189 protein-coding genes, 3 tRNA genes and 2 pseudogenes (1 of these 194 cut by a window edge) are annotated in these 230,686 nt (G+C 60.3%); 93 read left to right on the top strand and 101 right to left on the bottom strand.

Annotation, left to right across the window (positions count from 1 at the left end):
• Positions 1-442 precede the first annotated feature (442 nt).
• The 9 genes from J9870_RS14185 (at position 443) to J9870_RS14145 (ending at position 8,916) form a co-directional block, all read left to right on the top strand.
• The gene (locus tag J9870_RS14185; protein WP_210645017.1) at positions 443-1,498 is read left to right on the top strand and encodes a phenylacetaldoxime dehydratase family protein; all 1,056 of its coding nucleotides are present in this window, start codon (positions 443-445) and stop codon (positions 1,496-1,498) included.
• Between the two features lie 87 nt (positions 1,499-1,585).
• Complete coding sequence (locus J9870_RS14180) at positions 1,586-2,452, top strand: transporter (protein WP_210645015.1); 867 nt, start codon at positions 1,586-1,588, stop codon at positions 2,450-2,452.
• Between the two features lie 160 nt (positions 2,453-2,612).
• A complete protein-coding gene (locus J9870_RS14175; RefSeq protein WP_210645013.1) occupies positions 2,613-3,137 on the top strand; it encodes a group 1 truncated hemoglobin in 525 nt (174 codons plus the stop codon).
• A 304-nt stretch (positions 3,138-3,441) separates the two neighbouring features.
• Complete coding sequence (locus J9870_RS14170) at positions 3,442-4,956, top strand: amidase (protein ID WP_210645011.1); 1,515 nt, start codon at positions 3,442-3,444, stop codon at positions 4,954-4,956.
• 76 nt (positions 4,957-5,032) lie between these two features.
• Positions 5,033-5,665: a nitrile hydratase subunit alpha gene (nthA, locus tag J9870_RS14165; RefSeq protein ID WP_210645009.1), complete on the top strand. Its 633-nt coding sequence runs from the start codon at positions 5,033-5,035 to the stop codon at positions 5,663-5,665.
• Positions 5,666-5,684: 19 nt separating this feature from the next.
• On the top strand, positions 5,685-6,338 hold the full coding sequence (nthB, locus tag J9870_RS14160; protein WP_135845573.1) for a nitrile hydratase subunit beta: 654 nt from the start codon (positions 5,685-5,687) through the stop codon (positions 6,336-6,338).
• An 8-nt stretch (positions 6,339-6,346) separates the two neighbouring features.
• Complete coding sequence (locus tag J9870_RS14155) at positions 6,347-6,775, top strand: nitrile hydratase accessory protein (RefSeq protein WP_246883126.1); 429 nt, start codon at positions 6,347-6,349, stop codon at positions 6,773-6,775.
• 58 nt (positions 6,776-6,833) lie between these two features.
• Positions 6,834-7,511 (top strand): energy-coupling factor ABC transporter permease, encoded by a 678-nt coding sequence (locus J9870_RS14150; RefSeq protein WP_210645004.1) that lies wholly within the window; start codon positions 6,834-6,836, stop codon positions 7,509-7,511.
• 112 nt (positions 7,512-7,623) lie between these two features.
• Positions 7,624-8,916 (top strand): PAS domain-containing protein, encoded by a 1,293-nt coding sequence (locus J9870_RS14145; RefSeq protein ID WP_210645002.1) that lies wholly within the window; start codon positions 7,624-7,626, stop codon positions 8,914-8,916.
• Between the two features lie 337 nt (positions 8,917-9,253).
• Here the strand turns inward: J9870_RS14145 and J9870_RS14140 are convergent, their stop codons facing one another.
• On the bottom strand, positions 9,254-10,372 hold the full coding sequence (locus J9870_RS14140) for an NADH:flavin oxidoreductase (RefSeq protein ID WP_210645000.1): 1,119 nt from the start codon (positions 10,370-10,372) through the stop codon (positions 9,254-9,256).
• A 102-nt stretch (positions 10,373-10,474) separates the two neighbouring features.
• On the opposite strand from J9870_RS14140, the gene J9870_RS14135 reads away from it, so the two are divergent.
• Positions 10,475-10,864 (top strand): helix-turn-helix domain-containing protein, encoded by a 390-nt coding sequence (locus J9870_RS14135; RefSeq protein WP_135845578.1) that lies wholly within the window; start codon positions 10,475-10,477, stop codon positions 10,862-10,864.
• Positions 10,865-10,970: 106 nt separating this feature from the next.
• On the opposite strand, the gene J9870_RS14130 is transcribed toward J9870_RS14135, so the two are convergent.
• The 6 genes from J9870_RS14130 to J9870_RS14105 all read right to left on the bottom strand — a co-directional run bounded on the left by J9870_RS14130 (position 10,971) and on the right by J9870_RS14105 (position 17,220).
• Positions 10,971-12,251, bottom strand: coding sequence for an OprD family porin (locus J9870_RS14130; RefSeq protein ID WP_210644998.1), 1,281 nt, complete (start codon positions 12,249-12,251; stop codon positions 10,971-10,973).
• A 283-nt stretch (positions 12,252-12,534) separates the two neighbouring features.
• Positions 12,535-13,230, bottom strand: coding sequence for a DUF4286 family protein (locus J9870_RS14125; protein ID WP_210644995.1), 696 nt, complete (start codon positions 13,228-13,230; stop codon positions 12,535-12,537).
• A gap of 21 nt (positions 13,231-13,251) precedes the next feature.
• Positions 13,252-14,145, bottom strand: coding sequence for a fumarylacetoacetate hydrolase family protein (locus J9870_RS14120; RefSeq protein ID WP_210644993.1), 894 nt, complete (start codon positions 14,143-14,145; stop codon positions 13,252-13,254).
• Between the two features lie 3 nt (positions 14,146-14,148).
• Positions 14,149-14,949: a fumarylacetoacetate hydrolase family protein gene (locus J9870_RS14115; RefSeq protein ID WP_210644989.1), complete on the bottom strand. Its 801-nt coding sequence runs from the start codon at positions 14,947-14,949 to the stop codon at positions 14,149-14,151.
• The gene (locus tag J9870_RS14110; RefSeq protein WP_210644987.1) at positions 14,946-15,752 is read right to left on the bottom strand and encodes an IclR family transcriptional regulator; all 807 of its coding nucleotides are present in this window, start codon (positions 15,750-15,752) and stop codon (positions 14,946-14,948) included. The genes J9870_RS14115 and J9870_RS14110 overlap by 4 nt, the downstream gene beginning before the upstream one ends.
• A 289-nt stretch (positions 15,753-16,041) precedes the next feature.
• Positions 16,042-17,220, bottom strand: a complete 1,179-nt coding sequence (locus J9870_RS14105) for a fumarylacetoacetate hydrolase family protein (RefSeq protein WP_210644986.1) — start codon at positions 17,218-17,220, stop codon at positions 16,042-16,044.
• A gap of 120 nt (positions 17,221-17,340) precedes the next feature.
• Between J9870_RS14105 and J9870_RS14100 the strand changes: the two genes are divergently transcribed.
• From J9870_RS14100 to J9870_RS14075, 6 genes are all read left to right on the top strand, one after another.
• Positions 17,341-18,327, top strand: a complete 987-nt coding sequence (locus J9870_RS14100) for a LysR family transcriptional regulator (protein ID WP_210644984.1) — start codon at positions 17,341-17,343, stop codon at positions 18,325-18,327.
• 123 nt (positions 18,328-18,450) lie between these two features.
• Positions 18,451-19,998, top strand: a complete 1,548-nt coding sequence (locus tag J9870_RS14095; RefSeq protein ID WP_210644982.1) for an altronate dehydratase family protein — start codon at positions 18,451-18,453, stop codon at positions 19,996-19,998.
• 59 nt (positions 19,999-20,057) lie between these two features.
• Positions 20,058-21,638, top strand: a complete 1,581-nt coding sequence (locus J9870_RS14090; protein ID WP_210644979.1) for an aldehyde dehydrogenase (NADP(+)) — start codon at positions 20,058-20,060, stop codon at positions 21,636-21,638.
• A 283-nt stretch (positions 21,639-21,921) separates the two neighbouring features.
• The gene (locus J9870_RS14085) at positions 21,922-23,358 is read left to right on the top strand and encodes an MFS transporter (protein WP_210644977.1); all 1,437 of its coding nucleotides are present in this window, start codon (positions 21,922-21,924) and stop codon (positions 23,356-23,358) included.
• A 118-nt stretch (positions 23,359-23,476) separates the two neighbouring features.
• Positions 23,477-24,364: a shikimate dehydrogenase gene (locus J9870_RS14080; protein WP_246883125.1), complete on the top strand. Its 888-nt coding sequence runs from the start codon at positions 23,477-23,479 to the stop codon at positions 24,362-24,364.
• Positions 24,365-24,370: 6 nt separating this feature from the next.
• On the top strand, positions 24,371-25,408 hold the full coding sequence (locus tag J9870_RS14075; RefSeq protein WP_210644976.1) for a Gfo/Idh/MocA family oxidoreductase: 1,038 nt from the start codon (positions 24,371-24,373) through the stop codon (positions 25,406-25,408).
• 74 nt (positions 25,409-25,482) lie between these two features.
• Here J9870_RS14075 and J9870_RS14070 read toward each other — a convergent pair whose 3' ends face one another.
• Positions 25,483-26,253 carry an AraC family transcriptional regulator gene (locus J9870_RS14070; RefSeq protein ID WP_246883146.1) on the bottom strand — a complete coding sequence of 257 codons (771 nt, stop codon included), beginning with the start codon at positions 26,251-26,253 and terminating at the stop codon, positions 25,483-25,485.
• A gap of 399 nt (positions 26,254-26,652) precedes the next feature.
• On the opposite strand from J9870_RS14070, the gene J9870_RS14065 reads away from it, so the two are divergent.
• Both J9870_RS14065 and J9870_RS14060 read left to right on the top strand, forming a co-directional pair.
• Positions 26,653-27,837, top strand: a complete 1,185-nt coding sequence (locus J9870_RS14065) for an aldo/keto reductase (RefSeq protein ID WP_210644974.1) — start codon at positions 26,653-26,655, stop codon at positions 27,835-27,837.
• 58 nt (positions 27,838-27,895) lie between these two features.
• Positions 27,896-28,606 carry a hypothetical protein gene (locus J9870_RS14060; RefSeq protein ID WP_210644972.1) on the top strand — a complete coding sequence of 237 codons (711 nt, stop codon included), beginning with the start codon at positions 27,896-27,898 and terminating at the stop codon, positions 28,604-28,606.
• A 213-nt stretch (positions 28,607-28,819) separates the two neighbouring features.
• Here J9870_RS14060 and J9870_RS14055 read toward each other — a convergent pair whose 3' ends face one another.
• From J9870_RS14055 to J9870_RS14040, 4 genes are all read right to left on the bottom strand, one after another.
• Positions 28,820-29,398, bottom strand: a complete 579-nt coding sequence (locus J9870_RS14055) for an NmrA family NAD(P)-binding protein (RefSeq protein WP_210644970.1) — start codon at positions 29,396-29,398, stop codon at positions 28,820-28,822.
• A gap of 107 nt (positions 29,399-29,505) precedes the next feature.
• Complete coding sequence (locus tag J9870_RS14050) at positions 29,506-30,951, bottom strand: APC family permease (protein ID WP_210644969.1); 1,446 nt, start codon at positions 30,949-30,951, stop codon at positions 29,506-29,508.
• A 204-nt stretch (positions 30,952-31,155) separates the two neighbouring features.
• Positions 31,156-31,896: an IclR family transcriptional regulator C-terminal domain-containing protein gene (locus J9870_RS14045; protein ID WP_210644967.1), complete on the bottom strand. Its 741-nt coding sequence runs from the start codon at positions 31,894-31,896 to the stop codon at positions 31,156-31,158.
• A gap of 44 nt (positions 31,897-31,940) precedes the next feature.
• Positions 31,941-32,903 (bottom strand): helix-turn-helix domain-containing protein, encoded by a 963-nt coding sequence (locus J9870_RS14040; RefSeq protein WP_210644965.1) that lies wholly within the window; start codon positions 32,901-32,903, stop codon positions 31,941-31,943.
• A 215-nt stretch (positions 32,904-33,118) separates the two neighbouring features.
• On the opposite strand from J9870_RS14040, the gene J9870_RS14035 reads away from it, so the two are divergent.
• The 3 genes from J9870_RS14035 (at position 33,119) to J9870_RS14025 (ending at position 36,661) form a co-directional block, all read left to right on the top strand.
• Positions 33,119-34,492: an aspartate aminotransferase family protein gene (locus tag J9870_RS14035; protein WP_109755429.1), complete on the top strand. Its 1,374-nt coding sequence runs from the start codon at positions 33,119-33,121 to the stop codon at positions 34,490-34,492.
• Between the two features lie 43 nt (positions 34,493-34,535).
• The gene (locus J9870_RS14030) at positions 34,536-35,990 is read left to right on the top strand and encodes an aldehyde dehydrogenase family protein (protein ID WP_210644963.1); all 1,455 of its coding nucleotides are present in this window, start codon (positions 34,536-34,538) and stop codon (positions 35,988-35,990) included.
• A 107-nt stretch (positions 35,991-36,097) separates the two neighbouring features.
• Positions 36,098-36,661, top strand: a complete 564-nt coding sequence (locus J9870_RS14025) for a cytochrome b/b6 domain-containing protein (protein ID WP_109755427.1) — start codon at positions 36,098-36,100, stop codon at positions 36,659-36,661.
• A 99-nt stretch (positions 36,662-36,760) separates the two neighbouring features.
• On the opposite strand, the gene J9870_RS14020 is transcribed toward J9870_RS14025, so the two are convergent.
• Positions 36,761-38,098: an alginate export family protein gene (locus J9870_RS14020; protein ID WP_210644961.1), complete on the bottom strand. Its 1,338-nt coding sequence runs from the start codon at positions 38,096-38,098 to the stop codon at positions 36,761-36,763.
• Positions 38,099-38,251: 153 nt separating this feature from the next.
• Between J9870_RS14020 and J9870_RS29735 the strand changes: the two genes are divergently transcribed.
• From J9870_RS29735 to J9870_RS13965, 12 genes are all read left to right on the top strand, one after another.
• Positions 38,252-38,647, top strand: a complete 396-nt coding sequence (locus tag J9870_RS29735; RefSeq protein WP_348772631.1) for a DUF6152 family protein — start codon at positions 38,252-38,254, stop codon at positions 38,645-38,647.
• 145 nt (positions 38,648-38,792) lie between these two features.
• Positions 38,793-39,557 carry a hypothetical protein gene (locus J9870_RS14015; protein WP_210644959.1) on the top strand — a complete coding sequence of 255 codons (765 nt, stop codon included), beginning with the start codon at positions 38,793-38,795 and terminating at the stop codon, positions 39,555-39,557.
• Between the two features lie 32 nt (positions 39,558-39,589).
• Positions 39,590-41,098 carry an alpha/beta hydrolase domain-containing protein gene (locus J9870_RS14010; RefSeq protein ID WP_210644957.1) on the top strand — a complete coding sequence of 503 codons (1,509 nt, stop codon included), beginning with the start codon at positions 39,590-39,592 and terminating at the stop codon, positions 41,096-41,098.
• A 21-nt stretch (positions 41,099-41,119) separates the two neighbouring features.
• On the top strand, positions 41,120-41,602 hold the full coding sequence (locus tag J9870_RS14005) for a DUF6644 family protein (protein WP_210644954.1): 483 nt from the start codon (positions 41,120-41,122) through the stop codon (positions 41,600-41,602).
• Between the two features lie 39 nt (positions 41,603-41,641).
• Positions 41,642-42,130, top strand: coding sequence for a DUF6644 family protein (locus tag J9870_RS14000; RefSeq protein ID WP_210644951.1), 489 nt, complete (start codon positions 41,642-41,644; stop codon positions 42,128-42,130).
• Complete coding sequence (locus J9870_RS13995; protein ID WP_210644949.1) at positions 42,100-42,864, top strand: hypothetical protein; 765 nt, start codon at positions 42,100-42,102, stop codon at positions 42,862-42,864. The genes J9870_RS14000 and J9870_RS13995 overlap by 31 nt, the downstream gene beginning before the upstream one ends.
• The gene (locus J9870_RS13990) at positions 42,861-43,793 is read left to right on the top strand and encodes a zinc ABC transporter substrate-binding protein (RefSeq protein ID WP_210644948.1); all 933 of its coding nucleotides are present in this window, start codon (positions 42,861-42,863) and stop codon (positions 43,791-43,793) included. The genes J9870_RS13995 and J9870_RS13990 overlap by 4 nt, the downstream gene beginning before the upstream one ends.
• A gap of 14 nt (positions 43,794-43,807) precedes the next feature.
• Entirely contained in the window at positions 43,808-44,488 is a 681-nt protein-coding gene (locus J9870_RS13985; RefSeq protein ID WP_246883124.1) for a metal ABC transporter ATP-binding protein, read from the top strand.
• The gene (locus J9870_RS13980) at positions 44,485-45,390 is read left to right on the top strand and encodes a metal ABC transporter permease (RefSeq protein ID WP_210644941.1); all 906 of its coding nucleotides are present in this window, start codon (positions 44,485-44,487) and stop codon (positions 45,388-45,390) included. Before J9870_RS13985 ends, J9870_RS13980 begins: the two co-directional genes overlap by 4 nt.
• On the top strand, positions 45,387-46,382 hold the full coding sequence (locus tag J9870_RS13975) for a zinc ABC transporter substrate-binding protein (RefSeq protein ID WP_246883123.1): 996 nt from the start codon (positions 45,387-45,389) through the stop codon (positions 46,380-46,382). The genes J9870_RS13980 and J9870_RS13975 overlap by 4 nt, the downstream gene beginning before the upstream one ends.
• A gap of 22 nt (positions 46,383-46,404) precedes the next feature.
• Positions 46,405-46,728: a hypothetical protein gene (locus J9870_RS13970; RefSeq protein ID WP_210644939.1), complete on the top strand. Its 324-nt coding sequence runs from the start codon at positions 46,405-46,407 to the stop codon at positions 46,726-46,728.
• Positions 46,729-46,736: 8 nt separating this feature from the next.
• Entirely contained in the window at positions 46,737-47,561 is an 825-nt protein-coding gene (locus J9870_RS13965) for a DUF4198 domain-containing protein (RefSeq protein WP_210644937.1), read from the top strand.
• A 63-nt stretch (positions 47,562-47,624) separates the two neighbouring features.
• Here J9870_RS13965 and J9870_RS13960 read toward each other — a convergent pair whose 3' ends face one another.
• The 4 genes and pseudogenes from J9870_RS13960 to J9870_RS13950 form a co-directional block, all read right to left on the bottom strand.
• Positions 47,625-48,623 (bottom strand): NADP-dependent oxidoreductase, encoded by a 999-nt coding sequence (locus J9870_RS13960; RefSeq protein ID WP_210644932.1) that lies wholly within the window; start codon positions 48,621-48,623, stop codon positions 47,625-47,627.
• Between the two features lie 22 nt (positions 48,624-48,645).
• Entirely contained in the window at positions 48,646-49,632 is a 987-nt protein-coding gene (locus tag J9870_RS13955) for an MDR family oxidoreductase (protein ID WP_210644930.1), read from the bottom strand.
• A 101-nt stretch (positions 49,633-49,733) separates the two neighbouring features.
• Positions 49,734-49,859, bottom strand: a pseudogene (locus tag J9870_RS29535) (short-chain dehydrogenase/reductase); the annotation flags it as partial.
• Positions 49,860-49,919: 60 nt separating this feature from the next.
• Entirely contained in the window at positions 49,920-50,705 is a 786-nt protein-coding gene (locus J9870_RS13950) for an SDR family oxidoreductase (RefSeq protein WP_210644928.1), read from the bottom strand.
• A 193-nt stretch (positions 50,706-50,898) separates the two neighbouring features.
• On the opposite strand from J9870_RS13950, the gene J9870_RS13945 reads away from it, so the two are divergent.
• Positions 50,899-51,468 carry a TetR family transcriptional regulator gene (locus J9870_RS13945; RefSeq protein WP_210644927.1) on the top strand — a complete coding sequence of 190 codons (570 nt, stop codon included), beginning with the start codon at positions 50,899-50,901 and terminating at the stop codon, positions 51,466-51,468.
• Positions 51,469-51,578: 110 nt separating this feature from the next.
• Here J9870_RS13945 and J9870_RS13940 read toward each other — a convergent pair whose 3' ends face one another.
• Entirely contained in the window at positions 51,579-52,037 is a 459-nt protein-coding gene (locus tag J9870_RS13940) for a tautomerase (protein ID WP_210644926.1), read from the bottom strand.
• A 94-nt stretch (positions 52,038-52,131) separates the two neighbouring features.
• On the opposite strand from J9870_RS13940, the gene J9870_RS13935 reads away from it, so the two are divergent.
• Positions 52,132-53,112: a helix-turn-helix domain-containing protein gene (locus J9870_RS13935; protein WP_210644925.1), complete on the top strand. Its 981-nt coding sequence runs from the start codon at positions 52,132-52,134 to the stop codon at positions 53,110-53,112.
• A gap of 39 nt (positions 53,113-53,151) precedes the next feature.
• Here the strand turns inward: J9870_RS13935 and J9870_RS13930 are convergent, their stop codons facing one another.
• Positions 53,152-54,714 (bottom strand): carbohydrate porin, encoded by a 1,563-nt coding sequence (locus tag J9870_RS13930; RefSeq protein ID WP_210644924.1) that lies wholly within the window; start codon positions 54,712-54,714, stop codon positions 53,152-53,154.
• 167 nt (positions 54,715-54,881) lie between these two features.
• On the opposite strand from J9870_RS13930, the gene J9870_RS13925 reads away from it, so the two are divergent.
• From J9870_RS13925 to J9870_RS13900, 6 genes are all read left to right on the top strand, one after another.
• Complete coding sequence (locus J9870_RS13925) at positions 54,882-56,156, top strand: ABC transporter substrate-binding protein (protein ID WP_210644923.1); 1,275 nt, start codon at positions 54,882-54,884, stop codon at positions 56,154-56,156.
• A 21-nt stretch (positions 56,157-56,177) separates the two neighbouring features.
• Positions 56,178-57,140: a sugar ABC transporter permease gene (locus J9870_RS13920; RefSeq protein WP_210644922.1), complete on the top strand. Its 963-nt coding sequence runs from the start codon at positions 56,178-56,180 to the stop codon at positions 57,138-57,140.
• Entirely contained in the window at positions 57,137-57,979 is an 843-nt protein-coding gene (locus J9870_RS13915; RefSeq protein WP_210644919.1) for a carbohydrate ABC transporter permease, read from the top strand. Before J9870_RS13920 ends, J9870_RS13915 begins: the two co-directional genes overlap by 4 nt.
• A 27-nt stretch (positions 57,980-58,006) precedes the next feature.
• Positions 58,007-59,152 (top strand): sn-glycerol-3-phosphate ABC transporter ATP-binding protein UgpC, encoded by a 1,146-nt coding sequence (gene ugpC, locus J9870_RS13910; RefSeq protein ID WP_210644917.1) that lies wholly within the window; start codon positions 58,007-58,009, stop codon positions 59,150-59,152.
• Entirely contained in the window at positions 59,149-60,651 is a 1,503-nt protein-coding gene (locus J9870_RS13905) for a glycoside hydrolase family 32 protein (RefSeq protein WP_210644916.1), read from the top strand. Before ugpC ends, J9870_RS13905 begins: the two co-directional genes overlap by 4 nt.
• Positions 60,652-60,726: 75 nt before the next feature.
• Positions 60,727-61,719, top strand: a complete 993-nt coding sequence (locus J9870_RS13900) for a LacI family DNA-binding transcriptional regulator (RefSeq protein WP_210644914.1) — start codon at positions 60,727-60,729, stop codon at positions 61,717-61,719.
• Positions 61,720-61,765: 46 nt separating this feature from the next.
• Here the strand turns inward: J9870_RS13900 and J9870_RS13895 are convergent, their stop codons facing one another.
• The 6 genes from J9870_RS13895 to J9870_RS13870 form a co-directional block, all read right to left on the bottom strand.
• Complete coding sequence (locus tag J9870_RS13895; RefSeq protein WP_210644911.1) at positions 61,766-65,938, bottom strand: M10 family metallopeptidase; 4,173 nt, start codon at positions 65,936-65,938, stop codon at positions 61,766-61,768.
• A gap of 113 nt (positions 65,939-66,051) precedes the next feature.
• Complete coding sequence (locus J9870_RS13890) at positions 66,052-67,371, bottom strand: TolC family protein (protein ID WP_210644909.1); 1,320 nt, start codon at positions 67,369-67,371, stop codon at positions 66,052-66,054.
• Position 67,372: 1 nt separating this feature from the next.
• A complete protein-coding gene (locus J9870_RS13885; protein ID WP_246883122.1) occupies positions 67,373-68,692 on the bottom strand; it encodes an HlyD family type I secretion periplasmic adaptor subunit in 1,320 nt (439 codons plus the stop codon).
• A 19-nt stretch (positions 68,693-68,711) separates the two neighbouring features.
• On the bottom strand, positions 68,712-70,427 hold the full coding sequence (locus tag J9870_RS13880) for a type I secretion system permease/ATPase (protein WP_210644905.1): 1,716 nt from the start codon (positions 70,425-70,427) through the stop codon (positions 68,712-68,714).
• 172 nt (positions 70,428-70,599) lie between these two features.
• Positions 70,600-72,864, bottom strand: coding sequence for a TonB-dependent receptor (locus J9870_RS13875; RefSeq protein WP_246883121.1), 2,265 nt, complete (start codon positions 72,862-72,864; stop codon positions 70,600-70,602).
• A gap of 123 nt (positions 72,865-72,987) precedes the next feature.
• Complete coding sequence (locus J9870_RS13870; protein WP_210644903.1) at positions 72,988-74,088, bottom strand: MarR family transcriptional regulator; 1,101 nt, start codon at positions 74,086-74,088, stop codon at positions 72,988-72,990.
• Between the two features lie 162 nt (positions 74,089-74,250).
• On the opposite strand from J9870_RS13870, the gene J9870_RS13865 reads away from it, so the two are divergent.
• Positions 74,251-75,462, top strand: a complete 1,212-nt coding sequence (locus tag J9870_RS13865) for a multidrug effflux MFS transporter (protein ID WP_210644901.1) — start codon at positions 74,251-74,253, stop codon at positions 75,460-75,462.
• Between the two features lie 58 nt (positions 75,463-75,520).
• Positions 75,521-76,228: an SDR family oxidoreductase gene (locus J9870_RS13860; protein ID WP_210644900.1), complete on the top strand. Its 708-nt coding sequence runs from the start codon at positions 75,521-75,523 to the stop codon at positions 76,226-76,228.
• Between the two features lie 220 nt (positions 76,229-76,448).
• Here J9870_RS13860 and fabF read toward each other — a convergent pair whose 3' ends face one another.
• Genes fabF through J9870_RS13845 form a run of 3 tightly spaced genes read right to left on the bottom strand, consistent with a single transcriptional unit; the run spans position 76,449 to position 81,977 of the window.
• On the bottom strand, positions 76,449-77,735 hold the full coding sequence (gene fabF / locus J9870_RS13855) for a beta-ketoacyl-ACP synthase II (protein ID WP_210644898.1): 1,287 nt from the start codon (positions 77,733-77,735) through the stop codon (positions 76,449-76,451).
• A 55-nt stretch (positions 77,736-77,790) separates the two neighbouring features.
• Positions 77,791-80,871: an efflux RND transporter permease subunit gene (locus tag J9870_RS13850; protein WP_210644896.1), complete on the bottom strand. Its 3,081-nt coding sequence runs from the start codon at positions 80,869-80,871 to the stop codon at positions 77,791-77,793.
• Positions 80,868-81,977: an efflux RND transporter periplasmic adaptor subunit gene (locus J9870_RS13845; protein WP_210644894.1), complete on the bottom strand. Its 1,110-nt coding sequence runs from the start codon at positions 81,975-81,977 to the stop codon at positions 80,868-80,870. The genes J9870_RS13850 and J9870_RS13845 overlap by 4 nt, the downstream gene beginning before the upstream one ends.
• Positions 81,978-82,183: 206 nt before the next feature.
• Here J9870_RS13845 and J9870_RS13840 point away from each other — a divergent pair, with 206 nt between their 5' ends.
• Together J9870_RS13840 and J9870_RS13835 are read left to right on the top strand one after the other, a co-directional pair.
• On the top strand, positions 82,184-83,647 hold the full coding sequence (locus tag J9870_RS13840) for an efflux transporter outer membrane subunit (protein WP_210645262.1): 1,464 nt from the start codon (positions 82,184-82,186) through the stop codon (positions 83,645-83,647).
• Between the two features lie 42 nt (positions 83,648-83,689).
• A complete protein-coding gene (locus tag J9870_RS13835) occupies positions 83,690-84,475 on the top strand; it encodes an SDR family oxidoreductase (RefSeq protein WP_210644892.1) in 786 nt (261 codons plus the stop codon).
• A 78-nt stretch (positions 84,476-84,553) separates the two neighbouring features.
• On the opposite strand, the gene J9870_RS13830 is transcribed toward J9870_RS13835, so the two are convergent.
• The 4 genes from J9870_RS13830 to J9870_RS13815 form a co-directional block, all read right to left on the bottom strand.
• Positions 84,554-85,825 (bottom strand): outer membrane protein transport protein, encoded by a 1,272-nt coding sequence (locus J9870_RS13830; protein ID WP_210644890.1) that lies wholly within the window; start codon positions 85,823-85,825, stop codon positions 84,554-84,556.
• A gap of 50 nt (positions 85,826-85,875) precedes the next feature.
• The gene (locus J9870_RS13825; RefSeq protein ID WP_210644888.1) at positions 85,876-86,655 is read right to left on the bottom strand and encodes a thioesterase family protein; all 780 of its coding nucleotides are present in this window, start codon (positions 86,653-86,655) and stop codon (positions 85,876-85,878) included.
• 160 nt (positions 86,656-86,815) lie between these two features.
• Complete coding sequence (locus J9870_RS13820) at positions 86,816-87,436, bottom strand: TetR/AcrR family transcriptional regulator (protein WP_210644887.1); 621 nt, start codon at positions 87,434-87,436, stop codon at positions 86,816-86,818.
• Between the two features lie 154 nt (positions 87,437-87,590).
• The gene (locus J9870_RS13815; protein WP_210644885.1) at positions 87,591-88,556 is read right to left on the bottom strand and encodes a helix-turn-helix domain-containing GNAT family N-acetyltransferase; all 966 of its coding nucleotides are present in this window, start codon (positions 88,554-88,556) and stop codon (positions 87,591-87,593) included.
• A 367-nt stretch (positions 88,557-88,923) separates the two neighbouring features.
• On the opposite strand from J9870_RS13815, the gene J9870_RS13810 reads away from it, so the two are divergent.
• From J9870_RS13810 to J9870_RS13795, 4 genes are all read left to right on the top strand, one after another.
• Positions 88,924-89,688 carry an ABC transporter substrate-binding protein gene (locus J9870_RS13810; protein WP_210645260.1) on the top strand — a complete coding sequence of 255 codons (765 nt, stop codon included), beginning with the start codon at positions 88,924-88,926 and terminating at the stop codon, positions 89,686-89,688.
• Between the two features lie 186 nt (positions 89,689-89,874).
• The gene (gene mexE / locus J9870_RS13805) at positions 89,875-91,128 is read left to right on the top strand and encodes a multidrug efflux RND transporter periplasmic adaptor subunit MexE (RefSeq protein ID WP_210644883.1); all 1,254 of its coding nucleotides are present in this window, start codon (positions 89,875-89,877) and stop codon (positions 91,126-91,128) included.
• Positions 91,129-91,143: 15 nt separating this feature from the next.
• Positions 91,144-94,323: an efflux RND transporter permease subunit gene (locus tag J9870_RS13800; RefSeq protein ID WP_210644881.1), complete on the top strand. Its 3,180-nt coding sequence runs from the start codon at positions 91,144-91,146 to the stop codon at positions 94,321-94,323.
• On the top strand, positions 94,320-95,741 hold the full coding sequence (locus J9870_RS13795; protein ID WP_210644879.1) for a TolC family protein: 1,422 nt from the start codon (positions 94,320-94,322) through the stop codon (positions 95,739-95,741). Before J9870_RS13800 ends, J9870_RS13795 begins: the two co-directional genes overlap by 4 nt.
• A 131-nt stretch (positions 95,742-95,872) precedes the next feature.
• On the opposite strand, the gene feaR is transcribed toward J9870_RS13795, so the two are convergent.
• The 3 genes from feaR to J9870_RS13780 form a co-directional block, all read right to left on the bottom strand.
• Positions 95,873-96,823, bottom strand: a complete 951-nt coding sequence (feaR, locus tag J9870_RS13790) for a transcriptional regulator FeaR (protein WP_210644877.1) — start codon at positions 96,821-96,823, stop codon at positions 95,873-95,875.
• 123 nt (positions 96,824-96,946) lie between these two features.
• Positions 96,947-97,567, bottom strand: coding sequence for a DUF3156 family protein (locus J9870_RS13785; RefSeq protein WP_210644875.1), 621 nt, complete (start codon positions 97,565-97,567; stop codon positions 96,947-96,949).
• Positions 97,512-99,011, bottom strand: coding sequence for an APC family permease (locus J9870_RS13780; RefSeq protein WP_210644872.1), 1,500 nt, complete (start codon positions 99,009-99,011; stop codon positions 97,512-97,514). The genes J9870_RS13785 and J9870_RS13780 overlap by 56 nt, the downstream gene beginning before the upstream one ends.
• 289 nt (positions 99,012-99,300) lie before the next feature.
• Between J9870_RS13780 and J9870_RS13775 the strand changes: the two genes are divergently transcribed.
• Complete coding sequence (locus J9870_RS13775) at positions 99,301-100,629, top strand: hypothetical protein (RefSeq protein WP_210644870.1); 1,329 nt, start codon at positions 99,301-99,303, stop codon at positions 100,627-100,629.
• Positions 100,630-100,668: 39 nt separating this feature from the next.
• Here J9870_RS13775 and J9870_RS29705 read toward each other — a convergent pair whose 3' ends face one another.
• Positions 100,669-101,640 (bottom strand): methyl-accepting chemotaxis protein, encoded by a 972-nt coding sequence (locus J9870_RS29705; protein ID WP_210644868.1) that lies wholly within the window; start codon positions 101,638-101,640, stop codon positions 100,669-100,671.
• Positions 101,641-101,850: 210 nt separating this feature from the next.
• Here J9870_RS29705 and J9870_RS13765 point away from each other — a divergent pair, with 210 nt between their 5' ends.
• The 5 genes from J9870_RS13765 to J9870_RS13745 all read left to right on the top strand — a co-directional run bounded on the left by J9870_RS13765 (position 101,851) and on the right by J9870_RS13745 (position 109,941).
• Complete coding sequence (locus J9870_RS13765) at positions 101,851-103,338, top strand: aldehyde dehydrogenase family protein (protein WP_210644867.1); 1,488 nt, start codon at positions 101,851-101,853, stop codon at positions 103,336-103,338.
• Between the two features lie 208 nt (positions 103,339-103,546).
• Positions 103,547-104,347, top strand: coding sequence for an endonuclease/exonuclease/phosphatase family protein (locus J9870_RS13760; protein ID WP_210644865.1), 801 nt, complete (start codon positions 103,547-103,549; stop codon positions 104,345-104,347).
• A gap of 180 nt (positions 104,348-104,527) precedes the next feature.
• Positions 104,528-106,951 carry an autotransporter outer membrane beta-barrel domain-containing protein gene (locus J9870_RS13755; RefSeq protein WP_210644864.1) on the top strand — a complete coding sequence of 808 codons (2,424 nt, stop codon included), beginning with the start codon at positions 104,528-104,530 and terminating at the stop codon, positions 106,949-106,951.
• Positions 106,952-107,221: 270 nt separating this feature from the next.
• The gene (locus J9870_RS13750; protein ID WP_210644862.1) at positions 107,222-108,139 is read left to right on the top strand and encodes an autotransporter outer membrane beta-barrel domain-containing protein; all 918 of its coding nucleotides are present in this window, start codon (positions 107,222-107,224) and stop codon (positions 108,137-108,139) included.
• A 176-nt stretch (positions 108,140-108,315) separates the two neighbouring features.
• On the top strand, positions 108,316-109,941 hold the full coding sequence (locus tag J9870_RS13745; protein ID WP_210644860.1) for an NADP-dependent glyceraldehyde-3-phosphate dehydrogenase: 1,626 nt from the start codon (positions 108,316-108,318) through the stop codon (positions 109,939-109,941).
• An 18-nt stretch (positions 109,942-109,959) separates the two neighbouring features.
• On the opposite strand, the gene J9870_RS13740 is transcribed toward J9870_RS13745, so the two are convergent.
• Entirely contained in the window at positions 109,960-110,853 is an 894-nt protein-coding gene (locus tag J9870_RS13740) for a DMT family transporter (protein WP_210644858.1), read from the bottom strand.
• Between the two features lie 136 nt (positions 110,854-110,989).
• On the opposite strand from J9870_RS13740, the gene J9870_RS13735 reads away from it, so the two are divergent.
• Positions 110,990-111,448 carry an Lrp/AsnC family transcriptional regulator gene (locus tag J9870_RS13735; protein WP_210644856.1) on the top strand — a complete coding sequence of 153 codons (459 nt, stop codon included), beginning with the start codon at positions 110,990-110,992 and terminating at the stop codon, positions 111,446-111,448.
• A 21-nt stretch (positions 111,449-111,469) separates the two neighbouring features.
• Here J9870_RS13735 and J9870_RS13730 read toward each other — a convergent pair whose 3' ends face one another.
• Both J9870_RS13730 and J9870_RS13725 read right to left on the bottom strand, forming a co-directional pair.
• A complete protein-coding gene (locus tag J9870_RS13730) occupies positions 111,470-112,819 on the bottom strand; it encodes a hypothetical protein (RefSeq protein ID WP_210644854.1) in 1,350 nt (449 codons plus the stop codon).
• 400 nt (positions 112,820-113,219) lie between these two features.
• Positions 113,220-113,891, bottom strand: coding sequence for a Bax inhibitor-1/YccA family protein (locus J9870_RS13725; protein WP_210644852.1), 672 nt, complete (start codon positions 113,889-113,891; stop codon positions 113,220-113,222).
• A 124-nt stretch (positions 113,892-114,015) separates the two neighbouring features.
• Between J9870_RS13725 and J9870_RS13720 the strand changes: the two genes are divergently transcribed.
• The 3 genes from J9870_RS13720 (at position 114,016) to J9870_RS13710 (ending at position 117,167) form a co-directional block, all read left to right on the top strand.
• A tRNA-Ser gene (locus J9870_RS13720) sits at positions 114,016-114,103 on the top strand.
• 127 nt (positions 114,104-114,230) lie between these two features.
• Complete coding sequence (locus tag J9870_RS13715; RefSeq protein WP_210644850.1) at positions 114,231-115,091, top strand: SPFH domain-containing protein; 861 nt, start codon at positions 114,231-114,233, stop codon at positions 115,089-115,091.
• A 279-nt stretch (positions 115,092-115,370) separates the two neighbouring features.
• Positions 115,371-117,167, top strand: coding sequence for a DAHL domain-containing protein (locus J9870_RS13710; protein ID WP_210644848.1), 1,797 nt, complete (start codon positions 115,371-115,373; stop codon positions 117,165-117,167).
• 76 nt (positions 117,168-117,243) lie between these two features.
• Here J9870_RS13710 and J9870_RS13705 read toward each other — a convergent pair whose 3' ends face one another.
• Positions 117,244-117,435, bottom strand: coding sequence for a DUF2188 domain-containing protein (locus tag J9870_RS13705; RefSeq protein WP_210644846.1), 192 nt, complete (start codon positions 117,433-117,435; stop codon positions 117,244-117,246).
• 112 nt (positions 117,436-117,547) lie between these two features.
• The gene (locus tag J9870_RS13700; RefSeq protein WP_210644844.1) at positions 117,548-118,447 is read right to left on the bottom strand and encodes a polysaccharide deacetylase family protein; all 900 of its coding nucleotides are present in this window, start codon (positions 118,445-118,447) and stop codon (positions 117,548-117,550) included.
• 215 nt (positions 118,448-118,662) lie between these two features.
• Between J9870_RS13700 and J9870_RS13695 the strand changes: the two genes are divergently transcribed.
• The 3 genes from J9870_RS13695 (at position 118,663) to J9870_RS13685 (ending at position 119,867) form a co-directional block, all read left to right on the top strand.
• Entirely contained in the window at positions 118,663-118,917 is a 255-nt protein-coding gene (locus J9870_RS13695) for a DUF6555 family protein (RefSeq protein WP_025213787.1), read from the top strand.
• Positions 118,918-119,077: 160 nt separating this feature from the next.
• The gene (locus J9870_RS13690; RefSeq protein WP_135845641.1) at positions 119,078-119,308 is read left to right on the top strand and encodes a hypothetical protein; all 231 of its coding nucleotides are present in this window, start codon (positions 119,078-119,080) and stop codon (positions 119,306-119,308) included.
• Between the two features lie 124 nt (positions 119,309-119,432).
• On the top strand, positions 119,433-119,867 hold the full coding sequence (locus J9870_RS13685) for a hypothetical protein (RefSeq protein ID WP_210644842.1): 435 nt from the start codon (positions 119,433-119,435) through the stop codon (positions 119,865-119,867).
• A gap of 22 nt (positions 119,868-119,889) precedes the next feature.
• On the opposite strand, the gene J9870_RS13680 is transcribed toward J9870_RS13685, so the two are convergent.
• Complete coding sequence (locus tag J9870_RS13680; RefSeq protein ID WP_210644841.1) at positions 119,890-120,117, bottom strand: PLD nuclease N-terminal domain-containing protein; 228 nt, start codon at positions 120,115-120,117, stop codon at positions 119,890-119,892.
• Positions 120,118-120,203: 86 nt separating this feature from the next.
• A complete protein-coding gene (locus J9870_RS13675; protein WP_210644839.1) occupies positions 120,204-120,389 on the bottom strand; it encodes a hypothetical protein in 186 nt (61 codons plus the stop codon).
• A gap of 284 nt (positions 120,390-120,673) precedes the next feature.
• Here J9870_RS13675 and J9870_RS13670 point away from each other — a divergent pair, with 284 nt between their 5' ends.
• Positions 120,674-121,036: an NUDIX domain-containing protein gene (locus J9870_RS13670; protein ID WP_210644836.1), complete on the top strand. Its 363-nt coding sequence runs from the start codon at positions 120,674-120,676 to the stop codon at positions 121,034-121,036.
• A 181-nt stretch (positions 121,037-121,217) separates the two neighbouring features.
• Here J9870_RS13670 and J9870_RS13665 read toward each other — a convergent pair whose 3' ends face one another.
• The 3 genes from J9870_RS13665 to J9870_RS13655 all read right to left on the bottom strand — a co-directional run bounded on the left by J9870_RS13665 (position 121,218) and on the right by J9870_RS13655 (position 122,312).
• Positions 121,218-121,667, bottom strand: coding sequence for a hypothetical protein (locus tag J9870_RS13665; RefSeq protein ID WP_202879096.1), 450 nt, complete (start codon positions 121,665-121,667; stop codon positions 121,218-121,220).
• Positions 121,668-121,956: 289 nt separating this feature from the next.
• Positions 121,957-122,043, bottom strand: a tRNA-Leu gene (locus J9870_RS13660).
• A gap of 195 nt (positions 122,044-122,238) precedes the next feature.
• A tRNA-Cys gene (locus tag J9870_RS13655) sits at positions 122,239-122,312 on the bottom strand.
• Positions 122,313-122,594: 282 nt separating this feature from the next.
• Here J9870_RS13655 and J9870_RS13650 point away from each other — a divergent pair.
• The 8 genes from J9870_RS13650 (at position 122,595) to J9870_RS13615 (ending at position 131,950) form a co-directional block, all read left to right on the top strand.
• Positions 122,595-123,824, top strand: coding sequence for an MFS transporter (locus J9870_RS13650; protein ID WP_210644835.1), 1,230 nt, complete (start codon positions 122,595-122,597; stop codon positions 123,822-123,824).
• A 118-nt stretch (positions 123,825-123,942) separates the two neighbouring features.
• Positions 123,943-124,458, top strand: a complete 516-nt coding sequence (locus tag J9870_RS13645; protein WP_210644833.1) for a sigma-70 family RNA polymerase sigma factor — start codon at positions 123,943-123,945, stop codon at positions 124,456-124,458.
• On the top strand, positions 124,459-125,424 hold the full coding sequence (locus J9870_RS13640; protein WP_210644831.1) for a FecR family protein: 966 nt from the start codon (positions 124,459-124,461) through the stop codon (positions 125,422-125,424).
• An 87-nt stretch (positions 125,425-125,511) separates the two neighbouring features.
• Complete coding sequence (locus J9870_RS13635; protein WP_210644829.1) at positions 125,512-127,935, top strand: TonB-dependent receptor; 2,424 nt, start codon at positions 125,512-125,514, stop codon at positions 127,933-127,935.
• Positions 127,936-127,998: 63 nt separating this feature from the next.
• Entirely contained in the window at positions 127,999-129,177 is a 1,179-nt protein-coding gene (locus tag J9870_RS13630) for an ABC transporter substrate-binding protein (RefSeq protein WP_210644828.1), read from the top strand.
• On the top strand, positions 129,174-130,232 hold the full coding sequence (locus J9870_RS13625) for an iron ABC transporter permease (RefSeq protein ID WP_210644826.1): 1,059 nt from the start codon (positions 129,174-129,176) through the stop codon (positions 130,230-130,232). The genes J9870_RS13630 and J9870_RS13625 overlap by 4 nt, the downstream gene beginning before the upstream one ends.
• Positions 130,226-130,981: an ABC transporter ATP-binding protein gene (locus J9870_RS13620; RefSeq protein WP_210644824.1), complete on the top strand. Its 756-nt coding sequence runs from the start codon at positions 130,226-130,228 to the stop codon at positions 130,979-130,981. The genes J9870_RS13625 and J9870_RS13620 overlap by 7 nt, the downstream gene beginning before the upstream one ends.
• Before the next feature lie 189 nt (positions 130,982-131,170).
• Positions 131,171-131,950: a TSUP family transporter gene (locus tag J9870_RS13615; protein WP_210644822.1), complete on the top strand. Its 780-nt coding sequence runs from the start codon at positions 131,171-131,173 to the stop codon at positions 131,948-131,950.
• Here J9870_RS13615 and nudC read toward each other — a convergent pair.
• From nudC to J9870_RS13430, 38 genes and pseudogenes are all read right to left on the bottom strand, one after another.
• On the bottom strand, positions 131,918-132,748 hold the full coding sequence (nudC, locus tag J9870_RS13610; protein WP_210644820.1) for an NAD(+) diphosphatase: 831 nt from the start codon (positions 132,746-132,748) through the stop codon (positions 131,918-131,920). The two genes, J9870_RS13615 and nudC, sit on opposite strands and share 33 nt — an antisense overlap.
• A gap of 6 nt (positions 132,749-132,754) precedes the next feature.
• Positions 132,755-133,567, bottom strand: coding sequence for a crotonase/enoyl-CoA hydratase family protein (locus tag J9870_RS13605; protein ID WP_210644818.1), 813 nt, complete (start codon positions 133,565-133,567; stop codon positions 132,755-132,757).
• 232 nt (positions 133,568-133,799) lie between these two features.
• Positions 133,800-135,275 (bottom strand): efflux transporter outer membrane subunit, encoded by a 1,476-nt coding sequence (locus J9870_RS13600; RefSeq protein ID WP_210644816.1) that lies wholly within the window; start codon positions 135,273-135,275, stop codon positions 133,800-133,802.
• Entirely contained in the window at positions 135,272-138,376 is a 3,105-nt protein-coding gene (locus J9870_RS13595) for an efflux RND transporter permease subunit (RefSeq protein WP_210644814.1), read from the bottom strand. Before J9870_RS13595 ends, J9870_RS13600 begins: the two co-directional genes overlap by 4 nt.
• Positions 138,377-138,455: 79 nt before the next feature.
• On the bottom strand, positions 138,456-141,551 hold the full coding sequence (locus tag J9870_RS13590; protein WP_210644812.1) for an MdtB/MuxB family multidrug efflux RND transporter permease subunit: 3,096 nt from the start codon (positions 141,549-141,551) through the stop codon (positions 138,456-138,458).
• The gene (locus J9870_RS13585; RefSeq protein WP_210644810.1) at positions 141,548-142,864 is read right to left on the bottom strand and encodes an MdtA/MuxA family multidrug efflux RND transporter periplasmic adaptor subunit; all 1,317 of its coding nucleotides are present in this window, start codon (positions 142,862-142,864) and stop codon (positions 141,548-141,550) included. Before J9870_RS13585 ends, J9870_RS13590 begins: the two co-directional genes overlap by 4 nt.
• 177 nt (positions 142,865-143,041) lie before the next feature.
• A complete protein-coding gene (tpx, locus tag J9870_RS13580) occupies positions 143,042-143,542 on the bottom strand; it encodes a thiol peroxidase (RefSeq protein ID WP_210644808.1) in 501 nt (166 codons plus the stop codon).
• Between the two features lie 110 nt (positions 143,543-143,652).
• Positions 143,653-144,324: a DUF3313 domain-containing protein gene (locus J9870_RS13575; RefSeq protein ID WP_210644806.1), complete on the bottom strand. Its 672-nt coding sequence runs from the start codon at positions 144,322-144,324 to the stop codon at positions 143,653-143,655.
• Between the two features lie 92 nt (positions 144,325-144,416).
• On the bottom strand, positions 144,417-144,911 hold the full coding sequence (locus J9870_RS13570) for a hypothetical protein (RefSeq protein WP_210644804.1): 495 nt from the start codon (positions 144,909-144,911) through the stop codon (positions 144,417-144,419).
• 97 nt (positions 144,912-145,008) lie between these two features.
• Positions 145,009-145,506: a GNAT family N-acetyltransferase gene (locus J9870_RS13565; RefSeq protein ID WP_210644802.1), complete on the bottom strand. Its 498-nt coding sequence runs from the start codon at positions 145,504-145,506 to the stop codon at positions 145,009-145,011.
• 179 nt (positions 145,507-145,685) lie between these two features.
• The gene (locus J9870_RS13560; protein WP_210644800.1) at positions 145,686-146,666 is read right to left on the bottom strand and encodes a LysR family transcriptional regulator; all 981 of its coding nucleotides are present in this window, start codon (positions 146,664-146,666) and stop codon (positions 145,686-145,688) included.
• Between the two features lie 248 nt (positions 146,667-146,914).
• Complete coding sequence (locus J9870_RS13555; RefSeq protein ID WP_210644798.1) at positions 146,915-147,859, bottom strand: peptidylprolyl isomerase; 945 nt, start codon at positions 147,857-147,859, stop codon at positions 146,915-146,917.
• On the bottom strand, positions 147,856-148,341 hold the full coding sequence (locus J9870_RS13550) for a YbjN domain-containing protein (RefSeq protein ID WP_210645258.1): 486 nt from the start codon (positions 148,339-148,341) through the stop codon (positions 147,856-147,858). The genes J9870_RS13555 and J9870_RS13550 overlap by 4 nt, the downstream gene beginning before the upstream one ends.
• Before the next feature lie 13 nt (positions 148,342-148,354).
• Positions 148,355-149,002, bottom strand: coding sequence for a DNA repair protein (locus tag J9870_RS13545; RefSeq protein WP_210644797.1), 648 nt, complete (start codon positions 149,000-149,002; stop codon positions 148,355-148,357).
• Between the two features lie 15 nt (positions 149,003-149,017).
• Positions 149,018-150,709 (bottom strand): putative porin, encoded by a 1,692-nt coding sequence (locus tag J9870_RS13540; RefSeq protein ID WP_210644794.1) that lies wholly within the window; start codon positions 150,707-150,709, stop codon positions 149,018-149,020.
• Positions 150,710-150,748: 39 nt separating this feature from the next.
• The gene (locus tag J9870_RS13535; RefSeq protein WP_210644792.1) at positions 150,749-151,453 is read right to left on the bottom strand and encodes an energy transducer TonB; all 705 of its coding nucleotides are present in this window, start codon (positions 151,451-151,453) and stop codon (positions 150,749-150,751) included.
• A 2-nt stretch (positions 151,454-151,455) separates the two neighbouring features.
• Complete coding sequence (locus J9870_RS13530) at positions 151,456-151,881, bottom strand: biopolymer transporter ExbD (protein WP_092348164.1); 426 nt, start codon at positions 151,879-151,881, stop codon at positions 151,456-151,458.
• 10 nt (positions 151,882-151,891) lie between these two features.
• A complete protein-coding gene (locus J9870_RS13525) occupies positions 151,892-153,691 on the bottom strand; it encodes a MotA/TolQ/ExbB proton channel family protein (RefSeq protein WP_210644790.1) in 1,800 nt (599 codons plus the stop codon).
• Between the two features lie 17 nt (positions 153,692-153,708).
• A complete protein-coding gene (locus J9870_RS13520; RefSeq protein WP_210645256.1) occupies positions 153,709-155,313 on the bottom strand; it encodes a ShlB/FhaC/HecB family hemolysin secretion/activation protein in 1,605 nt (534 codons plus the stop codon).
• A 191-nt stretch (positions 155,314-155,504) separates the two neighbouring features.
• A pseudogene (locus tag J9870_RS29515) lies at positions 155,505-155,642 on the bottom strand (transposase); the annotation flags it as partial.
• Between the two features lie 1,023 nt (positions 155,643-156,665).
• Positions 156,666-157,628: a transposase gene (locus J9870_RS13510; RefSeq protein WP_210639263.1), complete on the bottom strand. Its 963-nt coding sequence runs from the start codon at positions 157,626-157,628 to the stop codon at positions 156,666-156,668.
• 240 nt (positions 157,629-157,868) lie between these two features.
• Positions 157,869-158,666: a transglutaminase family protein gene (locus J9870_RS13505; protein ID WP_210644788.1), complete on the bottom strand. Its 798-nt coding sequence runs from the start codon at positions 158,664-158,666 to the stop codon at positions 157,869-157,871.
• Entirely contained in the window at positions 158,663-159,613 is a 951-nt protein-coding gene (locus J9870_RS13500) for an alpha-E domain-containing protein (RefSeq protein WP_003201699.1), read from the bottom strand. Before J9870_RS13500 ends, J9870_RS13505 begins: the two co-directional genes overlap by 4 nt.
• A 3-nt stretch (positions 159,614-159,616) precedes the next feature.
• Entirely contained in the window at positions 159,617-161,026 is a 1,410-nt protein-coding gene (locus tag J9870_RS13495) for a circularly permuted type 2 ATP-grasp protein (RefSeq protein ID WP_210644786.1), read from the bottom strand.
• A 487-nt stretch (positions 161,027-161,513) separates the two neighbouring features.
• Positions 161,514-162,596 (bottom strand): glucuronyl hydrolase, encoded by a 1,083-nt coding sequence (locus J9870_RS13490; protein ID WP_210644783.1) that lies wholly within the window; start codon positions 162,594-162,596, stop codon positions 161,514-161,516.
• A complete protein-coding gene (locus J9870_RS13485; protein ID WP_210644781.1) occupies positions 162,593-163,798 on the bottom strand; it encodes an MFS transporter in 1,206 nt (401 codons plus the stop codon). The genes J9870_RS13490 and J9870_RS13485 overlap by 4 nt, the downstream gene beginning before the upstream one ends.
• The gene (locus tag J9870_RS13480) at positions 163,795-165,015 is read right to left on the bottom strand and encodes an acyl-CoA dehydrogenase (RefSeq protein ID WP_210644779.1); all 1,221 of its coding nucleotides are present in this window, start codon (positions 165,013-165,015) and stop codon (positions 163,795-163,797) included. The genes J9870_RS13485 and J9870_RS13480 overlap by 4 nt, the downstream gene beginning before the upstream one ends.
• Positions 165,009-166,658, bottom strand: coding sequence for a class I adenylate-forming enzyme family protein (locus J9870_RS13475; protein ID WP_210644777.1), 1,650 nt, complete (start codon positions 166,656-166,658; stop codon positions 165,009-165,011). Before J9870_RS13475 ends, J9870_RS13480 begins: the two co-directional genes overlap by 7 nt.
• The gene (locus J9870_RS13470; protein WP_210644775.1) at positions 166,655-168,508 is read right to left on the bottom strand and encodes a CoA transferase; all 1,854 of its coding nucleotides are present in this window, start codon (positions 168,506-168,508) and stop codon (positions 166,655-166,657) included. Before J9870_RS13470 ends, J9870_RS13475 begins: the two co-directional genes overlap by 4 nt.
• An 84-nt stretch (positions 168,509-168,592) precedes the next feature.
• Complete coding sequence (locus J9870_RS13465) at positions 168,593-168,865, bottom strand: MoaD/ThiS family protein (RefSeq protein ID WP_210644773.1); 273 nt, start codon at positions 168,863-168,865, stop codon at positions 168,593-168,595.
• A 71-nt stretch (positions 168,866-168,936) separates the two neighbouring features.
• Positions 168,937-169,344 carry a M67 family metallopeptidase gene (locus J9870_RS13460; protein ID WP_210644771.1) on the bottom strand — a complete coding sequence of 136 codons (408 nt, stop codon included), beginning with the start codon at positions 169,342-169,344 and terminating at the stop codon, positions 168,937-168,939.
• 21 nt (positions 169,345-169,365) lie between these two features.
• On the bottom strand, positions 169,366-170,538 hold the full coding sequence (moeB, locus tag J9870_RS13455; protein WP_210644768.1) for a molybdopterin-synthase adenylyltransferase MoeB: 1,173 nt from the start codon (positions 170,536-170,538) through the stop codon (positions 169,366-169,368).
• Positions 170,539-170,745: 207 nt separating this feature from the next.
• Positions 170,746-173,268 carry an aminotransferase class III-fold pyridoxal phosphate-dependent enzyme gene (locus J9870_RS13450; protein ID WP_210644765.1) on the bottom strand — a complete coding sequence of 841 codons (2,523 nt, stop codon included), beginning with the start codon at positions 173,266-173,268 and terminating at the stop codon, positions 170,746-170,748.
• Positions 173,269-173,291: 23 nt separating this feature from the next.
• Positions 173,292-175,706, bottom strand: coding sequence for a decarboxylase (locus J9870_RS13445; RefSeq protein ID WP_210644763.1), 2,415 nt, complete (start codon positions 175,704-175,706; stop codon positions 173,292-173,294).
• A 20-nt stretch (positions 175,707-175,726) separates the two neighbouring features.
• Positions 175,727-176,530: an MFS transporter gene (locus tag J9870_RS29510; protein ID WP_246883120.1), complete on the bottom strand. Its 804-nt coding sequence runs from the start codon at positions 176,528-176,530 to the stop codon at positions 175,727-175,729.
• On the bottom strand, positions 176,530-177,009 hold the full coding sequence (locus tag J9870_RS29505) for a hypothetical protein (protein ID WP_246883119.1): 480 nt from the start codon (positions 177,007-177,009) through the stop codon (positions 176,530-176,532). Before J9870_RS29505 ends, J9870_RS29510 begins: the two co-directional genes overlap by 1 nt.
• On the bottom strand, positions 177,006-178,046 hold the full coding sequence (locus tag J9870_RS13435; RefSeq protein WP_210645253.1) for a methyltransferase: 1,041 nt from the start codon (positions 178,044-178,046) through the stop codon (positions 177,006-177,008). The genes J9870_RS29505 and J9870_RS13435 overlap by 4 nt, the downstream gene beginning before the upstream one ends.
• A 10-nt stretch (positions 178,047-178,056) precedes the next feature.
• Positions 178,057-180,045, bottom strand: coding sequence for a TonB-dependent receptor (locus J9870_RS13430; protein ID WP_210644760.1), 1,989 nt, complete (start codon positions 180,043-180,045; stop codon positions 178,057-178,059).
• 157 nt (positions 180,046-180,202) lie between these two features.
• Between J9870_RS13430 and J9870_RS13425 the strand changes: the two genes are divergently transcribed.
• The 8 genes from J9870_RS13425 (at position 180,203) to J9870_RS13390 (ending at position 186,732) form a co-directional block, all read left to right on the top strand.
• Entirely contained in the window at positions 180,203-181,168 is a 966-nt protein-coding gene (locus tag J9870_RS13425) for an AraC family transcriptional regulator (RefSeq protein ID WP_210644758.1), read from the top strand.
• Positions 181,169-181,370: 202 nt separating this feature from the next.
• Positions 181,371-181,961, top strand: coding sequence for an amino acid synthesis family protein (locus J9870_RS13420; RefSeq protein ID WP_210644756.1), 591 nt, complete (start codon positions 181,371-181,373; stop codon positions 181,959-181,961).
• Positions 181,962-182,005: 44 nt separating this feature from the next.
• Positions 182,006-182,839, top strand: coding sequence for an alpha/beta fold hydrolase (locus J9870_RS13415; protein WP_210644755.1), 834 nt, complete (start codon positions 182,006-182,008; stop codon positions 182,837-182,839).
• On the top strand, positions 182,836-184,317 hold the full coding sequence (locus tag J9870_RS13410; RefSeq protein WP_210644754.1) for an aldehyde dehydrogenase: 1,482 nt from the start codon (positions 182,836-182,838) through the stop codon (positions 184,315-184,317). Before J9870_RS13415 ends, J9870_RS13410 begins: the two co-directional genes overlap by 4 nt.
• Positions 184,318-184,329: 12 nt before the next feature.
• Positions 184,330-184,815 (top strand): flavin reductase family protein, encoded by a 486-nt coding sequence (locus tag J9870_RS13405; RefSeq protein ID WP_210644752.1) that lies wholly within the window; start codon positions 184,330-184,332, stop codon positions 184,813-184,815.
• 134 nt (positions 184,816-184,949) lie between these two features.
• Positions 184,950-185,354 (top strand): carboxymuconolactone decarboxylase family protein, encoded by a 405-nt coding sequence (locus J9870_RS13400; RefSeq protein ID WP_109755321.1) that lies wholly within the window; start codon positions 184,950-184,952, stop codon positions 185,352-185,354.
• 60 nt (positions 185,355-185,414) lie between these two features.
• On the top strand, positions 185,415-186,167 hold the full coding sequence (locus J9870_RS13395; protein WP_210644750.1) for a GntR family transcriptional regulator: 753 nt from the start codon (positions 185,415-185,417) through the stop codon (positions 186,165-186,167).
• Position 186,168: 1 nt separating this feature from the next.
• A complete protein-coding gene (locus J9870_RS13390) occupies positions 186,169-186,732 on the top strand; it encodes an NUDIX hydrolase (RefSeq protein ID WP_210644747.1) in 564 nt (187 codons plus the stop codon).
• A 6-nt stretch (positions 186,733-186,738) separates the two neighbouring features.
• Here J9870_RS13390 and J9870_RS13385 read toward each other — a convergent pair whose 3' ends face one another.
• Positions 186,739-187,032, bottom strand: coding sequence for a DUF1330 domain-containing protein (locus J9870_RS13385; RefSeq protein ID WP_210644745.1), 294 nt, complete (start codon positions 187,030-187,032; stop codon positions 186,739-186,741).
• Between the two features lie 82 nt (positions 187,033-187,114).
• Between J9870_RS13385 and ribBA the strand changes: the two genes are divergently transcribed.
• From ribBA to J9870_RS13350, 7 genes are all read left to right on the top strand, one after another.
• Positions 187,115-188,224 carry a bifunctional 3,4-dihydroxy-2-butanone-4-phosphate synthase/GTP cyclohydrolase II gene (gene ribBA / locus J9870_RS13380; RefSeq protein ID WP_210644743.1) on the top strand — a complete coding sequence of 370 codons (1,110 nt, stop codon included), beginning with the start codon at positions 187,115-187,117 and terminating at the stop codon, positions 188,222-188,224.
• Between the two features lie 350 nt (positions 188,225-188,574).
• A complete protein-coding gene (locus J9870_RS13375; RefSeq protein ID WP_210644741.1) occupies positions 188,575-189,600 on the top strand; it encodes an ABC transporter substrate-binding protein in 1,026 nt (341 codons plus the stop codon).
• Positions 189,597-190,529 (top strand): ABC transporter permease, encoded by a 933-nt coding sequence (locus tag J9870_RS13370; RefSeq protein WP_210645251.1) that lies wholly within the window; start codon positions 189,597-189,599, stop codon positions 190,527-190,529. Before J9870_RS13375 ends, J9870_RS13370 begins: the two co-directional genes overlap by 4 nt.
• Before the next feature lie 6 nt (positions 190,530-190,535).
• Positions 190,536-191,345, top strand: a complete 810-nt coding sequence (locus tag J9870_RS13365; protein WP_210644739.1) for an ABC transporter permease — start codon at positions 190,536-190,538, stop codon at positions 191,343-191,345.
• A gap of 17 nt (positions 191,346-191,362) precedes the next feature.
• Positions 191,363-192,514: an ABC transporter ATP-binding protein gene (locus J9870_RS13360; protein WP_210644737.1), complete on the top strand. Its 1,152-nt coding sequence runs from the start codon at positions 191,363-191,365 to the stop codon at positions 192,512-192,514.
• A gap of 47 nt (positions 192,515-192,561) precedes the next feature.
• On the top strand, positions 192,562-193,047 hold the full coding sequence (locus J9870_RS13355) for a flavin reductase family protein (RefSeq protein WP_210644735.1): 486 nt from the start codon (positions 192,562-192,564) through the stop codon (positions 193,045-193,047).
• A 29-nt stretch (positions 193,048-193,076) separates the two neighbouring features.
• A complete protein-coding gene (locus tag J9870_RS13350) occupies positions 193,077-194,120 on the top strand; it encodes an LLM class flavin-dependent oxidoreductase (protein WP_210644733.1) in 1,044 nt (347 codons plus the stop codon).
• Between the two features lie 228 nt (positions 194,121-194,348).
• Here the strand turns inward: J9870_RS13350 and J9870_RS13345 are convergent, their stop codons facing one another.
• Positions 194,349-196,475 carry a TonB-dependent siderophore receptor gene (locus tag J9870_RS13345; protein WP_210644731.1) on the bottom strand — a complete coding sequence of 709 codons (2,127 nt, stop codon included), beginning with the start codon at positions 196,473-196,475 and terminating at the stop codon, positions 194,349-194,351.
• Between the two features lie 338 nt (positions 196,476-196,813).
• Here J9870_RS13345 and J9870_RS13340 point away from each other — a divergent pair, with 338 nt between their 5' ends.
• Positions 196,814-198,610 carry a methyl-accepting chemotaxis protein gene (locus J9870_RS13340; RefSeq protein WP_210644729.1) on the top strand — a complete coding sequence of 599 codons (1,797 nt, stop codon included), beginning with the start codon at positions 196,814-196,816 and terminating at the stop codon, positions 198,608-198,610.
• Positions 198,611-198,707: 97 nt separating this feature from the next.
• On the opposite strand, the gene leuA is transcribed toward J9870_RS13340, so the two are convergent.
• On the bottom strand, positions 198,708-200,414 hold the full coding sequence (gene leuA, locus J9870_RS13335; RefSeq protein WP_210644727.1) for a 2-isopropylmalate synthase: 1,707 nt from the start codon (positions 200,412-200,414) through the stop codon (positions 198,708-198,710).
• A 327-nt stretch (positions 200,415-200,741) separates the two neighbouring features.
• On the opposite strand from leuA, the gene J9870_RS13330 reads away from it, so the two are divergent.
• Positions 200,742-203,315: an EAL domain-containing protein gene (locus J9870_RS13330; protein WP_210644725.1), complete on the top strand. Its 2,574-nt coding sequence runs from the start codon at positions 200,742-200,744 to the stop codon at positions 203,313-203,315.
• Positions 203,316-203,511: 196 nt separating this feature from the next.
• On the opposite strand, the gene J9870_RS13325 is transcribed toward J9870_RS13330, so the two are convergent.
• From J9870_RS13325 to J9870_RS13295, 7 genes are all read right to left on the bottom strand, one after another.
• Positions 203,512-204,039 carry a nitrous oxide reductase accessory protein NosL gene (locus J9870_RS13325; protein ID WP_210644724.1) on the bottom strand — a complete coding sequence of 176 codons (528 nt, stop codon included), beginning with the start codon at positions 204,037-204,039 and terminating at the stop codon, positions 203,512-203,514.
• 31 nt (positions 204,040-204,070) lie between these two features.
• Positions 204,071-204,901 carry an ABC transporter permease subunit gene (locus J9870_RS13320; RefSeq protein ID WP_210644722.1) on the bottom strand — a complete coding sequence of 277 codons (831 nt, stop codon included), beginning with the start codon at positions 204,899-204,901 and terminating at the stop codon, positions 204,071-204,073.
• Positions 204,898-205,815, bottom strand: a complete 918-nt coding sequence (locus J9870_RS13315; protein WP_210644720.1) for an ABC transporter ATP-binding protein — start codon at positions 205,813-205,815, stop codon at positions 204,898-204,900. The genes J9870_RS13320 and J9870_RS13315 overlap by 4 nt, the downstream gene beginning before the upstream one ends.
• Complete coding sequence (locus J9870_RS13310; RefSeq protein WP_210644718.1) at positions 205,812-207,131, bottom strand: nitrous oxide reductase family maturation protein NosD; 1,320 nt, start codon at positions 207,129-207,131, stop codon at positions 205,812-205,814. The genes J9870_RS13315 and J9870_RS13310 overlap by 4 nt, the downstream gene beginning before the upstream one ends.
• Before the next feature lie 26 nt (positions 207,132-207,157).
• Positions 207,158-209,077: a TAT-dependent nitrous-oxide reductase gene (nosZ, locus tag J9870_RS13305; RefSeq protein WP_210644716.1), complete on the bottom strand. Its 1,920-nt coding sequence runs from the start codon at positions 209,075-209,077 to the stop codon at positions 207,158-207,160.
• A gap of 54 nt (positions 209,078-209,131) precedes the next feature.
• On the bottom strand, positions 209,132-211,300 hold the full coding sequence (locus tag J9870_RS13300; protein ID WP_246883118.1) for a NosR/NirI family protein: 2,169 nt from the start codon (positions 211,298-211,300) through the stop codon (positions 209,132-209,134).
• Positions 211,301-211,480: 180 nt separating this feature from the next.
• Positions 211,481-212,965 (bottom strand): hypothetical protein, encoded by a 1,485-nt coding sequence (locus tag J9870_RS13295; protein WP_210644714.1) that lies wholly within the window; start codon positions 212,963-212,965, stop codon positions 211,481-211,483.
• Between the two features lie 191 nt (positions 212,966-213,156).
• On the opposite strand from J9870_RS13295, the gene J9870_RS13290 reads away from it, so the two are divergent.
• A complete protein-coding gene (locus tag J9870_RS13290; protein WP_210644712.1) occupies positions 213,157-215,808 on the top strand; it encodes an excinuclease ABC subunit UvrA in 2,652 nt (883 codons plus the stop codon).
• 380 nt (positions 215,809-216,188) lie between these two features.
• On the top strand, positions 216,189-216,917 hold the full coding sequence (locus J9870_RS13285) for a LuxR family transcriptional regulator (protein WP_210644710.1): 729 nt from the start codon (positions 216,189-216,191) through the stop codon (positions 216,915-216,917).
• Between the two features lie 108 nt (positions 216,918-217,025).
• On the opposite strand, the gene J9870_RS13280 is transcribed toward J9870_RS13285, so the two are convergent.
• On the bottom strand, positions 217,026-217,625 hold the full coding sequence (locus J9870_RS13280) for a LysE family transporter (protein ID WP_210644708.1): 600 nt from the start codon (positions 217,623-217,625) through the stop codon (positions 217,026-217,028).
• A 590-nt stretch (positions 217,626-218,215) separates the two neighbouring features.
• Here J9870_RS13280 and J9870_RS13275 point away from each other — a divergent pair.
• Together J9870_RS13275 and J9870_RS13270 are read left to right on the top strand one after the other, a co-directional pair.
• Complete coding sequence (locus J9870_RS13275) at positions 218,216-218,989, top strand: acyl-homoserine-lactone synthase (protein WP_210644706.1); 774 nt, start codon at positions 218,216-218,218, stop codon at positions 218,987-218,989.
• 30 nt (positions 218,990-219,019) lie between these two features.
• Positions 219,020-219,886 (top strand): helix-turn-helix transcriptional regulator, encoded by an 867-nt coding sequence (locus J9870_RS13270; RefSeq protein ID WP_210644704.1) that lies wholly within the window; start codon positions 219,020-219,022, stop codon positions 219,884-219,886.
• A 61-nt stretch (positions 219,887-219,947) separates the two neighbouring features.
• Here J9870_RS13270 and J9870_RS13265 read toward each other — a convergent pair whose 3' ends face one another.
• Genes J9870_RS13265 through J9870_RS13255 form a run of 3 tightly spaced genes read right to left on the bottom strand, consistent with a single transcriptional unit; the run spans position 219,948 to position 225,558 of the window.
• Complete coding sequence (locus J9870_RS13265) at positions 219,948-223,031, bottom strand: efflux RND transporter permease subunit (protein WP_210644702.1); 3,084 nt, start codon at positions 223,029-223,031, stop codon at positions 219,948-219,950.
• Positions 223,028-224,080: an efflux RND transporter periplasmic adaptor subunit gene (locus J9870_RS13260; protein ID WP_246883144.1), complete on the bottom strand. Its 1,053-nt coding sequence runs from the start codon at positions 224,078-224,080 to the stop codon at positions 223,028-223,030. Before J9870_RS13260 ends, J9870_RS13265 begins: the two co-directional genes overlap by 4 nt.
• A gap of 47 nt (positions 224,081-224,127) precedes the next feature.
• A complete protein-coding gene (locus J9870_RS13255) occupies positions 224,128-225,558 on the bottom strand; it encodes an efflux transporter outer membrane subunit (protein ID WP_210644699.1) in 1,431 nt (476 codons plus the stop codon).
• Positions 225,559-225,856: 298 nt separating this feature from the next.
• On the opposite strand from J9870_RS13255, the gene J9870_RS13250 reads away from it, so the two are divergent.
• Positions 225,857-227,197: a diaminobutyrate--2-oxoglutarate transaminase family protein gene (locus tag J9870_RS13250; RefSeq protein WP_210644697.1), complete on the top strand. Its 1,341-nt coding sequence runs from the start codon at positions 225,857-225,859 to the stop codon at positions 227,195-227,197.
• 82 nt (positions 227,198-227,279) lie between these two features.
• Here J9870_RS13250 and J9870_RS13245 read toward each other — a convergent pair whose 3' ends face one another.
• The 3 genes from J9870_RS13245 to J9870_RS13235 form a co-directional block, all read right to left on the bottom strand.
• Positions 227,280-229,241, bottom strand: coding sequence for a MacB family efflux pump subunit (locus tag J9870_RS13245; protein WP_210644695.1), 1,962 nt, complete (start codon positions 229,239-229,241; stop codon positions 227,280-227,282).
• Positions 229,242-229,243: 2 nt separating this feature from the next.
• Complete coding sequence (gene macA, locus J9870_RS13240) at positions 229,244-230,395, bottom strand: macrolide transporter subunit MacA (RefSeq protein ID WP_210644693.1); 1,152 nt, start codon at positions 230,393-230,395, stop codon at positions 229,244-229,246.
• Positions 230,396-230,473: 78 nt separating this feature from the next.
• Positions 230,474-230,686, bottom strand: the end of a protein-coding gene (locus tag J9870_RS13235) for a non-ribosomal peptide synthetase (protein ID WP_210644691.1). It continues 30,714 nt past the right edge of the window; 213 of the gene's 30,927 nt are visible here — the last part of the coding sequence; the start codon falls outside the window, past its right edge; it ends in the stop codon at positions 230,474-230,476.

The following is a 230,686-nucleotide window of genomic DNA, read 5'->3' as shown; positions in this document are numbered from 1 at the left end:
TCGGCTGGCGTTAAATGGGTAGATCCTTCCAACACTCCCCATGCCACTTCTCGGGGCGCCTCGCCCCCTTGTTTCACAAGCCCCGCACCATTGCTGCGCGCTGATATGCCAGCCTTTTTTACCTGTCCTTTTTAACCAAACGGTTGTCCATTCGAGCCAAGCACGTTTCATCTCCCCTGGATAATTTTCACTCCACGCCGTGTCCCTACAAGCACGAATGATGAGGTGTCTCATGCATCCACGAGAACAACAGCGACTGTCCGATTCATCCTGGTTTCTACAGAGATGGGACATGGCACCCGAAGAGTTTGCCACTTACCTACTACAGCTCGGGACCTTGGTGCTGCAACGCCGATGGAGTGGTACCCACCGCAAAACACCAACATCCACTGGGATGTAGAACAGAAAACCGTCCGTTTGAGACGGAAATAAAGGAGCCCCCATGGAATCTGCAATCGATAAACATCTCAAATGTCCCCGGACTTTGTCCCGTCGTGTTCACGACGATTACAAGCCGCCCTTCCCGATGTTTGTTGGGCGAGCTGACGAAAACGTGAAGCAAGTTGTGATGGCCTACCTCGGAGTGCAATTTCGCGACGAACAACGCGCCGCCGCCCTGCAGGCCATGCGCTACATTGACGCCAGCTTTGCCCTCGCCGATGGACCCGGCAATCACGACCTGACCTACCACCTCGACAATCAGGGTTATGGAAACTTCATCGCCGTGGGCTACTGGCGTGATCCCGCCGCCTATCACCGATGGTTACTTTCAGCGCCTGTAGCCGATTGGTGGGCTGACGAGGCACGCCTGAACGAGGGGCTGGGGTATTTCCGCGAGGTCATCGCACCGCGCGCCGATCAGTTCGAGACGCTGTATGCATTCAAGGAAGATTTGCCAGGTGTCGGTGCGGTCATGGACGGCATTAGTGGCGAGGTCGAAGAGCACGGCTACTGGGGCTCGGCACGCGACCGCTTTGCCATCTCACAGACCGATTGGATGCAACCGACCGGCGAACTACAAGTGATTTCCGGGGACCCGGCCAAGGGCGGCAAGGTCGTGATACGCGGTCACGACAACCTGACGCTGATCCGTTCTGGACAAGACTGGGTCGACGCCGGCGAGGAAGAGCGCGCGCTGTACTTCACCGAAATGCTACCCCCTCTACAAGACGGCATGAACTTCCTGCGTGACGAGGGTCAGGCGTTGGGCTGCTACAGCAATCGCTTCGTACGCAATGTCGACCTGGATGGCAATCTGCTCGACATCGCCTATGACATCGGTCACTGGCGATCGCTCGACAAACTGGAACGCTGGGCAGAATCCCATCCCACTCACTTGCGCATTTTCACTACGTTCTTTCGCGTGATCGGGGGACTTTCGAAGCTGCGGCTGTATCACGAGGTCTCGGTAGCGGACGGTAGCCAGCAACTGTTCGAGTACATCAACTGCCATCCGCAGACAGGGATGATGCGCGACGCGCAAGTGTCGCCCACCTGACTCCATCGCTGACTCCACTTTTAGCCCTGCGCGACGCCTGATTGGCGTTAGCGGGGCTCTTTTTGCCCGAAAAAAGGATCTTCGATCATGAAACAGTTCCGCTACCTGTCGCTTGCAGCCCTCCTCCCCAGCCTTTCCTCCCACGCGCTCGAGGTGGATCCTGGCGATTACGAGCCGCTCCCCGTTGGAGCGACCATCGGTGTGGTCTACTACCAGCACGCCACCACGGACAATGCCTACTCCCAGGGGCACAAGACCAGTTCCGATTTCAACCTGACTTCCGATGTCGGCATTCTGCGTCTGCTGCACGTCTACCAGTTGAGCGAGCGGCTGACCATCGAGCCACAATTCCTATTGCCCTTCGGTCATGTCTCAGGCGGTGGTGATGCTTCTGGTTTAGGCGACGCCAGCGGCATCGGCGACCTCATTCTTACAGCGCCGCTCAAGTACCGTCTCAACGACGCCAATGACACCCTCGGTGCGACCGCTTACTTGTACGTGCCTACTGGCGACTATGACAAAGACGACGCGCTCAACCTTGGCGAGAACCGTTGGAAGGTTGATCTCCAGGCCGCTTACGTCAAGCACTTCACGGACAAGTGGGCCATCGACCTCGTAGGTGATGCCATCTGGTACGCAGACAACGACGACTTCGGCGCCAGCTCTGCCCGTCGAGAGCAGGACGTTTCCTACGGCGCTCAGTTGATGGGGCGCTACATGCCCGACGAGACAACTGCACTGGCTATCGGCTTCGGCCACAGTTGGGGCGGGGAAAACCAGATCGATGGTGTCAACCAGGACGACAGGATGGAAACCACCAACGTCCGCTTCACGGCCAGAAAGTTTTTCACCGCCAAGGACCAAATCCAAGTGCAACTGGGACGCGACCTTTCGGTGGAGAACGGCTCCAAAGAGGACTTTCGCATGAACCTGCGCTACGTAAGGGTTTTCTAGACCCGCCCGCCTCTACCAACCGTTGTCCTTATCAACCAAGCGTGTGCCCAACGACGAATTCAACTTGGATCCGTCGCAAGACTTCGCATCCCGTACCAACCGTGCCAACGCGACAGTTGGCTAATGAGATGACCCTCACTCGAAACGGAGAAACCAAGCAATGACCGACCTGCAACCCTCCATGGAAAAACAACCCTCCCTCTATACCCGTCTGGGTGGCTATGACGCTATCTATCAGTTCGCAGGTGCCGTTCTGAGAAAAACAATGGGGCATCCCGCCATCGGACATATCTGGGCCCATATGTCGGAATCGACGTTCCAAAAGGAACACATCAATTTTGTCGATTTCCTTTCCGAGCACTGGGGTGGAAGCGCCAAATACAGGGGCAGAGACATGGTCACCGCGCACCGCGGGATGGGCCTGACCGAGGTGCACTGGCAAGCCGTGCTCGATTGTCTCGAAGCGTGCTACGACGATTACGGTCTGGCACCGGATCTGCGCAAGGAGGTCAATGACTTCCTCATCAAGTTCAAACCGGCGGTGATTGGGAGCCCCTCCTATCGCGACGTCGTACTCGCGCACCCGGAAATGGACCCAGCCAAGGGAATGAAGAGCGTTGGGGTTTTCTGGCCGAAACCCGGGAAGTCATCTAAGAAACAGACCACGCCTGAATCCGAAAACTGACACGCTCGTCAAAAACCTGAGCCACACCAATGGGGGCGCATCCATGGGGTGCCCTCCATGCTGCCGAGGCTCGCTCCGGCAGCCGACGGTTACGGTGGCGTGGCTAAAAAAAACACGGGCACCCGTGTCCCGCTCAACCAAGCGAATGTCCTCCTCAACCAAGCACCGCTCAATTTGCAGAGATAGCTTGATACCAGCCCCGGCCGCGACTTCGCCAATAGAGCACACCGTGCCCGGGCATCCCGAGATGACGTTTGAACAGACACTGCCACCCTACGGGTTGGCACAGGAAACAGGACACCCCATGGCCATCATCCGCCCGACTCTCGAACAAGTGCAGGATCTCGCCAGCCGCCTGCACATACAACTGACACCCGAGCAAGCCAGCGAATACCTGGCACTTATGCAACCCAGTTTTGATGCCTATGATCTCGTCGATGAGTTGCCAGACTTCATCCCTCCAGTGCGCTACGAGCGCAGTTCTGGTTATCGCCCTTCAAGCACGGATAATCCACTAAACGCCTGGTACTACAGAACTGAGGTGACAGGCGCCAGTTCGGGCAAGCTTGCTGGCAAGACGGTCGCGCTCAAAGACAATATCTCTCTGGCCGGTGTCCCCATGATGAACGGTGCCGCACCACTGGAGGGTTTCGTACCGTCGTTCGATGCCACCGTGGTGACGCGTTTGCTCGACGCTGGAGCAACGATTCTCGGCAAAGCCACTTGTGAACATTACTGCCTCTCCGGTGGTAGTCATACCTCAGACCCAGCGCCTGTGCACAACCCTTTTCGCCATGGTTTCACAACCGGCGGTTCGTCTTCCGGCAGCGCGGCGCTTGTGGCGTCGGGCGAGGTCGACCTGGCTATCGGTGGAGACCAAGGCGGCTCCATCCGCATTCCAGCAGCCTGGTGCGGCATTTATGGAATGAAGCCCACCTTCGGTCTGGTGCCCTATACCGGCGTCATGGCGATCGAAGCCACTTTCGACCATGTCGGCCCCATGACGAGCAACGTACGCGATAACGCTCTCATGCTGGAAGTGATGGCCGGAGCGGACGGGCTCGACCCTCGTCAGAGCGCCCCCAAGGTCGATGCTTATTGCGATTATTTGGAACGAGGCGTGATCGGACTCAGGATCGGGGTTCTCCAGGAAGGCTTCCAGCTCGCTAACCAAGATCCACGTATCGCAGAAAAGGTGCGCAGCGCTATCGCCCAGCTCGAGGTTTTGGGCGCGCTGGTCGAGGAGGTATCGGTTCCCGAACACAACCTGGCGGGATCGTTATGGAGCCCTATCGGCTGTGAAGGCCTGACCATGCAAATGATGCACGGTAATGGAGCGGGCTTTAACTGGAAGGGGCTTTACGACGTGGGCCTGCTGGACAAACAGGTCGGTTGGCGCGATCAGGCCAACGCATTGTCCCCGTCACTCAAGCTTTGCATGTTCGTGGGCCAGTTCGGTCTGGAGCGCTACAACGGCCGTTACTACGCCAAGGCCCAGAACATCGCGCGCTTTGCCCGAGACGCCTATGACAAGGCGTTGAACACCTATGACCTGCTAGTCATGCCGACTGTGCCAATCACCGCTCAGCCGCTGCCGGAACCGGGTTCTTCAATCACCGAGAACGTCACTCGTGCGTTGGAGATGCTTGGCAATACGGCCGCTCAAGACATTACGGGGCACCCAGCCATGTCGATCCCTTGTGGCCTGGTGGACGGACTGCCCGTGGGGCTGATGCTTGTCGGAAGACATTATGCGGAAGGCACCCTCTATCAAGCCGCGGCAGCATTCGAGGCCTCTGTCGACTGGCGGACATTGTAAACCTACGCATCGCATTGGCGAACAAACACCGGCAAGCAGCACTGAAAGTGAGTATCAACTTCAGAGGAGCCAATACATGAGCCATACGCACGAACATCATCACCATCACGACCACACCGAGCCACCCGAGGCCATCGCCTTGCGTGTCAAGGCGCTCGAATCCCTGTTAATAGAAAAGGGCTTGGTCGACCCAACCGCCATGGATGCTCTGGTGGACACTTACCAGCACAAGGTCGGCCCGCGCAACGGCGCTCAGGTGGTCTCCAAGGCCTGGTCCGATCCCGATTACAAACATCGGCTGCTGGAAGATGCCACTGCGGCCATTGCCGAACTGGGGTTTTCCGGCGTGCAGGGCGAAGACATGGTGGTGGTGGAGAACACCGCGACCGTGCACAACGTGACGGTCTGCACGCTGTGCTCCTGCTACCCCTGGCCGACCCTGGGCCTGCCCCCAGCCTGGTACAAATCCGCGCCCTATCGGTCACGGATAGTCATCGACCCGCGCAGCGTGCTGGCCGAATTCGGTTTGAGCATTCCCAATGACAAGGAAGTTCGCGTCTGGGACAGCAGTGCTGAGTTGCGCTACCTGGTTCTGCCGGAACGTCCGGCTGGTACTGACGGTTGGAGTGAGGAACGGCTGGTCGAGCTCGTGACGCGTGACGCCATGATCGGCACTGGCCTGCCCAAGACGCCGGGCGACGAAGCCTGACCCCGAGAAGGAGAAAACCATGAACGGTGTACACGACTTAGGCGGTATGCACGGTTTCGGCCCAGTGCTCACCGAAGAAAATGAACCCATCTTCCATCACGACTGGGAGCGCAGGGTCTTCCCGCTGTTTGCCTCGCTCTTCGTCGGCGGACACTTCAATGTCGACGAATTCCGACACGCCATTGAACGCATGGAACCGGCTGAATACTTGCAGTCGAGTTACTACGAACACTGGCTTCACGCCTTCGAGACCCTGCTGCTGGAAAAAGGCGTGATCAGCGCTGCCGAACTGCAAGGCACGGTCAAACCGACCTCACCGGCACAACCCCCTACGGTGCTCACACCGGACATCGTCGAGGCTGTGATCCTTGGAGGCGCCTCATCCAGGGCAAAGGAACATATCTGCGGCCGCTTCCGGGTCGGTGACCGGGTGCGGACGAAGAACCTCAATCCAACCACCCACACCCGACTGCCGCGCTACGCGCGCGGCAAGGTCGGGACAATCGAGATTGCACACGGCGCGTTTGCCACCCCAGACACAATGGCCCACGGTCTGGGCGAACAACCCCAACAGGTCTATGCCGTTCGCTTCAGTGCCACAGAATTGTGGGGAGTGGCGCGACCGGACAGTGTTTGCATTGACCTGTGGGACAACTATCTGGAGGCCGTATGAGCACGAGCATGCCTCTCATCCCCCCAGTAGCCGGTCTGTCTCTCGACGATGAAGGCCCGGTGTTCGACAAACCTTGGCAGGCCCAGGCTTTTTCCCTGCTGCTGCACCTGCACCAAACCGGTCTATTTCCCTGGAAGGACTGGGTGCAGGTATTCAGCGACGAGATCAAGGCGAGCCCGGCGCAACCCGGAGAAAGCGTCAACGACACTTACTACCGGCAATGGATCGCGGCCATGGAAAGAATGGTCACCACACTCGGTTTAGCAGGTATGGAAGACATCACCCAGCGCACCGAGGAATGGCAGCGAGCTTACTTGAATACCCCCCATGGACAACCGGTAACGCTGCTCAACGCGAGTTGCCCACCGGCCCATGGACACGGGCACGAACACCTGCCACGGCACGAGCCGGTAGCGATCAGCCGTGCCACAAGCTGAAGCCGGATTCGTCCTATTTTTACTTTTGAGGTCGCGAAGCGGCCAAGGGGCAATCATCATGCATATCGAACCTAATCTGGTGGAAGCTGGAAAAATCTGGCTGAGCTATGTCACTGCCGCAGGTGTCGGCGCCTATACACTCAAACTCGCTGCGCAAGCCATCGGTGAGCGTGGTGTCTTCTCGCTTCTCGCTCGCACTGTCACTGCCACGGCCCTGGTATTCAGCTTCTTCGAGCTACTACCGCACTATCCAGTCGGTGTTTCCGAGGTGCATCTTATCCTGGGGTCAACGCTGTTTCTGCTGCTTGGCGCCGCACCCGCAGCGGCGGGGCTCGCCCTGGGACTGCTGATCCAGGGTCTGTTCTTCGCTCCATTCGACCTGCCGCAATACGGCATGAACGTCACCACCCTTCTGGTACCGCTGTTCGCAGTCGCTGCCCTGGCGAAACGCATCATCGCGCCAAACACGCCGTATGTGGAGCTGAGCTATAGACAAGCTCTGGGGCTGTCGACGGCCTTCCAGGCGGGCATTGTCGCCTGGGTTGCCTTCTGGGCCTTCTACGGGCAAGGCTTCACAGCAGAAAACGCAATGTCAATTCTGACCTTCGGTAGTGCCTACATGACCGTCGTCACCCTCGAACCGCTGTTGGACCTGGCCGTGCTGGCCGGTGCCAAGGCTACCCATCGATTGCGTGGTAGCACGCTGGTCGAGCGCCGGCTGTACCAGGCCGCCTGAGTCGGCGTACGCCAGTCCAAGTCAGACTGTCCCCGGGCATTCGAAGACCGTAATGCTCGGGGCATCAAGAACAAGAACCGCCCCGAAACCTCGAGAGCAAAACCAGAGGTATTTGATGTTTTTCAGAAATAGCACCCGCAAGGAACTGAAGCTGCTCGGCGACAGGCTGGAACAACCCGACGGCGAGGGGGTATCCATAGCGGCGAAAGACTCGTTATTGCGGCGGGTACTGGATGGCATAGAACGCCTGCTCGCCGATCGCACGGCGCTCCGAGCCAGCGTGGTCGACCTTAATGCTGAACAGCAACGCCTCAAGCTTCAGCTTGGTGAATACGAAACGCAGCTGCAAGATCAAGAACAACTTTGGCAATTGGTGGCATGCGGGTCGGGTGATTTGCTCTGGAAATTGCAGCTCAATGGCAGCCTGCAGCCCTCCCGCGACGCAGTACTGCAATGGTTCGGCGACCTGCCCACCCAAGCGGACCTCCCCGTCTATCTAGGCCCCTGGAACGATTGCCTTCACCCTGATGACCGCCAGGCCAACCTGGATGCCCTGGCTCATCACCTTGCCGATCGCAACGGGCATGCTCCCTACCAGGTGGAGGTGCGCCTCGCGAGCCACTCGGGAGAATACCGCTGGGTGCAAATCTTTGGCGAAACGCTCCGTGACAAACGGGGCACGCCACAGGTCAGCGTCGGTATTTTGCGTGACATCCACAAGCAGCGCCTGCGAGACGAAGAATTCGCGATGCTTTCAGCCCGCTTCGATATTTCCCGCGAATGCATTCAGGACGCACTCTGGGACATCAATATCATCGCAGGCGATCCAGCCAACCCGCACAACGTCATCTGGTTCTCGTCACAGATGCGTCGCCTGCTCGGCTACGAAACCATCGAACAGTTTCCCAATGTATTCGAAAGCTGGTTGTCTCGCCTGCATCCCGAAGACAGCCAGCGTGCCGTGCAGGCTTTTGTCGAACATGTCGCCGATCGCTCCGGCCAAACACCCTTCGATGTAACCTACCGCCTCAGGCACCGCAACGACGAGTATCGTTGGTTCAGAGGCAAAGGTCAGACCCAGCGAAGCACCGACGGCACTCCCTTACGTACAGTGGGGGCGATCACAGACGTGCACTCCTTCCGCGAGGAAAGCCAATTGCGCCAGACTCAGGAACGTCAGCATCAAGCGATGCAGGAAAACCTCGCCCAGCTGACGCAGATAGTCGCCACCATCCAAAGCATCGCCAAACAGACCAATCTCCTGGCACTGAACGCGGCCATAGAGGCGGCCAGAGCCGGTGAGGCCGGAAGGGGCTTCGCTGTAGTCGCCGACGAGGTCCGCAAGCTGGCCACCCGTACCAGCCAGGCGACCCAACAGGCGGCCGACATGATGGAGAAGTACTGAGTTCAAGCTACTCGGTGCGAATGGGGTAAAAATGGGGGTATAACTCGCCTTTCTTGAGCTGAATCCACCGGCCTAGAGCCAGTCAAAATGTTCTTCGGGGATCCGGAAAGCCTGTAACAGAACTCCACCGAGTTTCGAAAAACGTTCAATACGACTGCACCGCAACGCGGTCCTATTTACACAGGTGTTGAGTGGCCTTGACAGCTTCAGTCATTGAAACAGTCATGGCGCACTCAACAACGGATTACGCTCTCGACCTCGCAAAATCCTAGGCTAGAGCTCTGATTTCTTCAGACTAAAACCTGTGTGGCATCACACTCTCCACTCCGCTTTAAGATCAGACCAATTCGGCTAAAGACGCAGGATTGAAGCCCTTCAGCTCCGCGTAATCGCCATTTTCCACCTTCGCTACCCAATCCTTGTCACTCAGCAGAACACGCCCTACGGCGATCAGATCAAACTCTTCGCGCTCCATGCGCTCGACCAGGCGGTCCAAGCTTGCAGGGGCTGAGCCCTGGCCGGCGAAGGCGTTAGTGACATCGTTATCCAGCCCGACCGAGCCGACGCTAATGGTTGTGGCTCCAGTGACTTTCTTCGCCCAGCCCGCGCAGTTCAGCCCGTTCTCACCATCAATTTCGGGAAACTCAGGGTCCCAGAAGCGTCGCTGCGAGCAATGCAGAACATCAACACCCGCTTCAACCAATGGCAGCAACCAGTCTTCCATCAGTGCTGGGGTCTCGGCGAGACGCACCCCGAAGTCCTGCTGCTTCCATTGACTGACGCGCATGATGATAGGGAATTCGGGGCCGACCGCATGACGAACGGCAGACACGATCTCAGCGGCAAAGCGCGAGCGCTCTTTGATCGTCGGCCCGCCATAACGATCGGTACGCTGATTGGTGCCGGCCCAGAAGAACTGATCGATCAAATAACCATGAGCCCCATGGATCTCGACGGTGTCGAAACCCAGTCGTTTGGCATCCGCCGCGGCCTTGGCGAACGCAGCAATTGCGTCTGCAATATCCTCTTCGCTCATTGCCACACCGCGCGGGACATTTGGCGAGTCGAGGCCAGATGGGCTTTCAACCGGCGCATCAGGCTCCCAGCCGCTGACGTCACGCACGGCACCGGTGTGCCAGAGTTGCGGCCCCATGCGGCCACCCGCGTTGTGAACAGAATCAATCACGTTCTTCCATCCAGCCAGCGCTGCTTCACCGTGGAAAAAAGGAATGCCGGAACCGTTACGTGAAGCGGGACGATCAACGACGGTCCCTTCTGACAAGATCAACCCGACCCGCCCCTCGGCCCGCCGCCGGTAGTAGGCAGCACTCCCTTCACCGGGGATGCCCTCTGGCGAAAATTGTCTGGTCATCGGCGACATGACAATCCGGTTTTTCAGTTCAAGCGAGCGGATGGAAAAAGGGCGGAATAAAATGCTGGTATCAGGGTTTGACATTGGATGGACTCCGTTTGCTTTAGGAAGCCATATAAGTATATTTTGTAAACCAGATGTCAATTAGGCACTTAGAGTCGCCTAGGTATACATGAGGAAACTTCGATGCTGGAATTAAAGCCGCAATGTTTTTCGTCGGAGTGCCCAAGCCGGGCGCTGTTCGACCAGATCGCAGATAAGTGGTCAATGATGGTACTGGCGGTGCTGGATGATGGCCCGCACCGCTTTAATGCCATCAAGCGTCGCCTGGAGGGCGTCACTCAGAAGGCACTGACACAGTGCTTGCGGCGGCTGGAACGAAATGGCCTCGTCTCGCGCAAGGTCATTTCGTTCTCGCCCGTGGCAGTGCAGTATGAGATCACCCAACTGGGTCGAACACTGCAGCAGCCATTTCGCGAATTGCATAAATGGACACTCGACAAATTGCCCGAGGTTGAAGCGGCCCGCTTGAAGTTTGACGAGACTGCTGAGGTAAACCTGCAAATGCCACATTAAGTGCCTGTTTGACCCTAGGCTTACCTGCAACCGCCTGATGAAGTTAGTTGCTGTTCAAGCGATCGCAGAAGCCACACTGCCAGGTATTAGGCGAGCGGAATATTCGTCACAATAACGATATAGGGTAATTAATAAAGATCCGATTTTCATCAAATTCGTTGGTGCTGAAGTCCCTGCGAATACTCGAGTTTCGCCATCTAACGCTGAGATTTTTCAGCGCGCCGCTTTGCACGGTGTAGGCCAGTTCGGTTTCACGGCCCCATTCCTTGCCGTCATCGACAGTGGCGGTGTGCACATTGTCGCCGCTGATATAGCGGTTCATCAGGGTCAAGCCCGGCACGCCGACGGCGGCGAAGTTGAAGTCATGGCGCACTTGCCAGGATTTTTCCTTGGCGTTGTCGTAGCTGGAGTTGTAGCTGTCGTTGGCCAGGGTGCCGCCGCTGGTGCCGTTGACGCGCATCCAGGCATCGTCGCCGCTGACTTTCTGCAGGCCGACGTAGAAGGTGTTGCCACCGTATTTGGCCGAGAGCAGGGCGAACGCGGTCTTGTTGTCCAGGTCGCCGGCCAGGGCGCTGCCGTCTTCCTTGCCGATGAAGTAGCCGAGGTTGGCGCCCAGGGTCCAGTCGCCGATGGGCTGGCTGTGGGTCAGGTTGAAGTATTGTTGCTGGTAGATGTCGGACAGTTCCGAATACCAGACGCCGACCTGGGTGCGCTTTTCGTTGAAGGCGTATTCGCCGCCGCCGAAGTTGAAACGGTCGGAGGTGAACGCGCCGCGGCCGTTCATCGACATGTCTTCCATGCTCGCGTCGTTGCGCGGGCTGTTGGCGCGGAACTGACCACCGTACAGGGTCAGGCCGCTGATCTCGGTGGAGGTGACCTGGCCGCCACGGAAGGTTTGTGGCAGGGAACGACCGTCGTCGGAGCGCAGGATCGGCAGCACCGGCATCCACTCACCGACCTTCAGCTCGGTTTTCGACACCTTGGCCTTGAGGGCCACGCCCAGGCGACCGAAATCGTCGGCCGGGCGACCGTCATCGTGCACTGGCAGCAATTGTGTACCCGCCGTGCCGCGACCACCGTCGAGCTTGAGCGAGTATGTGCCCAGCACATCCACGCCGAAACCGACCGTGCCCTGGGTGAAACCGGACTTGGCGTCGAGGATGAAGCTCTGGGTCCATTCCTCGGCTTTGCCTTGGGCGGCGTTCGGGTTGGTGAAGTTACGATTGATGTAAGCGTTGCGCAAATTGAGGGTGGCCTTGGCGCCATCAACAAAGCCGCTATTCTGATCGGCTTGAACAGCCGCTGACGAACCCGCGCAGACCGCAAGAGTCAGACTGATCAGAGATTGATGTGCAGGCACGCTGCGGGAAATAACAGGGTAGCGCATGATATTTTCTCACAATGAATTATTATTGTTTTGTGGCAGCTTTTAGTTCGTAATTAAATCTACGCACAGGCAGTTTGAAGAGCTAACTACCGAGCGACTGCAGGATCACTTATATGTCTTGCAACAGCCCTCTATTGAGAAACTTACAATTGCTTAATATCGTCTTATGCAAAACCCGAGCGTGCGCAGGCGCGAGCCTGACTCAATGCCGGTAATGGCACGCTCGTGGGGAATAGCGTAAGAACAACGACTGAAAGTTAAAACGTACTCGAACGCTCGGCGATCAACCCGCACTCCCCGGCGTTTTGCAACGTGTGTATTCCAATTGATAAAGCGTGGTTTCCGGTCCCATCGATTGCCCTTCCAACAGCCGTTGCAGCTCCGCCACAAAAGACTCGCCGGCGACACGAACGTAGTCGGGCGCACAACCTTCGATCATGACGATCCAGGCTGGTATTTGGGTCCCTTCGGCGCGGGCCTTTTTCTCTGCGGTTTCAACCTTGCTCACGGCCTCATCAGCCACACACAAATGCACGCCCGTAATACCCTGTTTATCCGCGAGGGGAGGAAGCACGCGTTGACGCAATGCGTCTGACACCGATTTATGCCGCCCTTCGACGACATCGAAACGGACCGTTAACAAATACGCGCCCTGCCCCACACCGCTGGTGTAAGTGACCTCGCAAATGGATCGCGCGACGTTGCGATAGGACTGCACCGACTGTTGGGTCCATGCCGTCGGACTGTTGAGACGCGACAAATAATCCTGCCCGCCCAACACCTGCACAGTGTCGGCCTCATAGAGGTTGAAATAGGTCGGCCCTGCATCCAGAGCGAGGTATCGGCGCCCCCGCAAAAAGCCCGGAATTCCGGCTCGCTCAGGCATATGCTCACGGTTATGCCACTCATAGAACTCATCCCGCGCTTCGGGCAAAAGATCATGCCAGATCGCGACTACACCTGTTCCTGCAAAGCTCATAGCGTTTTCCTCTAGCGATAGTCAGTCAACATTGGGATGGCGACCGGCGCCCCATGCAGCGCCCATTTCAGCCACGTAAGGAACCACGGTCTGAAATTGCTCACCCAGCCCTTGGCCACCGACACGCATGGTGTCACCCGCCTTGAGAAATACCGGTGGTTTCTGCCCGAGCCCTACACCGGGTGGCGTACCGGTAATGATGACGTCACCCGGCATTAGCGGCATGAAGCGACTGAGGTACGCGACAATATGGGCAACGCTGAAAATCATCGTACGGGTATTGCCGGTCTGGAGACGTTTGCCGTTCACGTCGAGCCAGAGGTCAAGTGCCTGCGGATCAGCAATTTCGTCGCGAGTGACCAGCCAAGGTCCCAGTGGTGCAAACGAAAAACCGCTTTTCCCCTTGGTCCACTGACCTTCGTACTCAAGCTGATAAGCCCGCTCGGAAACATCATTGGCCAGGCAATAACCGGCAATGTGATTCAATGCCTGCGACTCATCGATCTGCCAGGCAGGCGTACCGATGACGATGGCCAATTCGACTTCCCAATCAAGCTTCTGGGCACCCGTTGGTAAAATCACCGGGTCATTGGGGCCGCTGATGGACGCGGTGTGTTTGTTGAAGACCACCGGCTGGCTCGGGATAGGTGTATCCGTTTCGGCCGCGTGATCGGAGTAGTTCAGGCCGATGCAAATCAGGTTCGGTACGTTGCCTACGCATGGACCAAGACGTGTGCCAGGCGCCACCACTGGCAGCTTTTCAACGTCAACAGCCCGCAGTTTTTCAAGCACTGTGGGGCTCAGGGCCGATGCATCGATGTCATCGACAATGCCCGAGAGGTCTCGAACGACTCCTTGCGAATCCAAGATTCCGGGCTGTTCCTGCCCCGGTAAACCAAAACGAACTAAGCGCATTTGTTACTCCTCCAGCGTTGAGAAATGGACAGACAATGAGCCGGCTTCGCCGAACTCAACATGCAGTGGCTGATTGACGGGCACATCGAGAACACCTGCATAGGACCCGGTGATAATCACCTGCCCAGCTTGCAGCCCTATCCCTTGTGTAGACAGAAAATTGGCCAGCCATACGATCGGCAACAACGGATCTCCGTCCGGATGGCGGCCCTTGATATTCACAAGCTCTGCCGTTGCATCGCTCAGGGTGATATCCAGTTCAGAGGGCATGCTGGCAGGATTCGACAGCGTGATTGGCGCCCCGAGTACCAGGCCGTGATTGAATAGACCGTCCGCGAGCAGGTGCTCGAACGGCAGTGTGTGTGGATCGGTGTAACGGCAGTCGATCACTTCCAATGCCACGTGCACGGCGCAGATCGCTGCAGCGATCTGCTCAGCGGTATAAGGCTCCGCACGTGCCGGCAAATCATGGGCCAGGACGCAGGCCAATTCAGGCTCGATGCGCGCCTTATCGGCGTCAGCGGCCATTCGGTAACGTTCGCCTTTTACGATGCTGTCGCTGTAGATCGGGGCCACGATCCACTTGCCAGCCGGGGGTAATGCACACTTCCACCCCCCCACGGTTTTTCCAGCCAACGGCCCCACATGCTGCTGAATGGCAAAACCTTGTGCGAGGCTGCTTGGCAGGTTCGGGCCTGGCAAGGCTGCCAGCCGAACCCCCTCCAGCCGTGCACGGACCAGAGCGGCAGCGGCGACTTCCAACCCTGACCCCGCCTCGGTCCATGCAGGTGCGAGCTGGCTCATACGGTCTCCGTATGCACGCTGTTCTGGCGCGGCCAAACCGTCCCCAACTTGTTGGCGGCATCTTCCAGCAGGGCATGCAATTGGTCATAACGTTCAGGCTGCATGCGCAAGACCGGGCCGGCGATACTCATCGTCCCGACCACAGTGCCAGACGGAACCAGCTTGACCGGTACGGCAATCGCCCAGACACCCGCCTCGGCTTCCTCAATGACCAAGCCATACCCGCGCTTGCGGGTCAGCGCCAGCTCGGCCAACAGGCCTTCGATGCTGTTGATCGCTTTCGGCCCCTGCCCCATCCCGGCGTCAGCTTTTCCCAGTCCGCTACGCAGCGCATGCTCAATGGCCAGTTCATCCGGCATTGAGGCCAGCCAGGCTTTGCCATTGGCGGTGGCGTAGAGATTGATCGGCTTATCCATGGCCGGCGAATACATAAGCCCTGGCGCGGCGCCTTGGGCCGAAGACAGCCAGGACAAGGTGCCCTCGTTGACCACCGTCAGGCGCACCAACTCTTGGCACTGAACAGCCACTTGCTCAAGGATCGGCTGGACCAACTCAGGTAAGCCAATCCCATGTAAATAGCGCTGCCCCAGCAGTGCCAGCTTGAGAGTCAATCGGTATTGCGAGGTGGCTTCATCCTGTTCTGCCCACCCTTGCTCGACTAACTGAGCAAGCACTCGATGAGCAGGTCCCTTTTCCAAGCTCAGCTCGGCTGCGATATCGGACATCCGCATCCAGCGAGCTTCACGCGCCAGCAGCTCAATAGCTTCCAGGCAACGGTCAACAGCACCTTTGACGACTCTCATATTTTTCTCGACTTATCTTTGACAATGAGGTGAATGTGAGCAACATTGTTCGTACTGGAACGACGTTCCAATAGTATGCAGGCGTCACCCGATAAGTCAAACCTGCTTGTACCTGGTTGGCCTTATCGAGACAGGGCTAGCCATGCAACCGGGTCTCCAGAAAGTGGGAGACGCCTGTCGGATATAAAAAACGGACCCTTCGGATTCGGCTCTTTATCAATAGACGTGCACCCGTGTTTGTTCAATCGTTGCGGGAGAACACCCAATGCAGCTCACCCACCGGCCTTACCTACAGCAGCCCGCGGGCAGCAAGATTGTGCATCATCGCTCGCAAGCCGAAAGTCCAGGGCGCAGCCTCATGGCTGTAGGTGACTGTGTTGCGCAACGTGCCCAGCAACGGGCTCCCAATGCTGACCTCATCACCCTGCTTATGCGTGAAGCCACTTCCCGGTGCCTCACGATCCTGGGTAGGCGCAAACAGTGTTCCGAGAAAAAGCATGAAGCCATCAGGGTACTGGTGATCGCCGCCGACCGTCTGGGCCACGAGATCCAACGGATCACGGCTGATCAACGCCATGGAACTGCTGCCTTCGAGGATGAAGCCGTCGTCGCCCTGAACCTGCAAATCCACGACGCAGTTGCGCACGTCGTCGAGGGTAAACGTTTCATCGAACAGACGAATAAATGGGCCGATCGCACAGGACGCATTGTTGTCCTTGGCCTTGCTCAGCAGCAGTGCGCTGCGGCCTTCGAAATCACGCAAATTGACGTCATTGCCCAAGGTGACGCCATGCACTTGGCCTCGGCTGTTCGCCGCCAGCACAATTTCCGGCTCTGGGTTGTTCCATTCAGACTTGTGATGGATGCCGATTTCGCTGCCACTGCCCACGGCGGCCAGAACCGGTGCCTTCGTGAAAATCTCCGCGTCCGGGCCGATACCGACCTCCAGGTATTGCGACCACATGCCTTGCTTGATCAGCACAGCCTTAAGGCGCATCGCTGCTGGCGAGCCCGGCTTGATTGCCCGCAAGTTATCGCCGATGGCTTCTTGCACCAAGCGGCGAACACTTTCCGCTTTTGCAGCATCGCCTCGGGCCTGCTCCTCGATTACCCGCTCAATCATGCTGGAAGCGAACGTCACCCCGGCTGCCTTGATGACTTGCAAATCTGCTGGGGGCAACAGCGATGCCTTGCCGGGATCAACATGGTTGCCAGTGTTTCCAAGCAATTCCTCGACAGTCCCGACGTACCTGCCAGACGCCTGACGAACCGCCAACAACGGCGAGGTGTGTTCCAACAGTTCGCTCATTGTCGAAAAGACTTCAGAAAGATCAAACACACCGTCATCGCGCAGCACCACTGGCGAGGGGCCTGCAACCGCACCCGGGATCCAGGCACGGCCGATCAGTGTTCCGGCCAAGCCATCCACTGGCAGGGTGTTTTCGCGCGTCAGTTTCAAGTTCGCCATAGAGCTTCCAGATCAGTCGGCCATCAGAGCCGTAAAACTAATGGACCGCTCCCGTAAATCCCAATGAAAGAAACTCACTAATCAATGCTGTTTCGTTATCGACAGACAAGGCCTTATCCGATGGAAAACGATCAAATTAATTTTGCCAGTGTCTCCCGCTGGCTGAAGATCAAACATTTGGTACTGGTCAATAGCCTGGCCAAGACCCGCAATATGCACACCACCGCAGAACACATGAATGTTACGCAACCGGCCATCAGTAAATTGCTTCGCGACCTGGAAGTTCTCCTGGGTTTCCCACTGTTTGAACGTCAAACCCGCAGCCTGGTGCTTACTGAACTAGGAGAGTTCGTAGCCCGTTATGCACGTATTACCTTGGAAGACACGGAGTCGTTCGTCGACCAGGTCAACAAACTGCGAAAAGGCGGGCATGGTCATTTAAAAGTCGGCACCATTTTCGCCGCGACATCAGTGGTACTGCCTGAAGCGATTGCCAGCATCAAACGGGAGCGCCCCCTGCTTTCTATCGAGGTGATCGAACAAACCAGCAACCACTTGCTGGAAATGCTCGAACAAAAAAAACTCGATTTGATCATCGCACGCTTCACGGATGAGGCTTATCAGCCTTTCGAATTTACCTCGCTGGGACCTGAACCCTTTTGTCTCGTCGCGAACAGCACACATCCTCTGTGCCAACTTGAAGAGGTCCCCATCGAAGCACTCAGCGAATGGCCATGGGTCATGTATCCCTTTAATACGCCGATCCGACAACGCATGGAGCGCGCTTTCGCGATGTTCAGGATTGCCCCGCCAACCAACACGGTGGAGACAATATCGATGCAAACCTTCCTGCAGTTGCTGCAGTCTGGGCCAATGCTCGCCATGCTCCCCGAGTCCATGGTCCAGTCGCAACTGCAAAATGGGCAGCTTCAAATTCTCAATACGCCCTTCAAAGTCGAATCTCAGGACTACGGGGTTATCACTCGCAAGGATGAGCCCCTGTCAGAGCCAACGCGGATGTTTGTTGCGACCTTATTAGAGTTCGCCAGACTGCGGCAAACGGCTTCAGAGAAGAGGCACTGCAGCGATCCAAGCAAAGGTCGATGAGGCAAAGTTATCGAGCAATCGAAAGCTCTCATTAGGCAGCCATTTCTATGAATCCTATAGTGCCGGCACAAAAGTGCGGCGCCATGAGTGACCGCGCACCACCCAGCAGCCCGTGAGGATGCGATGGAACTGATCATGAAAACCGGCGCAGCAGCTGTGCTGCGTTTGAACCCGCTGGACGATGTGCTGATCGCACGCCGACCGCTACTCGCTGGCGAAATCCTAGAGCAGGAAGGCATGACTGTCCGGCAAGCGATTGTGGCGGGCCATAAAGTGGCCTCCCGGCGTATCGAGGCAGGTCAACCGGTAAGGCGCTATGGGCAAATCATTGGTTTTGCGGTTGTCGATATAGAAGCAGGCGAGCATGTCCATGTGCACAACCTGGCCATGGGGGAATTCACTCGCGACTATGCTTTCAGCGTCGATGCCAAGCCCAACGTCAAGCCAAGTGAAGCCCCGTCGTTCATGGGTATCGTGCGCCCGGACGGACGCGTCGCGACGCGCAACTACATCGGCATTCTTACATCAGTGAATTGCTCTGCCACAGTCGCGCGGGCCATCGCAGACCATTTTCGTCGGGACATCAATCCCGCCGCACTGCAAGCGTATCCAAACGTCGACGGTGTTGTTGCTCTGACGCATTCCGCCGGCTGCGCCGTTGACCCTGCGGGCGACGGTTTGAGCATGTTGCGCCGGACATTGGCCGGATACGCGACCCACACCAACTTTGCCGCCGTGCTGGTGATCGGGTTGGGCTGCGAGACGAACCAAATCGACTCGTTACTCACGACGCAGGGACTGACCCGTAGTAATACCCTGCGCACATTCAACATCCAGGACAGTGGCGGTACATCCAAGGCCATCGCCAGTGGCATCGACCACGTGAAGCAATTGCTTGGCGAGGCCAATCAGATTCAACGTGAATCGGTTAGCGCTCGCCATCTGACCGTTGGGCTGCAGTGTGGTGGCTCGGATGGCTACTCCGGTATTACTGCCAACCCAGCGCTGGGCAATGCAGTCGATCGCCTGGTCGCCTGCGGCGGTACCGCGATTCTTTCCGAAACCCCTGAAATATACGGTGCCGAACACTTGCTGACACGGCGGGCTGTGAGCCGTGAAGTCGGCGAAAAACTGATCGCTCGAATTCATTGGTGGGAACGCTACTGCGAGCGTATGGGGGCCGAGTTGAACAATAACCCCTCTGCCGGCAACAAGGCCGGTGGCTTGACCACCATTCTGGAAAAGTCCCTGGGGGCTGTGGCAAAGGCCGGTTCGAGCAACCTGATGGATGTCTACGAATATGCCCAGGCCGTCACGGCCAACGGGCTGGTTTTCATGGACACCCCTGGCTATGACCCGGTCTCCGCAACCGGCCAGGTCGCTGGCGGTGCCAACCTGATTGCGTTTACCACCGGTCGCGGGTCGGCCTATGGCTGTGCCCCTGCCCCATCAATCAAGCTGGCGACTAATAGCGCCTTATGGGCTCGTCAACGAGAAGACATGGACATCAACTGCGGCGAAATAGCCGAAGACACGCTGACCATCGAAGCGTGCGGTGCAGCGATCTTTGAAACCATGCTGCGCATTGCCTCGGGCGAACGCAGCATGAGCGAACAACACGGATACGGACAAAATGAGTTCGTGCCTTGGCAGATCGGCGCCGTCACCTGATTTTCAGTCCTGGAAGCGCCTTGCCCAGCTATCTCTGCACATTCAACCTGGAGACAACCATGTCCTTCATTACCGGCCAGAATTTTATCGGCGGTCGGCGCAGTGCCGCCGGCAGTATTATCGTCAAGAGTGTCGATGCCAGCACGGGGGAAACCTTACCCTATGCCTTCCACCAGGCGACTGCGCAAGAAATCGAGGACGCGGCTCATGCCGCCTACAATGCTTTTTCCAGCTACCGCAGCCTGAGCGCAGGCAGACGGGCTGAGTTTCTCGATGCCATTGCCCAAGAGCTGGATGCTTTGGACGATGGGTTTATTGCCCTGGTTTGCCGTGAAACAGCATTGCCTGCAGCTCGTATCCAAGGCGAACGCGCACGCACCAGTGGCCAAATGCGCCTCTTTGCAAACGTACTGCGGCGTGGTGACTTCTATGGCGCTCGCATCGACCAAGCGTTACCACTTCGCAAGCCGTTGCCACGGCCTGACCTTCGCCAGTACCGCACCGCAATCGGTCCGGTTGCTGTATTTGGTGCCAGTAATTTCCCGTTGGCTTTCTCCACGGCTGGCGGCGATACCGCCTCCGCGCTCGCGGCTGGCTGTCCGGTGATATTCAAAGCCCACAGCGGCCACATGGCGACTGCGGAACAGGTCGCCAACGCAATTATCCGGGCGGCTGAGCGCAGCGGCATGCCCGCCGGTGTCTTCAACATGATCTATGGCAGTGGCGTAGGCGAAGCCTTGGTAAAACACCCGCTCATCAAGGGCGTTGGTTTTACCGGCTCGCTCAAGGGTGGTCGAGCATTATGCGACATGGCCGCTGCTCGCCCCGAGCCCATTCCAGTCTTCGCTGAGATGTCGAGCATCAACCCGGTGGTGATCCTGCCTCAAGCGCTCTCGCGTCGGGCCGATAGTATCGCTCACGATCTTGCCGCCTCGGTGGTTCAAGGTTGTGGGCAGTTTTGCACCAATCCCGGGCTGGTGATTGGCATTCGCTCGGATGCATTCAGTGCCTTTCAGGATAGAGTGGCGGCATTGATAAGCGACCAACCGGCACAGACAATGCTCAACGCAGGCACCCTGCGTAGCTACGCTTCTGGGTTGCAGAACCTGCACGCGCACCCAGGCATCGCGCATCTGGCTGGCAGCAACCAACAGGGGCACCAGGCCCAGCCACAATTATTCAAAGCCGACGTAGAGTTGCTGCTAAAAGGCGACAAGGTCCTTCAAGAAGAAATCTTCGGCCCCACGTCAATCTTCATCGAGGTCACTGACCAGGCGCAGCTCAACGCGGCCATCAATGCCCTTCACGGACAATTGACCGCAACCTTGATTGGTGAGCCTGAAGACCTTACGCAATTCGTAGAGTTGACTGCTTCGTTGGAGATGAAGGTTGGCCGCATCCTTATCAATGGCTACCCAACCGGTGTCGAGGTCTGCGATTCAATGGTGCACGGCGGTCCTTATCCAGCGACTTCCGATAGTCGTGGCACCTCGGTCGGGACCTTGGCCATCGACCGCTTCCTCAGACCCGTCTGCTTCCAGAACTACCCCGATGCATTGCTTCCCGATGCTCTAAAGAACGCGAATCCGTTGAACATTTCGAGGCTCGTCGACGGTTCTCTCTCGAGAGATAGTTTGTAGGTTGGCAAACGTGCAGGCGGTATGTAGACGGATTGATTGAGGCGCGCGGGCTAGCGCGCCTCAAGGCCACCCTGCTTCTCTTACACCCTATTCGCTCAATTGCACGAGCGGGCTTTAGCGTGCTCGCTTGGCTTGGCGAGGATGTCCTCAACACTTCACAAATGACCTGCGTCCCCTTGATCGACCAAGGAACGACTCCCCTTGACAGGGCAGTAATTTCGGTAACAGAATTACTGATGGAACGCAGTTACAATAACAACAATTGAGAAACCGGAGACACGTCATGAATCAGAGCATACCGATCGACGCTCATTCCAAAGGCCAGTCAAAGAAAGCCGCAGCCAGCGGTTGGATCGGCTCGGCACTGGAGTATTACGACTTCTTTATCTATGCGACTGCGGCGGCCTTGCTGTTTCCACAGCTCTTCTTTCCATCCGACAACCCTGCGGTCGGCATCATTGCCTCTCTGGCCAGCTTTGGTGTGGGCTACATTGCCCGCCCCATAGGTGCTGTTGTCCTGGGGCATTTGGGTGACCGCCACGGCCGTAAAACGGTTCTGGTCTACTGCATGTTCCTGATGGGCTTCTCGACGATGTGCATCGGACTTCTGCCAACCTACCAGCAGATCGGGATCTGGGCACCGCTGCTGCTGGTGACGATGCGCCTGATTCAGGGGTTCGCGGTGGCTGGGGAGATCTCCTGCGCCAGTTCCATGATTCTCGAACACGCTCCGTCCGGCCGCCGTGGTTACTTCGCGAGCTTTACCTTGCAAGGGGTTCAGGCCGGGCAGTTGCTCGCGGCAGCCGTTTTCTTGCCTCTTGCTCACTTTATGCCTGCGGATCAGTTCGCGTCCTGGGGCTGGCGGATTCCGTTCCTGCTCAGCGTGGTCGTAGTCATCATGGGCTATATCATTCGCCGCCAAGTCGATGAGACACCCGCATTTGCCGAGCAAAAAAAGCAAGGCGAAGAAGCTACTGTTCTGCCAGTCGTCGAAGTCATCCGGCAGAGCTGGGGGGATCTCTTGCGCGTGATCTGCATGGCACTTGCCGCGGTGATCGCCATCGTCGCCTCGGTATTCGGCGCGACCTATGCGGTTCAACCGGCCTATGGAATCGGTTTCCCTGCAGGCGTCTATTTGTGGATTCCTCTGCTGGGTAACATGTGCGCGGTGATCCTGATTCCCTTCGTTGGCAACCTCTCAGACAAGATCGGCCGCAGGCCACCGGTCATTATCGGCGTTCTCTGCGCAGGACTGCTCTCGTACGCCTACCTGTACGCCATCAGCGTCCACAACCTGTGGCTGTCGCTGATTCTCTCTGTACTCATGTGGGGCGTCGCCTACCAGGGCTTCAACGGCGTATTCCCAAGTCTCTTTCCCGAATTGTTCCGTACACGTGTGCGTGTGACCGGCATGGCCATCGGACAGAATATCGGCACTGCGATGACTGCGTTTCTCCCGGCAATCTTCGTCACTGTTGCGCCCCCCGGCTCCGAGAATATCCCCCTAAAAATCGGTTCTCTTACATTAGGTATCTGTGTTATCGCTGCGATCGCGGCCTTCACTACCCGTGAAACATACCGGATTCGCCTTGAAGATCTCGGCAAGCGCAACGCAGTGCCTATTGCCAAGGAAGAATACGAGCGTATGCGGGCCGACGCGATGCAGGGCACAGCTCAGACAGATGCACCGAAGGATCTGGCTAGCCAACTGCACTCATAACGACTTTCGACGATCACACTGGTGCGACCATTAGGTTTTCGCGACCCACACAGGCCCGACGGGCAGAGCAGCATCCTGCGGTCGGCACTTTGCCAATGCATAGCCATCGACGCTGTGCATGACCCAAGAAGCCGCCAGGACGCCTCTTCCCGTCAACATCGAATATCAGGCAACCATGGCCTTACATATCACAGGAACAACTCGGCTTTATGGATTGGTCGGCCATCCGCTGGCGGCTGCCAAGTCTCCGCAATTATTCAACCGACTCTTTATAGAACAGCAGGCAGACGCGGTTTGTATTCCATTGGAGGTCAAGGCCGATGATCTGTCCGCGTTCGTGAAGGGTGCCAGAGCGCTGAACAATCTCGCCGGCATCCTGGTCACCATGCCTCATAAGCAAAGGATGCTGACGGTTGTCGACGAACTTCATCCGACTGCTCGTCAAGTCGGTGCAATCAACGTCATTCGTTGCGAGACAGACGGACGCTGGGTCGGTGCCGTATTCGATGGCCTCGGCTGTGTGCTTGGCATGCAATGGGAAGGCTATTATCCAGCGAACAAAAGCGTTCTTTTGGTCGGTGCTGGAGGCGCAGGCAGAGCGATCGCATTTGCCGTCGCGTCGGCGGGCGCCCGATCCCTCACTATCTCCGATGTCGACGAACAGCGAGCCGAGGAGCTGGCGAAAGCCGTTGCTGCCGAAACAGGTTGCATGACGCAGTCCGGCCCACCGGACCCACATGGCCACGAAATCGTCATCAATGCCTCGCCGCTTGGCATGAGCAAGAATGATCCTATGCCTGTGGACCCCGACCGGCTCCAGCCCGGCACCCTCGTCGTCGATATCATCAACTCGCCGGACTCGACACCGCTTTGCGATGCTGCGCGTAAACGAGGTTGTCGCACCCAGGACGGGGGCCCCATGCACAAAGGTCAGGCGCTGCTTGCACTGCGCTTCCTTGGGTTCGATTACCACCCCGATAACGTAACAGCACCGCGCCAGGAGTGAGCACATATGAAAGTTGCGTTACTGGAAGTCAGCCATTGGCATGTCCCGCTGTACCTGAATGCCCTTGAGACCCATGGGGTCCAAGTGGTGGCCGTGTCGGATTCAGAGCACGTGAAGGGCGCAGCCATTGCCGAGCGATTCAAATGTCCTTTGTATAGCTCTTCCTATGAGTTGCTTGAGCGCGAGGAGGTCGATTTTGCTTTCGTGTTCGGCAGGCATTCGCAAATGCCGTCGCTGGCGGAGGCCGTAATCGCACGAAACATCCCCTTTGCCTTGGAAAAGCCCTGCGGCATCAACATGGCGCAGGTCACACGGCTGCGCGAGCTGGCCGAGCAAGCCAATCTCTACTGTGCTGTGCCGCTGATCTTCCGCATGAGTGAACTGCTTAGCGCGCTGCAAGACGCTGAGGGACACTTGGCCACGGACTTCAACTACATGTCTTTCCGTTTCATCGTAGGTCCGCCCGCTCGCTATGAAACGGCAGGCTCGGGCTGGGCCATCGATCCCGTTTTTTCTGGAGGCGGATCGACGATCAACGTGGCGACGCATTTCATCGATCTCTTCAGGTTATTGACCGGTAAGGAAGTCTCGCGAGTCTCAGCGGTCATGAATTCGCTCACGCATCGGGGTGCCGTCGAAGACTATTCGTTGTTGACCCTGCAAACTGAAGATGGCGTGATCGGGGTTGTGGAAACGGGATACAGTTTTCCGAGTACCGCCGACGAGCAGCGCGAGTTCTCTTTCACCCTTTCATCTGATCACATGTATGCCAAATCAGGTCCCGACCGCATCGAAATAAGGGATCGACATAACCTGGCGGCCGGCACTCGAAGCCGCCGACTACAACTGGACACAGACGTCTATTACCCACTGTTCGTCAAGCAGGTGCTTGCTGAATGTCGTAACGGCGCCAAGCCCATTGCCTCATTACGCGACGCCGAGGCCATCATGCAGGTCATGGACGCCGCCTACGCTTCGGCTCGGCAAGGAGGTGCGCTTTTGACGCTTGCGCCGACGCCTGAACGATTCGAGCCACCGAGCTGAATCCGACACCTAGACAGCTAACAATTGCGACTTGCGCCGGTCTCTGTCTGGATTGAGGTGATTGGGTCGCTTAATTAGTCGAGCCGTCCACCATTCTCCCGTGCGTGCTTGATGTCTCGCGACGGTGGGGCTCCGAAACGCCGGGCGTATTCGCGACTGAATTGAGCGACGCTTTCATAGCCGACCCGCAACGCGGCGGTGTTCACGTCTACCCTCTCGGTCAACATCAGGCTGCGCGCGGCTTGCAGCCGTAGCGATTTTTGATACTGAATGGGGCTGGTACCTGTCAGCTTGCGAAAGCGGTGATGCAGGGTAGAGCTGGCCATGCCCGATCGTTCGGCGAGGTCGGCCACTTGCAACGGTTTATCGTAGTGATATTTCAGCCATTCAATGGCTCTCACGATGCCCTTGTCTCGGTAACCCTCGCGAGTGACGCTGCGCAACAAATGCCCCGCTTCACTGAGCAGCAGCCTACCGTATATCTCCCGCTTGATAAGGCCCGACATCAAGCCTGCTTCAAGCGGCCGTTCGATCAGCGTGGCGAGTCGAACGAACGCATCGAGCATCTCACTCGTCGCCACACCGGATACGAAGCCACGCGCCGCAGTAGCCATTTCCTGCTTTGGCGGTTCCAGGGTCAGGATCACCTCATTGAGCATGGAAAAATCGAGCTTCAACACAACTGATAAATAAGGGGTTTGCTCGTTAGCCGCGGTAACGCGAGCCAGTGTGGGTATATCGACCGAAGTGACGAAAAACGCCCCTTGCTCAAACTCACAGGCTTGCTCGCCGAACGCGATCTCCTTCGCACCCTGCAGAATGATCGCCACGCAAGGTTCATAAATGCAGTACGTGGGCGTACCTAGCTCGGCTACTCGATAAAAGCTCTAGCCTGGAATCGACGTTGTGCAAGCCTCGTTCAACCCAATCTGCAGGGTGACTTTTTCGATAAGCCGTCTGAGTGCCCGAAGGCGTTCGTTGGGCTGAGCGGGTTCGTGCATGCCCAGGGAACGCACATGGCTGAAACGGAACTGCGAGGAGGAACCGCTCGTCATCACATGTGCCCCTATATACGGAATGCTCGAGTTTGCTGAGAGTGCGTGACCAGCACAAGTGCATCGGCAGGATTGTGCAAAAGATATGGCGTATTAGGGTCACTCGGCTAACCCTCGTTGCTCTAACTTTTAGTACCAATTACCGGCTTCGATGAGCCCGAGAACCCTCAGTCGCGAAAGGAATGCTGGATGGACAGACGAGATTTTCTTACCTATTCGGCGGCTGGCGCTGTTGCAGCCGCTTTGCTGCCAGCATCGACTGTCGCAAGTTCGCTGGCTACAGCTCCAGCGCCCTCTTCGCTGACAGAACGCGGAAGCGTGATGCCTACGCAGGGGCGGCTCGTGCGCACAGACCTACCCCTCAATTTGCCCTCGCTTGCCATGAGATACATGACGCCTCAACGCTTTGGTATGGGCGGGACGCAGATTGGCAATATCTTTGCGCCAATCAGCGACGAGCAGGCGGCTTTGGTTCTGCAGGCTGCTTGGGGGGCGGGTGTAAGGCTTTACGACACATCGCCGTTCTACGGGTTTGGCTTGAGTGAATATCGTCTAGGCCGCTTCCTGCACGACAAAAATCCAGACGATTATGTGGTCTCTACCAAGGTCGGCCGCGTATTGACGGCCGCTGGTGGCCGGCGTGCGGACCATGCCATCTGGAAGTCGCCAGCGCCCTTCAACTATCGATATGACTACACCGCTGCAGGCACGCGCCGCTCCGTGGAAGACAGCCTGCAGCGTCTGGGGTTACCCCGTATCGATATCGTCTTTATCCATGACCTCTCGCCAGATAACACCGAGCTGGAGGGCGGATGGGAAGCGGCGTATCAAATTGCGCGCACAGGGGCGATGGTTGAGCTTGAAAAGATGCGTGATGAAGGGCTCATCAAGGCATGGGGTTTGGGAGTCAATACACCGAACGCCGTGGTTCAGGCCCTGACCAGTAATGACCCGACGCCCGACATCGTGTTGCTTGCCTGCCAGTATTCCCTCCTCGACCACAGCGATGCGTTGCGCAACACCTTTCCGGCATTGAGAAGCAAGGGCACCAGTGTCGTGGTTGGAACACCCCTGAATGATGGATTTCTGGGAGGGCGCAGCCGATATAACTTCAGCCTGGATCTACCTGCCGGAGCGGTAGAAAAGCGCGCGCGGATCATGGCGGTTGCCGGCCGACATGGCATCGACATTCATACTGCCGCCCTGCAGTTCGCCGCGGCACATCCGCAAGTGTCCGCGATCATTCCGGGGGCGCGTTCGCCGGGGCAGATAGTTTCCAATGTACAAGCGATGAAGGTCGGTATTCCGTCAGCCTTTTGGGAGGAGCTCAAGAGCCAGAGCTTGATCGATGCGCAAGCACCGGTTCCTTCCTGAGTAGGGTCCACGCCCGTGCTACCAGCTGAATAAGAACACTAGCCTGAGGTCGTAACAAATGAAGATACGAACGTCTTTCATGATTTTCGGCGGCCTACTTGCGCTCTCCAGTAGCGATCACTTACTCGCGGACACACTTGCGCTGAGCGTTCCCTTGCCTGATCCATTCCCACAGCTAAACGTTCTGACACTCCTTGTAGGTATACACCTGCTCGGTATGTGCTTCGGTCTCGGCGGGGCAACGATGCTGGACCTCTGGATTTTCCGTTGGATGCGCAGGGGTAGCCTCCCCGTTGAGATCGGACGCACCTTTCACTTCATCAGCGACGCGGTGACTGCTGGATTATGCCTCCTATGGCTTTCAGGCCTTGGTTTCCTGGCCCTTTACGCGATGGAGTCGCCGGAAAAGTTGGAAAATCCTAAACTCTGGGCCAAGGTGATTGTGGTGATCGTCCTGACCATCAACGGAATAATCATCCACGCGCTTGTGTTGCCAGCAGCCCTACGCGACTTGAGTCGTCCGCTGCTCTTTGGAGTCTCCCGCAGGAGAGCTGCCTTATTTCTCGCATCAGGTGCAGTTTCGGGTGTGTCTTGGTACACCGCTTTTGCCTTCGGCCTTTTTCGTGAGTTAAACAATACTGTCACGTTCCCCCTGTTGGTCATCATGTGGCTCACGCTGATAGTAACCGCCTCTCTCGCAGCCATTCTGTTCTGGTTAAACTCTATAGCAGGCGCAAGAAAACTTCCTTCGCTCAGCCCTCCCACTTAAGCGGAGCCTGGACCTGACGATTGTGTACGGGACAACCACATGGGTTACAAAAAAAGTGCATTCCCATAGGTGACACTTTGATTGAAACATAGCCGTCCTTTGCCTCCCTGGCGTTGACCTGACCTTGAGGGTGTATGGCAGGAGGCCGGGGTTTTCTAGCCGACCGGCTCAATTCGCTCAGGAAGTTGCAAGCCGACAGGCAGCGGGGACGTCCTATTGGCGGGCCAGTTCTTCAAAGTACGCCCGCAATGTGCGCGGCTCACGACCGAGGATCGTCCGCAGGGGCAGTGCGCTGCCGAGCAGTCCCGCATGATCATAGTGCGCGAACATGCTGATCATGTCGCCCGGCGAGTCAGTGAGCATTGCGCGATCGATCGTACCAACCCCGATATTTCGCCCAAGGACCTCACTCAGTATCGCTGCCACTTCGGAGCGAGACTGGATGCCTGGCGCGCACAGTTCGAAGGTACCGTACGCCAGTCGATCCTCAGTCAACGCAATGGCCGCCACTTCGGCAACGTCGCGATAGTCCACGCGGCTGAAGCGAGTTTGGGGGGCCCAAGGTTCAGCAAGAATTCCCCCTTCCAGAATTTTCCCCCAAGACTGAGCGTAGTTCTGGAACAGCATGGTCGGGTGCAAGATCGTGTACCTCATCCTCGAACTCACCAGCGCCCGTTCCACTGGCGCCTTGGCGGCATGGTTGGGCAGGTCGAGGATGGGGTGAATCACCGACGAGAACACGAACGTCTCCACTCCAGCGCGCTGCGCGGCTTGGACCATGTTCAGGCCCATTTGTACCTCGTCCGGTGCGAACACGGGACCATGAAATTTCGAATCCGGCGTTGGGGTCAGTTAAACGGATATTCCGCTGCGAACGAAATATCCTTTTCTGACAATGTTTAAAGCTTGTGGCTACCCAGGGCCATGAACCGCTCCGGCGACACCTGGCGCAGCCGCGCCGCCAGGAACACGCCCGCCAGCAGCGCTGCGGGAATGATCGCGCAGAGTCCGTATGACAGGGCCTTGCTCGCGCCCGTCAGCACATCGAAATGCACCACTGCGATGACCAGGACCGCCAATAGCGCAAGGCAAGAGAAACCGGGGAAAATCCGCCCACGCCAGATCCCCAGCTTGAGCTCGGGGTGGCGCTGGGCAAAGACCCATACCGCCGCGGAAGTGAGCGCCATCAGCAAGATCACGCAAAGCGTCGCCAGGTTGGACAGCCAGGCGAACAATTGCAGGATCGGATCGGCGTCCATCGCCGCGAAAATCAGCACGACCACGGCGGAGATCAAGCTCTGCAACGCCGAGCCCATGTGCGGGCTCTGGTGCACACGATGGGTGGTTCCCAACCGGCTCGGCAGCAAACCGTCACGGCCGATGGCATAGAAGTAACGGGCCGCGGCATTGTGGAACGCCAACAGCCCGGCGTAGATGCTGACCATGAACAGCACGCGGATGACCTGGGTCAGGTGTGGTCCGACAAAGTGATCGGACATGCCATAGATAAACGTCGTCGGGTCCTGCAAGGCCTGGAGCGTGGCGACGATTTTGTCCGCCCCTACACCGATCACCATCGACCAGACCGACAGCGCGTAAAAACCACCTATCAACAGTACCGAGCAGTAAGTGGCTATCGGGATCGTGCGTTGCGGGTTCTTGGCCTCTTCGCCGTAGATAGTGGTGGCCTCGAAGCCGATGAACGCAGCGAAACAGAACAGTAGGCCGATTGACGGGGTGCCGCTAAACACGTGGCGGCGATCAAACGCGTCGAGATTGATGCCACTGTCGCCGCCCGTCCGGAGAATGGCGAAATCCAGGAGCAGGATCGCCAGGTATTCGGCGATCACGATGACCGACAACACCCGGGCGGACAGGTCGATCTTGCGATAGCCAAGGATCGCAATGCTGACCATCGCCATCAGCGAATACGTCCACCAGGGCAATACCAGGCCGAACACGCTCTCCATCGTGCCGCTGACTACGCCACCGAACATGCCATACAGCCCGACTTGCAGGATGTTGTAGGCAAACATCGCCAACACCCCCGCCGCCCCACCGGCCAAACCACCCAGGCCGCGAGACGTGAATGCATAGAAACCACCGGCGTTGGTGACATGTCGGGACATGGTGGTGTAGCCCACCGAGAACGCCAGCAACACCAGCAGGGCCAGGATCAGCAAGGCCGTGCCGGCGCCGTTGCCCAGCATGATGCCTATGGGGAAACCGCCAGCGATGACACTCAAGGGACTCGCCGCCGAAACCACGAAGAAGATGATGAAGCCGACACCCAGGGCCCCACGCTTGAGCCCCGTAGAGCTGTTGACCGGGAGAGATACACTCATGTTTTCTTGACCTTGTTGTATGAGGCAGTCGCTGTAGGAACGATGCAGTCAACCGCTCACTGCCACCGAATAGCGTTGTTGTTCTTGTTGCACGCTGGATTCGATCCTATGCCTCTCCCTGAACGCTCCACTATCCCAAATCGGTAACCAGAGTCCGCTCCTCGAAAAAAACCGCAGGGCTGTCATCCGGCCCCCGCTATCACCTCATTGCAAGGCGATTCGCGCCGTCAGTTCCGACGCCGCGCCGGTCACCAGGTTGCACAGGTAGCCTGGTTGAAACGCACGGAACCGCTCACTGCGCCCAACCAGGGTCATGCTGCCAAGGACGCGCTGCTTTTCGTCGAAGATCGGCGCCGCGACGCCACTGCGTCCCGGGTGCAGCTCGCTTTCGCTGATACAGTAGCCCTGCTTGCGGATGGCGAGCAGGCTCTTGCTGAACGGCTTCCACGCCAAGCCCTGCTGCAGCGGTTCGGTCAGGTTCGCGTGAACGTCATAGATGCGGCGGATCTGGCGTGGCAGCAGATACGCCAATACGACCCGTGAAGTCGCGCTGTGGAGCAGATCGATCGGTCGTCCCCTGTCGCCACCGACCGGGCCGGCATCGGAGCCCCGCTGGATCAGCACGTTGACCACTGAATCGCCATGCCATTCGCTGACCAGCGCATCCAGGCCGGTATCGTCGACCAATTTATCGACCAGGTCCCGGCTGCACGCCAGCAAGGGATCGTACTTCGTCATCTGATGCTCCAGCGTGACAATTCGCGGGCCGAGTGCGTAGCCGCGCGGCAATCGCTTCAAGAAGCCCGCATCGCCGAGCTCGCGCAGATAGCGATAGGCGGTTGCGGGCGTGAAGCCGAGCTCCTGGCAAATGATCTCCACGTCAATAACCGGCTGTTCAGGGCGAAACAAGTCGAAAACCATGAGCAGGCGGCGAAGGCTATTCATCTTTTCTACATCCTTGTGCAGTCGACACCATGCTCGGTAGATGCTCAGGCGCGCGCACAATCGGCGATGGCCGCGCGGGTGGTATGGGAAGGCAATTCTGCGAACAGTTCCTGATACTCCGCCGCAAAATGACTGAGGTGATAGAAGCCCCATTGGGCCGCGACATCACCGATCGAGAGGTTCGCGGCCCGGGTGGACATCAAGGTTCGGCGTACACCGTTGAGCCGCACGGAGCGCAAGTAATTGATGGGGGTCGTCTCGGCAACCGAGCGGAAGCTGTTCTGCACGGTACGTCGACTCACCTGGAGTCGCTGGCACAACTCGTCCACGCTGGGCACGTTGTTCAATTCCGCGGTCGCCAGGCGATGGCATTTCTCGACAATGAAGCTGCGTGTGGAGCTTGGAATGCGCTGCTGCTTGTCGCAGGCCGGGTCGGTCATCAGTTGCAGCAACTCGCCGAGCATGGCCTGTTCCAGCTCCCGATCTTGCGTATTGTCGAGATCTTCGTTCGAGAGCGCCTGGGAGAATACCGCCAGCATTCGACGTCGAGCGTCAGCATAGCGTTGCGGGGAGACCCTGATCACCGGCTGACGCAGCAACTGGCTGATTTCCTTGGCCGATGCCGTTTGTGCCAGCGCCTGCTCGAACAGTTCACGTTCGAAGGTAATGGCCAGCAGCTCCATGCCCATCGGCATGTGGAACATGAACTCCTCGCCACCGTGAAGAAAGAACAGGCTGCTGTCGTCCACATCCCGCCCCTGCATCCGAATCGAACCCGGGACGGTGATGGGCACGGCAAAGCACATCTTGCCCTGGGGCGCCACGCCATGCTGCACCACGCGTTGGTTGATCTGCTCGCGGAATATGTGGCAACGCGCCGTCGTCAACTGTATGAGCGAACTCTCGATCGAGCCAGCGGTTAACTGGCTGTAGTCCTGATTCCACTCCTGGACGGTAGCGGCGTGGACATGGATATCACGAAAGTGGCTGATGTTCTGTTTTTTCATGATGACGAAAGCCTCGGCCAATATTCTTCTTTTTAGGTTGCCTTCTTTGGCGATATTCTCATATTAAGAGAATTATGCAAATTTCTTTATACAAGGGGCCGCTCTTCGAAACAAGCGTTCGAGGCGTGCCTCCCAATGTGCCGATTCGGGCTACCGGCCAGACAGAAGCGACGGGGATGATCGAGACACTGAAACCGACATCCTGAGAGACCGTCATGAGTGAAACCAAGCTTGAATCCCTCCACTTCGCGGATGCACCGCGGATCATTTCCACCATTCCCGGCCCCAAGACCACAGAGGCCCTGGCGCTGTCAGCACGTACCGAGTCGATGGCCCGCGGCGGCGGACGCATGCCCGTGGCCATGGACCGGGCGTTCGGCGCAACCTTCAAGGACGCCGATGGCAACACCTATATCGATTTGTCCGCAGGCGTAGGCGTCAGCAGCGTCGGTCGCTGCCACCCGAAAGTGGTGCAGGCCATCCGCGAACAGTCCGAAGTGCTGATGCACGCCCTGGAAGTCAACAGCACCCGGCGCACTGAGCTGGCCGCCAAACTCTCCGAGATCGCGCCCGACGGCTTGCGCGGCGATTGCATTACGTTCTTCACGCAAAGCGGTAGCGATGCGCTGGAGGCCGCGATCAAGTTCGCCAAGCGCGTCACCGGACGGCACCAGATCATCGCCTTCCACGGCGGCTACCACGGCGTGTGGAACGCCTCCGGTGCGCTGACGACCGGCACGGCCTACCGCAAGGGCTACGGCGCCCAGATGGGTGGCGTCATTCACGCCCCCTACCCTTACGCCTACCGTTTCCCCTTCGACACCACGCACAAAAGCGCCGAACAGATCGCCGGCGACTACGTGGATTACCTGCTGAATACCCCTTACACCGCCGCCGATGACGTGGCCGCCGTGATCGTGGAGCCGGTACAAGGCGAAGGCGGCTACGTGCCTCCCTCGCCAGAGTTCCTGCAGCTGTTGCGCAAGGCCTGCGACCTCAGCGGCGCGTTGTTGATCGTCGATGAAGTGCAGTCCGGCGCGGGGCGTACCGGCAAAATGTGGGCGGTCGAGCACTCGGGCGTGAAGCCCGACATGCTTACCTTCGGCAAAGGCATTGGCAGCGACCTGCCGATGGCGGGCCTGATCATGCGTTCGGACCTGGCGGCCGCGATTCCTGACGGATCGATGCCCAATACCTTCGCCGCCAACTCGTTGTCTGCGGCAGTGGCGCTGACCAACATCAGCATCCTGCAGGACCCGGAGCTCGATCTGCTCAATCGCGCTCACACGCTGGGCCTGGAAGCACAGGAACGTATCCGTGGCTTCAAGAGCCCCTTCGTCGGCGAGGTTCGCGGTCGCGGCCTGATGATCGGTATCGAGCTGGTTGAAGACCCGGTCACCAAAGCACCGCTGGAGGGCGCCAAGATCGGTCAACTCATGGGTTACCTGCTGAACCACGGCGTGCTGATGATTCCCTGCGGTCGCTACAGCAACGTGATGCGCGTCATGCCCTCGCTGACGATCACACGTTCGCTGTTTTTCAAGGCGCTGGACATCTTTGGCGACGCCCTGGCCTCCCTCGAAGCATGAGGCGTGCAACCCCCGATCACTCACATTACGCAGGGCCCCTAACATGACTCAGCACCTGAATCACTTCATCCAAGGAGCGTCCTTCGAAGCCTCCGACGGTGGGCGCATGACCCTCATCAACCCCGTGACAGAGCAGGTGTACGGTAGCTCCGCACGCGGCACGAGCGCGGATGTGGACCGCGCCGTGGAGGCAGCGCGCAGCCAACTCGAAGGTGGCCCCTGGAGCCAGCTCGACGGCGCCCAGCGCGGTCGACTGCTGTCGAAGCTGGCTGACCTGGTGGAACGCGACACCGAGTTGCTGGCCGATCTGGACGCCAACGCCATCGGTCGCTCCCCGGTCGAGCCGCGCCGGATGGACCTGCCCAACGCAATCGCCAACCTGCGCGCCGCCGCCGGCTGGGCCAACCAGCTGGAGGGGCGCACCATTCCCACCGGTGGCTATTTCGGCAGCAAGACCCTCTCGTACACGGTGCGCGAGCCGGTGGGCGTGGTCGGTGCCATCGTGCCCTGGAATTCGCCGCTGATGATCACGGTCTGGAAGCTCGCCGCTTTGCTGGCGGCAGGCTGCACCGTGGTCATCAAGCCTTCGGAAGAAACCCCGCAGTCGGCCCTGCACCTGGCTGCGCTGGCCCAGGAAGCGGGTTTCCCTGATGGTGTGATCAACGTGGTTACCGGCTACGGTGCACAGGTGGGTCGCGCCTTGTGCGAACACCCGCACGTGGCCAAGATCAGTTTCACCGGCAGCCCCGAGGCCGGACGCGAGATCCAGCGCACCGCCGGCGTGCTGTTCAAGCGTGTGGCACTGGAGCTGGGCGGCAAGAGCCCACAGATTGTCTTTGACGACGCGTCCTTCGACGACGCGTTGCGCGGCTGCGCGCTCGGCTTGTTCGTCAACCAGGGCCAGGTCTGTGCCGCCGGCTCGCGTATCCTGGTGCAGCGCAGCATCGCCGATCGCTTCGCCGCAGCGCTTGCCGATGCCGCCCGAGCGGTCAAGGTGGGCGATCCTCGACAGCCCGACGTGCAGATGGGGCCAGTGGCCAAGAAAGCACAGTTCGAGCGCGTGAACCGTTACATCCAGCTGGGCATCGAACAAGGCGCCTCCCTGCTGGCCGGCGGCGTATCGAACCCCGAGCAGGGCTGGTTTGTGCAGCCGACCATCTTCGCCAACGCCCGCAATGACATGGCGATCGCCCGAGACGAGATCTTCGGTCCCGTTGGCACGGTGATCACGTTCGACAGCGAAGATGAGGCGATCGCAATGGCCAACGATTCCACCTACGGCCTGGCGGCCACGGTCTGGACCAGCGACCTGGTGCGAGCGCACCGCGTTGCCGCGGCGGTAAAGGCCGGTGCCGTGGGCATCAACTGCTGGAGCCCGCTGGACGCCAACCTGCCCTGGGGCGGCGTCAAGTCCAGCGGCATTGGCCGTGAAGGCGGGTTCAGCGGCGCGTTGGCCTATACCGAAGAAAAGGTCATCACCGTGTTGCTGCCTAACTGAGAACAAAAAAAGCGCACTGACCGGACCACCCTCCAAGCCCCTGTGTCGTAGAGGGTGGCCGTTCAAATGTGCATTCCGATGCCTTGATGATCGATGGAGAGACTGCGATGAATCCGGTAAATCAAACAACAATTGATCGGTATCCTACGTCCCTGCGTATGTTGCACTGGGTGCGCGCCGTGCTCATCGCCGGCCTCCTCTGGGCTGGCTGGCATATGACCGGGATGAATGATGAAGTGGCAAGCAAATACGAGCTCTATTACCCCTGGCACAAATCATTTGGGGTGTTGATGCTGTTGGTGGTCCTGGTCCAGATCACCCTGCGCTGGCGCACCCCCAAGCTTCCACAGCCCCTGGAAACACTGGCCGGACATGAGCGGTTTTTGTCACAGCTTGTGCAGCGTGCCATGTACGTACTTATCGTCATCGTGCCGTTGATGGGTTACTCGATGTCGAGCACCTACACGATGAGCGACGGGGTATTCTTTTTTGGGGTGAACCTGCCGGAGCTACTACCGAAAAATGACGACTGGTTCGTCGTCTTCCAGTGGCTGCACAAAGTGCTCGCCTATACCCTGCTCGGCCTGATCGTGCTGCATGTCGCCGGCGCTCTGAAGCATCGCTTCTTCGACCCGGACCCTCGCAACGACGTCCTGCGCCGCATGCTGTGACCGTCCCGTCTTAATCACCTCTCCCGCCGGAAAGCGCCACCGCCGGTGGCGCCTGCGCATCAAACTCCCTGCAACAGATGCCGCCAGCGGCGACTCAGATCAGAACGTCACCCACACGATGAACTGCAAGTAAGTGTTGGTTGATGCGCTCCCACTCTGCAAACCACCGTCCTCGAGCCACTTCTTTGGCTTGTAGAAACCCACCAGCGGCGACAGCGTGACGTTGTCCGTCACCATCCAGTCCAGGTACAGGTCGACTTCACGAGCACTGAAGTCTTGAGCATCCCGGTCGGCGAGTTGGTGGTAGTGGAAGTACATCGCGTTGAGTGTCAGCTTGTCGGTCGGCTGCACCGAGAACAGCACATCGTTGATTTGCATGTTCGAGGTCACTGAACCGGCGTAGTTCGCGGCGACTTCACCCTGGTAACGCTTGCGGAAACCGCCCTGGAACAGGAAGTCCCAGCCTTCGGAATAGCGCGAATAGCGATAACTCACCGCCGGTTGCCATTTGACGTCGGCAAAGGTGTAGCCCGCGTCGAAGAACATTGCCCGCTGCGACCCCGAACGTTTTTCCTGGCGCGCCACCTCGAACGCGAAATCGGCATTGTCGATGCCGGCATTGCCCTGGCCGCGAATGCTGTAGATATCCATGCCCTTGCGCTCACTCCGGTCGGCGAAAGCATAGCGCTCATTGATATCCAGCCCGTGCACATAGGTCGAACCGATCGAGCCGATGGCCGTCGTGTAGTCGATGGTGGCGGCCGCCACTTCGGTCTCCGACTGTCCGGGATTGTCCGACTTCAACCACATCAGGCTGCCATGAAGCCCCTGCGTACCGCCCAGCTTCAGCACGGCCGTATTGCCGAAGGCCAACCGCGGCCCGAGGTAAAAGGCGCCGCCGCGATTGAACCGACCGTCCGCCACACCAGGGATGGGGCTGAAGGCCTTGCCGGGCGCGAACCCGTCGTCGGTGATCAGGAAACCGTCCACCGTCACGAGCTGCCGGCCAAAGGAGAAATCAACGCCGTCCGTACCCAGGGCGGGAATCAGATCGCCTGACTTCCAGCCCAGATAGGCATCTTCTACCGCCGTTCTTCTTTCATTCCCGGCGGTGATCGCTCCTGCGTCCCCATCGCCCCATGAGCCTGTGCTGATCAGGCTGAACCCGCCGTAGATCGAGCCGGGACCGATCTTGTCCGTCGTGCCGTTTACACCGTACTTGGCGAAGCCCTCCTGCCATCGCATCCTGCCGGGTTCCTCCTGCGGGTTGGCGAGGTAATTCTTTTCACTGCCGAACCAACCAAACCCCGCCCAGAGGTCGGCATTCAGGACGGTAGCACCGTCGTCTTCGTTGTAGAGCTCGTAGGCCTGTGCCTGCGGCCCCAATGTACAGAGTGCAACCAGCGAAATTAATGGAGCGTAGTGAGGGGTGCGCATGACGTCTCTCCTGTTTTTATATTTATGAGGCGAGTCATGAGTGTTCCGACTCGGGCTGCCCATGCGGTAGCCCAAATCAGCATGTGCACAGGGCGGCGCCCCTATTCCCCTGGTCCCATCGCTGCCCACTGAAAAACCTGTCCTGGGATTTGAATGGTTGCCGTTTTGGGCTACGGCCTGCGCAGGTGTCCCCCCTATGCTGGGGCCATAAGAACGCATAAGAACGAGGCATCCGTCATGACCCCATCCCCGCTGTTTCGTCAGGGGCTTTGCCTGCTGACCATCGTCGCTTGCAGTGCCCTACCGTCCCTGGCCACCGCTCACCACTCATTCGCGCTTTTCGACCAGACCAAGATGGTCACGGTCCAGGGTGTGGTCGAGCGTTTTGCCTGGACCAATCCGCACATCACGATTTACCTCGATACGCCCGGCCCGCCCCCCAGCGCTTCAAGATCGAGACAGGCAGTGTCAATGCGCTGCAGCGCGCAGGCTGGAACGCTGATTCGATCAAGGCTGGCGAAAGCGCCGAGGTGTCCTTCAGGCCGCTGAAAAACGGTGACCCGGGAGGACTGCTCGTGGAGATCAAGATCGGTGACGTCGTGCTCTCGGGCGGCGGTTAGGCGAAGTCCCTCCTCCGCTTCATGACCACCGAACTCAATCGAACCAAACAGGCCAGCAGCGTGGAGACGTTTCAATGAAACCGACACGAACCTTGAGCGCAGCAACGATCTTCCTCGGCGTCGTCCTCGTGACCGTCGCCGGGATGTGCAACGCGGCAGCGTCGAAGACCCAGCACGACAAGCGCCCGGACATCAGCGGCACCTGGGAAAGAACCCCGGACGACTGGTTCGGTGAAAACCCGGACGAGCCGGTGCACCCGGGCGGACCGATGGACCTGAAGGAACCCTATGCCAGCCAATACGCGGAGCTGAAGAAAAAACAGGCCGCCGCGAACGAAGCCGGGACGCCACTGGCCACGACGAGTTCCAAGTGCCTGCCCGAGGGCATGCCCACGTTGATGGCGGCGCTCTTCCCGATCCAGATCATTCACGACGACAAGCAAGTGGTCGTCCTTGGCGAATACCTCCAGCAGGTACGCCGGATTCTCTTGAACCAGGCAATGCCACCAAAAGAGAAGCTCGACCCCAAGTACCAAGGCCATTCGCGAGGCCACTGGGAAGGCGACACGCTCGTCGTGGAGACACAACGTGTGCGCACGGACGTGACGTTCTATGACGTTCCCCATGGTGCGGACATGAAGATCACCGAACGCATCAGGCTGCGGGGACCGGACCATTTGGAGGACCAAGTTTTGATTGAAGATCCACAGGTGCTCAACACCCCGTATCGCTTCACGTTCGACTACAAGCGCTCCGACTACGCCATTCAAGAGTATGTCTGCGAGAACAACCAGATCGTGATCGACAGCGAGGGCAAGGCGTCCCTCAGCCGTGAGTGAAGCCTTATCAATGACCCCTTGGAGGTGACCGGATGGAACGACCGATGACCATCAGTATCCTGCGGCCAACGCTGCAAGGCGTCCTGCTGTCGCTGATGCTGACCTCGAACACCTTCGCCGAGGTGCCCCGCATGCCCACGATCATTGCCGTGCCGCCCTCCAGCGTGCCACCGCTGTCGTCGGCGAAACGACCGGGCACCGAACACAGCGACCTCGACATGTACGACTACGTCGAAGAGGAGTTTTACCTGCAAGGCGTCGCCCCGGCCATCACCGCTGCGGGCAAAACCCTCTTCGAGGCGCCCTATACCACGCGCATTCTGGTGCGCAAGCCGGCAGACCCCGCGCACTTCAACGGCACGGTGGTTATCGAGCCGTTCAGCTGGTTTGGCGAGCGTGCCGCGGGATGGATCCTGACCCGTGATTACTTGCTACGGCGTGGCTACGCGTACGTCGGCTACACGCTGAACATGAACAAGCCGGCCGTCGACCCCAAGTTCATCTCGGACACCCCGGCCGCCGAGGCCGAGCAGGTCGCCCAATACGGACGGATCGTGAACTTCGAGTTCATGCGCCGCTTCGACTACGCACGCTATGCGCCGTTGGGCACCTATTACGATCCGGAGCGTTTCACGCGCGGTGCAGGTCCCGATCCGTTCGTTCCACAGTCCCAGGGCATCGCGGCGCAACTGGCGTTGCTGCTCAAGACCAATACGGCGCAAGGCCCGTTGGCAGGCCTCGACGTGAAACGAGTCTACGTCAATAGCTGGGCCGTGACCGCGCAAGTCTGGATGGACTACCTCGACCAGGGTCGCCACCAGCAATGGCGCATGCCTGACGCAAGGCCACTGATCGATGCCTACATGACAGGCCGCATGGCCTATGGCGAGGTCGGTGGCGACGTCATCCGGCTACCACGACAGATGCCCGACGGCGTGCCATTCGTGACCGTCTACAGCCAGTCCGAACTGATGCACGACGTGATCGAAGGCATCGACCTGCCGCCGGATACCGACAGCCCGCAGCTTCGCTACTACGAAGTGACCGGCATACCGCATCTGCGGCTGGCCGACCTCGGTACGGAGCATACCGAACTGTTAGCTGCCGACGTCGGCAAGGGCGACGACCCACGGTGCCGGACGCTGTACGACGAACCAGCGGAGCTGGTCGTCTCGGCGCTGCTCGATGGCATGGACCAATGGGTGCGCGAGGGCAAAGCCATGCCGAAGGCGCCGCGAGTCCTGCGCGAAGGCAAGGCTGCCGCGCGCGACCCCGCCACCGGCAACCTGCAAGGGGGCGTACGCCCGCCGTGGATCCAGGTGCCCAGCGCGACCTACCTCACGGACCAGGAGACCGGTTGCGGCCTGATCTACGACACCAAGGTGCCCTATTCCAAGGAAGCGCTTGGCCAGCGTTACGGCGGTTTCAGCCACTACGAACAAGCATTCGAAGAGGCCAAAAAGCTCTCGATCAAGCAGGGCTATCTCCTCCCGGAGGATGCAAAGGGCCTGCGTCCGATCGCAAAACCTCAAGACTTCTAACCCCACGCGGAAGCAAAGCAAATGTCACCAGAACTCATCATCGCCTGGATCTACGCGACACCGTTGAGCACCGTCATCAGGGACCTGTCCTGGGTCGTGCCCACCATCCAGAGCGTTCACATCATTGCCATCGCGGTGATCTTCGGCGCCGCCGTGATCTCTGACCTGCGGCTGGCCGGTGTGTTCGCCACGGACGAACCCTTGCGCGGCGTCATTCGCCGTTATTACCCGTGGATGCGCGCCGCACTCATCGTCCTGCTCCTCACCGGGTTGGTGATGATCATCGGCGAGCCAGACCGCGTACTGGTCAACACGACGTTCTGGCTGAAGATGTTCCTGGTCGTTGCCGTGTTCACCATGGCCTGGTCGATTCGACGTCCATTGCTGCGCCCCGCTGCTCAGGCACAAGGCGCTGACGAGAAGCCTCCCATCAAGGCGCTGGCCTGGCTGTCGATCGCCCTGTGGTGCGGCGTGATCTTCTGTGGTCGCTGGATTGCTTACTGATCCCAGCGTTTTCAACGAACGTTTTCTCAGGTATTCGCCATGGACATTCAATCGATACTGCAAGCCCTCGAGGCCACCCCGATCGCAGCATATATCAGAGAGTCGGGCTCCATTTTTCCAAACCTGGAGTCGGTGCATGTGATCGGCATCGCCCTCGTGTTCGGAACCATCGCCGTCGTCGACTTGCGCCTGCTCGGCATCGCCTCCCACCGTCGAAGCGCGCTACGGTTGATCCAGGAACTGCTGCCATTCACCTGGGTTGCCTTCACAGCCTGCGTGATCACCGGCCTGCTCATGTTCGCCTCCAACGCCACCACCTATGCGCAGAACAGCGTCTTCTGGTGGAAGATGGGGCTGTTGCTGCTGGCCGGCGTCAACATGGGGATATTCCACCTGGGCGCCTATCGCCGGATCGACGAGTGGGACACCACCCTGCCGCCTCCCAGCCAGGCACGTATCGCCGGATTCAGCTCGCTGGCGCTGTGGATGGGCGTGATATGCCTTGGCCGCTGGATCGGGTTTGTCTGATGGCCAACCTGTCGCGAACCAGCCCCGGCGATGACGTAAACGGCGCGGTCCATGTCGTGCGCCCGGCTTCCAGCCGCTGGGAGTCGCTGGCCCTGCTGTTTGCAGCCCTGGCAATTATCGCCAGCGTGACAGGTTATGTGCTGCTGCGCCCACAGCACGCCGGCCCACCAACCCCCTTGAGCTGGCAGGTGCGTTCCTTCGATGGCCTCGGTGCAGTCGATCAGGCCATCCACAGCGCCCTGCTGCCCGCCGGTGAAGAAATCATCTGGAACAATAACGACACCGGCGGTTGGATCACCCTGGAGCAAGCCCAGAAGATCTTGCTGCCGCCGTTCTACCGAGACGCCTTCTGGAAGACCAATGGCGAGGTGAACTGGCAGTTGATTTTGCCTGGCACCCACCTGCCTCACGCCGGTTCCGTCGATGATCACGACGACGCCGGCACCCCGACGCCCCCCAGCGACGTCTCGAAAGCCACCCTGGGCCAGGGCGCCACGGTCTACTACGGCTCCGCCGGTCGCGCGCCCGGCCAGAGCGCCTACCTGCTCGTCATTGGGCACGCCCATGCCGGTGTCATGTGGGCCAACCAGGCGACGATCTGGATCCACCGCGACCCGTACGCACCTTACCCAGGCATCGTCAAGCCCGAATCGTTGGTCGGCCAAGGTTGGCGCCAGGTCATTCCTTACGACGGTGCCAGCGAAGTCGAACGTGTAAAAGGAAACCAGCCATGACCGTTTCTACCAGACACCGCGCACTGTGGCGCAGCTGCCTTGCGCTGCTGGTGCTGATACCGACCCTTGTATTCGCCGGCCCGACGGCCCCTTTGGCCAAGAAGCTCAGGATCGGCGTCACCCTGCACCCCTATTACAGCTTCGTGGCGAACATCGTCGGTGATCGGGCCGAGGTCGTTGCGCTCATTCCGGCGCAAGCGAACCCTCATAACTATCAACCGCAGCCCGACGACATCACCCGCGCGATGACCCTCGATGCCCTGGTCGTCAACGGCATCGGCCACGATGAATGGGCCTTCCAGATCATCAAGGCCGCCGGTCGCGGGGCGACGCTGCCGATCATCCAGGCCAATGCCTCGGTGGCCCTCATTCCCATCGGCGGCGACCAGGACGGTGCCAAGGTGGTCAATCCGCATACCTTCGTTTCCACCACGGCAGCGATACAGCAGGTCTTCGAGATCACTCGCAGGCTGGGGGAGCTTGACCCGCCCAACGCTACGGCGTATCGACAGAACGCCCTGGCTTATGCCGCGCGCATCCGCGCGCTACGGGCCGGTTTCATGACCCGCTTCGCCGCGCTGGACCTGTCTTCCTTCCGCTGCGCGACCACGCATGCCGGCTACGACTACATGATGCAGGAGTTCGGCCTGTTCGTGAGCGCCGTGATCGAGCCCCGTCACGGCGTCGCCCCGACCGCGCGGCAGCTGGCCAACACCATCGACGCAATCAAGAAGGCCAATGTGAAGGTGTTGTTCGCCGAGAAAAACTTCTCCCTCGATCTCGCCAAGCCTATCGAGGCCGCCACTGGCGTGAAGGTCTTCTCGCTGTCTCACATCACCGGCGATACCTACAGCGCGGACGAATTCGAGGTGGCGATGCGCGAAAACCTCGAGACCCTGGCCGAAGCCGTTGAGTTCATGCAGCGATGAAGGAGAAACAAGCAATGCGCGGTCCCGCCATAGTGTTCGACAACGTCTCCCTGCGACTGGGAGGCACGCAAGTGCTTGAAGACGTCAGTTTTAGGGTGGAAGCCGGGGCGCTGCACTGCCTGATCGGCCCGAACGGTGGCGGCAAGACCTCACTGGTGCGCGCCCTGCTGGGCCAGATGCCGCATTCGGGAACGGTCCGCTTCGAGGGCCAGGTCACGACACCCATGGGCTATGTCCCGCAATTGCCGGACTTCGACCGCAACGTGCCGATGACGGTCAACGATCTCATGGCCCTTCTCGGTCAACGCCGGCCGGCCTTCCTGGGTGCCAACCGATCCGCCAAGTCGGCTAATGCCGAGGCCCTGTCTCGTACCGGCATGGCTGGAATGGGCACCAAACCCTTTGGCAGCCTGTCCGGTGGCCAGCGCCAGCGAGTATTGCTGGCCCAGGCGATCAGTCCGGCGCCCTGGTTGCTGATCCTCGACGAACCGACTGCCGGCATCGACGAGTCGGGGGTACGGCTGGTGGAGGCACTGGTGGCCGAGTTGCACGGCCGTGGCGTCACCATCCTGTGGATCAACCATGACCTGGAACAAGTCAGGCGCATCGCCCAATCGGTGACGGTTATCAACCGCAGGGTGCTGTTTCATGGCGCTCCCGACCAAGTCGCATACTCGCTGGAGGGGGCCCAATGAACGCCCTGTACGACTTCATTCGCAACCACCTGCAGGCGCTCGCCGCCAGTGGCATCCTGCCGCAACCGTTCGAGTACGAGTTCGTGATCAATGCCCTGCTCTGCGCAGTGCTCATCGGACCGTTGCTGGGCGTGTTGGGCACGATGGTAATGATCAAGCGCATGGCGTTTTTCAGTCAGTCTGTCGGCAACGCGGCAATGACCGGCGTCGCCATTGGCGTGCTGATCGGCGAATCCTACACCTCCCCCTACTTCTCGATGTTCGGCTTCTGCCTGCTGTTCGCGCTGACGCTCAAGTACACGCAGCATCGCACCACGTTGGCCAATGACACGCTGATCGGTGTGTTCCTGTCCATCTCGCTGGCGGTCGGTGCCTCGCTGTTGCTGTTCGTGTCGGCAAAGATCAACACCCACGTGATGGAAAGCGTGCTGTTCGGCTCCATCCTGGCGGTGGACCACACCGATATGAACGTGCTGCTTGGCGTAACGGCGCTGTGTGCCTTGCTCGGACTGCCGTTGTACAACGGCATGTTGTTGGCCAGCCTCAATCCGAGCCTGGCCCATGCTCGCGGTGTGCGAGTGCGAAGCGTCGAGTACCTGTTTGTGGTGTTGGTCACCCTGGTGACGGTCGCTTGCCTGAAAATCATCGGCGCCGTACTCGTCGAAGCCCTTCTGCTCATACCGGCGGCGGCGGCACGCAACATCAGCCGTTCGCTCCCGGGGTTGGTCGCGCGCGCCATCCTGATTGCGACCTTTTCCTGCGTGGTTGGCATCCTGGTGCCGATGCAATTCCACATCCCCGTACCAACGGGCGGGGCAATCGTGATAGTCGCCGCCCTGGTATTTGTCGCCACCACCGTCATGCGCGCCACCACGTCCCGGTTCAGGGGGGCCAGCGTATGAATAGGAAAGGGTTCTACAGATCCTGGCTGACGATGCTGGCCCTGTTGCTGGGCCTGCCGTTTTCGGCCTTTGCCGATAACGCAAGGCAGCAGGTGCTTGTCGCCCTGCCTGCCGTGTATGCGCTCACCTCGGCACTCAGCGACGGCACGAACCTTGAGGTCGTCCGTCTTCCAGCGCAAGCTGCGGTGCCCATGGAAAGCCAGGCCAACGCGCTGTCACGCCTGGATGCCAAGGTGTTCCAGCAAGCCGAAGCCGTGGTCACCCTCAGCAGTCTCTGGCGCGCCGACCCGCTGTATGCGGCGGCGCGCCACCACAATCTGCGGATCATCGAGATCGATGCCTCGCACTCATGGGACACGGCCAAACCCAGCGTGGCGGTGACCCGCATACCGTCGAGCGACGTTCCCTGGGCCGCGGCGAGCGATGTCGATGAGAGCCCGTCGCCGTACGCCTGGCTCAGTCCCGTCAACGCCATGCGCATGTCGGCACTGATCGCCGCCGACTTGTCGCGCCTGGCCCCCGCCGATGCACCGCGAATACAGCGCAACCTTGCCGCACTTGAAGACCGCTTGCGCCGGCTCAAGGCCGACTACGGTGCCCGCCTGAACGCGGTGCCGGATCTGCGCGTGCTGTCGCTGGCCAATGAGTTCATCTACCTGTTCGGCGAATTCAGCGTATTTGTCGACGGCTGGTTCGTGCGACAGGACATCGACTGGAGCGACGCTGACTACGCCGCGCTGACCCACTACCTGCGCGAGCGCGACATTCGCGTGGTGGTCCACAAGTGGGCACCGGACGCCAGGATCGTCAAAGCCATCGAGGACGGGGGCGCGCGGTTGTTGGTACTCGATACGGGCAACCCGGGAGTACTCGCCGACACGGCCAACGGATACGAAGCACTTCTGGGCTCGAACCTGGAAGCCTTGCTGGCGGCCTTCGCCGCAGCTGGCAACGACAACACGAGAGGCGACGGCCAGTCGCCTGCCCAATGATCGATCTTGACGACGAGGCGTTATGAAACCCATAGGTTCAGCACTGCGCATAACGATGGCGGGCGCTCTGGCGTTCTGCCAGGCGAGCTTCGCCCATGGCCCGGTCTTCGATTGCTACATCGAGGGCGATAACCAGGTGAAGTGCGAGGTGGGCTTCACCGATGGCAGCTCGGCCGCCGGCAGAAAAATCCATGTTCAGGACCCAAGCAACAAGGTGTTGCTCGAAGGCGAAGTCGGCAAGGACAACACCTACGCATTCCAGCCCCCCACCGGAAACTACTCCGTGGTGTTCCTCGGTGGCGCCGGCCATGAACTCACGATTCAGTCTTCCGACATTTCAAGGTGAAAGCGACCATGACGTTCAAACGAAAACTGCTTCAAGCCCTTGCCGCTACGACATTCACTGGCTTGGCCGGCGCTGCACACGCCCATTTCCAGATGCTCTACGTGGAAGAAACGGCGCTACAGCGAGCGGAAAACCTCGAGTTCGCGCTGGTGTTCACCCACCCCTTCTCCGGCGGCCCCACCATGGCCATGGGTACACCTCGCGCCTTCAACCACAGCAGCTCCCACGGCGAGGAGAAAATCGACCTGCGCAAATACTTGCGTCCCGTCGAGTGGCAGAGTCGCGACAACCGGACGACGGCCTATCGTGCCTCGATTCCGCGGGAGTTGGTGCGTTCACTGGGTGACCATATCTTCGTACTCGAACCCGAGCCTTACCTGGAAACTGAAGAAGATGTCTACATCCAACAGTTCACCAAGTTGATCGTGAACGTGGGTGGAGTCCCCGGAAACTGGTCAGAGCCACAAGGGTTGCCAGTGGAGATCCAGCCACTGAACAAACCTTATGCCAACTGGACGGGAGGCGTGTTCCGCGCCGTGGTGCTGGCCGATGGCAAGCCTGTTCCGTTCGCCGAAATCGAAATCGAATACGTCAACCATTCCGTTGATCTCGAAAAAAACGCCTTCGGCCAGCAAGACTATGTGACGGCACCTCAAGCGTCATTCAAAGCCCTGAGCACCTACGCGGACGCTCAAGGCATCGTGACCATTGGCCTGCCCCGGTCCGGCTGGTGGGGCATCGCGGCGCTCGACATCGGTACAACGAAGACCCACATGGGCAAGCCCTTGTCGCAAGACGCGGTGCTGTGGGTACAGGCCAGAGACATGAAGTGATCAACGTTCGTGGGTATTTGCAATGGCCCCTCGGACAACGTTCCGAGGGGACCACCGATGCAATCAATCGATAACGCTGACCACAACTTTTCCCTTCGCCCGTCCTTTCTCGACATAGGCCAGGGCCTGCGCCGTCGCCTCCAACGCAAACGATCGATCCACCACGGGTTTAATGACCCCGGACTCGACGAGCGCGGTAATTTCATGCAACTGCCGGCCGCTTGCCCGCATGAAAACGAACGTGTAGTTGATACCGCGTTTTCGCGCTTTGCTGCGAATGCCGTAGCTCAGTAAACGCGTGACCTGCCTTAGTCCCCAGGACAATCCTTGCCCTTCAGCGAACTGCGGAGTCGGCGGGCCGGAGATGGAAATGAGGTGGCCACCGGGTTTGAGGACCTTGAGGGATTTGGCAAGTACGTCGGAACCGAGACTGTTGAGAACCACATCGTAGTCCTGCAGGACGGATTCGAAGTCTTGCTTGCTGTAGTCGATGACAAGATCAGCGCCCAAGGCTTTCACCCAATCGACATTGCTCGTGCTGGTTGTCGTGGCGACGAAGGCGCCCAAGTGCTTGGCGAGCTGAATGGCGACCGCTCCCACACCGCCAGAACCTGCGTGAATCAACACCCTCTGGCCTTTTGTCAGTTTGGCGGTCTCCACCAAAACCTGCCACGCCGTCAAACTGACCAAAGGCAGAGAGGCGGCCTGCGCCATATCGAGGTTGCCGGGTTTGAACGCAAGCGCATCTTCCTTCACGCAAGCCAGCTCGGCGAAGGTCCCGATACGATCCTCGCCGAGGCGCGCGTAAACCTCGTCGCCAGGCTTGAAGCGGCAAACCTTTGGACCAACGCGAACGACCACGCCAGCCAAGTCATTACCCAGGACCAGCGGGAAAGAATACGGCAGGATCAGCTTGAACTCGCCGCTCCTTATCTTGAAATCCAGCGGGTTGATACTGGCGGCATGTACCTGGACCAGTACCTCGTCCTCGCCGACTTCAGGGTCGGGCAACTGGCCAATGTGGCCAGTGTCCTTATAGCGTTCGATGAAAAATGCCTTCATGGGAATCGACTCGTTGAAAGAATCATGCGTTCACATCCACCACGGTGCGCCCGCGAACCTTCCCTTCCAGCACCCGGCCGGCGATTGCCGGAACTTCAGCCAAGCCCACGACTTGAGTGGTATGGGCAAGCTTATCCACATCAAGGTCACGCGCCAGTCGTGACCATGCTTGCACGCGGGCACTCTGGGGAGCATTGACAGAGTCGATACCGGCCAGGGTCACGTTACGCAGGATGAACGGCAGCACCGACCCTGGCAGATCTGCCCCCTGGGCCAGCCCGAAAGCAGCGACAACGCCCCGGTATTGGGTCTGTGCCAATGCATTGACCAGGGTATGGCTACCCACAGAATCGATAACGCCCGCCCAGCGCTCCTTGCCAATCGGGGCGCCTGCCTCGGACAGGGTCCGGCGGTCGATGACCTGTTCCGCGCCGAGCGCGTGCAGGTAGTCGGCTTCCTCTTGACGCCCGGTCGAGGCGATCACGCGATACCCCAGGCCCGACAACAGCGCAATCGCCACCGAGCCGGCACCGCCACTGGCGCCAGTGACCAGGATATCGCCGCGCTCGGGGGACAGGCCGCCATGCTCCAACGCCAGCACGCTGAGCATTGCCGTGTAGCCTGCCGTGCCGATGGCCATGGCTTGTTGAGTTGAAAATGCCTCCGGGACCTTCACCAGCCAGTCGCCACTCACCCGCGCTTTCTGCGCGAAGCCACCGTGGTGAGTCTGGCTCAGCCCCCAACCGTTGACCAGCACCCGGTCGCCGGCTGCGAAACCGGGATGGCTGGAGGTCTCGACGATCCCGGCGAAATCAATGCCCGGGATCAATGGGAACTGGCGAATGACCGGCGAGCGGCCGCTCAGGGCCAAGGCGTCCTTGTAGTTCACGGTCGAGTATTCGATCACAACGGTCACGTCGCCCGGCATCAGGTCCTCGTCCTTGAAGTCAACCAGGTGAGTCGCGATTGCATCGCCGGTTTTGGTAGCGAGCAGAGCCTTGAATGTCATTGTTTTCTCCGGTTCGGATGAGCTGGTTATCCGCTGCACACTTAGTAGATGCATCAGGCAAGCAGTGCCTTTTCAAAATCCAGTTGAGGGGCCTGGGGCCCCTTTCGACTGGTGCCATAAATGTAGCCTGCCGCAACGAGCGTGTTAGCCGTGGCTTGCCCGATGCCCGATGAGGCCCCCGTCAGCAGCGCTACAGATTTATTGACCGTCCTGAAAAAACCCTTCAATGCTCGACGTTGGCTCGGTGGGCGGTCTTGAATCCGGCGATGGGGTATCGCCGGCCCCCATCAAAGGTTGCGATACCGCTCCGCTACCTGAGCCTGCCGCAGACCACCCAGGACACCTTGGCGCGCGGCCTGGAAGGCGTCCCAGCTGGCGGCGTCATGCAAGGGCGGAATGGTCACGCCTTCGCGACGGTCGAAACCGACCAGGGCCGCATCCACCAAGTCGCCCACTTCCATGACCTCGGGCAGCGTATTGATATCGATGCCGGAGCGCTCCCAAATCTCGGTGCGAGTGGCAGCGGGGAGTACTGCCTGTACGTAGACGCCTTTGGAAGAGAGCTCCAGGCTCAGCCCCTGGGAAAGGAACTGCACGAACGCCTTGGTCGCGCCGTAGAGTGTGAATCCGAGCTCGGGCGCCAGGCCAACGACCGAACCGATATTGACGATCGCCCCTTCGCCGGCCTGCACCAGCCTGGGAATGATCGCGTGGGCGAGCCGGGTCAGCGAGGTGATGTTGAGCGCCACCAGTTGCTCAATACTCTCAGGCGTTTGCTCGACGAAGTTTCCCGTGTGGTTTGCACCGGCATTGTTGATCAGAACGCCGATGCGAGCGTCATCGCGCAGGCGTGCCTCGACGGTAGCCAGGTCTACTGGCTGGGTCAGGTCGGCCTGGAGGACGTCGACGGTGATGTCGTGCTCCTGGCGCAAACGCGCCGCGAGTGCTTCCAGACGCACCTTGTCGCGCGCCACCAGGACCAGGTCGTGACCGCGTTGGGCAAATCGTTCGGCGTAGGTGGCACCAATGCCGCTGGACGCACCGGTGATGAGGACGGCTGGGGAATGGCTCATGACTTTGCTCTCTTGCTCGATGGGAATCTGCTGTGTGGGTTTGCGGCAGCGATCGGGCGCGGTTTGAGTTCGAGTGATCGGTGCCTGAATTATAGGATGACGATCATAATCTTAATCGTCAACGGTTTTGATGTTGATCAACATCAATGTATATTGGCCCCTGAAAACCAAGGTAAAAACGAGGCATCGGGTTATGAGAGTTACCAAGGCGCAGGCGCAATTAAACCGGGCACACATCGTCGAAACCGCGTCCAGGCTGTTTCGTGAGCGTGGATACGACGGCGTCGGCGTGGCCGATTTGATGGCGGCGGCCGGGTTTACTCATGGGGGGTTCTACAAGCACTTCCGCTCCAAGGCCGATCTGATGGCTGAAGCTGCTGCGTGCGGGCTTTCCCAGTCCATGACCAACTATGCAGGCCTGGGTGCCGCAGCATTTTTCGATCATTACGTGTCCCGGGAACATCGTGATGACCGCAGCGTTGGCTGTACGATGGCGGCCCTCTGCGGGGACGCCGCGCGCCAATCAGATGAGGTCAAGGCGACGTTCGCCGAGGGCATTGAAAACGCCTTGACGGCCCTCGGGCGCACAGCTGCGCAACAGGATGATGAGCAGCGGCAAGCCGCCAGGGCCAAGATGATCGACAGGCTGGCCCGCGCCGTCGGCGCGGTGGTGTTGTCCCGAGCCTGTCCGGATGAATCCCCCCTGGCAGATGAAATTATCGAGGTCTGCCATCGGCAATTACTCGAATCCCTGGCGCCGTAGGCAACCGTGAGCGCCCCGGATTAAGTGTTCTTTGGAATCCGGGATGCCCAAGACAGGTCCACTCGGGACAAGGTGCATGAGGTCGCCAGATCCGAAGGCCCGGGGGCCTGTCAGATCGCCGCAGCCAGGTGCTGGAGATGTTCAAACCCCGCTGCTTTAGCGAAGAGGGGCAAGTTCCAGATGACACCATTAGCCCCCCAAGCGCCGTCAGCCACGTCGTGCAGCACGATCGACGTCATCAATTGGCGTTTGTCATCGACAGGTAGCGCTTGCATGAACGCGCTGTGCATCAACTCGACGTAGTTGGCCCTTGAAGCCGCGTCCAGCACCCCCACGGGGACATAGACCATGGCCATGCAGGGCAGCATTTGCGAGGTCATATCGACGGTGCCACAGGTCCAGGCCCCTGGCTCAACCTCCTCGACAACCACCCAACACAAGAATCGCTTCTTCGGATCGTCCGCAATCTGCTCTGCAAGGACGGCGGCATCGTTAATGCTGCGTACCAAGGTCGCTCGCGCTTCACCAGGGAAAGAACCCTTCGGTATTTTTAAAATGATGTTAGGCATGAACAGCTCCAGTGGATGAGAGGTACGGCATTAGGCGCTCAGAACCTGTAGGCTTACAGTGTCCTATTCGACTCCTTTCAGGCCTTTTAAGACAATGCACGACTTCACCATCCTGGTCCTTCCTGGAGCCTATGCGACCAGCGTCGCGGCGACCCTGGATATCTTGAACGCCGCGGTCACGCTAGCGCCGCGACTTAAGGTGACTCGTCCGACCTGGCGCATCGTTTCTGCGCACGGCAAATCGGTATCGTTGAGTGGTGGACTGAGTGTTGAAGCGACACCAATGCCCCGCAGGGTGTCCATCGATCAGAGCATCTGGATCGTTCCAGGGTTGGGTGTCGAGAGCGCCCATGACGTAGCAGGACGCCTGGCGAGCGACGATGCGCAACGCGCGATCCGGGCCATCAAGGCGCATGGAGCTCACGGCGGCTCAGTGGCGGCATCGTGCACGGGAGTTTTTCTGCTACAGGCTGCGCAGTTGCTCGTGGACCGTCGGGTGACAACTTCATGGTGGTTGGCCGCTGAGTTGCGCCGACTCGAGCCGCGCTGCATTGTCGACGTGGATCGGATGGTGTGCGCCGATGGTCCGGTCATAACAGCGGGAGCGGCCTTCGCCCAAACCGATTTGATGCTTCATTTGTTGCGCTCGCGCTTTGGAGCCCCGCTGGCAGGCGAAGTGGGTCGAGTGCTCTTGATTGATGGTCGCCAGGCCCAGTCACCGTTCATCGTTCCGATGATGCTTTCCAACGGCAACGAGTTGATTGCCCGCCTGACCCAACGCATCGAATCAGCGTTGCCGAACCTTCCAAGTGTGGCTGCGCTGGCGGATGAGTTTGCCATGTCTACGCGAACGCTCTCACGGCACGTGCAGGCAGCCACGGGCAAGAGCACGCTGGCGCTGGTGCAAAGCGTGCGGCTCAATCGCGCCCGCATGTTGATTGAGACCAGCCGAATGACGATTGAACAGGTCGCCGCGCAGGTGGGTTACGAGGACGCTACCGCCCTGCGTAGGTTGATGCTGAAGGTGTTCGGGGCCAACCCGAGCAAGTTCCGATTGGCGCTGATCGAGGGTTGAGGGGCATCCTCTGCTTGCGAAGAAGATGCCCCCGGCCGTTTAGAACCAGGTTTCCATCTGTATGCCGTATTGCCAAACGCCGCCGGCATTGAAGTCAGACTTGCCGAAGGAATCTGAGGTGCTGTATCTGTCCAGGTCCGAAGACCAGTCCATGACACTGGCAAACACTCGCAGTTCGGGACGTGTGAGCAGGTCCCCGAAATCAGGCTTGAAGGTCGGGGCGACCGTGAACTTCCAGAAATTACCGTCGACCGCATTCCGTTGCAGGTAGCCCTTGGGATCGAGGTCCATGGTTTGCCAGCTCATCTCGTAGGCCATCTCGAAATTGCTGTTGATTTCATTGGCCAAGCGCACGTTCAGTGTCATCCAGCGGTAATCGTCACCCTTGACGTACCGATCCTTGCTCTGTTCGGCCAGCAAGCTGGGGCCGATGCGCCAACCGGGAGCAATGGGGGTTTCGCCGTACAGCGCCAGGCGCAGAGCGCGAGCATCATCGATCAGTTCACCGTCCGAACCGATGTTCTTGACCTCGGCCCCCAGGCCTTGTCCGTAGAGCAATGCCGTTTTGAAGAAGCCTTCCCTGCCGAAGAAGTTCTTCTGGTGATTGGCCACCATGCTGTGCAAGCCGGAGTCGGCAGGCGTCAGACCCGCTTCATTGTTGCGAGTGCCGATGTCGTTTTCCTTGGCGCCGATGGCGTTGAACATCCACTGCCACTGCCCGTTATCGAAAAACTGGTTGGAGGTCAGGATGTAGCTCTCCACATCGGCATTGACGCCGCCCTCACTGAACTCGCCGTAGTTACGCCCGATCAATGAGTAATTCGAGCGCCAACTCTTGTTCATCTGCACGTCGTAGATGCCACCTCCGGTGCCAGCCAGATAGACGACGTCCGAGTCCAACCAGTGGATGTCGAAATTGTCCCGGTCAAAACGCTTGCCTGCCCACAGGGTCGAATTCTCGAACACCGAGTTACCCTTGAACGCCGCGATATGGTCCAGTTCGGTAAACACCTGGCGCACGTTCAGGTCGCTTTCGTCGGCCGTCCAGTCGTTGGAGCTTTCCACGCCATCGGCGATGGATACGGTGAATTTCGAGCGGGTCCCGTTCTGCGCGTACTGCTCTTTCGACAGGTCGATACGCATGTAGGTGTCGTCCTCGTTACCGAGTCGCCCGACGGCCCCGCCGACGGAACCGGCCGGGGTGGTATAAGGGCCGCCACGACCGCCTCCCAGCCCATCATTGACCAGCAATCCGGAGCGAGCGTAGCCCTTGAAGCTGAAGCCGTCCGTGAGGTGTGCCCCACTGCCCTGTTTTTCCAGGTTTTGTTGACGGGCTTCGAGCTTTGCCAGTCGTGTGTCCAGCGTTGGCGCGGCAACGTTAGCAGTGGCCACCACCGGTTGGACGGCGGGAGCGGCGAGTTTGAGCTGTTGCAGTTCCCTGGCCAGGGCCTGGGTTTGCTGTTCGGCGGCAGCGGCGCGTTTTTCCGCGGCGCTGGCGCGGGCCTCGAACGCAGCCATGCGCTCTTCCAGCGTCGCAGCGTGAGAGGTGGCCGCCGAGGTGCCGAGCACGCCTGCGAGAAGCCAGCTTGATGCTTTCTGCATGTGGATTTCCCTGTTTTGTTTTTATTTTTCTGTTCCAGCAACGGTCTTTTTTCTCGGTATTTGAATTGTCAAAAACCGCGAAAAAAAGGATGCCTCATCGCAAATACACTGCTACATTTGGCGATGTTAACGTTAACTTTTCTAAAAACAAAAATAAAGAGGGCTTTATGAAACAGCTCAAATCGCTCCTTCCGGCCACGCTGCTCGCCCTTTGTGCCGGGCTTCCATCCCTTTCTACTGCCGCCAATCTGACGATCTCCTGCGGTGCGGTGGGTGCCGAACTGCAACTGTGCAAGGAGGCTGTCGAGGCGTGGTCGAAACAGACCGGCAACAACGTCGAAGTGGTTTCCACACCTAATTCGGCCACCGAAAGGTTGTCGTTCTACCAACAGATCCTCAGTGCCCAGTCCAGCGACATCGACATCATTCAAATCGATATGGTGTGGCCGGGGATGCTGGCCAAACATCTGATGGACCTTCGCGAAGTGCTCCCCGCCAACGCGACCCAGGGCTATTTCCAAGCCCAGGTGGATAACGCCACGGTGAATGGGCGGCTGGTGACAATGCCTTGGTTCACCGATTCGGGCCTGCTGTATTACCGCAAGGACTTGCTCGATAAGTACCACAAGCAAGTACCCCAGACCTGGGAGGAAATGACTGCCATCGCGCGGGATGTCCAGCAGGCCGAGCGCACCGCCGGGAACGCCAATGCCTGGGGTTACATCTTTCAGGGCCGTGCCTACGAAGGCCTGACGTGTAATGCACTGGAGTGGATCAGCAGCCAACCGCACGGTGGGCTGGTCAATCCACAAGGCGACATCGTGGTGAACAGCGCGGCCTCAAGAGCGGCGTTGACGTTGGCCAAGAGTTGGGTGGGCGACATCTCCCCGCGTGGCGTACTCAACTACACCGAGGAAGAAGGCCGTGGCGTATTCCAGTCGGGCAATGCGCTGTTCATGCGCAACTGGCCGTATGTCTGGGCGCTGGTGCAAAGCCCGGACAGCGCCGTAAAAGACAAGGTCGGCGTCGCCCCCCTGCCCCGCGGTGGCGAGACGGGCACCCACGCGTCTACCCTCGGTGGCTGGGGCTTGGCGGTGTCGCGATACAGCGCCAACCCCAAGCTGGCCGCAGAACTGGTGAGCTACCTGAGCAGCGCCCAACAGCAGAAACATCGAGCCCTGGTCGGCGCCTATAACCCGGTGATCGAGTCGCTTTATCAAGATCCGGAGTTGCTCGCGGCAATGCCTTACTACAGCCAGCTGCACAGCATCCTCAATGATGGGGTCATGCGCCCCGCCTCAATTACCGCCGATCGCTATCCACGGGTTTCCAATGCCTTCTTCGATCAGGTGCATGGCGTGCTGGCCGGCGAGTTGCCGGTCGATCAGGCGCTGGCCGAACTGGAAAGCGAGCTGACGCGCATCAAACGCCGGAACTGGTAAGCCACAAGGAAGGAAATCACCATGTCTGTCTCCACTACCCTGGCCCCCAGTGACGAGCTGCTGCTCGTCCGGGAAACGCCAGTACAACGCCGTCGGGTCCGCGCCGCCTGGCTGTTCCTGACACCGATGTTGCTGTGCCTGGCCCTGGTGGCGGCCTGGCCGCTGCTGCGCACATTCTGGTTCAGCCTGACCGACGCCAGCCTGGCCGATACTGGCGACGCAACCTTCATCGGCCTGAGCAATTATCTGTTCCACAGCAGCACCGGCTGGTCCGGCATCCTGGTCGACCCTCAATGGTGGAATGCGGTGCGCAACACCCTGCATTTCACCGTGGTGTCAGTGGGGCTGGAGATCGTACTGGGGTTGCTGGTGGCGTTGTTGCTAAACGTCAACTTCAGCGGTCGTGCCCTGGTGCGGGCGCTGATTCTGATTCCCTGGGCAATTCCGACCATTGTCTCGGCGAAGATCTGGTCGTGGATGCTCAATGACCAGTTCGGCATCATCAATCATCTGATGCTCAGCCTCGGCCTGATTGATGCCCCCCTGGCCTGGACGGCGGACGCCGACCTGTCGATGTGGGCCGTGATCATCGTCGATGTCTGGAAGACTGTGCCTTTTGTCACGCTGCTGATGTTGGCAGCCTTGCAGATGTTGCCGGGCGACTGCTACGAAGCCGCCAGGGTCGATGGCATTCACCCGCTGAAGGTGTTCTGGCGGGTCACCCTGCCCCTGCTGATGCCCGCGCTGCTGGTGGCGGCGATCTTCCGCATTCTCGACTCATTGCGCGTGTTTGACGTCATCTATGTGCTGACCTCGAACTCGTCGAGCACCATGAGCATGTCGGTCTATGCCCGCCAGCACCTGGTGGAGTTCCAGGACGTCGGTTACGGCAGCGCGGCCTCGACCTTGCTGTTTCTGGTGGTTGCGGTGATCGCCATGGTTTATCTGTACCTAGGACGCCGGCAAATGGAGGTGCGCTCATGAGCCCACGCCTGTTGAAAAAAGCACTGTTGCGCCTCGGCTTCTGGTGCCTGATCGGGATTTTGCTGCTGTATGCGGTGTTCCCTTTCTACTACGCCATTGTGACTTCGCTGAAGCCCTCCAGCGCCTTGTTCCAAGTGAGCTACTGGATCGACAACCCCGACTTCTCCAACTATGCCGCCGTGCTCCACCAGGCCTCGTTCCTGCGGGCGATCGGTAACTCGCTGGTGGTTGCGCTATGTGTGGTCACACTCGCGCTGTTCCTCAGCCTGACCGCGGCTTATGCCTTGGGCCGGGTGAAATTTCGTGGCCGCGGTACGGTCCTGATGATGGTCCTTGGCGTGTCGATGTTTCCCCAGGTCGCGGTGCTGTCGGGGTTGTTCGAAGTGATCCGTGCCCTGGGCCTGTACAACACATCTTGGGCACTGATCCTGAGCTACACGATTTTCACCCTGCCCTTCACCGTCTGGGTGCTGACCACGTTCATGGGCCAACTGCCCCATGAACTGGAAGAGGCGGCGATCATGGACGGCGCTTCGCCCTGGGTCACCCTGACCCGCGTGTTGCTCCCGCTGCTCTGGCCCGCACTGGTCACCACCGGCCTGCTGGCGTTCATTGCCGCGTGGAACGAGTTCCTGTTTGCCCTGACCTTCACCCTCACTGACACACAACGCACGGTGCCGGTGGCCATCGCCCTGATTTCCGGCGGCAGCCCCCATGAACTGCCCTGGGGGCTGTTGATGGCCGCCTCGGTGCTGGTCACCGTCCCATTGGTGATTCTGGTGCTGATCTTCCAGCGCCGAATCGTTTCCGGCCTCACTACCGGCGCGTTAAAGGGTTGATGCCCAACAAAGACAAGGAACAGCATCGTGATCAAGTTGAAGCTAGACAACGTGAACAAGCAATTGGGCGGCGTGCGCATTCTCCGTGATGTCAGCCTGGATATCGCCGCCGGTGAATTCGTGGTGTTCGTCGGCCCCTCGGGCTGTGGAAAATCGACCCTGCTGCGTCTGATCGCCGGGCTGGATTCGATCTGCGCCGGCGACCTGCTGATCGACGGGCGCCGGGTCAATGACCTGGAGCCACGCGAACGTGGCGTCGGCATGGTGTTTCAATCGTATGCGCTCTACCCGCACATGAACGTCTACGACAACATCAGTTTTGGTCTCAAACTGGCCAAGACTGAAAAGACCAGCCTGCGTGAGCGCGTGTTGAAAACCGCGCAAATCCTGCAATTGGACAAACTGCTGCAACGTAAACCCAAGGAGCTGTCGGGCGGACAGCGTCAGCGAGTGGCCATGGGCAGGGCCATGGCGCGGGAGCCGGACATCTTGCTGTTCGATGAGCCGCTGTCGAACCTGGACGCCTCCTTGCGGGTGCAAATGCGTAACGAAATCGCCCGGCTGCATGCTCGACTGGGCACGACCATGATCTACGTCACCCACGACCAGGTCGAAGCGATGACCCTGGCTGACAAAATTGTCGTGCTCAATGGTGGTCGCATCGAGCAGGTCGGCTCGCCACGTGAGCTCTATGAGCGCCCCGCCACCCGCTTTGTCGCCGGCTTCCTGGGTTCGCCCAAAATGAATTTCCTTCCAGCATTCCTGCATACGCCGGGTGAAACCAGCCTGGTTGAAAGCCTCGTATTGGGAAGGACTTCCCTGCCCTTCGACAGCTCGGGCATGACCGCGAACACGCAACTGAGCCTGGGAGTTCGCCCGGAGCATGTTGCGCTCAAAGCGGCGCAAGGCGCCGCTGGCGTTGCCGTGACCGTTGTCGAATACCTGGGCAGCGAAACCTATGTGCACCTCGATACCGGTCAGCAAGAGCCGCTGATCTGTCGCTGTGAGGTCAACGCCGGGTGGCGGGTGGGCGATCGGGTCGAATTGCAGCTGGAGATCGCCAATCTGCATCTGTTCGATGCCGACGGCACGGCCCTGGGTCGCCCGCCACAAGCCATAAAAAACTCGTCGGATGACGCCTCCTTGCGCTCGGTACGAGCAGGCGCCCTATGACTGTGTCTGTAAATGCCATGAGTGCTCCAATGTCCGCGTCCCTTGAACTTGCGCAGCAGGCGCTGAGAGATGGCCTGTCTCGCGTCACCGACGACTATCGCCCCGATTATCATCTGGCCCCACCGGTGGGCTGGATGAACGACCCGAATGGGGTGGTGTACTTCCAGGGCGAGTATCACGTGTTCTATCAACACCACCCCTTCGATGCGAAATGGGGCCCGATGTATTGGGGGCATGCCAAGAGTGCCGACCTGGTCCATTGGCAACACCTGCCCATCGCGCTGGCGCCGGGTGATGACTTTGACCGCGACGGTTGCTTTTCCGGCAGCGCGGTAGTGTGTGGCGACACCCTGGCGTTGATCTACACCGGACACACCTGGCTGGGGGAAGTGGGTGACGAACGCCTGATCCGTCAAGTCCAATGCCTGGCCACCAGCGTCGATGGCATCCGGTTCATCAAGCATGGCGCCGTCATCGAGCGCGCACCGCAAGACGCGATCATGCATTTTCGTGATCCCAAGGTCTGGAAAGAAGATGACTATTGGTACCTGATTGCCGGCGCACGCCTGGGCGATACCCCCCTGCTGCCGTTGTACCGCTCCACGGATCTTCACGCCTGGGAGTTCCTCGACTATGTGTCCAGGGGCAGCGAGGGTGATGGCTACATGTGGGAGTGCCCGGATCTGTTTCGCCTCGATGGTCGCGATGTGCTGCTGTACTCCCCCCAAGGCATGCAACCTGAGGGTTATGACCGGCTCAACAAGTACCAGACCGGTTATCGCGTGGGCCGACTCGATAGCCAGTGGCACTTCAGCGGCGGGCCGTTTATCGAACTGGATAACGGTCATGACTTCTATGCTGCGCAAACGTTGGTGGCCGCCGATGGTCGACGCCTGGTTTGGGCCTGGCTCGACATGTGGGAAAGCCCGATGCCGAGCCAGGCTCATCACTGGTGCGGCATGCTCGGTTTACCCCGTGAGCTGCAGTTGCAGGCCGATCGCCTCAGAGTATTTCCGGCCCGGGAACTGACGGCGTTGCGCAAGGCGCCGCTGCCGGGCACACCGGCGTGGGATGAATCGGGCAGCCAGTGGGTGCCACAGATCAACGGCGACAGACTCGAGATCCATGTGCATCTGGATTTGCTCGACTGCACCGAAGGCCACCTGGGCATTGCCTTGCGGTGCAGTGCCGAGGGCGATGAACAAACCCTGCTTTATTACGATGCGTCATTGCAGCGCCTGGTACTCGACCGCAGTCGTTCGGGGGCGCAGGTCAGCGGTCAGCGCAGCGTGGCGGTCGACCGGGCCCAAGCACACCTGCAACTGCGAGTTTTCCTGGATCGCTCGTCCATCGAGGTGTTTGAGAAAAACGGCCTCTTCAGCCTCAGCAGCCGCCTCTATCCGCGGCCCGACAGCCTGGGGGTGAAATTGCTGGGCAGTGGGGCCGGCGGGCGCGTCTGGATCAGCAGCGCTTGGCCGCTGGCTTCAGGGTGGTTATGAGCATCGTCATTCGAGTCGCGAGAAGCCCGGGCCCTGTGTCATGATTCGGCGTCAACCTGACTGGCCTCACCTCGCATGACTTCAGTGAAAGACGTTGCACAGCTGGCCGGCGTATCCCTGATGACGGTTTCTCGAGCGCTCAACAACCCGGAAAAGCTGAGCCCCGAAACCCTTCTGCGGGTGCGCCGCGCCATTGACGAACTGCAATTCGTACCAAGCCTGTCGGCGCGCAAGATGCGCGGCGACAACTTGCAGTCGCGCACCATCGGGGTGTTCGCACTGGACACCGCGACCACCCCCTTCGCGGTCGAGCTGCTGCTGTCCATCGAACAGACCGCGCAGCAAGCCGGTTGGAACGTATTTATCCTCAACTTGTTGAGCAACCCGCCCACCGACCAGAACATCGACCTGATGCTGTCGCATCGTCCTGACGGGTTGATCTTCAGTGCCATGGGGTTGCGCCAGGTGAGCATTCCCGAGCGTTTGAAAAGCAAGCCGCTGGTACTCGCCAATTGCCTGGCCGATGACAGTCGCCTGGTCAGTTATGTGCCAGATGATGCGTCGGGGCAGTATCGAGCCGTGCATCATGCCTTGAGCCAAGGCTATCGGCGCCCGTTGTGTATCAATCTGCCGAAAAAGAGCCTGGCCTGGGGCCTTCGACAAGAAGGTCTGCAGCGCGCCTGCCAGGCATTCGGGCTGGCGCCTGAGGCACTGTTGCAATACGACCTTTCTGATCACGATGCCTACGGTGAAACCGCCGCCATCCTTGACCGGCACATCATCGAAGGTCGGCCGCAATTCGACATTCTGATCTGCGGCAACGACCGTATTGCCTTTTGTGCCTATCAGCTATTGTTGGGCCGTGGCCTGAAGATTCCCGGGGACGTGGCCGTGCTCGGCTATGACAACATGATCGGCATCGCCGAACTGTTCATCCCGCCACTGACCACGGTCCAGTTGCCGTACTACGAGATAGGGCGCCAGGCGGCCCGGCACTTGATCGAGAGCCTCGAGGTGTCGGGCGCACAGCCAGTGGATTGCCCTCTGGTGGTCAGGGCGTCGCTATAGGCTCAAGCGGCAACGCCCAGCGCGTGCCGCACACAAGGCCGTTTTATCAAGCGACCAAGTCGTTGGCAGTGAAGGTGTTGACACCCACTAACTGAATCTCGAAATCCGCTCCCAGATCGCCGTTGATGTTGCCGGAAAGCACGTTATCGACGAAGCGCAGTTGCCCTACCCCCGTGAAATCGTTCGAATCGATGAAAGTGAACTTTTCAAACAGCGTCGTCGGGGCATTGGCGTCCAGTTTCGACAGGTCAACCTTATCGCCCTGAAGGCTGCTGAAGTCGAAAATAGTGTCGCGGGCACTTCCCAGGCCCAACTCATTCAAGAAGCTGAAAACAAAACGGTCAGCGCCATCGCCACCGGTCAAGGTGTCAGCCCCCATGCCGCCGATCAGCGTGTCATTGCCTGCACCACCGTTGAGTTGATCGTTGCCTGCCCCGCCGCTCAGAACGTTGTTACCGGTGTTGCCGGTCAACACGTTGTCCAGCCCGTTGCCGGAGCCATTGAGGTGGGCAGCACCGGTGAGCGTGAGGTTTTCCAGGTTGGCGCCCAGGCTCCAGTTCACCGAAGAGCGCACGGTATCGATTTCGCTGGCCAGGGTGCTGGTTTCACTGACGATGTCCTTGAGGTTGTCGACGATGTAGGTGTCGTTGCCGGTACCACCGATGAGGGTGTCGATACCGGCACCACCGTCCAGGATATCGGCACCGGCCTGACCATTGAGCACGTTGGCAGCACTGTTACCGATCAGGCTGTTGTCCGAGGCGTTACCGACCAGATTGACGGCGGCAACGCCGAGCAACTGACCATCCTCGACGTTGGCCGACAAGGTATAGCTGACCGAGCTGCGTATCAGGTCGCGGCCCTCGTCCGCGGCTTCGATGACCTTGTCGCCGAGGTTGTCGATGACATAGGTGTCATTGTCGGCACCGCCAATCAAGGTATCGGCACCCGCGCCACCGTCGAGGACATCACTGCCGACCCCGCCCCGAAGGGTGTTCGCGAACGCATTGCCGATCAGGCGGTTATCCAGGTCGTTGCCCATCACTGTGAACAGCCCTGCGCCGCTCAGGCTGGCGTTCTCAACATTGCGCAAATTACTGAGGCTCAGGTCAACGACGTTGCTCAGCGAGGTCGCGGCGTAAGTGATGGTCAGGCTGTCGAGCCCTTGATCGGAGCCCTCTTGCAACAGCGTCAGCTCACCGGCCTGGTCGAGCACATAGGTGTCATTGCCCGCGCCACCGACCAGCGTGTCGATACCGGCACCGCCGTTCAGCACGTTGTCACCGGCGTTGCCGATCAACACGTTGCCCAGCGTGTTGCCAGTGCCATTGATATGGGCACTGCCCGTCAGTGTGAGGTTTTCCAGGTTGGCGCCCAGGGTCCAGCTCAAGGAGGCGCGCACGGTGTCGATTTCGCTGGCCAGGGTGCTGGTTTCGCTGATCAGGTCCTTGAGGTTGTCGACCACGTAAATGTCATTGCCAGTTCCGCCGATCAACGTGTCGATGCCGCTGCCGCCGTCGAGCGTGTTGGCGCCGGCATTGCCTGTGATGCGGTTGTTCAGCGCATTGCCAGTGCCGTTGATATTGCCGCTGCCACTGAGCGTCAGGACCTCGAGATTGCTGCCGAGGGTGTAGCTTATTGACGAGATAACGCTGTCGATTTCCGTGAGCGAGGCGCCTCGCTCAATGACCGTGTCGCCGAGGTTGTCGACGACATAGGTATCATTGCCTGCGCCACCATCGAGTTGGTCGCCGCCTGCCCCACCGTTCAATACGTTGTTACCGGCGTTGCCGATCAACACGTTGTCCAGGGCATTGCCGGTGCCATTGAGATGGGCAATGCCGGTCAGCGTGAGGTTTTCCAGGTTGGCCCCCAGGCTCCAGCTCACCGAGGCGCGCACGGTGTCGATTTCACTGGCCAGGGTGCTGGTTTCGTTGATGACGTCCCTGAGGTTGTCGACGATGTAGGTGTCGTTACCGGTGCCGCCAATCAGCGTGTCGATACCGGCACCGCCGTCCAGGATGTCGGCACCGTCCAAGCCATTGAGCACGTTGGCGGCACTGTTGCCGATCAGACTGTTGTCCGAGGCGTTGCCGACCAGATTGATGGCGGCAACGCCGAGCAACTGACCCTCCTCGACGTTGGCCGACAAGGTATGGCTGACCGAGGTACGTACCTGGTCGCGGCCTTCGTCGGCAAGCTCAATGACGCTGTCGCCGAGGTTGTCGAGCATGTAGATGTCGTTGCCGGCACCACCAATCAGCGTGTCCCGCCCGAGACCGCCGTTGAGCAGGTTGTTGCCGGCATTGCCGGTCAACACGTTATTCAGGGCATTACCGGTGCCATTGAGGTGGGCCGCGCCGGTCAGCGTGAGATTTTCCAGGTTGGCGCCCAGGGTCCAGCTCAAGGAGGCGCGCACGGTGTCGATTTCGCTGGCCAGGGTACTGGTTTCGCTGATGACCTCATTGAGGTTGTCGACCACGTAGGTGTCGTTGCCAGCACCGCCGATCAGCGTGTCGATGCCGCTACCGCCGTCCAGGACGTTGGCGCCGGCGTTACCGGTGATACGGTTGTTCAGCGCATTGCCGGTGCCGTTGATATCGCCGCTGCCGCTGAGCGTCAGGACCTCGAGATTGCTGCCGAGGGTGTAGCTGATTGACGAGATGACACTGTCGATCTCCGTCGACGAGGCGCCTCGCTCGATGACCGTATCGCCGAGGTTGTCGATGACGTAGGTGTCATTGCCTGCCCCGCCGTCGAGGGTATCCGCACCGCCCAAGCCATTGAGGACGTTGGCGGCGCTGTTGCCGACCAGGTTGTTGTCCAAGGCGTTGCCGACAAGATTGAGGGCGGCAATACCGAGCAGTTGGCCATCCTCGACGTTGGCCGACAAGGTATGGCTGACCGAAGTGCGTACCAGGTCGCGGCCTTCGCCGGCGAGTTCGATGACGCTGTCACCGAGGTTGTCGAGCAGATAGGTGTCATTGCCGGTGCCGCCGACCATCCTGTCCTGCCCGATACCGCCGTTCAGTACGTTGTCGCCCGTGTTGCCGGTCAGCACATTGCCCAGCGCATTGCCGGTGCCATTGAGGTTGGCGCTGCCGGTCAGCGTAAGGTTTTCCAGGTTGGCGCCCAGGCTCCAGGTCACCGAGGACCGCACGGTGTCGATTTCGCTGGCCAGGGTGCTGGTTTCGCTGACGACATCCGTTAGATTGTCGACGACGTAGGTATCATTGCCTGCCCCGCCGATCATGGTGTCTTTGCCGGCGCCACCATTTAGAACGTTGCCCAGCGCATTGCCAATCAGGGTGTCGTCATTCGCCGAGCCAATGGCGTTTTCGATTTTGGCGCCGTAAGCAATCGCCAACCCTTCATTGAAGGCCGCCCCGGTCTTGAGGTTGGTGAAGGCCTGGCCGATTTTACTGAACTGGCCTTCATTCAGGTTGATGCGAACGGCACCTGCCTGATTGCTTGCATCAATGGTGTCATTGCCGCCCGCGTCCCAGATCGTCTCGAACACCGATTGACCAGTTGCCCAACTATACGTGGTGTTACCGGTCTGCCACTGGGTGTTGGCGCCATAGAGACTCTGGATGGCGGCGATGTCCAGCAACATCGGCGTGGTCGGCTCATAGGAGTACCCAGTGTTGTAACTCATGATCGTGTAGCGCACGTCATCGAACTGAGCGGAAAGCACCGTGGGATTTGACAGGCCTTGGGAGAACGGATGCTTGAGGCCCAGCGCGTGGCCGATCTCATGCATGAAGACCAGGTAGTCGTAGGAGCCCTTGTCGGGTGTCGGATCGTTCGTGACCGGCCCCAACCAGACATCGCCAGCGGCGGCCGTCCTGCCGGGAAAATAGCCCCAGGCAGCGGTGTCGTCGTCCATCCATTTATAGCCGCCGAACCGCAAGTCACCGACATTGGTAGAGGATTCGGTGACTTGAGTGAATTTAATATTGGCGACCGAACTCCACGCACCAAGCGAACTGATAATGCCGTCTTGTTGCGCTGACGTCACCACGTAGCCGCCCAGGTATTCGCTCTCACCACTGTAATTGGTGGAGAAATAGGAATCCGCCGTCATGAAGCTGTACGTCAAGGACGTACCCGTGATCGCGCTGCCACTCCAATAAGTGCCGTAAAGCAAGCTGTTGACCTGTGCGTTAGTGGTCAGCTTTGCGTACGAAATAGAGGAGTAACCAATTGGACTGGGCATACGGGCTTCCTGAAATCGATCTGCGACCCTTCCTGGGATGCGGCCGCTACAAAGGTTTATTTTGCCTGAGAAATTGCAGCTTTGATATCACTTAGCCACTGCTTTTTTAACCGCTAACCCGATGACAATGGCGCAACCAACCATTCGTTGGCCTGGCGAATTTCCCCATCGCCCAATCTCCCACTCCAGCGTTGCAGCACAAGCAAGCTGGTCACGAACCTGTATTGGGACTGATAGAAATCACGCCGTGCGCGAAACTCTTCCTTGATGCTATCCAAGACATCGACGGCGTTCTTGACGCCGTAAGTAAAGGCTTTCTCCGTGGCGGTCCGTGACTTTTCAGCCGATTCCAACGCACGACGCGTCGCCTTGATTCGGCTGAGTTCGGCCGTCATGCCGAGGTAAGCCGTGCGGGTTTCCTTGATGACCTGACGCCGCAAGGCTTCCAACTCTTGCTCGGCGATTTCCTTGTCGCTTTCCGACGTCGACACTCGGGCGCGGGTTGAGCCACCACTGTAGAGCGGCACCTGCAAATCAAGGGACGCGACGAGGTTGTCCGAGCGAGGCGTCAACGCCCCCTCATAGCCGATATCGCTACGCTGCGCCATCAAGTTCAGACCGACCCGGGGCAGATGGCCGGCCTTGGCTTCGCCAATCGCTGCATCGGCGGCGCGGATACTGTGCTCGCGGGCGTGCAGTGCCGGGTTGCTGTCCAGTGCCGTCTGCACCCAGTAATCCTGCGCCTGCGCGGGCAGGCTGAAGGCCGGATTGTCACCGATGCGCTTGAGCGGTTCCCGGACATCGCGCCCCACCAGTTCGGAAATCGCTTCACGGCTGACCAGGACCTTGTTGCTGGCTTCGATCTCGTCAGCCTTGAGCGCGTCCACTCGCGCCTCAAGGTCAAGCGTGTCGGTCACCATCGCCATCTGGCGCGCATACAGGGCATTGACTCGCTTGAGGTTACGTTCGGTCGCATCCAGCTCGCTGCGCACCAGAGACAATTCATCCTCCGCCGCGAGAACGGCAAAGTAGCGCTCGGACAGGTCAATGCTGGCCTGTACCCGGGTATCATCGGATTCGTATTCGCCCTGGCGGGCCAGCTCTACGTATTTCTGGTAGCTGCGCCAGACCTGCGGGTCGTAGATCACCTGATTGAGCATCAGCGCCATGCGTTTGCCGTTGTACTGGATACGCTCCAGGTTGTCGTCACGCCGGCTGCGATTGACGCTGCCGCTGGCGTTGAGCTGCGGCAGCAATTGCCCAAAGGCCGCCCGTTCGTTGCCCTCGCCGCTACGGATCAGCGCCTGCGCCCGCAGGATACGCGGATCAGCGCCCTGCGCTTCCTGATGCAGTTGCCACAGGTCGATATAAGTGTTGTCAGCCAGGGCGCCAAGCGGCATGACGGCCAGGCACAGCGCGATCAAGGACTTCATGTCAGTCCTCGATCAGCGAACGGGCGAATGCATTGCTGGCAGGTTGCATCAAGTACTGCAACAACGTCCGCGCGCCGGTGTTGATCAGTACTTCGACCGGCATTCCCGGCACCAGCGTGAGATCGCCCAGGGCTTGTCGTCCGTTTTCCGTCAGGGCCACCCGGGCCAGGTAATAGGCTGCACCGGTGTCCTTGTTGATCAGGCGATCGGCCGAGATTTGCAGCAGTTTTCCCTCCATGACCGGCGTGGTGCTGTTCTTGAACGCACTGAAGCGAATGTGTGCCAGCTTGCCCAGCGCGATGCGGTCGATGTCCATCGGCGAAACCTGTGCTTCGACGATCAACTCTTCGTTGGCCGGGACGATGTCCAGCAGCGCAGTGCCTGGACTGACCACGCCGCCGGGGGTGTGCTGGGTCATGCCCATGACCATCCCTGACTCGGGCGCCAGGATATCGGTGCGTTGGTCGCGGTCCTGCAAGCTGGCCAGGCGCTCGCGCAATTCATAAACCTTGCTCCGCGCATCCCCCAGCAGGCCAGCAACCTCGGTGGCAAAGGTCTTTTTCAGTTGCAGTATTTTCAACTGCGCTTCGTCGATATGGACCCGCGCTCGCGCAATCTCGGACTGGCTCTCGGCTATTTCGGCCTGCAGACGCGAGAGACTGCGCTCCTGCTCGCGCAGGCGCTGCTTGTCCACGTAGCCCTCGGCCAACAATGCACGCAAGTCGACAATTTCTTCTTGATAGGACGCCGCCAATGTCTGTTTGCTGGCGATGATGGCCTTGAGGCCGCGAATCTGTTCCTCGATCTGCCCGATGGACTTCTCCTGCAAGCCGATTTCGCCCAGCAACGAGGTCCGCCGGGTCTGGAAAATCCGCGCTTCACTGTCGCGGGCCTCGCGCACGCGCGGGTCGGTGGGATCCAGTGTTGGCTCGGGCGGAGGCTCGGCCAACGAGTCACGTTCAGCAACCAACCGGGCCTGCAGTTCGAGCGCGGCGATCAACTGGCTACGCATGGCTTCCATTTCCGAACGCGCCTGGGTGTTGTCGAGCACCAGCAACACATCGCCGGCTTTCACCCGGTCGCCGTCATGTACACGCAGTTCGCGCACGATGCCGCCTTCAAGATGCTGTACGGTCTTGCGGTAGCTTTTGACCGTGACCACGCCCGGCGCGAGTGCGGCGCTGTCGAGCGGCGCCAGGGTAGCCCAGCCGCCGAACAGGCCAAAGGTCACCAGCAGCATGAGGTAACCGATACGCCGTACCGGCACGTCATCGATGGGCAGCCCGGTTGGCGCGGCGGATGAGTACTGACTGTTTTGCATAAAATTGCTCATCGGCCTCTTACGATTGAATCGCGCTAGCGACATGGACCGCAGGCCCGGTGCCCTGCAGTCGCGCCAGGACCTTGTCGCGCGGGCCGAACAGGCTGAGCTCGCCATGATTGAGCACCAGCAATTTATCCACCTGTGCCAACACTCCGGACCGGTGCGTAATGACAAATACCGTGGCACCGCTTTGCCTGAGCTTTCGCAGGGCCTCTGCAAGCATTTTTTCTCCAGCCTCATCCAGGTTGGAGTTCGGCTCATCGAGCACCACCAGGCGCGGCTCACCGTACAAGGCGCGAGCCAGTGCGATGCGTTGACGCTGGCCGCCGGACAACCCACCACCATTGGCTCCGATCACGGTGTCGTAGCCCTCGGGCAGTTGCAGTACCAGCTCATGGACGCCGGCCATGCGTGCGGCGGCGACCACCGCTGGCGCATCCGCCGGACCGAAGCGCGAGATGTTCTGGCTGATGGTGCCCTCGAACAGCTCAATGTCCTGCGGCAGATAACCGAGGTACGGGCCCAGTTCGTCCCGCCGCCATTGGCTGATGTTCGCGCCGTCCAGGCGTACGGTGCCGGCCTGGCTCGGCCAGATCCCCAGCAATGCCCTGGCCAGGGTCGACTTTCCTGCACCGCTGGGCCCAATGATGCCTACTACCTCCCCGGCGGGTACCTGAAACTCCACGCCGCGAATAATCGGTTTGCCGCCGTGCGGGGATGCCACCGTAAGCCCCTCGACCCGGATCGCCCCTTTCGGCGCTGGCAACGACATGCGCTCAGGCTCGGCGGCAATCTTGACTAACAGTTCGTGCAGCCGGGCATATTGCGAGCGTGCGCCAAGAAAGCCTTTCCACACGCCGATCAGCTGATCGATAGGCGCCAGCGCGCGGCCCAACAAAATGGAGCCGGCAATCATCATTCCCGAGGAAATCTCATGATTGATCGTCAAGTAAGCGCCCAGGCCCAGCACCAGCGACTGAACGATCTGACGGAACGTCCTGGACACCGCCGAAATGGTCGTGGCGCGGTCGCTGGCCAGGCTTTGCAGGGTCAGGACCTTATGGGTTTGCCCGCTCCAGCGCTGACGCAGACTTGCAAGCATGCCCATGGACTCGACCACTTCGGCATTGCGCAAGCTTTTATTGGTGAAAGCAGTGGCCGCCATCTGCCCAAGGTTGGCCGCTTGCAGCGGGCCACGGGTGAGCTTTTCGTTGACGAAGGCCAACGCCGCCAACAGCACCGCGCTCAATACCCCCATCCAGCCGTACCAAGGATGAAAAATGAACATGACGGCCAGGTAGATCGGAATCCAGGGCGTGTCGAAAAACGCAAACAGGCCGTTACCCGTCAGGAACTGGCGCAATGCATTCAAATCGCTCAATGGCTGGGCCGTGGCGCTCATGCCGCAGGTATTGAGGGCCTGCCTGAAACTGGCATCGAACAGACGCTGGCCGAGTAGCGTGTCCAGGCGAGTGCTGATTCGCACCATGATCCGCGAGCGAACCCATTCCAGCCCTCCCATCGTCACCATCAATAGCAACATGATCAGCGTCAGCATCAACAGCGTCGACAGGCTCGCACTACCTACGGCGCGGTCATACACCTGCAGCATGTAGAACGATGGCACCAGCATCAGCAAGTTGACGAAGAAACTGAAAAAACCAACGGAAAGAAAACTGCCTTTGCAGGCGGCAAGGGCACTTTCCAGCTCGGTCCTGGGGTGGGCTGACATGGTTTATTACCTGAGGTCCGCTTATGTACAAACCTGCAAAAAACGTAGTGGATACAGGCGAACGAACGCCCTGGGAGTTTTCAGCGGGACACCTCTGGCGCCCTGCGTAATAGGACCTACGCGCGTTGTATCGGCACCGGTGGGCGGTTCTGAAGGGGGCAACTGCGGTTTACTACCAACGCGTACGCAAGGTCATGCCGACGCTACGTGGATCGCCGGTCAGCACCCCGTAGTCACCCGCGCCCAGCTTGGCGTACACCGCGGTGATGTAGTGCTCGTCGAACAGGTTGCGTGCCCACAACTCGGCTTCCCAGCGCCTGTTGCTGCGGCGCAACCCAAGACGCAGGTTGGTCAGCCCATAGGACGGTTGGTAGCTGCCCGGGCCGCCTTCGAGTGCGCCGTAGTAACCGCTGCGAAATGAGTAGTCGAGGCCGCTGAACAGCTCCAAGCCATGCTCCAGTGGGTGGCGATAGTCGACCCCGGCATTGGCATTCCACTCTGGCGCGTTGAACAGCCGCTGGCCTTTCAAGTCGCAGGACCACTGCGCGCTGGCCGGTGAACAGGGGGCATTGGGAAACTCACGGTAGCGTGCGTCGCTCCAGGCGATGCCCAGCCGCAGGTCGATCCGCTCGCTGGCCCGCAGCAGGGCATCCAGCTCGATGCCTCGCAGGCGCACCTTGCCCACATTGATCAGGTTGTCGCGGATCGGCGGGGCGAACGGGCTGGCTGGCGCACGGTTGGTCAGTGCCTGGTAATCGTCGACATCCGTCTGGTACACGGCCACATCGAGCTGCCCCCGGTCGTTCCAGAAACCCTGCTTGACCCCAACCTCGAGCGAGCTCACCCGCTCTGCATCAAACGTCGACTCGGCGTTGGGGTCGATCACCTCAAGGTTGATCCCGCCAGCCTTGTAGCCACGCGACCAACTGGCATAACCGAGCAGGTCATCGCGAAACTGGTAGCTGATGGTCAACTGCCCGGAGAGGTTGCCCTCTTCGATCGCATCACGCCGGTAATACTCGCCGCCGAGTGCGGTGCTACGCAGCAAGGGCCCCGCCACCTGCGACACCAGGTCCGGCCCGAGCGGCGCCAATCCCGAGACGCTGCGCGAAATCCAGCCCTGCTTGCTCTCGCGGGTGTAACGCAGCCCCGGTGTAACGGCCAGGCGCTCGGTGACATGCCAGGTGAGCTGACCGAACACCGCGCGACTGTCGCTGCGCTGCTCGCCATCAAAGGCCTGTTGCGCGCCCTCCAGCAGCGAGGCAGGAATCATCCCAGGGGTAATACCGAGCGCATCGATTTCCGGTCGATCCCCCAGAAAGTAAGCCGCAGCGTCCTTGCCGAAGCGCACATCCACCTCACGGTTCAACTTCTGCCGCAAATAATAGAGCCCAACCACATAGTCAAGGTGCTCGTTGGGCGAGTCGGCCAGCCGCAACTCCTGGCTGAATTGATGGTGATTGAGCTGCACGGCGGCGTTTTCGGCGATGGACAGCGCCATGCCATCGCCATCCTGATCGGCGTCATAGGTCCAATCCCGGTAGCCACTGATGCTGGTCAGCGTGGCCCCGCTGTCCAACAGCCAGTTCAGCTCCAGTGAAGCACCGGTCTGCAATGTCTTGATGCTGTTCGGTTCATCTTGCTGCACGCGGCGTGCATAGGGGTCGACAGGTAACAGACGATAGCCGACGAAAGCGGCGCGCTTGATGGTCGACTCGCTGTAGTTGCTGGCCGCATAAGCACCGGCCTGTTCGTCTTGCCAGCCGTACTCGCCGATCAGGCGCGCGCTGAACACTTCGCTCGGCGTCCACAGCAACTGGCCGCGCAAACCTTGGCGATTCTGATCGCCGAAGTGGCTGCCGTCGTAGCGGTTATCGATGAGCCCGTCGCGCTCCACGTCGTAGCCGGTCAGGCGCCCGGCCAATACGCCGTCGATCAGCGCACCTGAAACCGTACCGCGATACTGACGCAAACCCTCTTCACCGACTGACACCTCGCCACTGCCCTGCGGTTCGAAGGTCGGCGCGCGGCTGCTGACGTTGATCGCCCCTGCCGTGGTGTTCTTGCCATACAAAGTGCCCTGCGGCCCGCGCAACACCTCGACGCGCTCGATATCGACCAGATCGCCCAGCGACATGCCCTGGCGACCCAGATACACCCCATCGAGAAACACCCCGACGCTGCCGTCGATACCATCGTTATAGGCGCTCGAGCCAAGCCCGCGAATGCCGTAGCTGGCGTAACGTGCGCTGGGCACCGTCACCAGCAGGCTCGGTACGCGCTGCTGCAGATCCTCGACTCGGTAGAGGCCAGCATCGTTCAACTGCTCGCCATTGAGTACGCTCATGCTGATTGGAACTGCCTGCTGGGACTCCTCGCGGCGCCGCGCAGTGACCGTCACCTCGTCGAGCACCAGGGCTGAATCGAGACGGGGCACCGCCTGTTCAGCGACCGGATATTCTGCAGCTCGCACCCCACTCAGATAGAAAAGACACGCAACATAGAGCGGGCAGCCTTTGCGCACTACTCGATCCTCGTCAATGGGGAGAGACGACCCCGCTCATCCGCCAGCGGGACGTACGAAAGCGTTAAGCGTGTCACGGAGTGCCTCCTGCCCATCGTCATCAAGCTGGCAAGCGGCCTTGATCTTATCGGTCACAACCCAGAGTTCTTTACTCAACGCTAGCGCGGCGTCGGTCGGCGCAATCAGCACGCGGCGCTCGTCGTCTTTGTCTCGGGTTCGAGTCACCATGCCCGATGCCTCGAGACGCTTGAGCAACGGCGTGATCGTCCCGGTATCCATAGCGAGCCTGGCGCCCAGGTCGCCTACGGTCCTGGGCGCATCAGCGAACAATTCCAACAGCACGAGGTATTGGGGGAACGTCAGCCCCAGTGGTTCCAATAAGGGTTTGTGCAGGCGAATCATCCGATTGGCCGCGTCGTACAAAGCAAAGGACAACTGCCCTCCCACTTCACGAGGGGCTGTGGATTTATGAGCAGACACGGAGTTCCATAGCTCAACATTATCTAGCACGCTAGTTAAATCCGAGTTTGACTGGCTAGCCTGCGACGCCTCTGCCACCCGCCCAGACGGCTTATCGACGCCAAGTAGCTCATCACGCGTCGCGCGTAAAATTCGATCCGATAACTGCGGTTCATCCACCGCGCGAGCGAGCACCATCGCGCCGACAATCGCCGACAGGAAGGCAATCGCTTGGTCTTCCCTGGAGCGATCACGCCGCCAGGGAAGCCTGGAGGCGAGCAAGTCGATCATCCCGACCACCCGGCTCGTGAAGGACCGGCGCATCCCCGGTTCACGGGAAACATCGATGGCCAGCGCAGGCATCGCGCACCCGGCTTCGGGGTGATCGCGGTGACTCTGGCTGAGGTATCTGTCCAGGAAAGCCTCCTTGGGCACATCGCTGCCGTAGACAGTTTCCCGCAGCTGGAGCGCCAACTGGTCCATTGCGCGTTCGAGGCTGGCACAGACCAGCGCGTCCTTGGAGTCGAAGTGCGCATAGAACGCACCATGGGTCAGGCCTGACGCCTTCATGACCTCGGAAATGCTCGCCCCGGCGATACCCCTGCCACGAAATAGCCGGGACGCCTCCTCCAGGATCTTCTCGCGCCGCTCTGCAGTCTGGTTTGGGGGATACCTCATGAAAAACCTCCAATCTCGAACTTGACGGATTGCATGATGACCATCATGCTCGAATCTGCAATATTACGATCATCATAAACACTGAAAGGAAGATCAAGCCGACTTTGCCTCTACCGGTCCGATCTACCCCAACCGCACCGACAAACCCAAAGGTGTCAATCCATGACGACAACTGTTGCGACTGCCCCGACTCAAACCGTCCAACCGCTGACCGGGAAGGTTGTGGCCCTGCTTGCAGGCCTGGCAGCCATCAGCATGTTGTCCACGAATATCATCCTCCCGGCGTTCCCGGCCATCGGTGAAGACCTCGGGGTGAGTGCAAGGGAGCTCGGCCTGACGTTGTCCAGCTTCTTCATCACCTTCGCACTGGGGCAGTTGGTGGTCGGGCCGTTGGCCGACCGCTACGGTCGCAAGAAACTGGTACTGGGTGGGCTCTGCATTTTTATCGCCGGTACCGTCATCGCAGGCTTGGCCTCCACACTCGCGATACTGATCGCAGGGCGCATCATCCAGGCCCTGGGTGTGTGTGCCGCCTCGGTGTTGTCACGCGCCATCGCGCGGGATCTGTTTGAAGGCGAGACGCTGGCTCGCGCCTTGTCCTTGACCATGATCGCCACCGCCGCTGCGCCAGGTTTTTCGCCACTGGTTGGCAGCCTGCTGTCCGCCACGCTCGGATGGCGCGCCATCTTTGTCCTGGTAGGGCTGGCCGCCGCCGCACTGGCCTTCTTCTATGCCCAGAGCCTGGGAGAAACCCACCCCGTCGACCGCAGGGCTGCGCATTCAGCCAAGAGCGTCGTACTCGCCTACCGGAAATTGGCACTGGATAGGCGCTTCATCCTTCCGGCCGTTTCGGTAAGCCTGTTGATGAGTGGGTTGTTTGCATCGTTCGCCGCAGCCCCGGCCATCCTGATGAAGGGAATTGGCCTGACGTCATTGCAGACCGGCGTGTACTTCGCCTCTACGGTGTTCGTCGTGTTCGCCGCCGGCATGGCGGCTCCGCGCCTGGCGCACCGCCACGGCTCCCGGATCATTACGCTGGCGGGCATTGCCTGCGCCATGGGAGGCGGCAGCCTGCTTCTCGTGGGCCCGGTCGATCCGAGCCTCGGCTGGTACGCCTTGTCGATGGTCACGTTTCTCTGGGGCATGGGGCTCGCCAATCCGCTCGGCACGGCCATCACCATGCAGCCTTTCGGCAAAGAGGCCGGGATGGCCTCCGCGTTGCTGGGTTTTGTCTCCATGGGCGCCGCTGCGCTGACCACCTGGCTGGCCTCGGTGCTGACCTTTGCACCCGTCACAACGCTGGGGGGCATTCAGGCGACGGCCTGCCTGATTGCATGGATCTTGTTTGTTCTGCGAGGCCGTCTCGCGAAGTAAACCGGTAAGGCGCTCATGCATCGCTTTGTTTTTTTTCGTCAATCATTGGAGAACCGACATGCAAATCAAAGGCAGTGTGGCGCTGGTGACCGGGGCTAACCGTGGCCTGGGCAAGGCATTCGTGCAGGCACTTCTCGCGGCGGGCGCCGCAAAGGTGTATGCCGCGGCACGTGACCCGGCCACCATCGAAGCCCAAGCCAATGTGGTGCCGCTGAAACTCGACGTCACTCGCCCTGAAGACATTACGGCCGTTGTCGCAAGCGCACCGGATCTGACATTGCTGATCAACAACGCGGGCATCAGTGGATTCGACAGCAAAGACCAGGACAGCAACAGCCTGGCAACCCTTCGCCACGAGTTTGAAACCAACGCAGTCGCTCCGCTGGCCACCAGCCTGGCTTTCGCGCCAATCCTTGCCGCGAACGGCGGCGGCGCCATCGTCAACATGCATTCGGCCCTGAGCTGGGTAAACCTTCCCGGCACCCTCACCTATTCGGCCAGCAAAGCAGCCGCCTGGTCGCTCACCAATGGGCTGCGCCTGCAATTGGCAGCCCAGGACACGCTGGTAGTGGGCGTGCATGTCGCGTTCGTGGACACAGACATGACACGGGGTATCGAAGGCGTGCCAAAGGCGTCGCCTCAGGATGTGGCCCAGCGCGTACTGGATGGGGTGATCAACGGTCTGCCGGAGGTGTTGGCGGACGAGACCAGCCAGCAACTCAAGCAGAACCTGAGTAACGGCATCTACCTGCGGCCGATCTCCTGAAACCAAACGCTCCCACAGATCTTTGTGGGAGCGCGCTTGCTCGCGATGGCAATGGGTCAGTTTGCATTGATTTTGGATGTGTCGCCGTCATCGCGAGCAAGCTCGCTCCCACATGGGTTCAGGGGCGCTCACAAATCCTGTGTTCACCATAGACCCCAGTGGGAGCGAGCTTGCTCGCGATAGCGGTGGGTCAGCCCGCATCAATGTTGACCGTGCCGGATCAAGCCTCCCAGCGCCGAAACAGCACGCTGGCATTGACTCCGCCAAACCCGAATCCATTCGAAAGCGCGTGGGTGATCGGCATCTTCCGGGCATTGAGGGCAACCAGATCGAGCCCCTCGGCGGCCTCGTCGGGGTGAAGCAGGTTCAGGGTTGGTGGCACCACTTGATCACGAAGCGCCAACACCGTGAAGATCGCCTCGATACCCCCCGCCGCCCCCAGCAGATGCCCAGTGGCGGATTTGGTGGAGGTGATCGCCACCCCGGAATCGGCTCCGAACACCGAGCGAATCGCGGCCAGTTCCCCGCTGTCGCCGACCTGGGTGGAGGTGGCGTGGGCGTTGATATGTTGCACATCGTCAGGGCTGACGGCGGCCTGGCGCAGTGCCTGCTCCATCGCCCGTCGTGCGCCGCTGCCATCTGCCAGACCTGCCGTCAGGTGGTAGGCATCGGCACTGGTGCCATAGCCGACCAGTTCTGCCAGGGGCTTGGCGCCCCGCGCCAGGGCATGTTCCAGCGATTCGATCACCAGCAGACCGGCACCTTCGGACATGACGAAACCATCGCGATCACGGTCAAAGGGCCGCGACGCTTGCTGCGGATGCTCGGCAAACCCGGTGGAGAGTGCGCGGGCGGCCGCAAAACAGCCCAGGGTCACCCGGTCTATCGCCGCTTCGGTCCCGCCGCACAAGGCGATATCCGCCTCGCCACTGCGGATGAGCCTGGCGGCATCGCCGATGGCCTGCACCCCGGCAGCACAAGCCGTCACGGGCGCACCCAGAGGCCCCTTGAAACCGTGCTTGATGGAAACCTGTCCAGCCGCCATGTTGGCGAGAAAGGCCGGCGCGGTGAACGGTGACAAGCGCCGCGGGCCACGCGCATCGGTGGTGCGCACGGCGTCGGCAATCGTGCCAAAGCCGCCCACGCCCGATGAAATGATCGTCGCGGTGCGTTCCTGGTCCCAGGCTTCGGTCGGATGCCAGCCTGCCTGGGCCAAGGCTTCATCGGCGGCCACCAAGGCGAACTCGATGAAGCGGTCCATTTTCTTGCGATCCTTGGGCGAGATAATGCGCTCCGGGTCGTAACCCGCCACGGCATCCACGTCCAGGGACGGCACCCGGCCGCCTACTGCGACCCCTGTCCCCTCAGTGATATCGTCGGGCAGGTGACGAATGCCAGAGCGCCCGGCGAGCAACCTCTGCCAGACCTCTTCTACGCCACAGCCCAACGGCCCGACAATGCCGACGCCGGTGACGACGATTCGCTTTTGACCTTCAGGAGTAATCATAAAAACCTCTTCGTTTCTCAGTCGACGACCACTACAAGCAAGCAGCGCTCGCTCGTTACGCCAGTCTTGCGGTTTCAGTCAGGACGCTATGGCCAGGGCGGATCTTGAACCAGATGGAATACATCGCCGGCAGGAACACCAGCGTCATGATGGTGCCGACGAACGTGCCACCGATCAGTGTGTAGGCCAGCGTTCCCCAGAAAACCGAGTGCGTCAGCGGAATGAACGCCAGGATGGCCGCCAGTGCCGTCAGCAACACTGGGCGGGCCCGTTGTACGGTGGCCTCGATTACCGCATTGAACGGGTCCAGGCCTTCTTGCGCGTTGTGATGGATCTGCCCGATCAGGATCAGCGTGTTGCGCATCAGGATGCCCGAGAGTGCGATCAGGCCGACCAAGGCGTTGATCCCGAATGGCTGCTGGAAGATCAACAGGGTCGGTACCACGCCAATCAACCCCAGCGGTGCAGTGAAGAACACCATGATCATGGCCGAGATCGAGCGCACCTGAACAATGATGATCAGCAGCGTCAGGGCAACCATGATCGGGACCAGCGGCACGATCGCCCTGCCCGCCTTGCCCGATTCCTCGATGGCTCCCGCCTGCTCGATCCGGTAGCCGTCAGGAAGGCTGTCGATCAGCGGCTGCAGTTGTTTGATGATCACGCTGGAGACATCCGGTGGCTGCAAGCCTTCGGCGATGTCGCCGCGCACGGTGATGGTCGGCGTGCGATCGCGCCGCCGCAGGATCGGATCCTCCATGCGCACATCGACCTCGCCGATCTGGGACAGCGGGATACGCTGCCCCGCTGCGCCCACCAACGTAAAGCCTTCTATCCTGGCCGGATCGAGGCGGATATCACCGGCCGCGCGACCGACTACCTGCACCGAGCGAATGTCCTCGCGAACCGCGGTGATCGGTACCCCCGAGAGCAGGAACTGCAGCTGCTGGGCGACCGCATTCGAGGTCAGGCCCACCGCCTGCAAGCGGTCTTGATCCAGAGTGAAGTGCAACGTTGGCGTCAGTGGGCCCCAGTCGGTATTGACGGTGCGCATCAACGGGCTCGCGTGCATGACGTCTCGTACCTGATCGGCAATCTCGCGCAATTTCCACGGATCAGGCCCCATCACCCGATAGGCAACCGGGAATGGCGAATAAGGACCGAACACCAACTGAGTCACCCGCACCCGCGCCTCGGGAGCGAGCCCCTCGGCGACCGCCTCGCGCAGGCGGAACTTGAGCGTTTCACGGGCCTCCTGGCTGCCCGTCAGCACCACAATCTTGGCGAACGATGGATCAGGAAGCTCCGGCGCCATCGCCAGGTAGAAACGTGGCGCGCCTTGGCCGATGTAGGCGGTGACGATTTTTGCCTCATCCTGCTTTTGCAGCCAGGCCTCGACTTTGGCGGTGGTGGCGCTGGTTTGCTCGATTGAGGTGCCATACGGCATTTGCACTTCGATCAGCACCTCTGGGCGGTCCGAGGTGGGGAAAAACTGCTTCTTGACCAGACTCATGCCAAGAATTGCCACGACGAACGTCGCAATCACCGTGCCGGCCACCCACCATTTATGGGCAATGACTCGCGTGAGAACCTGGCGAAAGCGATTGTAATGACGGGTGTTGTAGATGGCCGCGTGACCGCCCTCGACCTGCTTGATCTCCGGCAACAGCTTCACCCCCAGGTAAGGAGTAAAGGCCACCGCGACGACCCAGGAGGCGATCAGGGCGATGCCGACGATCCAGAACATGTTGCTGGTGTATTCGCCGGCGGTCGATTGCGCGAAACCGTTGGGCATGAAGCCGATAGCCGTTACCAACGTACCGGACAACATCGGCGCGGCGGTATGACTCCAGGCATACGCGGAGGCTTTGATCCGGTCGTAGCCCTCCTCCATTTTCACCACCATCATCTCGATGGCGATGATGGCGTCGTCCACCAACAGCCCGAGCGCCAGGATAAGCGACCCAAGGGTGATACGGTCGAAGTTCTTGCCGGTGGCCGCCATCACCACAAACACCACGGCCAAGGTCAACGGCACCGCTGCCGCGACCACCACACCGACCCGCCAGCCCATGCTGAGGAAGCAGACAAGCATCACCACCAGCAATGCGACAAAGAACTTGACCATGAACTCGCCGACGGCCGAGTCGATATTCACCGATTGATCGGTGACCTTGGTCAGCGTCATGCCCAGTGGCATGCCTTCATTGATCTTGGTGGTCTCCGCGTCCAGCGCCTTACCCAGGTCCAGACCGTTCCAGCCCTCGCGCATGATAATCCCCAGCAACAGCGCCTCTTCACCGTTATTACGCACCAGGAAAGTAGCGGGATCTTCATAGCCTCGCTCGACCGTCGCCACGTCCGACAGCTTCAGCGTCCGCCCCTGGATCGCAAGCGGTGTATCGCGAACTTTCGCCAATTTATCGAAGGCGCCGTCTACCCGCAGGACGACCTGCGGCCCACTGGTTTCGATCGAACCGGCGGGCGTGAGCAGGTTCTGGTTGTTCAGCGCGGTAAAGATGTCCTGGGGCGAGACGCCCAAGGTGGCCAGTCGATCATGGGAAAACGATACAAAAATGCGCTCGGCCTGCTCACCGATAATATTGACCTTCTTCACCCCCGCCACGTGCAACAGACGCTGGCGCAGCGACTCAGCATCGCGCACCAGCAGGCGCTGCGGCTCGCCTTTGGCCTTCAGGGCGAACAGCGCGAATGTCACATCGGCAAACTCATCGTTGACCATCGGCCCAATGACGCCCGCCGGCAACTTGAGTGCTTCGTCCTGGAGCTTTTTGCGCGCCTGATAGAACTCCTCCTGCACTTGAGAGGGGGGCGTGCGATCGACCAGCGATACCATGGTGAAGGCCAGACCGGGACGGGTGTAGGTTTCCGTGCGGTCGTACCATTTCAGTTCTTGCAGGCGCTTTTCAAGCGGCTCGGCGACCTGGTCCTGCATCTCCTGCGCCGTCGCGCCCGGCCATGCAGTGATGACGGTCAACTGCTTGACTGTAAACGGCGGGTCCTCCGCACGTCCCAGTTGGAAGAACGCCAGCGTGCCCGCGACGGCGATCAGGAAGATCAGAAACACCGTGATAGAACGCTCGCGAACGGCGAGCGCCGATAAATTGAGGCTCATGGACGGCCTCCGGCAACCTTCACATCACCTTGTTGGATCAACCGCACTTCCTCGCCATCGCGCAGCAGATGCGCGCCCAGCCCGACGATGCGCTCGCCAACCTTGAGAGCACCTGCGACTCGGGCCGCATCGTCGCTCAAGCCCAGGACCTGAACAGGTCGCCAGCTGACTTTCGCCGGCTCGCCGGTGATGACCCACACCCCAGCACCCTTGCCCGGGTCAAAGATGGCTGCAATCGGAACTTGCAGGACTGGCCCTTGCACGGCGCCGTCGGCGATCCGAAGGGTGACGGTCGAGCCCAGGGGCGCATTGGCCAAAGCGCCCTCAAGCACATATCGCGCCTCGAAGGTGCGCGTCACACGGTCAGCGGAATCCGAAAGCAGCCTCAGCTTCGCGGTAACCGCACCCGAGGTGCTGCCATAAAGCGTCGCTTGCGCCGTGGCCCCTACGGCTGGGCGCAGCGTCTCTGGCAACTGCACGATGGCTTCGCGCTGCCCGGCCCGCGCCAGTCGAACCACGGTTTGACCGGGGCTGACGACTTGCCCGGGCTCGGCGAGCGTCTCCATCACCACACCGTCGGCGTCCGCGAGCAGCACGGCATAGCTCGAGGCATTGCGAGCCACGTCAGCCTGGGCCTGCGCGGCACTCAGTTGCGCCTTCGCGGTATCAGCTGCAGCTTTGATCTGGTCGTAGCCCGAGGCGGAAATGGCACCGGCGGCAACCAGATCGCGATAGCGAGCCTCATCATCCGCAGTCTGTTTGGCTCGGGTTTTGGCGGCAGCGACAGTTTCTTGCTGCGCTCGTGCTTGCAACCCTAAGTCGGTGGGGTCGAGACGCATGAGCGGCTGCCCCCGCTTGACGCTCTGGCCGGTATCGACCAGACGCTCAAGTACCTTGCCCGACACTCGGAAACCCAGGTCACTCTGGACGCGAGCGGCCACGACGCCAGTGAAAGAGCGCGATAGATCGGACGAACCCTGAACTTCAGAAACTCTCACCAGGGGGGCGAGCGTGCGCGGATCTTTAGCGGTGGTGGCGTCACCACACGCCGTCAGGACGAGAGGCAACAAGCAAGCGGCGAAGGTGACAGGTCGGAGCCGGAGCATAGGTTCCCTTTACTTGAGCAAATAGGACAGGAGCCACATTCTCAGTCTCGTGACCAATACTGTCAATGGTCACATATCGTTCGATTCCTAGCCTTTGGGCAACCTCTCCAGTATTCAAGACTGACTTTAGATCAGCCGGCAGGAGCATCAATTGACAGATTGTGACCATAATATAATATGGTCACAAATCATTCACCCTCCCAGGAATCCCAATGCATCTCCGCCCCCTTGCTCTTTTGGTAAGTGTCAGCTTGATGGCAGGCTGCGCGGTCGGTCCGGACTACCAGCGTCCGGACGCTGCGCTTTCGCCGCGTTTCCTGGGGCAGTCTTCTGTCGAACAGAGGTCCGGCGCTACGCGTGCCAGCCTTGTCGCTTGGTGGGAGGGTTTTGGTGATCCGGTGTTGACCGAGTTCGTCGCCAAGGCACTTGAACAGAACCTGGACCTGGCTCAGGCGGCAGCGCGCGTCGCGCAAGCACGGGCAGGCCTGGGGGCGGCCAATGCCGCGTTGCTGCCTTCGGGAAACATCACCGGTCAAGCCGCGCGCGCCCAACAGTCTGTGGAAACGCCACTCGGCCAAGTGCTGAACTCGACGCCGGGCTATGATCGGTATGGAAGCGCCTATGAACTCGACCTCAACGCCGGCTGGGAGATAGACGTTTTTGGCGGCCTGCGACGCGGACGCGAGGCCGCACTGGCCGAATACCAAGCCTCTGAAGCGGGCGCCGCCGCCACACGCCTGGCCGTCGCCGCGCAGACCGCCGATATCTACATCACCCTGCGCGGGCTGCAGGCTCGACTGGACATTACCAACCGACAAGTCAAAACCCAACAAGACCTGCTGGAGAAAGTCCAACTGCTCTATAGCAAGGGCCTCGCCGCCAACTATCAGGTCCACCAGACCCAGGGGGCTCTGTCTCAAGTCCAAGCGACAATACCGGTGCTGCAAACCGGCCTGGATGCCGCCATGAACGCGCTGGATGTCATGCTCGGCACGCCGCCGGGCACCCACCGCCAGCAACTGGCAACGATGGGAAGCATCCCTGCGGCACCACAGATAACTGCCATGGGCACACCGGCCGATCTGCTGCGTCGCAGGCCGGATCTCATCGTCGCTGAGCGCCGCCTCGCGGCCTCCAACGCCCGCATCGGCGAAGCGATCGCCGAGTACTACCCAAAATTCTCCCTCAGCGCATTGCTCGGCAGTGCCACGGCCATATCCGCTGGCAACCTGTTCACTGGCGACGCCAGCCAGGCATCGGGGGCACTGGGCCTGCGCTGGAGACTCTTCGACTTTGGCCGCATCAACGCCCAGATCGATCAAGCCAAGGGGCAGGAAGCCGAAGCCCTCGCCGCTTACCGTCAGTCCGTGCTGCGCGCCACCGAAGACGTCGAGAACGCATTCTCTGCGCTGGTGAATCGAGAGACCCAGGCGACCACCCTCACCCAGGGCGAAACGTCGCTGAGCCAGGCTCGGCAATCGTCGTTCATTGCCTATCAGAAAGGCGCGGCCAGCCTGATCGATGTCCTGAATGCCGACCAGACGCTGCTACAGGTATCCGATGCCCGGGCCCAAGCACGAACGGAGTCGGCCCGCGCGGCGGTCGCGGCATTTCGATCGCTCGGAGGTGGCTGGCAACCGCCTGACGCCCAGCCAGTGGCAGCTAGATGACTGATACCCTTTCTTTCAATGCAACAACCCGAGATCAACGACATGAAACCGAACGATAACTCCTGGGTGCTCATCACAGGCGCTTCAAGCGGATTTGGCGAGGAGTTTGCCCGGCAATACGCAGCACAAGGGAAATCTCTCGTTCTGGTAGCACGCAGGCTGGATAAACTCGAAACGCTATCGGCGCAATTGCGCGAACGTTTCGGCGTTGATGTCATAGTCGAGCAAGTAGACCTTTCTTCGATCCCGGCGGTCATCGAACTGCACCAGCGGCTGCGCGAGCGCAATGTCGTGATCGATGTGCTCATTAACAATGCGGGGCATGGCTTGCAGGGGCCTTTCCTGGATCAGCCCCTGGATCGCTCCCTGGCCATGATTGATCTGGATATCGCCAGTCTGACGGCCCTGACTCACGTCTTCGCGGCAGACATGCGAGCCCGCAAGCGTGGACATATCCTGATGGTCGCCAGCCTGCTGTCTTTTCAAGGCGTGAAGAATTTTGCCGTTTACTCTGCCGCTAAAGCTTACGTGCTGCGCTTCTCTGATGCGTTGCATCGTGAACTCAAAAGCGACGGCGTCATCGTGACAGCGCTTTGTCCGGGGATGTCGGATACTGGGTTTGCGCAAAGCGCCAGGCAAACGATTACGCCAGCCTTGAAAATGGTCATGATGCAGCCCCAACCCGTTGTAGCGGCAGGAATCCGTGCCCTGCAAGCCGGACGCATAAGTGTCGTACCAGGCTTTGGCAACAAGGCTATGACCGTCCTGACCTGGGCCACGCCTCGCCGGTTTCACCAGAGTCTTATGGCGCGCATCATGGGTGCCTGAGCAGGCAATGAAGCGGCCTTGTACACGCTAACCAAAGGCCGGGGCAGCATGCGCTCCGGCCTTTAGAGCAGCACTCACTCAAAAGCGATAGCTGACCGAAGTCCCGAAACCACTTGCACTGTTCTTGTACTTGGAGCTGTAGGCACCCCGGGTGGCCGAGGCATCGTTGACCCGCACACTCTCTTCCCACAGATAGGAATAGGCGACATCCACCGTGACATTGTCCACCGGTGTCCAGCCCGCGCCGAAGCTGATCACCGTCCGGTCGCCGGTAGGGATACGCGGTCCACGATTGGTGTTGTTGGCAGGCGATTGATCGACTGACAGGCCCGAGCGAAGTACCCATTGATTGTTCAACCGATACGCCGTACCGATAGCGTGGGCCCAGGTGTCATGCCAGTTCTGCTCTTCGCTGATGGTACCCAACTGGGCGTTCAACAAAGGCGGCAGCCCCGAGTTTTCGATGGTCAGGTCCTTGAAGCGGCTCCAGCGTGTCCAGGTGCTGCCCAAGTACAGCGTCCAGTCGGTGTTGAGCTGGTGAGTCACTGAAAAATCCACCGATTCCGGAGTATCCACATCCAGCGAGGCGTCATAGCTGCGCCCGCTGACCCCTACCAGGCTGAAAATGCCGTCGCTGACCTTGGTCTTGGCATCCAGGTGATAGCTGACCTTGGAATGGTAGGTCAGCCCCAAGCGGGTTCGGTCTGTCGCCTGCACCAGAATCCCCGCGTTGAAACCCAGGGCCGTGTCGTCGCCGGTGCTCTTGAGCCTTCCATCATTGCGACCAGGGCTGAATGGATTGAGCGCCACCCCAGATATCTCACCACTGATACGATTGATCGTGGGACCGAACCCGATCGACACCGTATCGTTGAAGGCGTAGCTGACAGTCGGCTGGAACGTGAGTGTCTTGACCTCGCTTTTGTTGGCGTAATAACGCCCGGCGAAATCACTGCCGTAATCGGTAATCAAGCCGAACGGCACATAAAAACCAACGCCGAACGCCCAGTGCTCATCAACGGGTTTGACGTAGTAACCCATCGGCACTGTGGTCGTTGGCACCATGTCATCGCCATCCTGACCGCCGAAGGTACTGCGGGTCTGGCTTATTTCGGACTTCGTGAACAGCGTCGCCGCCCCCAGGCTGACCTGTTCTTTCTTCAAGCGAGACATCCCCGCCGGATTACCAAAGACCGTGCTCGCATCTTCAGCAGAGGAAGAGCGCCCGGCAAAGCCTGAACCCATCCCACTGACGCTTTGTTCATTGAGCGCGAAGCCGCTGGCAAACACATGAGAAGTGGCGAGCACAACGGAGAGACCCAGCGGGGTCTTGAGCAATATTTTTTTCATTATTAGAACTCTAAGAAGCAGTAGCTGAAGTAATGGAGCGGTTGGTTGTGTTACGTAAAAATCGCCACGGTCTGACGAGCCCAAAGCACTCGCCGACCGCTTTCATCCCAGATCTCCATATCCTGCAGCGAGTAACCTTCCAAGGCCTGCTGGCTAAAGGAGTTGATCAAGAACCACTCCCCACCGGCAGCGGGCTGCGGCAGGTCAATCGTCCAGGACGCGGAACTGATGGCAGCGGGCTCGGTGAAGCAAGCCATGGCAGCCGGCGGCAAACTGTCAGCCAGGGCAATCAGGGCGACTGCCGGGTCTACACCCCGCGCATCCAGATGGCGTACCCACATCAGTAATTCCGGATTATCAGCGCCGGATACCGGGAGCGAACCGCCCGCGGGACGCATCTCGAAGTTGTAGGCACAGGCCGGTGCGATCTGGCTGTCCAGCTCCAACTTAGCGTACCGGGAGGGTCCTTCTACCAACGGACGCCCCCAAGCATCATGGGTAATACAGCTCGCTCGCGGCTGAGCGAACAGCAGAGTCGTGCGCAACGCCAGGTCATCACCCGACAGGCAATCGACCGATACCGAGGTGACTGATCGGCCTTGGCGCAAGACGCTGACGTCAAATGTCTGGGCCTGCGTGACCGGACCGATGAACGACACCTGAGCGGACTTGAACGGTGGAAAGCCCGTCGGACGCTCAAGCAAAACCGCTTGCAGCGATAACGCCGCGGACAGCCCGCCAAAGATCGTACGGCCCTGCTGCCAGTTGGGCGGCGACACAAACGGCGCATCCGGATCGAATTGCTGTAGCAACTGGGCGAAGCTCGTCATGTCAGCGCTCCTTGGGCCAAGGGCAGATGCGCCATACTTATTCATGTGACCATTTGTGTCAATGGTCACGCACAGGATAAATGAATACCCTATATCAGCCCACCATGGCCGAGCGTTGAAACCATGAGGAATGTATCGCTTGCAAACTGTCAGCCGATGATCACGGCATGAGGCTACGCAAAATGAGATTGGAAGTGAGCGTGGGGGCCTCTTCGATGACGTCGAGGCTGTACTGCAACAGCAAAGGATTGACGAAAGGCCGTAGCGCCAGGTGGATCGCGTCTACTGTCTCGTCCAATGGCGTCTTGCGTTCGAACTCACCGAGTTCCCGTCCTTCTCGCACGATTTGCAACACGAAGCTCTTGATTCGTGCGTTATAGGCTTGCGAGCTGGGCCAGCGCTCCGACGCAGAGAACGCGGCAATGTCATAGAGCTTGCGATCATTGAAGAACAGGTTCACACCGGTAGTCACCAAGGTTTTGACCAGGCGTCGAAAACGCTCCGTCGGCGAGAGGCCTTCTTCGCTGATGGCCAGCTCCACAGCCGCAACGATCTCAGCCAGGCAGCGGCTACAAATAGCCTCGCCGATCGCTTGCTTGGAGTCGAAGAACTTATAGATGTACGCCTTGGAAAACCCGATGGCCTTGGCCAGGTCGGATACCGTGGTCTTGCCGTAGCCGTATTGACTGAAATGCTCGTTGGCCGCCGCGACAATCTGGTCTCGGATGTCGTGGTCGGCTGGGCCACGGGTGCTGGGCGTATGTATCGATGGTTGGTTCATGGGAGCAGCTTACGCACCCTGGACACGGTTGACAACTTGTGACCTTGTTGGGATAGCGTCACAAATCGACCGTAGAAAGGAATGTTTCGGGGGACAACGAGGGATGAAAGAACCGAACTTTCTACAGGCTTCCCTGGATGCGCCGGATGTCGGCTCACGTTTTCGTGCTGGTCAGTCCGGAGCGGACAAAACACTGCTCCATAACCCGTGCGCCCCATTGTTGCCCCTCTTGCTCCTGTTCCAGCTTGAAACCAAAGTCTTCATACAAGTTACGGGCCGCATCAAGCCCCTGAAACGTCCAGAGCCGCGTGGCACAAAAGCCCCATTCGTCACAGAACTTCACGGCTTCAGCCAGCAAGCGTTTACCTGCGCCCTTGCCTCTTGCCGAGTCATCCAGAATGAAGAAGCGCAGCACCGCTTCGCCGCCCTGGGCTTCGCCATCGATAGCAATCGATCCGACTATTCGCTGGTCATCCAACGCGACCCAGACTTCATTGCGGGGGTTATGCAAACGCCCCATCAGGTCAGACATATCCGCAGCAACCAGGCTCTCGAATGGCTGGCCGAAGCTGAAGTATCTCGCATAGTAGTGCGCATGCATTTGCACGATGCGGCCGATGATGCCAGGACGGTAACCACGGGCAATATCCAATTGGGTCACAGGCGCTGGTTGTGTCCCGAGCCGCTGAGTCTGTAGGGCGGCGCCATAGTTGCCAATGCCTTCACTCACCACTTGCCATTGTTCAGGGGGTAAATGGCCCAGGGCCTCGCCTACCTGTTTCGTGGCAAACGAATCAATGGCTCGCAGGGTCTTCTTGCCCTGTGCCGAGAGCCGCAGCTTCTTGAAGCGCGCATCCTCCTCATGGGCAACTTCTTCAATTTCACCGGCCTCGACCAGCTTGCGAACCATCCGGCTTACGCTGGATTTTTCCAGGCCAAGCAGTTCAACCAGCTCAACCGCCGTCAATGCCTGACGATTCCCGAGTTCAACGATCGTATGCACAGATGACGGTGGATACCCCGTCGCAGCCAGCGTGGCGTGCATGAACCCCAACTCTCGGACCATGAGTCGCGAAGCAGAACGGATTTTTTCAATCAGGTCTTGCTGGGGATGAGCCATGAGAGACACCTCAAATGAAACGTTTTTTAGTTGTAGCGCACAACTATTAACCAGTCAATTGAGGCTGCCCTCGGTCAAATCGAGGCGCTTGGAACGCATCGTCCATTAGCCTTGAATCCATCAACACATGAGCCGTACTTCTTTCCAAACGACATCAAATTTCAAGGCTCAAGGTTTTTGTCGATGGGATGATCTATACCTTCAGAAACACGCAATAAAGGCCGAGGCAACAACATTGACGTGTTCCGATAAAAGTACTGTGGCGAGCCTGTTGGTGGTTCGAACACATTGGCCTGTAGGACGGATGTTTCCCGGCGCCGAGCACACGTAGAATGGCGCCCCCTTTTAAATGCCTGAAGTATTGATCATGAGCCCGATCACACGCGTTTTGCATGTACCCACCAAGGCGCTCCGCGGGCTTTGTCTGTTGTTACCGCTGCTGGTTGTCCATAACGCGTGCGGCGAACCCCCGACGATTGAACTGCACATCCTGGATGCTCCCCCGCTGACCTTTGTCAACGACCCCCGAGGCTACGGAGTCGTGGGCGATGTCGCCGTGGCGGCCATGACCAAAGCCGGATATGCCATGAAAATCCATGTGCTGCCTTGGGCCAGGTCGCAGAAACACGTGAGCGAGGAGCATGACCACTTGATCACGCCCCTTTCACGCATACCGGAACGTGAAGACCGCTTCACCTGGATCGCCTCGATCATGCCCATGGAGCGAGCCTTTTTCAGCCTCGAGCGCAAAGTGAACAGTTTCGCGCAAGCAAAAGAAACCTACCGCAAGATTGGGGTCGGCCTGGGCAGTGCGCAGGAACAGATTCTGCGCAGCGAAGGGTTCAGCGATGAGCAGATCTATCCGCTGGCCATTGGCGACAACCCCGCGCAAATGTTATTGATGGGACGCATCGACGCTTGGTTCAACGGCGTCCCAGAGAGTCGGTACATCTGGCCGAAGGTGTCCAAGCGCAAGCTGCTCATGAGCCAGGTCGGTAGCCATGCCGATCTCTACCTGGCCTGCTCCAAGCAATGCTCGCCCAAAATGGTGGAGGACTTGCGCGATGCCGTTGACGCGCTTCGCAAAGATGGTTCAATCAAGCGCATCCATGATGTCTACTTGCCGGAATAGCTTTTCCTGGGATGCCCACTGACCATCAACTATATTGATAGCACCCTAACAAAAGCCCCGTACTAGAGGGCTTGTCGATGGCTTATATCATTCCGAATGATAGTTACCTTTGTTTCATTCGATTCGTTCCTCTGCCCGCGCCCACGCATCATCCGCCCATTCTCAATACATTGGCGGATGCTATCCATGGAACATTCACTTTCAAAACTGCGTTTTCCCCTCGCACTGCTGGCGGTGCTGGTGATGAGCGCCTGCGGCAAGACTCCCGACACGGCAGCCTCGATGCCGCCGGCCAAAGTCAGTGTGGCCAAGGTGTTGGAACAACCGGTCAACGAATGGGATGAATTCACCGGACGCCTCGAAGCTCCGGAAACGGTCGAGATTCGCCCGCGCGTTTCCGGACAGATCGACGAAGTAGCCTTCACCGAAGGCGCGCTGGTCAAAAAAGGCGACCTGCTGTTCCAGATCGACCCACGCCCGTTCCAAGCTGAGGTCCGTCGCCTCGAAGCCCAGCTGGCCCAGGCCCGCGCTACGGCTACCCGTAGCGAGAATGAAGCCCAGCGTGGCGAACGCCTGCGCTTGAGCAATGCCATCTCCGCCGAGCTGGCCGACTCGCGCACCAGTGCAGCCCAGGAAGCCCGAGCCGCCGCGGCGGCCATCCAAGCGCAACTGGACCTGGCCAAGCTGAACCTGAGCTTCACCCGCGTCACCTCGCCCATCAGTGGTCGCGTCAGCCGGGCGGACATCACCGCTGGTAACCTGGTGACCGCCGATGTCACGCCGCTGACCAGCGTAGTCTCCACCGACAAGGTCTACGCCTACTTCGACGCCGACGAACGCGTCTTCCTCAAGTACACCCAACTCGCCCGCCAGGGCCAACGCGGCCAGGCCACGCCGGTGTACATGGGCCTGTCCAACGAAGACGGCAACCCGCACCAGGGCCAGATGAACTTCGTCGACAACCAGGTCAACCCGCAGACCGGCACCATCCGTGGTCGCGCTGTATTCGATAACAAAGACGGCGCCTACACCCCAGGCCTGTATGCCCGACTGAAGTTGGTGGGCAGCGGCACTTATTCCGCCGTGCTGATCAACGACGAAGCCGTGGGCACCGACCTGGGCAAGAAATTCGTGCTGGTGATGGACGCAGACAACAAGCCGGCCTACCGCGCCGTCGAGCTGGGGCCGAAGATCGAAGGCCTGCGCATCGTGCGCAGCGGCCTGAGCAAGGACGACACCATCATCGTCAAGGGGCTGCAACGGGCTCGCCCCGGTTCGCCAGTCACACCTGAAACCGTGCCGATGGCCAGCGAAGAAACCATCGCCGCCCTGGCACAACAACGAAAAGCGCTCGAAGCCAGCAACCTGTCCCAAGTCGCGCCGTCCAAGGCCGCGTCCGGATCGGCAGGCAAGCTGGCCGCTGCCACCCCACGCGGTTAAGGGACTGAATCCAAGATGAAATTTTCCCAGTTCTTCATTTCGCGGCCGATCTTCGCAGCGGTGCTTTCGCTGCTGATCCTGATCGCCGGCGCCATCTCGCTGTTCCAGCTGCCGATCAGCGAGTACCCGGAAGTCGTGCCGCCGACCGTGGTCGTGCGCGCCAACTTCCCGGGCGCCAACCCCAAGGTCATCGGCGAAACCGTGGCCGCGCCCCTGGAACAAGCCATCACCGGCGTGGAGAACATGCTGTACATGTCCTCGCAGTCCACCGCCGACGGCAAGATCACCCTGACCATCACCTTCGCCCTGGGTACCGACCTGGACAACGCCCAGGTGCAGGTGCAAAACCGCGTCACTCGCACCGAGCCCAAGCTGCCGGAAGAAGTGACACGAATCGGTATTACAGTGGACAAGGCTTCGCCCGACCTGACCATGGTCGTGCACTTGACCTCGCCGGACAAACGCTACGACATGCTTTACCTGTCCAACTACGCCCTGCTCAACATCAAGGATGAGCTGGCGCGCCTGGGCGGCGTGGGTGATGTACAGCTGTTCGGTATGGGCGACTACTCTCTGCGGGTCTGGCTCGATCCGAACAAGACCGCTTCGCGCAACCTGACCGCCACCGACGTGGTCACGGCGATCCGCGAGCAGAACCGTCAGGTCGCCGCCGGTGCCCTGGGTGCGCCGCCAGCACCGAATGCCCAGGCGTTCCAGCTCTCGATCAACACCCAGGGTCGCCTGGTCAGTGAAGAAGAGTTCGAGAACATCATCATTCGTTCCGGTGCCAACGGTGAGATCACTCGCCTGAAGGACATCGCCCGGGTGGAGTTGGGCTCCAGCCAATATGCCCTGCGCTCATTGCTGGACAACCAGCCGGCGGTGGCGATCCCGATCTTCCAGCGTCCTGGCTCCAACGCCATCCAGATCTCCAATGACGTTCGCGCCAAGATGGAGGAGTTGAAGAAAGGCTTCCCGGCAGGGATGGACTACAGCATTGTCTATGACCCGACGATCTTCGTGCGCGGCTCCATCGAGGCAGTGGTCCACACCCTGTTCGAAGCACTGATTCTCGTGGTGTTGGTGGTGATCCTGTTCCTGCAGACCTGGCGTGCCTCGATCATTCCGCTGGTGGCCGTGCCGGTGTCGTTGATCGGTACGTTCGCCGTGATGCACCTGTTCGGCTTCTCCCTCAACGCCCTCTCGCTGTTCGGCCTGGTGCTGGCCATCGGTATCGTGGTGGACGACGCCATCGTGGTGGTGGAGAACGTCGAGCGAAACATCGGCCTCGGACTTACCCCCGTAGAGGCGACCAAGCGCGCCATGGGTGAAGTGACCGGTCCGATCATCGCCACGGCACTGGTGCTGTGCGCGGTGTTCATTCCGGCGGCGTTCATCAGTGGCTTGACCGGGCAGTTCTACAAACAGTTCGCCTTGACCATTGCCATCTCGACGGTGATCTCGGCGCTCAACTCCCTGACCCTGTCGCCAGCCCTGGCTGCCGTATTGCTCAAGAGCCATGACGCGCCCAAGGACCGTTTCTCGCGGTTCCTGGACAAGCTCTTCGGTGGCTGGTTGTTCCGTCCGTTCAACCGCTTCTTCGACCGCGCCAGCCACGGTTATGTAGGCACCGTCGGCCGCGTGATCCGCAGCAGCGGCATCGCCCTGGTGCTCTACGCGGGCCTGATGGTGTTGACGTTTTTCGGCTTCTCCAACACCCCGACCGGTTTCGTACCCGGCCAGGACAAGCAATACCTGGTGGCCTTCGCGCAACTGCCGGACGCAGCGAGCCTGGACCGCACCGAAGATGTGATCAAGCGCATGTCCGACCTGGCCCTCAAGCAACCGGGCGTCGAAAGCGCGGTGGCCTTCCCAGGCCTGTCGATCAACGGCTTCACCAACAGCCCGAACGCCGGCATCGTGTTCGTGACCCTCAAGCCCTTTGACGAGCGCAAGGACCCGAGCCAATCGGCCGGCGCTATCGCCGGAGCCTTGAACGGCCAGTACTCGCAGATCCAGGAAGCCTACATGGCGATCTTCCCACCGCCGCCGGTACAGGGCCTGGGCACCATCGGTGGTTTCCGCCTGCAAATCGAAGACCGGGGCAACCTGGGCTACGACGAACTGTACAAAGAAACCATGAACATCATCACCAAGAGCCGCAGCGTGCCGGAACTGGCCGGGTTGTTCACCAGCTACACCGTGAACGTGCCCCAGGTCGATGCCGCCATCGACCGTGAAAAAGCCAAGACCCACGGCGTGGCTGTCAGCGACATCTTCGACACCCTGCAAATCTATCTGGGTTCGCTGTATGCCAACGACTTCAACCGCTTCGGCCGCACCTATCAGGTCAACGTCCAGGCCGAGCAACAGTTCCGCCTCGAATCGGACCAGATCGGCCAGCTCAAGGTGCGCAACAACCGCGGTGAAATGATCCCGCTGGCGACCTTCATCAAGGTCAGCGACACCTCGGGGCCGGACCGCGTGATGCATTACAACGGTTTCATCACCGCTGAAATCAACGGTGCCGCCGCGCCAGGCTACAGCTCCGGCCAGGCTGAAAAAGCCATCGAGAAACTGCTCAAGGACGAACTGCCCAACGGCATGACCTACGAGTGGACCGACCTGACGTACCAGCAGATCCTCTCGGGTAACACCGCGCTGTTCGTGTTCCCGCTCTGCGTGCTGTTGGCGTTCCTGGTACTTGCTGCTCAGTACGAAAGCTGGAGCCTGCCGTTGGCAGTGATCCTGATCGTACCGATGACCCTGTTGTCGGCGATTACCGGGGTGATTCTGTCCGGCGGTGACAACAACATCTTTACCCAGATCGGCTTGATCGTACTGGTGGGGCTTGCCTGTAAGAACGCGATTCTGATCGTCGAATTCGCCAAGGATAAACAGCTCGAGGGCATGAACCCGCTGGCTGCGGTGCTGGAGGCGTGCCGTCTGCGTCTGCGTCCGATCCTGATGACCTCCTTCGCCTTCATCATGGGTGTGGTGCCACTGGTGTTCTCCAGCGGCGCCGGTGCCGAAATGCGCCATGCCATGGGTGTGGCGGTGTTCTCCGGGATGCTCGGGGTGACCTTCTTCGGCCTGCTGCTCACGCCAGTGTTCTATGTACTGATTCGCAACTTCGTCGAGCGCAGCGAGGCCCGCAAGGCGGCCCGGGCTTTGAAACTGGAGGCGCAACAATGAGTTTGAAAGCGTTCATGCCGAGCTTGCTGGTGTTGGCACTGAGTGCCTGCGCCGTGGGCCCGGACTACAAGGCACCGCAAACTGAGGCGGCGAATATCACCACCGCCACCGACGGTGCCGCCGGGCAGAAGAATTTCGACCGGGCCCGTTTCGAAGGTATCTGGTGGCAGCAATTCGACGACCCGACGCTCAACGCGCTGGTGACCCGCTCCCTGGAAGGCAACCGCGAGTTGCGCGTGGCCTTCGCCCGTCTGCGGGCGGCCCGAGCCATTCGCGATGACGCCAGCAATGACGTCATGCCAACCATCACCAGCCGCGCCAGCAGCGACCTGGGCAAAGGCCAGATTCCAGGACAGACCACCGACCGGGTCAACAGCGAGCGCTACGACCTGGGCCTGGACATGGCCTGGGAGCTGGACCTGTTCGGGCGCATCCGGCGTAACCTGGAAGCCACCGATGCCGATCAGCAGGCCGTCGAAGCCGACCTCTATCAGTTGCAGGTGACGATGATCGCCGAACTGGTGGACGCCTACGGTCAATTGCGCGGCGCCCAACTGCGGGAAAAAATCGCCCTGGCGAACCTGAAGAACCAGCAGGACTCGCGCAAGATCACCGAAAGCCTGCGCGATGCCGGCGTCGGCGATCAGCTTGACGTGGTCCGCGCCGATGCACGCTTGGCCTCGGTAGAAGCCAGCGTGCCGCAACTGCAAGCCGAACAGGTGCGTCAACGCAATCGCATCGCCACATTGCTGGGTGAGCGCCCGGACAAACTGAGCGTGGACCTGAGCCCCAAACAGTTGCCGGCCATTGCCAAGGCTTTGCCCATTGGCGACCCGGGTGAGCTGCTGCAACGTCGCCCGGACATTCTCAGTGCCGAACGCCAGCTCGCTGCCGCCACGGCACGCATCGGCGTGGCCAAGGCCGACCTCTTCCCACGGGTCAGCCTCAGCGGGTTCCTGGGTTTTACTGCCGGGCGCGGCTCGCAGATCGGCTCCTCGGCGGCCAACGCCTGGGCGCTGGGTCCGAGCATTACCTGGGCGGCTTTCGACCTGGGTAGCGTGCGGGCTCGCTTGCGCGGGGCCGACGCCGAGGCTGATGGCGCCCTGGCGACCTACGAACAGCAAGTGCTGCTGGCCCTGGAGGAATCGGAAAACGCTTTCAGTGACTACGGCAAGCGCCAGCAACGGCTGATCTCGCTGATTCGTCAGAGTGAATCAAGCCGCGCCGCCGCTGACCTGGCCGAGATTCGCTACCGCGAAGGCACCGTGGATTTCCTGGTATTGCTCGACGCCCAGCGTGAACGCCTGGCTGCCGAAGACACCCAGGCCCAGGCCGAAGTAGACCTGTACCGTGGCATCGTCGCGATCTACAAGGCCTTGGGCGGTGGCTGGAAACCGGAAACTGTCGCCAGCAACTGATCCCCTGCTCAACCGAGCTCCTTTGGTTGGCCGCAACCAACCAATTCTTTGCCCCGCTTCCAGTCAGGATGCGGGGCTTTTTTTGGTTACGGGCACCCTGAGCATGAAGGTGCCCATCCTCACACCGCCGCCTACGCCTGCTGCAGATGGCTGGAGCGAAAATCCTTGGGTGAAAGTTCGAACTGCTTTTTGAACGAGCGGCTGAAGTGAGCCGAATCGGTGAAACCCCACTTATAGGCGATCGAGGTAATGGACTCGTCCCGCAGGAACGGGTTGCGCAAATCATCGGCGCTGCGCTTGAGTCGGGCCCGCTGGATGTAGCGGCAAACGCTGTCATCCTGCTCTTCGAACAAACGGTACAGGTGCCGCACCGAAATGTTCACCCGATTGGCCAGGCCCACCGGGCTCAAGCCCGGTTGGGTCAGGGACTCGTCGATAATCTTCTGCACGTAGCTACGCAACTGGTTGCCTTGCAATACCGAACCATCGTCGCGCGCGTCCGAGCCCCGTTCCAGGGCCGAACCCAACAGCGAAACGAAGGCACTCTGCAACGCCTCGCCCTCTCCTGCGGCGCCTTCGCCGTCCGGGGTGTCCTTGCACAACTGATCCATCAACACATGCAGCATCCGCCCGCAGGCCTTGCTTGAGGATACCTTGCCGAAGGTTCTGGTTTCCCCACCCAGTTGCCTGGACACATCCTGGCGAGACAGGGACAGCACGACGTGTTCGATCAACCCGAACGGACTGATTTCAAGAGCGCCCACCGAATCCATCAACAGCAGCTCACCGGGCGCCAGTTGAATGCTCAGGTCGTTCTGGGTGATCCGGGAGAAGCCACTGCGCTGGCTGACCAGGAAACAATCGCGGTCATCGTCGTGATCCGGATTGGGCGAGTGTCGCTTGATGGAACCTGCGTTGGTACGCAGGTTGGCGAGGGCAAGGCCGCCGCGGGAGAAATTGGACACCTGGCCGATAAACAGCGCGCGATTAAAGGCCAGTTCCGTATCGAAGTGACCGCAGGTCGCGCGCAGATCCCGATTCCAGGTCTCCAGCCCGTCCTGCCCAACCTGTTGCATGCTCATGGCGTTCTCCGCAGTGGCTTATTGTTTTTGTCCGGCAATAGTTAACATGTTATCTATATGCGCGCAACAAGTACCTGTTCACCCGTGCAGTAGCAGGATTGATGCCAGAGCGGAGCCAACCGATCAGAGGGTTCCCAACACCCGCTGCAAACCGCTCAAGGCCGCCAGCAAAGCTGTGCGCTGCTCGCGGCTCAGAGGAATATAACGACGAAAGGCCGGCATGCGATTCACCACTTCACTGCCGCCCATATGCTCCAACCGTACACACCACTGGCGCCCTTGCAGATCAATGCGCAGGCGTTTGAAGTCCAGCGGCATGAGGGCTTGATACAGCACCGAATCGTGCTCTATCGCCGTCCTCAATCGGCCCGCCAGCTCACCGTCACCGCCGCGCTGCCGACAAGCGATGCCGCGACGGCGAACCGCTCCGCTGTGGTGCAACTCCAAGTGTGCCGTGCCCTCTCTCGACGCGGGCACGCGCAGTACGAACTCTGTCATCACCAGGTGCATCAACAGTTGCGACTCGGTGCGCTCGACGACTTCCAGTTGCAGGTTGCCATCGTCGGTAACCACGGTCGCTGCCGCCGGGCCCGACACCTCGAAGCGCGCCAGCCCGAGGTTGCGCCGCAGCAACTCCAGGGTCACCCCGGGCCGATAACCGCTCGGGGCACGCTGGACACTGAACAGTTCAGACAGCTTTTGTCGCAGGTTCGATAAATTCGCTGACAGGTTGCCCCGGCTCATGGGAAAACTCCTTGGCCAGCACGTCTTCCACCGACGCCGGCATGAATGGGTTGACCTTCTGCACCGCCAGGGTCCAGAACAAGGCATACGCGGCGGTGCCACCAAGCATTACTGCGAAGGGAATGTAAATGTCCGCCGGGTTCATGCCCGGCGGAGTGATGAACCACATGCCGATGACAATGCCGACGCTGGACAGGATCTGCGGCAGTGGGAAAAACGGCGAGCGATAGGCTCGTGGCAAGTCCGGACGGCGAATCCGCAGGCTCACCACCGACACGGTCACCAGCAGGTAGGCAAAACTCCAGGCGCACACGGCGGCCAGCACCAGGTGCATGATGTTGTCGGTATTGCCGCCGAGCCACAGTGCGTGCAGGCAAGGAATCAGCATCGCCACCAGGATGCACAGCAACGGGGTCTTCAATCGTGGATGCAGGTAGGTGAAAACCTTGGGTAACGCGCCGTCCACCGCCATGCCATAGAGAATCCGCGGTACACCGGCCATCAGCGTATTGATAGTCGCCGCCCCGGCGAACAGAAAGCCGATCCCCAGCCACATCGGGCCTATGTTGCCCATGACCTGCTCGGCGAAGCGCGGAATCGCCATGGGCGTGTCCAGCAAATGCACGCCGCTGGTGGCGTCCAACAGCACGTTTTCCACCTGGCGCTTCATCGCTGCGCCGTAGATGAACATGCAGGTGGCAACGCTGAACAAGCCCAGCATCATGGCCCGGGGCATGGTCCTGGCCGAGCGGCGCAGGTCCGGCGCCAGGGGCGTGACGAATTCACAGCCGACGAACATGAACATCGCCATGCCCACCAACGACAGCACGGTAACCAGATCGGTGCCCACTATGGACTCACCGAACCAGCCCTGCAGCTCCACCGCCGGTGCCGCGATCAACCCCAAAACGCCGAACACCATCAGGGTCGTCCACATGCCAAACGTGAGGATGATTTCAGCCCGGCCAAAGGCGCTTACGCCGAACGCATTGAGCACGCCAAAGATCACCACGAAACCAACGCCCAACAACCAGGAACCGCCCGCCGATTCGGCCAGGGTGTTGAGGTGCTCGAAATTCACCAGGGCCATGACTCCGGCCAGGATGGTCTCGGCGGTACCGGCGAACACGTGGACAATCAAATAGGCCGACAGCGTTCCGGTGATCGCAAAGAAGCGCCCCATGCCGCAGTTGATGTAGTCATAAACCGAACCGGTGGTAGGCAGGATCGAGGCAGCCTCGGCGAACGTGGTTGCCTGGGCCATCATCATCACCAAGGCGATCAGCATCGCCACGGCAAAAGCACTGCCGCCGATGCCAAAGCCCATGGTCGCGGTGAGGATCACCGGGCTTGCCATGATCAGGCCAATGGTACTGGCCAACGCGGTGGGGAACCCCACCGTACCCCGGTTCAAGTGCTCGGTGAGCCTGTCGTTGATAGACATCGTGCTGATCCTCGAAAGCGGATTTTTAGTATGGATGCTACAGCCGTCCAGGAGCCGGCACTCAGCCTTCCCCAGCCAGTCCCTGATCGAAACGGCGTTGCGTGCAGCATTACTCTGCGCCGCCTCGCCCCGGGCGTCTTGCCCATGTCTGCCGCCGGTTTTGTTGCTGCCTGCCAGCATTCTCCCCCTGGCGGGCTGGATCAATTGCGTGGCAGGCAGATGAAAGACTTCCTGCACCCAAGCTCCCCTAATGCGCGCTCTGCTGTCCTATCACACAGGGGAAACCACCATGGAGCACACACGTAATAACGCTTTGCTGCGTAATGCTATCGGCCTGGGCATCGCCTTGCTGGTCGCCGATTCGTCGGCCCAGGCCTATGAGCTTTATGCCGACGAAGACACCACCGTTACCGGCAACTTCCTCGCGGTCTACGGGATGTTCAACAGTCGCAAGAACTATGACGGCACCACCGGCGGTTCGAGTTGGCGCGAAGGTTTTATCAAGTATGGCTTGAGTATCGACCAGACACTCAACGGCCTGGGCAGCGTCTACGGGACGGCCAACCTGGTCAGCTCCGGCACCTGGGGTGATGGCGATGCAGGGGGCTTGAGCGATGGTTCCGAACGCACCACAAAATTCGATGAAGCCTTTGCCGGCTGGCGTTCGGGGGACTTGTTCCCGATGCTGGGCAAGGACGGCGTCGACGTGTCCTATGGTCGCCAGGTGATCACCCTCGGCGATGGCTTCATCATCAACGACGACGGCTTGAACCTGGGTAAAGGTGTCGCCGATGGCGAGCTCAACCGCGGTGGTGCCTATTACCTGGCGGCCCGTCATGCCTTCGACAAGACCGCCGTGTTGCGTCTTGGTGGCAAGGAAGGCGTGCATGGCAGCCTGATGTGGATCAAATCCGACAACCGCGCCCAGGCCAATACCGAAATGGCCGCCGGCACGCTGGAATACAGCGCCGCGGCTGGCACCCTGGGGCTGACTTACATCCATGGCATCGATGTCGACGACCACTACGCCAGCGACTTCCAGAAACAGCGCGAGGGCATGAATATCTACAGCCTGCGCGGTGCCGGGAATGCCGGCATCGAAAACGCCCACTTCGCCTTCGAATACGCCTGGCAAGACAAGGACGCCGGCCCGGAAAAAGCCTGGTACACCGAAGCAGGCTACACCTTCGCCGACCTGCCCTGGACGCCCGACCTGACCTATCGCTACAGCCGCTACTCAAAAAACTGGGACTCGATGTTCAACGGCCAGAACCGTGGCTACGGTACGTGGTTCCAGGGCGAGGTGGCCGGCAACTACTCCGGGCCATTCAACAGCAACACCGCGATCCAGCACGTGGGGCTCAAGCTCAAGCCGGCGGAAACGGTGACCATTGGCGCGTTGTTCTTCGACTACAAGACCCTGCACACCCGCGAGGCGTTGAACCTCGATGGGCGTGAAATGGACCTGTATGTGGAATGGGCGCTGAACGAGCACCTGATCGTCACGCCGCTGGTGGGCTTGTACAAGCCTGAGAAGGATGCGGACAACGGCGGCAATCAGGTGGGCGGCAATGGCACCAACGTCTACAGCCAATTGGTGGTGGCGGTTCCATTCTAACGGTGTCGGGAGCTGCCCCCGCGGCAGCTCTCTCCCGATTTATTGTTTGTGCTGGTGCAACATGGTCTGGATCTGATGCGTTGCCTGGCGGGTGCTTTCCGCCAGCTTGCGCACCTCGTCGGCGACCACGGAGAAACCGCGCCCGACCTCACCGGCCCTGGCGGCCTCGATCGCCGCATTCAATGCAAGCAGATTGGTCTGGTCGGCGATGCCCTTGATCACTCCCACCACCGTGGCAATCTGGGCGTAGGTCACCTGGTTCTGCTCCAGCATGCGCTGATGGGTGGACTGGGCCGAGCGTTCATCGCTGATATCGCGTACCGCGCCGATAACCCGAGCCAGGCATCCCTGGGCATCGCGGACCGCACGACCACGTTCGCGGCACCAGATGTAATCCCGCGTCTTGTGGCGCATCCGGTATTCGAACACGTATTCGCCGCTGCCTTGGGACCCGAGGATTTCCCGATCGAAGATCGCCATGATCTTCGGCAGGTCATCCGGGTGGGTAATGCCGACTTGTGCATCCCAGCCGTCAGGCAATTCGTCTGCCCCGTAGCCCAGCAACGAGCGAAACTGACTGGAAAAGCGCATGCCGCTGGCCGGGTGCTGAAGATCGCCGTTGACCACCGTGATGTCCCAGCAGCCTTCGGTCAGCGTCGATTGCAACAGCTCCCAGATCTGCGCCTCCTGGCGCTGCTGCTGTAACTGCTGGCTGTGCTCATCCAGGCGGGCTTGCAGTAACTGTTCGCGCTCCCGGGCCTGTTCCAGTTGTTGGCGAACGGCTTCCAGCGCGTGCTCACTTTGCTGCCCCCGAAGGGTTTGTTCAGCCAGCCGTTCTTCGGCCTGGCGAAGCTGCTCGGCAGCATTGACCATCTGCCGGGCATGCTGCTCCAGACAACCCCGCAGTGGTGCATACGCCTCCAGCATCGGTGCGTCATCCGTTGCGCCGGCCAGGGTTCGCTGCACTTGTTCGATCAATGCCCGTTTCTGTTTGTTGGTCTGGAGAAACATCACCTGCCTCTTTGCCCATCGAATCGAAACCCTGATCTGAACGCAAACCCGGCGTGCTGGCTTGTACCTGGCTGCAATGGCCTTTGCCCGAGGCTGCCAGTCGAAGGCAATTGGCAGCCACAGACATACCGTGGGGCAGGCACAGTCAAGCGCCCCAGCCCACCCGGGATTAACCTCGGGCTTTCCCTTGTTCGCGATCAGGAAACCCTCATGAGCGATATTGTCCTGCTGCCTCAAGTCGAAGCCTTTCTCGGTCGACGCCACGCCCTGTTCATCGATGGCCACTCCCTCGAAAGCCAGAGCGGCCAGACGCTGGACGTCATCAATCCCGCCACCGGCCAGGTCATCGCCCAGGCCGGCGTGGCATCCAGGGGCGATATCGATGCAGCCGTGGCGTCTTCCCGGCGCGGCTTCAAACTGTGGTCCCAGGCGGCACCGGCAGTCCGTGGCCAGGTGCTGCTCAAGCTGGCGGACCTGTTGGAACAGCATCGCGAAGAGCTGGCACAGCTCGAAACCTGCCAGTCGGGGAAAATCATTCATATTTCCCGCGCCTTCGAAGTCGACCAGGCCGCCCACTTCCTGCGTTACTACGCCGGCTGGGCGACCAAGATCGGCGGCCAGACCATTACCCCGTCGCTGCCCTCCTTCGCTGGCGAACGCTACACCGCATTCACCCTGCGTGAACCGGTCGGGGTGGTGGTCGGCATCGTGCCGTGGAATTTTTCCACCATGATCGCCATCTGGAAACTCGCCTCGGCACTGGTGACCGGCTGCAGCATCATCATCAAACCCAGTGAGTTCACCCCGCTGACCATCCTGCGCATCGCCGAACTGGCGATCGAGGCCGGCCTGCCGGCGGGCGTCCTGAATGTGGTGACCGGTGGCGGCCAGGTGGGTCAAGGCTTGATCGAGCATCCGGGCACCAACAAGGTGTCGTTCACCGGTTCCGTGACCACCGGCATCGCCGTCGGCCGCGGCGCCATGGGTGCTGGGTTGACCCGCGCGACCCTGGAGCTTGGCGGCAAGAACGCAGCGGGATTCCTGGCGGATGTGGATCCCGACGTGGCAGTCAACGGCATCATCGAAGCCGGCTTCCTGCACTCGGGGCAAATCTGTGCGGCGGCTGAGCGCTTCTTTGTCCATCGCTCACAACTTGAACCGATCATGGACAAACTGGCCCAGCGCCTGAGCAAGCTCAACATCGGCTCCCCCCTGGACGAGCGCACCGAGTTCGGCCCGGTCACCAACCGCCAGCATCAACAGAAACTCGGGGCCTTCTTCGACAAGGCCCGGGCGCAAAACAACACCATCGTCCACGGCGGCAAACTGATCGACGGCCCTGGCTGCTACGTCGAGCCGACCATCATCCTCGCCAACCATCGCGACGACACCCTGCTCAACGAAGAGACCTTCGGCCCAATTGCGACGTTCTTCCCCTACGACAGCGAAGAGGAACTGCTGGAGCTGATGAACGACTCGCCCTATGGCCTGAGCGCCAGCCTGTGGACCAACGACCTGGGCAAGGCCCTGCGCATGGTTCCCGCCATCGAAGCCGGCACTGTGTGGGTAAACATGCATACCCTGCTCGATCCGGCGGTGCCCTTCGGTGGCAGCAAATCTTCAGGGATAGGCCGGGAGTTTGGCAGCGCGTTCATCGACGACTACACCGAACTGAAGTCGGTGATGATTCGATACTGACCCTCAACGCCCAGGAGCCTGCGTCCGACACATTTCCCGGGGTGCCCGTGGAATCTGTGTTCACCCCAAGATCCCCTTGTGGGGGCAGGCTTGCTCGAGAAAGCGGTGGGTCAGCTTGCAACGAAGTTGACTGGATACACGAAAAATCCGGAACTGCCAAAGCCTCCCGTCAGTCGCATGAACAGATACGTCTGATTCAGGAGCAAACGTGACTCACGATCCCGACTGGCGGGCCGTCGAATCAGTGCCATCGGACGCGCCGGCGGCGGTCCACCGGCTACAGGTCCTGACGGTCAACACCCACAAGGGTTTCACCGCCCTCAACCGTCGTTTCATCCTGCCCGAATTGCGTGAAGCGGTACGCAGCACCGGTGCCGACCTGGTGTTCCTGCAAGAAGTGCTGGGCGTACACGACCGCCACGCATCGCGCTATGACAACTGGCCGCAGACCTCGCAATACGAATTTCTCGCTGACAGTATGTGGAGCGACTTCGCCTACGGCCGCAATGCGGTGTACCCCGACGGCCATCACGGCAATGCCTTGCTGTCCAAATACCCGATCCGCCAATTCCGCAACCTCGACGTCTCCATCACTGGCCCGGAGCGACGCGGGTTGCTGCATTGTGTGTTGGACGTCCCCGGGCACGCCGAAGTCCATGGGATCTGCGTGCATCTGAGCCTGCTGGAAAGTCATCGCCAACTGCAGCTCAAACTGCTCTGCCAATTGCTCGACTCGCTGCCCGACGACGCCCCGGTGATCATCGCCGGCGATTTCAACGACTGGCAGTTGCGCGGCAATACCGCCCTGGCCCGCCGCCAATACCTGCACGAAGCCTTCGAGTACCATCACGGCCGCCCTGCCCGGACTTATCCGGCCCGCTTCCCCCTGCTGCGCCTGGACCGTATCTACCTGCGCAACGCCACCAGCCATGCCCCGAAAATCCTGGGGAGTAAACCCTGGACCCACCTGAGCGATCACCTGCCGCTTTCGGTGGAAGTGCATCTATGAGACGGGACTCGCCCCGAAAAAGTTGGCGCCATACCTGTAAGTTCTGACAGTAGCGACGTTCGTTATTCGTTGTTAGCGTGCCATTCCATACAGCGAGCGTTGCCAGGTCCTGTGTGCCTTCCGTAGTGCAACCGATGCTGAACCCGGCATACCACGGATGCCGAAGCAGAGGGATAGCACATGAACTTGCGCGAGCATGGATTCAATCGGCTGCTCAACGCCCTATGGATATCGACCCCCTTCCTGTTACCCGTCCCGTCTGCCATGGCGGCTTGCTCACTGACGCCGACGATAGGCAATGACGCCTATGTTTGCGATAGCGGCAACAGCCCCGGACTGACGGACCTCTTGGGAGATAACCGTCTGACAATGCCGGCCAATGGTAACGGTGTCATCCAGGGTGACGTCACCTTTGGTGCCGGAATCGATAAGATCCAGATCAACGCCAATGGCGTGATTCAAGGCGACGTACAACAAGGCTCCGGTATTGACGATTTCGTCATGAATGGCGGCACCATCCAGTCCCTGGCCCAAGGCGACGGCCTCGATACGTTCTTTATGAGCGGTGGCACCATTGTCGGAGCGTTCGAAGACGGCGATAACGCCACAATGACCGGCGGCACCATCGGCCGGGTCGACATGAAACTCGATGACAACTTTTTCGATATGTCCGGCGGGCAGATTCTCGGCAACCTGGTGACCGGTTTTGGCCAGGACACCATTATCCTTTCGGCAGGACGCATCGGCGGCAACGTGAGTGTCAGCGGCGGCAACGACAGTATTACCGTGAGCGGTGGCGAAATCGTCGGCCAGGTCCGTAGCAGTTTCGGCGATGATCGGTTCCAGTGGAGCGGTGGCGTCATTCGCTCGGCCATCTTGATGGGCGAAGGCAACGACACGGCGCTGCTGAGCGGCCTCGATGAAACCGCACTCGCAACCACCCCCAGCCTGGATGGCGGGTTAGGCCAAGACGTATTGAGCTTCGAAGGCACAACTTCCGGCACCGGCTCCCGCTACATCAACTGGGAAACGGTCAACCTCACCCAAGGCTCGCGCCTGGACCTCAATGACACGCTGACACTGGGTGACAGCGCCACCGCCACCGGAACACTCAACATCGAAAGCGGTAGCACGCTGACGGCGACCCAAGGCGTCATCGCCCCTTTTACTGCTGGTCAGTTGGCAACACTCAATAACGCCGGCACGGTGGACCTCGCCGCCGGCAACAGCCGCACCAACGATTCCCTCACCGTCCAGGGCAATTACGCTGGCAACAACGGCCAGTTGCGCCTGCAAACCGTACTCGGCGCGGACGACTCCGCCAGCGATAAGCTGGTGGTCAATGGAGGAACACTCACCGGCAGTACCGCCATCACGGTCACGAACCTGAACGGCGCGGGTGCGCTGACCACCCAAAACGGCATCGAGGTGGTCCGGGCCGAGGGAAGCGCGGTCAGCGACAGCGGTGCATTTTCACTGGCCCAGTCCGTCTCGGCCGGCGCGTTCGACTATCGGTTGTTCAAGGGCGGCGTGACTGGCAATGAAAACAATTGGTACCTGCGCTCAACCGTGGTGGCAGGCCCGATAGCGGCACCCAGCCCGATGTTGCCAGCTCTACCTGTCGCGGTACCCGGTGCTGCGCCGATTCCTTTGTATCGCCCGGAAGTGCCCACTTGGTCGGTGTTGCCTCCTGCAGCGGCACAACTGACGCTGATGGCCTTGGGTACGTTCCATGATCGCCAGGGTGACCAGCGCTTGCTCACGGAAACCGGAGCATTCGGCGCAGGGTGGGGCCGGGTCTATGGCAAGGATCTGGATCAGACCTGGGCCGGCACCGTGACCCCAAGCCTGGACGGGTCCATCAAGGGCTTTCAAGTAGGCAACGATCTATACAGCTCAGCGCTGTCCGCAGGCCAGACCCAACGCATCGGGTTCTTCGTCGGTCATACCGAACTCAATGGCGATGTCAAAGGGTTCAACCTGGGTTTCGAAGACCGACGCGCCGGCAAGATAGAACTCGACGGCGACAGCTTTGGGTTGTACTGGACCCTCATCGCCCCCTCCGGTGGCTACGTCGACACGGTGGTGATGGGCACGCGACTGGACGGCGACAACCGTTCCGAACGCGGGGTAAAAATCGACAATCGCGGGCACGCCTTGAGCCTTTCGGCGGAGGCTGGTTATCCCTTCGCGGTGGCCGCCATGTGGGTCCTCGAACCTCAGGTCCAGATCATCCATCAGAAAATTTCCCTGGATAGCCAGGACGACGGGATCGCCAAGGTCGAGTTCGATTCCGACAGTGCCTGGACCGGCCGCCTCGGTGCTCGCCTCAAGGGCCGCTATCAGGTCAGTGGCATGCCGGTGGAACCGTATCTGCGTGCCAACCTCTGGCACACTTTTTCCGGCACCGACGTGGTGACGTTCGACAATGCCCAAAGGATCGAGACCCAACAGCGCGCCTCCACCGGCGATCTGGGCGCTGGTGTCATCCTCAGCGTGGCCCCTACGGTCAGCGTCTACGCTGACGCCGACTACGGCCAGAACCTCGACAGCAACCAGCAACGCGGCATGTCGGGTAATTTCGGTATAAGGATCAGTTGGTAAGCGGAGCCAATAAAACAATTAATTCAATATAAAACAACATGTTGCATTCCCTGATTAAACATCGCCATTCATCGTCCATTTTCTTGACGCAATGGCTTCGGTCTTCTTGACTACAACGTACTACCCCCGGAAATACAGTCAGGGGCAGGCCTCTGGAACCCGCCGAGACGGGCCGCCAGAGGCTTGCCTCAATCCATTCGGTCGCCCCTCATTCGGGGTAGGAGAGACGCCAAAAAGCGAGAAATGCATGCGATTGCAAGGCAGGCCCCCATGAACACCCCCCTCCGTCCACAAGAGATCACCACCACCTTTTACACCGTCTCGACTTCGTTGCTGCTCCTTTCGTCCATGGAGGTGCAGGCCTGGCCTGTCGAAGAGGCGTCGCAGCCCTGGTATGGTCGAACCCCACCGGACAGCCTCAACGCGCCATTCACCAGCACTGACACCGCTTCGAATAAAAGCCCCGCCCTCTTCACTCTGCGCAACGACAGCGGGCACACCCAGCGCGTCGGCCTGATCAGTGGACAGCATCAAATCATCGCCAGCGCCACAGGCGTGCTGGTGACACCGACCCTGGCCGAACCGCAGAAAGACGCGCTCAACCTGCATGGCCCCAACCTGGGCGCCTACTGGAGCCTGACCGGGCCCGCAGGCTGGCACGTGGACCTGAGCGCCAGCGGTGGTCGGGTCAACGGTTACAGCCGCACCGAACAAGGCCAGCGCCAGGTTGCCGAGGGCAATGCCGTGACGCTGTCGGTCGAAGGCGGTTTTCCCATCGGCATCAGTATTAACTGGGTGGTCGAACCCCAGGCGCAATTGATCAATCAGCGTGTCACCCTCGATACGCCGAACACAGAGACCGGCACTCGCAATAATGAACTGAACACCTGGAGCGGTCGCGTGGGGGCGCGCCTCAAAGGCAATTACCAGGTCAACGGCCTGGGCGTGGAACCCTACGTGCGCACCAACCTGTGGCATACCGTCCAGAGCAATGACACCTTGACCCTGGATAAGGTCGACAAGATCAGCAGCAGTCGAAAATCTTCCACCGTCGAAGTGGGCCTGGGCCTGGTGGCCCGGGTCACGCCAGTGGTCAGCCTGTATGTCAGCGCCGACTACAGCAGCGATGTCGACGATAACGATCTGAACGGCATCATTACCAGCATGGGCGTGCGGATGCGCTGGTAAACACAGCACTCGGGCAGGCCGACACAACGTGCTGTCGGCCTGCCGGGCTGTTCGTTAAAATTCCCGTCACCTGCCACGCCGCTTAAAAAAAGCCTCCATTAAGGCGTATAACGCTAAAAGCGATTTACACCTGCAAGCCGCTCGCCCATGGCTCATTTCATTGATGGAGTAACGACATGACCACAGCCTCCCGTCTCGCCAACCTGTTTCCCAGCGCAGTCGACATCCCGGACGCTTACCGTCTCGAGGGTCAGATCGAACAACGTGAATACCTGGTCGATGGTGTCCTGAGAACCTGGCAGGGCCCCCTGGCCGTGGTGCGCAGCCCGGTATACCTGACCGGCGCCCATGGTGATGAACAAGTGATTCTGGGCAGTACACCGCTGCTGGATGCCGAGACCGCCCTCACCGCCCTGGATGCGGCCGTGCGAGCTTATGATCGCGGCCAGGGCTCATGGCCAACGATGCGCGTCGCCGAGCGCATCCGTCACGTGGAAACCTTCCTGGCGCGCATGCGCGAGCAACGCGAGGCCGTGGTCAAGTTGCTGATGTGGGAAATCGGCAAGAACCTCAAGGATTCCCAGAAAGAATTCGACCGCACCTGCGATTACATTGTCGACACCATCAACGCCCTCAAGGAACTGGATCGACGCTCCAGCCGCTTCGAGCTGGAACAGGACACCCTCGGGCAGATCCGGCGCGTGCCGCTGGGCGTGGCCTTGTGCATGGGGCCGTACAACTATCCGCTGAACGAAACCTTCACCACGTTGATTCCCGCCTTGATCATGGGTAACACCGTGGTGTTCAAGCCGGCCAAACTTGGCGTGCTGCTGATCCGTCCGTTGCTGGAAGCCTTTCGCGACAGCTTCCCGGCAGGAGTGATCAATGTGATCTACGGCAGCGGTCGGGAAACCGTCAGCGCGCTGATGGCCAGCGGCAAGATCGACATCTTCGCGTTCATCGGCACCAACAAGGCCGCCAGCGATCTGAAAAAACTCCATCCGCGTCCGCACCGCTTGCGTGCTGCCCTGGGGCTGGACGCGAAGAACCCGGGCCTGGTGCTGCGGGACGTCGATCTGGACAACGCCGTCAGCGAGGCGCTGACCGGCTCGCTGTCATTCAACGGCCAGCGCTGCACCGCGTTGAAAATCCTGTTTGTCCATGAAGACGTGGCGCCGGCATTCATCGAGAAATTCAACGCCAAGCTCGCCACGCTCAAACCCGGCATGCCTTGGGAAGACGGCGTGGCGCTGACGCCGCTGCCTGAAGCGGGCAAAGTCGACTACCTGCATTCGCTGGTGGCCGATGCGATCGCCAAAGGCGCCGCGGTAACCAATGCTCACGGCGGCGAGTCCCGCAGCTCGTTCTTCTATCCGGCGGTGCTCTATCCGGTGAACACTGCGATGCGCGTCTACCACGAAGAACAGTTCGGCCCGGTCGTGCCCATCGTGCCGTACCGCGACCTCAACACCGTGGTCGATTACGTGCTTGAGTCCGACTTCGGCCAGCAGCTCAGTATTTTCGGCACCAACCCCGCCGAAGTCGGCAAACTGGTGGACGTCTTCGCCAACCAGGTCGGGCGTATCAATATCAACGCCCAGTGCCAGCGAGGCCCGGACACCTTCCCGTTCAACGGCCGGAAAAACTCCGCCGAGGGCACCTTGTCCGTACACGATGCCCTGCGCACTTTTTCGATCCGCACACTGGTGGCGACCAAGTTCCAGGACAACAACAAGGCGCTGATCAGCGACATCATCCGTGAGCGAGACTCGAACTTCCTGACCACCGACTACATCTTCTGAACCGCGTCGAACGTTGGGTCATGACAGGGCTGGGCGGCGCAACTTGATGCCCCAGCCCTGTTGCATGCCTGCGGCCGCCAACAGGATCGCCGCCACACCCAGCCATTGCAGCGGTTCGAGGCAATGGCCGAAGGCAAACCAGTCGACGAAGATCGCCGCAATCGGATAGATGAACGACAGCGCGCCGGTGACCGCCGTCGGCAAGCGTTGAATCGCGCTGTACAACAACACGTACATCACACCGGTATGAACCATGCCCAGGGTCAGCAGGCTGGCCCACGCCTCGGCGTGTTGCGGCAACGCTGAGAAGTTCGCCCAGGGCGCCAACAGCAAGACGCCGGTACTGACCTGAATCAGCGCGATCAGATGCGGCGGCGTGCCGGTCAGGCGCTTGATGATCAACGCCGCGATGGCGTACAGCAACGCCGCACCCAGCGCCAACGCGATGCCTAGCAGATAGTCGCCGCCCCCCTGCCCTTGTTCGCCGTGGGCACTGACGATTGCCAGCATTCCGAGGAACGACACTGCCAGCCAGAACAGTTTTTGCGCGGTGATCTTTTCCCCCAGGAACAGCGCCGCCAACCCGACCAACATGAACGGCTGGACGTTATACACCGCCGTACCGATGGCAATCGAGGCGCGGGAGTAAGAGGCGAACAACAACACCCAGTTACCGACAATCGCCACCCCACTGAGCACAGCCAGCAGGAACGTGGTGCGTGTCAGGATGCCTGGACGCAAGAAGCCGAAACCGGCGCAAATCAGCAGCAAAGTAGCGGCACCAAACACGCAGCGCCAGAACACCACATCCAGCACCGGCAGGCCCGAGACCAGCACGAACCAGCCTATGGTTCCGGAAATCAGCATGGCGGCAGTCATTTCGAGCGAACCGCGGCGTAGGGTCTTGTCCATCTTCAGGCTCCTTCAGCAAGTGAGGCACAGTATGCCGAGCCGACTGGGGGCTTCTCCATGGTTTGAAAAAGGCTAAACTGGCGTTCAACCTTTTTTATCAAGGCAACTTCGAGCATTCGCCTAACGGAGCTGAAAAATGACTGACGACATCGACCAGATCCTTATCAGCGCCTTGATGGAAGACTCCCGACGCTCCCTCAAGGCCCTGGCAAACCTCAGCGGCCTATCGGCTCCCAGCGTCGCCGAGCGACTTCGCCGGCTCGAAGAACGTGGCGTGCTCAGGGGCTATACCGTTGAGGTGGACCCCAAGTGCTTCGGCTATCAACTGCAGGCCATTGTGCGTATTCGCCCGCTGCCGGGGCAGTTGCAGGAAGTGGAGCGGCAGATCCAGGCCATTGCTGAATTCACCGAATGCGACAAGGTGACCGGCGAAGACTGCTTCATTGCCCGGCTGCATGTGCGCTCGATGGAACAGCTGGACACGCTGCTGGACAAGCTCAATGTGCTGGCCGAGACCAATACGGCTATCGTCAAGAAGACACCGGTCAAGCGGCGCTTGCCACCGATGGCGCGAGTTGGAACCGGCCTCGGCTAGTGTCCGAGGCCGGAGGGCACGTTACTGGAGATCTCCCGGTTCAGGGCTGCGTTGTACTTTGTGCACCTCTTGCTCAGGCGCATTGCTCGCCTTCATCAGGTTAAGAGGCTGTATTTTGGCGCAAGCGTTCAGGCCGTCGGCATAGACACCACTGTGGTTGCATTTCCAGTCATAGAAATTAGCCAGGGCACCGGACAATTGCAGGCTGTAGTCGGTGCTTCGCGTGCCAGGGGTAAAGGGCTGTCCGGCCGGAATATTCTGGAACCATTTCATCCACTCCTCACCTCCCACAGGTGGCGGGTTGGCTTGGAAGGTCGGGTTCATCAGCGCCAGTTGCTGGTACTCGGCGGTCATGTGGCAACTCAGGCAAGAAGCCTGGGGATTGTCCACCGGACCGTTGAGGCGCCCGTTCCAACCCAGATGGGTCGGTGGCAGCTCTTTGGTGTTAGCGTTGATGGCTGTCTGCTTGAGCGCAGGGTTGATCTTGGTTTCGGTGGGTGTCGGGTTGGTGAACGTGTCGCCGATCTCTTTCGGATCGTTGCCCCACATAATCCCTACAGGCACCAGATTGTTCCAGTTCGCTTTACCGGTCACGGCACCGTTGTATTGAAACGTCCCGAACAGCCAGCCAGTGTCGCTCACGCGGGTGTCGCGCACGGCGATGTCCATCTGAATCAGCGCGACTTTGGTCACCGCGCGTTCTGTCGAGGTGAACGTCTTGGTGGTGTAGGCATTCCAGAGCAATGGATTGGCCAGGAATGGCACCGTAGTGACGTCTATATCGGCAAACAGCGCCTTGCAGACGACGGTACCATTGGGAAAACCCTTGGGTTGTGAGGTGTAGCTGGGGTCAGGGTTTTGCGGGTCTTTCCAGACCTGACCAATGGTGTAGCCCCCTATATCGTTATAGATACCTACTGCGTAGGTCTGGCCGCTGCCTTTTTGAGTGCTCGCCAGTTGCAATGGCTTGATCGGTGCTTCCTTGGTGAGCCCGCGGATACCTTCACGGCCATTGGGGCCATAGTGTTGCCATGGCATGTGATACCACTGGCGGACCTTGTTTTTCTGTACATCCCAGCCGATCTCCGTATTGCCTTCCAGGCAATAAGCCTTGACCTCGTTCATATAGGAACGCCAGGTCTCGAAATCATTGCTGAACTTGGTGGGCAGATGCTTGAAGAATGCCGGCATCGAAGAAGGGCCCGGGGCCACGGTGGGATAGTCTTGGCTGAGTCGGAACAATGGACCGGAATAAGCACTCTTGGGTGGCCTGTAGCCGAAATCAGGGAAGGTGCCCGCTTGGGCGCCCGCCATGGTCAACGCGCCTGTCAGGGTCAGTAATGCAGCGATCTTTCCTTGGGGCTGGTTCATCGATATCTCCTTATAGGGAGAACGCCTGCCGTCCCATCGAATAGTTGAACGATGCGCAGGGCCTCCTTCTGTTATCAGGCTTGGGCACCATGCCCGTACCTGCTCACGGTCCACGCTCAGTGATGTGTCCCACCTCCTTGAGCCCAGGAATCGGGCACGACCAGACCTGGCTTGAGAGCCCAATGCGAACGATATTCGGAGGTTGTGGCGAGACTTCGCGCAGTCGCTGATCGATCCACTTCATGCCGCCCCTGGCAATGTAGTCCCTAGCCATAGGTGTAGATCATTTATTCAAAGGTGCCATCACGTTTAAGGCTTTTTGCGGGCCATTGGCCATAACCTCAAACCGTGGACGAAAAAAAGCCCGCCGAAGCGGGCTTTTCGCTCATCACGAATGCAATCAGTCGTCGCGGCCCATCAGGCCGAACAGTTGCAACAGGCTGACAAACAGGTTGTAGATCGACACATACAGGCTGATGGTCGCCATGATGTAGTTGCGCTCGCCGCCGTGGATGATAGCGCTGGTCTGGTACAGGATGCAGACCGACGAGAACAGCACGAAGCCCGCGCTGATCGCCAGTTGCAGGCCGCTGATCTGGAAGAAGAAGCTGGCCAGCACTGCTCCCATCAACACGAAGAAACCAGCGGTGATGAAGCCGCCCAGGAAGCTCATGTCCTTGCGGGAGATCAGCACGTAGGCCGACAGCCCACCGAACACCAGCGCAGTCATGGCAAAAGCCGAGCTGACCACTTCGGCGCCGCCCTGCATCTGCAGGTAACGATTGAGGATCGGGCCGAGCAGGAAGCCCATGAAACCGGTCAGGGCGAAAGCCGATACCAGGCCCCAGGCCGAATCACGAAGCTTGTTGGTGAGGAAGAAAAGACCATAGAAACCGATCAGCACGACAAAGACGTTCGGGTAACCCACCCGCATCTGTTGTGCGACGTAGGCCATCACACCGCTGAAAGCGAGCGTGAGGGCCAGCAGGCCATAAGTGTTGCGCAGGACGCGGCTAACCTCTAGCTGCTCAGCCTGCACGCTGTTGTTCACTGCGTAATCCTGTTCGCGCATGGCGACACTCCTCCGGTTTTGAAACATTCAGTGGCAAGGATCATAACAGACGCTCTGTAACAAGCTACGTAGAGAGTTTGACAGTGTGTTTCATTCGGGTATTATGGCGCCCGCAACGCAATACGGAGGTGTGGCCGAGTGGTTTAAGGCAACGGTCTTGAAAACCGTCGACTGTAACAGGTCCATGAGTTCGAATCCCATCGCCTCCGCCATATTCTTACGTTAAAGCCCTGATTATTCAGGGCTTTTTCGTGTCTGGCATTCAGAATCCCTGCTTCGGTTTTTCAGGATTGACACACCGTTATGGCAAAACCCACCCCTACACTCAAGGAAAGAAAAGTGACCAGTAAAACCATCGGTTCTCTCGTTGCGGCAATCGTAGGCGTCGTCCTGTTGTGCGTCTTCTTTGGCAGTTGGTATACGGTCGATGAAACCGAGCGTGGCGTGCTGTTGCGCAACGGTGCGCTGGTCGGGGTGGTAGAGCCGGGACTGTCGTTCAAGACCCCGTTTATCGAGTCGGTACGCCTGATCAGCGTGCAAAGCCAGGTCACCGCTTATGAGGACCTGCAGGCCTACAGCAAGGACCAACAGTCCGCGCAGCTCAAGGTGTCGGTGTCCTGGCACATCGCGCCGTCCGATGTGGCGAAGGTCTACACCCAGTTCAAGGACCTTGAGGGTATCCGCGACCGGATGATCAGCCGCCAAGTGCCGACACAGGTAGAGAACGTATTCGGCAAGTTCAACGCCGTGGCTGCCGTGCAGAACCGCGTGCAACTGGTCAACGATATTTCGACCGCAATCAAGGCGACGATTACCGGGCCGGTGATCATCGACAGCGTCCAGGTCGAAAACATCGACTTCAGTGACGCTTATGAAAAGGCCATCGAAGCGCGCATGGCCGCCGAAGTGCAGGTCAAGACCCGCGAGCAGCAACTGGCGACCGAGCAGGTTCAAGCCCAGATTCGTGTCACCCAGGCCCAGGCGGAAGCCGATTCGCAAGTTGCCCAGGCCAAGGCAGATGCGCTGGCCACCGAATTGCGCGGAAGAGCCGAGGCTGAGGCGATCAAGGCACGCGCCCAGGCCCTGGCCAGCAACCAGAACCTAGTGGAACTCACCAAGGCCGAGCGCTGGAATGGCGTATTACCCACCACCGTGCTGCCGAACGGCGCCCTGCCCTTCATTGACATCAAGAATCAGTAACCCCTTGCCAGCGCGGTCAATCCTGGCCGCGCTCGTCCAGCGTCTCGGCCCTTACGGCCAGTGACATCGACCTGTCTCGTTAACGCTACACTCACGTCACTGACGACCCCCGACGTTCACCGTTAGCAGGGAGCTCAACGTGTACCCAGGCAAAAGCAAACCCACGCAAACATCGCTACGACGGTTCAATGCTCTCCCTTTCACCTCGCGCCCTGACATTTCCCGCCCGCCCGGGCATTCACCGACACCCTCGACAGGCGCCCTGAACAGGAGAATCGCGTGACCAACATTATCAAGAAGTACAAATGGCCTGCTTTGCTGGCCGCTGCGCTGATTGTGTTTTCAGCCTTGATATTCTTTTTGATCAAATCCTATACGTACGACTCATCGACTTACTTCGAATCCCGGGACTTCGTTCGCCAGCTCAAACAGGCCGACGCCAACTGGAGCCTGAAGATCCTGAGGAAAAAAATCGGCGTCAATAACAACCTGTCGCTGGCGCCACCGCCAGAGGCAGGCAGTCGCTGGGAGCAGCTGGAGCAGCTCAATAACGCAGGTCCCCTGGCGGCTCTCTGGGCGTCCAGGCGCCAAGGCTATGTAGATGCGGTCAAGAACAAGACAGCACTGGTCGATCAATTCCAGCAACACAACGCCAGGCTGCGCACCGCCCTGGACGCACTGCCGATCATCGAAGACGACATTCAAACACTGCTCAAGGAGATGACCGTCATAAGCCCTGCGGAACACCTTACGGTGTCTTCCAACGTGCTTGAGCTGGCACTGACGACGCTGGAGTACGCATTGTATGTCACCTCGGACAAAGCCAAGGAGGTGCAAAACCAACTCAGTGAACTGGAGCGATACATCGGCCAGCTACCCGCGACCGATCAACCTCCCTTCATCGCCCTTGCGCAGCACGTCAGATCCATTATCGAGGAACAACCGATCGTCAATGACCTTCTTGACCGCATCAGTGTGATTCCGGTGGCCCAGGAGCTGGACAGCATCAATGAGCTGTTGAACGAGACACAGCGCAGGACGGCCGCCGCGGACCGTCAATACCATGTCTATCTGGGCGTGTGTGCCAGCCTCATGGCGCTATTGATGATCTACCTGGCGGTGCGGCTGGTTCGCAGCTATGCCGTCATCAACCAGATCAACCACGAGCTGCAATCGTCCAATGAACGGCTCGAGGAGCGCGTGCAGGAACGCACTCGCGAACTGAAAGAGGCCGAACGTGAACTGGTGGACGCCGCACGGATGGCAGGCATGGCCGAGATCGCCACGAACGTGTTGCACAACGTTGGAAATGTGCTCAACAGCGTGAATATTTCCGCGGACCTGGTAACCCGCAAGTTGCGCAGCAGCAAGACACTGGGCCTTGGAAAAGCGGTAAAAATGATGAATGAACACGCCGATGACCTGGGCCAGTTCATCACCAGCGATGAAAAGGGCAAATTGTTGCCGCGCTACTTCAACGAACTGGTCGACTCCATCGCCGCCGAGCAAACGCTGCTTATCGAAGAACTGGCGCAACTGACCAAGAGCATCGACCACATCAAGGAAATCGTCACCACCCAGCAAACCTATGCCGGAGCCGCCAGGCTGATCGAAGCACTGAGCATCAGTGACCTGTTCGAAGACGCGCTACGCATGAATTCGGGCGCGCTGAGCCGGCACCACGTCACCGTCATCAAGGACTATCAGGACGTCCCGATGATAATGGGTGACAAGCACAGGTTGCTGTTGATCCTGATCAATCTCATCAGTAACGCCAAATTCGCGATGTCGCACGTCAGCGATCATCCTCGGGAAATGATCCTGGGAATCCGGGTCGTCGATCAAAAGACGCTGTGCGTCAGCGTCAAGGATCGAGGCGAAGGCATTGCACCCGAGAACCTGGCCCGCATCTTCAACCACGGGTTCACGACCCGCAAGGACGGCCATGGCTTCGGCTTGCACAGCTGCGCCTTGGCAGCGGTTGAAATGAATGGCCACCTTCATGTCCATAGCGACGGCCCTGGACAGGGAGCGCTGTTCACCCTGGAAATTCCGCTGGAACTGGCACCCGCCTGACAGAGATGAAGGAATCGGCTGCGCAACGAACCAAACGGCTCGGTTCGCAGCCAACTCCCCTCGCCTTTTGACGTCGCTATTTGGCGGTCGCAGTCTGGCCGCTGTGTTTTTTCCTGGCCGGCAATGCGGCGGCGTAGGCCAGTGCTTCCTCACGGGAAGCAAAGGAGCCCAATCGATCGGCCTGAGTGCAGACCCGCCATGGGCCGCTGTTTACGCTGAGCACGTCATACCCGTTGATATGCATTTTGGTCAGCATCGCAGTACTCATTGTCACCTCCTTTCGAGACAAACCAGGGTTACGCTACCTACCTTACACTCAGTTCGCGCAAGGGTGCCAACCGAGCGTCGCAACCTTGAGCAGCGACGCTGACCTGAGCCCCTCAATGGGAATCCGAATCCCACAACCAATCCCACAAACCAGGCAAGTGCACCGGCTCGGCAGCGTTCTTGACGGTGCGTGCCATCGCCGCCCGCTCCAACGCTTGACGATCATCATAGAAGGGCTTGGCGTCGGTCCTCACACCCGTGGCTCGGGCCGCGTCGAGCAGGATTTGCAAGTATTCCCGGGCGTGTCGGGCGGTATAGCGGTTGAGGTCATGGAAGGTGACCACCACCGGGATCACCCCGTCAACCGCAGGCAACTGCCCGGCGGCGATGCGTTCGCGCACTTCGGAGAGCTGGCGCGTCAGGTTGATTCGCCGTCGCGGGCTGGCGGTGATCCCCCAGACCTTACCGTCGTTAGCGCTCAGATCGGTCAGCAATACGTGCAAGCCATGCCGCTGGTAAGCGGCAAAGGTGCGCCTGTCGTAGCTCCAGAACGGCGGCCGCACCAGACTGGGCGCAGCCCCCGTGATGGCGGCGATATCGCCCCCGCCCTTGACCAGTGACTGCTCCAGTTCGTCCGGACTCAAAAAGCGATGATTGGTGTGCCAGTAAGTCGCCGTATGGAAACCCAGTACATGACCTTCGCGCTGCTCACGGTGCATTACCGAGCGGCCGATGTCGCTGTTGCCGGCTCGCAGCGCACGGGTCTGGACAAAAAATACCGCCTTGATCCCCGGCTGCACTGGGTTGTGCGCAAGGGCATCCAGCACCTCCAGGCTCGGGTTCCAGAAGGACGAGGCACTGGGGCCGTCATCGAAGGTCAGCAAAAATCGGATCGGGGGTTGGGCCTGCAGGCTTTGCTCGGTTTGTGGGGTCAGTTCGATGGGCGGGCCGATGCATCCCGACACACCGATGGCGAGGACTGCGATAACCAGCGCCCTGGCGATGTTTTTCATGTTTTGCCTTTATCTAATACCACACTGCCTTGCCTATTGATCCCTGGCACATGGAGCTGAAGCTCACCTTGGAGAAGGTTAACCGGGTTTGGTTCCTGACAGCGAGCACCGACTTGACTACGCTGCTTGGCCTGATTTTTGACCGTCTGGGCAATTCGATGGAATTTTCCGCACGCTGCCGTATCCATCCGTATAGAACTAATTAGGGAGGATTTATGGGCGGGCCATCGCTTTACATCATCGACTACGTGCTCCATGGCGAGCCGAAGTCATTCATCATTCGCGCAGAAGTGATGAATAACTCCGAAGCTTGGCATTGGGCCAGTTGCGACGCGGGGGTCGGGCGCATACCGAAATTCGGACGGGAAAAGGTCAAGCGGGTTTCAAAACCCCTTGCTGAAAAATACGGCATTACCGACGTGCGCTGGAGAGCGAGCGTCGCGCCGTCCTGGATCAAGGAGTCCGGCTGACTTAAATAACCTAGTTTCCGGTGCACCGGTTGTCCAATCGGGCGCCGGATTCTTCGACAGAATCGACATAACTCAACTACGCTTTAAGCGACAGCATGACCCGCCTATGGCGGGCCTTGTGCTGCCTTATCAACTTTGAATGTCTGAATGGAGGTGTGACATGTCCGAAAAAGAGTCCATCACCACCCTGCTTACCTTACTGGAGTCGCGCCAAGCCAGACTCGCTGCAGCCTGCAAGGAAATCGCCGACTGGGTCGACCATCAGGGCGGGCACCCCACCGCAGTGCGCATCCGGGATCGACTTAACGACATCGACAAAGATGCCCCGTCGATCCAGAGCGCACTGACTTCGCTCAAGCCCATTGAACGGCCACTACCCAAGTTTCGCTAACGTTTAGCCTGAGACACGGCTCCCCCTGGGCTCTACCGGTTGGAAAACCGATGGAACAAGGGCGTTCTTTGCGCCTCGATATTGATAGATACCGATGCAAAGAATCGCGAAAGGGAGAATCCCCATGAATGCCAGAATCCTGTTATTGACCGCCTGCGCCTGCGCCTGCGCCTGCGCCAGCCCCGCAGCCGTCATGGCGCAAGGTTGTGATGTCATCACGCGCACCCAGAGTCAGTCGGTACCGGCGATTGAAACCCACAGTTGCTACGAATACCACGGCATTCCCGCCGAAACTTTGGACTGGTCTTGCAGCAACGAGAGCAAGGGCATGCTGAGCACTCAAAAGAGTAAGGTGGAACGCTGCGACGATGGGTATGTGGCAACATGCCAAGCCAGTTTGACGCAAGAAGCCCTGGCCAATCCTCGCTCAACCGGTCAGGGGGACTCGGTCAACATCCCCGACAATGCGCAAGTCACTTGGTACTACTACGGCGCCGAAGATCTGGACCAGGCACAAACGGACTGCGAAACCACTGGCGGGCGCTGGAAGAACCAGTGACCTGGTGGCCCGCATCCTTGTGCTAACCCTTACTATGTTCCGGCGATGACGGGCCTTCCTTGATGCCCCGAGGTCCCGCCACGCCCCAGATGATCAAGCCCAGTACCGGCAGAATAATCAGTAATAGCGCCCAACCGGCCTTGGTCCCCACCGACTTGTCGCTGCGAAAGACACTGATGATCGCCCACAAATCTACTAGTAGTAAAAGCACCGCAACGGCGATCCAGAAATAACTGGCTAATTCAGACATGGCCTTATCCTCTTATCCTTCTATGGATTAGGCACAACAGCTCAAATACCGTTCAAAGAATTTTCGCCCTGGCGGGCAAGCCCCACCTAAGACCGTTCATTGAGGTGAGCAACCCACCGCTCATAGGCTTCATGTTGACGTTGAACCGCTTCTTCCCAGGCTGTTCCGGTCATCTGATGAACACATATGAGCTTCATCATTTCTGATGTCGCCGCATCGAGTTCCACAAGGAGCTCATGGGATTTGATTTTGAAGTCTTCAACGGTGGTCATCTTCTCTCTCCCCACTGCCAGGGGCTGGCCATCCACCCAATGAGCAATGGATTCATTTTTTTGAAGCTGATTCATTCCAGGCGATGACCGGTAGTCCGCGCAAAGCGGTTGCCTGACTTTATAGAACGCGCCTCAAACCAAAAAAAATGAATTCAGTCTTTCTCCGCCCGTGACGGTCGTACTGATATGACCTCGGAAAATCGCTTTGTGAACAAGCCGATGATGCCCGGCGCAAATATTGCAGTTATATTTCAATTTAATGACAGTCACTGTTTGAGCAACCTATGAAAATTCGAGCGACCGTCATTTGCGAAGAGGATCGCCACATCCTACTGGTTCGCAAAGCCAACAGCCGTTGGACACTGCCGGGTGGTACCGTCGAGCGCGGCGAAACCCATGCAGGGGCTGCACTCAGAGAGCTGGCGGAAGAAACCGGACTGGACGCCGAAAACCTGCTGTACCTGATGCGGATCAGTGACGGTGAAACCGAACACCACGTGTTCGAAGCCTCGGTCAGCGATTCAAGGGCAGCCAGGCCACAAAATGAGATCAGCGATTGCCTTTGGCATCCACTGGATGCCATTGCCCAATTGCAGATGAAAAAAGGTACGCGGGAGATTCTCGAGGCATTTCGGCGGCGGTTGTGAGCCGTAACGCGCGGCACGGGCATGAACAATGGAGACAAAAAAGGTTGCATGAGAAATCTCATGCAACCTTTTGTTTTTTAACCCGATCGGGTGTCGACACTCTTCCCGCCACCCAATAATGCGCCCCCAACTCGATCCAGCTTCCATAACGTGCCGGCCAAGCCTTTCTAGAGCGATGGACTCACTTTTTCTTCCAGTCGGTGCTGATAGGATTGATGACCGTATTTTTTTCCTGCGTATAGGTTCCGTTCTGCTGGGCAATTGCCTCGCCGGTATCAACAATGGCGTTTTGGATGAACACGTTTTCTGTATCACCCCGGATAAAGGTCAACTGGTGATACGCCGTTTTGTTCCCCCAGTCGGCGGAAGGCAGGGAGATAAATTTCACGGTGTACGTCTCATCACTGTGTTGTCCCTGCAAGACATAGACGCCGTAATGATTTTCTCCCTGGGAAATGATCTTATACAGCCCGTTGCTGTAGTAATAAATTTCCGCATCGGGAAAGGGTTTCTTGTCGTACATTTTTCGATAGTGCAACACCTGTTTAACCGTCGGCTCGCCGAAATTCACGGCCAACGTTTTCCCATCGGGGGATGTCGTTTCTCCTGCACATACGGCACTGCTACTCATCAAGCCCAATAGGCTCATCGTTGCGACTGTCTTCACTGGATACCTCTTCCTTGGGGTTAAAGCCAACTCACCTTGCTGATCTCAACGCCTATTGTAGAGACTCATGCTGAAAACACCCGCCTGGCCTGGATACTGGTTGCCTGCTTGCCGTGGGCGCCCTCTTATCCCCACCAACGCGAGAAGTTTTCCGACTTTTGCAGGCTTTCAGCTTATGGAGTGGAGTTTTTTTGCGGGGCGGAAACGAACAAGGGTTTGCATCAGCTTTCGCTCGCAAACCCTTGATATTAGATGGTGCCCGAAGCCGGAATCGAACCGGCACGCCCTTACGAGCGGGGGATTTTAAGTCCCATGCGTCTACCAGTTTCGCCATTCGGGCGGTAGCGCGGTCAAGCTCAGTGGAAACTGACACGTATCGAATGGCCAGTTTCGAGCCTGTTACAGCAGAGGGTGGAATATATACATCCCACCCCGTCGAAGCAAGGAGGGTTAAGCCCTTTTCAAGGCAAATTCTTTCATTGCTTCGCAAATAAAAAAGCTCCGTAAATCATAGATCTACGGAGCTGTTTTAAAGTGGAGGCCGAAGTCGGAATCGAACCGGCGTAGGTGGATTTGCAATCCACTGCATAACCATTTTGCTATTCGGCCTCAAGACGTTTGATGCAAAGCAACCACATCAACCGCGTACAAACCTGATCAGGAAACAGGACACTCAGTAAGCGCTATCCCCTTGAAAACATTGAGATTTTTTACGTCCCAGTGCGTTCGATGGGCGCAATTATGTACTCATTTGCCTAGGCTGACAACCCCTTGATTTCAAAAAAAAATAGTCGATTGTTCGGCTTCCGGAGGAACCTGCTACATTTTTTGCTTGCTCAGATCCACACACTGTCGGATAAGACACAGCCTTCCGCCTCTACGAGTCTGTCCATGCCCCGTGCCGGTATCCCCCAGGGTTCGAGCGTTCGCTTGCTGATCTATCTGTTGTTTGCGATCCAGCTGGTTTCCATGGGTGCAATGGAGATGAGCGGGCCGTTCTGGCCCGTTCACTTGCGACAACTGACCGGCAACGACGCGCTGTTCAGCTTCGCCAGCACGGCGGTGTATGTCGGTCCGATGCTGGGCATCATCCTGACCAGTGCTTTCTGGGGCCGTATCGGTGATCGCTATGGCCATAAACTGATGATGATCCGGGCACTGGCCGGGTTATCCCTGACCCAGCTGGGCCTGGCGTTATGCAGTGATATCTGGGTGATCCTGGTCCTGCGCTTGCTACAAGGTGCGTTCGCCGGTTATATCGCCCCCGCCCAGGCCTACGGCGTAAGCATCGAGGCGCCATCGCGGCGGGCCAGGCTGTTTGCCATCCTACAGATCTCCACCAATGTCGGTTCACTGCTGGGTGCGGTGGCGGGAGGACTGATCCTGGACCATGCAACGTTTTTCTGGATCAACATCGTGGCCTCAGGCTTGTGCGCGTTGTGCACCGTGATCGCGGCGTTGACGCTGCCTGACGTAGCGCCCGCCAGGAAGACAACCACCAGCGACGCTCCCTCAGCCCCTTCGCGCCCCGGGCTGTATAACCCGCTGACTTTATCGCTGCTGGGTATCATGGGTCTTCTGCTGCTGGCGCGAATGCTTCCGCAGACTTCGTTTTCGCTGTATGTGAGTTCGACCTTCGAGGTCAGCAATGCCCTGGTCGGGCTCTGCTATGGCCTGCTGGCCCTGGGTTTTATCCTGTGCGCAACGTCCTGGTCGCGCTACTTCGAGCAGCGTAACCCGACACAGACGCTACAGACCATCACCGCCATCGTGATCGCGTGCATAACCCTGACCGCCATGGCCGGCCTGACACGTCAGCCGTTGGTCTTCGCCATTGTCTACTTCGCCTGGGGCGTACTCTTGGGCGCAACCACCCCGGTGCTGACCGCGCTCATCTCCAAAAGCACCGACAACAGCCGCCAGGGTCAGGTGCTGGGACTCGCCCAGGGGGTTTCGCAAACGGCGTCCATCATCGGCATTTCCCTGGGCGCCTTGCTCAGCCAGGTCTATGGCCTTCAATACACCTACCTCTACGTCAGCATTGCCTACGGCGTGGTGCTGTTGCCCTTGGTGCTGCTGCGCTACGGGCCGATCGGGGTACTGGACCAGGCACGCGAATAGCGGTTCGCACAACCCTTGCCCGAGCACAATTGCTCATTGCCGCACGATGATCTTGCGTGCCGCCGAGCACCTCCACTACTATTGGGAATAATTCTCACTATCAAAAATATAAACAGCCATGAGCGATCCCGGTTCAGCGACCAACGATTGTCATCTGCGCACCGTCGCAGACCTCTACAGCGGACACCATGGTTGGTTGTACGCCCGACTCTATCGCAAACTGGGCAATGCGCTGGATGCCGCAGACCTGGCGCATGACACCTTCATCCGTATCCTCGCCTCGAAGGTCGCGGTCATCGAAGAGCCACGTGCATACCTCAGCTGCGTGGCCGGTGGCATTCTGGTCAATTGGTTCCAGCGCAAGGCCTTGGAGCGCGCCTATCTGCAGGCGCTGGCGTTGCTGCCCGAACCTGAAGCGCCCTCGCCAGAGCGCCGCCTGCTGGTGCTGGAAACCCTGCATGAAATCGACGCCATGCTCGATACCCTCCCCCGGCCGGTCAAACGGGCGTTTCTGTTATCGCAAATCAGCGGCTTGAAATACAACGAGATCGCTCATCAGTTGGGAGTCTCGCTGATTACGGTCAAGCGCTACATGAAGCAGGCCTTCCTGCACTGCCTGATGTGGGTGGACTGAATGCCTGCTCGCGATAGTCACGCCGTCGATCCCGCCATCCTCAATGAAGCAGCCGACTGGCTGATGCGTCTGAGCGAAGGCAGTGTCAACGACACCGAGCGCCTGGAATGGGAACGCTGGCGCAACAGCAGCCCGGCGCACCGCCAGGCGTGGGCGCGGGCCGAATTGTTGCTGAGCAAACTGCAGGGCTTGCCACCTGCCCTGGCCATGCCGGCGCTGGACCGTCCCAGCAACCCCGAGCGCCGCGCCGCCATGGGTAAACTGGCGACCTTGCTAGCGCTGGCGCCACTGGCCTGGGGCGGCTGGAAGCTCAATGACTGGCAGCAATGGACCGCCGACTACCGCGCCCCTGTGGGCAAGCGTCGCGACCTGACACTGACTGACGGTACTCGCTTGACGTTGAACACCGACACCGCCATTGATGTGTATTTCGATCAGTACCAGCGCCTGTTGCTGTTGCGCCGCGGCGAAATACTGGTGCAGACCGCACCGGACCCCTCGCCTGTCGCCCGGCCGTTCAGGGTCGAAACCCGCGAGGGCCGGATGCAGGCGCTCGGCACGCGTTTCAGTGTTCGCGAAGAGCGCGGGCACACCCGCCTCGCGGTGCTCGAGGGGGCAGTCAGTATCCAGCTCAAAGGCATTGCTGAAAAAGTCGTCGAGGCCGGTCAGAGCAGTGGTTTTACAGCATTCGCCATTGATGGGCTGAAACCTGTCGATAAATCGGTGCTGGCCTGGACCCAAGGCATGCTGATGGCCGACAACATGCGCCTGGCCGATTTCATCGGTGAACTGACTCGCTATCGCAACGGCGTCCTGCGTTTCGACCCGGCCATCGCCGACCTGAAGATTTCCGGCGCCTTCCCCATCAGCGACACTCAACGAACCCTGAACATGCTCGCCCGGACCTACCCAATCCGCGTCACTTCGCGCCTGGGTGACTACTGGGTCATGTTGGCACCGGCGTGAGCCAAAAAAAATAATCGTGCGAGGGTGATACTTTTTTCGATCCTGGCTGGCTAGAGAACAAACCCCTCTGAACAGGACCATCAAGCCATGCCCGTTGCCCGCCCCCTGCGCTCGGATCGCACGCTGAATCTGGCGATTCGCAGTGCAATGCTCGGCCTTGCACTTTCGACCTTAAGCCCAGGCAGTTGGGCCGCACCGGGCGCGCCGCTGGACAGCATCGCCAGCCAGTCCTACAGCATTCAACCCGGCCCCCTGGGGCCGACCCTCTCGACGTTTGCCGTGCAGGCCGGCATCGCCTTGTCGTTCGAACCGTCCCTGACCCAGGGCCTGGACAGCCCAGGCCTGTCCGGCCAGTTCACGGCGCGCGAAGCGTTCGCCCGACTGCTGGCCGGCAGCGGCCTGGATCTGGTGGCTCGCGACGATGGCAGCTACACCTTGCAAAAACGCAGCATCGACGGCGGACTGACCCTGGCGCCAACCACCGTCAGCGCCACCGAAGCTCGCCCGGGTGATTTGCCGGCCGCCTATAGTGGCGGCCAGGTCGCTCGTGGCGGTCGTGTAGGCCTGTTGGGCAACAAGGACCTGATGGATACACCGTTCAGTGTGAGCAACTACACCTCGGCGCTGATGAAAGACCAACAAGCCGTGACCGCCGCCGACGTGCTGGAGCGTGACTCCTCGGTGCGCTCCACCGGCCAGACCGGCGGCATCGTTGACTCGTTCTTCATTCGCGGCTTTCCCGTGGGCGAAGGCAACCTGGGGGAGCTGGCGTTCGACGGCGTGTACGGTGTGGCCCCCAACTATCGGGTGTTCACCGAGTACGCCGAACGTATTGAGGTGATCAAGGGCCCGGCCGCCCTGCTCTACGGTATGTCGCCCAACAGCGGTGTCGGCGGTGTCATCAACATCGTACCCAAGCGCTCGCTGGACGAAGACTTGACCCGTGTGACCGCCAGTTACGCCATGGACTCGCAAGCGGGTGGGCACGTCGATATCAGCCGCCGCTTCGGCGAGGAACGACGCTTTGGCGTGCGGGTCAATGGCAGTCTCCAGGGAGGCGACACCGCAATCGACAAGCAGTCGCGGGATGTAGGTATCGGCTCGATCTCCCTGGATTACCAGGGCGACCGATTCAGAACCAGCCTGGACCTGATCAGCCAGGAAGAACAGTGGGACGCGCCGTCCCGACCGTTTCAGATCGCGAGCGGTGTCGAGATACCGTCGGCCGCCAACGGACGCAGCAACGTGACCCAGGAATGGGGCTGGTCGAAGACCCGTGATAAATCGGCGTTGCTCAGTGGTGAATATGACCTTAACGACAGCCTGACCGTGTTTGCCCACGCCGGCGGCGGCAAGTCCGATGTAGCACGGCTGTCGGACCAGACGCCGACCATCCTGAACAGCGCCGGGGATACCACCTCGACGCCTGGATACTATAAGTTCGAAGTGGAGCGCTACACCGTGGACGCGGGTGCCCGGGGCCGCTTCGAAACCGGTCCGGTCAGCCACAGCACTACGCTGCAGGTCAGTCGCTACCGCGATGAACTGCGCAGGGGCATCAATTCCGGAACCCCTATATTGTCGAACATCTACCACCCGGTGGAGCGCGACAAACCCTCCATTGCCTCCCCCGACGTGCTGAAGATTTCCGACACCGAACTGTCTGGTGTCGCTCTGGCCGACACCCTGTCGATCCTCGACGAACGTGTCCAGGTGACCTTGGGCCTGCGCAAGCAAAGCATCGAATCGAACAACTACAACGCCGCTGGCGCGGTTACCACTGCATATGACGAAAGCGAAACCACACCGTTGTTCGGTGCGGTGATCAAGCCTTGGGAACATGTGTCGTTCTATTACAACTACATCGAAGGCCTGAGCAAGGGTGATACGGCCCCCGCGACCGCCAGCAACTCCGGAGAAATATTCAAGCCTTACATCTCCCGCCAGCAGGAGGTGGGAGTCAAGGTCGACTACGGCACCTTCACCTCGACCCTGGCACTGTTCCAGGTCAAGAAGCCCAGCGGCGAGTTGGCCAACGGCGTGTATTCGGTCCAAGGCGAACAACGCAACCGTGGCATCGAACTGAACATGTTCGGTGAACTGCGCGAAGGCACTCGCCTGTTGGGCGGCGTCACTTTGCTGGACGGCGAACTGACCAAAAGCGGCACCGCCGCCAATCGCGGCAATAAGCCGGTCGGCGTGCCCGAAGTACAGGCCAACCTATGGGCCGAATGGGATACGCCATGGGTCCAGGGCGTGACCCTCACCAGCGGCGCGATCTACACCGGCAGCCAATACGTCGACCAGGCCAACACCCGCGAACTCGATCCTTGGACGCGCTTCGACGCGGGCGCTCGCTACAGCACCGTGCTCGATGGTCGGCCGACTACGTTCCGCGCCACGGTGCAGAACGTCTTCGACCGCGAGTACTGGTCCGGCGTGGCCTCCTACGGTGCGTTCTCCCAAGGGGCACCGCGCACCCTGCTGCTCTCGGCCACGGTCGACTTCTGAGTTTTCCCTGGCCCGGCAGCGCGTGCATCGCTGCCGGCCGGGGCCATCATCAAGGTTTAAACGATGTTATCCAGACCTCGAAAGCTTGCGTCGTTCATCGCTGTGCTGCTGGGCTCCATGACCCTGTTGCTGAGCGGTTTCGCGTGTTCCGACACCGCACCAGACAGCACGCCAAGAACCGCTGTCACCGATCTGCTGGGCCGCCAGGTCCAAGTGCGCATTCCCGTACGCCGGGTGATCCTGGGTGAAGGTCGTCAGCTGTATCTGGTGGCGGCCCTCGACACCGCCAACCCGATCCGGCGCATCGTTGGCTGGCGCAAGGATCTGATCCAGTCCGACCCGGACACCTACGGCGCCTACCTGCAGCGTTATCCGGACATTGCCAAAGTCCCGACGTTCGGAGGTTTCGAAGACGGCACCTTCGACATCGAGCAAGCGATCAGCCAACAGCCGGACGTCATTATCCTCAACATCGAAGCCCAGCATGCCACCGAGGACGCCCGTTATATCGAAAAGCTCGACGCCCTTGGTATCCCGGTGGTGTATGTGGATTTTCGCAACAACCCGATGCAGAACACCGAGCCGACCATGCGCCTGTTTGGCCAGTTGTTCGGCGAAGAAGCCCGCGCCGAGGCGTTCATTGCCTTCAGCAAGCAACAGATCCGGCGGGTCACCGATGTGATCGAAGCCCGCCAACCGCCCAGGCCCAAGGTCTTCATCGAACGCATCGGCGGCTACACCGATGACTGCTGCTTGAGTTTCGGCAATGAAAACTTCGGCCGATTCGTCGAACTGGCCGGCGGTCACAACATCGCCGGCGCCATCATCCCCAACACCTTTGGCCAGTTGAACCCCGAACAGGTGATTGTCGCCGACCCGGATCAGGTGGTGGTCACCAGCGCAAACTGGCAAGCCTTCGCCCCCGGAGGACACTGGATTGGCGTCGGGCCCGGTGCCGATCTGGTCGAGGCACGGCGCAAACTGCAATGGTTCACCCAGCGCCCCGCCTACGCCGGAATCAAGGCCCAGCAAACCCAGGGGTTTCACGCCATCTGGCATCAGTTCTACAACAGTCCTTACCAGTTCATCGCCATCCAGCAACTGGCCAAGTGGTTCCACCCGGATCTGTTCGCCGACCTGGACCCCGACGCCACGTTTCGTGAGTTCCACGAACGGTTTCTGCCGGTGCCCTACAAACCGGGCTATTTCGTCAGCCTCGCGCCCGCGCAGGCCCGGCCATGAACGGCCGTATCAATCCCCTCGCCCTCGGCACGATCTATCGCACGCAGGTCTGGCGTAAACGACTGACTCTGGTCGGCCTGGGGATATTGCTGCTGTTCAGCGTGCTGCTGGACCTGGCCCTCGGCCCGGCCAGTTATGGCTTGGATGAAGTGCTGGGGGCGCTGCTCGCACCCGAGTCCGCCGCGCCCCAGGTACGGGTGGTGATGTGGGACATTCGCCTGCCGGTGGCGCTGATGGCGGTGGCAGTGGGCGCCGCGCTGTCCTTGGCCGGCGCACAGATGCAGACCATCCTCAACAATCCATTGGCCAGCCCGTTCACCCTGGGCATCTCGGCAGCGGCCAGTTTTGGCGCGGCCCTGGGGCTGGCGTTCGGTGTGGCGCTGGTGCCGGTGATCGCTCAATACATGGTGCCGCTCAACGCCTTTGTCATGGCGATGCTCTCGGCGTTGCTGATTCATGTGTTGAGCCTGCGCCGCGGCATGACCAGCGAAACCATCGTGCTGCTGGGCATCGCCCTGGTGTTCACCTTCAATGCCCTGCTGGCGCTGGTGCAGTTCTTCGCCACTGAGCAAGCTGTCGCTGCGGTGGTGTTCTGGACCATGGGCAGCCTGACCAAGGCCACCTGGCCGAAACTGGGAGTGATCTGTCTGGTGATCCTCGTCACCGTGCCGATTTTTGCCCGTCGTGCCTGGGCCATGACCGCCCTGCGCCTGGGGGATGAAAAAGCCGCGAGCTTCGGCATCAATGTACGCAAGTTGCGTTTGCAGACCCTGGTCATGGTCAGTCTGCTGGCCTCATTTCCCGTGGCGTTTGTCGGCACCATCGGCTTCATCGGTCTGGTCGGGCCACACATTGCGCGGATGCTGATCGGTGAAGACCAGCGCTTTTTCCTGCCCGCCTCGCTGCTGACCGGTGCCTTGATCCTGTCGGCCAGTTCGGTGGTGAGTAAAACCTTGATACCGGGCGCGATCTTTCCTATCGGGGTGGTCACGTCATTGATCGGCGTACCGTTTTTCATCTCTCTCATTCTTGGCGGGAAGAAGCAGTCATGGTGACGATTGAACTGGCAGGCCTCGGCGCCCGTTATGGTGGTCGCTCGATCCTCGAGGCAATCAATACCCCGGTTTTCTGCGGTGGTGAAGTGGTGGCGGTGGTTGGCCCCAACGCGGCCGGAAAATCGACGCTGTTCAAACGCATCGCTGGCCTGATCGAGGGCCCCGGCCAGGTAAGGTTGGAAGGTTCGCGCAAAGGCCCGACGGGTATCTGCTACATGCCGCAGAACCTCAACGCCAGTGCCCGGCTGACGGTCTATGAATCGGTGCTGCTGGCGCGCAAACAACAGGCTCCTGGCTGGGCCGTACAAGCAGATGAGCTGGCGGTGGTGGACCGTATCCTTGAATCCCTCGGCATCAGCGAGCTGTCGTTTCGCAACCTCGGTGAATTGAGCGGCGGACAGCAGCAACTGGTGTCCATCGCCCAGACGCTGGTGCGCGAACCCGAGGTATTGCTGATGGATGAACCCACCAGTGCCCTGGACATGCACCGTCAGGTCCAGGTCCTGACCTTCATGCGCGCCCTCGCCCGCCAACATTCAATCATCGTATTCATCGCCATCCACGACCTGAACCAGGCATTGCGCTTTGCTGATCAGGTGCTGGTCATCGCCCAAGGCACCCTGCAAGGCAGCGGTCCGAGTGAGGAGGTCATCACCGAGCAGATGCTGCGCACGGTGTACCGGGTCCAGGCGCGGATCGAGCGCTGCTCGCGGGGTGAGCGGCATATCATTGTCGATGATGTGGTTTGAAGGTCAGTAGCCGCGTCGAGAACTAAAGCCGACCACCATCTCTGTGGCGAGGGGATTTATCAGCTCGCCACAGGTTTTGCATGGCCTACAAGCGCCGGGCATGATCGGGCAGTCGCAGCCCTGCACCATTATGGGTAACATACCGGCCTTCCCCGCAGCCCTTCTGCGACCTGCCGAATAAGCCATTCCATGCCTTTCGAACTCAGCGTTGACCTTATTACCCTCGTTGTCCTTATTATTGTCGCGTTCATTGCCGGCTTCATCGATGCCATCGCCGGTGGCGGTGGCCTGTTGACCACGCCTGCGTTATTGACCGCCGGCCTGCCGCCACATCTGGTCCTGGGCACCAACAAGCTCAGCTCGACCTTCGGTTCGGCCACGGCCAGTTTCACCTTCTATAAGCGCAAGCTGTTCCATCCCCGGCAATGGACCCACGCACTCGTTGGCACGCTGGTGGGTGCCTTGACCGGTGCCATCGTCGCCCATTACCTACCTGCCGAATGGCTGAACAAGATGTTGCCGGTAATCGTCTTCGCCTGCGGCCTGTACCTGTTGTTTGGCGGCACGCCCAAGGCGCCGCTGGACAGCAACGCGCCGATCAAGAAAACGTGGCAATCGCCCCAGGGCTTCAGCCTGGGTTTCTATGACGGCGTGGCCGGTCCGGGCACGGGTGCGTTCTGGACCGTCAGCAGCCTGCTGCTCTACCCCATCGATTTGGTCAAGGCCAGCGGCGTGGCCCGCAGCATGAACTTCGTCAGCAACATCGCGGCGCTGTCGGTGTTCATCTTCTCGGGACAGGTGGATTGGATCATCGGCCTGAGCATGGGCCTGTCGGTGATGGTCGGTGCGTTCTTCGGGGCTCGCACCGCCATCAGCGGCGGCGCGAAGTTCATCCGACCGGTGTTCATCACCGTAGTACTGGCCTTGACCGTGCGCCTAGCCTGGCAACACTGGTTCAGCATGGCCTAGACGCTGCGCCACGTAGCAGTCGATCAGGTAGCGAGCGATGGAACGCGAGGCCGGCAATGGTGGCAGGTCGTGGACGTTGAACCACTGAGCGTCCTCGATTTCATCCTCCTGGGGCACGATGTCGCCACTGGCGTATTCGGCGTGGAAGCCCAGCATCATCGAATGAGGGAACGGCCAGCACTGGCTGCCCATGTACTGGATGTTCTTCACCTCGATGCTGACCTCCTCGCGCACCTCGCGAATCAGGCAATCCTCGGCCGACTCGCCCGGTTCGGCAAACCCGGCCAGGGTGCTGTAGACGCCTGGGACGAAACGCGGCGAACGGGCCAGCAGGACTTCATCGCCGCGGGTAATCAACACGATCATGCTCGGTGAGATCCGTGGGTAATGCCGCAGATCACACACATCGCAATACATCGCCCGTTCCAGCGGAATCTGCCCCATACGCTTGCCGCAACTGCCACAGAAACGGTGTTCCCGGGCCCAGGTGCCGATCTGCGCCGCGTAGCCCAGCACTTTGTACAGCGTGTGGTCATCCTCGAGCATGAAGGCCCGCAGGCCTTTCCAGTTGCAGCCGGGGATGTCCAGCGGGCTGTGCAATTCCAGCAGGTAGACCGGCTCGCCATCCAAATGGCCGATGCCGTGTTCGGCAAGGATCGACAGGTCCTGGCGCTTGAGCCAGTCGCGGGGGAACAGCGCGCCGTTGTCATCGAACAGAAAACCTTCCGGGCTACGGGCCACGGCCCAGCCGCCGGGAAGGTCGGTATCGAGTACTGCGGTGGTCCAGCGTGAAATCATGATCATTCAATCCAGAAATTCGGGTTTCTGTTTACTCATATGGGCGGCCATGGCCACGCGCAGGTCGGTCGATTGCAGCATGGCGGCGTTCCAGGTCGCGACGTACTCCAGGCCGTCGTCGATGCGGTGGTCGCGCATGTAGCTGATCATTTCCTTGGTACCGGTCACGGCAATCGGCGACTTGGCGGCGATTTCCCGGGCGATGCCCATCACCCCGTCGAGCAGGCTGGAGGCATCGCTGTAGACGCGATTGACCAGGCCGATACTGCGCGCTTCGTCGGCACCGAAGGTGCGCCCCGTATAAGCGAGTTCTCGCAGCATGCCGTCCCCGATGATCCGCGGCAAGCGTTGCAAGGTGCCAACGTCGGCGGCCATGCCGATGTCGATTTCCTTGATGGAGAACTGGGCGTCCTCGGCGGCGTAACGCATGTCGCAGGCGGCAATCAGATCAATGGCGCCGCCCAGGCAGTAGCCCTGGACCGCTGCGAGCACCGGCTTGCGGCAGTTGTCCACGGCATTGAACGAGGCTTGCAGTTGCAGGATCTTGCGCCGCAGCAAGCGCGCATTGCGCCCCACATCCTTGCCCAGCTCATTGGCCACGCCGGCCAGCATCATCAGGTCTATCCCTGAGGAAAAATGCTTGCCGGCTCCGCTGAGCACCACCACCCGTGCTTCGTCGGTGTCGTCGACCCATTGGAAAATCTCGATGATCTCGCTCCAGAACGCGGCATTCATCGAGTTGATCTTTTCCGGGCGATTGATCTGCACATGGGCGATATTGTCTGCAAGTTCGACGTTGAACGCTTGGTATTGCGACATGGCAGTGATCCTTTACCGGTTGAAAAGAGGCCTGAACTATAACAAGCCAGCGCGACAGGTCGTAGACAGCGCATCGGCCAAAAGCGGGACTGCCTACGCATTACAGGAACCCGTGTGGGAACGAGCTTGCTCGCGATAGCGGTGAACCAGTCAATACAGATGTCGGCTGACTTGACGCTATCGCGAGCAAGCTCGCTCCCACAGGTTTTTGCAGCGCCCTGGTTCCTCGCGATTATTCGTTCACCTGCATCTGCCCATCCCATCCACCACCCAGCGCAGCGATCAACTGCACGCTGGCAATCAGCCGACTCTGTTGCAGGCTCAGCACGCTGCGTTCATTACTCAAGGCCGTGGCCTGTACCGTCACCACATCGAGGTAGGCAATCAGCCCGGCCTTGTACTGGTTCTGGGTCAGGCGCAGGGACTCGCGGGCGGCATCGAGGGCTTCCTGGCGCACGCGGGCTTCATCCTCCAGCACCTTGAGCTGGATCATGTAGTTTTCCACCTCGCGAAAACCGTCGAGCACGGTCTGGCGATAGGTGGCGACGGTCTGGTCGTAGGCGGCGACGGTGCGCTCGACTTCCGCAGAACGTTGGCCGCCGTCGAATAGCGTCATTGCCAGTTGCGGTCCCACCGACCAGAAACGGTTCGGCACGCTGACCCAGTTATCGTAGGTACTGCTGCTGTAGCCGCCGCTCAGGCTCAGGGTCAGGTCAGGGTAATAGGCGGCCTTGGCCACGCCGATGTTGGCATTGGCGGCCATCACCGAGCGCTCGGCCGAGGCGATGTCCGGCCGGCGTTCGAGCAGCTGCGACGGCAGCGCCACCGGGATTTGCGGCAGCGCCGGGATGTCTTGGGTTTCGGCCAGGTTGAACTCGGCGGGTGGCTGGCCCATCAGCACCGCGATGGCGTTTTCGAACTGGGCCCGCTGCCAGATCAGGTCGATCAGGTCGCCCTGGGTGGTCTTGAGTTGGTTCTGCGCCTGGGCCACCGCATCCTTGCCGGACACCCCGGCGCGGTACTGGTTTTCGGTCATCTTCAGCGAGCGCTGATAATTGTCGACAGTGGTCTGCAGCAGACGTTTCTGTTCATCGATCACCCGCAATTGCAGGTAGTTCTGCACCAACTCCGATTGCTGGCTCAGGCGCATCGCGGCCAGGTCAGCGAAACTCGCCTGTGCGCTGGCTTCATCGGCCTCCAGGGTCCGGCGCAGCTTGCCCCACACGTCGGCCTCCCAACTGACTCCGGCCTGGGCATTGTAGGTGTCGCGGATGCCGCTGGAGGAGCTGCTCAGGCTAGAACTGCTGCTACCGGTGCCCTGGCTGGAGCGGGTCTTGCCCACGGTCAGGTCGACGGTCGGAAAAAATGCGCCACGGGCACTGCGCGCCAGCGCCCGGGCCTGCCGGTACTGGGCTTCGGCCTGGGCGACGGTCTGGTTGGAGGTGTTGAGCTTCTCCACCAGGCCATTGAGTTGTGCGTCGCCGTACAGCTCCCACCAGGCGCCACGGGCCAAAGCATCGCTAGGGTTGGCCTGGCGCCAGCCCTGGGCCTCCTTGTACTGCGCCGGGGCGGCGGCCGGCGGGCGCTGGTAATCCGGGCCGATGGCGCAGGCACTGAGCATCGCCACGCACAGGGTCAGGCTCAACACCCGCGAGCCACGGGCGGTCACCAGTGCAGCGCCAAGGTTGAAAAGCGAACGGTCGGTCATAGCGGAGTTTCCAGGGCAGCATCAGTGCGCACGCCGCGCCAGCGATTGAAACGATGGCGCAGGCTATCGAGATAAAGGTAAACCACCGGGGTGGTGTAGAGGGTCAGGACCTGGCTGAACACCAGCCCACCGATGATGGTCAGGCCCAGCGGCTGGCGCATTTCCGAGCCTTCGGCGGCACCGAGCAGCAGCGGCAAGGCACCGAGGATCGCCGCCAGCGTGGTCATCAGGATCGGTCGCAAGCGCAACAGGCAGGCACTGCGGATCGACTCCAGCGGCGCCTGCCCTGCGCGTTCCAACTGCAGCGCCAGGTCGATCATCAGAATCGCGTTTTTCTTCACCACACCGATCAGCAGGAACAACCCCAACAGCGAGATCAGGCTGAACTCGCCGCCCAGCGCGTAGATCGACAGCAACGCGCCGACCCCAGCCGATGGCAAGGTAGACAGGATGGTCAACGGATGAATGTAGCTTTCGTATAGCACGCCCAGCACCAGGTACACCGCCAGCAACGCCCCGAGGATCATGAACGGCTGGCTCTTCTGGGTGGCGGCGAAGGCGTCGGCGGTACCGGCCATTTTCGCAATGACATCCTCGGGCAAACCGAGCCTGGTGATGGCTCGTTCAATGGCGGCGGTGCCTTGCTCCACCGTCACGCCTTCGGCCATGTCGAACGAGATGCCCTCGGACGCGAACTGGCCTTCATGGCTGACCCGGTCGTCCTCCAGGCTGTTTTCATAGTGGGCAATGGCCGACAGCGGCACCCGCGCCCCGTCAGCGGTAATCACCTGGACCTGCTCGAGGGTCTTGGGGTCCTGGGCGTACTTGGGATTGACCTCCATCACCACCTGATACTGGTTGAGGCTGTCGTAGATGGTGGAAATCTGCCGCTGGCTGTAGGCGTTGTTCAACACGGCGGTGACCATGTCCATGTCGATACCCAGGCGCTTGGCCTGGTCGCGGTCTACCACCAGCGTCACCTGCTGAGCGCCGCCGCCGTCACGGGCGTCGATGGCGGTCAGTTCCGGCAAGGCGCGAAAGGCCGCCACCACCTTGGGATACCACATGCGCAGGGAGGCCAGGTCAGCGCTCTGCAGGATGTAGGAATATTGCGAAGTGGTCTGCTCGCGCCCGCCGCCAAACTGCAGGTCCTGGTCGGCCATCAACATCAACTGAGCGCCGGGGACCTTGGGCATTTCTTTACGCAGGCGCTCGATGACCTTTTGTGCAGAAATATTACGCTCCTTGATCGGCTTGAGGCGCACCAGCATGAAGGCGTTGTTGGTGCCGTTGTTGCCACCAATGAAACCCGCGACGCTTTGCACCGCCTCGTCCTTGAGCACGGCGCGACGGAAGATTTCCATTTTCGGCTGCATCACGTTGAACGACAGCCCATCGTCGCCACGTACGAAACCGATCAGTTGACCGGTGTCCTGCTGCGGCATGAAGGTTTTCGGCACCACTACGTACAACGCGATATTCACGCCGATGGTCACCAGCAGGCTCAACAAGGTCAGGCGCCGATGACGCAGCACCCAGTCCAGGCTGGTGGCATAACCGCGGACCATCCGCTCATTGAGCCGGTGGCTCCAGCGCTGCAAGCGGTTCTCCTGCCCGGGCACATGAGGCTTGAGCCAGCGGGCACAGAGCATCGGTGTCAGGGTCAGCGACACCACCAGCGAGACCACGATGCACGCTGCCAGGGTGATGGAAAATTCGCGGAACAGACTCTCGATGATCCCACCCATGAACAGGATCGACAGGAACACCGCCACCAGCGAGACGTTCATCGACAACAACGTAAAGCCGACTTCTTCGGCCCCCAGGTAGGCGGCCTTCATCGGCGGCACGCCTTCGTCGATGTGCCGGGAAATGTTCTCCAGGACCACGATGGCATCGTCCACCACCAACCCGGTGGCAAGGATCAGCGCCATCAATGACAGGTTGTTCAAGGAAAAACCGTAGAGGTACATCACCGCGAATGTGCCCACCAGCGACACCGGCACCGCCAAGGTGGGGATCAGCGAGGCGCGGAAATTGCCGAGAAACAGGAAGACCACCAGCACCACCAGGGCCACGGCGATCAGCAGGGTCATCTCCGCCTCATGCAGGGTGGCCTTGATCACCGGCGAACGGTCCATGGCCAGGTTCAACTTGACGCTGGCCGGCAGCACGGCCTGCAACGCCGGCAGCTGGGCCTTGATCTCGTTGACTGTCTCGATGATGTTGGCGCCCGCCTGACGGTTGATCACCAGCAGCACGGCGGCATCGTTGTTGAAGAAGCCGCTGTTATAGCGGTCCTCGACGCTGTCGGTGACTTTTGCCACATCCCTGAGCCGCAGCACCGAACCGTCCTGATAGCGGATGATCAGCGTTTCGTAGTCCTTGGCCTTCTCCAACTGGTCATTGGCCTGGACCTGCCACATGCGCCGATCGTCCTCCACCGAACCCTTGGGCCGACGCACGTTGCTGTCGGCAATGGCGGTGCGCACATCGTCCAGAGCCACGCCATACTGATTGAGCAACTGTGGCTCCAGCTCGATGCGTACCGCTGGCAGCGAGCTGCCGCCGATCTGCACCTCGCCGACGCCCGAAACTTGGGAAAGGCTCTGGGACAGGATGGTGGAGGCCAGGTCGTAGAGTTGGCCCTTCTCCAACACATCCGAGGTCAGCGACAGCACCATGATCGGCGCCTGGGACGGGTTGACCTTCTTATAGGTCGGCATACTGCGCATGCCGCTGGGCAGTAGATTGCGCGAGGCGTTGATCGCCGCCTGCACCTCCCGGGCGGCACCGTTGATATCGCGGTCCAGGTCAAATTGCAGGATCACCCGGGTAGAGCCCTGGCTGGAACGGCTGCTCATGGTGTTGACCCCGGCGATGGCGCCGAAGGAGCGCTCCAGCGGGGTGGCCACGGTGGAGGCCATCACCTCGGGGCTGGCCCCGGGCAAGTTGGCCTGGACCACGATCACCGGGAAATCCATCTGCGGTAGCGGTGAAACCGGCAACAGGCCGAAGCACACGCCACCGAGCAGCATGATGGCAAAGCTCAGGAGCATGGTCGCTACGGGGCGGCGGATGAAGGGACCGGACAAGTTCATCAGAAGCCGCCCCAGATTTCAGGCCATGAGCGAGAACCGCCCCCTCGTCGCAGATGCTCCAGCATTCCGGGCGTCGCCGTCATACCCGCACCTCTTTCCCATCAGGCCTGGCAAACCGCCGCCCCAAACGGTCGAAATACAGGTAGATCACCGGCGTGGTGAACAACGTCAGTACCTGGCTCACCAACAACCCGCCCACCATCACCAATCCCAGGGGTTGCCGCAATTCGGCACCGGAACCGGTGGCAAACATCAGCGGCACCGCGCCGAACAACGCCGCCAGGGTGGTCATCAGGATCGGCCGGAAGCGCAGCAGCGCGGCCTGGTAGATCGCCGTTTGCGGGTCCATGCCCTGATTGCGTTCGGCGTCGAGGGCGAAGTCGATCATCATGATCGCGTTCTTCTTGACGATGCCAATCAGCAAGATGATGCCGATGATCGCGATCATGCCCAAATCGTTGCCACTGATGATCAACGCCAGCAAGGCGCCGATGGCTGCCGAGGGCAAGGTCGAGAGGATGGTGATCGGGTGGATGTAGCTCTCGTAGAGCACGCCCAGGACGATGTACATGGTCACCACCGCCGCCAGGATCAGCAGCAAGGTGCTCGACAGCGATGCCTGAAACGCCTGGGCCGCGCCCTGGAACTCGGTCTGCACGCCTACCGGCATGCCGATGTCCTGCTGGACCTTCTCGATTACATCCACCGCATGCCCGAGGGCTACGCCCGGGGCTAGGTTGAACGACATCATCACCGCCGGAAACTGGCCGATATGGGCAATCGCCAGTTGCGCCTGGCGCTCCTCGACGCGCGCCAGGCTCGACAGCCGCACCTGGCCGCCATCGGTGGTCTTGACGTGAATCTGATCCAGCGCCTGCGGCCCGATCCGCTCCCCGGCCTGTGCTTGCAACACCACGCGGTACTGGCTGGCCTGGGTGTAGATGGTGGAAATCTGCCGCTGACCGAACGCGTCATACAGCGCATCGGTGATGTTCGACACCGACACGCCCAGGCGTGAGGCGGCATCACGGTCTATCACCAGGTAAACCTGCAGGCCTTTGTCCTGCAGGTCGCTGGCGACGTCAGTCAGCTCCGGCTGGCGGCCCAGGGCCTCGACCAGACGACCGCTCCAGAGGCTGAGCAACTCGGCGTCTGGCGACGACAGACTAAACTGGTACTGGGTGCGGCTGACCCGATCTTCAATGGTCAGGTCCTGCACCGGCTGCATGAACAGGCGGATGCCCACCAGACGATCCAATTGCGGTTGCAAGCGGGCAATGATCTCGCTGGCACTGTCATCCCGTTCGCTGTGGGGCTTGAGGTTGATCAGCAGCCGGCCGCTGTTGAGCGTGGCGTTGTCGCCATCCACGCCGATATAGGAAGACAGACTCTCCACCGCCGGGTCGGCGAGGATCACCTTGGCCAGTTCCTGCTGACGCTCGCTCATGGCGGCGAAGGAAATCGATTGCGGCGCCTCGGAAATGCCCTGGATCACCCCGGTGTCCTGCACCGGAAAAAAGCCCTTGGGCACGGCCAGGTACAGCACCACCGTCAGCACCAGGCTGCCCACCGCCACCAGCAGGGTCAACGGCTGATGCTTGAGCACCCACTGCAGCTTGCGCCCGTAGGCGGCGATCAGCCAGTCGATCCAGGCACCGCTGGCACGGTAGAAACGGCCCTGCTCCGCTTCCTTGGGCTCACGCTTGAGCAACCGCGCGCACATCATTGGTGTCAGGGTCAGGGATACCACCAGGGAAATCAGGATCGCCACCGCAAGCGTGATGGCGAACTCGCGGAACAGTCGCCCGACCACGTCGGCCATGAACAGCAGCGGGATCAGCACCGCGATCAGCGACAGCGTCAGGGAAATCAGCGTGAAACCGATCTGCTTCGCGCCCTTGAGCGCGGCCTGCAACGGGCTGTCGCCCTCCTCGATGAACCGGGCGATGTTCTCCAGCATGACAATGGCATCGTCCACCACGAAACCGGTGGCGATGGTCAGGGCCATCAGCGTCAGGTTGTTGATGGAGAATCCGGCCAGGTACATCACCCCAAACGTGCCGATCAAGGACAGCGGCACGGCCACCGACGGGATGATGGTAGCGCTGACGCGGCGCAGGAACAGGAACGTCACCATGACCACCAGGACGATGGCGATCAGCAATTCATGCTGCACGTCGGTGACCGAGGCGCGGATGGTCTGAGTGCGGTCGGTGAGCACGGTGACGTCCAGGCCGGCCGGCAGGTTGTCGGTGATGCTCGGCAGCAGGGCCTTGATCCGGTCCACCACTTCGATGACGTTGGCCCCCGGCTGGCGCTGGATATTCAGCAGCACGGCCTGGTTTTCATTGGCCCAGGCGGCGAGGCGTTCGTTTTCGGCACCGTCGACGATCTGCGCCACGTCCTTGAGCCGCAACGGCGCACCGTTGGCGTAGGCCAGAATCAGTTCGGCGTAGTCTTTGGGCGAGGTCAACTGGTCGTTGGCGTCGAGCATCGAGACCCGGGTCGGGCCGTCGAAGTTGCCCTTGGGCTGGTTGACGTTGGAAGCACCGATCAGGGTGCGCACATCCGCCAGGTTCAGCCCGTTGGCCGCCAGGGCCTCGGGGTTGACCTTGATCCGCACGGCCTGGCGCTGGCCACCGGCGATGGTGACCATGCCGACCCCACTGATCTGGGCGATTTTCTGCGCCATACGGGTGTCCACCAAGTCATTGAGCTTGGGCAACAGCATGGTCTTGGAGGTAATTGCCAGGGTCAGCACCGGGGTATCGGCCGGGTTGACCTTGTTGTACACCGGCGGCGCTGGCAGGTCCTTGGGCAACAGATTGGTGGCCGCGTTGATTGCCGCCTGCACCTGCTGCTCGGCAACGTCCATGTTGATGTCGAGGTTGAAGCGCAGGGTAATCACCGACGCGCCGCCGGAACTGGTGGACGCCATCTGCGTCAGGCCCGGCATCTGCCCGAATTGGCGCTCCAGGGGAGCGGTCACCGCGCTGGTCATCACATCGGGGCTGGCGCCCGGGTACAGGGTCATCACACGAATGGTCGGGTAATCGACCTGGGGCAATGCCGATACCGGCAGCAGTCGATAGGCGATCAGGCCAGCCAGGACGATCGCCAGCATGCTCAGGGTCGTGGCGACCGGACGAAGGATGAACAGCCGCGAGAGATTCATGCGCCGCCCTTTTTCGCCTTGTCGGCGGCCGCCGGTTCAGTCGGGGTCGCCGCGGTTTTGCCTTGCAGGTGCTCGGTCGGCGTGGTGGGCACGTCCTGGCTGTCGTTGACCACTTCCACTTCGCTACCCTCTTTCAAGCGGTCGGTGCCTTCAAGCACGACCCGGTCGCCTGCCGCCAGGCCTTCAGTCACCACCGTGTGCTCACCGTCGCTGGCGCCAATCTTCAACTTTCTGATGGTGACCTTTTTGTCACCCTCCAAGGCATAGACGAAGGTGCCGTTGGTGCCGAACTGAATGGCGGCGGTCGGCGCCAGGACCACGCCTTTGAGAGTGTCGGCCAACAGGCGTACGTTGACGAACTGGTTGGGGAACAGCGACTGGTCGCGGTTCTCGTAGCGGGCCTTGAATTTCAGGGTGCCGGTGGTGACATCAATCTGGTTGTCCAGGCTTTGCAGTACACCACTGGCCTGGAGTTTCACATCGCCACGGTCCCAGGCTTCGACCGGCAGTTTCGCCCCGCTGCGGTAGCGGGCCAGCACCGTGTCCAGGCTGTTTTCCGGCAGGGTGAAGACGACGCTGATGGGTTGGGTCTGGGTGATGACCGCCAGGGCCGTGGTATCGTTGGCTGCCACCAGGTTGCCGACGTCCAGTTGCCGCAGACCGACCCGGCCGGAGATCGGCGCGCGGATCTTGGTGAACTCCAGGTTGAGCTTGGCATCGTTGACCGCCGCCTGGTTGGTCTTGACCGTGCCCTGGTACTGGCCCACCAGCGCAGCGGCGGTGTCGAGGGTCTGCTTGGCAATGCTGTCCTCGGCATACAGGCCGCGATAACGCTCAAGGTCCACCTGGGCATTCTTCAATTGGGCCTGGTTCTGCAGCAGCGTGCCTTCGGCCTGGAGCAAGGCGTTCTGGTACGGACGCGGGTCGATTTCGACCAGCAGGTCCCCGGCCTTGACCATTTGCCCTTCTTCGAAAGCAACCTTGACCAGCTCACCGCCCACTCGGCTGCGCACATTGATCGTATTGAGGGCCGTGACAGTGCCCAACGCCTTGTAGTACAGCGGGAAGTCCCCGGTGACCGCTGGGGCCACCCGCACCGGGATCGGCCCCGTTGCCCCGCCAAACCCGGGCCGCATGCCCCCGGAGCGCCCCATGTGTCCGGCCGCAGCCTTCTGCCCTGCCCCGTTTTTTTGGTCCGGACCGGCGGGCCAGAATTTCCAGGCCAGCAACGCGACGACCAGTATGACAAGCAGGCCGAACAGCCAGCGACGGGAATGACGGGAAACAGAGGATTGCATGGAGTGATCAACCATTGGGCGCGTGGGCTTCTTTTACGGGAGGCTGAACGATAAGCACTGGCGGGTATTTAGCAAAGCGCCTTTACCGGCAATTTACCTTTGGCTTACGCGTCGCATAGTCGGCTAAGGCCTTGAAACACAAATGAAAACGGCCTGGACATGACCAGGCCGTTAATAATTGTAATAAATACGTTACTTAAGCACGGCGATCGCAGCGTCGTAGTTCGGCTCCTCACCGATTTCCTTGACCAGCTCGCTGTGCAGCACGGTGTCGTTTTCATCCAGCACGACCACGGCACGGGCGGTCAGGCCTTTCAGCGGGCCGTCGGCGATAGCCACACCGTAGTTTTCGATGAACTCACGACCGCGCAGGGTGGACAGGTTCTGGACGTTTTCCAGGCCTTCGGCACCACAGAAACGCGCCTGGGCGAATGGCAGGTCGGCGGAGATGCACAGCACCACCGTGTTATTCAGATCATTGGCCTGAGCGTTGAACTTGCGCACGGAGGTGGCGCAGGTCGGGGTGTCGACGCTAGGGAAGATGTTCAGCACTTTGCGCTTGCCGGCAAAGCTCGCCAGGGTGACGTCGGACAGATTACCAGCCACCAGGGAAAAGGCTGGTGCCTTGGAACCGGCTTGCGGCAACTGGCCGTTGACTTGAACCGGGTTGCCTTTGAGAGTGACTTGAGCCATGAATGAATTCCTTCTGACATGTTTGAAAATGGTGGAGGCCGGAGTTAACCATGAAATGGTTCTGCGACCTATGGTTGGACATAAAAAGTCATGGCTTGGCGGTGTTGGCGCTATTTAGCCTTGAGCTTTAAAAACGACTGGTGCAAATCAGCCGCCCAGCCATCGATGACGCCTTTGACATCATCGGGCTTCATCACCTGGGACTCGTTGGACAGTGGCTTGCCTGTACCCTTGCGCACCACCTGGGCGACCACTGCATGGCTGCCACCGTCGAGGAATACCGCTTCGGTGCCGAGCGTGGTTTCCTGGTCGCGAATGCCACTGGCAGTGCTGACGGCGGCGGCCACCAGTGCAATCGGAACCACCTCATAGGGTTTCAGGCCTTCGGTCTTGCTGCTGACTGCGGTAATGGCTGCGCGCATCACCAATACTCCCGGCCCGGGCGCGGTTGCCAAGGGCAAGGATTTGCCCGCTTCGCGCATGAGCGCCTGGTCGTAGTAAGCGGTGATGCCGGACAAGGTCGCCTGGGGGATCCTGACAGTCGGCTGCGGCTTGGGATAAAGCTGTGTCGGTTCGATGTAAAGGCTGGTGTACTTGCCCGGATCGATCTTGGGATCGACCCAGCGCATGACCTCGGCCCCCGACGGCGACTTTTCCTCCTTGAGCCGACTGTAGTCCCCCAGGAAGCCGGAGTATTCATCCGGCTGAGTGACCTTGCTGGAACAACCGGCCAGGGCAAGCGAGGCGATGCATACGGCGCCAATCATTGACGTGAATTTCATGCTGTCACTCCTGTAAGCCACACGAGAAGAGGCCGGGAATTACAGGTATAGCCAATCGACGGTTTTTTGCCTGCCCCGAGAGAGGAAGTGTTTCAGCCCCGCTCGCGCGGTATCAGGCTTTGCAACTGCTGTGCGAGAAAGTCTGCGTCGAAGGTAAAGGTGTCCGGGTCCTTCAGGCCATTGGTCCGACGCCATTGCCACTGCATCGAAGGTGGCTGGCAAACCAGCGAGATGCTGCCGTAACGCGTGGCAGTCAGCCCCATGATCGACAAGGAAATCTGCCCACCCGCGCCCATTACATCGGGTACGAACTCCACGGGCTTGCCGGTAATGGATACGGTCAGTTTTTCTGTCTTGAAGGGGGACGTTTCAGCAGGAACACTCGGCCCATGCGCCACGTACGCCTCGCGGTTCAACTCCAGGAGGTTCGGCGCCACGACGGGAGCCAGCCACCGCTCGATCTGCCCGTACAACGCCTCGATCTGCTCTGCCCACACCGTTGCCTGGGCCTGGTGCTGTTGTTTCTTGTGCGCCTCACTGTCGGCGTAGTGACGAAGCATCTCGCCCAATTGCTGTACATCGTCCATGCGCTGTTCCTCGAATAAGGGCTTGCTGCGAAACGCGATGATGACAGGTTCAAGAGGCCGCCGTACGTAAAAGCCACTTCGCCCGACCGCAGATCCTTCAGCGTAACCGCGCCATGGCCAGGGTATCCACCCAGCGCCCGTCACGCACAGCATAGTCGCGCATCAGGCCTTCGGTTTCGAAGCCGAATTTTCGATACAGTCCAATGGCGGCCTCGTTGTCCGCGTAGACCGTCAACTCGACCCGACGCAGATTCATCCAATTGTCCGCCACGTCCAGCGCGGCGGCCAGCAGCATCGAGCCCACGCCCTTGCCCTGCCAGGCGACTGCCACACCCATGCCCAGACTGCCGCAATGAGCGCGACGGATGCGCGAGTACTGCTCCAACCCGAGATTGCCGATGACCTCGCCCTGATGCAGCGCCACCAGTTTCACCAGGCGTTCGTCATCCACCGCCAGGCGCTTGCGCCAGACGTCGGTGGACTGGAAAGGCATCTGTAGCACCTGGCGGGTTACCGCCGGATCGTTGTAGAGCGCAGTGACCCCGGTGATATGGGCTTCGGTGAAGCGTGCGAGGGTGATCGATGACTCGGACATGCGGCTCCTCCCTGGAGGGATGACAAGGCCAATCACTATAAGCCTCCAATCCTCCAGGCTGCCAGCGCCCCTTGTGGGAGCGAACCTGCTCGCGATAGCGGTGGTCCAGCAATATCAACATTGACTGACATGCCGCCATCGCGAGCAAGCTCTCTCCCACGGGTTTATCGCGATGCCAACTAGGGTTGAAACCACTCCCTGCGCTCATCCAGTGTGTGGTGAATCAGCTCGACGAGCATCTGCACCTCTGGCGAATCTTGGGCCTGGGTGTTGACTGCCATCCACAGGTGGCGCTGCATTGGCGGGCCGAACAGTCCCGGCAAGGCGACCAGACCTCGGTCGAAGTGGCGCATGTACTGCGGCAGCAGGCCGATGCAGGCGCTGCAGCGAATCATCTCCAACATCAGCTCGTAGGATTGCACCTGCACCACACCCGCACGGCGTTGCTCCAGCAGGGCGTTCCACGGCGCGAAATTGTCCACCTGGCGGTCCGCCTGCCATTGCACCAGCATGTAGTCGTTCAGGTCGTCCAGGCAGCTGGGGCGGGTCGCCAATCTTGAATAGCGTTTGGCGATGTGCGGCAGATAATCCAGGCGCGCCAGCCGTTCTGGCGCCAGCGTGGAGAAACTCGGCCCAGGCACCGTGACATGGGCATCGCTCAACCACAGCACCAGGTCGGCAGTGACAGCCTGCAGCGCCAGTTCGCTGTCCAGGGTGATGATCTGCAACCGCACGCGGGCATTGCGGCGCAGCAAGGAGATCAGGTCACGGCCCAGGATGTCATGCAGGATCGACTCGGCCACGGCCAGGCGAATCAGCGGTTGATCGGTCAATGGCAGCGGGCCTTCATGGGCCTGGGCGATCAACCGCGCCTGTAATTGCCGGCCTTCACGACTGAGGGTCAAGGCGCTGCCCTCGAAGCTGAACAGCGTGCATTGCAGCCGCGCCTCCAGATGTGCCAGTTGCTTGCGCAACCAGGTTGCCTTGACGTTGAGGCTGCGGGCCGCTTGCATGAAACAGCCGCAACGGGCACTGACCAGAAAACACTGCGCCACCTGGGGTTCGATAGCGCTGGTCAGTGCCAGCCAGGAGACGGGGGCACGCAACGGCGTGCGATAGGGGGTGACAGCCTGGCGTCCTGCGGGCTCGGTGAATGACATTGGTGACTCCCTGTCAGTTGTACGAATAAGCGGGGGCTGCGCGATCGCTTCCAGTTACAACATATCCCCTGTGGTGAGGGGATTTATCTGTGGGAGCAAGGCTTGCCCGCGATGAAGATGGCGCGGTCGCCCAGGGAACCGAGGCGCTTGCATCGCGAGCAAGCTTTGCTCCCTCAGCCCAGCGGTGGGGTACGACGTTTCGCTAAGTCCCCTCTCCACAAAGGTGTTCACTTCTAAAATTGTCGAGGCTAAAGCGCCTCTTCCAACACCTTGCTCAACTGCGCCCCATCAATGCTCAAGGTCGCGGTATCGAGCATGCCGTCCAGATAGGCCTTGGCGATCTGCTCCTGGCGCTGGGCGCGCAAGGCCTGGGTCAGGCGTTCGCGGACTTCGTCCAGGGTCGCCTCCCGGGCCGGTTGCAGTTCGGTGAGCTTGATCACATGGAACCCCGCCGCGCTCTGCACCGGGTCCGATACCGCTCCGACTTTCAACCGAGCCACCGCCTCACGCACTTGCGGAACCAGTTGCTGCAGTGGCTGCAAACCACTGTCGCCACCACGCTCGGCACTGGCGCGATCCTGGGAAAAGCGGCTGGCCAGGGCAGCAAAATCGGCGGGCGACGACTGGGCTTTTTTACTCAGTTCCAGTGCTTGCCGGCGCACCGCCTCTACCGTTTGCGGCTCGGTCGCCGCCAGGAAAATCTGACTCACGCGGTACAACGCTGGCGCGGTCCAGTTGGCTTTGCCGGCGTCGTAAGCCTGCCTCAACTCTTCCTCACTGGGATACTCGGCCGGCACCTGGCTGACTGACTGCAAGTAGTCGCGAAAGACGATTTGCTCGACGGCAGCCTGCGTCTGGCGCTCCACTTCCGGACGCTGCCGCCAACCCTGGGCATCGGCTTGCTCCAGCACGGCTTTTTCCGCCAGCCGCGCCCGGATCCAGCCCTCCAGCGCGGCCCGATTGCCACGCATTTGCTGGCGAACCTCAGGGGCCAGGGTTGCAAGCAACGCCTTGAGTTCATCGGGGCTGACTTGCTGGTTGCCCAGCCGCGCCAGGCTTGGCGCGTCAGCCGCAACCACGCTGACGGTCTGTACCGCGGCGACCGGATCGCTTCCCGGCCGCAGACCAAGCACCAGCGCCACGGCGATCAGCCCCAGCGCCGCGGCGCTGATGACGAAGGTTGGTTTTTTCACGATGCGACGGCCTCTTCCAAGGAGACCTCGACGGGCTCGGCGGGGGGTTGCATCCGCGCCGCGTTCTGGCTGTACTCACGCAGGTAGACAATAAATTCCTGCAACAGGCGATCCCATAGCTCCAGATGGCTGCGCAAGTGATCGGCGCTTACGCCTGCCGCGACCACCACGTCCATTTCCATCACCAGGAATTCACCCTGCAGCGACAACCGGGCAAAGCGGCGCGAGGCGTTCCACAGTTCCGCCAACCCGGCCGGTAACTCGCCTTGCACGCGTAAGGCGCAGCTAAAGGTGAAGTCCAGGTACTCGCCCGCCGTCGGCGTCAAGTTGCCGAAGCGCACCGCATACCCGATGCCCTGGCTGGCGCTGAGCAACTGCACGATACCGTTCTGCTCGGTTTCGTTGACCCGGTATCCAGCGGCCTGCAACAGTTCGGTCAAGGACTTTACCGAGACGTGTTCGATCATTGAAGTCATGTCGATTCTTCCTTGCTAATCAGTGAGTGATCGAGGCCTGGGGCGCATCGAAACGGTTCTTGTAGAGATCATCGCCAAAGCCCTGGGCCAGCTCCTCGAAACGCACCCGAGCCCTGGCCGCGAACGGCTGGCGGATCTTCATGATGTCGGTCACATCGATGGTTTCGTAGGCATGCAGCAGCGTCTTGGCGACTTCGTACATTTGCTGATTCTTGACCGAACATTGCTGCACTTGTGTGTCACGCTCGGTCAATTGTCCCTCCAGGCGGGCCCGCTCGGTCTCTTTGCCACGGGCCAGGGCCAACAGCTCTTCATAGGCTTTCTTGAACTTGCCGACCTGTTCGTTGCTGGCCGCCACCTGCGCCTGGGCCTGGCTCTGCAGGTTTTGCTGCTGCCCGGCCAGTTGTTCGATCAGGGCCTGGGCCTTGGTCAGTTGCGCGGTCAATTGCTTGATCTGTGCCTGGGCCTCTTTGGCCTGGTTTTCCGCAGCCTGGCGAGCGGCGCTGGCCTGGGCCTGCTCGCTCTGCAGGGCTTGCAACTGCGCGGTAGTACTGCGCAGTTGCGCCCGTAGCCGCTCCTCCAGCCCTTCGCCGTGAGCCATGCCGCTGAGCAGCAGGCCCAGCATCAGCAACGCGGTCGGGCATTGGTATTTGGCTCGCCTTTTCATGAGGCCTCCCAGCGCTTAAAAGCGCGTGTTGATTTCAAGCTGCAAGACATCGATGTCGTACGGCGCGCCGTACACCGCTTCGGAACTCAACCAGCGACCGGTGGCGAAGACATTGCTCGCCAGGCCATAGTTGCCGCCCAGGAAATAACCCTTGGCGTTGGTGCCGCCCAGATGGAATGAGGAATCGTTGAAACCGTCGGGCAAGGCGTCCGGCTGGATGTACTTGTAGCCGGCGAACAGGTTCCAGTCGCCCTCACGCTTGAGTTCCAGCGAGTTGCCGAGGGTGAACTGGAGCATCCAGGCGTTGGCGCCGCTTTCCACCTCACCATTTTCGTCCAGGTTGTTGGCGAACTGGCCTGCCGAGCGCTTGCGCATCTCGCCCTCGTCGTAGCCCAGGTTGTGGACGTAGTGGGCCTGGCTGCGCAGCTTCAGGTCTTCGGGCAGATCGGTGTCCCAGGCAAGGTTCAGGTCCAGCAGGTTGAACTCCGAGGCCAGGCCGACGTATTGCGGCTGTGGCGTGGTGGACGGGTTGAGGGGATTGGGCGTGATGTCGCGCAGCAGGAACACCGTGTTGCCCCTTTGCATGAACGCCACCCGCGATCCGTCGCTATCGCAGCCTGGATCACCGGCCCAAGGCTCACACGGTGAAGAGCGCTGGCCCTCGATGTCGTCGAAGCGGTAATAGGCCACCGCCCCCTTGATCCGGTTGCTGTCGTTGATCGCCCAGTTGGCTCCCAGTTGCGCACCGTATAGCCACTTGTTGTCGCTCTCTTCCTTGTCGCTACCGTTGCTGGTGCTGGTGTCGTTGGTGTACTCCACCGGGAATGCACCGACGGTGCCGAACAGGCCCCAGTCCTGATTGAGCTTGTGGTTGAAGTTCGCCGCCACGCCATCGAAGTTCAGATCACCGGAATACAACAGGTCAGTGGAGAAAAACGGGTTGGCGAAACGCCCGCCGGTCAGGGTCAATTCGTCCGAGGGCTTCCAGGTCAGATAGCCCTGGTCGAGCCAGATGTCCTTCTTGCCAAAACCGCCACCGAGGGTCTGGGTGGTGGACACCGGGTTGTTGTCCGAGCCGGTGCCGATGCGAATGCCCGCGGTCCATTGCGGAGCGATCACGGCCTTCATGCCCAGGCGTGCGCGCAGGCGGAACAGGTTTTCCCGATCTTCGCGGGTATTGAGCAACGGCGGCAGGCTGGAGCTGCTGTTGGGGTTGACGTCGTACGGCCCCTTGTCATTGAGCCGGGCAAAGTCGACGATTTCGTTGCTGTTGGCACCCGAGTAATAGCGCGACTCATCTCGAAGGCGAATGTCGCCATCAAAACTGATACGCGATACCCAATCCGGGAAGGTGTTGGGCTGGGCCCAGTTTTCCTGCTTGGCGGTGGCCATGACTTCTGCCTTGACCTGGTCGCGGATCTGTTCGCGCACAATGTTCGGCACGTATTGCACCCGCACGTCCCCCGGCGCACCGGCCGGCGCTGCGGCAACCGCCGTGGCCGCCTGGCGGGCCTGCACGGCTTCCCGTTCGGCCTGGGCGATCAAGCCATCGGCCTGGTCCTGCTTCAACACGCCCTGCTGCACCAGCAGGCGGATCAGATTGATCGTGGCGTTTTCCGAAGGCGCCGGGGCGGCCAACGAGTGCTCGGACAGGCCCAGAACGATCAGGCCGACTGCCCACGACAATCGATTCACATTGGAAATCATCTGCACACAACTCCTGTTGGCAAGCTGTCAAATAGTCGGTTAACCCGGACGCCGTCCCTGCAAGGACAGGCGTACAGGCAAAGTCAGGGAGGCCGGTGGCCGTTCACTCAAATGGGGTGCGGTACGCAGGGCTGAAATCACCTGTTCATCCACTTGCCGGTTGCCGCTGGACTTGACCAGCTCGACCCGGGTGATTTCGCCCACGGCACTGAGCCAGACGTCGGCCTGCAGCGAGAACGCCAGGCTGCGCAGGTCGGGGTTTTCCCGCAGCAGACGCTGGAAGGTGAACGCCAGGAACTGGCTGTAGGTGCCATTACCCAGGCGTCCGCCACCGGCCCCGGCCATGCCGCCCCCCTTGCCGGCGCCGATGTTGAAAGCGTCATTGCCAGACTGGGCATCACCATCCATCTGCATCGGGTTGGCCAGGTCATCCACCGGCGACGGTGGTGCTTCTTCCTCGGGCTTGACCTCTTCGGGTTCCGGGGGCGGCTCTGGCTCGACCACCTTTTCCTCGACCTGAGGTTCCGGCTCCTTGGGTTTCTCCGGCGGTGGTGGCGGCGGAGGCGGTAGCGGGATGATGGTCGGCACTTTCGGTGCTTCACGCCGCACACCACTCATGTCGTTGGCCCACTGCCACAGCAGCCAGGCCGCCACGGCACCGAGCACCAGGCCAGCGGCCCACATGAGCAGGCGCAGCGGCGAGGTCTTCACCGGGGGCGGGTTGATGGGAAGTCTGGCGGTCATGATCAGCCCTGGCTCGGTTTGCCGGTCACCAGACCGACCTGGGACAGTTCCAGGCGCCGCAACAGATCCAGCACTTCGATGACCTTCTGGTACTGCACCGTGGCGTCGCCGCGCACGATGATCGGGAAGTCCGGGTTCTGGGCCTTCTCGATGCGCAGGCGTTCTTCCAGTTCGGCCAGGGTCACCGGATAGGCATCGAGGAACACCTGCCCGCCGTCATTCACCGAAATCGCCTTGGTCTTGGCCTCGGACAACGACACCGAAGCGCTGGCCTTGGGCAGGTTGATCTGGATACCCGACACCTGCGCCGTGGCGGTGAGGATGAACATCACCAGCACCACCATGAGCACGTCCACCAGCGGTGTGATGTTGATGCTGTCGACCGCCGCATCATCGTCGTCATCGTGTGAAGCGTTTACGCTAGCCATGGCGATTTCCTCAGGCCGGTACGGACGATTGGGGGTGATGGTTGCGGCGCTGCGCCGCTTCACCGGACTGGCCCTCGCCGTGCATCTCCGCCAGGCGCGTAATGAATTCGTCGACGAAGACCCGCATGTCGGCGCTGACTTCCTTGTTGCGGGTGATCAGGCGGTTGTAGCCAAACAACGCCGGAATCGCGACGAACAGGCCCATGGCGGTGGCGAGCAAGGCTGCGGCCATGCCCGGGGCGATGGCGTTGATGTTGACGTCACCGGCCATCGCCGTGCCGAGGAACACCACCATGATCCCCAGCACCGTGCCGAGCAGGCCGATGTAGGGGCCGCCGGCAATGGCGTTGGACAGGGTCGAGAGTTTCGAGCTGAGCTGCTGGTTTTCCCGGGTGCGCACGCCGTCCATGGAGCAGCGGATCGCCTCGATGGTGGCGGCGGACACCGACGAGGTATCGGCGCCCTGCTCGCGGCGGGTGCGGATTTCCTTGACGGCCACCAGGTACAAGCGCCACAGCGACGAGTGTTGCAGGCGCTGGGCGAGGTCCTGGTCGTCGGCGAACATTTCCAGGCGTGTGCCGATCCTGGCGAACTGTTCGCGGAAGGCTTCGTTGGCCGCGCTGAGACGGCTGACCATGCGGTTCTTGCGGATCATGATGATCCACGACTGGAACATCATCAGCACCAGCACCCCGATGATCACCCAGGCGTCCAGCGGCACGGCCTTGAGCAGGAAACCCAGGCTGCCGAAACCGAAGCCGGACTGCTCTTCATCGACCCCGTAGGCCACCAGTTTCGATTCGGCACCCTGGGCATTGGCGTCGGCCAATAGCAACGGCGCCGGGCGGGCAATCTTGGACAGGCGCGCTTCGTCCATGGCCCCGCTGAAGGGTGCAAAAGCACCGGTGGCCACATCTGCGCCCAAGGCAATCGGCGCATTGAACGCTGGCATCGCCACCGCCAGGCTCGCGGTTTCACGCCCGTTGACGTACAGCACGACCCGGTCGCCCGAGGCGGTCAACGCCAGGTGCTGCCATTGGCCGGGATTCAGCGGCTGGGTCGAGACCGCTCGCTGGTCATTGATCGCTACGAACGGCACCCCCTGGTTTACGCCAATCAACAGGCTGGTGGCGGCTTCGCGACGGGCCAGGACGATCTGTTCGCCGCTGGCCTGGTCCTGGCGCAGCCAAGTGCTGAAGGTGAACGCCGCGCCAGCACTGTGTTGCAACGAAGGGCTGGCCGGCAACAGCAACGGCTGGCCGTTGAACTGCAAGGCATGGCCGATCACACCGTCGATGCTGGTACCGACTGCGCCCTGGGCATTGTTGCCGTAGGCCGTGGTGTCCCGGGGCGGCACGCCGGAGGCGCTGTCGAAGTGATACAGCGCGGTGTAGTCCGGGTCGAAGGTCAACTGGCCGCTGCCGGTGGCCGGGGCCTTCTGGTTACCGTAATACATCCACAGGTCCTGACGCTGGCCGCCCTCCACGCTCGGCACATCGACCCAGATCAGCGCCATGCCCATCAGCGGGTCGAAGCTTTCGATCTGGTGATTGAGCACGGTCTTGTCATCGGCACTGACAAAACGCAGGTCCGAGCCGTCGTCCTTGACGCCGTCGAAGGTGAAGTTGCCGGTGTGCAGGCGTACCAGCAGCGCGGTGCGTCCCAGGGCCTGGGCGATGGCGGCGCCCTGGGGCGTGGTGTCCACCGAAATCTGTTTGCGATAGTGCCAGTCGTCCTGCCACCAGGCGTTGGCGGTCGCCGGAAGCACCAGCCCCAGGCAAATCAACAGGGATAACAATAAGCGTTGCATGGACATGACTCCTGGGTTCAAAACGTCGCTTGCAGGTTGAAGTGCAGGCGCGATTCCTGTTTCGAGGTGTTCGGCCCGTCGAGCAGCGGGTAGCCCCAATCGAGGCTGCCGGACAGCCATTTGCTCAGGCTCGCGCGGGTGCCGAGGCCGATACTGGCAAGGCTGTAATCGGCTTCCTGGTCGGGCAGTTCGTCGCGCAGGTACAACTGCGCGCCTTCGGCGAAGGCATAGAAGCGCCACTCTTGGACGTAGCTGCCGAGGAACTTGGCGAGCGATGGTGTGCGCAGTTCCTGGGACAGCAGGTAGCCGTCGTCCCCGGTGCGCTCGGCGGCCAGATAGCCGCGTACCGAGGTGGCGCCACCGGCGGAGAATTGTTCGTTGGAAACCAGCGGCCCGGAGGCGAGCTGGAAGGCGGCCTTGGAGGCGGTTTGCCAATCGTTGGCGAAGGTGAAGGTGTAATTGCCGTCGCCCTTGAGCACCGCGAAACTGGGGCTGGCGCGATAGCGCTTGTAGTCGAACTCTTCGTCGTTGCTGCCATAGCCCAGCAGGCTGCGAGTACCCGCCACCAGGCTCAGGCCCAGGCCCAACTGGCTGGTTTCGGTGTAGCGAAAGCCGTTGTAGGCAAAGGTGAATGGCGCGTACTTGAGCGGTGCCTTGTCGCTGGCGCCGCCAAAGTTGAGCTCTTCGTCGAAATCCTTGAAATCCACCCCGACCGAAAAGCTGTTGGCCCATGCCCCGCTGGAAGGCAGGCTGTAGATCGCCGACACCCCGTAGGAGTGACCTTTGCCCAAGACGTTGCTGCCGCCGACGGTCGCCACGTTGCTGTCGGATTGGTAACCCGAGAACTGCACACTCCAACGTTCACTCAGCGGCGCGGTGTAGGAACCCGACCAGACTTGGGCGTTCTCGGTGTCCTGCGGCGCGGTGAAGAAGGTCAGCGAAACGCTGTGGCCCAGTTGCCAGAGGTTGTTGTAGCCCAGGCTCGCGACCGTACGCAGCTTTTCGGTGTCGGCGCTGTAGTCGTTATTGAGTCCCAGGCTGGCTTGCCAAGGGTTCTGGTCTTCGACCTGTAGATCGACGTCCATGGTTCCGGGTCGCTGGCCTTCGCGCACCAGCGGCATGACCTGGCGCCCCGGGGTCTTGTTCAACTGCGCCAGTTCTGCCTGGACCTGGGCGAAATCGGGTACCTCGCCCTCCTTGAGAGCTGGCACGTCATCTCGGATTTCGACGGGCGAATAGTGCTTTGCGCCCACCACTCGCACCCGGCCGACCTTGGTTTCGCTAACTTGCAGGTAGACGATGCCGTCTTCGACTTTCTGCTCTGGCAACTCGACGAACACCGATTGATAACCGCGCGCCTGATAGGCCTTTTGCAGGGCTTCCCGGGCGCCTTCAATGTCGCTCAAAGCCCTTTGTGGGCCGAGGAACGGGTACACCGCTTCTTCGATGGCCCGGGCATCGAGCACGGTGTTGCCGCGCACGAAATACTCGTTCACGTCCACCAGGCGCGCCGGCGCCGCTTCGGCCTCTTGCCCTCCTTCTGCGGCGAATGCCGACGGCCCCCCGACCGCCAGCAGCAGCCAGCCCCACAGCGCCGGCCGCGATTTGAAGAAATGCTCCACACCACCCCCTGAATTCAAAGTACGGCTCAATTGCTTGCGGTCGATGTCGTGGCGTGCCGGGCCAGCCAGGTGTGCAGCAACGCGAAGTTCAAGGAGAACTCCGGCATTTGCAGCAAGGCGCCACAGAACACTTCACCAATGATTTTCTGGATGAGCCGCACTGCCCGCGCGTCGCCCAGCAGCGTGGCGAGGTCTTTGCTCAGGACGTTGAAGCTCCAGACCTTTTGATTCAGGTCCAGGCCGACGAACCAGCGGAACAACAGGTTGTAGTTGAGCTGTTCGTAGAGCTGCTGCTCGCTGGGCACCGAATAGAGCAGCTGCAGCAAGAGGATGTGCATGGCGGTTTGTGGCGCGATCAGCATCCTGGCGTCAGCATTGAGGCCTTGCAGCACCTCGCGATGCTCATCCAGCAGGTCGTCGATCTGCGGACGCAGCAACACCAGTGAATGGCCCTGCGGGATGTAGCTGGACACTTCCTTGAGCGCACCCTGCCAGTCATCCTGGGAAACGATCCAAACCCACGGAGCACCATAGCGATACACCGAGACCGGCTGCTTGCGCGCCGCTTCGACGATTTTCGACAGCCGCTGGTCGAGCTCCTGCATGCCCACTTTCGAATAACGTTCCATAGTTCCCATCGCCTCACTCCCGGCTTCGCGCCCCGGTTCCAAAACGACCTTGCAGGCCCCCTTGAACACGTCACACAGGCATGACGGGAATGGCGATGTGCTACCGAACTTTTGTCATGAAAGCTTCATTTGGTGGGTACGCGGGGGGTCAGGGGTGACGGCTGATTTTTGTGGGCGAGCGAGCCTGCTCGCGATGGCGGTGAGTCAGCTTGCGGCGATGTTGGCCGGGCGACCGCCATCGCGAGCAAGCTCGGCTCCCACAGGGGTTCTCGGGTGTTCATCCATTTGATGTTCACCACAAATACCCTGTGGGAGCGAGCCTGCTCGCGATGGCGGTGGATCAGTTGGTGGTGATGTTGGATGGGCTGCCGTCATCGCGAGCAAGCTCGGCTCCCACAGGGGTTCTCGGGTGTTCATCCATTTGATGTTCACCACAAATACCCTGTGGGAGCGAGCTTGCTCGCGATGGCGGTGGATCAGTTGGTGGTGATGTTGGATGGGCTACCGTCATAGCGAGCAAGCTCGCTCCCACATGGGGTTCTCGGGTGTTCACCGATTCGATGTTCACCACAAGTACCCTGTGGGAGCGAGCCTGCTCGCGATGGCGGTGGATCAGTTGGTGGTGATGTTGGATGGGCTACCGTCATCGCGAGCAAGCTCGCTCCACAGGGGTTCTCGGGTGTTCATCGATTCGATGTTCACCACAAATACCTGTGGGAGATTCTATGTTGCAGGGGAACCCTGCAACCGTGAATTTGGTTGGTATTCGCTCTGATTTTTCATCAGGGCGAATGCTACCCGACACAACTTGCGGGCAAGGATAACCAAGGCCTGAGTTCTGGCCAGGCCTCGTGCCAAGAAGGCCTCATAGTAAGGTTTCCAGGCAGGAGACCGACAGGCCGCCATCGCGGCGTTGTGCGCCAGGCGTCGTAGCTCCCCGTCCCCTTTTTTGCTCAAGTGACGAGGACTGTGCTTCTTCCCTGAGTCTTTTGGACGCAAATCCATCCCCAAGAAAGCAATGAATGCATCGCCACTGACAAAGTGACCGCGCATGAATGCGGTCGCCAAGCCAATGGCCGTCAGTTCACCAATCCCTTCAATGGCTTTGCAGCGGTTGATGTTTTCAGTGATCCCTACCGCTTGGCTGGCCTCACGCATTAGCTTCTGAATGGCCTGATCGGACTCTTTGAAGACCTCCAACTGCCGGGCCAAGATGTCCTTTAGGCACGGTTCGTTCGAAAAACTCAGCACGATACTGACACGGGCCTTGATGAGTGCCGCACGTTTTCTAAGCAGGTTTTTTAACACTTTGTAGGCTTCTGGAGGTGGGCTCCAGATACGCAGCCTTGCTTGCTCGTTCGTTAGATAACGAGCCAGCAAACGCGCATCACAAGGATCAGTTTTAGCCCGCAGCCCAATACTTTCACGGTAATGGGCCACCCGATAAGGATCCACAACGTAAACATGAAACCCCATTCCATGGGCCAGCTCAGCTGTGTCCAGGTGATAAAAACTGGTGGCTTCCAGCGCAATCGAGCTTTGGGCTGGTAGCGTTTTGAGCCACCGGCCAAGAGCTTCGCGATTGTTGGCGATGGCTTGAGTGATTTTCAGGTCTTCGCGGTAAACGACGATTTCGGCCTTCGCTACATCGATACCAATAACCGTTGGTGAGTTAAGGATTGTCATGACGAATCCTCGGAGCTAGGGTTTAGGTGCTTGTCGGGGTCTACCTTTGCGCTGGCTTGCCTCTATCGTCGGTTTTACCGATGAATTCCTTATCGGCGCTTTAGGTAGAAAGGGCGGAACGAGAAGTCTCCCACGGTCCGTACTGGCTAGAGTCGGAATCGAGCTTTTAGTCCCGCCCACCCCTTCAAGTCTAAACATACAAGCGAGCCTGCTCGCGATGAGGTCTTCAGGTTTACTGGGCTACTGGTGCTGCACCTGCACCATCGAACTCACCTGCACCCTTGCCAACATCTGCTCCGCCCCACCACCTCGGCGCATGCCGCGTACCGGGCAGGCGTCGAGGTAGTCCAGGCCGACCGCCAGTTTCAGGTGGCGGTCAGGTCGGGTCAGGCGGTTGGTCACGTCGAAGCTGTACCAGCCGTCGTCCAGCCAGGCTTCGGCCCAGGCGTGGCTTGCCAGGTGGCTTTCATCTTCGGTGCACAGATAACCGGAGACGTAGCGGGCCGGGATACCCAGGCTGCGCGCGCAGGCCAGGAACGCATGGGTATGGTCCTGGCACACCCCGCTACCGCCGGCAAACGCCTCGGCGGCGGTACTGCTGACCGCCGTCGTGCCCGGGCTGTAGGGCATCCGGGCAGCCAGGCCATTCATCAAGTCGGTCAGCGCCGCACGATCGCGCCGTGCTCCACATTGCTCCACGGCGAAAGCGCCGAGCGCGTCATCGGCCTGGGTCAGACGGCTGGTGCGCAGGAACGGCAACGGCGATTGAGTGTCCGTCTCCCTCTCCACCGTCTGATCGATTTCCACCTGACCATAAGCCGTCAGCACCAAGGCGCCGTGGGGTTCGTCCATGGTCATCACATGCAGGATGTTGCCGTATGGGTCGATCTGGCTGCGCACCAGTCGCGGCAGCTCCAAGTGCCACTCAAGGATGCGCTGGCGCTGGCTGTCCTTGGGGGTCAGGCGCAGAAACTGAATGCTGGTGCAGACTTCATCGGCATAGCTGTAGGTGGTGTCGTGGCGTATGGACAGTTTCATACGACCTCCAGATAAGACTCATGAACGGTCTGGCCCAAGTGACGGATCTGGCCAATGAGGTCGGTCAACCATTGGTGCAGGCCCGAGGCGAGGATCTCGTCGATCCCGGAATAGCGCAGGCGCGCATTCAGCTCGGCGGCCAGACGCTGCGCCGGCCTGCCGTTATTGCCCGGCAGGCTGGCGAGGATATGGTCCAGCTCCTCGATACAGGCATGCAGCGAGCGCGGCACATCGGCGCGCAGCAGCAACATCTCCGAAACCTGCTCGGCATTGGGCGCATTACGGTAGATTTCGTTGAACGCCTCGAACGAAGACAACGCCCGCAGCAAGGCACTCCACTGGTAATAGCCACGCGCCGAATTGTCGCTGACCTCCTCCGACTCCTCGCCGAACATTTCGTAGCGTGCATCCAGCAGACGCAAGGTGTTGTCCGCCCGTTCGATAAAGGTCCCCAGGCGAATGAAACAGTAGGCATCGTTGCGCATGATGGTGCCCGACGTCGCACCACGGAACAGGTGCGAGCGCTCCTTGACCCATTCACAGAAATGGCTGATGCCGTAGCGGCCCAAGCCGTTGCTGGCGATGTTGCGCATTTCCAGCCAAGTGGCGTTGATGTTTTCCCACATGTCGGCGGTGATACGCCCGCGCACCGCATGGGCATTGGTCCGGGCGGCCCGCAGACAGCTATAGATACTGCCCGGGTTGGTTTCATCCAGTGCAAAGAAATGCAGCATGCGCTCAGTGTTCAGCGCGTCATAACGCGCGTTGTAATCGTCCAGCGTACCAGCCGCCAGCAGCGACATCGCCAGCTCGGCATGCCCATCGCTGCGCCCGGCCTGGGGCATCAGCGACAGCGAGTAACTGACTTCGAGCATGCGCGCCAGGTTCTCGGCGCGCTCCAGATAGCGGGACATCCAATAGAGGTCAGAAGCGGTTCTTGAAAGCATGTCTTAGTCCTCCACGACCCAAGTGTCTTTAGTGCCGCCGCCCTGGGACGAATTCACTACCAGCGAGCCTTCGCGCAGTGCCACCCGGGTCAGCCCGCCAGGCACCAGGCGGGTTTCCTTGCCCGACAGCACGAACGGACGCAGGTCAATGTGGCGCGGGGCGATACCGCTCTCGACAAAGGTCGGGCACGTGGACAGGCTCAAGGTCGGCTGGGCGATGTAGGCTTCGGGGCGGGCCTTGAGGCGTGCGCGGAAGTCTTCGATTTCCGCCGCCGTGGCCGCAGGGCCGACCAGCATGCCGTAGCCGCCGGAGCCTTGGGTTTCCTTGACCACCAGGTCGGGCAGGTTGGCCAGCACATGGGACAGGTCCTGGGGTTTGCGGCACTGCCAGGTGGGCACGTTCTTCAGGATCGGCTCTTCGGTGAGGTAGAAGCGGATCATCTCGTCGACGTAGGGGTAAATCGACTTGTCATCGGCCACGCCCGTGCCGACCGCGTTCGCCAGTACCACATTGCCCGCACGGTAAACGGCGATCAGCCCTGGAACACCCAGCATGGAATCGGGGTTGAACGACAGCGGGTCGAGAAAGGCATCGTCAAGACGGCGATAAATCACGTCCACCTGCCGGGGGCCGGCGGTGGTGCGCATGTAGACGTGGTCGTCACGCACGAACAGGTCGGCGCCCTCCACCAGCTCCACGCCCATTTCACGGGCCAGGAACGCGTGCTCGAAATAGGCGCTGTTGAAGCGGCCCGGGGTCAGCACCACAGCAGTGGGATTATCCAGCGGGCTTGAGCTTTTCAGGGTATCGAGCAGCAGGTTCGGGTAGTGGTCGATGGGGGCCACGCGCTGCGCGGCGAAGAGCTCGGGGAACAGACGCATCATCATCTTGCGGTCTTCGAGCATGTAGCTCACACCGCTGGGCGTACGCAGGTTGTCTTCCAACACGTAGTAACTGCCGTCACCGTCGCGAACCAGGTCGACACCAGCGATGTGGGCGTAAATGCCCCGGTGCAGGTTCAGGCCCTGCATCGCGATCTGATAACCCTCGTTGGCGAGCACCTGCTCGGGGGGAATGATGCCTTCCTTGAGGATGTGCTGCCCATGATAGATGTCGGCCAGGAACATGTTCAGGGCCTGGACCCGTTGAATGCAGCCCCGTTCAACCATCTGCCATTCACTGGCCTTGATGCTGCGAGGAATGATGTCGAAGGGAATCAACCGTTCGGTGCCCTGCTCGTCCCCGTAGAGGGTGAAGGTGATACCGGCTCGGTGAAACAGCAGGTCGGCTTCGCGCCGGCGTTGTTCAAGCAGTTCAAGCGGCGTATCCGCCAACCAGCGTGAGAAGGCTTGGTAATGCGGGCGGCAGTCACCCTTCGCGTCATACATTTCATTAAAAAAAGCGTGGGGCATAGCCAACTCCCAGCCGCGTTCTACACGGCATTTCTTATCACTTCGTCATTCCAATGGTCCGGCCTTGCTTGGTTTTAATGAGCCCTGTTTCTCTGAACACCTCGATAGCACCGGTCTCTGTCTGGCCTTTGCGTCTGGATGACGTGCGCCCCCTTGATTAAATCTGCGTGGCGAAATGACTCCTATCCTGAATTCAACGCTCTGATGGCATCGCTGTTGAGCCGTAGCAAAGGCTGTGCCTAAGCGCAGCGCATCAAGACAGCGCTAGAAAAATCAGCGCAAATTTACTTAAAAGCGAAATTTATTTTCATTCATGCGACAAAACATCTTGGGAAAGCTGAAACGTTTATTTCAGCTTTCCCAAGAGTGCCCCGGAACGGGTCGAATAGGTGCAAAAAGGCAGGTAACAGGGATTGAGTGCCCTGAAAGGGGGAAATTTTTACTCACTGCTTGATGCAGGGACTTGGTGCCTGCGCAGATGGACCTCTTAGATAACGCCAGGATCCAGCTCACCGGTCCAGGCCAGCAATGCCGCCAGCAGGAAAAAACTGCCACAGGCCGACTCCACTTTCTGCTCTCCTGCGGCCGAAACCCGGTAGCAATGGCCGACGAAACGGCCCTCGTGAAAATCGCCACTGCGAATGATCGTCGCCAGTTGCGCACCGGCCTGCTGGTGCAATACCTCGCCGTCGGGTACCTGTGTCGCCAGCCCTTGCAGGGCCAGCGACGCCATCGCCGCCGCACAGGGATCGTCCGGCCCTCGGGGTTCGGACAGGCGATTGAGTGGTGCCGCCAGGCCCCGGCTGCGCAACCAGTACTCGCAGGCCCGCTCGGCGTCCTGGCGGTAAGGTGCGCCGTACAACCGAGCACCGACACTCAGGCCAAGCAGTGCCCAGGCCTGGCCTCGCGACCAATTGCCCGGCCTGTCGCCGGCACGCCACTGACCATTTTCATGGCACGCCAGACTGCTCCAGGCCCCGCCGTCACCGGCACAGGCGCGAAAAGAGGCCTGCAGTTGCTGCCGGCCAAGACTCAACAACCGGGGGTCGGCCCGGCGCGCGAACAATTGCAGCGTGGCGGCCAGCGGGTCGATGCTCAGACGCAGATCGCCCTGCTCACCGCCTCCCATGTCCCGCCCCAGTGCAATGCAACCGAGCAGCGGATCGAAGGCCCGAGCCAGTTGTTGTGCCGCCTGTTCCGCCAGTTCGTTGGCCCTATGGTCATCAAGCAAGCAACTGCCCAGCCCGGCGCCGTAATGAAAGATCAGGCTGCGATGGTGCGTGGCGCTCTCGAGTTTGTCCCGCAGCCGTTCGGTAATCAGCCGCGCCTGCAGTCGATCGCCCTGAAAAGCGCTGCGATGGGCGCGCAACCACCACAATCCGGACCAGAAGCCGCCCAGCCAGGAGCCGCCAGCTGACACCTTCCAATGACTGTCAGCACCCGTGCAATACAATGGAAAACCCTCGGCGCAGGAAGCCTGGATTTGATCCATGCGCCTGAGGATCGCCGCAATGGCGCGATACGCCTCATCGAGCCGCAGCGGCTCTTGCCACGCCTGGACGACGTTCATTTGACCGCCCTCAACCCGGTGACGGCCGGCGCTTTGTGGCGTCGTCGCAAGCAAATCAGCAGCAAGCTCGACAGACCGCCGACTACGAGTACCCCGATCAACAGCAGCCACGCATCGGCGAACCCCCACGGCCCGCGCTGGAGCACGCCGAACAACGGCGGCCCCACGGCGAACCCGCCAAAAAAGCCCACCGACAGCAGCCCCGCAGCCGACGCCGGGCTGCCAAATCCTGGATCGCGCAGCACCATGCTCATGGCGATAGCATTGGTCGCCACAGCCGTCAGGCCCATGCCCAAGGCGCCCGCCCACAGCGGCCAATGACGCAGGGGCAAGGCCAGCGAAGTCAGCCACAACGCCACGCCTGACAACAGCAGCAGCACCAACAGCAACCAGGACTCATCGGCCATCCGCGCCCCCATCGGGGTGAGCACGACGCGGGCAGCGATGCCCATCACACCGAAACCGGCGATCAAAGCGCCGATCGATTGTGCGGTCATGCCTTGCTGAGCGGCAAAGACCCCGAGAAACGTCACGAACGACGACAGCACGATACCCACACACAGTTGCACGCTCATCAGCAGCGCCAGGCGAACATTGGGTCGATTCACAGCAAACCCCAAAGATTTGCCCGAAGGCCCGTGGGTTGCCACCCGCGGCCCCAACAGCGCCAGGAGCAACGCCGGCACCAACAGCGCGGCCAAGGCAGCGCGCCAGCCCAGGCTCAGAGCCAGGCTGGGCAACAACAGGCCGGCAAACAAGGCCGAGACCTGCACTCCGGACTGTTTCAAGCCGACCACCGCAGCCTTGTGCCGGGGCTCGACGCGTTCGGCGATCAACAGATTAGTCGCCGGATTGGCCAGCGCCTGGGCGATCCCGCAGGCCGCCAGCGCCAATACCACCCCGATAAACCCCGGCAAGCTCGCCAGTAACCCGTACGCCGCCACCGTGCTCCAGAACAGCAATGCCAGGGCACGGCGAGTACCGAGACGATTGACCAACGGCCCGGCCCACAGTGACAACACGGCGGCAAAACCGAACGCGCTGGTGATCAGCCAGCCCAGCCAATGGGTCGGCACACCGAGGTCCGCCACCATCAGCGGCCCGAGGGTGCCGACTGCGTAGAAAATCAGCATCGGCAAAGCCATCGCTGCGGTCAGCACCAGCCGTAGCCATACGCCCCGTGAGGGATTGTCGTCGCTCATCGGTCTGCTCCCACCATCACGGACGGCCAATCGAAGTCCAGCCCCGCGTCACCACAACTGTCGAGCAATTGCCGGCCCACCGCGCTCACCAGCGCATCGTCGGTGCCGTCGAGGATATGGGTGGTGCGCGCCGTGCGATAAATCCCCGACAACGGCGACAGTTCGCTCAGGCCTTCGGCGCCCATGATCTGGATCGCCGAGTCCGCTGCCTCGCTCAAGGCCTGGGAAGCGGCGACCTTGGCGATATTCACCTCGATGCTGTTGGCAACGCCGGCGTCGTATTTGTCGGCGGCGTCGTGAAGCAGTGCGCGGGCGCTGGCAATGCCCTGGTAAACCCGGAACACCCGCTGGCGAACCAGTTGTTTGTCCGCCAGCCGCGCCTGCGCGCCGCGGGCCGAATGGATGCGGGCGCACATCAGGTCGAAGCAGCGTTGCGCTAGTCCCAGCCAATGCACCGAACGCAGGATGCGCCCCAGCGCCAGGCGCTCTTGCATCAATGCCAGGCCCTGCCCTACCTCACCCAGCACATGGCTGGCGGGGACTTGAACCTGATCGAACGAAAGCTCTCCTTGCCCGGAAAAACGCCCGAGAATCGACAAGGGTCGTTCCACGCGAAAACCAGGCAAGTCGGTGGGCACCAACAACATCGATAACCCACTCTCCAATGGCCCTGGCGCGGTACGGGCAATCACCGTGACCAATGCCGCCCGCTCGGCACGGCAGATGAACCACTTGCGCCCGCTCAACCGCCAGTGGCCGTCAACCAGTTCAGCGTGGCTACTCAGGGTCGCCGGGATCGATCCGATGCTGTCCGGCTCGGACATGCCGTAACTGGAAACCATCGTCCCCGCCGCCAATGGAGCGAGAAAGCGCTGGCGGACTTCCTCGCCGGCATGGCGGCTCAACATGTGCAGATCCAACGTGGCGTCGTCGCCGAAGATCGCAGGCCCGTACTCGGACCGGCCCTCCTGCTCGGCTACCCGCAGATAAGCTTGCAGGCTGGCCATCCGACCGCCCAAGGCCTGGGGGTAGAAGCTGCCCCACAACCCGGCGGCCCGGGCCTGGGCACTCAGCTCGGCGATGCGTCGGGCGGCTTGTCGGGGTTCAGCCGCCAGTTCGGCCTCCACCGGGATGATGCGTTCATCGACAAAACGCCGCACCTGGCACGCCAGCTCAGCAGCCTCCTGAGCGCTGCCGACTTTCATTGCCCTCAACATGCGATACCCGCCCCGCTCTCCAGGAACGCCACTTCAGCGGCCAGGGACTTCTTGTCGACCTTGCCTGCCGGCGTCAGCGGCAGTTGCTTATAGAATCGCAGGTACTCGGGCAGCTTATTGACTTCCAACCCTTGCTCGCGCAAGTAGTCGGTCAACTCACTCAAGCTGAAACGCGGCGCGCCCTCGCGCAGGGTCACGCAAATGCACACGCGCTGGCCCAGGTCCGGATCTGGCACGGCCACGCAGGCGACACTGACCACATCGGGATGACCGGTCGCCAGGGTTTCGATCTGCACCGGGCTGATGTTGGCGCCGCCACGGATAATGATGTCCTTCTTGCGTCCGGCCAGAATCAGATAACCGTCGGCATCGATGTAGCCAAGGTCGCCGGTCTTGACCCAGCCCTCGGCATCTCGATACTGCGCATCGAGTTCCGGGGCGTTGACGTATTGCATCGGGCTCAGGGGCCCCCGCGCACGGATTTCACCGACGCTGCCCTGGGGCAGTTCCTGGTCCTGCTCGTCGAAAATCTTGATGGCGCACACCGCCGGGTTCGGTCGGCCGACACTGTAGAACACCACCTCCAGCGCATCGTCCAGCGTGTTGTGACAGTTCACCCCGTCCGCCGAGCCGTACAGGCTGATGAAGCCACAGCCAAAGGCCTCGACGCAGCGGCGCACCGTGACTTCGTCAATCAGCGAGCCGCCGCAGATCAACCCCAGCAGGCTGGATTTGTCGACCTCGCCCAGGCGTGCATCGGCAGCGATGCGCTGAAGCATCGTGGGTACCCCGAGGATGTGGGTCGGGCGCAGCCGTTCAATAGCCTCGATGGCCGCTGCTACATCGAATTGCGGCAGGACGGCAATCGACCCACCCAGCCACGACAGGCTGCCAAAGGTGGCGGTTGAACCGAACGATGAACCCAGTGGCACCAGGTACAGCCCACGGAACGTGGCGCCCTCGGGATGGATGCGTTGCAGGAAGCGCCCGCGCCCGCCCACCAGGGCATTGTGGGAATAGGCCACCAGTTTGGGTTCCGACTCGGTGCCGGAAGACACCAGCAGGCGTACCGGTGAATTGGGGCAAACCTCGGGCAACTGCGCCTCTTCAAGCGGCTCGGCCTCGAGCATGTCCTGCAGGCTCAGCCAGCCATCCCGGGCACGGCCTTCGACGATCAGCACCCTAAGTGACAACAAGGTCGGGCGCAGTGCCTCAACAACTTGGCATAAATCGATGCCTGCATACTCGGCCGGAACGATGACTGCCCGGGCATCGCAGCGCCGGACCAGTGCCTGAATGTCCAGGCTGCCACGTCCTGGCGGAAACGGCGCAACCACGGCGCCCAGCGCCGCAGCGGCCAGATCGATGGCGCAGCAACGCCAGCTGTTGGTCAGTTGATAGGCCACCACGTCGCCGGGCATGATCCCGGCGGCGCGCAGGCCGGCGGCCATGCGCAAGGCATAGTCATGCAACTGGCCATAGCTCAGGGTGCCTTCGGGCGAGAGCACGGCGGGTTTTTCCGGCTCACGCTCGGCGTGCTCGCGGAACAGTTGATAGACCGAACGGTTGGGGTAGGTTCCGTCACGTTCCCAGACACTGCGAACCTCAACGGGAACCAGATCAATGATGCCTGCGTTATTCATCGAAAACTCCAGTGAGCGTTGACCGAGGTATAGGCATTGAGGCTTAAGCACGGCTTCAATCGCCTGTCTTGCGCCAGCTGCGACAGGTCTTCTACGACCACGCAGGCTGGTATGGCGGCGCTGTCCAGCAGCTGTTGCCAGGCCGCGGCCGCTTGCGACGACAGGGCGTTGCCCAGCAATGCGTCCAACCTCTGCGGGCTGGTTTGCGGGTCCAAGGCGAGGATTCGGTTCAGTTGTTCAAGTTGCGCTGGGGTCTGGCAATCGATCGCCAGTAACCCGGACTGGGTCGGGTACACCCCCTTGAGCAGGCTGGCCTGGGGCTGATCCGCGTCCTGCAGTGATTGGGCGCACAATAAATTGGCCGCGCCGAGCAAGGAGCTGTCGACGCGCACTGACTGGCCGCTGAGGGCACGATGGACCAGGGCAGCAGTCACCCCTTGGGCGGCGACCACACCGCCCAGCACATCGAGCACGGTGAACAGCGAACCACCCGGGGTGCCCGAGGCCTGGCCGATCTGTTCACCGACACCAGACCATGCCTGGACAACAAAGTCGGTACCCGGCAAGGGTTCACCCGGGCGGTCATGGCCCCAGCCACCGGCATAGGCGTACACCAGGCCCGGGTTGATCCGTGCCAAGTCGGCGCAGTCCAGCGCCAGCTCCGCCGCCTTGCCCGGCGCCCAGTTGTGCAGGAACACGTCAGCATGACGGACCCGCTCGTAGAGTTCTTCACGACCGGCGGCTGACTTGATATCGAGTTCGCGTACCTGCTTGAGGCGATTGAGGGCATCGAAGCGCACCGACACACCGTCGACGCACGGCGGCATGGCCCGCAATGGATCGCCACCGGGCAATTCGATGCGCAGCACCTCGGCCCCCAGCATCGCCAGTAAATGACCGGCCAACGGTCCCTGGATCCGGCGACAGGACTCAATCACCGTCAGACCGCTCAAGGGCAATTCGTCCGACGCCAACGCGGGCAATGCCCGGCCATTGGCAGCACTACAGTCGAATGCCCAAGGGCCTTGTTTCAATTGCCTGGGCAAATCTTCGTCGGCACGCCGCTCGGCGAGGCTGCGCAGCGGGCACACAGCCATGCCGTTCAACGCGCACAAGGCACTGATGCGGGCCATGGACAGCCGCGCCAAGGCCTGCCGAAACACCGTTGGCATCGGCGCAACGGCCTTGGCATAACGCAACAGGAAGGCCTTCCAGCCCTGCCCGGCCTGTTCGGCGTCGATGCCCACCGCAGCCCAGAAACGTCGCCAAGGCTCGGCGTCGAGGGTTTCCAGTTCGAAATGCACACCGTCAGCGGAGACGAAGGGGGGACGATTCTTCGAACAGGTCGCGCCGGGGAGCAGCCGTTCGGCCTCATCAGAGGCCGTGGCACCGGCCAGGTATTGACCAACACCGAGCACCCCGGCGGCGCCCAGGGAACTGCTGACGTGACTGAAACGACCGCCACGCAACTGGCCCAGGGCGGCGGCCAGCGCCCCCTGGAGGGCCAGGCTGGCGCTCAGGGTCGAGACATAATCGAGCCCCAGCCCCTGGGCCTTGCCGCTGGCCCGGCCATGCACCGACATCAATCCGCAGGCAGCCTGCACGGTGTGTTCGGTGACACCGCGGGCGCTGCCATCGGGCCAGCCGTGAATCATCCCTTCGATGGGCGAAAGGTCCGGATGATGAAAGGAAAACCCCAACCCGCAAGCCAGGGGATCGCCATGGGACGGACGGTGCTCCAGGCCCAGCGCCGTCGCCTGGTAGCGCAGTGACGCGGACAGCGCGGCAAAGCCGGCGGGCACCTGTTCAACACAGCCAGAAAGGCTGCAACCCTGTAGAAGACGCGACATAAGACATATACCAGCAGGTTTCCATACCGCCACGTGCGGGCCTTTGGTGAGGTACCGCGCGCAGCACCGGGTCAGCGTCAGGTCTCAGCCGCCAGCTACGGCGGGAAGGATGGTGAGGCTGTCGCCGGCCTTGAGCGCGGTGGCGAGGTTGTCGACAAAACGGATGTCGTCATCGTTGACGTAGATGTTTACGAAGCGATGCACCTGACCATCACCGATCAGCCGCTCCTTGACCCCCGGATACTGTTCTTCCATATATTCGATCGCTTCAAGAACGGTCTGCCCCTGAACTTCGACACGCTTTTTATCTTGGGTGAAAGTACGCAACAAAGTTGGCACCGCGACAAAAATCGACATGCAAAACTCCCTGAGCTTTAAACAGCCCTTTGATCATTGATTATTTAATTTAGCGGTATCGCTTATAACTTTCAGCGCACCACGCAAATACGCTCTTCGGTCACTTTATTATTGATGATTCGAAAACTTCGAACACACTCGTCAACCGCCTGCAGTGTTGAAACAATAACGTAATGCACCGAAGCATCACCGGCATAACGCACATCCTCGGCGCTCGGATAAGCGACACTGGCGGTATGTGAGTGATAGATCACCCGGCACTCCTCGTCTCGCTCGTCCAGCGCCCGCCAGACTGCCAATTGCTGCCTGGGATCGAAACTGAAGAACGTCGACGAACGCGCGGCATTATCCATCGGCACCAGTCGTTCGGCGGTACGAACGCCTACCGGTGCGGCGACGATGCCGCAGGTTTCCAGCGGATGATCCCGCCGCGCCTGCTCCAGGATGGCTTCCAGCAGGCCGACACGAATACTCAACATCCTCGGTCCTCATCTTCTGGTTCAGTAGGCCGGCAACGCTGGCTCGATATCCCTGACCCAGGCCAGCACGCCACCATCGAGATTGCGTACATTGCTGAAGCCTCGTTGCTGAAGCTCGAGCAATACGGCTTTCGAGCGCGCGCCAGTCTTGCAGTGCAGGACCAGGTTGGCGTGCTTGCCGAACCGGGTTTCGATCAGTTCTGCGGTCTTAGGCCCCTTGGGCATGTGCTGGGCGCCGTGGATCCGTACGATGTCCCATTCGGCGCGGTCACGCACATCGATCAACAACACCTCCTGGCCGCTTTCGCGCAATGCCTGCAATTGCTTGGCGCTGATCGAGGGAATGGCCACGTCCTGCACGCCTTGGGGCGCGTTCAGGCCGCAAAAGGCCTGGTAATCACTCAGGGCCGTGATGGGCTGGCGTCCCGGGGAGCGGCGCAGCGGCATCTGCCGGTAGGACATGTCCAGCGCGTCGTACACCATCAAGCGTCCCAGCAGGCTATCGCCGATGCCGGTGATCAGCTTGATCGCCTCTGTGGCCATGATTGCGCCGATGGACGCACACAAAATGCCCAGCACCCCGCCCTCGGAACAGGATGGCGCCAGTTCTGGCGGAGGCGGTTCGGGATACAGGTCACGGTAGTTGAGACCGACGCCACCCGGTGCGTCTTCCCAGAACACCGAGGCCTGGCCCTCGAAGCGGAAAATCGACCCCCAGACGTAGGGTTTGCCGGCCAACACACAGGCATCGTTGACCAGGTAGCGGGTGGCGAAATTGTCAGTGCCATCGAGGATAAGGTCGTACTGGCTGAACAACTGCACGGCGGTTTCCGGTTCCAGGCGCTGTTCGTGGCACTCGACTTTGACATAGGGGTTCAGCGCCTTGATGGCCTCAGCGGCACTGTCGACCTTCAACTGGCCCACCGTAGCCACCCGATGGATCACCTGGCGCTGCAGGTTGGACTCGTCCACCCGATCAAAGTCGATGATGCCCAGGGTCCCGATTCCGGCCGCCGCCAAGTAAAGCAACGCCGGCGAACCCAGGCCTCCGGCACCGATGACTAATACCCTGCTGCTCTTTAGACGACACTGCCCTTCCAGACCCACATCAGGAATCAACAAGTGTCGGCTATAACGGGTTATTTCTTCATTACTTAGAATAGAAACAGCAGCGACAAGCGGAGGAAGTTTCATGTTTAATACCTGTTACTGAATGTAAGCAATTCTCATGCAGGCCCTTTGATTAATCAATTCAAAGGGCTTTGAATTTCATATGCGCAAGGTCCGTTTTCGTATGCATTTAGAACAATCACTATGCGATAAGCACTTGTCGACAGCATGGATAGACTGGGTGACCGCTACAGATAGACAAAAGCCCTCTTGCGAGGGCTTTCGCAGGCATCAGGCGAGGAAGGTCGACATGTCCTCGCACACGGCGCTGAAGGCTTCGACAAAATGCTGCGCTTCGGCGTCATTGAGCACCAGCGGTGGCTGGATGCGCATAACCCGGTTGTTGTTGGCCGTGACGAAGGTCAGCACGCCATGCTCCCGGGATAATTTGCTGACGAAACGCAACACGAACATCTCCTCGAGGTTTTTCTCCACCTCACAGATGGCCTCCTCGATATGCCGCTTGGCCTTGCCGGAGAGCATGCGATAGGTGCCCGCCGCGTTACCCGGAATGCGGCTGGCGAACTCACGGACGAAGGCCTCGACGCCGCCTTTGAAGCTGTATTCGAACTCAATGGCGATCATCAACCCGACACCGCGCACTTCACGAATGAACGGGTATGGCTTGACCGCTTCAGCCAGCGCCTGCTTGAGCTGCCCCCCCACCCGGGCGGCGTTGCCGGCCAAGTCTTGCGCGGTAATCACCTCAAGCGTCGCCAGGGCCGAAGCCGAGGCAAAGTTGCCGCCACCGAAGGTCGAGGTGTGCAAGGCAAAGGTATCGATGCTGCCATAGGCGCGGTCCCACAAGGCCGTGCTGGACAGCGTCGCGCCAATCGGCACCGCACCACCGGACAACGACTTGGACAGCACCAGGATATCCGGCACCACCGCTTCCCACTCACAAGCGAACAGCTTGCCGGTGCGACCCAGGCCGGTCTGGATTTCATCGACAATCAACAGGCAATCGTAGGCGTTGCAAAGCGTACGAACCTGCTTCAGGTAGCCCTGCGGCGGCACGATCACCCCGCCCTCGCCCTGGATCGGCTCGAGAATGAAGGCGCCGACATCCCCCTGGCACAAGGCACTTTCCAGTGCCGCCAGATCGCCAAAAGGGATCGAATCGCAACGTGCCAACAGCGGCTTGAAAGGCTCGCGGTGCTTGTCTCGGCCGGTGACCGACAGCGCCCCGAGGGTCTTGCCGTGATAGCCGTTGTCGCAATACAGAATTCGAGGTCGCTGCATGGCCGCCATCGCCAACTTCAATGCCGCCTCGATCGCCTCGGTGCCCGAATTGCTGAAAAACACCCGCTCCAGGTTTCCCGGCGCCAGCTCACTCAGGCGTTGGGCCAGCAGGCTGGTCTGCAAGGGCACCGACACGTACTGGACGAACGTGGGGTATTGCTGTTGCAGATAGACCTGTAGTGCCTGGCTGATATGCGGATGATTGTGCCCGGTATTGAGGCAGCCGTAGCCGGCGACGAAGTCCAGGTAGCGGCCACCGTCCAGATCCGTCAGCCAGCAACCACTGCCGTGGGTGAACACCCGTTCGATGTGGTTGAACTGGTAGAACTCCCTCAGCACCGGGTTGATGTGCTGGTCGAAACAACGCAAGGCTTCGGCCCGCAGCGCAGCCGGTTGATCAGCGGATTGCTCGAGGGCGGTGGAGACTTTCGTGGTCCGATGGAAGCGCCGCAGGGCCTGGAAATCCGTGTCTGCCAGGCGCTCGCCATAAGAAGCCATGGGCGATGGCGAGAAACCATGCAGTTCAGCGATGCGGCCAATTTCCAGTACCCGCTCCTCGGGTAATTCACGCCCGATGGAGAATGCTTCGGCACGCCCCTCCAGCGCGAGCACCAGGGTTTCCGCCAGGCAGCCATTGAGAAATTTTTTCGGCGCCAACCCCAGGGTTTCAGTGCCGAAACGCAGGTCGGCGCTGGCCGACACCAGGCCACCGTCGATGATCAGAATGTCTTGGCGGTCTTGATGAAACGGCAGCACATCCCGGGGTAGCGCGGCATCCACCACCACGGAACCCGGCGCGAGCCGATAGGGGTCGATCACCCCGCCACTGGACGTCGCCGCGACGTAAAAACGCACCGAGTCGTAGCAACTGTCGATATCCGTCGTCAATTGCACCTGGCCGTGGAACTGCGCCGGCAGCCAGGCCAGGCTGTCACGGCCCTGCTCCGCGCTGCCCCGATGCACCAGGCGCAGGCGGCAACCGTCGCGGGCCAAGAGCTTGGCGATGACCAGGGCAATCGAACCGGGGTAACCGACCACCGCCACTTCACTGTCGGCCGGCGCCACCTCCAGCCGGGCCATGGCCTCCAGCACGTTCTTGTAGGCGGCGTAGGCAGTCAACGAGTTCCCGGTGGTAACCGGTACGCCACTGCGGTCCAGGGTCTGCAACCCGCGGTTGCCGACAATCGCGGTAAAACCACCCAGACCTACCAGTTGCGCGCCCTGCTCCTGCAGGCTGTGTACGCCTTCGAGTACCCGTGCGGCAATGGTTCGCGGCTGGCTGAGCATTTGCTCGGCGGTCAGCGGCAGGTAATGCAAGATGCCCTCGCACACCGCACCGCTGGCGCTGACGATGCGCCCGAAGTCGGCGAACGGCACCAGGTTGCGTGATTTCCAGAGCTGAGCCTGATATCCGCGATCCTGCTCAGCGAGCGTGCGGTCCAACAGGTCGATGATCTTCACCTGGCGTTGCAGGGCTATGGAGGTCGGGTGGGCGATGAAGCCGAATTTCATGGGGGTGTGTCCTTGGCGGAGGTTCATTGACGGTTCCAGGCGGTTTCGGAGACCAGGCTCAAGCCGTCGCCCTCCGAGTTATGGGCCAGCAAGACGTCGAAAATGTTCAGTCGTCCGGGTTGTGTCAGGGCTTGGCGCAGAGCGGTTTCATCGAAGTTGACCAAGCGTTCGCGGTGCACGCTGATGGCTCCGATCCGCTCCATCGGCGCGGCCATTGCCACGGCGCTGGTCACCGCGACTTGCTGGGCACCGTTGTGGGCATAGCGTTTGTCGAGGTACGTCTGGATCAGCGACAACACGCCGTTGGTGAGGTAGAAAAGACTGACGTTGCGCTGGTTCGCGCACGGGTCCTGGGCCAGTCCTTGCGCCAGACGTGCCTCGATATCCGGCACCAGGGCCCGCGCGCCGTCGCCGATGAAAGCCAGGACATTGCCCTCGGCGGTCATGGCGATATAAGGCAAGGCCATCAGTGCATCGCCCATCAGCGCCCGCCCATACCATCCGGAAAACCCGGGGTCGGTGCGTGGCACATTACGCACCGCAGAAATACCGCAACGGCCGACATCGTAGACGCCGATATAGCGATAACCCTGGTGCTCGATCAGCTCGCGCACCAGGTGACCGAGCCGATGAAAAAAGTAGTTGGCGGTCATGGGCAGGGTTTCAATGTGATCCGCCGCCACGGCTTCGCTGCGCTGTGCCATCTCCCGAAGCTTGGCGCGGCGCAACGCAAGTACCTGGGGTTCGACCTGCATACCGCGCTCGATATGCCCCAGGAACTCATCCAGCGGCACATCCAGCGCCAGGTCGGTGAACGGCGAAAGGTGCCGGGGCTCACGATTGACCTGCACCACGCGCAATTGGCGCTTGAGCTTACCTTCGGAAAATGGTGTGGCGGCCTGGTCGACCTTGCCCTTGAGAAAGAACACACAGTGGTCCTGGGCGCCGTTCAACTCATGCTCGCAATGCATGAACTGGTACACCCGTCGGCTGAACCCATAGAGGGACAGTGGCCCCAGGTATTCGGGCACCGCCCGGCCCTCATGGTAGGGGCCGACACTGCCAGGTTGGGTGATGCTGTCCGCCAGGCCGATGGCGCCGCGCTCGGCCAGGGCGTGCACCCGACGACGCTGCTCGGCACTGAGCTTGCCGCATTGCCATAGCAGGTGCACCGGCTCGCGATTGATCAGATCCAGGGCCTGGTCCAGCGCGCTCGCCTGCCGCGCGTCGGGACGCCAGGCCGGAGCTGGCAGGAGCTCGGGCAGGCGCACGTCCAGCGGCACCTGGGGCCGGGATTCGAGCACCCCCTGAGTGGCCAGGATAAACACCGGCTCGGGCCGTTCGGCGAGCATGGCGAAGGCCTCTTCCAGGCGCGGGCCGATTTCCTCGACCTTACGGATGAAGACCTGGCGCAGACCTCGGGCCTCGATGACCCTACAGCCGTCGTTGTCCAGGTCGTGGGTACCCTGGAAGGCAAACCAGACGTTCTCTGGGCTGTCGGCACAGACAATCAACCCCGGAGCCCCCAGCCGCTTGAGGTTGGCCAGGGTGCCACGAAACTCATCGATCATGCCCGACGTCACGGCAATCACGTAGGCCCGACCAAACAGTTGCCAGCCGGCCATGGCACTGACCGCCAGGCTGTGCTCGTTGCAACCGCCCAGGCAACGCACGCCAGTGCCGGCAACGTTCTGCTGCATCGACTGGATCAGCCCCGCCACCATCGACCCGGTGTAGGCATGAAAGTCCCAGCGTTGTTGCCAACGGCTGCACATGAACCGGGTAATTTCCGTCGCCAGGCTCACTGACAGCAATGGACCGCTGATGGAGCGCGCCAGCAGACGGTTGAAGTGCGCGTGCTCCAAGTGATCGAGGAGGATGCGCAGCAGGTCCGCGCGGCGCGCGGCGCGGTCCTGCCCCGCGACCCGCAGATGGCGGTTGCCGCCGACTCGGTTCATCCAGCCCGGCAGGGCCGGCAAGGCGCAATACAGCAGCGCCGAATGGGGTGACAGGCGTGAACCGGGCGTGGCGGCGATCAGCTCATCAAAGGGATCCTCGTCCCCCGCCTCGGTTTGCTGACAAAGATCGAGAATGAACAGTTCGTTGGATAACGGCGGGCTTTGTCGGCGCAAACTTTGCCGGGCGGCTTGTGGCGTGTCGAAGGTCAACACCCACAAGTCGGGCAGCGCGGCCGCAGCGGATGGGTTGCCCTGCAAATAGTGCTGGGCCTGAACCATCAGGGTCTCCAGGACAGCTTCGCCGTGGGGCTCGGGACCCAAGGCGCGATGCATCGCCTCGTTGCCTCTGATCGAGGGTGGCCAGTCGCAATTATTTGCCGGTGGCTGCAAGCAGGCCTGCAAATAATCGACGACAAATGCCACATCCTCGATCAGAGGCTGCGTCTGGGTAATCAAACAGATACCTAAGGTTGCCTTCATGGACTCCATTCCTATTGGGTCTAACTTACTTGGGGGGCGGATTTGCCTTTAACCCGGTCAGCTCGCTCCTCGGGGATACAGGCATCCGCCGTGGCCAGGGCAATCGAACGTCGCGCAGTCATCGCCAGTGCACACACACCGAGCGTTGCCAGGCACAGGCCGGCAAGCATTCCCGCCGGGCCACTGCGATCGAGCAGCGCTCCGGCGCCGATCGGCACCAACAGGCGCGTGAGTACAAAGAGGCTGGCCTGGAGGCCGTAGTCGTCGGCCTGGTGGTCACGGCGGGAGAAAAACATCATCAGGCCGAACATCAGGCTCGATACCGCGCCCATGGCCGTGGCCAATAGATAAGCCGCCACCACCAGCCACGCGGTCGAGGCCTGAAGCCATACCGCGCCAGTCAAGGCCAGCAGCGCCAGCAAGGCCCCGACCATGAACCACGGCGTCACCCAGGCCGGGCCCAGGCGTTGCACCAGCCTGGCGCCCAGAATGCTCGCCAGGACACCGACTACCCCGCCGCCGACGCCGGCAACCCAGGCCACCTGCTGCGCAGGCATCCCCTGGTCCAGCAACAGCGGCTTGAGGTAAAGCCACGCCGCGCCGAGAAAGGGAAAACCGCTGAGCAGCAGCCAGATCCAGAGACGCGCGCCGGGCTGCCGGAAAAAACCTGGCCAATCCAACAGTGCCGGCCGGCTTGCCTGAGCCTCGGCAGCATTGCCATCCGCCTCCTGCAGCCGTCCGAGAAACGGCAGGGCCAGCAATAACCCGGCGGCCATCAGCAGAAACGGCGCCTGCCAGCCCCAGCGCTGCTGCACCAACAGCATCACCCCGGCGCCGACAATGGCGGCGAGGAACAGCGCCGCCGAACGGATCCCCCCGCCCGCAGTCGCTGCGCTTGCGGCAATAGTCGGATGGCCAGGGCGTTTACCGGAATATCGGCCCAGGTCGCCAGCACGCCGGCGGCGAAGGCCAGGCCGAACAGGAACAAGCGGTTAGCGGTAATCGACTGCTGACTGGCCAGCACCAGCAACAGCGCCAACAGCAGGCACAACCCCAGCGCCCAGAGGCGATAGTGCCCCCGGGCACAGCGATACCGTTGTACAGGCACGGCCAAGAGGAATTTGAACACCGCAGGCAGCCCCGTCAGTTGGAACAGCCCAATGTCCGTGCCGGACCAGCCATGTTCGCGCATGACCAGCGGAAGCCCCAGCAACAGGTAGATGCTGGGCACCGCGAGGACGAAATGGAGCCAGCCAAACAGCCATTGCAGACGCCACATGCGAGCGTTTTCCTGGCTTTTCATGAGCCGCTCCGACGCGCCACTTGCACCGCCACCGGCGCGACGGCAAAAGCCACTTCAGGGTAATGGTCGATATCGACGAAACCAGCCTGGGTCAATGCCTCGGCCAGGCCGCCGGCGTGGGTGACCTGGCGACCGAGCATCTGCATCGACAGGTAGTAAGGCATGACCCGCCTGGCCAGGTCCGGGTCCAGGGGGACTTCGGCATGGGCGCTGACCAATACGCCGCCAGGACGCAACGCCCCGTGGATTTTCTCCAGGCTCGCGGCCAGGTCCGGGACAAAGTGCAACACCGAGGAACACCAGATCAGGTCATAACCCTCGCCGATGTCATCGCTTGCCAAGTCCCCACCGCGGACCGAGAGACGTTGCTGGAGGCCGGCCTTATGGATATTTTCCGCCGCCACGCTGACGGTCTGGGGAAAATCGAACACCTCGCCGCTCAACATCGGGTTATCCCGGGCCAAGGCAATCGCGACCAGCCCTGGGCCGCCCCCCAGGTCCAGGAATCGGCGGGCATGGGCGAACTCGGGAATCCCTGCCATCAAGCGCAACGCCACCTCCACCGTGACGGCCCGTTGCTCTTGGGCCAGTTGCAAACGCGCAGCGGCCGTCCAGTTCTCGATAGTGGTCGCCACGTTCGGCGCCTGTCCGCTGGGCTGCCCCGCTCGAACCTGATCACCCAACTGCCCACCGAAATGCCGAAGCCCGCGCAGGCGGAACGTCCAGGCATCGCCACAGTAGTCCGGAGCCTCGGCGCGCAAGTAGTCGTGGGCCACGGCAGCGTTCTGGTAGCGCGGCGGTTGCTGTTGGTCACGCACCAGCAAGGCCATGCTCCACAGCGCTTCCAGCCAGTAACCGGTGTTGACCGGGTCGAGTTGCAACTGCCGGGCAATGGTCTGCGCCGTGACAGGCACTTGCAGCAAGTTGAAGAGCTTCCATTCCAGCGCAATGCGCAGGGCGTCGGCGCGCACGCCGGCCAGGGTCAAGTCCCAGTAGGGTTGCAGGGGATGCGGTGTTGCCAGGTCGATTCCATTCATCATTCGCAGCTCACAGTTCATAGCTCACACGCAGGCCGATTTCCCTTGGCGGGCTGTAGACCCGTGCGGTGCCGTTCAAATAGCCGACGGCGTCGTAACGCTTGTCGGCGGCGTTCTTCACGTAGGCACTGATGCCGTACTGGTCGAAGTCATAACCGGCATTGAGGTTGAGCAAGCCGTAGCCGCCACGGCTGTACTGGTTGGCCGAGTCCAGATAGGTCTTGCCAACCACGTCCACGCCCCCCTGGGTCCACCAACCGGCGGGGGCGTCGTAGCGCAGGCTCAGATGGCCAGTGAAGTCAGGGGCGTAGGGGTTGCGATTGCCCTGGTAGTCATTGGTGCCGTCACTGAAACGCTCGAAACGGGTGCGGTTCAGGCCCACGGAACCAACCAGCGTCCAGTTGTCGGCGAGAAGATATTGGGCTTCGAGATCCATCCCAGTGGAGTGCGCCGATGCCGCGTTGGTGATGTACACCACGCCTGGCTGGAGCATCTGCTGCACTTGCATGTCGCGCACGTCCATCCAGTACAGCGCCGCCGAATAACGCAGGCGCCTGTCGTCCAGCCAGCCCTTGGCGCCGACCTCATAAGTCTTGACCTTCTCCGGGTCATAACCGGGGTAATTGGCGGCGCTGGAAAAGGCATTGAAACCTCCAGCACGAAAACCTTCGGCATAGCTGGCGTACAGATAAGCATCCGGCTGCCACTCGTATTGCAGCGAGACCTTGGGGGTAAAGCGTTGCCATGCCTGGCTCTGTTGGCTACCGCCTTGGGGATCGATGCGCACTTTGTCCTGTTCGACGCGGGCGCCGAGAGTCAGGGTCCAGAGCTCGGACAAGGGCATCAACCACTGGCCGAACAACGCCGTGGTGTTGCCACCCAACTGCACATCCGTGCGGGACAGGCCGACGGGCAGTTTCTGCTGGTAAGACAGGTCGTGGTCATCATGGTCGGCATAGACGCCGAGCAGCCACTGGTTCTCGTCCCATTGGCCTTCCAGGCGAAACTCCTGGGACAAGGTATTGAAGTGGTAATCACGGCCTACGTGGAACCGGTCGGCAGGCTGGAAATCGGTGTCTTGGCTTACCCGGTCGTAGAAGTCATTGCGTGCGCTGATCGATCGCAGCTTCAGGCCCGATTCGAACTCATGCAGCACGTCCAAAGACTGGCTGCGACCGCTGGAGTGGTTCCAGCTCGAGGTGCCGGAGCGCACCTGGCGCCGGGAAGAGTCCGCCAGGCCCCACTGGGCACCAGCGTCACGATAGTCCTGGCGGCTGTAGCGCAGGTTGACGTCCGTGGCCAGGGTCGGCGTCCAGCGCAACACCATGCGAGCACTGTGACGTTCGCGATCATCGGCCCGCCCGCCGCGCCAGTCGTTGTCAATGTAGCCGTCGCGCGCCTGCCATTGCCCGGAAACCCCGGCGTACAGCGTGTCCGGAAGCAGCTCTGTACTGGTATCAACGCCCAGGGTGCGCTCGTCGCGGCTGCCGCCACCGGCGTCGATCCGGGCATAGGGCAGTGCTTCGGGCTGGCGAGTGTGGAGGCTCAATACGCCGGCTTCGGCGTTGCGGCCATACAGGGTCGACTGGGGCCCGCGCAGGATTTCGATGCGCTCCACCCCCAGCAGGTCGTGGTCAAAGCCCTGCCCCATCAGGGTCGGCACGCCGTCGACCAACATCAACATCGAGGAAGAAAACGCCGTAGGGCTGGCAGTCAGGCCGCGCACCACCGGCAGGTTGGTGCCCGACTGGCCAAAAGGTTGGAAGGTAAAACCGGGAGTGGCCCGCGCCAGGTCTTCCAAGTCATTGATACCGCCCTTGCGCAGGTCCTCGCCCGTCAGAACCGACAAACTGGCAGGAACTGCTTCCTGAGGCTGCTCGATCTTGTTCGCCGTTACAGTAACCGCAGCCAGCTCGGTCTGCGCCGCCACATTCACGGCCACGCCCAGGCAGCCGACGCATAACGTATAACCGCTGGCTTTGAATACAGGCTTGACCATCGCACTCCCCATCAATGAATCAGCGACTGCCTCGTTCTTGCGATAGCAGTTGAGATGCAAACATGGTATTGATTAATGCGAATAGTTATCATGTAGTTCATATGGAATCTGGATCAATCCATATGCAAGCCAGAGTCAACCAAGGAGGACAATAAAAGTGGCGGCCCTACAGAAGATTTCCCAGTCGTATCGAGTTGCGCCAACGCACTCGCGATTGATCAGTAACGACCCCTGTGGCTGGACGCGCCAGCAACTGCCGGGGGAACTGGGCGAGTGCTATTCCGAGCGCTATTTCGTCGATAACGACCTGATGGTGGTGCGCTCGCGCTACCGGCCCACGCGGAATCTGATCGAGGAAACCGTCAGCCCGCACAATCGGCACATGCTGGTCATCACGTTCGGTATGCAAGGCGACTCCGGATACAAGGGCGCCGATGGTTCGGCGGTGTCGTTCCGAGCCGGCTACACCACCATCACCTCGTTCCAGTTAAGCCTGGGCGAGCGGTGCTACGAAGCCGGCACGACCGTTTCTCAGCTCCGGCTTCTGATCGGTGAAGGCATGCTCAACCGATACATCGGCGAGCAGCGCACCCGCCAGCTACTGGGCAACGGCAATGTGCGCCAACTGGCCTTCCAGAAAACCTCGGCCACCAGCGCCAGCCACGCCACCGCCCTGGCCAGATACCTCAACCAGGGTGCGACCGGTGCGTTGGACATGCACATCCACACCCTCTGCCTGCTGTCCGAACAGCTGAAACTGCTGAGCCCGCCCACGTGCCTCCAGAACCCTCAATTCAGCGCCAGCGACATTGAAAAGCTCGACCAGGCACGCGACATCATGATCGAGCAGATGGACCAGCCGCTGACTATTCCCTACCTGTGCGCCGCGGTCGGGCTCAATGAATTCAAGCTTAAGGAAGGCCTGCATTACCGTTTCAACTCCACGCCACACCGCATGCTTCACGAGATCCGCATGCGCAAGGCCTACACACTGCTTGAAAGCGGTTGCCAGGTCGCGCAGGCGGCTTACAAGGTAGGCTACAAATTCCCGAATAATTTCAGCGCCGCATTCACCCGGTTCTTTGGCAAGTCGCCGAAAACAGTATTTGGCAAACGCCGCTGATTCTGCCATGGCGCCCGGATAATTCCGGGCGCCATACCCTCGCCCTTCAAATCCCCCGAATCCCCCTGCCACGGCTACCTGCTGGCCAGGGCGGCCTTCTGTCGCCTTCCCACGCACAAACTCAAAACCGCCACTTGCGCTAGCAGTATTATGGTATACCATCATACGCACAAACCAATTTCCACCTCTTACGGAGCAGCTCATGAGTTTCGAAATTCGCAAGATCGTCAGCTATGTCGAAGAAACCTTTATCGAAGGCGGCAAGGCTACCGACAAGCCGGTGACCATGGTCGGGTTGGCGGTGGTGATGAAAAACCCTTGGCTGGGCCGTGGCTTCGTTGAAGACCTGAAACCGGAAATCCGCGCCAACTGCTCCGACCTTGGCGCCCTGATGGTCGAACGCTTGGTGGGCATCATCGGCGGCGCGGAAAAAATCCAAGCCTACGGCAAGGCCGCCGTGGTGGGCGCCGACGGTGAAATCGAGCACGCCTCCGCCGTGATCCATACCCTGCGCTTCGGCAACCACTACCGCGAAGCGGTCAAGGCCAAGAGCTACCTGAGTTTTACCAACAAACGCGGCGGCCCAGGCACGTCGATCCAGATCCCGATGATGCACAAGGACGACGAAGGCCTGCGCTCGCACTACATCACCCTGGAAATGCAGATCGAAGACGCCCCGCGCGCTGACGAAATCGTCGTGGTGCTCGGTTGTGCCGATGGCGGTCGCCTGCACCCGCGTATCGGCAACCGCTACATCGATCTGGAAGAACTGGCCGCCGAGAATGCGCAGTAATCCAGCCTCGGTAACCACAATAAAAAGGCATGCAGGAGCGCTTCATGATTCGGCTCACCGCTGAACTCACCCCGGCCGGGACCAGTTACCTGGCCACTGGCCAAGGCCAGCCCGTGGTCCTGATCCACGGTGTGGGCCTGAACAAAGAAATGTGGGGCGGCCAGGTCGTTGGTCTGGCCACGAAATACCGTGTCATTGCCTACGACATGCTCGGCCACGGCGCCAGCCCGCGCCCCGAAAGCGGCACCGCCCTGCTGGGTTACGCCGATCAGTTGCTGGAGCTGCTCGATCACTTGCAACTGCCCCAGGCGACGGTGATCGGCTTTTCCATGGGCGGCCTGGTGGCGCGGGCGTTTGCCTTGCATTACCCGCAACGCCTGCACGGCCTGGTGGTGCTCAACAGTGTATTCAACCGCAGCGCCGAGCAGCGCGCCGGAGTCATTGCCCGTACCGCCCAGGCCGCCGAACATGGCCCGGACGCCAATGCCGAAGCCGCACTATCGCGCTGGTTCAGTCGCGAATACCAGGCGGCCAACCCGGCGCAGATTGCCGCGCTGCGCCAGACCCTGGCAGGTAACGATCCCCAGGGCTACCTGACTACCTATGAACTGTTCGCCACCCAGGACATGTACCGCGCCGACGACCTGGGCAACATCCAGGTGCCAACGCTGATCGCCACCGGCGAACTGGACCCCGGCTCGACGCCGGAAATGGCCCGGCAACTGGCCGAACGAATTCCTGGCGCGACCGTTGCCGTACTCGCCGAGCAGCGGCATATGATGCCGGTAGAATCGCCGCGCCTGGTCAACCAGTTGCTGCTGGAGTTTCTCGACACGGCAAGCGCCCGACACAACCAGATAAAGGGGATCGTTGCATGACACTCGCACGTTTTTCGATGTGCATCGGCGGCGAATGGGTCGATGCCCTTTCCGGCAAGACTTTTGAAAGCCTGAACCCGGCTTTGGCCCAGCCCTGGGCTGAATTGCCCGATGCCGACGAAGCCGATGTCGAGCGCGCCGTACAAGCCGCGCAGGCTGCCTTCGAGAGCCCGGCCTGGCGTGGCTTGACCGCCACCGCTCGCGGCAAACTGCTGCGACGCCTGGGTGACCTGATCGCCGAGAACAAAGAACAACTGGCCCAGCTGGAAAGCCGCGACAACGGCAAGCTGATCCGCGAAACCCGTGGCCAGGTCGGCTACCTGCCGGAGTTTTTCCACTACACCGCCGGCCTGGCCGACAAACTCGAAGGCGGTACCCTGCCGCTGGACAAGCCGGACCTGTTTGCCTACACGGTGCACGAAGCCATGGGCGTGGTCGCGGCGATCATTCCCTGGAACAGCCCGCTTTACCTGACCGCGATCAAACTCGCCCCGGCACTGGCGGCGGGCAACACCATTGTGATCAAACCGTCTGAGCACGCCTCGGCGACCGTTCTGGAACTGGCGCGCCTGGCCCTGGAAGCGGGGATTCCACCTGGCGTGGTCAACGTCGTCACCGGTTACGGCCCAAGCACCGGTGCCGCCCTCACCCGCCATCCGCTGGTGCGCAAGATCGCCTTCACCGGCGGTGCCGCCACGGCCCGGCATGTGGTGCGCAGCAGCGCGGAGAACTTCGCCAAACTGTCGCTGGAACTGGGGGGCAAATCACCGAACATTATCTTCGCCGACGCCGACCTCGACAGCGCCATCAACGGGGCGATTGCCGGGATCTACGCGGCATCCGGCCAGAGTTGCGTGTCCGGTTCGCGCTTGCTGGTGCAGGAAGAAATCTACGACGAATTCGTCGCGCGCCTGGTCGAACGCGCCCAGCGCATCCGCATCGGAAACCCGCAGGAAGACAGCAGCGAAATGGGGCCGATGGCCACCGCACAGCAACTGGCCGTGGTTGAAGGCCTGGTAGCCGACGCCATCGCCGAAGGTGCGCGCCTGCGCCTGGGTGGCAAGCGTCCGCAGAACCTAGGGGACGGCTGGTTCTATGAACCGACCCTGTTCGAATGCGACCGCAACTCGATGAAAATCATGCAGGAAGAGGTCTTCGGCCCGGTGGCCTCGGTCATCCGCTTCAAGGATGAAGCCGAGGCGCTGGCGATTGCCAACGACTCGCAGTTCGGCCTCGCCGCCGGCATCTGGACCCGCGACCTGGGCCGCGCCCATCGCCTGGCCCGGGACGTGCGCTCCGGAATCATCTGGGTCAACACCTATCGTGCGGTCTCGGCCATGGCGCCCATCGGCGGCTTCAAGAACAGCGGCTATGGACGCGAAAGCGGCATCGATTCGGTGCTGGCTTATACCGAACTGAAAACGGTGTGGATCAATCTCTCCCAGGCGCCGATGCCTGATCCGTTCGTGATGCGCTAGGAGTCCTGAGAAATGATCGAACCCGGCATCTACAAAGAAGTCATGAGCTCCTTCCCGTCCGGCGTCACGGTGGTCACCACCCTGGACCCGGATGGCAATATCGTCGGTATCACTGCCAGCGCCTTCAGCGCATTGTCGATCGACCCGGCGCTGGTGCTGTTCTGCCCCAACTACGCTTCCGACACCTACCCGATCCTGCGCGACAGCAAGCAGTTTGCGATTCATTTGCTCTCGGCCGACCAGACCGCCGAAGCCTATGCGTTTGCAGGCAAAGGCAAAGACAAGGCCAAAGGTATCGATTGGCACCTCAGCGAACTGGGCAACCCGCTACTGGCCAAGGCCACAGCGATTATCGAATGCGAACTGTGGCGCGAATACGACGGCGGTGACCACGCGATCATCGTTGGCGCGGTGAAGCACCTGATCCTGCCCGAGCAACCGGTCACACCGATGATCTACCACAAAGGCAAGCTGGGCCCGCTGCCGGCGCTGGCCTGATGGCTACACACATCCCCCTGTGGGAGCGAGCTTGCTCGCGAAAGCGGTGGAGCAGTCGACATTGATGTGCCTGACACACCGCCATCGCGAGCAAGCTCGCTCCCACAGGTTCATCACTTTTTCAGGGAGCCCGCATGAGCAACGATAAATATGAACAAGGCCTCAAGATCCGCACTCAGGTGCTGGGCGAGGCTTATGTGCAGCGCTCCATTGAGAACGCCGACGACTTCACCCGGCCCCTGCAGGAAATGGTCACCGAATACTGCTGGGGCCATGTCTGGGGTCGTGAGGGTTTATCGCTCAAGGAACGCAGCATGATTAACCTGGCGATGATCTCGGCGCTCAATCGACCCCATGAACTCAAGCTGCATGTGCGTGGCGCCTTGCGTAACGGCTTGAGTCGTGAGCAAATACGCGAAATTCTGCTTCAGGTCGGTATCTATTGCGGCGTCCCGGCTGCCGTGGACAGTTTCCGGCTTGCCCGTGAAGCCTTCGCCGAAGCCGACGCCGAGGCCTCCAGTCAACCCTCGGCTGTTTGATCTGAACGTGCACGGATGTTGCCCGTTTGGCATGGACAGCCATATTACAGAGCGGACCCCATGAAACGCCTGCCACTCGACGACAGCTTCAAGGTCAATCGCAACCCCGTTACCCTGCGCGAGATCGTGCTGGATAAATTGCGAAGTGCCATCATGAACTTCCAGCTTCTGCCGGGCGATCGCCTGGTCGAGCGCGATCTGTGCGATCGCCTGGGCGTGAGCCGCACGTCGGTGCGCGAAGCCTTGCGCCACCTCGAATCCGAAGGCCTGGTGGAATTCGCCGATGCCAAGGGCCCACGGGTGGCAATCATCACCCTGGCCGATGCCGGCGACATCTATGAATTGCGCTGTGTGCTCGAAGGCTTGATCGTCCAGCTCTTCACCCTGCGGGCCAAGGCCAAGGACATCAAGGCGCTGGAGAAAGCCCTGGAAGAGAACCGCAAGGCCCTCAAGGATGGCGAGCTGCAACAGGTCATCGATTCGGTGCAAGGCTTCTACGACGTCTTGCTCGAAGGGTCCGGCAACCATGTCGCCGCCACCCAGCTGCGCCAGTTGCAAGCCCGCATCAGTTACCTGCGGGCCACATCGGTGTCCCAGGAAAACCGTCGCGGCAGCAGCAACCAGGAAATGGAGCGCATGGTCGAGGCGATCAAGAGCGGCGATCCCCTGGCCGCCCACCAGGCATGCGTCGACCATGTGCGCGCCGCCGCCAAGGTTGCCCTGGAGTACCTCAAGCGTCAGCAGGAAGAAACCGGCGAGATTCCTGAAATCACGGCGCCCATCGCCCTGAAAGAACCCCGTATAGGTCGCTGAGATGTTCAGCCCCAGCTTTTGTCCAAAGTGTGGCGGCAGTGACCTGAGTCACCGCCTGCCAGCGGGCGATACCCACCAGCGACTGATGTGCGGCGGCTGCGGCTACATCCATTACGTCAACCCGAAGATCATTGCCGGCTGCATCATCGAGCAGGACGGCAAATACCTGTTGTGCCAGCGCGCCATCCCACCGCGCCCCGGCACCTGGACCTTGCCGGCCGGCTTCATGGAGGGCGGCGAAACCACCGAGGACGCGGCGCTGCGGGAGGTCTGGGAAGAGACCGGCGTGCGCGCGGAAATTGTCTCGCCCTACTCGATTTTCAGTGTGCCGAAGATCAGCGAGGTGTACATCATCTTCCGCGCCACAGCGCTGGAGATCACCGGCCAATACGGGCCGGAAACCCTCGACTACAAATTCTTCGCCCCCGAAGACATTCCCTGGGACAGCATCTATTACCCGGCCATCCGCCAGATCCTCGAACGTTATATCGAGGAACGCCAGGCCGGGGTCTATGGTATCTACATCGGCAACGACGACAGCGGCAAGATCCATTTCATCCGCTGACAAACCTCAGGGTGCCACGCCCTCGACGATGATCACCTCGGCCTGAGCCACGCCCTCTCGATGCCCCTTGGCCGCCTGATACTGCTCTGAGTGATAACAGGCCAGCGCCTGTTCGTAAGAGTCGAACTCGATCACCACGCTGCGCTGCGGCGTGTCCCGGCCCTCCATCGCTTCGCTGCGCCCGCCCCGGGCCAGCATCCGCCCGCCATACAAGGCAAACGCCGCCGGCGCCCGTTGGGTGTATTGGCTGTATTGATCGGGGTCGGTGACATCCACATGAGCAATCCAGTACGCCTTCATAGTGACCTCTCGGTTATTTTTGTATTATGGTATACCACAACATCATTCCACCAAGCACCCATCAAAACAAAGAGAGCCCGACATGGCCTTTAACAGCATTCAGGAAATCATCGAAGACTACCGCCAGGGCAAGATGGTGTTGCTGGTGGATGACGAAGATCGGGAAAACGAAGGTGACCTGCTGCTGGCCGCCGACTGCTGCAACGCCCAGGCCATCAGCTTCATGGCCCGTGAAGCGCGTGGACTGATCTGCCTGACCCTGACCGACGAGCACTGCCAGCGCCTGGGTCTGGAGCAAATGGTGCCGAGCAACGGCAGCGTGTTCAGCACCGCGTTCACCGTTTCCATAGAGGCCGCCACGGGCGTGACCACCGGTATTTCCGCCGCCGACCGGGCATGCACCGTCGCCGCCGCCGTGGCCGCCGATTCGGGGCCCACCGATATCGTGCAGCCGGGGCATATCTTCCCGTTGCGCGCCAAGGAAGGCGGTGTACTGACCCGCGCCGGGCACACCGAAGCCGGTTGCGACCTGGCGCGCCTGGCGGGTTTCACGCCCGCATCAGTGATCGTCGAAGTGATGAATGATGACGGCACCATGGCCCGCCGCCCGGACCTGGAGGTTTTTGCCCGCAAGCACGGGATCAAGATCGGCACCATCGCCGACCTGATCCATTACCGCCTGAGCACCGAGCACACCGTGGTGCGTATCGGCGAACGGGAACTGCCCACAGTGCACGGTACCTTTCGCTTGTTCACCTTTGAAGATCGCATCGAAGGCGGCGTGCACATGGCGATGGTCATGGGCGACATTCGCCGGGAGGAACCGACTCTGGTGCGGGTGCACGTGATCGACCCGCTGCGGGATCTGGTGGGCGCCGAATACAACGGCCCTTCCAACTGGACCCTGTGGGCAGCACTGCAACGGGTCGCCGAAGAAGGCCGTGGCGTGGTGGTGGTGCTGGCCAACCACGAGTCGTCCCAGGCGCTGCTCGAGCGAGTGCCGCAACTGACCCAGCCGCCACGACAGTTCAGCCGGTCGCAATCGCGCATCTATTCTGAAGTGGGCACCGGAGCACAAATCCTCCAGGACCTGGGCGTCGGCAAGTTGCGTCATTTGGGCCCGCCGCTCAAGTACGCGGGGTTGACGGGGTATGACTTGGAGGTGGTGGAAAGTATTCCTTTCACCGGATAACAGAAAACCTGTGGGAGCGAGCTTGCTCGCGATAGCGGTGGGTCAGTCAACATCCATGTCGACAGATCCATTGCCATCGCGAGCAAGCTCGCTCCCACAGGGTTCGATCCAGCAATGACAGGGAACAATCTATCCCCGGACAGATAGCCGGTACGGCAAAATGCTTGCAGAAAGTTTGGAATACCATAATATGATATTCCATAGACCGAACGCTTCAGCCAAGTGCCCCCGGCAGGGAAAGCACAAACAAAAGCCCTTGGCCCGGTCGCCTTTAAGGCCAGATGGACCTACTGCTCCCGATAGGCGGGCGACAAAAGCCCGCTCAAAAACACAACAATGAGGGCGTAAAAATGGTGTTGAAGAAAAGTGCAGCCGCAATCTTTTTTGCGGGCCTGTTGAGCGTCGCCAGCCAGGTGTCGTTGGCTGCTGAAAGCGTCAACTTCGTCAGTTGGGGCGGCAGCACCCAGGACGCGCAGAAGCAGGCCTGGGCCGACCCATTCAGCAAGGCCAGCGGCATCACCGTGGTCCAGGATGGCCCGACAGACTACGGCAAGCTCAAGGCCATGGTCGAAAGCGGCAATGTGCAATGGGACGTGGTCGACGTCGAGGCGGACTTCGCTTTGCGCGCCGCCGCTGAAGGCCTGCTCGAGCCCCTGGACTTCTCGGTCATCCAGCGCGACAAGATCGACCCACGCTTCGTCTCCGATCACGGCGTCGGTTCGTTCTACTTCTCGTTCGTCCTCGGCTACAACGAAGGCAAGCTCGGCTCCGGCAAGCCTCAGGACTGGACCGCGCTGTTCGACACCAAGACCTACCCCGGCAAACGCGCCCTGTACAAATGGCCAAGCCCAGGCGTCCTTGAACTGGCGCTGCTGGCCGATGGCGTCGCGGCGGACAAGCTCTACCCGCTGGACCTGGACCGCGCCTTCAAGAAGCTCGACACCATCAAGAAAGACATCGTCTGGTGGGGCGGCGGCGCCCAATCCCAGCAACTGCTTGCCTCCGGCGAAGCCAGCCTCGGCCAGTTCTGGAACGGGCGCATCTATGCGTTGCAACAGGACGGCGCGCCGGTTGGCGTGAGCTGGAAGCAGAACCTGGTCATGGCCGACATCCTGGTCATTCCAAAGGGGTCGAAGAACAAGGCTGCGGCCATGAAGTTCCTGGCCAACGCCAGCAGCGCCAAGGGCCAGGCCGACTTCTCCAACCTGACTGCCTATGCGCCGGTCAACGTCGACAGCATCGCGCGCCTGGATTCGGTACTCGCCCCCAACCTGCCGACCGCCTATGCCAAGGATCAAATCACCCTTGATTTCGCGTACTGGGCCAAGAACGGTCAGGACATCGCGACACGGTGGAACGAATGGCTGGTCAAATGAAAATAGCGGCATCGGCAACCCAGCACACCGGAGGCGCCGCCGGCGCTACCGGTGTGAGCATCGCCAAGACCGTTGCCCCACAAACCCCGTCGTTGGCCCAGCGCTGGCGCGGGGCCGCAAACCTGCTTCCCGCCCTGCTGTTCCTCGGCCTGTTCTTCCTGGCGCCGCTGATTGGTCTGTTGTTGCGCGGCGTGCTGGAACCGGTGCCCGGCTTGGGTAATTACGAGCAACTGTTCGCCAACTCGGCCTACGCCCGGGTGTTGATCAACACCTTTTCGGTGGCCGGGCTGGTGACGCTGTTCAGCCTGTTGCTGGGTTTCCCCCTGGCCTGGGCCATCACCCTGGTGCCCCGTGGCTGGGGGCGCTGGATGCTGAACATCGTGTTGCTGTCGATGTGGACCAGTCTGCTGGCCCGCACCTATTCCTGGCTGGTGTTGCTGCAAGCCTCCGGGGTGATCAACAAGGCGTTGATGGCCATGGGCATCATCGACCAACCGTTGGAGATGGTGCACAACCTCACCGGCGTGGTGATCGGCATGAGCTACATCATGATCCCGTTCATCGTTCTGCCGCTGCAGGCAACCATGCAGGCTATCGACCCGATGGTCCTGCAGGCCGGTTCCATCTGCGGCGCCAGCCCCTGGACCAACTTCTTCAAGGTGTTCCTGCCGCTGTGCCGACCGGGGCTGTTCTCCGGCGGGCTGATGGTGTTCGTGATGTCCCTCGGTTACTACGTGACCCCGGCACTGCTGGGCGGAGCGCAGAACATGATGCTGCCTGAATTCATCATCCAGCAGGTGCAGTCGTTCCTCAATTGGGGCCTGGCCAGTGCCGGCGCCGCCTTGTTGGTGGCGATCACCCTGGTGTTGTTCTACTTCTACCTGAAGCTCCAGCCGGAATCCCCGGTGGGTGCCAGCAACGCGAGGTAAGCCGTCATGCTCCTGACCCCCAATGCCATGAGCCGGCGCATGCGGTTCGGCCTGTACTTCACCACTGGCCTGATCGCGCTGTTCCTGCTGTTGCCGATCGTATTCATCGTGCTGCTGTCGTTCGGTTCGTCCCAGTGGCTGGTGTTCCCGCCACCAGGCTGGACGTTGAAATGGTACGGCCAATTCTTCTCCAACCCGGACTGGATGAGCGCGGCCCTGACCAGCCTCAAGGTCGCGGTCCTGACCACCGTCTGCGCCGTGGCGCTGGGTTTGCCCACTGCGTTTGCCCTGGTTCGCGGGCGGTTCCCGGGTCGGGAAATGCTCTATGGCCTGTTCACCCTGCCGATGATCGTGCCGCTGGTGATCATCGCGGTGGCGGTGTACGCGCTGTTCCTGAAACTGGGTTACACCGGGACGCTGTTCGCGTTCGTGGTCAGTCACGTGATCGTCGCACTGCCCTTCACCATCATCTCGATCATCAACTCGCTCAAGCTGTTCGACCAGTCCATCGAAGACGCGGCGGTGATCTGCGGCGCCTCACGCCTGCAAGCGGTGTTCAAGGTGACCTTTCCGGCGATTCGCCCCGGCATGGTCGCCGGTGCCTTGTTCGCCTTTCTGGTGTCGTGGGACGAGGTGGTGCTGAGCGTGATGATGGCCAGCCCGACCCTGCAAACCCTGCCGGTAAAAATGTGGACCACCCTGCGCCAGGACCTGACGCCTGTGATCGCCGTCGCTTCGACGTTGCTGATCGGCCTCTCGGTGTTGGTGATGGTGATCGCCGCCGCCCTGCGCCGGCGCAACGAAATCAGCGCCTGAGCGCCTAGGAGAACACAATGAGTGCCGTCAAAGACCCCGCACAACAGCACAACAAGACCCTGGTCAGCCTGCGCAACCTGAACAAGCATTACGGCGATTTTGCCGCCGTGGACGATATCTCCCTGGACATCCAGGACGGCGAATTCCTGACCTTCCTCGGCTCCAGCGGCTCAGGCAAGAGCACCACGCTGTCGATGCTCGCCGGGTTTGAGACCCCCAGCAGCGGCGAGATCCTGGTGGACGGCAAGTCCTTGGTCAACGTTCCGCCGCACAAGCGTGACATCGGCATGGTGTTCCAACGTTACTCACTGTTCCCGCATCTGTCGGTGCGCGACAACATCGCCTTTCCCCTGGCGATCCGCAAACTGGCGAGCGCCGAACGCGAACGCCGAGTCGATGCGATGCTCAAGCTCGTGCAACTGGGCGAGTTCGCCCATCGGCGGCCTTCGCAACTCTCCGGCGGCCAGCAGCAGCGTGTGGCGATTGCCCGGGCGCTGGTCTATGAGCCACGTATTCTGCTGATGGATGAACCCCTCGGCGCCCTGGACAAAAAACTCCGTGAAGACCTGCAGGATGAACTGCGCCAACTGCATCGGCGCTTGGGCATCACCATCGTCTACGTCACCCACGACCAGGAAGAAGCCATGCGCCTGTCCCAGCGCATTGCGATTTTCAGCCACGGCAAGATCGTCGGCCTGGGCAGCGGCTATGACCTCTACCAGAACCCGCCGAACGCCTTTGTCGCGTCCTTCCTGGGTAACTCCAATTTCCTCAAGCTCAAGGCCCAGGGCAACGCGGTGGCGACCTTCGAAGGCCAGTCGTTGTCGATCCGCCTGACCGCCGGCCTGCAAGTAGAGCAGGACGTGCTGCTGATGGTGCGCCCGGAAAAAGCCCTCGCCTTGAGCGTCGAACAAGCCGCTCAGGAGCCCTTGGCCGCCGGCTGGAATGAAGTCTCGGCCAAGGTCGTCGAAGTGCTGTTTCTCGGTGAAAGCCAGACCTGTAGCGTGATGACTTCCAGTGGAACCGCCATGACTGTCAAGGCGCTGTCCGCCGCCGGCATGCCACTCAAGGCTGGCGACCCAGTGCGTGTGCGCTGGGCCACCGCTGATGCCTGCGTCTACACCCAATGGGTCGAGAGCGACCTGAACAAAGCCGCCGGTGCCCATTGATGAACGCCGTCTGCCCCTCCATAAAAGCCGCACCCGAGGATCGTCCAATGATCGACGCCGCCGTTTACAAACAAGTCATGGGCTCGTTCCCGTCCGGCGTGACGGTGATCACCACGCTCGATGATGATGGGCAGATCGTCGGCCTCACCGCCAGCGCGTTCAGCTCGTTGTCGATGGAGCCGGCCCTGGTGCTGTTCTGCCCCAACTACAGCTCCGACTCCTACCCGGTGCTGATCAAGAACCGCCGCTTCGCCATCCATGTGCTCTCCGGCGGGCAACAGAACGAAGCCTACGCCTTCGCGCGCAAAGGCAAGGACAAGGCCCAGGGCATCGAGTGGACCCTGAGCGAGTTGGGTAACCCGCTGCTGAGCAATGCCACCGCCATCATCGAATGCGAACTGTGGCGTGAATACGAAGGCGGCGACCACGCCATCATGGTCGGCGCCGTGAAGAATCTGATCGTGCCGCAACACACACCAGGCCCGCTGGTTTACTGCCACGGCAAGATGGGCGCCCTGCCCGTCCTCGCCTGAACCGATCGTCAACGACAAGAGAAAGCGCCATGAAATTTTCCCTGTTTGTACACATGGAGCGTTGGGACGAAAGCGTCAGCCATCGCCAGTTGTTCGAAGACCTGACTGAGCTGACCCTGCTGGCCGAGGCTGGCGGTTTCAGCACCGTGTGGATCGGCGAGCACCACGCCATGGAATACACCATCTCGCCAAGCCCGATGCCGCTGCTGGCATACCTGGCCGGCAAGACCACCACCATACATTTGGGCGCCGGCACCATCATCGCGCCGTTCTGGCACCCGCTGCGGGTGGCTGGCGAATGCGCGCTGCTGGACGTGATCAGCAATGGCCGCATGGAAGTCGGTCTGGCCCGTGGCGCCTATCAGGTGGAGTTCGACCGCATGGCCGGCGGCATGCCGGCGTCCTCCGGTGGCCAGGCCCTGCGGGAAATGGTTCCGGTGGTACGCGCCCTGTGGCAAGGTGACTACGCCCATGACGGCGAAATCTGGAAATTCCCCACCTCCACCAGCGTGCCCAAGCCGATCCGCAAACCACACCCGCCAATGTGGATCGCCGCCCGCGACCCGGACTCCCACAACTTCGCCGTCGCCAATGGCTGCAACGTGATGGTCACGCCGTTGATGAAGGGCGATGAAGAAGTCCTGGACCTGAAGAACAAGTTCCAGGCCGCCCTGGACAACAACCCTGACGTACCACGCCCGCAATTGATGGTGTTGCGCCACACCCACGTGTATGCCGTGGACGATCCCGAGGGCTGGAAAGTCGGTGCCCAGGCAATCTCCAAGTTCTATCGCACCTTCGATGCCTGGTTCGGCAACAAGCAAGTGCCGGTCAACGGCTTCCTCGCGCCAAGCCCCGAAGAAAAATTCGCCGAGCGTCCGGAGTTCCAACTGGAAAACATCCGCAAGAACACCATGATTGGCACACCGCAGGAAATCATCGAGCGGATCAAGTACTACCAGGAATTGGGGGTGGATGAGTTCAGCTTCTGGTGCGACAACAGCTTGTCCCATGCCGAGAAGAAGAAGTCCCTGGAGTTGTTTATCCAGCAGGTGGTGCCGGCGTTTCGCTGATCCGCAGCCTTTGAGACCTGATAGCGGGAGCCACTGGCTTGGTCAGTCCGTTGAACCGCCATCGCGAGCAAGCTCGCTCCCACAGGGGATTCATGGCGAACACAAACTCGATGAACACCCGCAACCAATGTGGGAGCGAGCTTGCTCGCGATGGCGGCCGAAACGTGAAGGTGATCCCCAAAAAAATGCCCGGACTTCAAGGTCCGGGCATTTTGTTTTCAGGAGGGATCAGAACGTCACGCTGGCACTCAGGCGGGCGGTACGTGGTTCACCGACATTGACTTGCAGTGGGCTGCCGGTGGACGACGGGTAGTACTGCTTGTCGAACAGGTTGTCCACGTTCAACTGCAACGAGGTTTTGTGCCCCAGCACTGGAGACTCCCAGCGCAGGAAGGCGTCGGCTACGGTATAGCTGCTGAGCCAGAAGTCGTTGGCGTTGTTGGCGGCGCGCTCGCCGACGTACCGCGCACCGGCCCCGGCGTGCCAGGCGCCGAATTCGGCAGGCACGTTCAAGTGGTGGCTCAGGTACAGGCTGGCGGTGTGCTTGGGTGCGTCAGCGAGGCGATGGCCTTCATCATCCGGATCGTCGAGGATTTCCGTGTGGGTGTAGGCGTAGGTGCCAATCAGGTCCCAACGCTCGGACAGGCGGCCGGTGATATCCAGCTCCAGCCCTTGGGAGCCGACTTTACCGGCGGCTTCCGACAGGGTCACGCCATTGACCGTGGAGGACGTCACGACGTTTTTCTTTACGATGTCGAACAGCGCGAGGTTGATGTTCAAGCCTGGTAGCGGATCGTACTTGGCACCGACCTCATAGCTGCGGCCCTCTTCCGGGTCGAAGGTCTTGCCGGCGTCGTCCACGGTGTCATTGGGCTTGAACGAGCGGCTGTAGTTGCCGTACAGCGACAAAGTGTCGGTGGCTTTGTAAACCAGGCCGAGGAACGGCACGAAGGCGTCACCGTTGTCATCGCGGTTCAACTTGTAGCTGCTGCCCAACCCCTGGTCGCTGTACTGATCGTAATGCTGGTAGCGCCCCCCCAGGACCAGGATCCAGCGGTCGTCGAGGTGCCAGTTGTCTTTCAAGTACATGGAACTGGACGTCAGCTCATTGCGCAGATCGCTTTGGGCAGCACTGACCAGGCTGGGTTCCGGCAGGTTGCCATAGACCGGTGAAGTGATATCGAAACCACCGCGTACGGCATTGCGATAGGTTTTCCCGCGGTACTGGTCGGACACCTGGTTATCAACACCGATCAACAGATCATGGCGTTGGCCGAACAGGTCCTGCTGGCCTATGAAATCCCAACTCGCGTAGCGGGTTTCATCATCGTAATGGGCGCCGTTGGCTGCCCGTCGAAGCGTGTTACCCGTCAACGAATTGGGCTGCGCAATCGAAAGACTATACCGGTCGTTATTCCACCCATAAGTCACCCGGGTCTTCCACGCATCGCTCAACTCGTACTCAAAGCGCGCCGTCGCCGTCTCGCGAATACCCTGGCTCTTGGCCCACGGCTCATCGAGACGCTTGTCATAGTCGATGTCCGCCGGATGCCCATTCCTGAACACCGTTCCGCGATCAAACGGATTGGAATATTCGTTGTACTCATAACTGAGGTTCAACGAAGCCCGCTCCCCCGTCCAAGCCAGCGACGGTGCCACCAGCGTGCTCTCGTTGACGCCGTAGTTGCGCCAGTAGTCCTCATGCCCGCGCTCGGCAATCAAGCGATACGCCAGGCCGGTGTCGCCCAACGGCCCGGTGGTATCCAGGGCCATGGTGCCGCCGCCCTCGCTGTAGGCCGAGCCGCTCAGCGTGGTGCTCTGGGTGTACTCGGGCTTCTTGCTGATGACGTTGACCAGGCCACCGGGCTCCAGCGCGCCGTACAGCATCGAGGCCGGGCCCTTGAGCACTTCGACCCGCTCGGTGGTGGCGCTGAAGTTATGCCCCAGGTTCGAACGCACGCCATCGCGCAGGATCGAGCCATCGTCGTTGGTGCCGAAACCGCGCTTGACCAGCGAGTCCCGCGAACCGCCCAAGGTATTGCCCTGGCTGACGCCACTGACGAACTTCATTGCGTCGGCCAGCGAGCGCACCTGATAGTCGGCCAGGGTCTGCTGGGTCACCACGTTGATCGATTGCGCCTCTTCCTTGATCGGTACATCGCTTTTGCTCGCCGTACTGGCCTGCGATGCCGTATAGCCCTCGTCCTGAGTGATGCGACTGCCCTGGATGTCCGTAGCCGGCAGTTCAAGGGTGTCCTGTGCCCACACTGGGCTTGCAATGAAACAGCAAGACAATGTTGGCAATACACACTTGATGAAGACGTTGCGATTAGCGAGAGGGGTGGAACGATTCAAGACGCTGCACTCATTGGGGGATGTTAATGAGAGCGAATATACTTTGAGAACGATTCCCAGTAAATCTTTTCTATTCCTCCTGCGCTTGGCTCGCCTCCCCCTGATAGCCACCACAAACTCATTGTGGGGGCGAGCTGGCTCGCGATAGCGGTATGTCAGTCAAAGCGTCATTGGCTGTCGGTCCCTCATCGCGAGCAAGCTCGCTCCCACAGGTTGTCAGTGCGCTGGGCTACGCTAAATAACGCGAAGTGATATCAAATCGCCTCAACCCGCTAAAGCTTTGTCGCCAGCGGTCGAATGTATTCCATTGAGTGATTTTTTTGCCCAGGAGCAGCGGCATGCAGACGTTAAAGGCCTTGTACGAGTCTATCGAGATGCAATTTTTCGATACCCTCACCAAAAAGCTGTCGAGCCTTTTCCTGCTGGTGTTGGTCAGTGGTCTGCTGTATTGGGTAGCGCTCAGCGCACGCGCCGAGATTGTGCTGCAGTTGCGTAACGCGCAGTTGGACAGCGCCTTGCTGGGGCAGATCGAGGCCCGGCTGGACAGCCTCACCCACGCCCTGCTCTTCGGCGCCTTCCTGTCGCTGTGCATGATCAGCTTCATGGTCTGGTACTTGCGCCACCTCATCGTGCGCCCCGTCACTGCCATGACCAAGGCCCTGGAAGAGATCGCCAACGGCGAAGGCGACTTGTCCAAGGACCTGCCGCTGGTGACCCACGACGAGATTCGGACACTGGCCAGCACCTGCAACCGATTCCTGGCCAAGCAACGGGAGATCATCAGTAATGTCCAGGCGCTGACCGTGCACATCGCCGTCGAATCGGCGCGTTCGCTGAAAAACATCAGCGACTCCAGCGACAGCGCCACCCACCAGGCCCGCTTCGCCAAGGAAGTGATGGACCAGAGCAACACCGCCGTGGGCCGCATCGAAGAAGTCTCGCGCCAGACCCAGGGCATCTCCAGCACCACCGCCCAGAACCTGAGCATGGCCCGCGACTCCTATTCCGAACTGCTGGAAGTGACCGGCAACATCAGCGAGATCTCCAGCAGCCTCAATGAATTCGCCACCCTCGTAGGCGCCTTGAACCAGCGTTCCTCAAGCATCAAGTCCATCGTCGGGCTGATCCAGCAGATCTCTGCCCAGACCAACCTGCTGGCCCTCAACGCCGCCATCGAAGCCGCCCGAGCCGGCGAAAGCGGCCGCGGCTTCGCCGTGGTGGCCGATGAAGTGCGGACCCTGGCGCAGAACGTCAGCCGGGCCACCGACGATATCTCGCGCAACATCGACGCCATGCTTGAAGAAGTCAGCTCCACCCACGAACAGACCAACCAGATCAGCCACAGCGCTCGGGAAACCCAGAAAGTGGTGGAGCGCGCCTCCGGTCATTTCGAAAGCATGATTGGCGATTTCGAATCCACCAACGGCAAACTGGCGGACATCGCCACGCACATCCAGCAGTTCGCCGACAGCAACACAGGCATCAACGAACGGGTAACGCAGATCCATGCCGACAGCCAGTTGATCGACCAGCGCATGCAGCACTCGGCGACGGCCACCCGTGACCTGTCCGGCGTTGCCGAAAAGGTGCAGGCGCTGTTGGGTCGGTTCGTGCTCGGCCACGGCAAGCTGGATGCCGCTATTACCCGAGCCAGCCAGTGCCGCGACATCCTCCAGGTACGCCTGGAAGCGCTGCAAAAGGAAGGTCTCAACCTATTCGACCAGAACTACCAATTGATCCCCGGCACCGACCCCAAGCAGTACATGACCAGCTATACCGAACGCTTTGCCCAGGTCTGCCAGGAAGAATGCGACACGCTCACCCGCAGCACGCCGGGTGGCAAGGTGTCGTTCATTGTCGACACCAAAGGCTATTGCCCGGTGAACAACAGCTGGGTGTCGAAGCAGCCCACGGGGGATCGCGCAGTCGACCTGCCGGTGTGCCGCAACAAGCGGATCTTCGGCGACCCGATTGGCCTGCGCGCAGCCGGCAACGTCCAGCGCTTCCTGCTCCAGACTTACCTGCGCGACACCGGGGAGATCATGACCGAGATCGACGTACCGTTCTTCTTCGGCGGCCGCCATTGGGGCAACTTGCGGGTGGGGTTCGATGCGGCGGTGTTGTTGGCGGAGTGATCAACAGCGCTATCAAGCCAGACGAGTACCCTGTGGCGAGGGAGCTTGTAGCCCATAAAATCATGTGGGAGCAAGCTCGCTCCCACAGCGTTGCGCGTTAATAGGGGGCCCGGGCCGGCGCGGAGGTCTTCAACGCACCCAGCAAACCGCTGCGGGTTGCCCGGTTGACGGCACTCACCAAGGCCTTCAAGGACGCCGACAGGAAGCTGCCATCGCGCGCGGCACCGAAGATGAACTGGGTGCCCAGGCGGATCTCGACGTAGGCAATCGCTTCGGATTCGGCACCATCGCGTGTGGCATGCTCGTGGTAATCGGCAATGTCCAGGTCGGCGCCACAGGCGGCGAGCGCATCGACCATGGCCGCCAACGGGCCGTTACCCTCGCCGGCCAGGTGCACTTGGCCCTGTGGTCCTTCCAGCCGTGCATCGATGTAGGTGGTGTCGCCTTCGCTGACGACTTGCGGTTTGCCAAGCCGGTAAGGCATCCCCTCGGTGAGGTACTGCTCGGTGAAGCACTCCAGGATCATCTCGCTGGTAATCTCCCGGCCCGTTTCGTCAGCCACTTGCTGGACCAGCCCACTGAACTCCATTTGCAGGCGTCGCGGCAGGACGATGCAGTATTGCTCCAGCAGATAGGCCACACCGCCCTTGCCGGACTGGCTGTTGACGCGAATGACCGCCTCATAGCTACGCCCCATGTCCGCCGGGTCGATGGGCAGGTAAGGGACTTCCCAAAACCCTTCGGGACGGGCATTGCGGGCGGCAAAGCCCTTCTTGATCGCGTCCTGATGCGAACCGGAGAACGCCGTGAACACCAGCTCGCCGGCATAGGGATGGCGTGGGTGAGTTGGCAACTGATTGCAATATTCGACCTCGCGCTGCACATGCACGATGTCCGAAAAATCCAGCTGCGGGGAAACCCCGCTGGTGTAGAGGTTCATCGCCAAGGTGAGGATATCGACGTTGCCAGTGCGCTCACCGTTGCCAAACAGCGTCCCTTCCACCCGCTGGGCACCCGCCAGGCAAGCCTGTTCGGCGGTGGAGACGCCTGTGCCGCGGTCGTTGTGCGGGTGGACGCTGATGATCACGCTGTCCATGCGGCTGAAGTGGCGGCAGAACCATTCGATCTGATCGGCAAACACGTTGGCCGTAGACACCTCCACGGTGGTCGGCAAATTGAGGATCATTTTATTCTGCGGGGTGGGCTCGAACTGCGCGGCCACGGCTTCACAAATCTCCAGGCCGAAATCCAGCTCGGTGAAGCAGAAGGTTTCCGGCGAATACTGGAACGTCCATTCGGTCTGCGGGTTCTGCTGCATCAACGCCTTGATTTCCCGGGTCGCATCGGTGGCAATTTTGATGCAGCCGGCCTTGTCGACGCCAAATACCACATCGCGGAAGACTGGAGCGGTGGCGTTGTAGACATGAACAATAGCTCGCGGGGCGCCCTTCAGCGCTTCAAAGGTTCGCTCGATCAAGTGTGTACGCGCCTGGGTCATGACCTGGATGGTCACGTCCGATGGAATTTTGTTGCCTTCGATCAATTCGCGTACGTAGTCGAAATCGGTCTGCGAAGCCGCAGGAAAACCCACCTCGATCTCCTTGAAGCCCGTCTTGACCAGCAAGTCGAAGAACCGGCGTTTGCGCTCGGCGTTCATAGGCTCGATCAGTGCCTGGTTGCCATCGCGCATGTCGACGCTGCACCAGGTCGGTGCGTGGCGCTGGACCCTGGACGGCCATTGCCGGTCAGGCAGGTCCACGGTGGAGAAAGGGCGGTATTTGACGGAAGGGTCGCTGAGCATCATGCGTTCGTCTCCTTGAGGGCAACAAGTCACTGGATCGATTCGCAGGAGGCGAACCAAATTGGATCCAATGAAGCGAATTCTAGAGAATGCAGGCTGCTCAAGGATTGCTAATAATGTCTTAAAACTTGATAAACAAGATAAAATCAATAAATAACCGGTACCTTTCAGCAATAAATCATCACTCCAAGCGAATTAACAACAAACCCCTTAACATCACAAGGCAACATTGCCACGCGCACCAATTATGATCACGACTAAGTTAATCAGCCCTACAGCCGATAAAGGACAGGTGCGGGTGAAATCGCTTTTTTGGCTGATGACTTACTTATGACTGAAGATGCTGGCAACGACTCAACCGTTCTTTCTCCGGGCTCGCCAACCCGAAGCTTCACCCGCCGCACCTTTCCGGCCATCATGCTCGTGCTGTTCGTCATGTCCGCCCTGGCGATCGCCGTGCTGCTCAACATTACCGCAGCCCAGGACCAGCGCGCCCGCGAACAAAGCCTGTTTTTTGCCCAGCGGGCCATCGACGGCATTCGCACTGGCATCGGCCGAGACCTGAGCGATTACTCCAAGTGGAGCGACGCCTACCGGCATCTGCACATCGAAATGGACAAGGAATGGGCCTACGACCAGGAGAACGTCGGCAGCAGCGTCTATTCGCTCTACGGCTACCAGGCAGTGTTTGTCATATCTGCGACCGGCAAAACCGTCTATTCAGTGATCGATGGCCAGATGAGTGAAGTCGATGCCGACACTTGGCTGACTGGTGACCTGCGTGCATTGCGGGAAAAAGCCAGCACCGCGCAGAACCGAGATGAAGTCATCGTCGAGCTGTTGCATCACGACGGTATGCCCGCGTTCGTCGCTACTTCCGCCATCACCACCGGCACCGACGCCAGCGTGGCCGAAATCCCCGGCCCGCCCAGCCTGCTGCTGTTCGTGAAAGTCCTCGATTCTGCATCCCTGCAAAACCTGGCGCGGGACTTTGCCCTGCCCAACGCCCACATTACCCGTGTGCCCGGCCAGGTCGGGACAGCCCAGGTATCGCTTGACCAGCAGACCCAGGAGGCCCTGGCCTGGTGGCCGGCGACGCCGGGCAAGGATCTGCGCAAGATATTGCTGCCCTTGCTGGCCCTGGCATTACTCTTTCTTGGAATCCTGGCATTGGCCGTGTTGCGCCATGCCCTGGCCATGCTTCGGGCCCAGGAACGCCAGTACACCAGCCTGCTGGCCCACCGCAAGGCTTTGGAGCGCAGTGAGGAGCGTTTCCGAGACATTGCCGAGGTGTCGTCTGACTGGTTGTGGGAGATCGACTCGACAGGAACGCTGACCTACCTGTCCGACCGTTTTGAACAAGTGACCGGGTTCAGCCCCACCGATTGGTTGGGCAAGCCCCTCCACCGCCTGCTTCATCCCCACGGCGGGTCGATTTCGATTTCCCAATGGTTGCTCGGCGGTGCCGACAGCGCCTCATCCGCCCCGCTGCTATGCGAGTACACCGCGCGCAACCAGCGCATACGCACCTGCAAGCTGTCGGTGCGGGCCATCGAAGCCGGCGCTTTGGGCTTTCGCGGCACCGCCACCGATATCACCGAGGAGTTGCGGGCGCTAGCGCAGATCAAACATCTTTCGCTGCACGACCCGCTGACTGGCCTGGCGAACCGCAACCGTTTGTTTGACTGCCTCAGCGAACATCTGGACCCGGCGAATGGTGTACCGCTGGCGCTGTTGAACCTGGACATGGACCGCTTCAAGCCGGTCAATGACTCGCTGGGTCATGCCGTGGGCGATAAAGTGCTGAAGGAAGTGGCCCATATCCTTCAGCAAAACGTGCGCAGCACTGACCTGGTGGCCCGTCTGGGTGGTGATGAGTTTGTCATTGTCATGCCTAACCCTGGCGATGCGCACGATCTCGATCAACTCTGCGAGCGCCTGATCGATTGCATGCAGCGACCGATGCATCTGGACGGCAATACGTTGTACCTGGGGGTGAGCATCGGCGTTGCCTGGTCGCAACCCGGCGGCGAGCGGGCCGATGAACTGTTGCGCCACTCCGATATCGCCTTGTATGCAGCTAAGGCGGCGGGTCGCAATACCTGGCGCGTGTATGTAGAGGCCATGGGGAATATGGCCCGCGACCGACGTCGATACGAGCAGCAACTGCGCCAGGCGATGCACGAGGACCAGTTGGAGTTGCGCTATTTGCCGCGTTTCAACGTGAGCGCCGAGCAGTTGCATGGCTTTGAAGCCCAGACCATCTGGCATCATCCCGAGAAGGGCGAACTGGGTGGTTCAGACTTCATACCGGTGGCTGAAGCATCGGGCCAGTTGGAAGAACTGGGAACCTGGGTACTGATCAACGTCTGTGAGGAAGCGGCAACCTGGCCGGTCACCGTCAACGTATCCGTCGCGGTTTCGCCCAAGTGGTTCAGCAGCAGCTTTCTGCTAGACCAGGTGCGAACGGCCCTTGACGCGAGCGGCCTGGCCCCTCATCGACTGACCCTGGAAGTGGCCGAAGGGGTTCTGTTGACCGATCATAAGGTCGTTGCGCGTACCCTTCATGCCCTCAAAGACCTCGGCGTGCGAATCAACATCGACAAGTTCGGCACCAGCATCGCCTCCCTTCGCGAAGTATTGAACCAACCGTTCGATGGCATCCGTTTCGATCGCAACATCCTCGCGCAGCTGGGCTTGGAGCATGACCAGGAAGGCGTCCTGGCGATGATCCGGTTGAGCCGCAGTGTTGGGCTGATGGTCACCGCCGAGGGCATCGAGAACGCCCGGCAATTCAGCCAACTGCGCAGCGTGGCCTGCGACCATGTACAAGGCCCCTACTTCGGCTCAGCCCTGGCCCGCTCGGAAATGGCCTCGTTTTTCACCACACCAAGGTGGTTATAGAACCAGCTCGCATCTTTCTCCCACAGGTGATTTGGGGGATATAGATCTCTTTCCCTGCACCAAGCAATGTGGAGCGAGCTTGCTCGCGATGACGGCGGCACAGCCACCCCTGCAAACTGAACCACCGCTATCGCGAACAAGCACGCTCCCACAGGGTTAGGTGAATATGAGTCTTCTGTCCCCCAGGGCCAGCTCCTCAATGACTCATCGGCGACATGGCCGTAGCCTGCCCCAACAACTGTTGATCGATGTCTTCCAGACGCAACACCCGGCCGCCGGTGTCCCTGGCGAGTTTTTCCGCCGCCTGGGCGTCGGAGAACGAGGCCAATACCACACCCATGGCACCCTTGAGCCCGGAGCCGATCACAAAATAGGCGGTCCTGGCATCGATCAGGTGCGCATCATCCGGCGTATCCCAATGGCTGTACCCCATGTCGTGGACGTACAACTTCACATCGTCACGGTGATTCTCTGGCTGTAGCCACCAGCCAAGCATTTCCGCTGGCGAGCAGAATTTCTTGACGCTGCCAGCAGCGACTGCGGCGCCCTTGGGTCCGGGAAAGTCATTGATGACCATGCCACAGACGTGGCACTCGTCACTGGGATGAAACGCCAGCGCCGCCTTGCTGGCCGGCGGTGACGGGGCCTTGTCGCACGCCACCAGCGCCAGGCACATCAACACCCCGGCCAGAAGGCGGCTCGCCTTGAAGTACACCCTGTTCATCGTTGCATGCTCCTTTTATAACCATCAGAAATCACGGGCACCGGCGATTGAACAACCGATAAGCCAACCACAACGGCACTGCCACCCACAGCCATAGGCACAACCAGAGCAAAGGCCCCGACACCGGCAGGTCGCTGCCCAGGGTCAGCACCGCGGCGCCAGTGGACGCAGGATCGAAGCCCGACAGATTAATCAGCCGATACACATCCGTAGGGTTGAACAGCAGCAACCACGGCAACAGATCCGGGCTGAACCGGCCCTCGCTGAGCACCAATAGCGCCAGCAGCACCAGGTCGAACACCATCACAAAGAAAAACCACACCCCCAGCGCCAACCCGGCGGCGGTAGACTTTTCCGCCGAGAGACTGCTCAGCACATAGGCCAGCCCGAGAAAGCCCCAGCCAAGCAAGGTGGTGGACAACATGAAGCGGCCGAAAGCCCAGAGCAGCAGGCTCAGCTCGATATCGTCCACCAACAGGGCAATGGCCAACATCGCGCAACCGAAACCAATCAGCGTCGCCAGGGTCAGGATCAAGCCATGGCCAACGAACTTGCCCAGCAGCAACTGACCGCGCCCCAACGGATAGGTGAGCAACAGCAGCAGGGTGCCGCTCTCGTCTTCGCCGACAATCGCGTCGTAGGCCAAGAGCAAGGCGATCAAAGGCATCAGGAACGTTGCCAGGCTGGCCAGGCTCGCCACCGTCGCAGGCACAGAGGTAAACCCCAATTGGCCGGAGGCCGCCGCGCCGAGCCAGGCGATGCCAATGGCCAATACCGCGAACAACAGACTGATCGCCAGCAACCAGCGATTACGCAGGCCATCACTGAATTCCTTGCGGGCCATGTTCCAGATCGGGTTCATGAGCTGGCCTCCTCGGCCGCCGCGCGGACCATGTAATGGCGGTACAGGTCCTCCAGGGACGGTGGCTTGATCTCCACGTCCGTGGGGGTGTCCTGGGCCAGCAACTGCCGCAGCAAGACGAGCTTGCTGCCGTCCGGCGCGGACACCTGCAGACCCTCGGCGCCCCAGCCCTGGGTGACATGCCCCTCGCTGCGCCAGCGTTGCAGCAACTGTGCAGAACGGGCCAACCCCGAAGCGCGAATCAGGGTCGGCAACCCTGCGTCTTCGCGCAACCGAGCCAGACTGCCCAAGGCCAACAGGCGCCCCTGGGTCAGGATCGCGGCGCGGTTGATGTGTGCCTCGACGCCCGGCAGGACATGGGAGCAAAGAATGATGCTGGTGCCCTGCCAACGCAGGCGATCGAGCAGTTGATAGAGATCCTGGGTGGCGATGGGGTCCAGGCCAACGGTCGGTTCGTCCAGCAGCAACAGACGCGGCTGGCCGAGCAAGGCCTGCGCCAGGCCCAGGCGTTGACGCATGCCCTTGGAGTAGGTCCGCACGCGACGCCGGGCCGCGTATGCCAACCCTACCTCCTCCAACAGACGCTCGACCTGCTGCGGCGCTGCGCCTTTGAGCCGGGCGAAGTGACGCAGGGTTTCCAGCCCACTCAACTGCGGGTAGAACATGACGTTCTCCGGCAGGTAGCCGAGCATCTGCCGCACGCTGGGATCGCTGGGTTCACGGCCGAAGACGCGCACCTGGCCTTCGCTGGCCCGCAGCAGACCGAGGATCAACTTCATGGTGGTGGTCTTGCCCGCACCGTTGTGCCCGAACAGGCCGAGCACTTCGCCCTGGGCCAGGTTCAGGTTGAGCCCGCGCAGCACGGCGACATCGCCATAGTGCTGGCTGACGCCTTCGATCTCGACGACGTTCAAGACGCGTCCTCCTGAGCACTGTTGCGTGACGGGGGATGGACCGGGGTTTCCATCAACGGATGGCTGTCCATGACCCCAGGGGATTTCATCACCGGGAATGCCCGCTGTACCCAGCGCAGCAGTTCGATACCCGGACTGTTCATCAGCAGCCGTACCTGGGGGTACAGCCACAGCAGGCGATCGACATTGTCGTTGGGCTCATAGGCCACGTCCCCCACGCCGTCGCCGTTGCGATCCCAGCCCAGGTAATCGCTCCAGTAATTGCCGCGCCCATCCGCCGACCATTCCTGCAACCGGGTGGCGACGTATTTGACCTGGCGCTGGTTGTGCACGAAGGCATTGCCGGCGATGCGGTTGTCCTCCGAGCCAGCGGTCAGGTGGATACCCACGGCGCTGCGCTCGAAATGGTTGCCCTCGATGCGGTTGAACAACGAGTTGTAAATGAACAAGGCCTTGCCCTCGGCGCCGGTGATCATGGTGTCGCCGGTAGACCCGTCGCGCACGTCGGTGACGAAGTTGTCGCGCAGGGTGGAATAGGTGATGTAGTTCATCAGGATTCCGTAGTTCTGATCCTGTTCGGAACGGTTGCCGATCACGGTCAGTTGACGGCTTTGCATCAAGGCATAACCGGTGCGGGTACGCCGGGTGACGTTGTCCAGCAGGCGGTTATCGTTGGCGAACATGTAATGCACGCCATAGCGCAAGTCCTCCAGGGTATTGCCCTGCAGCAGGTTGCCGCTGGAGGTGTCGATATAGATGCCGTCGCGGGTTTCGCGCACCTGGTTACCGATGACCCGGGCGCCGTGCACTGCGTACAAATGGATGCCGTTGCCGCGGTCCTGGGAGCGCAGGCCGGGGTCACCCTGGATGCGGTTGTCGATCAGGCTGACGTCGCGGGTGCCATCGACCCAGATGCCGAAGCCCTGGCCCTGCATCCGGTTTGCGCGAACCACCGCACCCTGAGCGACGGGCTGAATGAATACGGCAGCGTTCATGGCCGTCAGGTCATGGCCCCAGTCCAGGAACGTGCAGCCCTGGACCTGGACGTTCGGCGCACGAATGATCACCCCATTACCCTCGCCCTGCCCCTGGAATACCGCGTCCGGCGCACAGGTGAGCGTCATCGGTTGATCAATGCTGAACGACCCCTGATATCGCCCCGCCGGTAGGCGCCATTGCTGCTCGCCCTCGGCCTGCAAAGGCAGATTGGTGATCGGCTGCGGCGCGGCGAGCGCACCGCCCGATAACAGACAAAACACCAGCGCAATGACCGGTTGACGAGCGCGGCCCGCAGGTTGTGGCGTGTTCCCGGTCATTGAAGCTGTCTCCTTGACGAGCTGTCTCAGGCTTTTTCAACCAGCATGCGTCCGACCATCTCCATGTGCAGGGCATGGCAGAACCAGCTGCAGTAGTACCAATGCAAGCCGGCCTTATCGGCGATGAAGGTGATCGATGAGGTCTGTTGCGGGCTGATCTCCATGCTCGCGCCATGGTTGGTCATGACAAAGCCATGGGTAACGTCCTCGATCTGGTCGATGTTGGTGATCGTCACCGTCACCTCGTTGCCTTGCTTGACGGTGAACTCTGTCAGGCCATAGGCCGGGGCCATCGACGTCATGTAGACCCGCACCTTGTTGCCGTCGCGAATGACCTTGTTGTCGGTTTCCAGGTTGATGCCGTCTTTCTTGGCCAGCTCCACGGTTGCGGCGAAGAACGGGTCGTTGCGGTTCCAGATCTTCTGGGTCTTGATCTGGTCGCGCCGGGCGAGGATGCAATCGTGGGGTTCGGCGAAGGCCGGGCCGTCGTGCACCAGCTTCATTTCCTCGCCGGAGATGTCGATCAGTTGATCGTTCTCCGGGTGCAGCGGACCGGTGGGCAGGAAACGGTCCTTGGAGAACTTGCACAACACCACCAGCCACTTACCGTCCGCCTCGCTGGTTTCAGTCAACGACGCGTGGTTGTGCCCCGGTTGGTACTGCACGTCGAGTTTCTGCTTGATGTAGTTGACCTTCTCGCCCTTGTAGGCACGAATGGCGTCGTCCATGTTCCACTTCACCACCTGGCTGTCGATGAACAGGGTAGTGTAGGCATTACCGCGCCCGTCGAACGTGGTATGCAGCGGCCCCAGGCCCAGTTCCGGCTCAGCCACGATGACCTCGCGAGGGTCTTTGAAACGGTCGGCGAACAGATCGTCGAGGCGGTCGATGGCGATCATCGAGACGGTGGGCGACAGCTTGCCGTTGGCGATGAAATATTTGCCGTCGGACGAGGTATTGAGCCCGTGGGGGTTCTTCGGCACCGGAATGTAGCGAGTGAACTCGGAGTCCTTGCCATCGGTCTTGCGACCATCGACCACCGGCACCTTGGAGCCGTCCAGGTTGATGAACTTGCCGGCCTTGATCGCAGCTTCGATACGCGGAATGTTGAACACCACCACCCAATCGCGCTCATTGCGCATCATGCCGCCCAGGTCGTAGGCCTTCTCGGAGTTGTAGCAGGTACTGGCGGCGTATTTGCCGGTGTAGTCAGCGTCGGAGTTGTCCAGGTTGCCATCGACAATCACCTGGAATGCCATTTCCATTTTCTCGGCATCGATGGCGTTGAACATCGTGAAGCTGTTTTTATCCTGCAGGTCGAAGGTGCGACCGTCATTGGGATGCGGGATCACGAACTCGGCATTGGCGAACACGTACTTGGTGTATGGCACCTTTTGCAGGCGCAGGCCGTGGATCGCCTGGACATTGGGCACGGTGAGGATCTTGTCGCACTTCATGATGTCCAGGCGAATGCGTGCGACCCGGGAGTTGGCCTTGTCGTTGATGAACAGGTACTTGCCGTCGTACTTGCCGTCGGTCATGGAGATGTGCGGGTGATGGCAGTCGCCGTTCTGGTATTTGGCGCTGTCGCCCAGGATGCGCTTGCTTTCGTTGGTCAGGCCCCAACCGGTGGCCGAGTCCACGTTGAACACCGGGATGCGCATCAGCTCACGCATCGACGGCACGCCCAGCACCCGCACCTCGCCCTGATGGCCGCCGCTCCAGAAACCGTAGTATTCGTCCAGCTCACCAGGCCCGACATGGATCTTGGACTTGGCCTCCTTGGCCGCCGCGGCCCAGGACTCACGTGTGAACGTGCCGGCCCCCAGCGCCGTGGCGCCGGCCAGCACCGCGCCGGTGACGGCACCGGTGCCAAGAAAACTTCGCCGGCTGACACCCCTGGGTTCTTCCACTGCGCCAGAGGTTTCGGTTTTTTTGTCGCTCATGCTGTGTGCTCCATGAAGAATGAAAGGATCAAGGGACAGGACATTTCGGGTGCCTCAAGGCGCCGGGCTCACCTGCACCACGGGAATCAATTGCGCATCGGTCGCGGTCGCCTTGCCGCGCTTCTTGCGCTTGTTGATCAGCGGCGGGCATTTGTTTTCGTTGTGCCAGGTCATCTGGCAGTCGAGGCAGTAATGGCATTCGTTGGCATTGATCCGGCCATCGGGGTGAATCGCCTGGATCTCGCATTCCTTGGCGCACAGTTGGCACGGGTTGCCACATTCCTTGCGACGCTTGAGCCAGTCGAACAAGCGCAACCGGGTAGGCATCGCCAGGGCGGCCCCCAGCGGACAGATGTAGCGGCAGTAGACTTTGCGGGTGAACAGGTTCACCACCAGCAGGCCCGCCGCGTAGGCCACGAACCACCACTGGCGGTCGAACCTGAGGGTGATGGCGGTCTTGAAGGGCTCCACTTCGGCCAGTCGTTCGGCGGTGGCCATCGACTCCAGCGAGACACCGAACAGCACCAGCAAAATGATGTACTTGATCGCCCACAGCCGCTCGTGGACGGCGAACGGCAGCTCGTATTGCGGCACCTTGAGCTTGCGCGCCAGCTCGTTGATCAACTCCTGTAGCGCGCCGAACGGGCACAGCCAGCCACAGAACACCCCACGGCCCCAGAGCAGGATGCTGGCGGCGGTGAACACCCAGAGGATGAAAATCAGCGGGTCAGTGAGGAACAGTTCCCAGCGAAAGCCTTCGAACAAGGCGTGGACGAAGGTCAGCGCATTGACCACCGACAACTGCGCCAAGGCATAGCCGCCGAGAAATACCACGGTGAACACCAGGTAAGCGCGACGCACCCAATGCAACAGCGTCGGCCGCCGGGCCAGCGAATCCTGGAAAAACAGGATCGCCGTCAGCACCGACAACGCGGCCACAAGCACCGATATCTCGATGTTTTTCTGATACCAGAGCGTCAACCACATCGGCCGGCTGGCTTCTTCGGCCGCCGCCAGCTGCTCGGCTGTCGGCAATGGCCGCTCCAGATAGGGCTCCGGCAGTTGATAGGCCAGCTCAAAGCTGCTGAAAATACCGCGCACTGGCCCGGTCTGGCGGCGCACCAGCAACTCCAGGCTCCAGGGCGAACCGGGATCGAAACGGTGGGACGCACGGACGATGAAAATCGCCATTTCGTCGAACTCAGGCATGTCATCGGCAGCCACGTCATCCAGGCGCTGGAAATCCATATCGCGGAAGCTGATAGCGTCGCCAAACTGACGCACCAGTACGCGATCGAAAATGCCGCCACGTACATAGCCCGAGCCCTTGAAGGAATAACGTCCACTGCCCATCACGGCGATGGCTTGTTCGCCCGGCTTGAGCCCGGCCATCAGCGTGCGGTATTGGCTGTCACCGAGCAGGTTGCGGCCGATGGTGGGTGGATTCAGGTGAGTGACATACAAGTCGATGAAGGTATCGTCCGCTTGCTCGGCGCTGGCGACCTCGACCTGCTCGGCCTCGGTCCCCTTGAAGGAAGCGTCTACCTGGCTGCGGGTCAGGTGCAGGCGACGTATCGCGCCGTTACCGGTCAAGGTCTTCCAGTCGGCGGGCTCGTAGAGATCCTCACGCACCCGGGCCGGCGCCACGGTCAGCCCTGCGTCACCCTTGACCAACCCCAGGGAGACCGCGACGTCGTGAGCGGCGCGCATGATGACTTCATTGACCACCATCGCCGTCACGGTGGCCCCGGCGATTGCATCCACCGTCACGGCGTTCGGGTCGCTGGAATGCCCCACCACCACCCGTTGATTGACCTTGATGCCGCTGTAGCGCGCACTGAATGCATGCAGTTTTTCTTCAGCGATGCCAATCAGCAGAATCGGCTCATGGTGTTCGAGCACATAGGCATCGAGAATCACACCGGCCGGATCGAGGATCACCTGGACATTGATCGGCTTGCCTGAATAAGCGGGAATGTCCACCACATCCAGGCTTTGGAACGCGTAGCCCAGGACCTTGCCGGCAGCGGACAGCTTGCGCACTTTGAACGGCCCTTCGGGCTCGGAGATCGAGTCGGCCTGGCTCAGGACATGGTGGATGCGCTGTTGCTGGATGTCACCGTAGTCCTTGGCCTGGGCAAGGCCCGCGAATAAAAACAGGAGAGTGAACAGTGCGCGGAGCCAGAAGCGGGATGGGTGCTGCATCACAAAAAGAGGGGTCATGGACGCCAGGTCTTAAAGACAGGATCTTGGCGATCATCGTAGGGCCCGCCCCCTTGCGCGGCCCTTGATTGAAATCAATTTGGGAAAACTTAACCCCGGCTCACAAAAAACCTGTGGTGAGGGAGAAATCCCCTCGCCACAGGTTGGTGTCAGCTCAAGCAACAGTGCTCGGTCCGACCCTCAGCGCAACCCGTAGGAGTAGATACGCCCGTCATTATTGTCGTACCAATTGCCCTTGGCCCAGATCACCCGGTCCTGCGCTGCTTGAAAGCCGACGATGCCCAGGTAACCATCGATGGCGAGGCGTTGCCAGGAGTGCCCCCAGTCCTTGGAGTAAAACACTCCATCGGCAGAGATGTTCGCGTCCGACCACCAGTAGAGCCAGCGCGGCGGGTGGTGCTCGCTGGTGGTGTTGATCAGCAAGGTGTTGCGCCCCATCCAGAAATTCCCGCCGCGCAATCGACTGTCCGAGGCCAATGGATCGAACACGCTGGGCAGTTCGCCCAAAGGACGCCAGGCCAGCGCGACGGTATCCAGCTCGGCGACAACGTCCTGCCCGCGGTCACCTTGGTCGATAAGGCCCATTACCCGTCCGGTATCGTTTTGCACCAGCGCATCGATGAACAGGTTATCTTCACGCTGGACTTCCATGACCTGCCACTGCCCAGCCATGCGTTGCAACCGAGTCCGCGTGGTTACGTTGAACGCGACATTGTCGCCCGCGCCGTCCGGATTGCTCCCCCAAAAGCGTTGAGACACCCAGATAAACGCACGCTGTGCATCCAGTTGAAGCACATTCGTCTGCACTTCCCCATAGGCGCCTTCACTTGTGCGCCATTCAGTAATGTCGGGGCGTTTGTCCTGCAGATATTCGGCAGACACCAGCAGCGGCTCAGCGGCGAATATGGGGGTGCTGCTGGCGCCGCGATCGGCAGAATAAAAGACCCCCGTCGAAATAGCTCCCGCAGCCTCTTCGCCACTGTCATCATCGACGCCGCTCGGCCTGCCCCAGGCCCAGACCTCATTCGCCCCATGGAAATACGGTTCCAGGTTCCAGGCCAACTGATCGGCATCGGCAAACCATCCCTTGCTCAACCAGGTCCAGTGCTTGCCTTGATCTTCACTGCGAAAGACCACCGTTTGGTTGATGCCATCAGCGCTTGGAACTTCAGGCCGGTCGAGCCCCGAGAGCAGAAACACACTGTCGCCATCCGGACTGGCCACCAGGCAGGCCGCGCCACTGACATGGGCCACCAGTTGAAATTGACCCTGGCCGTCCAGGCGGGAAATGAAGGAAGTTTCCTTGTCATCACGAGCGAAGACACTGGAAAAGACGCCAGACGCTTGCAGCTCTTCATCCTCGCCCTCGACCGGCTTGCCATAGACCACGGTATTCAAATCCACCACATCGGCAGAAGGCTCCAGCTGTTTGGTGTCGCCTTCCAGCCGCCCTACCAGCCAGGTACCCCGCGGGGTCACGACCACGCCCGTACAATACTGGGTCATCGCGCGCAACCGGGTATCCTTCACGACGCCCAACTGCTGTGGGTCAGGGTTGGCACCGCCCCATTGCAGCTTGGCGCTGGCAATCACCCACGCGTACCACAGCGCAGCGCAGCCCAGCAGCGCGACAAACAGAGTCATGAACAGCTTCGATCGAGGCATGAGAGGTCCGTATCCATGGGAACTGGAAAGCTTTTCTCATCTCTTTCGTCCGGAGTAAATTTTTATCGCACTAGAACGAATGAACCCGGTCGCATAATTGTCAGTGCTGTGACTCAAGTTCCATTCTCCGAATGACGCTGTTTCGCCAGAAAGCCTCAACGCGTTGAGCAGACGCAAACAAGGAACGCTCCATGCCCCCACGCTCCGGTCCCATCCCCCCATTGCCTGAAGGCACCGGTTTCGTCCGGGTGCGTGGCGCCCGCGAACACAACCTCAAGAACGTTGACGTCGACATCCCCCGCGATGCCCTGGTGGTGTTTACCGGCGTGTCGGGCTCCGGCAAGTCGTCCCTGGCCTTCTCCACACTCTATGCCGAAGCCCAGCGTCGCTACTTCGAGTCGGTGGCGCCCTATGCGCGACGCCTGATCGACCAGGTCGGCGTACCGGATGTGGACAGCATCGAAGGCTTACCGCCAGCAGTGGCCCTGCAACAACAGCGCGGCACCCCCAGCGCACGCTCCTCGGTGGGCAGCGTCACCACCCTGTCGAGCCTGATCCGCATGCTCTACTCCCGCGCTGGCAGCTACCCGGCCGACCAACCGATGCTCTACGCCGAGGACTTCTCGCCCAACACACCGCAGGGGGCGTGCCCGGAATGCCACGGCCTGGGTCGGGTCTATGAAGTGACCGAAGCGTCCATGGTGCCCGACCCTTCGCTGACCATTCGCGAACGTGCCGTGGCAGCCTGGCCCATGGCGTGGCAGGGCCAGAACCTGCGAGACATCCTGGTGACCCTGGGCTATGACGTCGACACTCCCTGGCGCGACCTGCCGAAAAAGCAACGCGACTGGATTCTCTTCACCGAGGAAACGCCCACCGTACCCGTATACGCCGGACTCACTCCGGCCCAGACCCGCGCGGCTCTTAAACGCAAACTCGAACCCAGCTACCAGGGCACCTTCAGCGGCGCCCGGCGCTATCTGCTACACACATTCATGCACTCCCAAAGCGCCCAGATGCGCAAACGCGTGGCGCAATACATGCGTGCCAGTCCCTGCCCCGTGTGCGAAGGCAAGCGGCTCAAGCGCCAAGCATTGACGGTGACCTTCGCCGGCCTGGACATCGCCGAACTGTCCCACCTGTCTTTGCTGGAGCTGGCTGCGGTACTCAAAGAGGTCGCGTCTGCGAGTTATCTGGAGCAAGCCGAAGAATCGGGGGAAGTCCTCAGCCACCGGCAGACCCGTGAGGCTCGCGAGCAACGCGCCGCCAGAGGCGATAGCCCCCACGCAGGGGGACCGGACGCCCGTCACACGCCCAACCTCTCCCTGGAAAAGCGCCTGGCCGCCCAACGCATCGCTGCAGAACTACTGGAGCGGATCGTCACCCTCATCGACCTCGGCCTTGGTTATCTGGCCCTGGAGCGCAGCACGCCCACGCTGTCCTCCGGCGAACTGCAACGCCTGCGCCTGGCAACCCAGCTCAATTCCCAGCTGTTCGGCGTGATCTACGTACTGGACGAACCCTCCGCCGGCCTGCACCCGGCTGACAGCGAAGCGCTGTTCGAGGCGCTGCAACGCCTGAAGGCGGCAGGCAACTCGGTATTCGTGGTCGAACACGACCTGGACACCATGCGTCGCGCTGACTGGCTGATCGATGTGGGGCCAGATGCGGGTGAACAAGGTGGCCAAGTGCTCTACAGCGGCCCACCCAGCGGGCTTGAGCAGGTGCCTGAGTCACGGACCCGTGCCTACCTGTTCGCCGAGCACCGCACGGCTGCTCGCAGCCCCCGAAAACCACGGGAGTGGCTGCGCCTGGAAGGCATCACACGCAATAATCTGGACAACCTCAACGCAGACTTCCCCCTGGGTTGCTTCACTGCGGTAACCGGTATTTCGGGCTCGGGGAAATCCAGTCTCGTCAGCCAGGCTCTATTGGATCTGGTTGGCTCCCACCTGGACCAAGCCAACGTCAGCGCCGAAGCCGATGAGCAAAGCCTCGAAGACGAACCGGTGCAAACCAGCGGCGGTCGCGTCAGCGCCGGGCTCGACGTCATCAAGCGGCTGGTCCAGGTCGACCAGAGACCCATCGGCCGCACACCGCGCTCCAACCTCGCCACCTACACCGGGCTGTTCGATCACGTGCGCAAACTGTTCGCCGCGACAGAGCAGGCACAGGCGTTGGGATTCGATGCCGGGCGATTTTCCTTCAACGTCGCCAAAGGACGCTGCGAAACCTGTGAAGGCGAGGGCTTTGTCAGCGTGGAGTTGCTGTTCATGCCCAGCGTATACGCACCCTGCCCCACCTGCCATGGAGCACGCTACAACCCGCAGACCCTGGCAGTGAGCTGGCGGGGCTTGAATATTTCCCAAGTGCTGCAACTGACCGTGAACCAAGCGCTCGAGGTGTTTGCCGAGCACGCGGCGGCCAAGCGTTCATTGCAAGTGCTGCAGGATATCGGCCTCGGTTACTTGCGCTTGGGACAACCGGCCACGGAGCTGTCCGGTGGTGAAGCACAGCGGATCAAACTGGCAACCGAGTTGCAGCGCAAAGCCCGGGGAACAACCTTGTATGTGCTGGATGAACCGACTAACGGCCTGCATCCCCAGGACGTGGATCGTCTGCTGGTGCAGTTGAATCGGCTGGTGGCGGACGGTCATACAGTGGTGGTCGTGGAACACGACATGCGGGTCGTGGCGCAAAGTGATTGGGTCATCGATATCGGTCCGGGGGCTGGGGCCCAAGGCGGCAAAATGGTGGTGTGCGGGGCCCCAGAGACCGTGGCCGGATGCAGCGAGAGCCGGACGGCAGCGTTTTTGAGAAACGCATTGCAGCTTGAAAACTAAGCTTTTTTTGATTGTTTCTCGCCGTTTCGAAAAAGCTGACTATACTGTTTCCCAGTTAATCGTTTCAGTAGTCGAATTTGACTGTAGCCTCATGGAGCAAGAGTATGAGACTGCACATGCCAGGAGGCGCAATGACATCAACCCTGTTGAGAACACAATTACGCGGGGGGATGAGACACTCTTATCGCTCTCTGAAGCGATCCCCGATAAAGGGTAGACCGGGCAATCCGAGCTACCTCAGAGCGCTGACTGCGGCCGCACAATACACGTGTGGTTGTTGATACCGACGCTATAAAACTCCCAATTCCCGCTTGGCGACTATCAAGGTAAAGCGCCTGGCCAGGGCAAAGTCTTACATCAATTTTTCGAGCGTGCCCATTATGCTCAAGCCCGTCTCAAGCCATCTATTCCATTTAATTCAAGAGGTGGAAAATAATATTGCAGGGGCAAGCGAAGACGAGTACACCGAAATACTCGGCTGGATATTCTCAAGACTGGGGATTAACAAGTTTGCTTATGTCCACCTGGAACCGACACCCTTCAATCATTCCAAGATCTCTATCCACAGTAACTACCCTAGCGAATGGGTGGAAACCTATCGCAAGAATTCACTCTACAAGTCGGACCCCGTCATGGCCAACACAGCCGTTACGGCCACGCCTTTTTTCTGGGATGAAATCCCCCAAGAAATAGATAATAACCCTGAAATATTTGATCAATCAGCCGCCTATGGTATCAAGCAAGGGTTCACCATTCCGCTTCATGAACCTGGCCGATCATTCGGCTCTATCCACTTATCTTCCGAAGAGAATGACCCGGACTTCCCCACCCTCATTCGCTCGAACCTGGTCATCATAAAAACCCTTAGCATCATTGCCAACCAGCACCGCCCCACGGAGGCCAGCATTGAGAGCAATCTCAAGCTATCACCCAGGGAAATTGAATTCTTGCGTTGGCTGTCGCTCGGGAAAAACTATAAGGAAATAGGTCTGATCATGAACATCACCGAACGAACGGTGAAGTTCCATGCCAAGCAAATGACTGAAAAACTGGACTGCATCAATGTCAAGCAAGCGATGTTTAAGGCGGTGCACTTGAACCTCGTTTAGCACTTCGCACCGCGTTCACCCGCCATTCCTTATTTCCCCGGGGCAATCTGAGCACCGGTACAACCAGTTAGTCCAGCACTCTATTCTTTTCCAACTGGCGCCACCGACTCAAGCAAAGCCGGCCTGCGTTGCGATATTGAAAAGCATGCCACATGCAAACAATCCAATCACCAAAGAAATGGCTCGACTTAACAGTCGCCCGGATACAATCGCGTGCAACTTTCGCCCACAGAATGCTCCTGCCGCAATCCAGACCAGCCCCACCGGAAAAATAATCAGGGTAAAGAGCAGCATGAATGACAGCCAACTATCGAGCGACAAGAAAGTACCCACCGGCGCAACGAAGGAAACAAAGAACAACCCCTTGGGATTGGTCAATGTCGCAACAAACAGATCAGGCACCGTAATACCCGCTCTTGCACCAGGTGTATTGTCCTTTACCGAGAACCACAGTTTCACGGAAATATAAAACAAAAAGCACACGGCAAAAATCTTGGTTGCGATCACAACCCACGAGTGGTCGGTCATCAACAGGTCTATGAACACGCCCCACATCGTCATCTGAATGACGTACGCCAACCACTCCGCTACGACGAACCTCATCGAGCGAGGATTGAAGCCTCGATTTATGCCGGCTTGCAACAACAATGAATTCGTTGGCCCCGGAACCAACAACACCGTCAACAGGGAAAGCACAATATAGCTCATAGCGTCATCCATATCAGGAGCCTGGACGGCTCGTTTACAGGGTCAGATCAATCCATATCTTTCCATATGACATCACGCCGGATGTCATAAGAGGTCAGACAACTAACTCATTAGAGCAATCACACTAGACCAACATCAATATGCCACTCCCCATTTGCCAACTCGTAGACAGGCATCGTGGCTCTACTGGCAAGAAGCAGTTTCGCAGGTAAAAACAATCCTCCCACATTCACATGACCTTCTGACTACATGTCTTCAGTTGGCTCTTCAAGGCGTCAATTTTTCGAATCACACGATATCATGTAGTTAGCCGATCCATTTCAAATACGTCAAAAAAATGATCCACACAGCCCTATCGGCTGTCACACAAACAGCTTCAATAAGCCACTACTGCGCACCTATACTTTTTTGGATTCCCAGTGATACGAATCCTTCAACTAACGCCCTTCCCAATGATTATAAGGGATTGCCAAAAAGCGCCTACTAATTAGGCTATACACTCTATAAATCGAAGACTGTACTTTAGGACAGTTGAAATGCTTTAGTGCAGAGTTAACAGTAGCTTCACCTGTAGCCAAGAAATCGCATTCATGAACTACTCCCCCTGTACCTACCGATTTTCCGGCGTCTCTACCAGCGTCGCAAGTTATTCGAAAATCCCATTCAATACCCTGGAACAAATATTATCCATTCGCAAACTAGCCTTCATCGATAGAAAAAAATGGGACATTGAAAGTTATCAAGGCAGTGATTACGAATGGGATGAATATGACGATCCCGATGCAATCTATATCTACGCCCATCAAAACGACCGAGTTACCGGCTGTGTTCGACTACGCCCCTCCAGTAAGCCGACACTCATGAGTGGCCCCTTAAGCTTTATTCTTCCAACCGAAGACAACAGACCCGATTCGGAACAATGTTGGGAAGCTACGCGCTTCGCACTTTCAACTGACAGCTTTGCCACAGGAGAACTCACTCAAGCTAATGTAGACATTCGCACAGCAGCACTTTTCCTGTCAATGATTAAGTTCGCCCAACAACACAATATACAAACCTATGAAATTGTCGTTGACACCATGATGGAGAAAATCCTGAAGCGTTCCGGATGGGCAGTTGACAGACACAATACCGCGTCAGGTTCAAAGGGCGAAAAAATCATCTACGGCACATTACCCTGCACGTCCACCATTTATGAAGAGGTCCTCAAGAAGAATGCAATAAACCGAGCCTTTGTATATACCCAACCCCTCGTAACCTGCCGTTCGTCAGGCAAACTCCATAAATCCCTGGATATCGGCCAACCCCTTCCCCGCCGAAACATTCCAGCAAAGATCCCCATGCACACTGAGCTACAGCTATAAATCAAATACTTGGATGAATTTGGAGAAAGGATGAACCTACAACGATTATTCCCGCACGTTGGCAAAGTCATTGCCAGTACAGGCAGCCGCAATTTTCCCCGCATGCTGCACGACCTGATACTCACGGAAATACCTGTAGACGCAACACATATTACTGAGCAAAGGATAGGCACAAGTAATATTTCTGAACCGAGCACCTCCAGTATCGGTTGCGTCGGCATGGATAACGCATGCATCGACGCGATCATGGAGGCTCATACAGCAAAGCCTTTTTTCCTGGCCGATGATATTTTTTTCGAAGATGCAGCGCCGCAAAAAGTGCCCAACTTCTCCCGCTGTCTACTCACCCAAGAGCGTTCGGACAAAACACCTTCGCACAACACCACGACTCAACTCCACCTGACCACCCGAAAGAATGGTCGTCGTTATGTGCTGTCCATATACCGCTCACCTTTTTCCAAAGGGTTTTCCGCACAGGAACATGCTCTGCTGAAAGATTTTTCCTGTCTTTTATTGCCCATGGTCGAAGAACACGTTGCTGCCCTGGTTCCATCTGAGTCCGTGCGACAGGATCCCGGCCTGGCATTGGACGCTCCGGAAAACGGAGGCATGGAAGCGCTCCGCCAAAGATTCGCCGAACGGTTGCTTCTGTCTGGGTTGAGTTTGTCCTCTCGTGAAACGGAAGTATGCGTTGGTCTATTAGCCGGGCGTACCGCACCTGAACTTGCCGAACAACTGAACCTTAAAGTCAATACAGTCGAAAGTTATCTGAAACGCGCAGCCATAAAGATGGGGATTGGCGGACGCCGCTCGTTGATCCGATGGATGCATTCGATGGATGCCACACCCGCGCAGGTCGAATGGAGTGGCAATACCGTGATTCAACAAGCCGTATAAAACTCCCCCCCAACGGCTGCTCGATCACCGACGAATCGAGTATTTGTTGGGGGATTACTGCTCATTTCCCCGGATTTTCTTGCGCCACACTTCCTTCCACTGCCACCCGAGCGCGACGTTTCAACCACTCCAGCGCATCGTCCACATAAGTAAAAATCACCGGAACCACCAGCAGGCTCAATAGTGTTGAAGTCAGCAAGCCGCCCATCACCACCACAGCCATGGGCTGCCTGAAACTTGGGTCTTGTCCCATCCCCATCGCAGTCGGCAACATTCCCGCGCCCATCGCAATGGTGGTCATCAGGATCGGACGGGCGCGCTTGTGACAGGCATCCACCAACGCTTCGTATCGACCCAGGCCATAATCGCGGCGTGCCATGATGGCGTACTCCACCAACAGAATGGAATTCTTGGTCACGATCCCCATCAGCATCAGTAGTCCGATGACCGATGGCAGGGAAAAACTGAAGTTGCACAGCAGCAAGGCCAGCAGCGCGCCACCCAGCGAAAGCGGCAGTGCCGAAAGAATCGTGGCCGGCTGCAAGAAGTCATGGAACAACAGCACCAGGACCGAATAGATACAAAACACACCGATGGCCATGGCGAGGCTGAAACTGCCGAACAGTTCGGTCATCAGTTGCAATTCGCCCTGCTGCACCAGTTTCACTTCGGCTGGAAGATTGCGCATCACCGGCAGTTGACTGGCTTCGGCCATGACTTCGCCTAGATTGCGCCCGTTGAGTTCGATAGACAGGGTGATATTGCGCAGACGATCCAGGCGACTGATTTGCGCCGGCCCGCTGCCCATGCTGATCTCCCCCAACGAAGACAGGGCGACCTGACCGTCGCGGCCGGTCACCCGCAATTGACTGATGGCCTGCAGGTCGTCGCGTAGCAGCGAATCCATACGCACCCGTACGTCCACCTGGCGTTGGGACAGATTGATTTTGCCCAGTTGCGAGGAATATTCGCCGTAGGTCGCCATGCGCAAGGTATCGGCGATCTCCTGACTGGTGATGCCCAGTTCCGCCGCTCGGGCGAAATCCGGGCGCATTTGGATTTCCGGGCGTTGCAAGGCGCTGCTGGACGAGACGTTTCCAATCCCGCGCAGTTCACGCAACTGCGGCTCAAGGGCGCTGGCTGTGCGTTCCAGCAGATCACCGTCATCACTGGCAAGCACGATATTGAGCTTCTCTCCGCTGCCGTCGCCGCCAACATTGATGCGAACCCCTGGCAGGGTACGCAACACCTGACGCATCTGTGCTTCGACCTCTACCTGCTTGCGATCCCGTACATCTCGATCCGCCAGCTCCACCGTCAGGATGGCATCGCCGGCCCCGGTGATATCACCAGGCCCGGAGCCCGAGCTGCTGGCCGTCCCTACCGAACTGAAGACATGTGTGACATCCGGTATGTCCCGCAATCTTTCGCTGGCTTGCAATGCTATCGCGGTGGTTTGTTCCAGTGTCGTACCGGGTGGCAGTTCCAAGGTGATTTTGCTGCGACCGGTGTCCTGCGCGGGCAGGAAGCTGGTGGGCAGCAACGGGACCAGCGCCAAGGCGCCGACAAAACACAGGCTGGCCAGCAACATCGTGGTCTTGCGCCGGGTCAGGCTGGCATGGATCCAGCCCAGGTAGCGGGTCATCAACGGGCCGTCGGCGGCGGTTTGATGAGTTGCCTTGAGGAAATAAGCCGCCATCATCGGCGTCAGTACGCGTGCCACCAACAACGAAAACAACAGCGCAACCGAAGCCGTCACACCGAACTGACGAAACAGCTTCCCGGCGATGCCGCCCATGAATGCCGTGGGCAGGAACACCGCGACCAGGGTAACGGTCGTGGCGAGCACCGCCAGGCCGATTTCATCCGCCGCCTCGGTGGCAGCCTGACGCGGTGTCTTGCCCATGCGCAAATGCCGCGCGATGTTCTCGATCTCGACGATCGCATCGTCCACCAGTACACCGATGACCAACGCCAAGGCCAGCAGCGAAACCGCATTGAGCGTAAACCCGGCCAGGTACATCACGCCAAAGGTGGGGATGATCGACAGTGGCAACGCCGTGGCTACGATGAGTGTGGCGCGCCAGTCCCGCAAGAACCACCAGACCACCAACACTGCCAGCAGCATGCCTTCGTACAGCAGGTTCATCGAGTCGTGATAGTTGGCAAGGACGGCCTTGACGGTGTCATTGGCTTCAACGATCTGCACGTTGGGGTGCTGGTCCACGAACGTGGTCATGGCCTTGCGTACATCATTGGCCACGCCGACATCGGAGAAGCCCAGGGAACGGGTGACCTGGAAGCCAATTACCGGCCTGCCATCATGAAACGCCCGGGTACTGCGTTCGGCGTGGGTGTCGCGAATGTCGGCCAACTGATTCAATGCCAACAAGCGACCGTCGCCGCTGGGGATGTCGATGGCTCCGAGGGCCGCCGGATCGTCGATGGCCCCCAAGGTCCGCATGGCCTGCTGGCCACTGCCCAGGTTGCCCTGGCCGCCGGAATTGTCCTTCTGCATGGCACGCAACTGGCTGGCTACGTCCGAAACACGGATGCCCAGCCCTGCCATCAGGGCCGGATCGAGGTTGACCTGGACCTCCCGATCGACGCCACCCATGCGCGAGATCAGTGCCACCCCCGGCACCGCCAGCAATTGTTTGCTCAGTTCATTGTCGACGAACCAGGACAAGGCTTCTTCGTCCAGATTGTCGGAGTCGATGACATAAGTGAGCAACGCGGAGGCACTGGTGGTCAGCCGGGAAACCGATGGTGTGTCCAGGTTCGCCGGCAGCTGCGGCATGGCGCTGTCGACCGCGTTACGCACTTCGTTCAGGGCCTCGTTGCCATCCTTGTCGATGTCAAAGCTGACGTTGATGGTGACGGCACCGTCGGTGATGAGCGTCGTCACGTGCTTGAGCAGGCGCAGGGACGTCAGTTTATCCTCGATCTTGCGCGCCACTTCCGTTTCCAGTTGCTCCGGGGCGGCGCCTTCGAGTGAGGCGCTGATCACGACCACCGGCAGGTCCATGTCCGGAAAATCCTGGATGGCGAGTTTTCCAAAACCGGACAGGCCCAAGAGCGTCAGCAGAATGAACAGCATGACGGCAGGAACCGGATAGCGGATCGACAAGGCTGAGATGTTCATGGCTGGGCGACCTGGGCTTGGACGAGGGTCACACTCGCACCGTCATTGAGGAACGCGCCGCCAGCGCGCACGATGCGGGCGGGCTCATCGAGGCCGCTGAGGATCTCCACGGCCTGGTGCAGGCGCCGGCCGACCACTACCGGTCGTTGGACGACGCGCATGTCCTCATTGAGCGTGAACACATAAGAACGTCCGTCCCGCAGGATGACCGCGGTGTCCGGTACCGTGACGGCTTCGCGCGGCGCCAGTTCGATCTGCCCACTGGCATACATGCCGGCCTGGGCAGCGCTGTCGTTTGGCAAGGAGATGTAGACCAGCGCCCGGCTGGTCTTGGTGCTTAAGGTAGGCGATACCAGGCGCACCCGCCCTTCCACGCTCTGACCGCCGGGCAAGGTCATGCGGGCGACCTGGCCGGGTTGTACCTGGGCCAACTGGCGTGCATCCAGCTCGGCCTGCCATTCGATGCGGCCGTCGCGCACCAGGCGAAACAGCTCGTCGCCGGCGGAGAGCACCTTGCCGAGCAACGCCGTGCGCGCCGAAATGATGCCGTCGTCCACCGCCACGATGCGCGTCTGCCTGAGCCTGATCCGAGTGCTCTGCAATTCGGCGCGGGCGCTGGCCAGATCAGCCTCGGCGAGCGCGACCTTGATTCGATAGTCTTCGCGTTGCTGTTCCGACAAGGCGCCACCCTCTCCGACGACCCGGGCGCGGCGGTCATTGGAACGGGCCTGTTTCAGATTTGCCTCGGCTTGAGCGACGAGCGCCTTCTGTTTGCTTTCTTCAGCGACGACCGTTTCGCTGGCCAGCGTAGCGAGCAATTGACCTTTCTTCACCCGGCTGCCCACATCGGCTTCGATGCTGGCAATGCGCAGGTTGCTGGTCTCGGCATTGATGACCGCTTCCTGCCAGGGCGCGAGCGCTCCATTGGCGAACAACAGTTGCGGCCAGATCTGGCGCCGCGCCTGGACGACCTCCACGCTCAAGCTACTGACCTCAGGAGCGGCCACCGCCGGTTCGGCGCCACGGCGAAAATAGATCAACGCCACCACGAGCGCACATACGATGATCGCCAACGCGAATCTGCCTGACCTCGACCTCACGCGCCCTCTCCACTCAATGCCCGGCTCCGCGCCAATGGTTGACTGGCTTGCCAGCCGCCCCCCAGCGCCTTGTACAGGGCGATCCAGTAGCGCACTTGATTCTGCTGCAGGGTGATCAATTCAATCTCGGCGGTCAGCGCCTGGCGGCGCGCGGTTTCCCGGTCCAACAAGCTGACGTTGCCGGCCTGCCAATTGCGGTCGATGGCCTCGAAGGACTCACGAAAACCGGCCGTGGAGCGCTCCACATCCGCCTCCCGGCGACGTGCCGCATCGAGGCGAACCAGCGCCTGCTCCACTTCCATCACGCTGGTGCGCAGCGTCTGGCGATAGACTGCGAGGGCCGCGTCATAAGAAGCCTTGGCACCGTCGACCGCCGCGCGGCGCTTGCCACCATCGAACAGCGGAATCGACAACACCGGGCCCAGCGACCAGGAACGGTTGCGCTGACCGACCATGGTGCCCACGGAAAAAGTCCCGGAAAGGCTCAGGCTCGGCAGCCGATCCGCCTGGGCCACGCCGATCTCGGCATTGGCCGCAGCCAACTCGCGCTCACTGGAGGCAAGGTCCGGGCGTTGACGCACGAGTTCGGCCGGTATCTGTTGCACGTTAAGCTCGGCCGGTTGAGGCAGTTGCGCCGGAGTGTGGCCGAGCACCTCCAGCAGTTGCCCTTCATCACTGCCGGTCAGCGCCACCAGGCTTTTGAGCAGCACCTGGCATTCACTCTGCTGCTGGACCAGTGTCGCGACGCTGCTGGCAGCACTGGCATCGGCCAGGGCCGCGTCAGCCGAGGACGTGAAGCCTGCCCCGAACGACTGGCGAGTGATACGCGCGGTGTCCTGTTGTGACTGGGCCTGGTCCCCATAAGCCAGCACCAGCTTCTGGCAACCGCGGTATTGCACGTAGTAGTCGCCGACCTGGGCCGCCAGCGAAACCCGCGCGTCATGCCAATCATCCACCCGCGCTTGGACACGGGACTTTGCCGCTTCATTGTTGCGACGCAACTTGCCGAACAGATCGAGCTCCCAGGCTGCATCCATCGTTGCCGAAGAGCCTGAACCACCCAGGCGTTCAGAGCCGGTCTGCTGCCCGCCACGACCACCGGACAATCTGCCGTCGATTTTCGGCAAGGCATCCGCAGCATCACTGGCAGCGGTTGCCCGGGCCAGCGAGATATTGGCCCAGGCCTGGTCCATGGATGGGCTATCGGCTTCGGCCAGGCGCAACAGTTTGGCCAACGCCGGGTCATCGAACTGCTGCCACCAGTCGGCCAACGCGGCCATGGAGGCGCCATGGGGCAGCGGCGCTTGCCATTTGGCCGCGACCGGGACGTCTGGCACTCGATAGTCAGGGCCCAATACGCAGCCACTCAAGGCCACCGCACACAGTGTCACCAGCAATACGTTTTCTGGAGGCTTGAAGACATGCATAGGGTTCTCTATGGGGTGACAAAGGTGAAGAACAGCAAGGCACCCGGCACCGCCACAGCTCAGGGAGTTGGCAGATGATTGACGATGGCTTGACGAGGCTCGTGTGGCAGGTATTTAACCCCGTGCCGGATTGGGTGTCTGGCGTGGAAAACGGGGACAGGTGCCGGCAAGAAAACTCGCGATAAAGACAGGGGCCTGTTGAAATGACCTGGACCTGCCAAGTACAGACCGCACCCGCTGTCGAGCATGAATGACAGCCCCGCTCGGTTCACTTTCCATAGCCAATGGATGATCGAATATGGAAGCACTCAGTTACCTCGAAAACGTCGAGTCGAACGCACGCACCTATGCGCAGACTTTCCAGCGACTGTTCGTCAGCGGCAAAGGCATGCGCATCAAGGACGCCAGCGGCCAAGAGTTCCTCGACTGCCTGTCGAACGCCGGGACACTGGCCCTCGGGCACAACCCGCCGCAAGTCCGGGACGCCGTGATGCAGTTTCTGGGCAGCGATCACTTGCAACAGGCACTGGACCTGGCCACACCGGCCAAGCATGCGTTCGTGCAGGAGCTGTTCTCGATGCTGCCGGCGAAAATGCGCGACACCAGCAAGATTCTTTTCTGCGGGCCCAGTGGCTCGGATGCGGTCGAGGCGGCCATCAAGTTGGCGCGCCACTACACCAAGCGCTCGCCATTGATGGCGTTCCACGGCGGTTATCACGGGATGACGGCCGGTGCACTGTCGGCGATGGGCAAGCTGTCTCCCAAGACCGGTGACGGCCTGATTGCCCAGGGCACACACTTTCTGCCATTTCCCTACCGGTTTCGCTGTCCGTTCGGCACCGATGGCGAGCACACCGACCAACTGTCCATCGACTACATCCGCACCGTCCTGTCGGACCCCGAAGGCGGCGTTGCCAAGCCGGCGGCGGTTATCGTCGAGGTGGTACAAGGTGAAGGCGGTTGCATCCCGGCTTCGGCCAACTGGCTACGCGCCCTGCGGGAAATCACCCTGGAACAGGACATCTTGCTGATCGTCGACGAGGTCCAGACCGGCCTCGGCCGCACCGGCAGCACGTTCGCCATTGAACACGCGGGTATCGTGCCCGACATTCTGGTGCTGTCAAAAGCCATCGGCGGCGGCTATCCATTGGCGGTGATCGTGTATGCCGATTATCTCGACACCTGGGGGCCCGGCATGCATGCGGGTACTTTCCGTGGCAACCAGGTGGCGATGGTCGCCGGTGCTGCAACCATGCAGCAAATCCGCGAAGACAACCTCGTCGCCCATGCCGCCCGGATGGGGCAGAAGTTGGAGCACGGCCTGGAACAAATCGCCCAACGCTTTCCATGCATCGGCGATATCCGCGGTCGCGGCTTGATGATCGGCGTGGAAATCACTCAACCGGGCACCAACCAGCGCGCCGGCCAGGCTGACGGTGTTCGTGCCCACGCCATCAAGCTCAACTGCTTCGACAACGGGTTGATGATGGAGACCGGCGGACGCCATGGCGCAGTGCTCAGGTTCCTGCCCCCCCTGACCATCACAGAGGCTGAGGTCGGCATGGTCCTGGAGCGCTTCGAACACTCGGTGAAGAAAGTCGGCGAGACACGCTCGCAGGCGGCCCGCGTAGCGGTATAAGAGGCCAGGTATTGGCCTTTGTGGCGGGGGTTTATCCCCTCGCCACAGGGGGATGTGCCTGGTTCAAGTCATGCAGCCCAGGTCAATCGCGCGCCAACGCATTGATCGGATCGAGCCGCGCGGCATTACGCGCAGGCACAAAGCCGAACACGATCCCAATCAGTGTGGAACAGATGACAGCAGTGACGATCGATCCCATTGAGAACACCATTTGCCATTCCTTGACGAAGATCGAAAAGACGTAGCCGATCCCAAACGACAAGGCGATGCCAATCGTGCCCCCCATCAGACACACCATCACCGCCTCCACCAGAAACTGCTGGCGTATGTCGGACTGGCGAGCACCGACAGCGATGCGAATACCGATCTCGCGGGTACGTTCGGTCACCGAGACGAGCATGATGTTCATCACCCCGATCCCGCCCACCACCAGCGAAATGATCGCAATCAACGAGAGCAGCAGCGCCAGTGATTGGCTGGTCTTCTGCACCGTTTGCATCACGCTGTCGAGGTTGTAGGTGAAGAAGTCCTTGATGCCATGGCGCTGCTCCAGGAGCTTGACCACGTTGTCTTCCACTAATTTGCTCGGTTGCCCGTCCTTTATCCGAACCGTGATGCTGTCCAGGAAGCGCTGGCCCAGCAACCGGCCGGCCGCGGTTTCATAGGGCATCCAGATATTCAGGTTCTTGCTGGTGTTGAAGACGCTTTTGCGGTCTTCGGTCACGCCGATGACCGTGCACGGCAAGTTGTCGACCAGAATCACCTTGCCCAATGGGTCTGTGTGCGAGCCAAACAGGCGCTTGCTCGTATTGTGGTCGATCACCACCACTTGCGACTGCCGGCGGGCATCGTCCTTGCTGAACGCCACACCCGAGCCGATCTTGATTCCGCGAACCTGGAAATAGCTCGCGCTCACACCGTTGACGGTCGCATTGACGTCGATGTTTTCATAACGCAGCAACAGGTTTCGCCCCAGGTTGGGGGTGGCGCTGTCGATGTAATACTGGTCGCTCAGGGCGGTCACGTCGGACAACACCAGCGTTTCGATAGCGGTCGAGCGACTGTCCCCCCAGTCGGCGCCAGGCATGATCTCGATCGTGTTGCTGCCGATCGCTTCGATGTCTTTCAGGACATATTGCTTGACCCCTTCACCGATGGCCACGATCGACACCACGGAGGTGATGCCGATAATGATGCCCAACATGGTCAGCAGGGTTCGCATCCGGTGCGAGATCAACGCCACCCAGGCCATGTTGAACGCTTCGCTGAACAGCCCGAAACGGGCGAGCAGACCGTTGGTGGGCTTGACCTTGGCCAGACGCATGTCTTGTTCCGGCAAGTCTTGCAGCGGCCTCTGCGGATTGGGGCGATCACTGACGATCTCACCGTCGCGGATCTCGATGATGCGCTGGGCGTGAGCCGCCACTTTCTCGTCATGGGTCACGATGATGACCGTATGCCCTGCCGCGTTGAGTTCCAGGAGGATCTTCATCACCTCCTTGCCGCTGGTGGTGTCCAGCGCCCCGGTGGGTTCGTCCGCCAGAATGATCTCGCCGCCGTTCATCAGAGCCCGGGCAATACTCACCCGCTGCTGTTGGCCACCGGAGAGTTGGCTGGGCCGGTTGCTCAGGTGCCCTACCAGTCCCAGACGTCCCAACAACTCCCCGGCACGCGTGTGCCGTTGCTTCTCTGCCGCGCCAGCGTAAATGGCCGGCATCTCGACGTTGTGCAAGGCACTCAGGTGCGGCAGCAAATGGTAACGCTGGAAAATGAAACCGAAGTGGTCACGCCGCAGTACCGCCAGCTCATGATCGTCCATCGAGCCGGTTTCGCGCCCGTCCACCTTGTAGCTGCCGGAACTCGGATGGTCGAGGCAGCCGAGCACGTTCATCAGTGTGGATTTGCCGGAGCCGGAAGCGCCGGTAATCGCCACGACCTCCCCGGCGTTGATCGTCAGGTTGATGTTCTTGAGCGCTATGAACTCCTTCTCGCCCGCAAGAAAACTGCGGGTAATCCCCTCGAGCTCCAACAGTGGTCGCGTCATGGTCAGGCTCCCGCCACGGCTGGGGTCGGTTCGCCGATGACGACCTTGTCACCTTCTGCCAGGCCATCCTTGATCTCGGCCCGCACGTTGTTGTTGATGCCCGTCTGCACGTTGCGCGGCTGAGCCTTGCCTTCGGCGTCCAGCACACGCACCACATAGCTGCCATCCTGGTTTTTTGCACCCAGGGCGGCGACGGGGACCGTCAATACATCCTTGGCCTTGTCCAGGACGATACGGACCTGGGCCGTCATGGAAATACGCAGGCGATGATCGGGGTTCGGCACGTCGAAGAGGCTGTTGTAGAACACCGCGGTATTTTGCTTCGGCGTCCCGGCAGTCTGGGTTTCGAGGAAGTTCTGCGGCGCTGGCTCAGTGCCCCGCAGCTTGGCGTAATAGCGCTTTTCCGATTCACCCAGGATGGTGAAGTACACCTCCTGGCCGGGAACGATGTGAATCACGTCGGCTTCCGACACCTGGGCCTTGACCGTCATGGTGTCCAGGTCGGCCAGCTTGAGCAGCACCGGTGCCAATTGCTCGGCGATCACGGTCTGGCCTTCCTGCGTCACGATCCCCACGACATAGCCATCGATCGGCGCGACGATGTGGGTGTAGGCCAGGTTGACCCGCGCGGTTTCCACCTGGATACGGGCGTCCTTTATCTGCGCATCGAGGGAGAGCAGGTTCGCCGCTTCCACCTTGTAGTTCGACTCGGCGGTCTCGTACTCCTGCTTGGAGATCGCGTCGTCCGGTTGCAGTTTTTTGTAGCGATCGTAGGTGCCCTTGGCGTCCTTGAGTTGCGCCGCCGTGGCCTGCCGCTTAGCCACCAGGTTCTCTTCATTGACCAGGGCCTGGCGTAATGAATTCTGCGCCAGCATAGGGTCGATCTCCGCCAGCCACTGGCCCTTCTTGACCTTGTCGCCCAGTTTGACCTTGAGCGACTTCAGTTGGCCCGACACTTGGGCACCGACATCGACCTGCTTGACGCCCTGCAGCGTGCCGGATGCCAGTACCGCGTTCTCGATGTCGGTACGTTCGACCTCGGCAGTCAGGTACTCCGGTGGTTTGCCCGGCGACTGCGCACTGTAGAAAATCAGCGCGGCCACCACGACCAGTACAAGCACGATAGCGATTTTGCGAAACTTCGACTTTTCCATAAATAACCATGAGTGCGTTGATTTCAGGCCCGGCCAGTGAGGCGCCGGGGTCCATGGATGCGCGCGAAGGAAGGACGGCTAGACGCAATCACTGGCCGCCTCCTCATCGTGCATGGGAAGGCTGTCCTGCCACCAGGCTGCCAGGTTGTGTACGTGAGGGGCCTTGAGGATCGTGAAGTGGTTGCCCGGACCGTACCAGATACTGAGGTCAGGGATATGCTTGCGCCATCCTTCGATCATTTGTTCCTGCTCGCGTTTGTTACCGGCTGTGTCCAGGGTTGGATCATTGGC

The organism is Pseudomonas sp. Tri1, assembly GCF_017968885.1.
Taxonomy (GTDB): domain Bacteria; phylum Pseudomonadota; class Gammaproteobacteria; order Pseudomonadales; family Pseudomonadaceae; genus Aquipseudomonas.
This window is presented reverse-complemented; position numbering and strand designations above follow the sequence as displayed.

What these genes read in the sequence shown, in the direction of transcription:
- J9870_RS13665 (WP_202879096.1), bottom strand. Translation starts at nt 121,667, where the DNA reads ATGAGTAGCAGTGCCGTATGTGCAGGAGAAACGACATCCCCCGATGGG.
- J9870_RS13810 (WP_210645260.1), top strand. Translation starts at nt 88,924, where the DNA reads ATGAGCCCGATCACACGCGTTTTGCATGTACCCACCAAGGCGCTCCGC.
- J9870_RS13395 (WP_210644750.1), top strand. Translation starts at nt 185,415, where the DNA reads ATGAAACGCCTGCCACTCGACGACAGCTTCAAGGTCAATCGCAACCCC.
- J9870_RS14140 (WP_210645000.1), bottom strand. Translation starts at nt 10,372, where the DNA reads ATGTCAAACCCTGATACCAGCATTTTATTCCGCCCTTTTTCCATCCGC.
- J9870_RS14015 (WP_210644959.1), top strand. Translation starts at nt 38,793, where the DNA reads ATGAAACCGACACGAACCTTGAGCGCAGCAACGATCTTCCTCGGCGTC.
- J9870_RS14085 (WP_210644977.1), top strand. Translation starts at nt 21,922, where the DNA reads ATGAATCAGAGCATACCGATCGACGCTCATTCCAAAGGCCAGTCAAAG.
- J9870_RS14035 (WP_109755429.1), top strand. Translation starts at nt 33,119, where the DNA reads ATGAGTGAAACCAAGCTTGAATCCCTCCACTTCGCGGATGCACCGCGG.
- J9870_RS14040 (WP_210644965.1), bottom strand. Translation starts at nt 32,903, where the DNA reads ATGAAAAAACAGAACATCAGCCACTTTCGTGATATCCATGTCCACGCC.
- J9870_RS13465 (WP_210644773.1), bottom strand. Translation starts at nt 168,865, where the DNA reads ATGTCGATTTTTGTCGCGGTGCCAACTTTGTTGCGTACTTTCACCCAA.
- J9870_RS13570 (WP_210644804.1), bottom strand. Translation starts at nt 144,911, where the DNA reads ATGGACGATGTACAGCAATTGGGCGAGATGCTTCGTCACTACGCCGAC.
- J9870_RS13935 (WP_210644925.1), top strand. Translation starts at nt 52,132, where the DNA reads ATGCACGACTTCACCATCCTGGTCCTTCCTGGAGCCTATGCGACCAGC.
- J9870_RS13340 (WP_210644729.1), top strand. Translation starts at nt 196,814, where the DNA reads ATGCAGACGTTAAAGGCCTTGTACGAGTCTATCGAGATGCAATTTTTC.
- J9870_RS13635 (WP_210644829.1), top strand. Translation starts at nt 125,512, where the DNA reads ATGCCCGTTGCCCGCCCCCTGCGCTCGGATCGCACGCTGAATCTGGCG.
- J9870_RS13725 (WP_210644852.1), bottom strand. Translation starts at nt 113,891, where the DNA reads ATGCGCGAACAGGATTACGCAGTGAACAACAGCGTGCAGGCTGAGCAG.
- J9870_RS13280 (WP_210644708.1), bottom strand. Translation starts at nt 217,625, where the DNA reads ATGAGCTATATTGTGCTTTCCCTGTTGACGGTGTTGTTGGTTCCGGGG.
- J9870_RS13385 (WP_210644745.1), bottom strand. Translation starts at nt 187,032, where the DNA reads ATGAAGGCGTACTGGATTGCTCATGTGGATGTCACCGACCCCGATCAA.
- J9870_RS13405 (WP_210644752.1), top strand. Translation starts at nt 184,330, where the DNA reads ATGATCGAACCCGGCATCTACAAAGAAGTCATGAGCTCCTTCCCGTCC.
- J9870_RS14115 (WP_210644989.1), bottom strand. Translation starts at nt 14,949, where the DNA reads ATGAGCCAGCTCGCACCTGCATGGACCGAGGCGGGGTCAGGGTTGGAA.
- J9870_RS13920 (WP_210644922.1), top strand. Translation starts at nt 56,178, where the DNA reads ATGTCTGTCTCCACTACCCTGGCCCCCAGTGACGAGCTGCTGCTCGTC.
- J9870_RS13560 (WP_210644800.1), bottom strand. Translation starts at nt 146,666, where the DNA reads ATGTCATTCACCGAGCCCGCAGGACGCCAGGCTGTCACCCCCTATCGC.
- J9870_RS13300 (WP_246883118.1), bottom strand. Translation starts at nt 211,300, where the DNA reads ATGACCCCTCTTTTTGTGATGCAGCACCCATCCCGCTTCTGGCTCCGC.
- J9870_RS13605 (WP_210644818.1), bottom strand. Translation starts at nt 133,567, where the DNA reads ATGTCGCAATACCAAGCGTTCAACGTCGAACTTGCAGACAATATCGCC.
- J9870_RS13990 (WP_210644948.1), top strand. Translation starts at nt 42,861, where the DNA reads ATGACCGTTTCTACCAGACACCGCGCACTGTGGCGCAGCTGCCTTGCG.
- J9870_RS14175 (WP_210645013.1), top strand. Translation starts at nt 2,613, where the DNA reads ATGACCGACCTGCAACCCTCCATGGAAAAACAACCCTCCCTCTATACC.
- J9870_RS13575 (WP_210644806.1), bottom strand. Translation starts at nt 144,324, where the DNA reads ATGAAATTCACGTCAATGATTGGCGCCGTATGCATCGCCTCGCTTGCC.
- J9870_RS13765 (WP_210644867.1), top strand. Translation starts at nt 101,851, where the DNA reads ATGAGCGATATTGTCCTGCTGCCTCAAGTCGAAGCCTTTCTCGGTCGA.
- J9870_RS13495 (WP_210644786.1), bottom strand. Translation starts at nt 161,026, where the DNA reads ATGCCCCACGCTTTTTTTAATGAAATGTATGACGCGAAGGGTGACTGC.
- J9870_RS13535 (WP_210644792.1), bottom strand. Translation starts at nt 151,453, where the DNA reads ATGACCGCCAGACTTCCCATCAACCCGCCCCCGGTGAAGACCTCGCCG.
- J9870_RS13800 (WP_210644881.1), top strand. Translation starts at nt 91,144, where the DNA reads ATGAAATTTTCCCAGTTCTTCATTTCGCGGCCGATCTTCGCAGCGGTG.
- J9870_RS14100 (WP_210644984.1), top strand. Translation starts at nt 17,341, where the DNA reads ATGGAAAACGATCAAATTAATTTTGCCAGTGTCTCCCGCTGGCTGAAG.
- J9870_RS13785 (WP_210644875.1), bottom strand. Translation starts at nt 97,567, where the DNA reads ATGAGCCGGGGCAACCTGTCAGCGAATTTATCGAACCTGCGACAAAAG.
- J9870_RS13940 (WP_210644926.1), bottom strand. Translation starts at nt 52,037, where the DNA reads ATGCCTAACATCATTTTAAAAATACCGAAGGGTTCTTTCCCTGGTGAA.
- nthB (WP_135845573.1), top strand. Translation starts at nt 5,685, where the DNA reads ATGAACGGTGTACACGACTTAGGCGGTATGCACGGTTTCGGCCCAGTG.
- J9870_RS13325 (WP_210644724.1), bottom strand. Translation starts at nt 204,039, where the DNA reads ATGAACAGGGTGTACTTCAAGGCGAGCCGCCTTCTGGCCGGGGTGTTG.
- J9870_RS13685 (WP_210644842.1), top strand. Translation starts at nt 119,433, where the DNA reads ATGAATGCCAGAATCCTGTTATTGACCGCCTGCGCCTGCGCCTGCGCC.
- J9870_RS13845 (WP_210644894.1), bottom strand. Translation starts at nt 81,977, where the DNA reads ATGCTCCGGCTCCGACCTGTCACCTTCGCCGCTTGCTTGTTGCCTCTC.
- J9870_RS13600 (WP_210644816.1), bottom strand. Translation starts at nt 135,275, where the DNA reads ATGACCGACCGTTCGCTTTTCAACCTTGGCGCTGCACTGGTGACCGCC.
- nosZ (WP_210644716.1), bottom strand. Translation starts at nt 209,077, where the DNA reads ATGAGCGACAAAAAAACCGAAACCTCTGGCGCAGTGGAAGAACCCAGG.
- J9870_RS14020 (WP_210644961.1), bottom strand. Translation starts at nt 38,098, where the DNA reads ATGCGCACCCCTCACTACGCTCCATTAATTTCGCTGGTTGCACTCTGT.
- J9870_RS14095 (WP_210644982.1), top strand. Translation starts at nt 18,451, where the DNA reads ATGGAACTGATCATGAAAACCGGCGCAGCAGCTGTGCTGCGTTTGAAC.
- J9870_RS13745 (WP_210644860.1), top strand. Translation starts at nt 108,316, where the DNA reads ATGACCACAGCCTCCCGTCTCGCCAACCTGTTTCCCAGCGCAGTCGAC.
- J9870_RS13925 (WP_210644923.1), top strand. Translation starts at nt 54,882, where the DNA reads ATGAAACAGCTCAAATCGCTCCTTCCGGCCACGCTGCTCGCCCTTTGT.
- J9870_RS14090 (WP_210644979.1), top strand. Translation starts at nt 20,058, where the DNA reads ATGTCCTTCATTACCGGCCAGAATTTTATCGGCGGTCGGCGCAGTGCC.
- J9870_RS13250 (WP_210644697.1), top strand. Translation starts at nt 225,857, where the DNA reads ATGGAAGCACTCAGTTACCTCGAAAACGTCGAGTCGAACGCACGCACC.
- feaR (WP_210644877.1), bottom strand. Translation starts at nt 96,823, where the DNA reads ATGAGCATGCAACAGGTTGGGCAGGACGGGCTGGAGACCTGGAATCGG.
- J9870_RS13540 (WP_210644794.1), bottom strand. Translation starts at nt 150,709, where the DNA reads ATGATTTCCAATGTGAATCGATTGTCGTGGGCAGTCGGCCTGATCGTT.
- J9870_RS13755 (WP_210644864.1), top strand. Translation starts at nt 104,528, where the DNA reads ATGAACTTGCGCGAGCATGGATTCAATCGGCTGCTCAACGCCCTATGG.
- J9870_RS13545 (WP_210644797.1), bottom strand. Translation starts at nt 149,002, where the DNA reads ATGAAAAGGCGAGCCAAATACCAATGCCCGACCGCGTTGCTGATGCTG.
- J9870_RS14155 (WP_246883126.1), top strand. Translation starts at nt 6,347, where the DNA reads ATGCCTCTCATCCCCCCAGTAGCCGGTCTGTCTCTCGACGATGAAGGC.
- J9870_RS13620 (WP_210644824.1), top strand. Translation starts at nt 130,226, where the DNA reads ATGGTGACGATTGAACTGGCAGGCCTCGGCGCCCGTTATGGTGGTCGC.
- J9870_RS13965 (WP_210644937.1), top strand. Translation starts at nt 46,737, where the DNA reads ATGACGTTCAAACGAAAACTGCTTCAAGCCCTTGCCGCTACGACATTC.
- macA (WP_210644693.1), bottom strand. Translation starts at nt 230,395, where the DNA reads ATGGAAAAGTCGAAGTTTCGCAAAATCGCTATCGTGCTTGTACTGGTC.
- J9870_RS13865 (WP_210644901.1), top strand. Translation starts at nt 74,251, where the DNA reads ATGACGACAACTGTTGCGACTGCCCCGACTCAAACCGTCCAACCGCTG.
- nudC (WP_210644820.1), bottom strand. Translation starts at nt 132,748, where the DNA reads ATGATTTCACGCTGGACCACCGCAGTACTCGATACCGACCTTCCCGGC.
- J9870_RS14010 (WP_210644957.1), top strand. Translation starts at nt 39,590, where the DNA reads ATGGAACGACCGATGACCATCAGTATCCTGCGGCCAACGCTGCAAGGC.
- J9870_RS14150 (WP_210645004.1), top strand. Translation starts at nt 6,834, where the DNA reads ATGCATATCGAACCTAATCTGGTGGAAGCTGGAAAAATCTGGCTGAGC.
- J9870_RS14185 (WP_210645017.1), top strand. Translation starts at nt 443, where the DNA reads ATGGAATCTGCAATCGATAAACATCTCAAATGTCCCCGGACTTTGTCC.
- J9870_RS29705 (WP_210644868.1), bottom strand. Translation starts at nt 101,640, where the DNA reads ATGTTTCTCCAGACCAACAAACAGAAACGGGCATTGATCGAACAAGTG.
- J9870_RS13675 (WP_210644839.1), bottom strand. Translation starts at nt 120,389, where the DNA reads ATGACCACCGTTGAAGACTTCAAAATCAAATCCCATGAGCTCCTTGTG.
- J9870_RS13310 (WP_210644718.1), bottom strand. Translation starts at nt 207,131, where the DNA reads ATGACCGGGAACACGCCACAACCTGCGGGCCGCGCTCGTCAACCGGTC.
- ribBA (WP_210644743.1), top strand. Translation starts at nt 187,115, where the DNA reads ATGGCCTTTAACAGCATTCAGGAAATCATCGAAGACTACCGCCAGGGC.
- J9870_RS13950 (WP_210644928.1), bottom strand. Translation starts at nt 50,705, where the DNA reads ATGAGCCATTCCCCAGCCGTCCTCATCACCGGTGCGTCCAGCGGCATT.
- J9870_RS13330 (WP_210644725.1), top strand. Translation starts at nt 200,742, where the DNA reads ATGACTGAAGATGCTGGCAACGACTCAACCGTTCTTTCTCCGGGCTCG.
- J9870_RS13590 (WP_210644812.1), bottom strand. Translation starts at nt 141,551, where the DNA reads ATGAATCTCTCGCGGCTGTTCATCCTTCGTCCGGTCGCCACGACCCTG.
- J9870_RS13510 (WP_210639263.1), bottom strand. Translation starts at nt 157,628, where the DNA reads ATGACAATCCTTAACTCACCAACGGTTATTGGTATCGATGTAGCGAAG.
- J9870_RS14130 (WP_210644998.1), bottom strand. Translation starts at nt 12,251, where the DNA reads ATGCGCTACCCTGTTATTTCCCGCAGCGTGCCTGCACATCAATCTCTG.
- J9870_RS14055 (WP_210644970.1), bottom strand. Translation starts at nt 29,398, where the DNA reads ATGGGCCTGAACATGGTCCAAGCCGCGCAGCGCGCTGGAGTGGAGACG.
- J9870_RS13485 (WP_210644781.1), bottom strand. Translation starts at nt 163,798, where the DNA reads ATGAGCGACGACAATCCCTCACGGGGCGTATGGCTACGGCTGGTGCTG.
- J9870_RS13735 (WP_210644856.1), top strand. Translation starts at nt 110,990, where the DNA reads ATGACTGACGACATCGACCAGATCCTTATCAGCGCCTTGATGGAAGAC.
- J9870_RS14050 (WP_210644969.1), bottom strand. Translation starts at nt 30,951, where the DNA reads ATGAGTGTATCTCTCCCGGTCAACAGCTCTACGGGGCTCAAGCGTGGG.
- J9870_RS14025 (WP_109755427.1), top strand. Translation starts at nt 36,098, where the DNA reads ATGAATCCGGTAAATCAAACAACAATTGATCGGTATCCTACGTCCCTG.
- J9870_RS13390 (WP_210644747.1), top strand. Translation starts at nt 186,169, where the DNA reads ATGTTCAGCCCCAGCTTTTGTCCAAAGTGTGGCGGCAGTGACCTGAGT.
- fabF (WP_210644898.1), bottom strand. Translation starts at nt 77,735, where the DNA reads ATGATTACTCCTGAAGGTCAAAAGCGAATCGTCGTCACCGGCGTCGGC.
- J9870_RS13815 (WP_210644885.1), bottom strand. Translation starts at nt 88,556, where the DNA reads ATGGCTCATCCCCAGCAAGACCTGATTGAAAAAATCCGTTCTGCTTCG.
- J9870_RS13850 (WP_210644896.1), bottom strand. Translation starts at nt 80,871, where the DNA reads ATGAGCCTCAATTTATCGGCGCTCGCCGTTCGCGAGCGTTCTATCACG.
- J9870_RS13400 (WP_109755321.1), top strand. Translation starts at nt 184,950, where the DNA reads ATGAGCAACGATAAATATGAACAAGGCCTCAAGATCCGCACTCAGGTG.
- J9870_RS13490 (WP_210644783.1), bottom strand. Translation starts at nt 162,596, where the DNA reads ATGAACGTCGTCCAGGCGTGGCAAGAGCCGCTGCGGCTCGATGAGGCG.
- J9870_RS13460 (WP_210644771.1), bottom strand. Translation starts at nt 169,344, where the DNA reads ATGTTGAGTATTCGTGTCGGCCTGCTGGAAGCCATCCTGGAGCAGGCG.
- J9870_RS13525 (WP_210644790.1), bottom strand. Translation starts at nt 153,691, where the DNA reads ATGCAACGCTTATTGTTATCCCTGTTGATTTGCCTGGGGCTGGTGCTT.
- J9870_RS13780 (WP_210644872.1), bottom strand. Translation starts at nt 99,011, where the DNA reads ATGTCTATCAACGACAGGCTCACCGAGCACTTGAACCGGGGTACGGTG.
- leuA (WP_210644727.1), bottom strand. Translation starts at nt 200,414, where the DNA reads ATGATGCTCAGCGACCCTTCCGTCAAATACCGCCCTTTCTCCACCGTG.
- J9870_RS14120 (WP_210644993.1), bottom strand. Translation starts at nt 14,145, where the DNA reads ATGCGCTTAGTTCGTTTTGGTTTACCGGGGCAGGAACAGCCCGGAATC.
- J9870_RS13470 (WP_210644775.1), bottom strand. Translation starts at nt 168,508, where the DNA reads ATGTCGCGTCTTCTACAGGGTTGCAGCCTTTCTGGCTGTGTTGAACAG.
- J9870_RS13450 (WP_210644765.1), bottom strand. Translation starts at nt 173,268, where the DNA reads ATGAAATTCGGCTTCATCGCCCACCCGACCTCCATAGCCCTGCAACGC.
- J9870_RS13430 (WP_210644760.1), bottom strand. Translation starts at nt 180,045, where the DNA reads ATGGTCAAGCCTGTATTCAAAGCCAGCGGTTATACGTTATGCGTCGGC.
- J9870_RS13375 (WP_210644741.1), top strand. Translation starts at nt 188,575, where the DNA reads ATGGTGTTGAAGAAAAGTGCAGCCGCAATCTTTTTTGCGGGCCTGTTG.
- J9870_RS13960 (WP_210644932.1), bottom strand. Translation starts at nt 48,623, where the DNA reads ATGAAGGCATTTTTCATCGAACGCTATAAGGACACTGGCCACATTGGC.
- J9870_RS13705 (WP_210644846.1), bottom strand. Translation starts at nt 117,435, where the DNA reads ATGAGTACTGCGATGCTGACCAAAATGCATATCAACGGGTATGACGTG.
- mexE (WP_210644883.1), top strand. Translation starts at nt 89,875, where the DNA reads ATGGAACATTCACTTTCAAAACTGCGTTTTCCCCTCGCACTGCTGGCG.
- J9870_RS13830 (WP_210644890.1), bottom strand. Translation starts at nt 85,825, where the DNA reads ATGAAAAAAATATTGCTCAAGACCCCGCTGGGTCTCTCCGTTGTGCTC.
- J9870_RS13890 (WP_210644909.1), bottom strand. Translation starts at nt 67,371, where the DNA reads ATGAAGTCCTTGATCGCGCTGTGCCTGGCCGTCATGCCGCTTGGCGCC.
- J9870_RS13245 (WP_210644695.1), bottom strand. Translation starts at nt 229,241, where the DNA reads ATGACGCGACCACTGTTGGAGCTCGAGGGGATTACCCGCAGTTTTCTT.
- J9870_RS13795 (WP_210644879.1), top strand. Translation starts at nt 94,320, where the DNA reads ATGAGTTTGAAAGCGTTCATGCCGAGCTTGCTGGTGTTGGCACTGAGT.
- J9870_RS14105 (WP_210644986.1), bottom strand. Translation starts at nt 17,220, where the DNA reads ATGGCGAACTTGAAACTGACGCGCGAAAACACCCTGCCAGTGGATGGC.
- J9870_RS13415 (WP_210644755.1), top strand. Translation starts at nt 182,006, where the DNA reads ATGATTCGGCTCACCGCTGAACTCACCCCGGCCGGGACCAGTTACCTG.
- J9870_RS13975 (WP_246883123.1), top strand. Translation starts at nt 45,387, where the DNA reads ATGAATAGGAAAGGGTTCTACAGATCCTGGCTGACGATGCTGGCCCTG.
- J9870_RS13565 (WP_210644802.1), bottom strand. Translation starts at nt 145,506, where the DNA reads ATGTCCGAGTCATCGATCACCCTCGCACGCTTCACCGAAGCCCATATC.
- J9870_RS13270 (WP_210644704.1), top strand. Translation starts at nt 219,020, where the DNA reads ATGAACCTACAACGATTATTCCCGCACGTTGGCAAAGTCATTGCCAGT.
- J9870_RS13820 (WP_210644887.1), bottom strand. Translation starts at nt 87,436, where the DNA reads ATGAACCAACCATCGATACATACGCCCAGCACCCGTGGCCCAGCCGAC.
- J9870_RS13360 (WP_210644737.1), top strand. Translation starts at nt 191,363, where the DNA reads ATGAGTGCCGTCAAAGACCCCGCACAACAGCACAACAAGACCCTGGTC.
- J9870_RS13930 (WP_210644924.1), bottom strand. Translation starts at nt 54,714, where the DNA reads ATGCAGAAAGCATCAAGCTGGCTTCTCGCAGGCGTGCTCGGCACCTCG.
- J9870_RS13350 (WP_210644733.1), top strand. Translation starts at nt 193,077, where the DNA reads ATGAAATTTTCCCTGTTTGTACACATGGAGCGTTGGGACGAAAGCGTC.
- J9870_RS13530 (WP_092348164.1), bottom strand. Translation starts at nt 151,881, where the DNA reads ATGGCTAGCGTAAACGCTTCACACGATGACGACGATGATGCGGCGGTC.
- J9870_RS13985 (WP_246883124.1), top strand. Translation starts at nt 43,808, where the DNA reads ATGCGCGGTCCCGCCATAGTGTTCGACAACGTCTCCCTGCGACTGGGA.
- J9870_RS13355 (WP_210644735.1), top strand. Translation starts at nt 192,562, where the DNA reads ATGATCGACGCCGCCGTTTACAAACAAGTCATGGGCTCGTTCCCGTCC.
- J9870_RS13640 (WP_210644831.1), top strand. Translation starts at nt 124,459, where the DNA reads ATGCCTGCTCGCGATAGTCACGCCGTCGATCCCGCCATCCTCAATGAA.
- J9870_RS13475 (WP_210644777.1), bottom strand. Translation starts at nt 166,658, where the DNA reads ATGAATAACGCAGGCATCATTGATCTGGTTCCCGTTGAGGTTCGCAGT.
- J9870_RS14135 (WP_135845578.1), top strand. Translation starts at nt 10,475, where the DNA reads ATGCTGGAATTAAAGCCGCAATGTTTTTCGTCGGAGTGCCCAAGCCGG.
- J9870_RS13740 (WP_210644858.1), bottom strand. Translation starts at nt 110,853, where the DNA reads ATGGACAAGACCCTACGCCGCGGTTCGCTCGAAATGACTGCCGCCATG.
- J9870_RS13680 (WP_210644841.1), bottom strand. Translation starts at nt 120,117, where the DNA reads ATGTCTGAATTAGCCAGTTATTTCTGGATCGCCGTTGCGGTGCTTTTA.
- J9870_RS13895 (WP_210644911.1), bottom strand. Translation starts at nt 65,938, where the DNA reads ATGCCCAGTCCAATTGGTTACTCCTCTATTTCGTACGCAAAGCTGACC.
- J9870_RS13265 (WP_210644702.1), bottom strand. Translation starts at nt 223,031, where the DNA reads ATGAACATCTCAGCCTTGTCGATCCGCTATCCGGTTCCTGCCGTCATG.
- J9870_RS13255 (WP_210644699.1), bottom strand. Translation starts at nt 225,558, where the DNA reads ATGCATGTCTTCAAGCCTCCAGAAAACGTATTGCTGGTGACACTGTGT.
- J9870_RS13290 (WP_210644712.1), top strand. Translation starts at nt 213,157, where the DNA reads ATGCCCCCACGCTCCGGTCCCATCCCCCCATTGCCTGAAGGCACCGGT.
- J9870_RS13775 (WP_210644870.1), top strand. Translation starts at nt 99,301, where the DNA reads ATGGAGCACACACGTAATAACGCTTTGCTGCGTAATGCTATCGGCCTG.
- J9870_RS13285 (WP_210644710.1), top strand. Translation starts at nt 216,189, where the DNA reads ATGCTCAAGCCCGTCTCAAGCCATCTATTCCATTTAATTCAAGAGGTG.
- J9870_RS13645 (WP_210644833.1), top strand. Translation starts at nt 123,943, where the DNA reads ATGAGCGATCCCGGTTCAGCGACCAACGATTGTCATCTGCGCACCGTC.
- J9870_RS29735 (WP_348772631.1), top strand. Translation starts at nt 38,252, where the DNA reads ATGGTTGCCGTTTTGGGCTACGGCCTGCGCAGGTGTCCCCCCTATGCT.
- J9870_RS14030 (WP_210644963.1), top strand. Translation starts at nt 34,536, where the DNA reads ATGACTCAGCACCTGAATCACTTCATCCAAGGAGCGTCCTTCGAAGCC.
- J9870_RS29510 (WP_246883120.1), bottom strand. Translation starts at nt 176,530, where the DNA reads ATGCTGTTGGTGCAGCAGCGCTGGGGCTGGCAGGCGCCGTTTCTGCTG.
- J9870_RS13505 (WP_210644788.1), bottom strand. Translation starts at nt 158,666, where the DNA reads ATGAAACTGTCCATACGCCACGACACCACCTACAGCTATGCCGATGAA.
- J9870_RS13320 (WP_210644722.1), bottom strand. Translation starts at nt 204,901, where the DNA reads ATGAACCCGATCTGGAACATGGCCCGCAAGGAATTCAGTGATGGCCTG.
- J9870_RS13435 (WP_210645253.1), bottom strand. Translation starts at nt 178,046, where the DNA reads ATGAATGGAATCGACCTGGCAACACCGCATCCCCTGCAACCCTACTGG.
- J9870_RS13695 (WP_025213787.1), top strand. Translation starts at nt 118,663, where the DNA reads ATGGGCGGGCCATCGCTTTACATCATCGACTACGTGCTCCATGGCGAG.
- J9870_RS14000 (WP_210644951.1), top strand. Translation starts at nt 41,642, where the DNA reads ATGGACATTCAATCGATACTGCAAGCCCTCGAGGCCACCCCGATCGCA.
- J9870_RS13615 (WP_210644822.1), top strand. Translation starts at nt 131,171, where the DNA reads ATGCCTTTCGAACTCAGCGTTGACCTTATTACCCTCGTTGTCCTTATT.
- J9870_RS13900 (WP_210644914.1), top strand. Translation starts at nt 60,727, where the DNA reads ATGACTTCAGTGAAAGACGTTGCACAGCTGGCCGGCGTATCCCTGATG.
- J9870_RS13295 (WP_210644714.1), bottom strand. Translation starts at nt 212,965, where the DNA reads ATGCCTCGATCGAAGCTGTTCATGACTCTGTTTGTCGCGCTGCTGGGC.
- J9870_RS13365 (WP_210644739.1), top strand. Translation starts at nt 190,536, where the DNA reads ATGCTCCTGACCCCCAATGCCATGAGCCGGCGCATGCGGTTCGGCCTG.
- J9870_RS13970 (WP_210644939.1), top strand. Translation starts at nt 46,405, where the DNA reads ATGAAACCCATAGGTTCAGCACTGCGCATAACGATGGCGGGCGCTCTG.
- nthA (WP_210645009.1), top strand. Translation starts at nt 5,033, where the DNA reads ATGAGCCATACGCACGAACATCATCACCATCACGACCACACCGAGCCA.
- J9870_RS14060 (WP_210644972.1), top strand. Translation starts at nt 27,896, where the DNA reads ATGAAGATACGAACGTCTTTCATGATTTTCGGCGGCCTACTTGCGCTC.
- J9870_RS14065 (WP_210644974.1), top strand. Translation starts at nt 26,653, where the DNA reads ATGGACAGACGAGATTTTCTTACCTATTCGGCGGCTGGCGCTGTTGCA.
- J9870_RS14110 (WP_210644987.1), bottom strand. Translation starts at nt 15,752, where the DNA reads ATGAGAGTCGTCAAAGGTGCTGTTGACCGTTGCCTGGAAGCTATTGAG.
- J9870_RS13880 (WP_210644905.1), bottom strand. Translation starts at nt 70,427, where the DNA reads ATGTCAGCCCACCCCAGGACCGAGCTGGAAAGTGCCCTTGCCGCCTGC.
- J9870_RS13955 (WP_210644930.1), bottom strand. Translation starts at nt 49,632, where the DNA reads ATGACATTCAAGGCTCTGCTCGCTACCAAAACCGGCGATGCAATCGCG.
- J9870_RS13870 (WP_210644903.1), bottom strand. Translation starts at nt 74,088, where the DNA reads ATGAGGTATCCCCCAAACCAGACTGCAGAGCGGCGCGAGAAGATCCTG.
- J9870_RS13480 (WP_210644779.1), bottom strand. Translation starts at nt 165,015, where the DNA reads ATGTTGAGGGCAATGAAAGTCGGCAGCGCTCAGGAGGCTGCTGAGCTG.
- J9870_RS14180 (WP_210645015.1), top strand. Translation starts at nt 1,586, where the DNA reads ATGAAACAGTTCCGCTACCTGTCGCTTGCAGCCCTCCTCCCCAGCCTT.
- J9870_RS13595 (WP_210644814.1), bottom strand. Translation starts at nt 138,376, where the DNA reads ATGAACTTGTCCGGTCCCTTCATCCGCCGCCCCGTAGCGACCATGCTC.
- J9870_RS14075 (WP_210644976.1), top strand. Translation starts at nt 24,371, where the DNA reads ATGAAAGTTGCGTTACTGGAAGTCAGCCATTGGCATGTCCCGCTGTAC.
- J9870_RS14125 (WP_210644995.1), bottom strand. Translation starts at nt 13,230, where the DNA reads ATGAGCTTTGCAGGAACAGGTGTAGTCGCGATCTGGCATGATCTTTTG.
- J9870_RS13700 (WP_210644844.1), bottom strand. Translation starts at nt 118,447, where the DNA reads ATGAAAAACATCGCCAGGGCGCTGGTTATCGCAGTCCTCGCCATCGGT.
- J9870_RS13670 (WP_210644836.1), top strand. Translation starts at nt 120,674, where the DNA reads ATGAAAATTCGAGCGACCGTCATTTGCGAAGAGGATCGCCACATCCTA.
- J9870_RS14170 (WP_210645011.1), top strand. Translation starts at nt 3,442, where the DNA reads ATGGCCATCATCCGCCCGACTCTCGAACAAGTGCAGGATCTCGCCAGC.
- J9870_RS13420 (WP_210644756.1), top strand. Translation starts at nt 181,371, where the DNA reads ATGAGTTTCGAAATTCGCAAGATCGTCAGCTATGTCGAAGAAACCTTT.
- J9870_RS14080 (WP_246883125.1), top strand. Translation starts at nt 23,477, where the DNA reads ATGACCCAAGAAGCCGCCAGGACGCCTCTTCCCGTCAACATCGAATAT.
- J9870_RS29505 (WP_246883119.1), bottom strand. Translation starts at nt 177,009, where the DNA reads ATGAAAAGCCAGGAAAACGCTCGCATGTGGCGTCTGCAATGGCTGTTT.
- J9870_RS13730 (WP_210644854.1), bottom strand. Translation starts at nt 112,819, where the DNA reads ATGAACCAGCCCCAAGGAAAGATCGCTGCATTACTGACCCTGACAGGC.
- J9870_RS13690 (WP_135845641.1), top strand. Translation starts at nt 119,078, where the DNA reads ATGTCCGAAAAAGAGTCCATCACCACCCTGCTTACCTTACTGGAGTCG.
- J9870_RS13625 (WP_210644826.1), top strand. Translation starts at nt 129,174, where the DNA reads ATGAACGGCCGTATCAATCCCCTCGCCCTCGGCACGATCTATCGCACG.
- tpx (WP_210644808.1), bottom strand. Translation starts at nt 143,542, where the DNA reads ATGGCTCAAGTCACTCTCAAAGGCAACCCGGTTCAAGTCAACGGCCAG.
- J9870_RS13370 (WP_210645251.1), top strand. Translation starts at nt 189,597, where the DNA reads ATGAAAATAGCGGCATCGGCAACCCAGCACACCGGAGGCGCCGCCGGC.
- J9870_RS13905 (WP_210644916.1), top strand. Translation starts at nt 59,149, where the DNA reads ATGACTGTGTCTGTAAATGCCATGAGTGCTCCAATGTCCGCGTCCCTT.
- J9870_RS13275 (WP_210644706.1), top strand. Translation starts at nt 218,216, where the DNA reads ATGAACTACTCCCCCTGTACCTACCGATTTTCCGGCGTCTCTACCAGC.
- J9870_RS13650 (WP_210644835.1), top strand. Translation starts at nt 122,595, where the DNA reads ATGCCCCGTGCCGGTATCCCCCAGGGTTCGAGCGTTCGCTTGCTGATC.
- J9870_RS13995 (WP_210644949.1), top strand. Translation starts at nt 42,100, where the DNA reads ATGCCTTGGCCGCTGGATCGGGTTTGTCTGATGGCCAACCTGTCGCGA.
- J9870_RS13410 (WP_210644754.1), top strand. Translation starts at nt 182,836, where the DNA reads ATGACACTCGCACGTTTTTCGATGTGCATCGGCGGCGAATGGGTCGAT.
- J9870_RS13860 (WP_210644900.1), top strand. Translation starts at nt 75,521, where the DNA reads ATGCAAATCAAAGGCAGTGTGGCGCTGGTGACCGGGGCTAACCGTGGC.
- J9870_RS13885 (WP_246883122.1), bottom strand. Translation starts at nt 68,692, where the DNA reads ATGCAAAACAGTCAGTACTCATCCGCCGCGCCAACCGGGCTGCCCATC.
- J9870_RS13630 (WP_210644828.1), top strand. Translation starts at nt 127,999, where the DNA reads ATGTTATCCAGACCTCGAAAGCTTGCGTCGTTCATCGCTGTGCTGCTG.
- J9870_RS13825 (WP_210644888.1), bottom strand. Translation starts at nt 86,655, where the DNA reads ATGACGAGCTTCGCCCAGTTGCTACAGCAATTCGATCCGGATGCGCCG.
- J9870_RS14045 (WP_210644967.1), bottom strand. Translation starts at nt 31,896, where the DNA reads ATGAATAGCCTTCGCCGCCTGCTCATGGTTTTCGACTTGTTTCGCCCT.
- moeB (WP_210644768.1), bottom strand. Translation starts at nt 170,538, where the DNA reads ATGAAACTTCCTCCGCTTGTCGCTGCTGTTTCTATTCTAAGTAATGAA.
- J9870_RS14005 (WP_210644954.1), top strand. Translation starts at nt 41,120, where the DNA reads ATGTCACCAGAACTCATCATCGCCTGGATCTACGCGACACCGTTGAGC.
- J9870_RS13445 (WP_210644763.1), bottom strand. Translation starts at nt 175,706, where the DNA reads ATGAAGGCAACCTTAGGTATCTGTTTGATTACCCAGACGCAGCCTCTG.
- J9870_RS13835 (WP_210644892.1), top strand. Translation starts at nt 83,690, where the DNA reads ATGAAACCGAACGATAACTCCTGGGTGCTCATCACAGGCGCTTCAAGC.
- J9870_RS13945 (WP_210644927.1), top strand. Translation starts at nt 50,899, where the DNA reads ATGAGAGTTACCAAGGCGCAGGCGCAATTAAACCGGGCACACATCGTC.
- J9870_RS13915 (WP_210644919.1), top strand. Translation starts at nt 57,137, where the DNA reads ATGAGCCCACGCCTGTTGAAAAAAGCACTGTTGCGCCTCGGCTTCTGG.
- J9870_RS13500 (WP_003201699.1), bottom strand. Translation starts at nt 159,613, where the DNA reads ATGCTTTCAAGAACCGCTTCTGACCTCTATTGGATGTCCCGCTATCTG.
- J9870_RS13585 (WP_210644810.1), bottom strand. Translation starts at nt 142,864, where the DNA reads ATGGTTGATCACTCCATGCAATCCTCTGTTTCCCGTCATTCCCGTCGC.
- J9870_RS13980 (WP_210644941.1), top strand. Translation starts at nt 44,485, where the DNA reads ATGAACGCCCTGTACGACTTCATTCGCAACCACCTGCAGGCGCTCGCC.
- J9870_RS13750 (WP_210644862.1), top strand. Translation starts at nt 107,222, where the DNA reads ATGAACACCCCCCTCCGTCCACAAGAGATCACCACCACCTTTTACACC.